The organism is Achromobacter sp. 10T422, assembly GCF_056394065.1.
This window is the reverse complement of the sequence record NZ_JBFTHD010000004.1, coordinates 1-227,097: the sequence shown is the minus strand read 5'-3', so window position 1 is coordinate 227,097 and position 227,097 is coordinate 1. Positions and strand designations below refer to the sequence as shown.

General features: G+C 64.1%; 215 protein-coding genes (1 of these 215 only partly in view). 135 read left to right on the top strand and 80 right to left on the bottom strand.

Annotated elements, in window-relative coordinates:
* Nucleotides 1-1,351 carry the 3' portion of an AdeC/AdeK/OprM family multidrug efflux complex outer membrane factor gene (adeC, locus tag AC1DB0_RS11640; RefSeq protein WP_476756912.1) on the top strand. Its footprint begins 281 nt before the window's first position, so only the last 1,351 of its 1,632 coding nucleotides appear in the window; its start codon lies off the left edge, out of view; it ends in the stop codon at nucleotides 1,349-1,351.
* An 89-nt stretch (nucleotides 1,352-1,440) separates the two neighbouring features.
* On the opposite strand, the gene AC1DB0_RS11635 is transcribed toward adeC, so the two are convergent.
* Nucleotides 1,441-1,692 carry a GlsB/YeaQ/YmgE family stress response membrane protein gene (locus AC1DB0_RS11635; RefSeq protein WP_175168402.1) on the bottom strand — a complete coding sequence of 84 codons (252 nt, stop codon included), beginning with the start codon at nucleotides 1,690-1,692 and terminating at the stop codon, nucleotides 1,441-1,443.
* 111 nt (nucleotides 1,693-1,803) lie between these two features.
* Nucleotides 1,804-2,418, bottom strand: a complete 615-nt coding sequence (locus tag AC1DB0_RS11630) for an SCO family protein (protein WP_342066599.1) — start codon at nucleotides 2,416-2,418, stop codon at nucleotides 1,804-1,806.
* A 305-nt stretch (nucleotides 2,419-2,723) separates the two neighbouring features.
* On the opposite strand from AC1DB0_RS11630, the gene AC1DB0_RS11625 reads away from it, so the two are divergent.
* Entirely contained in the window at nucleotides 2,724-3,476 is a 753-nt protein-coding gene (locus AC1DB0_RS11625; protein WP_476757087.1) for a class I SAM-dependent methyltransferase, read from the top strand.
* Between the two features lie 75 nt (nucleotides 3,477-3,551).
* On the opposite strand, the gene AC1DB0_RS11620 is transcribed toward AC1DB0_RS11625, so the two are convergent.
* The 4 genes from AC1DB0_RS11620 to AC1DB0_RS11605 form a co-directional block, all read right to left on the bottom strand.
* Nucleotides 3,552-5,618: a M3 family metallopeptidase gene (locus AC1DB0_RS11620; RefSeq protein ID WP_175168404.1), complete on the bottom strand. Its 2,067-nt coding sequence runs from the start codon at nucleotides 5,616-5,618 to the stop codon at nucleotides 3,552-3,554.
* 183 nt (nucleotides 5,619-5,801) lie between these two features.
* A complete protein-coding gene (gene folD, locus AC1DB0_RS11615; RefSeq protein ID WP_054426013.1) occupies nucleotides 5,802-6,653 on the bottom strand; it encodes a bifunctional methylenetetrahydrofolate dehydrogenase/methenyltetrahydrofolate cyclohydrolase FolD in 852 nt (283 codons plus the stop codon).
* Entirely contained in the window at nucleotides 6,650-7,276 is a 627-nt protein-coding gene (locus AC1DB0_RS11610) for a response regulator transcription factor (RefSeq protein WP_006219003.1), read from the bottom strand. The genes folD and AC1DB0_RS11610 overlap by 4 nt, the downstream gene beginning before the upstream one ends.
* Nucleotides 7,273-9,027 carry a PAS domain-containing sensor histidine kinase gene (locus AC1DB0_RS11605; RefSeq protein WP_054426011.1) on the bottom strand — a complete coding sequence of 585 codons (1,755 nt, stop codon included), beginning with the start codon at nucleotides 9,025-9,027 and terminating at the stop codon, nucleotides 7,273-7,275. Before AC1DB0_RS11605 ends, AC1DB0_RS11610 begins: the two co-directional genes overlap by 4 nt.
* Nucleotides 9,028-9,378: 351 nt before the next feature.
* On the opposite strand from AC1DB0_RS11605, the gene aceE reads away from it, so the two are divergent.
* From aceE to lpdA, 3 genes are read left to right on the top strand one after another with little or no spacing between them, the layout of a single operon-like run.
* Nucleotides 9,379-12,087 (top strand): pyruvate dehydrogenase (acetyl-transferring), homodimeric type, encoded by a 2,709-nt coding sequence (gene aceE, locus AC1DB0_RS11600; protein WP_175168406.1) that lies wholly within the window; start codon nucleotides 9,379-9,381, stop codon nucleotides 12,085-12,087.
* Between the two features lie 12 nt (nucleotides 12,088-12,099).
* Complete coding sequence (gene aceF, locus AC1DB0_RS11595; protein WP_427946430.1) at nucleotides 12,100-13,773, top strand: dihydrolipoyllysine-residue acetyltransferase; 1,674 nt, start codon at nucleotides 12,100-12,102, stop codon at nucleotides 13,771-13,773.
* Between the two features lie 12 nt (nucleotides 13,774-13,785).
* The gene (gene lpdA / locus AC1DB0_RS11590) at nucleotides 13,786-15,576 is read left to right on the top strand and encodes a dihydrolipoyl dehydrogenase (RefSeq protein ID WP_476758666.1); all 1,791 of its coding nucleotides are present in this window, start codon (nucleotides 13,786-13,788) and stop codon (nucleotides 15,574-15,576) included.
* A gap of 151 nt (nucleotides 15,577-15,727) precedes the next feature.
* Here lpdA and AC1DB0_RS11585 read toward each other — a convergent pair whose 3' ends face one another.
* Nucleotides 15,728-15,919 carry a putative motility protein gene (locus tag AC1DB0_RS11585; protein WP_054426004.1) on the bottom strand — a complete coding sequence of 64 codons (192 nt, stop codon included), beginning with the start codon at nucleotides 15,917-15,919 and terminating at the stop codon, nucleotides 15,728-15,730.
* A gap of 143 nt (nucleotides 15,920-16,062) precedes the next feature.
* Nucleotides 16,063-17,031 (bottom strand): hypothetical protein, encoded by a 969-nt coding sequence (locus AC1DB0_RS11580; protein ID WP_476758665.1) that lies wholly within the window; start codon nucleotides 17,029-17,031, stop codon nucleotides 16,063-16,065.
* 282 nt (nucleotides 17,032-17,313) lie between these two features.
* On the opposite strand from AC1DB0_RS11580, the gene AC1DB0_RS11575 reads away from it, so the two are divergent.
* Genes AC1DB0_RS11575 through AC1DB0_RS11540 form a run of 8 tightly spaced genes read left to right on the top strand, consistent with a single transcriptional unit; the run spans nucleotide 17,314 to nucleotide 27,474 of the window.
* Nucleotides 17,314-20,748 carry an O-linked N-acetylglucosamine transferase family protein gene (locus AC1DB0_RS11575; RefSeq protein WP_476756908.1) on the top strand — a complete coding sequence of 1,145 codons (3,435 nt, stop codon included), beginning with the start codon at nucleotides 17,314-17,316 and terminating at the stop codon, nucleotides 20,746-20,748.
* Nucleotides 20,745-21,515 (top strand): glucose-1-phosphate cytidylyltransferase, encoded by a 771-nt coding sequence (rfbF, locus tag AC1DB0_RS11570; protein WP_054425997.1) that lies wholly within the window; start codon nucleotides 20,745-20,747, stop codon nucleotides 21,513-21,515. Before AC1DB0_RS11575 ends, rfbF begins: the two co-directional genes overlap by 4 nt.
* The gene (gene rfbG / locus AC1DB0_RS11565) at nucleotides 21,512-22,573 is read left to right on the top strand and encodes a CDP-glucose 4,6-dehydratase (RefSeq protein ID WP_476756907.1); all 1,062 of its coding nucleotides are present in this window, start codon (nucleotides 21,512-21,514) and stop codon (nucleotides 22,571-22,573) included. Before rfbF ends, rfbG begins: the two co-directional genes overlap by 4 nt.
* Nucleotides 22,574-22,617: 44 nt before the next feature.
* The gene (gene rfbH / locus AC1DB0_RS11560; protein ID WP_054425995.1) at nucleotides 22,618-23,934 is read left to right on the top strand and encodes a lipopolysaccharide biosynthesis protein RfbH; all 1,317 of its coding nucleotides are present in this window, start codon (nucleotides 22,618-22,620) and stop codon (nucleotides 23,932-23,934) included.
* A gap of 1 nt (nucleotide 23,935) precedes the next feature.
* Nucleotides 23,936-24,505 (top strand): dTDP-4-dehydrorhamnose 3,5-epimerase family protein, encoded by a 570-nt coding sequence (locus AC1DB0_RS11555; RefSeq protein ID WP_441371249.1) that lies wholly within the window; start codon nucleotides 23,936-23,938, stop codon nucleotides 24,503-24,505.
* Nucleotides 24,502-25,410, top strand: a complete 909-nt coding sequence (locus AC1DB0_RS11550) for an NAD-dependent epimerase/dehydratase family protein (protein WP_476756905.1) — start codon at nucleotides 24,502-24,504, stop codon at nucleotides 25,408-25,410. The genes AC1DB0_RS11555 and AC1DB0_RS11550 overlap by 4 nt, the downstream gene beginning before the upstream one ends.
* Nucleotides 25,407-25,910: an acyltransferase gene (locus AC1DB0_RS11545; RefSeq protein WP_054425989.1), complete on the top strand. Its 504-nt coding sequence runs from the start codon at nucleotides 25,407-25,409 to the stop codon at nucleotides 25,908-25,910. The genes AC1DB0_RS11550 and AC1DB0_RS11545 overlap by 4 nt, the downstream gene beginning before the upstream one ends.
* Nucleotides 25,911-25,926: 16 nt before the next feature.
* Nucleotides 25,927-27,474, top strand: coding sequence for an alpha/beta fold hydrolase (locus AC1DB0_RS11540; RefSeq protein WP_476756904.1), 1,548 nt, complete (start codon nucleotides 25,927-25,929; stop codon nucleotides 27,472-27,474).
* 277 nt (nucleotides 27,475-27,751) lie between these two features.
* Here AC1DB0_RS11540 and AC1DB0_RS11535 read toward each other — a convergent pair whose 3' ends face one another.
* Both AC1DB0_RS11535 and AC1DB0_RS11530 read right to left on the bottom strand, forming a co-directional pair.
* The gene (locus AC1DB0_RS11535; protein ID WP_476756903.1) at nucleotides 27,752-28,945 is read right to left on the bottom strand and encodes a FliC/FljB family flagellin; all 1,194 of its coding nucleotides are present in this window, start codon (nucleotides 28,943-28,945) and stop codon (nucleotides 27,752-27,754) included.
* A gap of 303 nt (nucleotides 28,946-29,248) precedes the next feature.
* Nucleotides 29,249-30,004 carry an RNA polymerase sigma factor FliA gene (locus tag AC1DB0_RS11530; protein ID WP_175169441.1) on the bottom strand — a complete coding sequence of 252 codons (756 nt, stop codon included), beginning with the start codon at nucleotides 30,002-30,004 and terminating at the stop codon, nucleotides 29,249-29,251.
* Between the two features lie 427 nt (nucleotides 30,005-30,431).
* On the opposite strand from AC1DB0_RS11530, the gene flhD reads away from it, so the two are divergent.
* The 16 genes from flhD to flhF all read left to right on the top strand — a co-directional run bounded on the left by flhD (nucleotide 30,432) and on the right by flhF (nucleotide 49,477).
* Nucleotides 30,432-30,755, top strand: coding sequence for a flagellar transcriptional regulator FlhD (gene flhD / locus AC1DB0_RS11525; protein ID WP_006219025.1), 324 nt, complete (start codon nucleotides 30,432-30,434; stop codon nucleotides 30,753-30,755).
* 31 nt (nucleotides 30,756-30,786) lie between these two features.
* Entirely contained in the window at nucleotides 30,787-31,368 is a 582-nt protein-coding gene (gene flhC / locus AC1DB0_RS11520) for a flagellar transcriptional regulator FlhC (RefSeq protein WP_054425982.1), read from the top strand.
* A 118-nt stretch (nucleotides 31,369-31,486) separates the two neighbouring features.
* Nucleotides 31,487-32,356, top strand: coding sequence for a flagellar motor stator protein MotA (motA, locus tag AC1DB0_RS11515; protein WP_046806435.1), 870 nt, complete (start codon nucleotides 31,487-31,489; stop codon nucleotides 32,354-32,356).
* A gap of 11 nt (nucleotides 32,357-32,367) precedes the next feature.
* Entirely contained in the window at nucleotides 32,368-33,357 is a 990-nt protein-coding gene (motB, locus tag AC1DB0_RS11510) for a flagellar motor protein MotB (RefSeq protein ID WP_054425980.1), read from the top strand.
* A gap of 2 nt (nucleotides 33,358-33,359) precedes the next feature.
* On the top strand, nucleotides 33,360-33,740 hold the full coding sequence (locus AC1DB0_RS11505; RefSeq protein WP_054425979.1) for a response regulator: 381 nt from the start codon (nucleotides 33,360-33,362) through the stop codon (nucleotides 33,738-33,740).
* 30 nt (nucleotides 33,741-33,770) lie between these two features.
* Nucleotides 33,771-35,903, top strand: a complete 2,133-nt coding sequence (gene cheA, locus AC1DB0_RS11500; protein ID WP_476758664.1) for a chemotaxis protein CheA — start codon at nucleotides 33,771-33,773, stop codon at nucleotides 35,901-35,903.
* Nucleotides 35,904-35,920: 17 nt separating this feature from the next.
* A complete protein-coding gene (gene cheW / locus AC1DB0_RS11495) occupies nucleotides 35,921-36,421 on the top strand; it encodes a chemotaxis protein CheW (RefSeq protein WP_054425975.1) in 501 nt (166 codons plus the stop codon).
* Nucleotides 36,422-36,514: 93 nt separating this feature from the next.
* The gene (locus AC1DB0_RS11490; protein WP_054426353.1) at nucleotides 36,515-38,218 is read left to right on the top strand and encodes a methyl-accepting chemotaxis protein; all 1,704 of its coding nucleotides are present in this window, start codon (nucleotides 36,515-36,517) and stop codon (nucleotides 38,216-38,218) included.
* A gap of 8 nt (nucleotides 38,219-38,226) precedes the next feature.
* On the top strand, nucleotides 38,227-39,081 hold the full coding sequence (locus AC1DB0_RS11485; protein WP_054425973.1) for a CheR family methyltransferase: 855 nt from the start codon (nucleotides 38,227-38,229) through the stop codon (nucleotides 39,079-39,081).
* Nucleotides 39,082-39,098: 17 nt separating this feature from the next.
* Nucleotides 39,099-40,157, top strand: a complete 1,059-nt coding sequence (locus AC1DB0_RS11480) for a protein-glutamate methylesterase/protein-glutamine glutaminase (RefSeq protein WP_054425972.1) — start codon at nucleotides 39,099-39,101, stop codon at nucleotides 40,155-40,157.
* 49 nt (nucleotides 40,158-40,206) lie between these two features.
* Nucleotides 40,207-40,596, top strand: coding sequence for a chemotaxis response regulator CheY (gene cheY / locus AC1DB0_RS11475; RefSeq protein ID WP_476756902.1), 390 nt, complete (start codon nucleotides 40,207-40,209; stop codon nucleotides 40,594-40,596).
* An 8-nt stretch (nucleotides 40,597-40,604) separates the two neighbouring features.
* The gene (cheZ, locus tag AC1DB0_RS11470; protein ID WP_054425969.1) at nucleotides 40,605-41,240 is read left to right on the top strand and encodes a protein phosphatase CheZ; all 636 of its coding nucleotides are present in this window, start codon (nucleotides 40,605-40,607) and stop codon (nucleotides 41,238-41,240) included.
* 166 nt (nucleotides 41,241-41,406) lie between these two features.
* A complete protein-coding gene (locus AC1DB0_RS11465) occupies nucleotides 41,407-42,954 on the top strand; it encodes a methyl-accepting chemotaxis protein (RefSeq protein ID WP_254600382.1) in 1,548 nt (515 codons plus the stop codon).
* A gap of 209 nt (nucleotides 42,955-43,163) precedes the next feature.
* The gene (flhB, locus tag AC1DB0_RS11460) at nucleotides 43,164-44,318 is read left to right on the top strand and encodes a flagellar biosynthesis protein FlhB (protein ID WP_054425967.1); all 1,155 of its coding nucleotides are present in this window, start codon (nucleotides 43,164-43,166) and stop codon (nucleotides 44,316-44,318) included.
* A gap of 3 nt (nucleotides 44,319-44,321) precedes the next feature.
* Nucleotides 44,322-46,442, top strand: a complete 2,121-nt coding sequence (flhA, locus tag AC1DB0_RS11455) for a flagellar biosynthesis protein FlhA (protein WP_054425965.1) — start codon at nucleotides 44,322-44,324, stop codon at nucleotides 46,440-46,442.
* Nucleotides 46,439-49,477, top strand: coding sequence for a flagellar biosynthesis protein FlhF (gene flhF / locus AC1DB0_RS11450; RefSeq protein ID WP_476758663.1), 3,039 nt, complete (start codon nucleotides 46,439-46,441; stop codon nucleotides 49,475-49,477). Before flhA ends, flhF begins: the two co-directional genes overlap by 4 nt.
* A 77-nt stretch (nucleotides 49,478-49,554) precedes the next feature.
* On the opposite strand, the gene AC1DB0_RS11445 is transcribed toward flhF, so the two are convergent.
* The 3 genes from AC1DB0_RS11445 to flgA all read right to left on the bottom strand — a co-directional run bounded on the left by AC1DB0_RS11445 (nucleotide 49,555) and on the right by flgA (nucleotide 51,220).
* A complete protein-coding gene (locus AC1DB0_RS11445; RefSeq protein WP_054426349.1) occupies nucleotides 49,555-50,031 on the bottom strand; it encodes a flagella synthesis protein FlgN in 477 nt (158 codons plus the stop codon).
* A 51-nt stretch (nucleotides 50,032-50,082) separates the two neighbouring features.
* Entirely contained in the window at nucleotides 50,083-50,376 is a 294-nt protein-coding gene (gene flgM / locus AC1DB0_RS11440; RefSeq protein ID WP_054425961.1) for a flagellar biosynthesis anti-sigma factor FlgM, read from the bottom strand.
* A 127-nt stretch (nucleotides 50,377-50,503) separates the two neighbouring features.
* Nucleotides 50,504-51,220 (bottom strand): flagellar basal body P-ring formation chaperone FlgA, encoded by a 717-nt coding sequence (flgA, locus tag AC1DB0_RS11435; RefSeq protein ID WP_054425959.1) that lies wholly within the window; start codon nucleotides 51,218-51,220, stop codon nucleotides 50,504-50,506.
* Between the two features lie 177 nt (nucleotides 51,221-51,397).
* Between flgA and flgB the strand changes: the two genes are divergently transcribed.
* From flgB to AC1DB0_RS11355, 16 genes are all read left to right on the top strand, one after another.
* Entirely contained in the window at nucleotides 51,398-51,805 is a 408-nt protein-coding gene (flgB, locus tag AC1DB0_RS11430; protein ID WP_054426348.1) for a flagellar basal body rod protein FlgB, read from the top strand.
* 22 nt (nucleotides 51,806-51,827) lie between these two features.
* Nucleotides 51,828-52,247 (top strand): flagellar basal body rod protein FlgC, encoded by a 420-nt coding sequence (gene flgC, locus AC1DB0_RS11425; RefSeq protein ID WP_054425957.1) that lies wholly within the window; start codon nucleotides 51,828-51,830, stop codon nucleotides 52,245-52,247.
* Nucleotides 52,248-52,267: 20 nt separating this feature from the next.
* Nucleotides 52,268-52,966 carry a FlgD immunoglobulin-like domain containing protein gene (locus AC1DB0_RS11420; protein WP_476756900.1) on the top strand — a complete coding sequence of 233 codons (699 nt, stop codon included), beginning with the start codon at nucleotides 52,268-52,270 and terminating at the stop codon, nucleotides 52,964-52,966.
* A gap of 73 nt (nucleotides 52,967-53,039) precedes the next feature.
* On the top strand, nucleotides 53,040-54,506 hold the full coding sequence (locus AC1DB0_RS11415) for a flagellar hook-basal body complex protein (RefSeq protein WP_054425953.1): 1,467 nt from the start codon (nucleotides 53,040-53,042) through the stop codon (nucleotides 54,504-54,506).
* Between the two features lie 38 nt (nucleotides 54,507-54,544).
* The gene (locus AC1DB0_RS11410; protein ID WP_054425951.1) at nucleotides 54,545-55,306 is read left to right on the top strand and encodes a flagellar basal body rod protein FlgF; all 762 of its coding nucleotides are present in this window, start codon (nucleotides 54,545-54,547) and stop codon (nucleotides 55,304-55,306) included.
* Nucleotides 55,307-55,369: 63 nt separating this feature from the next.
* Nucleotides 55,370-56,155 (top strand): flagellar basal-body rod protein FlgG, encoded by a 786-nt coding sequence (gene flgG / locus AC1DB0_RS11405; RefSeq protein WP_054425949.1) that lies wholly within the window; start codon nucleotides 55,370-55,372, stop codon nucleotides 56,153-56,155.
* A complete protein-coding gene (locus AC1DB0_RS11400) occupies nucleotides 56,155-56,844 on the top strand; it encodes a flagellar basal body L-ring protein FlgH (RefSeq protein WP_391569035.1) in 690 nt (229 codons plus the stop codon). The genes flgG and AC1DB0_RS11400 overlap by 1 nt, the downstream gene beginning before the upstream one ends.
* Before the next feature lie 2 nt (nucleotides 56,845-56,846).
* Nucleotides 56,847-57,983: a flagellar basal body P-ring protein FlgI gene (locus AC1DB0_RS11395; RefSeq protein WP_054425945.1), complete on the top strand. Its 1,137-nt coding sequence runs from the start codon at nucleotides 56,847-56,849 to the stop codon at nucleotides 57,981-57,983.
* 5 nt (nucleotides 57,984-57,988) lie between these two features.
* Nucleotides 57,989-58,966, top strand: coding sequence for a flagellar assembly peptidoglycan hydrolase FlgJ (gene flgJ / locus AC1DB0_RS11390; protein WP_054425943.1), 978 nt, complete (start codon nucleotides 57,989-57,991; stop codon nucleotides 58,964-58,966).
* Nucleotides 58,967-59,039: 73 nt separating this feature from the next.
* Nucleotides 59,040-60,713, top strand: a complete 1,674-nt coding sequence (flgK, locus tag AC1DB0_RS11385; protein ID WP_175168427.1) for a flagellar hook-associated protein FlgK — start codon at nucleotides 59,040-59,042, stop codon at nucleotides 60,711-60,713.
* Nucleotides 60,714-60,760: 47 nt separating this feature from the next.
* Nucleotides 60,761-62,005 (top strand): flagellar hook-associated protein FlgL, encoded by a 1,245-nt coding sequence (gene flgL / locus AC1DB0_RS11380; RefSeq protein ID WP_054425939.1) that lies wholly within the window; start codon nucleotides 60,761-60,763, stop codon nucleotides 62,003-62,005.
* A gap of 132 nt (nucleotides 62,006-62,137) precedes the next feature.
* A complete protein-coding gene (locus tag AC1DB0_RS11375; RefSeq protein WP_476756899.1) occupies nucleotides 62,138-64,135 on the top strand; it encodes a methyl-accepting chemotaxis protein in 1,998 nt (665 codons plus the stop codon).
* A gap of 108 nt (nucleotides 64,136-64,243) precedes the next feature.
* Nucleotides 64,244-66,097: a methyl-accepting chemotaxis protein gene (locus AC1DB0_RS11370; protein ID WP_476756898.1), complete on the top strand. Its 1,854-nt coding sequence runs from the start codon at nucleotides 64,244-64,246 to the stop codon at nucleotides 66,095-66,097.
* A 29-nt stretch (nucleotides 66,098-66,126) separates the two neighbouring features.
* Complete coding sequence (locus AC1DB0_RS11365) at nucleotides 66,127-66,597, top strand: hypothetical protein (RefSeq protein ID WP_054425932.1); 471 nt, start codon at nucleotides 66,127-66,129, stop codon at nucleotides 66,595-66,597.
* A gap of 135 nt (nucleotides 66,598-66,732) precedes the next feature.
* Nucleotides 66,733-68,463, top strand: coding sequence for a methyl-accepting chemotaxis protein (locus AC1DB0_RS11360; RefSeq protein ID WP_054425930.1), 1,731 nt, complete (start codon nucleotides 66,733-66,735; stop codon nucleotides 68,461-68,463).
* A gap of 291 nt (nucleotides 68,464-68,754) precedes the next feature.
* Entirely contained in the window at nucleotides 68,755-70,350 is a 1,596-nt protein-coding gene (locus AC1DB0_RS11355; protein WP_447577573.1) for a methyl-accepting chemotaxis protein, read from the top strand.
* A 72-nt stretch (nucleotides 70,351-70,422) separates the two neighbouring features.
* Here the strand turns inward: AC1DB0_RS11355 and fliR are convergent, their stop codons facing one another.
* From fliR to fliF, 13 genes are all read right to left on the bottom strand, one after another.
* Entirely contained in the window at nucleotides 70,423-71,211 is a 789-nt protein-coding gene (fliR, locus tag AC1DB0_RS11350; protein WP_054425926.1) for a flagellar biosynthetic protein FliR, read from the bottom strand.
* Between the two features lie 43 nt (nucleotides 71,212-71,254).
* Nucleotides 71,255-71,524 (bottom strand): flagellar biosynthesis protein FliQ, encoded by a 270-nt coding sequence (fliQ, locus tag AC1DB0_RS11345; protein ID WP_054425924.1) that lies wholly within the window; start codon nucleotides 71,522-71,524, stop codon nucleotides 71,255-71,257.
* A 16-nt stretch (nucleotides 71,525-71,540) separates the two neighbouring features.
* The gene (gene fliP, locus AC1DB0_RS11340) at nucleotides 71,541-72,332 is read right to left on the bottom strand and encodes a flagellar type III secretion system pore protein FliP (RefSeq protein WP_476758662.1); all 792 of its coding nucleotides are present in this window, start codon (nucleotides 72,330-72,332) and stop codon (nucleotides 71,541-71,543) included.
* A 28-nt stretch (nucleotides 72,333-72,360) separates the two neighbouring features.
* On the bottom strand, nucleotides 72,361-72,684 hold the full coding sequence (fliO, locus tag AC1DB0_RS11335; protein ID WP_054426346.1) for a flagellar biosynthetic protein FliO: 324 nt from the start codon (nucleotides 72,682-72,684) through the stop codon (nucleotides 72,361-72,363).
* Between the two features lie 11 nt (nucleotides 72,685-72,695).
* Nucleotides 72,696-73,256 carry a flagellar motor switch protein FliN gene (gene fliN / locus AC1DB0_RS11330; protein WP_054425919.1) on the bottom strand — a complete coding sequence of 187 codons (561 nt, stop codon included), beginning with the start codon at nucleotides 73,254-73,256 and terminating at the stop codon, nucleotides 72,696-72,698.
* The gene (gene fliM / locus AC1DB0_RS11325) at nucleotides 73,249-74,256 is read right to left on the bottom strand and encodes a flagellar motor switch protein FliM (protein WP_054425918.1); all 1,008 of its coding nucleotides are present in this window, start codon (nucleotides 74,254-74,256) and stop codon (nucleotides 73,249-73,251) included. Before fliM ends, fliN begins: the two co-directional genes overlap by 8 nt.
* A gap of 2 nt (nucleotides 74,257-74,258) precedes the next feature.
* Nucleotides 74,259-74,885, bottom strand: coding sequence for a flagellar basal body-associated protein FliL (fliL, locus tag AC1DB0_RS11320; RefSeq protein ID WP_054425915.1), 627 nt, complete (start codon nucleotides 74,883-74,885; stop codon nucleotides 74,259-74,261).
* Between the two features lie 170 nt (nucleotides 74,886-75,055).
* Entirely contained in the window at nucleotides 75,056-76,438 is a 1,383-nt protein-coding gene (locus tag AC1DB0_RS11315) for a flagellar hook-length control protein FliK (RefSeq protein WP_476756896.1), read from the bottom strand.
* Nucleotides 76,439-76,462: 24 nt separating this feature from the next.
* Nucleotides 76,463-76,912, bottom strand: a complete 450-nt coding sequence (fliJ, locus tag AC1DB0_RS11310) for a flagellar export protein FliJ (protein WP_054425911.1) — start codon at nucleotides 76,910-76,912, stop codon at nucleotides 76,463-76,465.
* Entirely contained in the window at nucleotides 76,905-78,338 is a 1,434-nt protein-coding gene (gene fliI / locus AC1DB0_RS11305; protein WP_054426344.1) for a flagellar protein export ATPase FliI, read from the bottom strand. The genes fliJ and fliI overlap by 8 nt, the downstream gene beginning before the upstream one ends.
* Before the next feature lie 104 nt (nucleotides 78,339-78,442).
* The gene (fliH, locus tag AC1DB0_RS11300) at nucleotides 78,443-79,186 is read right to left on the bottom strand and encodes a flagellar assembly protein FliH (protein ID WP_476758661.1); all 744 of its coding nucleotides are present in this window, start codon (nucleotides 79,184-79,186) and stop codon (nucleotides 78,443-78,445) included.
* Entirely contained in the window at nucleotides 79,179-80,189 is a 1,011-nt protein-coding gene (gene fliG, locus AC1DB0_RS11295; protein ID WP_054425907.1) for a flagellar motor switch protein FliG, read from the bottom strand. Before fliG ends, fliH begins: the two co-directional genes overlap by 8 nt.
* Nucleotides 80,179-81,858: a flagellar basal-body MS-ring/collar protein FliF gene (gene fliF, locus AC1DB0_RS11290; RefSeq protein WP_054425905.1), complete on the bottom strand. Its 1,680-nt coding sequence runs from the start codon at nucleotides 81,856-81,858 to the stop codon at nucleotides 80,179-80,181. The genes fliG and fliF overlap by 11 nt, the downstream gene beginning before the upstream one ends.
* Nucleotides 81,859-82,188: 330 nt before the next feature.
* On the opposite strand from fliF, the gene fliE reads away from it, so the two are divergent.
* Nucleotides 82,189-82,521, top strand: coding sequence for a flagellar hook-basal body complex protein FliE (gene fliE / locus AC1DB0_RS11285; protein ID WP_054425903.1), 333 nt, complete (start codon nucleotides 82,189-82,191; stop codon nucleotides 82,519-82,521).
* Between the two features lie 69 nt (nucleotides 82,522-82,590).
* Here fliE and AC1DB0_RS11280 read toward each other — a convergent pair whose 3' ends face one another.
* From AC1DB0_RS11280 to AC1DB0_RS11250, 7 genes are all read right to left on the bottom strand, one after another.
* Nucleotides 82,591-83,394, bottom strand: coding sequence for a flagellar brake protein (locus AC1DB0_RS11280; RefSeq protein WP_054425901.1), 804 nt, complete (start codon nucleotides 83,392-83,394; stop codon nucleotides 82,591-82,593).
* 24 nt (nucleotides 83,395-83,418) lie between these two features.
* Entirely contained in the window at nucleotides 83,419-83,760 is a 342-nt protein-coding gene (locus tag AC1DB0_RS11275; protein ID WP_054425899.1) for an EscU/YscU/HrcU family type III secretion system export apparatus switch protein, read from the bottom strand.
* Nucleotides 83,760-85,094 (bottom strand): flagellar hook-length control protein FliK, encoded by a 1,335-nt coding sequence (gene fliK / locus AC1DB0_RS11270; protein ID WP_476756895.1) that lies wholly within the window; start codon nucleotides 85,092-85,094, stop codon nucleotides 83,760-83,762. Before fliK ends, AC1DB0_RS11275 begins: the two co-directional genes overlap by 1 nt.
* On the bottom strand, nucleotides 85,091-85,444 hold the full coding sequence (locus AC1DB0_RS11265) for a flagellar protein FliT (RefSeq protein ID WP_441371263.1): 354 nt from the start codon (nucleotides 85,442-85,444) through the stop codon (nucleotides 85,091-85,093). Before AC1DB0_RS11265 ends, fliK begins: the two co-directional genes overlap by 4 nt.
* A 49-nt stretch (nucleotides 85,445-85,493) precedes the next feature.
* Nucleotides 85,494-85,922, bottom strand: coding sequence for a flagellar export chaperone FliS (gene fliS, locus AC1DB0_RS11260; RefSeq protein ID WP_054425895.1), 429 nt, complete (start codon nucleotides 85,920-85,922; stop codon nucleotides 85,494-85,496).
* A gap of 18 nt (nucleotides 85,923-85,940) precedes the next feature.
* The gene (gene fliD / locus AC1DB0_RS11255; RefSeq protein WP_476758660.1) at nucleotides 85,941-87,323 is read right to left on the bottom strand and encodes a flagellar filament capping protein FliD; all 1,383 of its coding nucleotides are present in this window, start codon (nucleotides 87,321-87,323) and stop codon (nucleotides 85,941-85,943) included.
* A 144-nt stretch (nucleotides 87,324-87,467) separates the two neighbouring features.
* Complete coding sequence (locus AC1DB0_RS11250; RefSeq protein ID WP_342066564.1) at nucleotides 87,468-87,845, bottom strand: flagellar protein FlaG; 378 nt, start codon at nucleotides 87,843-87,845, stop codon at nucleotides 87,468-87,470.
* A 142-nt stretch (nucleotides 87,846-87,987) separates the two neighbouring features.
* Here AC1DB0_RS11250 and AC1DB0_RS11245 point away from each other — a divergent pair, with 142 nt between their 5' ends.
* The gene (locus tag AC1DB0_RS11245) at nucleotides 87,988-88,725 is read left to right on the top strand and encodes an IclR family transcriptional regulator (protein ID WP_054425889.1); all 738 of its coding nucleotides are present in this window, start codon (nucleotides 87,988-87,990) and stop codon (nucleotides 88,723-88,725) included.
* A 55-nt stretch (nucleotides 88,726-88,780) separates the two neighbouring features.
* On the opposite strand, the gene AC1DB0_RS11240 is transcribed toward AC1DB0_RS11245, so the two are convergent.
* The 4 genes from AC1DB0_RS11240 to AC1DB0_RS11225 form a co-directional block, all read right to left on the bottom strand.
* Nucleotides 88,781-89,947 (bottom strand): acyl-CoA dehydrogenase family protein, encoded by a 1,167-nt coding sequence (locus AC1DB0_RS11240; RefSeq protein WP_476756894.1) that lies wholly within the window; start codon nucleotides 89,945-89,947, stop codon nucleotides 88,781-88,783.
* On the bottom strand, nucleotides 89,947-91,194 hold the full coding sequence (locus AC1DB0_RS11235) for a CaiB/BaiF CoA transferase family protein (protein WP_054425885.1): 1,248 nt from the start codon (nucleotides 91,192-91,194) through the stop codon (nucleotides 89,947-89,949). The genes AC1DB0_RS11240 and AC1DB0_RS11235 overlap by 1 nt, the downstream gene beginning before the upstream one ends.
* Nucleotides 91,191-92,162, bottom strand: coding sequence for a Bug family tripartite tricarboxylate transporter substrate binding protein (locus AC1DB0_RS11230; protein WP_054425884.1), 972 nt, complete (start codon nucleotides 92,160-92,162; stop codon nucleotides 91,191-91,193). The genes AC1DB0_RS11235 and AC1DB0_RS11230 overlap by 4 nt, the downstream gene beginning before the upstream one ends.
* A 69-nt stretch (nucleotides 92,163-92,231) precedes the next feature.
* Nucleotides 92,232-92,648: a cupin domain-containing protein gene (locus AC1DB0_RS11225; protein WP_054426340.1), complete on the bottom strand. Its 417-nt coding sequence runs from the start codon at nucleotides 92,646-92,648 to the stop codon at nucleotides 92,232-92,234.
* Nucleotides 92,649-92,822: 174 nt separating this feature from the next.
* Here AC1DB0_RS11225 and folC point away from each other — a divergent pair, with 174 nt between their 5' ends.
* From folC to purF, 4 genes are all read left to right on the top strand, one after another.
* Nucleotides 92,823-94,133 (top strand): bifunctional tetrahydrofolate synthase/dihydrofolate synthase, encoded by a 1,311-nt coding sequence (gene folC, locus AC1DB0_RS11220; RefSeq protein WP_054425882.1) that lies wholly within the window; start codon nucleotides 92,823-92,825, stop codon nucleotides 94,131-94,133.
* 63 nt (nucleotides 94,134-94,196) lie between these two features.
* Nucleotides 94,197-95,003, top strand: coding sequence for an SPOR domain-containing protein (locus tag AC1DB0_RS11215; protein WP_175168436.1), 807 nt, complete (start codon nucleotides 94,197-94,199; stop codon nucleotides 95,001-95,003).
* Complete coding sequence (locus AC1DB0_RS11210; RefSeq protein ID WP_050446568.1) at nucleotides 95,003-95,491, top strand: CvpA family protein; 489 nt, start codon at nucleotides 95,003-95,005, stop codon at nucleotides 95,489-95,491. The genes AC1DB0_RS11215 and AC1DB0_RS11210 overlap by 1 nt, the downstream gene beginning before the upstream one ends.
* 30 nt (nucleotides 95,492-95,521) lie before the next feature.
* On the top strand, nucleotides 95,522-97,042 hold the full coding sequence (purF, locus tag AC1DB0_RS11205; RefSeq protein ID WP_054425878.1) for an amidophosphoribosyltransferase: 1,521 nt from the start codon (nucleotides 95,522-95,524) through the stop codon (nucleotides 97,040-97,042).
* A gap of 123 nt (nucleotides 97,043-97,165) precedes the next feature.
* Here the strand turns inward: purF and AC1DB0_RS11200 are convergent, their stop codons facing one another.
* The 6 genes from AC1DB0_RS11200 to AC1DB0_RS11175 all read right to left on the bottom strand — a co-directional run bounded on the left by AC1DB0_RS11200 (nucleotide 97,166) and on the right by AC1DB0_RS11175 (nucleotide 103,077).
* Nucleotides 97,166-97,687, bottom strand: a complete 522-nt coding sequence (locus AC1DB0_RS11200; protein WP_476756893.1) for a M48 metallopeptidase family protein — start codon at nucleotides 97,685-97,687, stop codon at nucleotides 97,166-97,168.
* 36 nt (nucleotides 97,688-97,723) lie between these two features.
* Complete coding sequence (locus AC1DB0_RS11195) at nucleotides 97,724-98,209, bottom strand: disulfide bond formation protein B (protein ID WP_342066560.1); 486 nt, start codon at nucleotides 98,207-98,209, stop codon at nucleotides 97,724-97,726.
* A gap of 51 nt (nucleotides 98,210-98,260) precedes the next feature.
* Nucleotides 98,261-98,974: a MarC family protein gene (locus AC1DB0_RS11190; protein WP_054425872.1), complete on the bottom strand. Its 714-nt coding sequence runs from the start codon at nucleotides 98,972-98,974 to the stop codon at nucleotides 98,261-98,263.
* 79 nt (nucleotides 98,975-99,053) lie between these two features.
* Nucleotides 99,054-101,660: a [protein-PII] uridylyltransferase gene (locus tag AC1DB0_RS11185; RefSeq protein ID WP_476756892.1), complete on the bottom strand. Its 2,607-nt coding sequence runs from the start codon at nucleotides 101,658-101,660 to the stop codon at nucleotides 99,054-99,056.
* A 20-nt stretch (nucleotides 101,661-101,680) separates the two neighbouring features.
* Nucleotides 101,681-102,502 carry a type I methionyl aminopeptidase gene (gene map / locus AC1DB0_RS11180; RefSeq protein ID WP_054425868.1) on the bottom strand — a complete coding sequence of 274 codons (822 nt, stop codon included), beginning with the start codon at nucleotides 102,500-102,502 and terminating at the stop codon, nucleotides 101,681-101,683.
* Nucleotides 102,503-102,840: 338 nt separating this feature from the next.
* A complete protein-coding gene (locus AC1DB0_RS11175) occupies nucleotides 102,841-103,077 on the bottom strand; it encodes a hypothetical protein (RefSeq protein WP_156336818.1) in 237 nt (78 codons plus the stop codon).
* A 205-nt stretch (nucleotides 103,078-103,282) separates the two neighbouring features.
* On the opposite strand from AC1DB0_RS11175, the gene rpsB reads away from it, so the two are divergent.
* The 19 genes from rpsB to AC1DB0_RS11080 all read left to right on the top strand — a co-directional run bounded on the left by rpsB (nucleotide 103,283) and on the right by AC1DB0_RS11080 (nucleotide 120,572).
* A complete protein-coding gene (rpsB, locus tag AC1DB0_RS11170; RefSeq protein WP_050446560.1) occupies nucleotides 103,283-104,032 on the top strand; it encodes a 30S ribosomal protein S2 in 750 nt (249 codons plus the stop codon).
* 180 nt (nucleotides 104,033-104,212) lie between these two features.
* Nucleotides 104,213-105,091, top strand: coding sequence for a translation elongation factor Ts (gene tsf, locus AC1DB0_RS11165; protein ID WP_054425866.1), 879 nt, complete (start codon nucleotides 104,213-104,215; stop codon nucleotides 105,089-105,091).
* Nucleotides 105,092-105,271: 180 nt separating this feature from the next.
* Nucleotides 105,272-105,988, top strand: a complete 717-nt coding sequence (pyrH, locus tag AC1DB0_RS11160; RefSeq protein ID WP_054425864.1) for a UMP kinase — start codon at nucleotides 105,272-105,274, stop codon at nucleotides 105,986-105,988.
* A 15-nt stretch (nucleotides 105,989-106,003) separates the two neighbouring features.
* Nucleotides 106,004-106,564 (top strand): ribosome recycling factor, encoded by a 561-nt coding sequence (gene frr / locus AC1DB0_RS11155; protein ID WP_054425862.1) that lies wholly within the window; start codon nucleotides 106,004-106,006, stop codon nucleotides 106,562-106,564.
* Nucleotides 106,565-106,743: 179 nt separating this feature from the next.
* Complete coding sequence (uppS, locus tag AC1DB0_RS11150) at nucleotides 106,744-107,508, top strand: polyprenyl diphosphate synthase (RefSeq protein WP_054425860.1); 765 nt, start codon at nucleotides 106,744-106,746, stop codon at nucleotides 107,506-107,508.
* 52 nt (nucleotides 107,509-107,560) lie between these two features.
* Nucleotides 107,561-108,418, top strand: coding sequence for a phosphatidate cytidylyltransferase (locus AC1DB0_RS11145; RefSeq protein ID WP_476758659.1), 858 nt, complete (start codon nucleotides 107,561-107,563; stop codon nucleotides 108,416-108,418).
* Nucleotides 108,415-109,614 (top strand): 1-deoxy-D-xylulose-5-phosphate reductoisomerase, encoded by a 1,200-nt coding sequence (locus tag AC1DB0_RS11140; protein ID WP_054425856.1) that lies wholly within the window; start codon nucleotides 108,415-108,417, stop codon nucleotides 109,612-109,614. Before AC1DB0_RS11145 ends, AC1DB0_RS11140 begins: the two co-directional genes overlap by 4 nt.
* Nucleotides 109,615-109,657: 43 nt before the next feature.
* On the top strand, nucleotides 109,658-110,989 hold the full coding sequence (gene rseP / locus AC1DB0_RS11135; RefSeq protein WP_175168440.1) for an RIP metalloprotease RseP: 1,332 nt from the start codon (nucleotides 109,658-109,660) through the stop codon (nucleotides 110,987-110,989).
* A 53-nt stretch (nucleotides 110,990-111,042) separates the two neighbouring features.
* The gene (bamA, locus tag AC1DB0_RS11130; RefSeq protein WP_054425852.1) at nucleotides 111,043-113,370 is read left to right on the top strand and encodes an outer membrane protein assembly factor BamA; all 2,328 of its coding nucleotides are present in this window, start codon (nucleotides 111,043-111,045) and stop codon (nucleotides 113,368-113,370) included.
* A 107-nt stretch (nucleotides 113,371-113,477) separates the two neighbouring features.
* Complete coding sequence (locus AC1DB0_RS11125; protein ID WP_046807180.1) at nucleotides 113,478-114,038, top strand: OmpH/Skp family outer membrane protein; 561 nt, start codon at nucleotides 113,478-113,480, stop codon at nucleotides 114,036-114,038.
* Between the two features lie 17 nt (nucleotides 114,039-114,055).
* Nucleotides 114,056-115,153, top strand: coding sequence for a UDP-3-O-(3-hydroxymyristoyl)glucosamine N-acyltransferase (gene lpxD, locus AC1DB0_RS11120; protein WP_427948089.1), 1,098 nt, complete (start codon nucleotides 114,056-114,058; stop codon nucleotides 115,151-115,153).
* A 65-nt stretch (nucleotides 115,154-115,218) separates the two neighbouring features.
* Complete coding sequence (gene fabZ / locus AC1DB0_RS11115; RefSeq protein WP_006219108.1) at nucleotides 115,219-115,674, top strand: 3-hydroxyacyl-ACP dehydratase FabZ; 456 nt, start codon at nucleotides 115,219-115,221, stop codon at nucleotides 115,672-115,674.
* Complete coding sequence (gene lpxA / locus AC1DB0_RS11110) at nucleotides 115,675-116,469, top strand: acyl-ACP--UDP-N-acetylglucosamine O-acyltransferase (RefSeq protein ID WP_476756890.1); 795 nt, start codon at nucleotides 115,675-115,677, stop codon at nucleotides 116,467-116,469.
* Nucleotides 116,466-117,662: a lipid-A-disaccharide synthase gene (lpxB, locus tag AC1DB0_RS11105; protein WP_175168442.1), complete on the top strand. Its 1,197-nt coding sequence runs from the start codon at nucleotides 116,466-116,468 to the stop codon at nucleotides 117,660-117,662. The genes lpxA and lpxB overlap by 4 nt, the downstream gene beginning before the upstream one ends.
* Nucleotides 117,649-118,257 carry a ribonuclease HII gene (gene rnhB, locus AC1DB0_RS11100; RefSeq protein WP_054425844.1) on the top strand — a complete coding sequence of 203 codons (609 nt, stop codon included), beginning with the start codon at nucleotides 117,649-117,651 and terminating at the stop codon, nucleotides 118,255-118,257. The genes lpxB and rnhB overlap by 14 nt, the downstream gene beginning before the upstream one ends.
* Complete coding sequence (locus tag AC1DB0_RS11095; protein WP_476756889.1) at nucleotides 118,254-119,042, top strand: TrmH family RNA methyltransferase; 789 nt, start codon at nucleotides 118,254-118,256, stop codon at nucleotides 119,040-119,042. Before rnhB ends, AC1DB0_RS11095 begins: the two co-directional genes overlap by 4 nt.
* Before the next feature lie 109 nt (nucleotides 119,043-119,151).
* Nucleotides 119,152-119,613: a DUF2846 domain-containing protein gene (locus AC1DB0_RS11090; RefSeq protein ID WP_454668729.1), complete on the top strand. Its 462-nt coding sequence runs from the start codon at nucleotides 119,152-119,154 to the stop codon at nucleotides 119,611-119,613.
* A 66-nt stretch (nucleotides 119,614-119,679) separates the two neighbouring features.
* Nucleotides 119,680-120,105, top strand: a complete 426-nt coding sequence (locus AC1DB0_RS11085; RefSeq protein WP_054425837.1) for a hypothetical protein — start codon at nucleotides 119,680-119,682, stop codon at nucleotides 120,103-120,105.
* Complete coding sequence (locus AC1DB0_RS11080) at nucleotides 120,102-120,572, top strand: DUF2846 domain-containing protein (protein ID WP_054425836.1); 471 nt, start codon at nucleotides 120,102-120,104, stop codon at nucleotides 120,570-120,572. Before AC1DB0_RS11085 ends, AC1DB0_RS11080 begins: the two co-directional genes overlap by 4 nt.
* A gap of 79 nt (nucleotides 120,573-120,651) precedes the next feature.
* Here the strand turns inward: AC1DB0_RS11080 and ppsR are convergent, their stop codons facing one another.
* A complete protein-coding gene (ppsR, locus tag AC1DB0_RS11075; protein WP_054425834.1) occupies nucleotides 120,652-121,479 on the bottom strand; it encodes a posphoenolpyruvate synthetase regulatory kinase/phosphorylase PpsR in 828 nt (275 codons plus the stop codon).
* Nucleotides 121,480-121,660: 181 nt separating this feature from the next.
* Between ppsR and ppsA the strand changes: the two genes are divergently transcribed.
* Nucleotides 121,661-124,024, top strand: a complete 2,364-nt coding sequence (gene ppsA / locus AC1DB0_RS11070; protein ID WP_476758658.1) for a phosphoenolpyruvate synthase — start codon at nucleotides 121,661-121,663, stop codon at nucleotides 124,022-124,024.
* 226 nt (nucleotides 124,025-124,250) lie between these two features.
* On the opposite strand, the gene AC1DB0_RS11065 is transcribed toward ppsA, so the two are convergent.
* Nucleotides 124,251-125,036 carry an AraC family transcriptional regulator gene (locus tag AC1DB0_RS11065; protein WP_447577590.1) on the bottom strand — a complete coding sequence of 262 codons (786 nt, stop codon included), beginning with the start codon at nucleotides 125,034-125,036 and terminating at the stop codon, nucleotides 124,251-124,253.
* Nucleotides 125,037-125,152: 116 nt separating this feature from the next.
* Between AC1DB0_RS11065 and AC1DB0_RS11060 the strand changes: the two genes are divergently transcribed.
* A complete protein-coding gene (locus AC1DB0_RS11060; RefSeq protein WP_476756888.1) occupies nucleotides 125,153-125,929 on the top strand; it encodes an alpha/beta fold hydrolase in 777 nt (258 codons plus the stop codon).
* 106 nt (nucleotides 125,930-126,035) lie between these two features.
* Here AC1DB0_RS11060 and AC1DB0_RS11055 read toward each other — a convergent pair whose 3' ends face one another.
* Both AC1DB0_RS11055 and AC1DB0_RS11050 read right to left on the bottom strand, forming a co-directional pair.
* Complete coding sequence (locus tag AC1DB0_RS11055) at nucleotides 126,036-126,881, bottom strand: bifunctional transcriptional activator/DNA repair enzyme AdaA (protein ID WP_054425827.1); 846 nt, start codon at nucleotides 126,879-126,881, stop codon at nucleotides 126,036-126,038.
* A 96-nt stretch (nucleotides 126,882-126,977) separates the two neighbouring features.
* Complete coding sequence (locus AC1DB0_RS11050; protein WP_054425825.1) at nucleotides 126,978-127,715, bottom strand: glutamine amidotransferase; 738 nt, start codon at nucleotides 127,713-127,715, stop codon at nucleotides 126,978-126,980.
* 169 nt (nucleotides 127,716-127,884) lie between these two features.
* On the opposite strand from AC1DB0_RS11050, the gene AC1DB0_RS11045 reads away from it, so the two are divergent.
* The 3 genes from AC1DB0_RS11045 to AC1DB0_RS11035 all read left to right on the top strand — a co-directional run bounded on the left by AC1DB0_RS11045 (nucleotide 127,885) and on the right by AC1DB0_RS11035 (nucleotide 130,601).
* Nucleotides 127,885-128,322: an NfeD family protein gene (locus tag AC1DB0_RS11045; RefSeq protein WP_054425824.1), complete on the top strand. Its 438-nt coding sequence runs from the start codon at nucleotides 127,885-127,887 to the stop codon at nucleotides 128,320-128,322.
* A gap of 133 nt (nucleotides 128,323-128,455) precedes the next feature.
* Nucleotides 128,456-129,382: an SPFH domain-containing protein gene (locus AC1DB0_RS11040; protein ID WP_156336837.1), complete on the top strand. Its 927-nt coding sequence runs from the start codon at nucleotides 128,456-128,458 to the stop codon at nucleotides 129,380-129,382.
* A gap of 25 nt (nucleotides 129,383-129,407) precedes the next feature.
* A complete protein-coding gene (locus AC1DB0_RS11035; RefSeq protein ID WP_476756887.1) occupies nucleotides 129,408-130,601 on the top strand; it encodes a GGDEF domain-containing protein in 1,194 nt (397 codons plus the stop codon).
* Nucleotide 130,602: 1 nt separating this feature from the next.
* Here the strand turns inward: AC1DB0_RS11035 and smpB are convergent, their stop codons facing one another.
* Nucleotides 130,603-131,235: an SsrA-binding protein SmpB gene (gene smpB / locus AC1DB0_RS11030; protein ID WP_276325562.1), complete on the bottom strand. Its 633-nt coding sequence runs from the start codon at nucleotides 131,233-131,235 to the stop codon at nucleotides 130,603-130,605.
* Between the two features lie 61 nt (nucleotides 131,236-131,296).
* On the opposite strand from smpB, the gene AC1DB0_RS11025 reads away from it, so the two are divergent.
* From AC1DB0_RS11025 to AC1DB0_RS10995, 7 genes are all read left to right on the top strand, one after another.
* The gene (locus AC1DB0_RS11025) at nucleotides 131,297-131,731 is read left to right on the top strand and encodes a type II toxin-antitoxin system RatA family toxin (protein WP_054425818.1); all 435 of its coding nucleotides are present in this window, start codon (nucleotides 131,297-131,299) and stop codon (nucleotides 131,729-131,731) included.
* Nucleotides 131,721-132,086: an RnfH family protein gene (locus tag AC1DB0_RS11020; protein WP_175168451.1), complete on the top strand. Its 366-nt coding sequence runs from the start codon at nucleotides 131,721-131,723 to the stop codon at nucleotides 132,084-132,086. The genes AC1DB0_RS11025 and AC1DB0_RS11020 overlap by 11 nt, the downstream gene beginning before the upstream one ends.
* Nucleotides 132,087-132,294: 208 nt before the next feature.
* Nucleotides 132,295-133,449 (top strand): acyl-CoA dehydrogenase family protein, encoded by a 1,155-nt coding sequence (locus AC1DB0_RS11015; protein WP_175168452.1) that lies wholly within the window; start codon nucleotides 132,295-132,297, stop codon nucleotides 133,447-133,449.
* Complete coding sequence (locus AC1DB0_RS11010) at nucleotides 133,446-134,621, top strand: enoyl-CoA hydratase/isomerase family protein (protein WP_054425812.1); 1,176 nt, start codon at nucleotides 133,446-133,448, stop codon at nucleotides 134,619-134,621. The genes AC1DB0_RS11015 and AC1DB0_RS11010 overlap by 4 nt, the downstream gene beginning before the upstream one ends.
* A 102-nt stretch (nucleotides 134,622-134,723) precedes the next feature.
* Complete coding sequence (mmsB, locus tag AC1DB0_RS11005) at nucleotides 134,724-135,614, top strand: 3-hydroxyisobutyrate dehydrogenase (protein WP_054425810.1); 891 nt, start codon at nucleotides 134,724-134,726, stop codon at nucleotides 135,612-135,614.
* 1 nt (nucleotide 135,615) lies between these two features.
* Complete coding sequence (locus AC1DB0_RS11000; RefSeq protein ID WP_342066552.1) at nucleotides 135,616-136,053, top strand: PaaI family thioesterase; 438 nt, start codon at nucleotides 135,616-135,618, stop codon at nucleotides 136,051-136,053.
* A 79-nt stretch (nucleotides 136,054-136,132) separates the two neighbouring features.
* Nucleotides 136,133-136,822 carry a VIT1/CCC1 transporter family protein gene (locus AC1DB0_RS10995; protein ID WP_054425805.1) on the top strand — a complete coding sequence of 230 codons (690 nt, stop codon included), beginning with the start codon at nucleotides 136,133-136,135 and terminating at the stop codon, nucleotides 136,820-136,822.
* Nucleotides 136,823-136,938: 116 nt separating this feature from the next.
* Here the strand turns inward: AC1DB0_RS10995 and ygfZ are convergent, their stop codons facing one another.
* Nucleotides 136,939-137,937 carry a CAF17-like 4Fe-4S cluster assembly/insertion protein YgfZ gene (gene ygfZ, locus AC1DB0_RS10990; RefSeq protein ID WP_342066551.1) on the bottom strand — a complete coding sequence of 333 codons (999 nt, stop codon included), beginning with the start codon at nucleotides 137,935-137,937 and terminating at the stop codon, nucleotides 136,939-136,941.
* Nucleotides 137,938-138,090: 153 nt separating this feature from the next.
* On the opposite strand from ygfZ, the gene mltG reads away from it, so the two are divergent.
* From mltG to AC1DB0_RS10925, 13 genes are all read left to right on the top strand, one after another.
* Nucleotides 138,091-139,326, top strand: coding sequence for an endolytic transglycosylase MltG (mltG, locus tag AC1DB0_RS10985; protein ID WP_476756886.1), 1,236 nt, complete (start codon nucleotides 138,091-138,093; stop codon nucleotides 139,324-139,326).
* Complete coding sequence (tmk, locus tag AC1DB0_RS10980) at nucleotides 139,323-139,946, top strand: dTMP kinase (protein WP_447577593.1); 624 nt, start codon at nucleotides 139,323-139,325, stop codon at nucleotides 139,944-139,946. Before mltG ends, tmk begins: the two co-directional genes overlap by 4 nt.
* Nucleotides 139,947-139,954: 8 nt before the next feature.
* Nucleotides 139,955-141,007 carry a DNA polymerase III subunit delta' gene (gene holB / locus AC1DB0_RS10975; RefSeq protein WP_476756885.1) on the top strand — a complete coding sequence of 351 codons (1,053 nt, stop codon included), beginning with the start codon at nucleotides 139,955-139,957 and terminating at the stop codon, nucleotides 141,005-141,007.
* A gap of 68 nt (nucleotides 141,008-141,075) precedes the next feature.
* Complete coding sequence (locus AC1DB0_RS10970) at nucleotides 141,076-141,846, top strand: TatD family hydrolase (RefSeq protein ID WP_175168455.1); 771 nt, start codon at nucleotides 141,076-141,078, stop codon at nucleotides 141,844-141,846.
* Nucleotides 141,847-141,884: 38 nt separating this feature from the next.
* Nucleotides 141,885-142,784, top strand: a complete 900-nt coding sequence (locus tag AC1DB0_RS10965; RefSeq protein WP_175168456.1) for an ankyrin repeat domain-containing protein — start codon at nucleotides 141,885-141,887, stop codon at nucleotides 142,782-142,784.
* A gap of 209 nt (nucleotides 142,785-142,993) precedes the next feature.
* Nucleotides 142,994-143,734, top strand: a complete 741-nt coding sequence (locus tag AC1DB0_RS10960; protein WP_054425794.1) for an IclR family transcriptional regulator — start codon at nucleotides 142,994-142,996, stop codon at nucleotides 143,732-143,734.
* Between the two features lie 218 nt (nucleotides 143,735-143,952).
* Nucleotides 143,953-144,696 (top strand): transporter substrate-binding domain-containing protein, encoded by a 744-nt coding sequence (locus AC1DB0_RS10955; RefSeq protein WP_054425792.1) that lies wholly within the window; start codon nucleotides 143,953-143,955, stop codon nucleotides 144,694-144,696.
* Nucleotides 144,693-145,361: an amino acid ABC transporter permease gene (locus AC1DB0_RS10950; RefSeq protein WP_054425790.1), complete on the top strand. Its 669-nt coding sequence runs from the start codon at nucleotides 144,693-144,695 to the stop codon at nucleotides 145,359-145,361. The genes AC1DB0_RS10955 and AC1DB0_RS10950 overlap by 4 nt, the downstream gene beginning before the upstream one ends.
* A complete protein-coding gene (locus AC1DB0_RS10945) occupies nucleotides 145,358-146,146 on the top strand; it encodes an amino acid ABC transporter ATP-binding protein (protein WP_054425789.1) in 789 nt (262 codons plus the stop codon). The genes AC1DB0_RS10950 and AC1DB0_RS10945 overlap by 4 nt, the downstream gene beginning before the upstream one ends.
* Entirely contained in the window at nucleotides 146,143-147,090 is a 948-nt protein-coding gene (gene hutG / locus AC1DB0_RS10940; RefSeq protein WP_476756884.1) for a formimidoylglutamase, read from the top strand. The genes AC1DB0_RS10945 and hutG overlap by 4 nt, the downstream gene beginning before the upstream one ends.
* Nucleotides 147,091-147,398: 308 nt before the next feature.
* Nucleotides 147,399-148,688, top strand: coding sequence for a Glu/Leu/Phe/Val family dehydrogenase (locus AC1DB0_RS10935; protein ID WP_054425785.1), 1,290 nt, complete (start codon nucleotides 147,399-147,401; stop codon nucleotides 148,686-148,688).
* 201 nt (nucleotides 148,689-148,889) lie between these two features.
* Entirely contained in the window at nucleotides 148,890-149,369 is a 480-nt protein-coding gene (locus tag AC1DB0_RS10930; RefSeq protein ID WP_476756883.1) for a thioesterase family protein, read from the top strand.
* 296 nt (nucleotides 149,370-149,665) lie between these two features.
* Complete coding sequence (locus AC1DB0_RS10925) at nucleotides 149,666-150,775, top strand: porin (protein ID WP_175168459.1); 1,110 nt, start codon at nucleotides 149,666-149,668, stop codon at nucleotides 150,773-150,775.
* A gap of 219 nt (nucleotides 150,776-150,994) precedes the next feature.
* Here AC1DB0_RS10925 and AC1DB0_RS10920 read toward each other — a convergent pair whose 3' ends face one another.
* From AC1DB0_RS10920 to AC1DB0_RS10885, 8 genes are all read right to left on the bottom strand, one after another.
* Nucleotides 150,995-151,966, bottom strand: coding sequence for a type II toxin-antitoxin system HipA family toxin (locus AC1DB0_RS10920; RefSeq protein WP_476756882.1), 972 nt, complete (start codon nucleotides 151,964-151,966; stop codon nucleotides 150,995-150,997).
* Between the two features lie 84 nt (nucleotides 151,967-152,050).
* Nucleotides 152,051-152,290, bottom strand: coding sequence for a helix-turn-helix domain-containing protein (locus AC1DB0_RS10915; RefSeq protein WP_391569115.1), 240 nt, complete (start codon nucleotides 152,288-152,290; stop codon nucleotides 152,051-152,053).
* Nucleotides 152,291-152,438: 148 nt separating this feature from the next.
* The gene (locus AC1DB0_RS10910) at nucleotides 152,439-153,254 is read right to left on the bottom strand and encodes an RsiV family protein (RefSeq protein WP_054425776.1); all 816 of its coding nucleotides are present in this window, start codon (nucleotides 153,252-153,254) and stop codon (nucleotides 152,439-152,441) included.
* A gap of 31 nt (nucleotides 153,255-153,285) precedes the next feature.
* Nucleotides 153,286-154,062: a lipoate--protein ligase family protein gene (locus AC1DB0_RS10905; protein ID WP_054425774.1), complete on the bottom strand. Its 777-nt coding sequence runs from the start codon at nucleotides 154,060-154,062 to the stop codon at nucleotides 153,286-153,288.
* Nucleotides 154,059-154,334 (bottom strand): lipoate protein ligase C-terminal domain-containing protein, encoded by a 276-nt coding sequence (locus AC1DB0_RS10900; protein ID WP_054425772.1) that lies wholly within the window; start codon nucleotides 154,332-154,334, stop codon nucleotides 154,059-154,061. The genes AC1DB0_RS10905 and AC1DB0_RS10900 overlap by 4 nt, the downstream gene beginning before the upstream one ends.
* A 26-nt stretch (nucleotides 154,335-154,360) precedes the next feature.
* Complete coding sequence (locus AC1DB0_RS10895) at nucleotides 154,361-154,825, bottom strand: GNAT family N-acetyltransferase (protein ID WP_054425770.1); 465 nt, start codon at nucleotides 154,823-154,825, stop codon at nucleotides 154,361-154,363.
* An 18-nt stretch (nucleotides 154,826-154,843) separates the two neighbouring features.
* Nucleotides 154,844-155,545 (bottom strand): glutathione S-transferase N-terminal domain-containing protein, encoded by a 702-nt coding sequence (locus tag AC1DB0_RS10890; protein ID WP_175168462.1) that lies wholly within the window; start codon nucleotides 155,543-155,545, stop codon nucleotides 154,844-154,846.
* A gap of 173 nt (nucleotides 155,546-155,718) precedes the next feature.
* Nucleotides 155,719-156,624: a DMT family transporter gene (locus AC1DB0_RS10885; RefSeq protein ID WP_447577598.1), complete on the bottom strand. Its 906-nt coding sequence runs from the start codon at nucleotides 156,622-156,624 to the stop codon at nucleotides 155,719-155,721.
* Between the two features lie 124 nt (nucleotides 156,625-156,748).
* Between AC1DB0_RS10885 and AC1DB0_RS10880 the strand changes: the two genes are divergently transcribed.
* A complete protein-coding gene (locus AC1DB0_RS10880; RefSeq protein WP_054425764.1) occupies nucleotides 156,749-157,216 on the top strand; it encodes an Lrp/AsnC family transcriptional regulator in 468 nt (155 codons plus the stop codon).
* A 16-nt stretch (nucleotides 157,217-157,232) separates the two neighbouring features.
* On the opposite strand, the gene AC1DB0_RS10875 is transcribed toward AC1DB0_RS10880, so the two are convergent.
* From AC1DB0_RS10875 to AC1DB0_RS10860, 4 genes are all read right to left on the bottom strand, one after another.
* A complete protein-coding gene (locus AC1DB0_RS10875) occupies nucleotides 157,233-157,724 on the bottom strand; it encodes a glutathione peroxidase (protein ID WP_476756881.1) in 492 nt (163 codons plus the stop codon).
* 90 nt (nucleotides 157,725-157,814) lie between these two features.
* Complete coding sequence (locus AC1DB0_RS10870) at nucleotides 157,815-159,014, bottom strand: DUF1501 domain-containing protein (RefSeq protein ID WP_454668736.1); 1,200 nt, start codon at nucleotides 159,012-159,014, stop codon at nucleotides 157,815-157,817.
* Between the two features lie 9 nt (nucleotides 159,015-159,023).
* Nucleotides 159,024-160,526 carry a DUF1800 domain-containing protein gene (locus tag AC1DB0_RS10865; protein ID WP_476756880.1) on the bottom strand — a complete coding sequence of 501 codons (1,503 nt, stop codon included), beginning with the start codon at nucleotides 160,524-160,526 and terminating at the stop codon, nucleotides 159,024-159,026.
* Complete coding sequence (locus AC1DB0_RS10860) at nucleotides 160,498-160,812, bottom strand: hypothetical protein (RefSeq protein WP_476756879.1); 315 nt, start codon at nucleotides 160,810-160,812, stop codon at nucleotides 160,498-160,500. The genes AC1DB0_RS10865 and AC1DB0_RS10860 overlap by 29 nt, the downstream gene beginning before the upstream one ends.
* 133 nt (nucleotides 160,813-160,945) lie before the next feature.
* Between AC1DB0_RS10860 and AC1DB0_RS10855 the strand changes: the two genes are divergently transcribed.
* Entirely contained in the window at nucleotides 160,946-161,278 is a 333-nt protein-coding gene (locus tag AC1DB0_RS10855; RefSeq protein ID WP_175168464.1) for a hypothetical protein, read from the top strand.
* On the opposite strand, the gene AC1DB0_RS10850 is transcribed toward AC1DB0_RS10855, so the two are convergent.
* Both AC1DB0_RS10850 and phrB read right to left on the bottom strand, forming a co-directional pair.
* Nucleotides 161,241-162,896 carry a methyl-accepting chemotaxis protein gene (locus tag AC1DB0_RS10850; RefSeq protein WP_476756878.1) on the bottom strand — a complete coding sequence of 552 codons (1,656 nt, stop codon included), beginning with the start codon at nucleotides 162,894-162,896 and terminating at the stop codon, nucleotides 161,241-161,243. The genes AC1DB0_RS10855 and AC1DB0_RS10850 overlap by 38 nt on opposite strands.
* Before the next feature lie 143 nt (nucleotides 162,897-163,039).
* The gene (gene phrB / locus AC1DB0_RS10845) at nucleotides 163,040-164,458 is read right to left on the bottom strand and encodes a deoxyribodipyrimidine photo-lyase (RefSeq protein WP_476756877.1); all 1,419 of its coding nucleotides are present in this window, start codon (nucleotides 164,456-164,458) and stop codon (nucleotides 163,040-163,042) included.
* A gap of 369 nt (nucleotides 164,459-164,827) precedes the next feature.
* Between phrB and AC1DB0_RS10840 the strand changes: the two genes are divergently transcribed.
* Nucleotides 164,828-166,276, top strand: coding sequence for a CoA transferase (locus tag AC1DB0_RS10840; protein ID WP_054425752.1), 1,449 nt, complete (start codon nucleotides 164,828-164,830; stop codon nucleotides 166,274-166,276).
* Between the two features lie 103 nt (nucleotides 166,277-166,379).
* Here the strand turns inward: AC1DB0_RS10840 and AC1DB0_RS10835 are convergent, their stop codons facing one another.
* From AC1DB0_RS10835 to AC1DB0_RS10805, 7 genes are all read right to left on the bottom strand, one after another.
* Entirely contained in the window at nucleotides 166,380-166,916 is a 537-nt protein-coding gene (locus AC1DB0_RS10835; protein WP_054426338.1) for a peroxiredoxin, read from the bottom strand.
* 134 nt (nucleotides 166,917-167,050) lie between these two features.
* Entirely contained in the window at nucleotides 167,051-168,589 is a 1,539-nt protein-coding gene (locus AC1DB0_RS10830; RefSeq protein WP_476758657.1) for an adenylate cyclase, read from the bottom strand.
* Between the two features lie 31 nt (nucleotides 168,590-168,620).
* Nucleotides 168,621-168,785, bottom strand: a complete 165-nt coding sequence (locus AC1DB0_RS10825) for a hypothetical protein (RefSeq protein ID WP_175168467.1) — start codon at nucleotides 168,783-168,785, stop codon at nucleotides 168,621-168,623.
* A gap of 260 nt (nucleotides 168,786-169,045) precedes the next feature.
* Nucleotides 169,046-169,453, bottom strand: coding sequence for a DoxX family protein (locus tag AC1DB0_RS10820; protein WP_054425747.1), 408 nt, complete (start codon nucleotides 169,451-169,453; stop codon nucleotides 169,046-169,048).
* A 202-nt stretch (nucleotides 169,454-169,655) separates the two neighbouring features.
* Nucleotides 169,656-171,044 (bottom strand): ATP-dependent RNA helicase DbpA, encoded by a 1,389-nt coding sequence (gene dbpA / locus AC1DB0_RS10815; RefSeq protein WP_054425744.1) that lies wholly within the window; start codon nucleotides 171,042-171,044, stop codon nucleotides 169,656-169,658.
* Between the two features lie 274 nt (nucleotides 171,045-171,318).
* Nucleotides 171,319-172,086, bottom strand: a complete 768-nt coding sequence (locus AC1DB0_RS10810) for an IclR family transcriptional regulator (protein ID WP_342067229.1) — start codon at nucleotides 172,084-172,086, stop codon at nucleotides 171,319-171,321.
* Nucleotides 172,087-172,127: 41 nt separating this feature from the next.
* Nucleotides 172,128-172,859 (bottom strand): GntR family transcriptional regulator, encoded by a 732-nt coding sequence (locus AC1DB0_RS10805; RefSeq protein ID WP_054425740.1) that lies wholly within the window; start codon nucleotides 172,857-172,859, stop codon nucleotides 172,128-172,130.
* 214 nt (nucleotides 172,860-173,073) lie between these two features.
* Here AC1DB0_RS10805 and AC1DB0_RS10800 point away from each other — a divergent pair, with 214 nt between their 5' ends.
* From AC1DB0_RS10800 to AC1DB0_RS10735, 14 genes are all read left to right on the top strand, one after another.
* On the top strand, nucleotides 173,074-173,937 hold the full coding sequence (locus tag AC1DB0_RS10800) for a fumarylacetoacetate hydrolase family protein (RefSeq protein ID WP_476756875.1): 864 nt from the start codon (nucleotides 173,074-173,076) through the stop codon (nucleotides 173,935-173,937).
* A complete protein-coding gene (locus tag AC1DB0_RS10795) occupies nucleotides 173,930-174,928 on the top strand; it encodes an ornithine cyclodeaminase family protein (RefSeq protein ID WP_476756874.1) in 999 nt (332 codons plus the stop codon). Before AC1DB0_RS10800 ends, AC1DB0_RS10795 begins: the two co-directional genes overlap by 8 nt.
* 60 nt (nucleotides 174,929-174,988) lie before the next feature.
* Nucleotides 174,989-176,089, top strand: coding sequence for a cupin domain-containing protein (locus tag AC1DB0_RS10790; protein ID WP_054425733.1), 1,101 nt, complete (start codon nucleotides 174,989-174,991; stop codon nucleotides 176,087-176,089).
* 44 nt (nucleotides 176,090-176,133) lie between these two features.
* Nucleotides 176,134-176,625: an aromatic-ring-hydroxylating dioxygenase subunit beta gene (locus AC1DB0_RS10785; RefSeq protein WP_054425731.1), complete on the top strand. Its 492-nt coding sequence runs from the start codon at nucleotides 176,134-176,136 to the stop codon at nucleotides 176,623-176,625.
* A gap of 22 nt (nucleotides 176,626-176,647) precedes the next feature.
* The gene (locus AC1DB0_RS10780) at nucleotides 176,648-177,916 is read left to right on the top strand and encodes a Rieske 2Fe-2S domain-containing protein (protein ID WP_476756873.1); all 1,269 of its coding nucleotides are present in this window, start codon (nucleotides 176,648-176,650) and stop codon (nucleotides 177,914-177,916) included.
* A 2-nt stretch (nucleotides 177,917-177,918) separates the two neighbouring features.
* Entirely contained in the window at nucleotides 177,919-178,239 is a 321-nt protein-coding gene (locus AC1DB0_RS10775) for a non-heme iron oxygenase ferredoxin subunit (protein ID WP_054425727.1), read from the top strand.
* Complete coding sequence (locus tag AC1DB0_RS10770; RefSeq protein WP_476756872.1) at nucleotides 178,236-179,555, top strand: NAD(P)/FAD-dependent oxidoreductase; 1,320 nt, start codon at nucleotides 178,236-178,238, stop codon at nucleotides 179,553-179,555. Before AC1DB0_RS10775 ends, AC1DB0_RS10770 begins: the two co-directional genes overlap by 4 nt.
* A 28-nt stretch (nucleotides 179,556-179,583) precedes the next feature.
* Entirely contained in the window at nucleotides 179,584-179,991 is a 408-nt protein-coding gene (locus tag AC1DB0_RS10765) for a nuclear transport factor 2 family protein (protein ID WP_476756871.1), read from the top strand.
* A 166-nt stretch (nucleotides 179,992-180,157) separates the two neighbouring features.
* Entirely contained in the window at nucleotides 180,158-180,958 is an 801-nt protein-coding gene (gene hpaH, locus AC1DB0_RS10760; RefSeq protein ID WP_175168474.1) for a 2-oxo-hept-4-ene-1,7-dioate hydratase, read from the top strand.
* 133 nt (nucleotides 180,959-181,091) lie between these two features.
* Nucleotides 181,092-182,075, top strand: a complete 984-nt coding sequence (locus tag AC1DB0_RS10755) for a Bug family tripartite tricarboxylate transporter substrate binding protein (protein ID WP_245636400.1) — start codon at nucleotides 181,092-181,094, stop codon at nucleotides 182,073-182,075.
* A gap of 164 nt (nucleotides 182,076-182,239) precedes the next feature.
* Nucleotides 182,240-184,051 (top strand): sulfoacetaldehyde acetyltransferase, encoded by a 1,812-nt coding sequence (gene xsc, locus AC1DB0_RS10750; protein WP_156336815.1) that lies wholly within the window; start codon nucleotides 182,240-182,242, stop codon nucleotides 184,049-184,051.
* Nucleotides 184,052-184,133: 82 nt separating this feature from the next.
* The gene (locus AC1DB0_RS10745; protein ID WP_476756870.1) at nucleotides 184,134-185,063 is read left to right on the top strand and encodes a bifunctional enoyl-CoA hydratase/phosphate acetyltransferase; all 930 of its coding nucleotides are present in this window, start codon (nucleotides 184,134-184,136) and stop codon (nucleotides 185,061-185,063) included.
* 142 nt (nucleotides 185,064-185,205) lie between these two features.
* Nucleotides 185,206-185,598 (top strand): nuclear transport factor 2 family protein, encoded by a 393-nt coding sequence (locus AC1DB0_RS10740; RefSeq protein ID WP_175168476.1) that lies wholly within the window; start codon nucleotides 185,206-185,208, stop codon nucleotides 185,596-185,598.
* A 23-nt stretch (nucleotides 185,599-185,621) separates the two neighbouring features.
* Nucleotides 185,622-187,055, top strand: coding sequence for an NAD(P)/FAD-dependent oxidoreductase (locus tag AC1DB0_RS10735; RefSeq protein ID WP_175168477.1), 1,434 nt, complete (start codon nucleotides 185,622-185,624; stop codon nucleotides 187,053-187,055).
* A gap of 51 nt (nucleotides 187,056-187,106) precedes the next feature.
* On the opposite strand, the gene pdxR is transcribed toward AC1DB0_RS10735, so the two are convergent.
* The 4 genes from pdxR to tauA form a co-directional block, all read right to left on the bottom strand.
* Nucleotides 187,107-188,639 carry a MocR-like pyridoxine biosynthesis transcription factor PdxR gene (gene pdxR / locus AC1DB0_RS10730; RefSeq protein ID WP_441371292.1) on the bottom strand — a complete coding sequence of 511 codons (1,533 nt, stop codon included), beginning with the start codon at nucleotides 188,637-188,639 and terminating at the stop codon, nucleotides 187,107-187,109.
* Between the two features lie 149 nt (nucleotides 188,640-188,788).
* Nucleotides 188,789-189,616, bottom strand: a complete 828-nt coding sequence (locus AC1DB0_RS10725; protein WP_175168479.1) for an ABC transporter permease subunit — start codon at nucleotides 189,614-189,616, stop codon at nucleotides 188,789-188,791.
* Complete coding sequence (locus tag AC1DB0_RS10720; protein ID WP_054425705.1) at nucleotides 189,609-190,439, bottom strand: taurine ABC transporter ATP-binding protein; 831 nt, start codon at nucleotides 190,437-190,439, stop codon at nucleotides 189,609-189,611. Before AC1DB0_RS10720 ends, AC1DB0_RS10725 begins: the two co-directional genes overlap by 8 nt.
* 63 nt (nucleotides 190,440-190,502) lie before the next feature.
* The gene (gene tauA, locus AC1DB0_RS10715) at nucleotides 190,503-191,531 is read right to left on the bottom strand and encodes a taurine ABC transporter substrate-binding protein (protein WP_054425703.1); all 1,029 of its coding nucleotides are present in this window, start codon (nucleotides 191,529-191,531) and stop codon (nucleotides 190,503-190,505) included.
* 376 nt (nucleotides 191,532-191,907) lie between these two features.
* Between tauA and AC1DB0_RS10710 the strand changes: the two genes are divergently transcribed.
* Nucleotides 191,908-193,599 (top strand): methyl-accepting chemotaxis protein, encoded by a 1,692-nt coding sequence (locus tag AC1DB0_RS10710; RefSeq protein WP_476756869.1) that lies wholly within the window; start codon nucleotides 191,908-191,910, stop codon nucleotides 193,597-193,599.
* 1 nt (nucleotide 193,600) lies between these two features.
* Nucleotides 193,601-194,947, top strand: a complete 1,347-nt coding sequence (locus AC1DB0_RS10705) for an amidohydrolase family protein (RefSeq protein ID WP_476756868.1) — start codon at nucleotides 193,601-193,603, stop codon at nucleotides 194,945-194,947.
* A gap of 68 nt (nucleotides 194,948-195,015) precedes the next feature.
* Here AC1DB0_RS10705 and AC1DB0_RS10700 read toward each other — a convergent pair whose 3' ends face one another.
* Complete coding sequence (locus AC1DB0_RS10700; RefSeq protein ID WP_054425699.1) at nucleotides 195,016-195,708, bottom strand: response regulator; 693 nt, start codon at nucleotides 195,706-195,708, stop codon at nucleotides 195,016-195,018.
* On the opposite strand from AC1DB0_RS10700, the gene AC1DB0_RS10695 reads away from it, so the two are divergent.
* Nucleotides 195,707-196,108, top strand: a complete 402-nt coding sequence (locus AC1DB0_RS10695; RefSeq protein ID WP_156336812.1) for a hypothetical protein — start codon at nucleotides 195,707-195,709, stop codon at nucleotides 196,106-196,108. The genes AC1DB0_RS10700 and AC1DB0_RS10695 overlap by 2 nt on opposite strands.
* A 412-nt stretch (nucleotides 196,109-196,520) precedes the next feature.
* Here AC1DB0_RS10695 and folE read toward each other — a convergent pair whose 3' ends face one another.
* The 3 genes from folE to AC1DB0_RS10680 all read right to left on the bottom strand — a co-directional run bounded on the left by folE (nucleotide 196,521) and on the right by AC1DB0_RS10680 (nucleotide 199,264).
* A complete protein-coding gene (folE, locus tag AC1DB0_RS10690; RefSeq protein WP_054425697.1) occupies nucleotides 196,521-197,066 on the bottom strand; it encodes a GTP cyclohydrolase I FolE in 546 nt (181 codons plus the stop codon).
* 123 nt (nucleotides 197,067-197,189) lie between these two features.
* Complete coding sequence (locus AC1DB0_RS10685) at nucleotides 197,190-197,846, bottom strand: response regulator transcription factor (RefSeq protein WP_342067239.1); 657 nt, start codon at nucleotides 197,844-197,846, stop codon at nucleotides 197,190-197,192.
* Entirely contained in the window at nucleotides 197,843-199,264 is a 1,422-nt protein-coding gene (locus tag AC1DB0_RS10680) for a cache domain-containing protein (protein ID WP_054425693.1), read from the bottom strand. The genes AC1DB0_RS10685 and AC1DB0_RS10680 overlap by 4 nt, the downstream gene beginning before the upstream one ends.
* A gap of 313 nt (nucleotides 199,265-199,577) precedes the next feature.
* Here AC1DB0_RS10680 and AC1DB0_RS10675 point away from each other — a divergent pair, with 313 nt between their 5' ends.
* Together AC1DB0_RS10675 and AC1DB0_RS10670 are read left to right on the top strand one after the other, a co-directional pair.
* Complete coding sequence (locus AC1DB0_RS10675) at nucleotides 199,578-201,659, top strand: carbon starvation CstA family protein (protein WP_054425691.1); 2,082 nt, start codon at nucleotides 199,578-199,580, stop codon at nucleotides 201,657-201,659.
* Between the two features lie 16 nt (nucleotides 201,660-201,675).
* Nucleotides 201,676-201,888 carry a YbdD/YjiX family protein gene (locus tag AC1DB0_RS10670; protein ID WP_156336810.1) on the top strand — a complete coding sequence of 71 codons (213 nt, stop codon included), beginning with the start codon at nucleotides 201,676-201,678 and terminating at the stop codon, nucleotides 201,886-201,888.
* 66 nt (nucleotides 201,889-201,954) lie between these two features.
* Here the strand turns inward: AC1DB0_RS10670 and AC1DB0_RS10665 are convergent, their stop codons facing one another.
* Complete coding sequence (locus AC1DB0_RS10665) at nucleotides 201,955-203,124, bottom strand: MFS transporter (RefSeq protein ID WP_476756866.1); 1,170 nt, start codon at nucleotides 203,122-203,124, stop codon at nucleotides 201,955-201,957.
* Nucleotides 203,125-203,328: 204 nt separating this feature from the next.
* Between AC1DB0_RS10665 and AC1DB0_RS10660 the strand changes: the two genes are divergently transcribed.
* From AC1DB0_RS10660 to AC1DB0_RS10605, 12 genes are all read left to right on the top strand, one after another.
* Nucleotides 203,329-204,123 carry an enoyl-CoA hydratase gene (locus tag AC1DB0_RS10660; RefSeq protein ID WP_054425687.1) on the top strand — a complete coding sequence of 265 codons (795 nt, stop codon included), beginning with the start codon at nucleotides 203,329-203,331 and terminating at the stop codon, nucleotides 204,121-204,123.
* On the top strand, nucleotides 204,123-205,259 hold the full coding sequence (locus AC1DB0_RS10655) for a CaiB/BaiF CoA transferase family protein (RefSeq protein ID WP_476756865.1): 1,137 nt from the start codon (nucleotides 204,123-204,125) through the stop codon (nucleotides 205,257-205,259). Before AC1DB0_RS10660 ends, AC1DB0_RS10655 begins: the two co-directional genes overlap by 1 nt.
* Nucleotides 205,260-205,298: 39 nt before the next feature.
* Nucleotides 205,299-206,210 (top strand): LysR family transcriptional regulator, encoded by a 912-nt coding sequence (locus AC1DB0_RS10650; RefSeq protein WP_054425683.1) that lies wholly within the window; start codon nucleotides 205,299-205,301, stop codon nucleotides 206,208-206,210.
* 115 nt (nucleotides 206,211-206,325) lie between these two features.
* Entirely contained in the window at nucleotides 206,326-207,333 is a 1,008-nt protein-coding gene (locus AC1DB0_RS10645) for a Bug family tripartite tricarboxylate transporter substrate binding protein (RefSeq protein ID WP_476756863.1), read from the top strand.
* A gap of 159 nt (nucleotides 207,334-207,492) precedes the next feature.
* Nucleotides 207,493-209,070 carry an ABC transporter substrate-binding protein gene (locus AC1DB0_RS10640; protein WP_175168491.1) on the top strand — a complete coding sequence of 526 codons (1,578 nt, stop codon included), beginning with the start codon at nucleotides 207,493-207,495 and terminating at the stop codon, nucleotides 209,068-209,070.
* A gap of 12 nt (nucleotides 209,071-209,082) precedes the next feature.
* The gene (locus AC1DB0_RS10635) at nucleotides 209,083-210,051 is read left to right on the top strand and encodes an ABC transporter permease (RefSeq protein WP_054425679.1); all 969 of its coding nucleotides are present in this window, start codon (nucleotides 209,083-209,085) and stop codon (nucleotides 210,049-210,051) included.
* Nucleotides 210,048-210,947 carry an ABC transporter permease gene (locus AC1DB0_RS10630; RefSeq protein ID WP_054425677.1) on the top strand — a complete coding sequence of 300 codons (900 nt, stop codon included), beginning with the start codon at nucleotides 210,048-210,050 and terminating at the stop codon, nucleotides 210,945-210,947. Before AC1DB0_RS10635 ends, AC1DB0_RS10630 begins: the two co-directional genes overlap by 4 nt.
* Before the next feature lie 8 nt (nucleotides 210,948-210,955).
* On the top strand, nucleotides 210,956-211,990 hold the full coding sequence (locus AC1DB0_RS10625) for an ABC transporter ATP-binding protein (protein WP_054426334.1): 1,035 nt from the start codon (nucleotides 210,956-210,958) through the stop codon (nucleotides 211,988-211,990).
* On the top strand, nucleotides 211,987-213,012 hold the full coding sequence (locus tag AC1DB0_RS10620; protein ID WP_175168492.1) for an ABC transporter ATP-binding protein: 1,026 nt from the start codon (nucleotides 211,987-211,989) through the stop codon (nucleotides 213,010-213,012). The genes AC1DB0_RS10625 and AC1DB0_RS10620 overlap by 4 nt, the downstream gene beginning before the upstream one ends.
* Before the next feature lie 25 nt (nucleotides 213,013-213,037).
* Entirely contained in the window at nucleotides 213,038-214,720 is a 1,683-nt protein-coding gene (locus tag AC1DB0_RS10615) for an amidohydrolase (protein ID WP_476756862.1), read from the top strand.
* Between the two features lies 1 nt (nucleotide 214,721).
* Nucleotides 214,722-215,780: a CobW family GTP-binding protein gene (locus AC1DB0_RS10610; RefSeq protein ID WP_476756861.1), complete on the top strand. Its 1,059-nt coding sequence runs from the start codon at nucleotides 214,722-214,724 to the stop codon at nucleotides 215,778-215,780.
* 42 nt (nucleotides 215,781-215,822) lie between these two features.
* Nucleotides 215,823-216,374, top strand: a complete 552-nt coding sequence (locus AC1DB0_RS10605; RefSeq protein ID WP_054425669.1) for a Dps family protein — start codon at nucleotides 215,823-215,825, stop codon at nucleotides 216,372-216,374.
* Between the two features lie 51 nt (nucleotides 216,375-216,425).
* Here the strand turns inward: AC1DB0_RS10605 and AC1DB0_RS10600 are convergent, their stop codons facing one another.
* Nucleotides 216,426-216,848: a hypothetical protein gene (locus tag AC1DB0_RS10600; RefSeq protein ID WP_156336804.1), complete on the bottom strand. Its 423-nt coding sequence runs from the start codon at nucleotides 216,846-216,848 to the stop codon at nucleotides 216,426-216,428.
* A gap of 149 nt (nucleotides 216,849-216,997) precedes the next feature.
* On the opposite strand from AC1DB0_RS10600, the gene AC1DB0_RS10595 reads away from it, so the two are divergent.
* The 6 genes from AC1DB0_RS10595 to AC1DB0_RS10570 all read left to right on the top strand — a co-directional run.
* Nucleotides 216,998-217,873 (top strand): leucine-rich repeat domain-containing protein, encoded by an 876-nt coding sequence (locus tag AC1DB0_RS10595; protein WP_476756860.1) that lies wholly within the window; start codon nucleotides 216,998-217,000, stop codon nucleotides 217,871-217,873.
* A 129-nt stretch (nucleotides 217,874-218,002) separates the two neighbouring features.
* Nucleotides 218,003-218,395 (top strand): hypothetical protein, encoded by a 393-nt coding sequence (locus tag AC1DB0_RS10590; RefSeq protein WP_254600386.1) that lies wholly within the window; start codon nucleotides 218,003-218,005, stop codon nucleotides 218,393-218,395.
* A 232-nt stretch (nucleotides 218,396-218,627) separates the two neighbouring features.
* On the top strand, nucleotides 218,628-219,143 hold the full coding sequence (locus tag AC1DB0_RS10585) for a hypothetical protein (RefSeq protein WP_476756859.1): 516 nt from the start codon (nucleotides 218,628-218,630) through the stop codon (nucleotides 219,141-219,143).
* Between the two features lie 304 nt (nucleotides 219,144-219,447).
* A complete protein-coding gene (locus tag AC1DB0_RS10580) occupies nucleotides 219,448-220,881 on the top strand; it encodes a TolC family outer membrane protein (RefSeq protein ID WP_425286173.1) in 1,434 nt (477 codons plus the stop codon).
* 25 nt (nucleotides 220,882-220,906) lie between these two features.
* The gene (locus AC1DB0_RS10575; RefSeq protein WP_447981522.1) at nucleotides 220,907-221,563 is read left to right on the top strand and encodes a response regulator transcription factor; all 657 of its coding nucleotides are present in this window, start codon (nucleotides 220,907-220,909) and stop codon (nucleotides 221,561-221,563) included.
* 84 nt (nucleotides 221,564-221,647) lie between these two features.
* Nucleotides 221,648-227,097 (top strand): retention module-containing protein (locus AC1DB0_RS10570; RefSeq protein WP_476758656.1); only part of this gene is annotated, 5,450 nt, incomplete at its 3' end.

Here is a 227,097-nt window from a genome sequence, read left to right as displayed (position 1 = left end):
GCGTGCGCAGTACCGCATTCAGCGCGCCGACCTGATGCCCAGCGTGGGCATCGCCGGCCAGGAATCGGCCCAGCGCACGCCGGCGGACTTGTCCGCCAGCGGCCGCGCCACGACCAGCCACAGCTACCAGGTGGGCGCCGCCATGTCGGCTTGGGAACTGGACCTGTTCGGCCGTATCCGCAGCCTGAGCGACAAGGCGCTGGAATCCTATCTGGCGCTGGACGAAACCCGCACGGCCACGCAACTGACGCTGATTGCCGAAGTGGCTAACGCTTATCTGACGTTGCGCGCCGACCAGGAACTGCTGAGCCTGACGCGCGACACGTTGAAGAGCCAGGAAGATTCCTTCCAGCTGACGAAGCAAAGCTACGACCAGGGCCTGGCCACCGCGCTGGACTTGAGCCAGGCCGAAGTGTCGCTGCGCACGGCCCAGCGCAACCTGTCGCAATACACGCGCCAGGCTGCGCAGGACCGCAATGCGTTGACGCTGCTGGTGGGCCAGCCCATGTCGCCCGAGATCACCGCCGCGCTGGATCAGGCCATGAAGCTGGACGACGGCATGCTGCCGACGACCTTGCCCGCCGGCCTGCCGTCTGACCTGCTGGCGCGCCGTCCGGACATCCGCGCGGCCGAGCATCAGTTGAAGGGCGCCAACGCCAACATCGGCGCGGCGCGCGCGGCGTTCTTCCCCACCATCAGCCTGACCGGCCAGGCGGGTACCGCCAGCGCCAGTCTGGGCGGCCTGTTCGACGGCGGTTCCGGCGCCTGGAGCTTCGTGCCCCAGATCACCGTGCCGATTTTCGCGGGCGGCTCGCTGCTGGCGGGTCTGGATTTGGCCAAGGTGCAGAAGAACATCCAGGTCGCGCAGTACGAGAAGTCCATCCAGACGGGATTCCGCGAAGTGGCGGACGCGCTGGCCGGACGCGGTACGCTGGACGACCAGATTCAGGCGCAGCGCCTGTTGGTCAACGCCAACCAACGCGCCTACGACGCGTCGGATCAGCGCTTCCGTCAGGGTATCGATGACTACCTGAGCGTGCTGGATTCCCAGCGTTCGCTGTACAGCGCGCAGCAGGCGCTGGTGGACACGCGCCTGGCCCGCTTGTCGAATCTGGTGACCTTGTACAAGGTGCTGGGCGGCGGCTGGACCGAGCGCACGGTGATGGCGCAGCAGTCAGCGGGGCAATCCGCAGCGCAACCCGGAGTTCAACCGGCAGCGCAACCCGCCGCTCAACCCGGAGTTCAACCGGCAGCTCAACCCGCCGTTCAACCCGCCGTTCAACCCGCCGTTCAACCCGGAGCGCAGCCGGCAAGCCAGACGGCGCCGGCGGTGACGGGTTCCGGGTCTTAAGCGATATCCGCCGCACCCCGCGCGCCGGAATGCAAAACGGGCCGATCGAAAGATCGGCCCGTTTTTTATTGCTTACCCGGCAGGAATCGTCAGGTGCGTTTCTTGGCGATCAGGCCCACCACGAACAGGACGATGATGGCGCCCACCACCGACGCGATCCAGCCGGCCGGTTCGCCCTGGGCGTACCAGCCCATCGACTGACCCAGAAAGCCAGCGACCACCGCGCCGACGATACCCAGAATGGTGGTCATGATGATCCCCATGTTCTGGTCTCCGGGCATGATGGCGCGGGCGATCAGGCCCACGATGAATCCGACGATGATCATGATGACAATGCTCATGCGCTTACTCCTTACCAGGGAAAAAGGGACGATGTGCAGTGATGATACTCATGCTCGGAATCGTTCGGCTGTAACAACTGGTGTGCGGGGGTTCGTTCTGAACGGCCTGGCTCAGGAGGTGATGTCGATCAACTGGCGTACGTCTTTGGTCAGCGCTTCGATGCTGTCGGTGTCGGACGCCAAGAGGCGTGCGCGGCCGTCCTTGTCGAAAATATACACACCGCGGCTGTGCGTCACTTCGTACATGTCGGCGTCGTCACCCGGGCGGGGTTTTTCAATTTGATAGGCCACGCGGTAGCGGCGCGCCAGGTCAGCAATCTGCTTTTCGTCGCCCGTTACGCCAATGGCGCTGTTGTTGAACGCATTGACGTAGGCTTGCAGGATGTCGGGCGTGTCGCGGTGCGGGTCCACGCTGACGAACAGGATGCGCACGTTCTTGGCCTTGTCGCCCAAGTTTTGCAGCACGGCCGTCAATTGCGCCATGGTAGTCGGGCAGATGTCCGGGCAGCTGGCGTAGCCGAAGAACAGCAGCACCGTCTTGCCCTTTAAGTCGTCACTGCTGACGGTCTTGCCGCCCGCGCCGGGCAGCGAGAATTTCAGGTCGGGCAGGTGGCCCTTGACGTTGTAAAGCGTCCAGTCGACGTTTCGATCGCCGCAAGCCGCAAGCAGCACGCACAAGGCCAACAGCAGGCCGCGCCAGGCGCGGCCGGTAAGAAGGTGTCGCATGAGTCCAGGAGAGGCCGAAAGAGTTGTAGGAGCGATACGTCCAGGAACAAGCCCGGTCAAACCCGATGATTCTACCTGCACGCGCCCGGCTGACTGGCGCCGGGCGGGCCCTAAGCGGTGTGGCGCGAGCCAGCTTCTTGTTCTGGCGCAAACATTCGTTGCGGGCGCACGGCCCCGGGCCATTTGTGAAGCTTTGTGGGGATAGTGTTCGAGAGGCGCGCAAAGTCATTCCATCGGCGTGGTGTGCAGTCTATATTCAGAGCCTTGTCCAGCAATACAGCTACAGGAAGGTCCTGAACGTGGATATGGCATCCGGCACGGCAATTCGTTATCCGTTGTTCCCGTATTACCCGGTAGTGGTCGATGTTCTGCGCAGCCGCAACGCCGATCGGGTGTTGGATGCGCCCTGCGGCACCGGCTGGCTGGGCGATATGTTGTCGGCCACCGGTACGCGCAAAACCGCCGTGGATGGCGTGGGCCTGTGGGAATTTCCGCCAGCATCGGCAGGCTATCAGTCGGTTACCGAACACGATCTGGACACGCCTTTGGCCGTCAGCACGGCCTATGATGCGGCCGTGTGTTGCGAGGCCATCCACCTGATGACCAACCCGGGCGTGCTGGTGCAAAGCCTGTACCGCGCGCTGCGGCCGGGCGGCACGCTGATCATCACCACACCCAATACGTGGTATCTGCGGTCACGGTTGCAGTTCCTGATGCGGGGGTTTCATTCTGGCTTTCGCCCCATGGTCGGGCGGCAGCGCGGCGAAGACTACATCACGTATTTCCCCTTCAGCTTTCCGCAACTGCACCTGCTGCTATCGCACTACGGGTTCACGGACATTACCTTGCACGAGGTCGACGAGCCCAAGCCCAAGCGGATGATCGAACGTCTGCTGGCGATTCCTTCGCGCCTGTATAACCGGCGCCGCGTCAAGCGCGCCGAGAACGAAGACGTGCGCCATTTCTGGAAGCAGGCCGGGTCTGATCAGTCAGTGCATGGACGCTGGCTGGTGGTGTCGGCGCGCCGGCCGGACGAACCGGTTTCAGCGCAGGCATGAAAAAGGCCCCCAGCAAGCTGCTGGGGGCCTTTCACGATGGGGCCACCGTGGGCCTTTTACGATAAAGCGGCGTGATCAGTTGCCGCTCATGCCGCTGTGGCGCAGCAGGGCGTCGATACGCGGTGCGCGGCCACGGAAGGCGGCGAACGAATCCGCCGCCGGGCGCGAGCCGCCCACGGCCAGCACTTCGCGGCGAAAGCGCGCGCCGGTTTCCGGATCAAGCGTGCCCAAGGGGTTGCCGGGCTGCTTGGCCGCCGCTTCCTCGAAGGCTTCGTACGCGTCAGCGGACAGCACTTCGGCCCACTTGTAGCTGTAGTAGCCCGCGCCGTAGCCGCCTGCGAACAGGTGCGAGAACGCGTGCGGCAGGCGATGCCAGGCGGGCGGGAACAGCACGGCCACTTCCTGGCGCACTTCTTGCAGCAAGGCCAGCACTTCGGTGATGGTGGCGCCCTTGGCGCGGTCATGCATCAGCATGTCGAACAAGGCGAATTCGATCTGGCGCACGGCCTGCATGCCGCTTTGGTAGTTGCGCGCGGCGACCAGGCGGTCGTAGAGCGCACGCGGCAGCGGTTCGCCGGTGTCCACATGGGCCGACAGCTTTTGCACCACCGCCCATTCCCAGCAGAAGTTCTCCATGAACTGCGAGGGCAGTTCAATGGCGTCCCATTCGACGCTGGCGAACGCGGCCGCGCCGGGCTCGTCAACTTCCGACAGCAGGGCGTGCAGCGCGTGGCCGGTTTCGTGGAACAGCGTGATGACGTCGTCGTGCGTGAGCACGGCGGCGCGGTCGCCGTTGGGGCGCGAGAAATTGCAGGTCAGGTAAACAACGGGCGTCTGCACCTGGCCGGCGATGACGCGGCGCGCGCGTTCGCTATCCACCCACGCGCCGCTTTGCTTGCCGGAGCGGGCGTACAGATCCAGGTACAGATAGCCGATCAGGCCGCCATCGGCGCGCTCCACACGCACACCGCGCGCGTCGCTATGCCAGGTAGAGACGGGCGTTTCCGTCAAGCGGACGTCGAACAGCTTTTCAATGACTTCGAACAAGCCCGCCAGCACGCGCGGCTCGGTGAAGTACTGCTTCACTTCGTCTTCGGAATAGGCGTAGCGCGATTCGCGCAGGCGTTCCGAGGCAAAGGCCACATCCCACGGCTGGAGCTCGTCCAGGCCGAGCTCGCCGGTGGCGTAGGCCTTCAGTTCCGCCAAGTCGCGCTGGGCGTAAGGCTTGGCGCGGGCAGCCAGATCACGCAGGAATACGGTGACTTCGCTGGCGTCGCGGGCCATGCGGGTTTGCAGGCGCAGCGAGGCGTAGGTGCCCAGGCCCAGCAGGCCGGATTCTTCGGCGCGCAGCGAGAGCAGTTCTTCGATCAGGGGGGAATTGTCGAACTTGGCGTCGCCTTGTTCGGACGCCACCGTGCCGTAGCCGCGGTACAGCGCTTCGCGCAGCGACCGGTCTTGCGCGTATTGCATGACGGGCAGGTAGCAGGGCATTTTCAGCGTCAGCTTCCAGCCGGGCTTGCCATCTTCTTCGGCGGCGGCGCGGGCGGCGGACAGCACATCAGCCGGGATGCCGGCCAGACGGGCGTCGTCTTCGACCAGCAGCGACCAGGCGTCAATGGCGTCCAGCACGTTTTCCGAGAACTTCTGCGAGGCCTGGGCTTCGCGGTCGGAGATGGCGGCGTAGCGTTCGCGGTCGGCGCCTTGCAGCTCAACGCCGCTCAAGCGGAAATCGCGCAGCGCCATTTCCACGATGCGGCGGCGCACGGGCGACCAGGTGGCGAAATCGGGGGCGGCAGCCAGACGCTGGTACTGCTTGTACAGCCCTTCGTGCAGGCCGACCCAGGTCGAAAATTCGGTAATCAGCGGCAGCGCGGCGTTATAGGCCTCGCGCAGTTCCGGCGTGTTGACCACCGCATTCAGGTGGCCAGCCACCGACCACGCGCGCCACAGGCGCTCAGAAGCGGTATCCAGCGGTTCCACGACCGCTTCCCAGGTGGGCGCCAGCGCAGCATCGGCGGCGTGGTCGACGGCCTTGCGGGCGATGCCCAGCAGTTCCTCGACGGCGGGCACGATGTGCCCGGGCTTGACGGCCGCATAGTCGACCAGGTCGGAGACGGGAGCGAGCAGGGGGTTCTGGGTCATGGTGTTACCGGCGTAAGACGTAGCAGGCGGCGCGCGAGACAAGCAGCCCGGCGCCGGCGAAAGACATACGAATCAGATAGGGGCGATACGCCCGAATGCAAGGGCAAGGGCAAGGGGCCTGGGGCGCCTGCAAAAGATAGGGCGATGCGCACCCGTGTGGGTGTGCGCATCGCCGTGTCACGATCAGCCTGCGGCGCGTTCCGCGGCTTCAACCGTGTTGACCAGCAGCATGGCGATGGTCATGGGGCCCACGCCGCCGGGGACGGGGGTGATGGCGCCGGCCACTTCCTTGGCGGAAGCGAAATCCACGTCGCCGCACAGCTTGCCGTCTTCGCCGCGGTTGATGCCCACGTCGATGACGACGGCGCCCGGCTTGATCATCGAGCCGTCGATCATGCCCGGCTTGCCGGTGGCAACCACCAGGACGTCAGCGCGGCGGGTCTGGGCCGCCAGATCGCGCGTCTTGGAGTTGCAGATGGTGATGGTGGCGCCGGCTTGGAGCAGCAGCATGGCCATCGGCTTGCCGACGATGTTGCTGGCGCCAACGATCACGGCTTCAGCGCCGCGCAGCGTCACGCCTTCCGATTCCAGCATCTTCATCACGCCGTAGGGCGTGCAGGGGCGGAACAGCGGCTGGCCGGTCATGAGCAGGCCGGCGTTGCTGATATGGAACCCGTCCACGTCCTTCTCGGCCGCGATGGCTTCGATGACCTTGTGGGAATCCATATGCTTGGGCAGCGGCAGCTGCACCAGGATGCCGTGAATGGTCGGGTCCTGATTCAGCACGGCGATGCGGGCCAGCAGTTCGGCCTCGGTCATCTCGGCCGGGTACTGTTCCTTGACGGAATGCAGGCCGGCCTTCTCGCAGGCGGCAACCTTGTTGCGCACGTAAACCTGGGACGCGGGGTCCGCGCCCACCAGCACCACGGCCAGGCCGGGGCGGGTGCCCTTGGCAGCCAGAGCGGCGACGCGTTGGGCGACTTCTTCGCGAATGCGCAGCGACAGTGCTGCGCCATCGATAACTCTTGCGGTCATGCGTGTGCCTCGGGTTTGGCCAAGGCCACTTTCATCAAATCAGCAACGGTAGTCACTTCCAGTTTTTCCATAATGTTGGCGCGGTGCGCCTCGACGGTCTTGATGCTGATGCCCAGGTCGTCGGCGATCTGCTTGTTCAAGCGGCCGGCGACGATGCGCTCCAGCACCTGCTGCTCGCGCGCGGTCAGGCGTGCCAGCATGGCTTCGTGGTCCTTCTGAGCCTGGTGCTTGCTGACGCGCTGCGTGGCTTGCTCGAGCATGCGCGCAACGATTTCGCGCAGGTCCGACTCGTTGAAGGGCTTTTCCAGAAAATCGACTGCGCCTTTCTTCATCGTGGACACGGCCATCGGCACGTCGCCGTGGCCGGTAATGAACACGATGGGCAGCGGCGCGTTGCGGGCGATCAGTTGTTCCTGAAGCTCCAGGCCGCTCATGCCGGGCATGCGCACGTCGGCGATCAGCACGCCGATCTGGCTGGCGTCGTAGTCTTCCAGGAAGGATTCGCCGCTGGCATAGGCGCGAACGCGGTAGCCGTTGGCTTCCAACAGCCAGCGCAGCGAATCGCGGACCGCTTCGTCGTCGTCAACAATGAATACCGTGCTCGACAGGTGGGGCGTGTTCATGCGTGCAACTCCTCGGACTGATCATTCTGGGCCTGCGTCTGGGACGCAGCGCAGGGCAGGGTAAAGCGGAAAATAGTACCGCCGGCGGGGTTCGGGTCAGCCCAAAGACGGCCGTGGTGCGATTCAATAATGGTACGGCAGATATTCAGCCCCATGCCCAGGCCCTGGGTCTTGGTGCTGAAGAAGGGTTCGAACAGGCGCTCGGGTTCAGCCAGGCCATGGCCGCGGTCAACCACGGCCACTTCGATGTGCTGCTCGTGCAGGATGACCGCCACCTTGAGCTCGTCGGACTCGCTGTTTTCCATGGCTTCCAGCCCGTTCTTCAGCAGGTTCAACAGCACCTGTTCGATCAGGATGGGGTCAGCCAGGACGTCAGGTGCGTTCGACGGCACGAAGCTGTCGATACGGATGCGGCGCTTGCGGGCGTCGATTTCGGCGAAACCGATGGCGTTGTCGACAATGCGGCCAATGGCCACGCGCTGGCGGCGCGGCTCGCTGCGCTTCACGAATTCGCGGATGCGGCTGATGATCTTGCCGGCGCGCTCGGCCTGCGCCGCGGCCTTTTCCAGCGCCGGCAACAGCATGTTGGGGCTGGTGTGGCCAGCTTTGACCAGGGCGACGGCGCCCATGCTGTAGTTGGCGATGGCGGTCAGCGGCTGGTTCAGTTCGTGCGCCAGCGACGAGGCCATTTCGCCCATCGTCGTCAGGCGGCTGGTGAGCTGGATCTTTTCCTGCTGCACGCGCGAGGCCTCTTCGTGGCCACGGCGTTCGGTGATGTCGCGCGCGACTTGCATGCGCACGCGGCGGCCGTCGGTCCAGGCCAGCATGCGGTGATGCACTTCAAACCAGCGCTGCACCGACGGCGCGAACACTTCCACCGATTCGTCGGTGAAGCGGCCGCGGCGGCCGGCCAGCAATTCGTCGTGGCCGCCCGTCTGCGCGCCGAACACGCGGCGGTAGGTGCGGTTGGCGAACAGCAATTCCAGGCCGTCGTGCGTGTCGGCCGTGACCGAGATGGCGTCGTCCAGGCCTTCCAGCACCGTCATGAAACGCTCGTGCGCGGCGGTCAGGGCCTCGCGGATGCGCTTGGGTTCGGTGATGTCGGTCATGGAGGTCATCCAGCCGATCTGGTTGCCGTTGGGGTCCAACAGCGGCGACACATACATGCGCGCCGTGAAGCGCGAGCCGTCGCGCCGCTGCGCTTCCACTTCCAGGCCGCTGCTGGGCGTCTTGCCCGACATCAGGACGTCGAGCGTGTGCTGATGCTGTTCGTGGCGGCCGGGCACCCAATAGGGGAAGGGCGGGCTGCGGCCAATGAGGTCGGCCTCGTTCCAGCCGATCATGCGGCAGAAGGCGGGGTTCACGTAGGCGATGCGGCCTTCCATATCCAGCACGCGCATGCCGGTGGACATGGAATTTTCCATGGCGCGGCGAAATCCGGTTTCAGCGATCAGCGCGGCTTCGGCGGAGGAGCGAAAGCGGGTATAGCGCCACAGCATCAGCAAGCTGATGACGATCACGCATGACAATGCCAGCACCACCCAGATCAGGCGTTGCTGACGCATTTCCTGGTCGATCGTCACAAACATGACGCTATCGTCATGAATGCGTTGCAGCCAGAAGAACACCCCCATCACACAGATGTACAGAATCAGCACCATGGCAGGCGTGACCCAGTACACGCCGCGGCGGCGGGTGCGGGCGTGATCGTGAAACGGCGTAGGAATATTGGACTTGGGCGCGCTGGACATGGAATTCGGGCCAGATAGACCGCGCATTTTAGTGCGTGTTCGGGGTGAAGTCCCGGGAAACACGCCCCGCTTTTGGCGTACCGCGTAAAAAGACCGGTAAGGAAGCATTCAGCTTGCGTTCATAATTTCACATTATGAAATGCCGTACCGCAACATGAAATTTTGCTTGCGACCGGTTATTCTTCTTTCTTAGAATGCCGGCTGATAGGGAACCGACCCAAAGCAGGTCTCTAGAAAAACACCCCGACCCATGCCTGACATGGTAGCCCGGATGATCCCGGCTACCATGCAGAGTCCGCGAGTTGAACGAAGCGGGTGTGGTCACGAACGAACCCCAACAGGAGACACACGATGTCCTCTTTCGCCCAGGCTGGCGCCCCGCAGGCTGCCAACGACGAAGACACCCTTGAAACCCAGGAGTGGCTCGAAGCCCTGGCGGCAGTCCTTGATCGCGAAGGGCCGCAGCGCGCGCACTACCTGCTGGAACGCCTGATCGACGAAGCCCGTCGTTCCGGCGCCCACATCCCGTTCTCGCCGAATACCGCTTACGTCAACACGATTCCCCCGGGCCTGGAGCCCGCGCATCCGGGCAACCTGGAACTGGAAACGCGTATCCGTTCGTACGTGCGCTGGAACGCGATGGCCATGGTCGTCAAGGCCAACAAGCACAACCCGCCGGACGGCGGCGACCTGGGCGGCCACATCGCGTCGTTCGCCTCGCTGGCCACCATGATCGGCTGCGGCCAGAACCACTTCTGGCACGCGGAAGACGAAGGCCACGGCGGCGACCTGGTCTACTTCCAAGGCCACACGTCCCCCGGCATGTACGGCCGCGCCTACCTTGAAGGCCGCCTCACCGAAGACCAGCTGAACCACTTCCGCCAGGAAGTGGACGGCAAGGGCCTGTCGTCCTACCCGCACCCGAAGCTGATGCCGGATTTCTGGCAATTCCCGACGGTGTCGATGGGCCTGGGCCCGCTGATGGCCATCTACCAGGCCCGCTTCCTGAAGTACCTGCACGCCCGCGGCATCGCCGACACCAGCAACCGCAAGGTCTGGGTGTTCTGCGGCGACGGCGAAATGGACGAACCCGAATCGCTGGGCGCCATCGCTTTGGCCGCCCGTGAAAAGCTCGACAACCTGATCTTCGTGGTGAACTGCAACCTGCAGCGCCTGGACGGTCCGGTGCGCGGCAACGGCAAGATCATCCAGGAACTGGAAGGCGACTTCCGTGGTTCGGGCTGGAACGTGATCAAGCTGATCTGGGGCGGCTACTGGGACCCGCTGCTGGCGCACGACAAGGAAGGCATCCTGCGCCAGATCATGGAAGACACCGTTGACGGCGAGTACCAGGCGTACAAGGCCAACGACGGCAAGTTCGTTCGCGAACACTTCTTTGGCAAGCACCCCAAGCTGCTGGAAGCCGTCTCGCGCATGAGCGACGAAGACATCTGGCGCCTGAACCGTGGCGGCCACGATCCCCACAAGGTGTACGCCGCGTTTGACGCCGCCACCAGCCACACCGGCCAACCCACCGTCATCCTGGCCAAGACCATCAAGGGCTACGGCATGGGCCACGTGGGCCAGGCGAAGAACCCGACCCACCAGCAAAAGAAGCTGGAACTGGAATCCATCCGCGAATTCCGCGACCGCTTCGGCATCCCGATTCCGGATGACAAGCTGGAAGACCTGCCGTACTTCAAGCCGGCCGATGATTCGCCCGAAATGAAGTACCTGCACGAGCGCCGCGCCGCGCTGGGCGGCTACCTGCCGCGCCGCCGCGCCAAGGCCGACGAGCAACTGAAGGCCCCCGCGCTGGACGCCTTCAAGGCCGTGCTGGAACCCACCGCCGAAGGCCGTGAAATCTCCACCACCCAAGCCTTTGTGCGCATCCTGAACCAGGTGCTGCGCGACAAGGAACTGGGTCCGCGCGTGGTGCCGATTCTGGCCGACGAATCGCGTACCTTCGGTATGGAAGGCCTGTTCCGCCAGATTGGTATCTATGCGCCGGAAGGCCAGAAGTACACCCCGGTCGATAAGGACCAGGTCATGTACTACAAGGAAGCGGCCGACGGCCAGCTTCTGCAGGAAGGCATCAACGAAGCGGGCGCAATGAGCTCGTGGATTGCGGCGGCCACGTCGTACTCCTCGAACAACCGCATCATGATCCCGTTCTTCATCTACTACTCGATGTTCGGGTTCCAGCGCATTGGCGATCTGGCCTGGGCGGCGGGCGACATGCAAGCGCGTGGCTTCCTGTTGGGCGGCACTGCCGGCCGCACGACGCTGAACGGCGAAGGCTTGCAGCACGAAGACGGCCACAGCCACATCCTGGCGTCCACCATTCCGAACTGCGTGTCCTACGACCCGACGTTCGGCCATGAGCTGGCCGTGATCATCCAGCATGGCTTGAAGCGCATGGTGGAAGACCAGGAAAACGTCTATTACTACCTGACGGTGATGAACGAAAACTACCCGCAGCCCGGTCTGACCCAGGGCGACGAGGAAGGCATCATCAAGGGCATGTACAAGCTGAAGTCGCACGGCAAGGGCAAGAACCGCGTGCAGCTGATGGGTTCGGGCACGATCCTGCGCGAAGTCATGGCCGCGCAAGAACTGCTGGAAGCCGACTGGGGCGTGGCGTCGGACCTCTGGAGCGTCACCAGCTTCACGGAACTGCGCCGCAACGGCCTGGACGTCGACCGCCACAACATGCTGCACCCCGACGAAAAGAAGCCGCAAGTGGCTTACGTCACGGAACAGCTGGCCAAGACGGAAGGCCCGATCATCGCATCGACCGACTACATGAAGCTCTTTGCTGACCAGATCCGTCCGTTCGTGCCCAAGGGCCGCGAATACAAGGTGCTGGGCACCGACGGTTTCGGCCGCTCGGATTTCCGCGCCAAGCTGCGTGAGCACTTTGAAGTGGATCGCCACTTTGTCGTCGTCGCCGCGCTGCGCGCATTGGCCGACGAAGGCAAGGTGCCGGTTGCCAAGGTGGCGGAAGCCATCAAGAAGTACGGCATCAATCCGAACAAAGCCAACCCGCAATACGCCTGAGGGTAAAGAGACATGAGCAACATCGTGCAAATCAAGGTTCCCGACATCGGCGACTTCAAGGAAGTGGAAGTCATTGAAGTGCTGGTCGCCGTGGGCGACACGATCAAGGCCGAACAGAGCCTGATCACGGTTGAGTCCGACAAAGCCTCGATGGAAATCCCCGCGTCGCAAGGCGGCGTGGTGAAGTCCATCACCGTGAAGGTGGGCGACAAGGTTGCGGAAGGCGCGGTCGTGCTGGAAGTGGAAGCCGAAGCCTCGGACGCCGCACCGGCCGCCAAGGAAGAAGCCCCCAAGGCCGCCGCCAAGGAAGCGCCCAAGCAAGCGGCTGCGGCGGCTCCGGCCGCCAAGGCTGAAGCGGCTGCACCTGCCGCCGCATCTGGCCCGGTCGAAATCGAAGTGCCGGACATCGGTGACTTCAAGGAAGTGGAAGTCATCGAAGTGATGGTCGCCGTGGGCGACACCATCAAGGCCGAGCAAAGCCTGATTACCGTGGAGTCCGACAAGGCCTCGATGGAGATCCCGGCCTCGCAAGGCGGTGTGGTCAAGGAAGTGAAGGTCAAGGTTGGCGACAAGGTCGCCAAGGGCTCGGTCGTCGTGGTGGTGGAGGGGGGCGCTGCCTCGGCTCCCGCTGCGAAGACGGAAGCCGCCGCCGCTCCCGCTGCAAAGGCGGAAGCCAAGACCGAAGCCAAGGCTGAAGCGCCCGCCGCTGCGCCGGCTTCGCGTCCGGCTCCGGCCGCCGCGCTGGAAGACGCCAACCTGAAGCCCGGCCAACTGCCGCACGCGTCGCCTTCGGTGCGCAAGTTCGCCCGCGAACTGGGCGTGAACCTGAGCAAGGTCAAGGGTTCGGGTCCGAAGGAACGCATCACCGCCGAGGACGTGCGCGGCTTCGTCAAGCAAGCGCTGGCCGCCGGCCCCGCAACCGCCGCTGCCGGTGGTTCGGCCGATGGCGCCGCGCTGGGCCTGCTGCCGTGGCCGAAGGTCGACTTCACCAAGTTCGGCCCCATCGAAGCCAAGCCGCTGTCGCGCATCAAGAAGATTTCCGGCGCGAACCTGCACCGCAACTGGGTCATGATCCCGCACGTCACCAACAACGACGAAGCGGACATCACCGACCTGGAAGCGCTGCGCGTCACGCTGAACAAGGAAAACGAGAAGTCGGGCGTCAAGGTCACGATGCTGGCCTTCCTGATCAAGGCCGTGGTTGCGGCCCTGAAGAAATTCCCCGAGTTCAACGCCTCGCTGGACGGCGACAACCTGGTGCTCAAGCAGTACTACCACATCGGTTTCGCCGCCGATACGCCCAACGGGCTGGTGGTGCCGGTGATTCGCGACGCCGACAAGAAGGGCATCCTGCAAATCGCGCAGGAAATGACCGACCTGTCCAAGAAGGCGCGCGACGGCAAGATCTCGCCCGCAGACATGCAGGGCGGCTGCTTCTCGATCTCGTCCTTGGGCGGCATCGGCGGCACCTCGTTCACGCCGATCATCAACGCGCCGGAAGTGGCCATCCTGGGTGTGTCGCGCTCTGCGCACAAACCCGTCTGGGACGGCAAGCAATTCGTGCCGCGCCTGATCGTGCCGCTGTCGCTGTCGTACGACCACCGCGTCATCGACGGCGCGTCCGCTGCCCGCTTCAACGCCTATCTGGGCGCGCTGCTGGCCGACTTCCGCCGCATCGCGCTGTAAACGGGGAGCCCTATGAGCAATACCGTTCAAATCAAAGTGCCGGACATCGGTGACTTCAAGGAAGTGGAAGTCATTGAAGTGCTGGTCGCCGTGGGCGACACGATCAAGGCCGAACAAAGCCTGATCACCGTTGAATCCGACAAGGCGTCGATGGAAATCCCCGCGTCGCAAGGCGGCGTGGTGAAGTCGATTGCCGTGAAGGTCGGCGACAAGGTCGCCGAAGGCGCGGTGGTGCTGGAAGTGGAAGCGGCTGGCAGCGATGCCGCCGCCGCACCGGCCGCCAAGGAAGCCCCCAAGGCTGCCGAGGCTGCGAAGCCGGCCGCTGCCGCTGCACCCGCCGCCAAGGCTGCCACGGCGGCCCCGGCCGCCTCCAGCTTCAAGGGTTCGGCCGACGGTGAATACGACATGCTGGTGCTGGGCGCGGGCCCGGGCGGCTACTCCGCCGCCTTCCGCGCCGCTGACCTGGGCCTGTCCGTGGTCCTGGTCGAGCGCTACAGCACGCTGGGCGGCGTCTGCCTGAACGTGGGCTGCATTCCGTCCAAGGCGCTACTGCACAACGCCGCCGTTATCGACGAAGCGCGCGAGCTGGCTGCCCACGGCATCAGCTTCGGCGAACCGAAGATCGACCTGGACAAGCTGCGCGGCTACAAAGACAGCGTGGTCGCCAAGCTGACCGGCGGCCTGGCTGGCATGGCAAAGGCGCGCAAGGTCACCGTGGTAACGGGCGTGGGCGAATTTGCCGACGCCAACCACCTGACCGTGACGTCCGCCGACGGCAAGAGCCAGACGCTGCGCTTCAAGCAAGCCATCATCGCCGCCGGCAGCCAGTCGGTGAAGCTGCCGTTCATGCCCAAGGACGACCGCGTCGTCGACTCCACCGGCGCATTGCTGCTGCGTGAAGTGCCGAAGAAGATGCTGATCGTGGGCGGCGGCATCATCGGCCTGGAAATGGGCACGGTGTACTCGACGCTGGGCGCACGCCTGGACGTCGTGGAAATGCTCGACGGCCTGATGCAAGGCGCTGACCGCGACCTGGTCAAGGTGTGGCAGAAGAAGAACGCCTACCGCTTCGACAACATCATGTTGAAGACCAAGACCGTGGGCGCCGAAGCCAAGAAAGACGGCATCTACGTCACGTTCGAAGGCGAGGGCGCGCCCAAGGAACCGCAGCGCTACGACCTCGTTCTGCAAGCCGTGGGCCGCAGCCCGAATGGCAAGAAGATCGGCGCCGACCGTGCTGGCATCGCCGTGACCGACCGCGGTTTCATCGAGGTCGATCGCCAGATGCGCACCAACGTGCCGCACATCTACGCCATTGGCGACATCGTCGGCCAGCCGATGCTGGCGCACAAGGCCGTGCATGAAGGCCACGTGGCGGCGGAAGCCGCGGCCGGCCAGAAGTCGTTCTTTGACGCACGCGTCATTCCGTCGGTGGCTTACACCGATCCGGAAGTGGCATGGGTGGGCCTGACCGAAGACGAAGCCAAGAAGCAAGGCATCAAGATCGAGAAGGGCGTGTTCCCGTGGGCGGCTTCCGGCCGCGCCATCGCCAATGGCCGCGACGAAGGCTTCACCAAGCTGATTTTCGACGCGGAAACGCATCGCATCCTGGGCGGCAGCATCGTGGGCACCCACGCTGGCGACCTGATCAGCGAACTGGCCCTGGCCGTGGAAATGGGCGCGGATGTCGTCGACATCGCCAAGACCATCCACCCGCACCCGACGCTGGGTGAATCGGTGGGCATGGCGGCTGAAGTGGCCGAAGGCGTCTGCACCGACTTGCCGCCGATGAAGAAGAAGTAATGGCCGATGGCCAATGACCGGTGAGGCGGTTTTCCGCCTCACCTGAGTCATGCAACGGCAAATAAAAAGCGCCGGCCCTGTTCAGGGTCCGGCGCTTTTTTATCGCTTGGCCGCACGTGAAGGCGGCCCCGCGGGATGTAATGCGTGCGCGTCAGGCCTGGGTATTGATGCGCGAACCCAGTTGGCTGTCGATCGCCATCGGGGCCACGGACTGCATCAGTGTGGCAACCGTATCGGCTTGCGCGTTCAGCGCCTTCTTCAACACGGTGGCCTGCACTTCCTGAACCACATTCGCGTCCTTCAAAGCCAGCGCGGTGTTGACGGTGTTGTTGATCGAATCCATGGTCACAGGGTCCTTAAAAGGAAGGCAGGGCGTGAGCCCGAAGTGTTCGCATTATTGCGTACATTTTCAGTTTGATGCAAAGGATTGTCGTACCGGGACATGGCGGATGTGTGACATTGCGAGCATCTATCCCAAGCACCAACCTATGGCCGCTTCGGGCATTCCTTCACAACACCCCAGCCACGGTTCGCCTCGCAATACTTATCGCGGGCCGCCCAGGCGCAATCAGGCCGGTCAAAGAATCCCAACGTGGCGCATTGCGCTAATTCGGTTTGCAGCGCCTTGAGCCACGCCATCGGGTCTTGCGCCGGAATTTCGGTAATGCGCAATGTCGATTGCGGGCCGCTTGAGGCGGGCGTCGTCGTGGCGGCGGCGTTGGTGCGCGGCTGGGGGGGGGGGGCTTCCGGAGGCATCGCGCGAGGTTCAACAGCCGAAGCGGCCGGTTCACCCGTGGCGGACGGTGCTGTCGCGGGCGCCGCTTCGGAGATTGCGGCGGGTGCTGTGCCGGGTGCAGTCCCGGGTGCGGCTTCGGTTGTTGAGCCGGGTGCTGCCTGGGATGTTGCCTCGGATGGGGTCCCGGATGGCGATTCCGGTTTCGCCGGCCCCGTCGGCACAATCGGCGCTGGCGGCGCCAACGCATCCGCCTCCCAATCGCTCGGCGGCTCCTGGACCGGCACCGCGGTCGGAGGCATCAGCGGCACGCGGACCGGRCTGGCCGCGGTGGCGCCGGTAATCCCATTGTTCGGGGCATTCCACGACACCACCAGCAGCACCAGCGCGCCGTAAATGGCCAGGGTGTAGAGCACCGTCAACGTTGCCGACCCCACGCGCCGCCCCGTGATGGGGGGCGCGTCATCCCGGCCCAGCAAGCGGCGCCAGCCGACCAGGGCCGCACCCGGCGCTGAAATCAGCCACCAACAGACACGCCGCAACCCGCCGGGTTCAGGGGCCGGCGGCGGCAAGGCGGCGTGTACCTGGGCCGCCAACAATTCGCGCAATGCGCGGTTCTCTTCGCGAAGACGCAAGGTCTGCGCATCGACCGGCGCCTGATCATCGAGATCCGTATTGCTGTCGTGCTGCGTAGCGAGTGGATCTGGGGGCGTGGCGGTCATAGTGCTGAAAGAAAATGATACAAAATCTGCGCCGTCATTATGACGTGAGTCGAGCGGGTCAAAAAAAGGAATAAGCGTGCAAAAAGCCGCCACTCCCTTTGCGGCGGAGTTTGCGCACTTTCGCCATCACGCAAGAACCGGCAAAAAAGCCCGTCATTTCGCCCATTTCCCCCTTGAAAGCCGCTGCTATGCTGCTGCGCAATTACCCTGCCCGTGGAGTACGGATTGAACGCGCCTGATCGAGTCCCCGAGGACTCATTTGCCATTGACTTGGCCCCCCCGGTGTCTGATCCGGCTATCAGCTACCTGTGTTCGCCGGGCCAGATGCGCGCGGCGGCATTCCTCTATGGCGTTGAAACGGTCCCGCTGGAGCGCGCGCGCGTGCTCGAGCTCGGGTGCGGCGCGGGCAGCAATCTATTGCCCTTCGCGGTGGCTTATCCGCAAGCGCAAGTGGTCGGGGTCGATACCGACCCCCGCCGCATTGAAGCGGGCCGCCGGGCCGCCGACGCCATCGGGCTGGGCAACCTGACCTTGCATACTTTGTCGTTTGCTGACATTGGCCAGGACTTCGGCGAATTTGACTACATCATCGCGCACGACCTTTACAGCACCGTCCCGCGCGAAAGCACCGGTGATCTGCTGCGCATCTGCCGCCTGAACCTGGCATTTGAAGGCGTTGCCTACCTCAGTTTCGATGCCTATCCGGGCGCAAAGGCGGCCGAAATCGTCCGCGAAGCCGTGCTGATGCACGCGCACGCCGCGTCCAGCCCTGACGAGCAAGTTGCCGCCGCGCGCGCTGCCCTGGGGCTGTTCACCGATGGCGTGTCGAACGCCAATCCGCTGGCGGCTTCGCTGCACGAGGCGGCAACGCGCTTCGCCCAGGCGTTAGATGAGCAGGGGGCGGCGGGTTTGAGCCTGCTGGCTCGCCAGCCGTATTACTACGCTGAATTCGCCGACATGGCCGCGCAGTTTGGCATGACGTGCGTGGGCGACGCCGAGCCCCGCCACGAGCTTGCGCCGAACTATGGCGCGAACGTGTCGCTGACCCAAAGCCTGCTGGGTTTCGGCAAGCCGCGCGCGCTCAGGCAGCAATACCTGGACTTTTCCATTGGCCGCGCCTATCGCCGCACATTGCTGACTCACCATGAGCGCGAGCAGGAAGTGCTGCCGCGTCCCGACCTGTCGCGGCTGCCCAAGCTGCGCTGGGCCGGCAGCTTCCGCCGTTTGGCGGCAGGGCTGCGCAGCATCAGTCAAACCCATTTCGTCACGCATGCCGGCCACATTCTGAGCACCGACAACCCGGTGCTGGAAGCCATTGCGGACGTGCTGGGCCACGCCTGGCCGGCGTCCGTGCCAGGAGCGGCGCTGGTCCAGTACGTGGCTGAGAAGAAGCTTGCGGCGGGTAGCACGGCGGATGAGGCGGTGGGCAAGGCGCTGCAAGCCTTGTTCGACGCCGCTATCGGACGCTACAGCGTCGACAAGACGCCGTACGATCTGGCCGGTGGGGTAAGCCTTGTTCCCGGCGTGGTGGCGGCGATAGACGGCAGGGCGCCGCTGTTCAACCTGTGGCACGAGGCGGTCAGGACATCGTTTGCCGACCACGACGTGCTGCCCTTGCGGCAATTGGAGGCCGGCGCGGCGCTGAATCGGCTGCGCGATAGCGTTCAGATCGCGGCGCCGGTATTGCAGTTCACGTCGGCGGGGGACTTTGTTGCTCCCGCGCCCGAGGCGCCAGCCGTATCAGCGTCCCAGCCCGTGGACGGGTTGCTCGACCATCTCAGGCATTACGGCCTGACGGTCGCAGGGGCTCGTGACTGGTGCGATTACATTGAGGCCGGCCTGAGCGCCAGCGATGCGCGCGGACCCTATTGGGCGTTGTACATCGACGCCATGGCGCGTTGTGGTTTCGAGCAACGCTATGGTGGCAGTATCTCGGCCCCGGCGCGCGCGCAGGGCATCACCAAGGCGGTGCTCAAAGAAGCGCAAGAACTGGCGGCCCTGGTCAACGCCAAGAGTGATGGTGACCTTGAGGGGCGTGCGCGGGCACTGACCAAGCGCGCACCGGAATACAGCACGTCCTGGGAAGTGCTGGGTACGGTGCTGCGCGACACGGGCAAGTCTGGCGAATCGCTGGCCGCCTTCCTGCGAGCCTTTCAGGTCGGTGGCGAGGATGTTGATTGCTATGTGGGTGTGGCGATGTCGCTGCGCGCCTTGCGCCGCCCCGTGGAATTGGACGCGGCTTGCCGCCGGGCGCTGGAATTGTCGCCTGGCCATCCCCAGGCGCTGAACGTGCTGGCAAATTGCTATCGCAGCGCTGCCCGGTTCCATGAAGCGGTGGCGACCTTCCGCCACATGCTCGAACTGAATCCGGCCAACGTGGAAGCGCGTGGCAACCTGGGCGTGGCCCTGGCCGACATGGGTGACTTCGCAGGCTCGGAAGCCGAGTATCTGCGCGTGCTGGAAGTCCAGCCCGATAACCCCACGGTGCAGCATTCCCGCTTCTTTGGCATGAACTACTTCCCCGACCGTACGGCGGAAGAGGTGTTCGAGGTCTATCGCGCGTTTGACGAGCGTCTGGGCGCGCCGCATCGGGCGTCTTGGAAACCGCATTCCAATACACGCGATCCGGGCCGCAAGCTGCGGATCGGGTACGTGTCTCCGGACTTCCGCACCCACCCGGTGCGTCTGTTTCTTGAGCCGTTGATGGCCCGGCACGACAAGTCGGCCTTCGAGATCTACGCCTACGCGCAGCTGGACCAGGAAGACGAAGGCACCGCCGCCTTCAAGACCTATGCGGATCACTGGGTGCGCACCAACGGCCTGTCGCACGACGCGCTGGCGCAACGCATTCGCGATGACAAGATCGATGTGCTGGTGGATCTGGCCGGCCATACCGCCCAGAACCGCCTGGCGACGTTCGTGCGCAAGCCCGCGCCGGTGCAGGTGACGTGGCTGGGATTCGGCTGCACCACCGGCTTGTCGGCCATCGATTACATCCTGATCGATGACGAGATGGCGCCGCCCGGAACCGAATCGCTGTTCGCTGAGAAGCCCTGGCGCCTGGACACGACGAACTTTGCCTACCGTCCCAAGCTGGGCATGGGCGAGGTCTCTGAATTGCCGGCGCTGCAGAACGGCCACATTCGGTTCATCACGCTCTCACGCGCTATCCGTTTCAATTACCGGGTCGTGCGCACCTGGGCCGAAATCTTGCACCGCGTGCCGGGTTCGCGCCTGGTCGTCGACAGCAACAGCTATTTCTCCGAGCGCATGCAGAAGGATCTGCATGACCTGTTTGCGCAGCATGGCATCGATGCGGGCCGGATCGAGATCGGCTTTCACAGCCCGCCCTGGAACGTCCTGCGCAGTGCCGACATCACGTTGGATTGCTTCCCGCACAACTCGGGCACGACCCTGTTCGAAAGCTTGTACATGGGCCTGCCATACGTGACCTTGGCGGGGCGAATGGGCGTGGGCCGAATCGGTGCATCCACTTTGGCTGGCCTGGGCCGCAAGGAATGGATTGCGCAGACTGAAGCCGAATACATCGACAAGGTGGTGGCCCTGGCAAGCGACATCCCCGCACTGGCGCGCACCCGCGCCGGCCTGCGCCAGGAAATGCAGGCCAGCGCCCTGATGGACGAGCCCGCCTTTGCGCGCAAAGTCGAAGCCGCCTATCGCGGCATGTTCAAAAAGTGGTGTGAAGGATCCGTATGAAAGCCGTCATTCTCGCGGGCGGGCTCGGTACCCGCATCTCTGAAGAAACCCACGTCAAGCCCAAGCCTATGGTGGAAATTGGCGGGCGCCCGATCCTGTGGCACATCATGAAGATGTACTCGGCCCACGGCGTGAATGACTTTGTCATTTGCTGCGGCTACAAGGGCTACGTCATCAAGGAGTACTTCGCCAACTACTTCCTGCACATGTCGGACGTGACATTCGACATGGCGAACAACCAGATGGAAGTGCATCAACGCCATGCCGAACCCTGGCGCGTGACCTTGGTGGATACGGGCGACGACACCATGACCGGCGGCCGTCTCAAGCGCGTGGCCAGTTACGTGAAGGACGAAGAGGCATTCTGCTTCACCTATGGCGACGGCGTGGCGGACGTGGATATCTCGGCGCTGATCGCGTTCCACCGGCAGCACGGCAAGCTGGCGACGGTGACGGCGGTGCAGCCGCCCGGGCGCTACGGTGCGCTGAAGATGGAAGACGATATGGTCGCCGGCTTCACGGAAAAGCCGCGCGGCGACGGCGGCTTGATCAATGGCGGCTTCTTCGTGCTGTCGCCCAAGGTGCTGCCGCTGATCGAAGCGGATCACATCTCTTGGGAGATGGAACCGTTGGAATCGCTGGCGCGCGGCGGCGACCTGATGGCGTTCAAGCACATGGGTTTCTGGCAGCCCATGGACACGCTGCGCGAAAAACGCATGCTGGAAGCGCTTTGGGACGCGAACAAGGCGCCCTGGAGAGTGTGGTGAACGAGGCGCCCGGCGCCTTCTGGCGCGGCAAGCGCGTGCTGCTGACGGGCCATACGGGCTTCAAGGGCGGCTGGCTGGCACTGTGGCTGCATCGCCTGGGCGCACAGGTGTGCGGGGTGGCGCTGCCGCCCGCCACGGACCGCCCCAGCCTGTTTGACGCGGCCGCTATCGCCAGCGTGACGGACAGCCATTTTTGCGACATCCGCGACGCCGGCGCGTTGGCCGCTATCGTGCGCCAGGCGCGGCCCGAGGTGGTGCTGCATCTGGCGGCGCAACCCTTGGTGCGTCTGAGCTACCGCGAGCCGTTGCAGACGTTTGACACGAATGTGATGGGCACGGCGAACCTTCTGGACGCTTTGCGGGGCTTGCCGGACGTGCGCGTGGCGCTCTGCATCACCACCGACAAGGTCTACCGCAATGAGGAATGGCCGCATCCGTATCGCGAGAGCGACGCGCTGGGCGGCCATGACCCCTACAGCGCCAGCAAGGCTGCGGCCGAACTGGTGGCGGCCTGCTATCGCGATGCCTTCCTGGCGGCGCAGGGGGTAGCGCTGGCCACGGCGCGTGCAGGCAATGTCATTGGCGGGGGCGACTGGTCGGAAGACCGGCTGCTGCCAGACGCTGTGCGCGCGTGGCAAGGCCAGATTGCATTGGATATTCGCAGCCCGAATGCGGTGCGGCCCTGGCAGCATGTGCTGGAGCCGCTTGGGGGCTATCTGCGCCTGGCCGAGATGCTGTGGACGCGTCCAGAGCTGGCTGGCCCCTACAACTTCGGGCCGCCATCGCAAGATACCGCGACGGTGCGCGACGTGGTCGAACTCGCGCGCGCGGCGTACGGCTCGGGCGAGGTGGTGTACGGGCAGTCGGCCCAGGGTCCGCACGAAGCGGGCTTGCTGGCATTGGATACGTCGCGCGCCCGGTCGGTGCTGGGTGTGGCGTCGCGCTGGAGCCTGGCGCAAGGGGTGGCCAACACCATGCAGTGGTATCGCGCTTTGCATGAAGGCGCTGACGCGCGCGCCTTGTGCGACGCGCAAATCGCGGCCTATGGTGCGGTCTGAGCCGCCTGCGGCGCCAAGAACATAACGGTTTTAGAGAACAAGCAATGAATCCTAACGAAATCCGGGCGCAGATCGCCCAGTTGGTCGATCAGTACCACGAGGCCCAGGAGCGCGAGCGTGCAGCGTTTGCGCCCGGCAAGACGGCGGTGCCGCCATCGGGCAAGCTGATCGGCGCGGCGGAACTCAAAGCCATGGTCGAGGCGTCGCTGGACGGCTGGCTCACGACGGGCCGCTTCAACGACGCCTTCGAACAACGGCTGGCGCAGTATCTGGGCGTCAAGCACCTGATCACCGTCAACTCGGGATCGTCGGCCAACCTTGTGGCGTTTTCGACGCTGACCTCGCCCAAACTGGGGGATCGCGCCATCCGCCGTGGTGACGAAGTCATTGGCGTGGCGGCGGGCTTTCCCACCACGGTGAATCCCATCCTGCAATTCGGCGCGGTGCCGGTGTTCGTGGATGTGGAACTGGGCACGTACAACGTGGACGCAAGCCGCCTGGAAGCCGCGATTACGCCGCGCACCAAGGCCATCATGCTGGCCCACACGTTGGGTAACCCCTACAACCTGGACGTGGTCACGGCGCTGTGCAAGAAATACGGCCTTTGGCTGATTGAAGACTGCTGCGACGCGCTGGGCTCGACCTACAACGGCCGCATGGTCGGCACCTTCGGCGACATCGGCACGCTCAGCTTCTACCCCGCGCATCACATCACGATGGGTGAGGGCGGGGCGGTCTTCACCAACGATCCCCACCTGAAGCTGATCGCTGAATCGTTCCGCGACTGGGGCCGCGATTGCTATTGCGCGCCGGGCAAGGACAACACCTGCGGCCGCCGCTTTTGTCAGAAGCTGGGCAGCCTGCCCGAAGGCTATGACCACAAGTACACGTACTCGCATATCGGCTACAACCTGAAAATCACCGACATGCAGGCGGCTTGTGGCCTGGCGCAGATGGATCGTGTGGAAGAATTCGTGGCGCAGCGCAAGGCGAACTTCCGCTTCTTGAAAGAACGCCTGGCGTCCTGCGAAGAGTTTTTGATCCTGCCCGAGGCCACCCCGGGTTCGGACCCGTCGTGGTTTGGCTTCCCCATCACGTTGCGTCCCGAAGCCAACGTGCGCCGGGTCGACCTGCTGACGTACCTGGACCAGGACAAGGTGGGCACGCGGCTGCTGTTTGCCGGCAACCTGACGCGCCAGCCGTCCATGGTGGGCCAGAATTATCGCGTGTCGGGCGACTTGGCCAATACCGAGATCATCATGCAGAACACGTTCTGGATCGGTGTACAGCCCGCATTGACCCCCGACATGCTGGACTACGCCGCCAGCCGCATCGAGCTGTTCTTCGGCGCGGGCTTCTGACATGCGCGCCCAGGCGTTGGCGATTCCGGGCTGCTATGTGCTGACGCTGCCGAGCTTTCCGGACGCGCGTGGCGAGTTCCGCAAACTGCTGCACGCGCCGACGCTAGCGGCGCTGGGGCTTGAGACCGGCTTCACGGAGTCCTACGTGTCGGTATCGCATCGCGGGGTATTGCGCGGCATGCATTTTCAGTTGCCGCCGTCCGATCACGCCAAGCTCGTCACCTGCCTGGTGGGACGCGCGCGCGACGGTTTGCTGGACTTGCGCCGGGGCTCGCCCACCTATGGGCAATCGGTTTCCCTGATGCTGGATGGCGCCGAGCCCCAGGCGGTGTACGTGCCGCGAGGCGTGGCGCATGGCTTTGCCTCGCATCGCGACGGCACGGCGTTGCTGTACTACACCACGTCCGTACACGACCCTGAGCGCGATGCGGGAGTGCATGCGCAGAGCACGGATATTGATTGGTGGGCAGGAGAGGCGGACATCGGCGCGCCCGTGATGTCGCCACGCGACGCCGCGCTGCCACAAGCCGCCGCCTTTGATTCGCCCTTCATTTACGCCGCGCAGCCATGATCCGACGGGTATTGGTGACCGGCGCGAACGGCTATGCGGGCGGCGCGGTCGCTGCGCGCTTGCGTGCGCAGGGTGTGCAGGTCGTGACAGCGGGCCGAGCGCCCGCCAATGATCTGCAACTGGATCTGGCCGACCCGCGCAGCGTGGCCGAACGGGTGCTGCCCGCGGGCATCGACGCCTGTGTTCATGCCGCGGCAATGCACGAGGTGGGTTGCCGCGCGGACCCGCAAGCGGCTTATGTGGTGAACGTGGCGGGTACCCGGGCGTTGCTGCAAGCCTGCGAGCGCGCCAGCATCCGGCGTCTGATGTATGTCTCTACGTTTCACGTATACGGGCGCCCCGAGGGCGTACTGGACGAGGCCGCGCCCGCCGTGCCAGGCAATGATTACGGGCTGACGCATTGGCAAGCCGAACAGTTGTTCGACTGGTCCGCCCGTGCGCTAGGCATGTCGGTCGATATCCTTCGGCCTTCGAACCTTTACGGCATGCCGGCGTCCTGGAGCGGATTTGATCGCTGGACGCTGGCGCCGTTTGATTTCTGCCGCCAGGCGGTGAATGCGAGCAAGATCGTCTTGCATGGGCAGGGCCTGGCCATGCGCAATTATCTGGACGTGGCGCACTTTGCCGACGTAGCGGCCCTGCGCCTGGTGTCCGCCGGACAGGGCTTGCTGCACGTGGCGGGCGGCGACTGGCGGATTCGCGATCTGGCCACCTTGGCGGCGTGTCAGGCCAGCGAGCTCCTTGGGCGAGAGATCCCGGTGCAGACAGGCGATGCGCAGGAAGCGGCCGCGCCGATCTACCAATTCCAGTCGCGGCAATTGCCAGCGCGTGATGGCTGCGAGCACGCCGCGATGGCTGCCTTTCTTCGTGCAACCTTGACGTACCTGATGGAGCACAAGGCATGAACCAGATTTCCACGTTGGCCAAGATTTCCCCGCTGGCCGACATCGAGCGCTCCGTGCGAGGCAACGCCGTTGTCATCGGTGACCACGTGACCATCGACAGTTTCGTGAAGATCAAGTTCGCAGGCGGCGATGGCGACGTACATATTGGCGACCAGGTCTATTTGAATTCCGGTGTTGTGATCTATTCCGGCAACGGCATTTCGATTGGCCGTGGCACCCTGATTGCCGCCAACACAACGCTTGCGCCGACCAACCACGAATACCGCAGCCGCGACAAAACGATCATCGAGCAACGCTTCATGCCCAGCAAGGGCGGCATCGTCATCGAAGACGATTGCTGGATCGGTGCAAACTGCGTGCTGCTTGACGGCTGTGTGTTACGGCGCGGCTGCGTCGTCGCGGCCGGCACGGTCTTGCGCGGCGAGTGGCCTGAATACGCAGTCATCGGCGGCAGCCCGGCGGCCGTCATGCGGTATCGCGAGAGCGCACGCAGCAACTAATTTTGGAGTGTTTGTAATGACATCGTCGACGAAGGGCGGCCAGGGGGCCGCGGGCGGACAAACGATGGGTCTGAATGAGGCCTTTGGCTTGGCGGTGCGTCACTGGCGGGAAGGCAAGCGTGCCGAAGCCGAGCACATCAGCCGGCAGATCCACGCCGCACGGCCGGCGCATCAGGGGGCGCGTCATCTGACGATGGCGCTTGAGCACGGCGTGCGCGGGCTGGTGTTCACGGCCTTGGGCTTGTCGGACCCCGAGCTCTACAGCATTGGCGACTATTCCTATGGCGTGCCGTCGGTATTCCCGCATAACCAGCCGCACGAACCCGCGCGGCTGACGATCGGCAACTTCTGCACGATCGGGCACGACGTCGAGATCATTCTGGGCGCTTACCATCGCCAGGACACCTACACGATCTACCCCTTCTCGGCGCCGCATTTCGGCACCTTGTTTTCGTCCACGCAATCCATCACGGATTACTCCAGCACAAAGGGCGGCGTCAACATTGGCCACGACGTTTGGATCGGGGCCGGCAGCAAGATCATGTCGGGCGTCACGATCGGCACCGGCGCCGTGATCGGCGCAGGATCGGTGGTGTCGCGCGATGTTGGCCCCTACGAAATCTGGGCTGGCAACCCCGCGCAGTTCCGCCGCCGCCGCTTTGACGATGTCGTGTCAGAACGTTTGCTAGCGCTGCGCTGGTGGGACTGGCCCAAAGACATCATCGAGCGCCATGCGCGCGACATCATGCGCGGCACGCCCGAGGCGTTGGCGGCGCTGGAACAAGGGCGCGAGGCCTGGCATGCGCGGCTGCGCAAAGATGTTGCCGCCCCGTTCGAGATGCTGTCAGGCCGCTCCGGCCAGCTGCGCGCACGCCGTTCGGCGAACTGGCGGGAAGGGCGTCCGACCTGGGTGGTGCTGCACGGCTCGCTGGGCAATATCGCCACCGTGCAAGGCATTGAAAAACATCTGCCAGATGCCAACTTGCTGTTCGTCGATTTGCCGGGTTGCGGCAACAGCACAGCGCCCGCGGACATGTCGGTAGCGGGTTTTGCTGACGAGCTGTTGCCTGCGCTGCTGACCGCGCTGCCGGCAGGCTTTGGCGTCATCGGCGCGTCGTTCGGCGGCAGCGTGGGGTTGGCCATTGCACGGCGCACGGCGCAATGCCAGGCGTTGGTGTTGTTGGATACGCCTTTCAGTGCGGCGAAGCTTTGGCATAACCACGCGTTCCTGCGCGGCGCCATTGCCGGCCGGCCGGACGACCGCTACTTGCGCAGCTTCGCCTTGGACATCTATGGCGTGACGCCAACGGCCGCGGTGGAGCGCGAATACTGGCATCTGCTGGAGGGCGTCACGCAGCCTGTGCTGGTCGTGACCGGCGATGTGCCGATGCAGCCGCAGCGCAAGATGCCTCCCGTGCCGTGCTGCCTGGACGAAGCCGATCTGGCGCGTCTGCGCGGTCTGGGCTGCCGGGTTGAACGCGTGAAGGGGGGGCATGACCTCATCAATGACAACCCCGTAGCGGTGGCCGCGTTGGTGCAGGCCATGGGGGCGGTGACGGCGTAAGCACCGATACTGCCGATGGCCGAAGCGGTTGCAACGAACGCGAAGCGGTCAGTTGGAAGGAAACAAAAAGGGGCGGAATTTTCCGCCCCTTTTTTTGCGCCTTGATCCCGATGCACGTGAACCGCATCGTGAATGTGAACGTGAACGTGCGAATGCGGCAGCCCCGCATCCGTCAGGCATAAAAAAACCAGCCCGAAGGCTGGTTTTTGATACTGCTTCGGCAGCGGCGGAGAAGAAACTTCCTTCTCTGCCGGAGCCGAGGAACCGTCCGCTGGAATTAACGCAGCAGCGACAGAACCGTTTGCGGCACTTGGTTGGCTTGAGCCAGAACCGAGGTACCAGCCTGTTGCAGGATCTGAGCCTTGGTCATGTTCGACACTTCCGTAGCGTAGTCGGCATCTTCGATGCGCGAACGAGCGGCGGACAGGTTGTTGATCGTGTTGTTCAGGTTGGCAACGGTCGATTCGAAGCGGTTCTGAATCGCACCCAGCGAGCTGCGCTGCGAGTCGATGTTTTGCAGAGCGGCGTCGAGCTTGGCCAGCGGGTTGGAGGTCGAACCCTTGGTCAGGCTGGTCAGGGGCAGCGAGTCGGTCTTCAGCGTGAACGCGGCGGTGCCACCGGTCGTCGTGGTGTCGGCGTCCTTCGGGTTCACGGCGATGTAGTAGGAGCCCGATGCGCCCGAAGCGACGTCGAAGCCCTTGGCCTTCAGGTTGCTGGACTCGGTAGCGTCAGCAGCCGACACGTCGACCTTGACGAACCAGTTGCCGTTTTCGTCAGCTTCAGCAGCCGAACCGACGGTGACGTTGCCGGAAGCAACACCCAGACGGCCAGCCAGATCGCCAGCGGTGCCTTCGACAACGGTGTTGGCGGTCATGGAGGTGGTCGAGCCGTAGGCGGCTTGGTACTGAGCGGTGGTAACAGCAGCTTGCGTGCCCTTCGGGCCCGACACGTTGAAGCCATCCAGACCCAGGGTCTTGGCGGTGACTTCCTTCAGGTCGATCGTGATGGTTTCGCCGTCGTTGGCGCCAACTTGGATCGTCAGCTTGTTGTCCTTAGCCAGGACGTTCACGCCGTTGAACTGGGTTTGAGCCGACACGCGGTCGATTTCGTCCAGACGCTGCTTGATTTCCGATTGGATCGAGTCCAGGTCGGTCGGCGAGTTCGTGCCGCTGGCGGCTTGAACCGACAGTTGGCGAACGCGTTGCAGGTTGTTGTTGATTTCGTTCAGCGCGCCTTCGGTCGTTTGAGCGATCGAGATGCCGTCGTTGGCGTTACGGGCGGCTTGGGTCAGGCCCTTGACGTTGGCGGTGAAGCGGTTGGCGATGGCTTGACCAGCGGCGTCGTCCTTGGCGCTGTTGATGCGCAGGCCCGACGACAGACGCTCAATGGCGCTGCCCAGCGTCGATTGCGACTTGTTCAGGTTGTTTTGAGCAACCATCGAGAGGTAGTTGGTATTGATAACGGCAGCCATGTTGGTGCTCCCAAGAGAGAAAGGCTTCTTCAAACCGGGCAGCAACGCCGCCCACTGGTGTTAACGGGAAAGTTCGTCGACTTTTTGTCTAAGAATCTCTCCGTTGCAAGGATTACGGCAGTCCCAAATCATTCTTTAGCCCTATTTCGCGAAAGTCTTATTTATTGTTGTATCCGCCGCGAGCGCCTGCTGGCGTGGGCCAGGGCCCGAAATGCGAAACGGGCGCCTGGGGCGCCCGTTGGTTTTTGCACTGTCTGCGTAACCCTATATAGAAGGGTCTATATACATGGGTAAGTGAGAGCGCTAGATGATCTGCGCGATCTGCCCCTCCAAGGGCAGCTCTTGCCAAGCCTGTTCCTTCAGCTTGGCCCTGATCCGCGCCGTCGCCTGCGACCGCAGCTGGCAAACCCGCGCCTCGGTCACATTCATGATCGCGCCAATCTCTTTCAGATTCAGGCCCTGCTCGTAACACAGCGACAGCAACAATTTTTCCCGATCGGGCAGGGAGTCAATCGCGTGCACAAGCGCCTGGCGGAAATCGCCCGCCAATAATGAATCCAGCGGATTGCCGCCTGCCGAACCATGGTTCAGTGTTGCGGCCCAATCCGACTGTCCCGATGCGGAATCCGTTTCGGTCGTGAAATCTTCGTAGTGAACGATCTGCACGCCTTGCGCGTCGTGCAGCAATGATTGGTATTCGTCGATCGGAATTTCAAGCTGCTGGGCGATTTCGGCTTCGGAGGGCGAGCGCATCAAGCGCTGCTCCAGCTGGGAAATGGCCTGCTCGATTTTGCGCGCCTTGGCGCGGACGCTGCGCGGCAGCCAGTCCTGGCTACGAAGCTCGTCCAGCATCGCGCCACGAATACGGGTCGTGGCGTAGGTCTCGAATTGGGCGTCTGCGGTTTCCTGATAGCGCCTTACGGCGTCAAGCAGGCCGATCATGCCGGCCTGTATCAGGTCGTCAAGCTCAACGCTGGCGGGTAGCCGGGCGAGCAATTGCAGGGCCAGCTTCCGCACGAGCGGGGCATATTCGACCAAGCTGTCTTCTGCGTGGGGCATTGCGGGAATGTCAGGCGGTGTCCATCGTGACGCATTGTCGGTCGTTGTCAATTTGCGACATTGTCGACAAACGCGCGGCTGCACTAAAGCTAGCAATCAGGTGATCGTCAAGGTGCCATTGTCGGCACTGCACAACATTTCATTCCCCGAAGTACGCAATGTTTTGAATGCTTATTTGCCAAATTGACGTAAATTCGTCACCGATTTCTATGTCAAGGTGTGTCTAATCTAACAAGTTGCGCAATATCAACAAAGATTTGTCATATAAGTCATAGAAAATGACATCACCTGTGGTAAATTTTACTTAAATTGCGAACAAATGATACATTTCGCATTAAAACAGGATGCAGCAGCGTCAGGTAACCGCAGGTTGCCGATGCTTTTGGATATCAAGCCCCGTGGGTGGGATAGGGATAGGGAGTAGGGCGTGCAACAAGTCGAAAATTCTTTGCTGGCAGACATTCGTGAAGTGAATCTGTCATATCTGTTACTTGCGCAACGTATGTTGCGTGATGACTATGCTGCGTCGATGTTCCGTCTGGGGTTCAGCAATGAAGTTGCTGACATCCTGATGCGTCTGTCGCCGGCACAACTGGTGAAACTGGCCAGCTCCAGTTCGCTACTGTGCCGGTTCCGTTTTGATGATTACAGCCTGCTGTCGGCGCTGACCCATGACGTACTGGGTGGTGCACTGCAACAAGCCCACGCAACGATCCTGTTGGCCAAGCAACCTGTAGAAGAACTGGCTTAACCGCCACTCGAATCCTCAAACGGAACGTGTAATGGCCTCCAAAAGCGTATCTCAGGAAGCGGACGATATCCTGCTTGCTAGCTCCATGATTACCCTAGGAGCCCGACTGCAGGTGCTCGAGGCGGAAACCGCCCTGAGCCATGACCGCCTTGCACGCTTGTACCGGGAAATTCGCGGTTGCTCGCCACCCAAGGGGATGCTGCCTTTCTCGGTTGACTGGTTCATGACCTGGTTGCCGAACATCCATTCTTCGCTGTTCTATAACGTGTATTCGTTTTTGAATGCACGCACCAGCAGCAAGGGCATCCGCGCCACCATCGACGCGTATCGCCTGTATCTGGAGAACGCCGGCCTGGACACGGCGGAAAACGCCGAACCCGTCCTGAGCTTCACCCGCGCCTGGATGCTGGTGCGCTTCTTTGACAGCGGCATGCTCCAGCTGTCCGCCTGCCGCCAATGCGGCGGTCACTTCATCGCCCACGCTCACGATCCGCAATCGGATTTTGTGTGCGCCATTTGCCGCCCGCCACCTCGCGCCGGCAAGACGCGCGCCGCGGCAAAAGCACGTGCGGGCAGCCGTCCGGCGCCTGCCGTCGACGCCGCCCGTCCTTGACCTCCCGCGTCCAAATACATCAAAAGCCCTGGAAAACTCCCCGTAACCCGCCTTTTTGGGTCGGGGGGAACAGGGGATCATTGACGCCAGTTTTAGACTTCGTTGGCAGGGGCCTGATGTGTTGATTGTTATCGGTTTTCTCGTGGTGATCGTGTCGGTCGTCGGCAGCTTCATAGCGCTGGGCGGCCACTTGGGCGCGCTTTACCAGCCCTTTGAGCTAACGCTGATCTTCGGGGCGGCGTTCGGCGCGTTCCTGGCCGGCAACAGCAAGAAGTCGCTGATGCTGGTGAAGAAGGCGTTGCCCGACGCGCTAAAGAGCTCGCGCTACAGCAAAGACGTGTACATGGAGCTGATGGCTCTGTTGTATGTGTTGCTGAACAAAGCGCGCCGTGAAGGCCTGATGGCCATCGAATCGCATATTGAAGACCCGGCCTCCAGCCCGATCTTCAGCGAATATCCCCGCATCGCCAAAGACGCGAAGCTCATGGAGTTCATTACGGACTACCTGCGCATCATGATCAGCGGCAACATGAGCTCGTTTGAAATTGAAACGCTCATGGACGAGGAAATCGAAACCTACCGCCACGAGCGCGAAGTGCCTGCGCACGCGTTGCAGCAGATGGCTGACGGCCTGCCGGCATTCGGTATCGTGGCCGCAGTGCTGGGCGTGATCAAGGCGCTGGCCGCCGTGGACCAGCCGCCCGCCATTCTGGGCGACCTGATCTCCAAGGCCATGGTCGGTACCTTCCTGGGTATTTTGCTGGCCTACGGTTTTGTGGGGCCGCTGGCCTCGCGCGTTGAGCGCCGCAATGACGAAGCCATGAAAGTGCTGGAATGCATCAAGACCACGCTCTTGGCCAGCATGAACGGCTACCCGCCGCAACTGGCGGTGGAATTTGGCCGCAAGGTGCTGTTCTCGTCTGTGCGTCCGACGTTTGGTGAGCTGGAAGAGCACGTCCGGCAAACCAAGTCGACCGGCAAGGCCTGACGGAGCGGGCCATGAGCACGGTAAACAACCACCGTGTGGTGATCCGCCGCAAGAAGGTCAAGGGCGGCGGGCACCACGGGGGCAGCTGGAAGATCGCTTACGCCGACTTCATCACGGCGATGATGGCGTTCTTTCTGGTGATGTGGCTGATCAGCATCGTGCCGCGCGAAGAACTCAAGGGCATCGCGGAATACTTCCGCATGCCGTTGCGCGTGGCCATTACGGGCGGACCCAGCAGCTCCGCCGAAACCAGCGCGGTGCCAGGCGGCGGCCGCGACCCCTTGCGCAGCGAGGGCGATGTGCGCCGTGGCCAGGGCAACCGGGTCGAGTCGCAGCCAATGGGCGACGCCGAGCGCCGCGAACAGCATCGCCTGGAAAACCTGAAAAAGCGCCTTGAAAACGTCATTGAGACCAGCCCTGTCCTGAAGAGCTTCAGGCCGCAGATGCTGATTGACCTGACGACCGAAGGCCTGCGCATTCAGATCATCGACAACCAGAACCGCCCGATGTTCGCCACCGGCCGCGCGGAAGTGCAGCCGTACATGCGCGACATCCTGCGTGAGCTGGGGCCGGTGTTGAACGAGCTGCCCAACAAGGTCAGTATCTCGGGCCACACCGACGCGTCGCAGTACGCACGCGGCGAACGCGCCTACAGCAATTGGGAGCTTTCCGCCGACCGCGCAAACGCGTCGCGCCAGGAATTGGTGGCCGGCGGCATGAGCGAAAGCAAGGTCATGCGTATCCAGGGTCTGTCTTCCAGCATGAGTCTGGTTAAAGATGATCCGTACGCAGCCGTTAATAGACGTATCAGCCTCGTGGTGCTCAATATGAACACCCAGAAGCGCATCGAAAACGAGAACGCCGCGGCAGCGGACGTCAGCGCGAAAGATGCCCGCGAGGTGGGGACGGCCGTGGAGGCGGTGCAAGCCGCCGCCCAGGCCGCGACGGCAACCAAACCAGGCGACGCGGCGACCACGCCGCAAGCTGAAGGGGTTCGATAGCAATGGCGGCAACGATTCTGGTGGCGGACGATTCGGCGACGATGCGCATGATCGTGCAGGCGACGCTGACGGGCGCGGGATGGAAAGTACTGACGGCCGGCAACGGCCAGGAAGCGCTGGATGTGGCCAAGAGCCACCCGGTAGACCTGGTTGTCAGTGACTGGAACATGCCGGTCAAGGGCGGGCTGGAGCTGATTCAGGGCTTGCGGGAAATGGACCAGTACCTGGACGTGCCGGTGCTGGTGCTGACCACCGAAGACGACGTGGACAGCAAGATGGCCGCTCGGGATCTGGGCGTTTGTGGCTGGCTGTCCAAGCCGGTCGACCCTGATGTGCTGGTGGAATTAGCGACCGAACTGCTCGATGAGCAGGCCGGCGCGTAAAGCAGGTTCATTTATGAAGGCGTACGGGTCATGAGTTCTGGTTTGGACCTCAGTCAGTTTTACGAGACCTTTTTCGACGAGGCGGATGAGCTGCTCGCGCAGATGGAGCAGTTGCTGCTTGAACTCGATGTGGGCGCGCCCGACATCGAACAGCTCAACGCCATCTTCCGCGCGGCCCACTCGATCAAGGGTGGGGCGGCGACATTCGGCTGTTTCACGCAGTTGGCGGGTACTACCCACCTGCTTGAAAACCTTCTGGACGCAATCCGTCGCGGCGAAATGGCGCTGCGCACGGACATGATTGATATTTTCTTGGAAACGAAAGACGTGCTCAAAAGCCAACTGGATGCCTACCGGGCCTCCGAAGAGCCCGATGAAGCCGTGTTTGAGCGTATCTGCGCCGTGTTGAGGCAGTTGGCGCTAGAGCATAAGGACCCCGCCGCGGCGCCTGCGGCAGCGCCCGCACCCGTGGCAGCGGCTCCGGCTCCCGCACCGGCTCCCATCGCTGCGCCCGAACCCGTGCAGCAGGCTGCGCCCGTGGCCGATGCCGCGGCCGGCAACCTGCCGCTCAAGGTCAAGATCACCAAGGTGTCGGACAAGGACGCCGCGTCCCTGCTCGAAGAAATGGGCAACCTGGGCAACGTCCGCGCCAGCGAACGCGCCGATGGCGTGCTGACCGTGTGGGTGGACAGCACCTGCACGCCGGACGACATCGAAGCGGTTTGCTGCTTCATCGTTGACGGCGACCAGCTGAGCATCACGCGTGAAGCCGCGCCGGCCAGCTCGGCCGCACCGGCCGCCGCCGAAGCCGCGCCCGCCGCGGTTGCTGCTGCTGCCCCCGTTGCCGAACCTGTCGCTGCCGCCGCCGCGCCTGCGCCGGTAGTGGCCGAGTCCGCCGCCGCCGCCGCCGAGGCCATCACCCAGGCCGCGGCCCGCGCCCGTCCCGCTGCACCCGCCCATGCCGACAAGGAATCCACGTCGATTCGTGTGGGCGTGGAAAAGGTTGACCAGGTGATCAACCTGGTGGGCGAACTGGTCATCACGCAAGCCATGCTGGCGCAAACCGCGTCCACGCTGGACCCGGTGCTGCACKACCGCCTGTTGAATGGCATGGAACAGCTGGAACGCAACGCCCGCGACCTGCAGGAAGCGGTGATGTCGATCCGCATGATGCCGATGGACTACGTGTTCAGCCGCTTCCCCCGCCTGGTGCGCGACATCGCCGGCAAGATGGGCAAGCAGATCGAACTGCAAACCTATGGCCGCGCGACCGAGCTGGACAAGAGCCTGATCGAACGCATCATCGACCCGCTGACGCACTTGGTGCGCAACAGCCTGGACCACGGCATCGAAACGCCTGAAAAGCGGATCGCGGCGGGCAAGGACCCGGTCGGCCAGCTGGTGCTGTCCGCGCAACACAATGGCGGCAACATCGTCATTGAAGTCAGCGACGACGGCGGTGGCTTGAGCCGCGAGAAGATCTTGAAGAAGGCGATGGCGCAAGGCCTGGCCGTCAACGAGAATTCGCCTGATGACGAAATCTGGCAGCTGATTTTTGCGCCGGGTTTCTCAACCGCAGAAAAGGTCACGGACATTTCCGGCCGTGGCGTCGGCATGGACGTGGTGCGCCGGAACATTCAAGACATGGGCGGCCACGTGCAGCTGTCGTGCGAGCCGGGCAATGGCACCACGACGCGTATCGTGCTGCCGCTGACGCTGGCCATTCTGGATGGCATGTCGGTGCGCGTGGGTGAAGAAACCTTCATCCTGCCGCTGAACCATGTGACGGAATCGCTCCAGCCCACCAACGATCAGATCTACTCGGTGGCCGGCAACGAACGCGTGATGCATGTGCGCGGCGAATACCTGCCGCTGGTCGAGATGCACCGCGTGTTCTCGGTGCACGAAGCGCAGACGGACCCGACGCAGGCCATCGCGGTCATCATGCAGGCCGAAGACCGCCGCTTTGCGCTATTGGTGGATCACCTGATTGGGCAGCACCAGGTGGTCGTGAAGAATCTCGAGTCGAATTACCGCAAGGTTCCCGGCATCTCGGCCGCCACCATCCTTGGCGATGGCAGCGTGGCGCTGATTGTCGACGTATTTGCGCTTGCGCGCGCCAACCGTGAACGTTGGTCGCAGCCCGAAGCCATTTTGAATTGATGGAGCATTAAAAAATCATGGCAGCCAAACCGCAAGCGCAATCCGCGCGCAACGAAGATGTCGGCAGCGAATTCCTGGTCTTCACGCTGGGCGATGAAGAGTACGGCATCGACATCCTGAAAGTGCAGGAAATCCGCGGCTACGACGCCGACACGGTGACCCGCATCGCCAATGTTCCGCCCTTTATCAAGGGCGTGACGAACCTGCGCGGCATCATCGTTCCGATCGTGGACCTGCGCATCAAGTTCAACCTGGGCCGCGTTGACTACAACGAGCAGACCGTCGTCATCATCCTCAACCTGGATCGCCGCGTCGTCGGCATCGTGGTTGACGGTGTGTCGGACGTGCTGATGTTGAACGCCGGCCAGATTCGTCCGGCGCCGGAATTCGGCGCCACCCTGTCCACCGAGTACCTGACGGGCTTGGGCACGGTGGATGAGCGCATGCTGATCCTGGTGGACATTGAAAAGATGATGACCAGCGATGAAATGGCGCTGGTGGAGAAGGTCGCTTCCTGATCGGAATCCGGCCGGATAGCGGGGTAGAGGCGCCATATTGAATCCGATGTGGCGCTTTCCTTTAACGATTGCAGTCAAGGGATGGTTCTTGTGATGCGCAAGTTTTTCGCGAACATGACGATACGCAGCAGCCTGTTGTGGGTGCTGGCGTTTTTCTCATTCATGTTGGTGATTGGGGCGGCGCTTGGCGTGTTGTCTTTGCGCATCAGCAACGGGACCCTCGCCGAAATCAAGCAATCGCAGGAACTCGACGACGCCGTCGGCCGGGTCGTGTCCAGCTACAAGGACACCATGAATGGTCTGGGCCGCGCGGCCACCGCCAACTATGCCGACATCGTCGGCAGCGTGGGCCAGGCCACCTTGCTGACTACGGGCCTGTCGGCGGAAGCCACCGGCCTGCTCGAACGCGCCAAGGCCTCGATGAACAAGGGCCAGGCGGAATACGAGTACTACAAGACGCTGCCGCAACCGGCAGAAGCCGCGGAAGCCTTGAAGGAAATTGAAGCGTCGTACGCGGCGCTGCAACAGCAAGGGCTGACGCCGTTGATCGCCGCGCTGGAAAAGGCCGACATGCCGGCCTACCAGAAGCAGGTGCAAACGGTGCAAGATGCGTTGGAAGGCCGCTTTGCCCGCGCCGTTGAAGGCTTTGACTTCTGGCGCGCCAGCAAGATGCTGGATGCGCACGAAGTGGCGCAGGTGCGTTACCAATTTGTGTTGATCGCCGTTAGCGCGGGTGGTGTGATCGCCGCGCTGCTGGTGTTCGCCACCTATGTCTTCCTGCGCCGCCGTGTGTTGCAGCCGCTGAAGGAAGCGGGCCATCATTTTGACCGCATCGCTGGCGGCGACCTGACGGCGCGTGTTGACGTGCGCAACACGAACGAGATCGGCCAGCTGTTCGCCGCGCTCAAGCGCATGCAGGAAAGCCTGACGCGCACCGTGGCAACCGTGCGCCGTGGTGTGGACGAGATCAACGTCGGTTCGCATGAAATCGCGGCTGGCAACACGGACTTGTCCAGCCGTACCGAACAGCAGGCGGCGTCGCTCGAAGAAACTGCGGCGTCGATGGAAGAACTGGCGTCCACCGTGAAGCAGAACGCCGACAACGCGCGCCAGGCCAACCAGCTGGCGGCCAGCGCGTCGGACGTGGCCGAGCGGGGCGGTTCCGCGGTGTCGGAAGTGGTCAACACCATGCACGACATTTCGGCCAGCTCGCGCAAGATTTCGGAAATCGTTTCCGTCATTGACGGTATCGCGTTCCAGACCAACATCCTGGCGCTGAACGCGGCCGTGGAAGCCGCGCGTGCCGGCGAACAGGGCAAGGGGTTTGCGGTGGTGGCGGGCGAAGTGCGCTCGCTGGCGCAACGCAGCGCGCAAGCCGCCAAGGAAATCAAGGGTTTGATCGAAGACTCCGTGACCAAGGTCGGCGCGGGTTCGCAACAGGTGGAGCGCGCGGGCGCAACGATGCAAGAGATCGTGGCGTCCGTTAAACGCGTGACCGACATCATGGGCGAAATTTCGGCGGCGTCCGAAGAGCAGTCCAGCGGTATCGATCAAGTGAACCGCGCCGTGTCGCAGATGGACGAAGTGACGCAGCAGAATGCGGCGCTGGTGGAAGAAGCGGCGGCCGCAGCGGGCTCGCTGCAAGAACAAGCCCAACGCCTGGCGGAAGCCGTGGCGGTGTTCAAGATCAATGCGGGCGAAGTCATCGAAGTGCCGGCGCATCGCCTGTCTTCGGTGCGTTCGTCCGATGAAGACTCACGTTTGCAAGCGCCTGACGCGTTTGCGCTTGGGCACTGAGGAACCGAGTGGCCACTGCAGCAACTTCGGCGCCGTCCATTTCGGTGGACCGCCAATTCGATTTTCGCGACGCGGATTTTTCCCGCGTCCGCAAGATGATTCACGTGCGCGCCGGCATTTCGCTGGGCACGCACAAGCGCGAAATGGTCTACAGCCGTCTCGCGCGGCGTCTGCGCGCACTTGGCCGGCAGGACTTCGGCAGCTATCTGGATCAGCTGGAAAACGAGCCTGACGCGCCCGAGTGGGAAGAGTTCGTCAACGCGCTCACGACCAACCTGACGGCGTTCTTCCGTGAGTCGCACCACTTCCCGATCTTGGCGGACTTCGCGAAAAAGCGCGGCGGCCCGGTGTCGGTGTGGTGCTGCGCTGCATCCACGGGTGAAGAGCCGTATTCGATTGCGATGACGCTCGTTGAAGCGCTGGGGCCGCGCGGAGCGTCGTCCACGGTGCTGGCAACCGACATCGACACCAATGTGCTGAACCGCGCGCGCGCCGCAGTGTATCCGGCCGAACGCGTGGCGAAGATGGAAGACGAGCGCCTGCGCCGCTTCTTCCTGAAAGGCCGCGGCGCGAACGCGGGGCAGGTGCGGGTGCGCCCCGAGATCGCCGACATGGTGCGGTATGAAACCTTGAACCTGTTGGCGCCTTCCTGGGCGATCAACGAAAAGTTCGACGTGATTTTCTGCCGCAACGTCATGATCTATTTCGACAAGCCGACGCAGGCGAAAATTCTTGAACGCTTCGCGCCGCTGCTCAAACCGGGCGGCCTGTTGTTTGCGGGGCACTCCGAGAACTTCACCTACATCAGCCGGGATTTTCGTCTGCGCGGGCAGACGGTCTACGAATGTGCGAGTAAGGCCTGACGGCCCAAGGCATCACCATGAAAAAAATAAGCGTTCTGTGTGTAGACGACTCCGCGCTGGTGCGCGGACTGATGACCGAAATCATCAACAGCCAGCCAGACATGGAAGTGGTGGCGACCGCGCCCGATCCCCTGGTTGCGCGCGAACTCATCAAGCGCCATAACCCCGACGTGCTGACGCTGGACGTGGAAATGCCCCGCATGGACGGGCTGGATTTCCTGGAAAAGCTGATGCGCCTGCGGCCGATGCCGGTGGTGATGGTGTCGTCGTTGACCGAACGCGGCGGTGAAATCACGCTGCGCGCGCTGGAATTGGGCGCGATCGACTTCGTGACCAAGCCCAAGCTAGGCATCCGCGACGGCCTGCTGGAATACACCGAACTCATCGCCGACAAGATTCGCGCCGCCTCACGCGCCAAGCTGCGCGCGCCCACGCCGCACGCGGCGCAGGCCGCGCCCGCGCCGATGCTGCGCCGGCCGCTGGCCAGCTCGGAAAAACTGGTGATCGTGGGCGCCTCCACGGGCGGCACCGAAGCCATCCGTGAAGTGTTGCAGCCGTTGCCGCCGGATAGCCCGGCCATTCTGATTACGCAGCACATGCCTGCCGGCTTCACGCGTTCGTTCGCGCAGCGCCTGGATGCACTGTGCGCCGTGACGGTGCGCGAAGCCGTCCACGGCGACCGCGTGCTGCCGGGCCACGTGTATCTGGCGCCGGGCGGTGATACGCACATGCGCCTGGGCCGCAGCGGCGCCAACTACGTGATCGAGCTTGAAGCCAGCGAACCCGTCAACCGCCACCGCCCGTCGGTGGACGTGTTGTTCAATTCCGCCGCCGTGGCCGCGGGCAAGAACGCCATCGGCGTCATCTTGACCGGCATGGGCAAGGACGGCGCCGCCGGCATGCTGGCCATGCACCGTGCGGGCGCGCACACCATTGCGCAGGACGAAGCCAGCTGCGTGGTATTCGGCATGCCCCGGGAGGCCATCGCCATTGGCGCCGCGGATGAAGTGGTGACGCTGTCGGCAATTAGCGAACGCATTCTGACTCGCCTGGGCGACCGTGGACACCGCGTTTGACGCGGACGCTTCACGATCGTTCTCAAGCAAATTTTTTCTGGAGTGAAAGATGGTAGACAAGGGCATAAAGATTCTGGTGGTGGATGACTTCCCCACCATGCGACGAATCATCCGCAACCTGCTCAAAGAGCTGGGTTTCGAGAACGTGGATGAGGCCGAAGACGGCGCGATCGGGCTGGAGAAGCTGCGCAACGGCGGCTTCCAGTTCGTCGTGTCCGACTGGAACATGCCCAACCTGGATGGCCTGGAAATGCTCAAGCAGATCCGTGCCGACGCGGCGTTGGCATCCTTGCCCGTGCTGATGGTGACGGCCGAAGCCAAGAAAGAGAACATCGTTGCGGCGGCTCAGGCCGGCGCCAACGGTTATGTGGTCAAGCCTTTCACCGCGGCGACGCTGGAAGAAAAGCTCACCAAGATCTTCGAGAAAATTGCCAGCTGAGGTGTGCAATGAGCACAACGGAACACGTTGAACCCGCAGCGGAAAACCCTGACCTGATCCACCGCATTGCATCGCTGACGCGCATGTTGCGCGACAGCATGCGCGAGCTGGGTCTGGATCAGGCCATCAAGGATGCGGCGAACGCCATCCCGGATGCCCGCGACCGCCTGCGCTATGTCGCCCAGATGACCGAACAGGCCGCCAACCGCGTGCTGAACGCGACCGAGCAGGCTGGCCCGATCCAGGACGGCATGTCGCGCTCGGCGCAGGCGCTGGATACGCGCTGGCAGCAATGGTATGACCAGCCGCTGGAATTGCCCGAAGCCCGCGAACTGGTCAAGGACACGCGCGCCTTCCTGGCGGATGTGCCCAAGCAGACGCAGCAGACGCAGTCCAAGCTGATGGAAATCATCATGGCGCAGGATTTCCAGGACCTGACGGGCCAGGTCATCATGCGCATGATGGATGTGGTGGGCGCGATTGAACGCGAACTGCTGCAAGTGCTGCTGGACAACGTGCCGCAAGAGCGCCGCGATGAAGCCAACAGCCTGCTCAACGGACCGCAGATCAGTCCGCAGGGCAAGACGGATGTGGTGACGAGCCAGGACCAGGTTGACGATTTGTTGGCCAGCCTGGGCTTCTAAGGCTGTGGTGGTACCCGTGTGAGGCAAGACCGCGCCGCCAGGCATGTCCTCTGGCGGCGCGCTTATAAGAATAAAAAGGGGCAACGCAGGAGACACGGCGCGCGCAATGCGCGCCAGGCCACGGGCGCCCAACGCAGGCGAACCGGGCCGCAAAAGGAGGTCTACCATGGCCAGATCCGTATTCCGCCTGGGCGGTATGTGGGGCTTGTTGCGCCGTTTGAACCGGGGCGACGCCATGCTCTCGGAACGCACGTTGTCCGTCAGCCCCGCGGTATTTCCATTGCATCGGTTTCTGGCGCAGATCCGCCGGCGCATCATGACCGTGCGCGGCTCCAGTATCGAAATCGCGCTGAATGCGGCGCGCACGCAGTTTCAGGCGGGGCGCTGTTCGCAGTTGGCGCAGGAGCAGGCGCGTGCGGCGGGCGCCTTGGCCGATAGCGGTGCGCAGATCGCCACCTTGTCCGCGTCCACCTCGACGCACGCGCGCGAGATCTCGGCCATGTCGGGCCAGAACCTGCAAGCCGCCGAGCAAGCGCTGGCCGAGCTGTCTGACGTGAAGATGCGCGTGGACCGCATGACGCGCGAGATGGCCGCCTTCACCGAGGTGGTGGGCAAGCTGACCGTCGGCGCGCGTTCGGTGGCCGATATCAGCAAGCTGATCAAGGACATTGCGTTACAGACGCAGCTGCTGGCGCTGAACGCGGGCGTGGAAGCTGCCCGCGCCGGCGATGCAGGGCGGGGCTTTGCGGTGGTGGCCAGTGAAGTGGGCCGGCTGGCCGAACGCGTCAACGCCGCCACGACTGACATCGGCCGCCATACGTCCGACATGCTTGAACTCGTGGAAATCACGCAGCGCCAGACCGGCACGCTGCGCAGCGACGTGGATGCGTCGGGCGAAGTGCTGGACCGCACCTGCTCGGATTTCGAGCGCTTTGTGCGCGATTTCGACAGCATGAACCGGCAGGTGGGCGACGTGGTGCAGGCGATAGGCGAGGTCGACGCCACCAACCACGGCATGAGCCAGGAAGTCGGGCGCATCGCAGCGCTGAGCGCCGATGTGTTGGAGCGCGTGGGGCATATGTCGGGCGAGATCGACCGCATTCGCCGGCAGACGGAAAGCGTGCAAGAAGTGCTTGCCGACATGCGCACGGGCGACACGGCATTTGATCAGCTGTCGGACTTGCTGGTCGACTTTCGCGACACTGCCGGCAGGTTGCTGCAAGATGCGCGCAAAAGAGGGGTGGATGTGTTTGACCGCCACTACCAGCGCATTCCGGGCAGCGAGCCGCCGCGTTTTCATACCTGCTATGACCGGGTCATCGATGGCGCGCTGACCCAGTTGCTGGACAGCGTGCTGGCCGCCGTGCCGGGCGGAAGTTACACCTTGCTGGTCGACAGCCGCGGCTACGCGCCCGCGCACAACAGCCAGTATTCCCATCCGCCCACGGGCGACCCGAAGCAGGACATCGCCCGGTCGCGCCACAAGCGGATGTTCAATGACCCGGTGGGCGCGCGGCTGGCGGCCAACACGGGCGCGATGCTGTTCCAGACCTATTCGCGGGACACCGGCGAGATCATCAACGATATTTCCGTGCCCTTGTATGTGGGCGCGGAGCATTGGGGCGCGGTTCGTATCGGCCTGGATTACGTGCGGTTCCAGGCGGCGCTGGACGGCGCTGAACCCCATCGCCAGGCCGCCGTCGCGGCAGGCTGAGCAGCCGGCGGCCCAGTCGCGGGCGGGCAGGGTGCCTGGAGCGCCGAACCGCCGGTCTGCCGGACGGCCCGGGTGCCGCCGCTGCGCATCCGGGAATAGCACCGCTTTCCCCCCTTTTCTTGGCTTATCGCCAAACGCCCAGGCCTCCTAGAATCTCGGCGGGTGGTTCGTGATCCCAAAATCCGCGAACCGCAATTACACCGCAGAGCATGGCCGAAGAAAGCGACCTCGAAAAATCCGAAGCCGCCTCTCCCAGGCGCCTGGAAAAGGCGCGCGAGGAGGGGCAGATTGCACGTTCCCGGGAATTGGGAACGTTCATGATGCTGGCCGCCGGTGTCGGCGTGATCTGGATGGGCGGCGGCTCGCTCTACCAGGGCTTGAGCGGCGTGTTGCGCAACGGCCTGGCGTTCGACCAGCGCATCGTGACGGACCCGGGCGTGATGGTGGAGCTGGCGGTTGATGGCTTCGGCCACGCCTTGCTGGCGACGATGCCCGTGTTCGGCGTGCTGGTCGTGATCGCCATTCTGTCCAGCGTGCTGCTGGGCGGCATCGTGATTTCGGGCAAGCCGCTACAGGCCAATTTTTCCAAGCTCAGCTTGTTCGCCGGCCTGAAGCGGATGTTCTCGTCGCAAACGGTGGTTGAGCTGATCAAGGCGCTGGCCAAGGCCTTGCTGGTGGGCGGCGTGGCCGTCTGGGTGATCTGGCGTTACCACGACGACATGCTGGGCCTGATGCACGTGGCCCCGTCGGCCGCGCTGATCAAGGCGCTGTCGCTGGTGGCGATGTGTTGCGCGTTCATCGTCGCGTCGCTGCTGGTCATTGTGATGCTGGATGTGCCATGGCAGATCTGGAGCCACCTGAAAAAGCTGCGCATGTCCAAAGAAGATGTGCGCCAGGAACACAAGGAAAGCGAAGGCGACCCGCACGTGAAGGCCCGCATCCGCCAGCAGCAGCGCCAGGCGGCGCGCCGCCGGATGATGTCCGAAGTGCCCAAGGCCGACGTGGTGGTGACCAACCCCACGCACTATGCCGTGGCGCTGAAGTATGACGAAGACAAGAACGGCGCCCCGCGCGTCATCGCCAAGGGCACCGGCCTGATCGCAGCGAAGATCCGCGAGCTGGCCGCTGAAAACCGTATTCCCACATTGGAAGCGCCGCCGTTGGCGCGCGCATTGCATCAACACGTCGAGCTGGGGCAAGAAATCCCGGCCGAGCTATATACCGCGGTGGCGGAAGTGCTGGCGTGGGTTTTCCAGCTGCGTTCGTGGCGCTCGGGATGGGGGGTTGAACCGACGGCCCCGACCAAACTGGCCGTGCCCGCCGCACTGGACCCGCAGGCAACAACCGCAGCACAAGGAGTCTAAGGAATGAGCGCTTTGCTCACCATGTTGAAGAGTAGCGGGGCCGGCCACGCGCGGCTCCTGGCGGGTCCGATCCTGATCGTGATGGTGCTGGGCATGATGGTGCTGCCCCTGCCCACGTTCCTGCTGGACTTGCTGTTCACCTTCAACATTGCGTTGTCTGTGATGATCCTGCTGGTGGCCATGTTCACGCGCAAGCCGCTGGACTTTGCCGCGTTCCCGGCCGTGCTGCTGTTTGCAACCTTGCTGCGCCTGTCGCTGAACGTGGCGTCTACCCGTGTCGTGCTGCTCAACGGCCACACGGGTCCGGATGCGGCCGGTAAGGTGATTGAGGCTTTCGGGCACTTCCTGGTGGGCGGCAACTTCGCCGTCGGGATCATCGTGTTCGTGATCCTGACCATCATCAACTTCATCGTCATCACCAAGGGTGCGGGCCGTATCGCCGAAGTGGGCGCGCGGTTCACGCTCGACGCCATGCCCGGCAAGCAGATGGCCATTGACGCTGACTTGAACGCCGGCCTGATCGGCGAAGACGAAGCACGCCGCCGCCGCGCGGAAGTCTCGCAGGAATCGGACTTCTTCGGCTCGATGGACGGCGCCAGCAAGTTCGTGCGCGGCGACGCCATCGCCGGCCTGTTGATCATGGCGATCAACATCATCGGCGGCCTGATCGTCGGCGTGGCGCAGCACGATATGTCGATGGGCGATTCGGCCCGCGTGTACACGCTGCTGACCATCGGTGACGGCCTGGTCGCCCAGATCCCGGCGCTGGTGATCTCCACCGCCGCGGGTGTGGTGGTGTCGCGCGTGTCGACCGACCAGGACATCGGCCAGCAGATCATCAGCCAGCTGTTCTCGAACCCGGCCGTGCTGTTCCTGACGGCTGGCATCATCGGCATCATGGGCCTGATTCCCAACATGCCGCACATTGCCTTCCTGACCTTGGCCGGTGCGCTGGGCTGGGGCGGATGGATGTTGACCAAGAAGCGCCAGAAGGCGGCGCAAGCGGCCGAAGAGGTGCCGCCGCAGGCGATCACCCAAGCGCAGGCCGCTGCGGCCGAAGCCAGCTGGGATGACGTGTCCATGGTGGATCAGCTGGGCCTGGAAGTGGGCTACCGGCTGATTCCGCTGGTAGACCACGCGCAGAACGGCGAACTGCTGCATCGCATTCGCAGCCTGCGCAAGAAGTTCGCGCAGGACGTCGGCTTTCTGCCGCCGGTGGTGCACATTCGCGACAACCTGGAGCTCAAGCCCAACGACTACCGCATCCTGCTGTCGGGCGTGGAAGTGGGCCATGGCGTGGCGATGCCGGGCCAGTGGCTGGCCATCGACCCGGGCGGCGTCACGATGCAGATTAAGGGTACGCCCACCACCGACCCGGCGTTCGGCCTGCCGGCGTTGTGGATCGACGGGGGCTTGCGCGATCAGGCGCAAGTGGCTGGTTATACCGTGGTGGATGCTGGCACCGTTGTCGCCACCCACCTGAACCATCTGATGCACCGCCACGGCTCGAACTTGCTGGGCCGCCAGGAAGTGCAGCAACTGCTGGACCGTATCGGCCGCGATGCGCCCAAGCTGGTCGAGGACCTGGTGCCCAAGACGCTGTCTCTGACCGCGCTGCAAAAGGTGCTGCAAGGCTTGCTGTCGGAAGAAGTGCCGATCCGCGACATGCGCACCATCATCGATACCCTGTCCGAACACGGTCCGCGCCTGGCGGCGCAGGCGGCTGGCTCCGGCGGCCAGCCCGATATCAACGAGCTGATCATGCTGGTCCGCCGTTCGCTGGGCCGCGCGATCACGCAGCAATGGTTCCCGGGCGAAGGCGAGCTGCGGGTCATCGGGCTGGATGTGAAGCTGGAGCGTGTGCTGTCGCAAGCCATGACGACCAGCGGCGGTTTGGAGCCGGGCCTGGCCGATACGCTGCTGCGCGAAACGCAAGCGGCGGTCGAGCGCCAGGAATCGCAGGGCAACGCGCCGGTGCTGCTGGTGTCGCCGGTCTTGCGCGCGCCGCTGTCGCGCTTCTTGCGCCACCACTTGCCGCAGTTGGGTGTGTTGTCGAATACGGAAATTCCCGATGAGCGCATGGTCCGCGTGACCGCGCTGATTGGCGGGAGCAATGGGCAATGAAGATAAGCCGCTTTTTTGGCGTCAACAGCCGTGAAGTGATGCGCCAGGTGCGCCAGGTGCTGGGGCCGGACGCGCTGATCGTGTCGAACCGCAGTGTGGATGGCGGCGTGGAAGTGCTGGCGACGGTTGAAGGTGCGTTCGACGACGCAGCGTCGGAAACGCCGCAACGCGAGGCCGCGCCGGCTTCGGGTCATGCGATGACGCCCGCTGCGGCGCCGGCCGGGGTGCCCTTGACTGTGCCCTTGACTGTGCCCTTGTCTGTGCCCTTGGCTGTGCCAGTGACTGCGCCTGCGCCCGCAACGGCGGCGCCGGCTCCGTCCTACGCGGCCCCGGCCCCGGCCGCAACGGAGCGCGCTTATGCGGCGCCCGCCGCGATGCCGCAGACCAGCTATTCGACGCCGTCCAGGTCGATCGCTGCCTACCAATCCGCCTACGCCTCGTCGGCGTCGCCGGAAGAGGAGGGGGCCGACGAGCAGGACATCGTGCCGCATGCCGCCCCGCCTTCCACCCGATATCCCGCGCCGCTCCAGCCCGCTACGCCGCCCGTGTCGTTGCAGCCCGCTGCCCCGTCGGCCGCTGCCGCGCAGCCCGCTGCCCCGTCGCCCGCTGCCTTTCAAACCGCTGCACCCGCCGCACTTTCTCCGCTTGCCGCTGCGGCAACCCGGGTTGAACTGCCGGCCTTGCCCCCCGCACGGCCATCCGTAAGCGCGCCGCCGCCCGCGGCTATGCCCGCGCCGGGCCGGGTTGCGCCCGCCGCGCCTGCTGCCTATGCCGCTCCGGCAGCACCGGCACCGTCCGCTGCGTCGGCGGCACCGGCAGCCCCTGCCGCCTATGCCGCGCCCGCGCCTTCCATGGCCCGCACACCGGACGCGCCGTTGCGCCATGCGCCGCCTGCGCCGTCCGCCGCGCTGCCGACCGATACCGCCGCAGGCTTGCAAGACGCCATCAGCGCCTTGCGCGGCGCGCTGGAAACTCGCATGGACGGCCTGCTCTGGGGTGGCCGTCAAGGCACGGCCCGCGAACCTGCCGCCGCCGCATTGTTCCGCAGCTTGTTGGACGCGGGCTTCAGCACGAAGCTCGTGCGCGCGCTGGTGGACCGACTGCCGCAGGGTATGTCCGCCGACGCCGCGCAAGCCTGGGCGCGCAACGAGCTCGTCACGCACCTGCCCGTCGTCGCGTCCGAAGACGAATTCCTGGCCGGCGGCGTGTATGCGCTGGTTGGCCCCACGGGCGTAGGCAAGACCACCACGCTGGCCAAGCTGGCCGCACGCTGCGTGGCCCGCGAAGGCCGTGATCAGGTTGCGATGCTGACGACCGACCTGTTCCGGATCGGTGCGTTGGAACAGTTGCAGATCTATGGCCGCTTGATGGGCGTGCCGGCGCATTCGGTGCGCGATGCCGGCGAGCTGCGCCGCATTCTGACTGAACTGGGCAACCGCAAGATTGTGCTGATCGACACCACCGGCATCAGCCAGCGCGACCGCCTGGTGGCCGAGCAAGCCGCGATGCTGTGTAACGCCGGCAAGCCCGTGCGCCGCCTGCTGGTGCTGAACGCCGCCAGTCAGGGCGACACGCTGGACGAAGTGGCGCACGCCTACCGCAACGGCGTGGGCGAGGACGTAGCCGGTTGCATCATCACCAAGCTGGACGAAGCGACCCGGCTGGGCGCGGCGCTGGACACGGCGATCCGCCACCGGCTGCCCATCCACTACATGTCGGTCGGGCAGAAGGTGCCTGAGCACATGGAGCTGGCGCGCGCGGACGTGCTGATCGACCGCGCTTTCAGCATGGTGGAACGCGCTCGCGCGCTGTACACGCCGAGCGAGGCCGATCTGGCGTCGCTGATGCCGTCGGCCCGTGATGCCGACGCCGTCGATCCGGCGCGCCGCCGCCAGCTGCTGGCCTCGGCGATTCTGCGTCCGCAAGGCGGCTCGGCCTCGATTACCGCCGCGCAGAATCTGGATCACACGATCGCCATGCTGGATAGCGACCCGGCTTGCGTGCAGGCCCGCGCGTCCTGGCGCGAGTATGTCGGCGACGGCGCGGGCGCAAGCCTGGCCTCGCTGGGCGATGAGCCGCTAGCTATGGTGCGCCGCGAATTTTCGGCCCAAAGCAACCGTCATCTGCTGGTGATGCACGGCAAGACCAGCATGAAGGGCGATGGCCTGCCGGGCGGTTCGCTGATGGGCTCGCTGCTGATGAGCGATCGCGGCGTGGCTCTCGCGGCGCCGGCGCAGCAGCTGGCGCTGGCCCACGGCATGTTGACGTCCTTCGCACCCGCCGCGCCCGGTTTGCCGGATGCCGGCCCGGCGTTGGAGGCGCGCGTGCGCTGGCTGGGCGAGCAGTTGCCGCGCCTGCCGCTGGTGCACATGCTGGAGGCGGGCACATCCGCTTTGTGGCAATCGCTAAGCGGGCAGGGCGTGTCATGGGTGGCGCGCAGCCCCGGCGGCATGCGCGTGATTCAAGATGAATGTCCGACGAATTTGAATGCGGTCGGCAAGAGCGTCGGCTATCTGCCGGTTGGCCAGCCGGGCGACATGCCTGGCCTGATCAGCGAGACGGCGGGCAAGCGCGTGGCGCTGGCGCTTTGGGCCTCAGGCACGGAAATCACCTTGCCGGGGCGCGGCGAGAGCGCAACGATGCGTCTGGTTTGCGCGCGCCTGATCGATACGGCCAGCGGCGAGATCGCCGGCCAACTGTTCGGCCTGACCAATCTGCCGGCCTCCCAGGCGGATGCCGCGACGGTGGCGCGCTGGCTCGTGCTGCAAGACGAGGCCAAGGCAAGCTTCCGGTATCTGGCCAGCGCCTGGCAGGCGTTGCCCGCGGTGGATGGCGCACACACCTTGGCGCGCCAGTCGCTCATGGCCGGCCAGTTGGCCGCGGCCTGCTGGCAGATGGCCCATTCGCCTTCGGCCGACGTAGTGCGCGGCCCCTTGTCGGGCATCATGGGTTCCGAGCGCAAGCTATCGGGCCGCCTGCTGCCCGTTGCCATTCTGAAAATGTTTGCGATGCTGGAAATGACGGGCAGCGTTTGATGGGCTGCGCATAACGAAAAGGCGACGCATGGCGTCGCCTTTTTTATGCCCGGGAAAGGGCAAATGCGCCCGCGGAATCAGCCCGCCACGATCGGCTTGCGTCCCGGTGCGCCGCGCGCGCCACGGCCACTGGCGTCATAGGTGGCGTTCACGCCCACGCCGCCGATGTTGCGCAGCGCGTCCAGCGATTGCTGGGTATAGCGCAGATGCACATCAATCAGCGCGCCGTTGCGCATATTGATTTCGTTTGCCGAGGCCGACTTGGTCAGCAGCGCATGCCAGGTGTCCGACAGCTGCGGGTGCAGCACAGCCGCTTGTTCCGTGCCGGCGTGCCCGATGGGCAGGCCGATTTCGGACAGCAGGCCGTCGCGCGTGTCGCTCAAGTCCACCAATTGCTGGGCGACACGGCCCTTGCGTTCGGTGATGGCCTGCAACGCGCCGACATTGCCCGGGCCGACCAAGACTTCGGTCTCTTCTTCCAAGATGGCCGAAAACTCGGTGATCAGGGCATCTTCCTGCCGCATGCAGGCCTGGAGGGAGTCGACGGGATTCATGGTCATGCTTCGAAGGCGGTAGGGCGGTGAACGGGATGGGCTGCGCGGGATTTACTTCAGCAGATCGCGCGCACTGGCGATCAGGCTGTCAGCAATTTTGCCGGTGTCGATCTTCAGCTGGCCGGAGGCGATCGCGGCACGAATGGCGGCCACACGCTCGACGTTGATGTCGTTCGAACCGTCTTGCAGGGCCAGCATCTTGCGCGACGCCGAGCTCAGCGCGACTTGCGAGCTGCTGGAGCCCGTCCCGTTGCTGGCGCCATACGCCTGTGCAACGGCGGATTCCGGGCGTTGGCCAACGGCGTCGGCCGAGAGGGGCCGGTTGGAGGTCGAATTGATTTTCAAGGTTTTCTCCGCAGGGCGTCCTGGGTCGGTTTGCGACGGATACGCCTACTTATGTCTCTGTAACGTCAGGTCTGGCCGGAACTTTAGGGCAGTCCGTCCGTTGGTGCTGCGCGATTTGTAACACTACCTACAGTTGTATTTCAACCAGACCGGCGTTGCGGACCACGCCGCTGACGACCTGGCCGTTGGCCGTCCGCACCTGCACCATCGCGCCCGGCGCGCCATTGTCCATCGCCTGGCCTTCGCTGCTGACCACGAAACCGTTGCCGCGCGCATTGATCCGCACGTTCGACCCGCGCACCACCGATTGCGCGTTGCGCAACGACGAACCCCGCACCGGTTGCCCGGCGTTGATGCGGTAAGCGGCCGTCATGCCCACCACGGTTTGCGGGTCGGTGATGGCGCCGGGCGGCAGCGACACCAGATCGCCATCCCGGGGGGAGAGGTCATCCGGCGTCAGCGCCTGGCCCGCCGAAATCATCCGCGAGGCGACGTAATAGTAGCCGGGCACGCTGACGGTGGCCTGGACGTACGTGGTCCAGGGCTTGGGCGCGTTGCAGCGCACGCCGACCGTCATCCGCGACCGCAGCTTCATGCCCGACGGCATAAATGGGGACATCGCATCGCACGGCGCCAGCCGCTCGGTGCGCGGCGGGTCGATCGCCACCGATGGCTGGCCGGGCAGGCCGGACAGCTGATCCATCAGATAGCCCTGCGCCGCGATGACGATCGCTTCGGGCGGCTGGCTGGCGGCGTCCTGCGCCAGCGCGGCGCCGGAGAAGGCCAGTAGCGCCAGGGCGGTGAGGCTTGCGCGCGCGCGGAGGAGTCGTGCGGAGATTTTCATGATGACTGAATTGTAGAAGTCCGCCGCACTTGGCAATACGTGAATTGGATGAGAAATGGCGGGTTATTTGGCTGATTGTGTTTCACCGCCGGCCCCTATGATTCGGTCATCCAATGGGATAACGGTGTGTCCGGAATCCCTTGCTCGATCCGAATTGCAACGCAAGAAGGCGCCACGATGCTAGACAGGCTTAACGAAGATTTCCGGTTCTACCAGCAGGCGCTCGCGCTGCGCGCGCAGCGCCAGGAAGTGCTGTCGTCGAACATCGCGAACGCCGACACGCCGAACTACAAGGCCCGCGATTTTGATTTCAAGACCGCGATGGAAAACGCCATGGAAGGCTCAAAGCGCCTGTCCGACACCTCGCTCACCTTGACTTCCGCGCGCCATATTCCCGCCAAGGCCGTGTCGCAAGGCCCGACCGACCTGCTGTACCGCCTGCCGTACCAGCCCAGCATGGACGGCAACACGGTGGACATGGATATCGAGCGCGTGCAGTTCGCCGACAACACGCTGCATTACCAAAGCACCATGCAGCTCGTCTCCGGGCGCATCCGGACGATGATGTCCGCCATTCAAGAATGATCCATAACGGGAGCGACAGGCAATGTCCTTGTTGAGCATTTTCGATATCGCCGGCTCGGCGCTCAGCGCGCAGTCGCAACGCATGAACGTGTCGGCCAGCAATATGGCCAACGCCGACAGCGTCATCGGCCCGGACGGCCAGCCCTATCGCGCCCGTCAGGTCGTGTTCCAGGTCAACCCGGCCCCCGGCCAGGCGATGGGCCAGGAAATCGGCGGCGTGCGCGTGGCTGGGGTCATTCAAGACCCGTCGCCGCTCAAGCAGGTCTACGACCCGAAGAATCCCCTGGCCGATGCCCAGGGCTATATCAGTATGCCCAACGTCGATCCGGTGGCCGAGACGGTCAACATGATTGCGGCGTCGCGCTCCTATCAGGCCAACGTCGAGGTGTTGAACACCGCGAAGTCCCTGATGCAGAAAACGCTGACCATTGGTCAATCCTAATTTCTTGACTGAGTGAATTCATGACCACCGTCGATCAAAACACCAGCACGACCGGCCTGGGCCTGGCGCAAGCGGGCTCTGGCAGCTCCATCACGGCGCAGGGCTTGCAAGACCAATTCTTGAAGCTGCTCGTGACGCAGTTGCAGAATCAGGACCCGCTTAACCCGATGCAGAACGCCGAGCTCACCTCGCAGATGGCGCAGATCGCGACGGTGGAAGGCGTGAACAACCTGAAGAACACGATGCTGGCCATCAGTGGCCAGATCGACGTGTCGCAGTCGATGAACGCCGTGTCGATGATCGGCAAGGGCGTGCTCATCCCAGGCTCCAAAATCAAGGTTGGCGTCGACGGCGACAACGCCGCCGAACGTGTGGTCACGCCGTACGGCCTGGATCTGCAAGCCGATGCGCAGAAGGTGCAGGTTCGCATTTCGGATGCGAACGGCGCGGTGGTGCGCACGATCGAAATGGGTGAACAGAAAGCCGGCGTGTACACGCTGGATTGGGATGGCAAGAACGACAACGGCGCGGCGATGGAGCCGGGCGCGTACACCGTGTCCGTGTTGGCGACGGATGGCGACAGCAAGAAGGTTAATGCCGAAGTGCTGAGCTACGGCATGGTCAAGAGCGTGGCGTATTCCACCAACGGCCTGCGTCTGGATCTTGGCCTGGACGGCCAGACCAGCATGCTGGACGTGCGCAAGGTGATCGGCGCCTGATCGGGGCGCACATGAATCGGTGCCGGCGCATGGGCGGCGGCTTCACTACCTAAAGAAATTAGCGAGAGAAAACATGGGCTTCGGACAAGGATTGAGCGGCTTGAACGCCGCTGCGCAGAACCTGGACGTCATCGGCAACAACATCGCCAACTCCGGCACGGTCGGCTTCAAGTCGGCGACGGCGTCGTTCGCCGACGTGTACGCCAGCTCCCGCGTGGGCCTGGGCGTCAAAGTGGCTGCCATCAACCAGCGCTTCACGGTCGGTACCGTGCAAGGCGGCGGCGGTGAATACGACATCGCGATTGACGGCGCCAAGGGCATGTTCCGCGTGACCGATCAAAGCGGCGCGGTGATGTATTCGCGTAACGGCGAATTCCTGGTCGACAAGAACAACTTCATCGTCAACGCCCAAGGCTACCGCCTGACGGGTTACCCCCCCGGCGCCATTGGCGCGAACCCGGTGGAACTGCAATTGCCGACCGCCAACGTGGCGCCGCTGGCAACCAGCACCGGCACGACGGTGGCCAACCTGGATGCCAACGCCAAGGTGGTGTACCTGACGGACACGGTCACGTCGCCGGCCGTCAACGGTTCGGTCTCGCTGGGCGGCACACCCTATGAATTCACGCGCGACGCCACGGGCAACCTGGTGTGGGCGGCGGGCGCACCCCCGGCCGGCACGTACGGCACTGCCCCGAACACCGTCGTTATCGACGGCGCGGGCGCCATCACGGGCGACATCACCCAGATCCCGGGCTACGTCAACTACACCGCCGCTGTCACCGAAATCGGCCGTCCGTTTGACCCGACCGTCTCCAACAGCTACACGAACGCGTCGCCCATGACCGTGTTCGACTCCCTGGGCAACTCGCACCAGGTGATGCAGTACTTCGTCAAGCGTCCGGCGGACGCCGCCGGCAACAGCGTCTATGACGTGTACTACACGATGGACGGCCAGGCCATGGCGCCCACGACGCAGGCCGCTGGCGTTTGGGGCACCCCCCAGCAGTTCACGTTCAACAAGGCCGGCGCCATGACCAGCGCCCCGGTTGTGACGCTGAGCTTTGCAGCGCCGGGCGGCACCACGACGCCCGCCGACCCGATCAGCATCGCCATGAACTACACGGGCACCACGCAGTACGGCAGCGACTACAAACTGGTCGCCAAGCCCAACGGCTACACGTCCGGCGAATTCAGCGGCATCAACATCGGCGGCGACGGCAGCCTGGTGGCCAGCTACACCAACGGCCAGACGCAAGTGGTCGGCAACATCGTGCTGGCTGACTTCTCGAACCTGCAAGGCCTGCAGCCGGTGGGCAACAACGCCTGGACCGAAACGGCTGCTTCCGGCCAGCCGATCCTGGGCCAGCCCGGCACCAACGGCATGTCCAAGGTGGTGGGCCAGGCCACGGAAGCGTCCAACGTGGACATGAGCAAGGAGCTGGTCAACATGATCATCGCCCAGCGCACCTACCAGGCCAACTCGCAAACCATCAAGACCCAGGACGAAATCATGCAAGTCCTGATGAACCTGAAGTAAAGCCTGACAGGCCAGCGACGACACCGACGGAATAGGCAATGGACAGAATCATCTACACCGCCATGAATGGCGCAGCGCGTATCACTGAGCATCAGGCCGCGCTCTCCAACAACATGGCCAACGTGAACACGACGGGCTTTCGCGAGCAGATCGCGCTGTACCGCTCGGTTCCGGTGACGGACGGGGTGAGTCTGCCGACGCGGGTTTCGACGGTGGCGTCCACGCCTGGCAACAGCTTTGAAATGGGCAATATGCAAACGACGGGCCGCGACCTGGACGTGGCGTTGTCCAGCGAAAACGGCTGGATCGCCGTGCAGACCCCGCAAGGCGAGGCCTACACGCGCGGCGGCAGCCTGCAAGTGGGCATCAACGGCCTGCTGCAAACGTCGCTGGGCCAGCCCGTGCTGTCAGACCAGGGCGGCCCGATCGACGTGCCTGACCAGGCCGCGCTGACGATTACGTCGGACGGCACGATCACCGCCATCGGCGCCGGCGACGGCCCGAACAATATTCTGAACCTGGGCCGCATCAAGCTGGCCAACCCGAACAACGCGCAGCTGGTGCATGGCGACGACGGCGTGTTCCGCCTGGCGCCCGTGAACGGCCAGCCCGCGCCGCCCGCGCCTGCTGACCCGAGCCTGCGCGTCTTGTCCGGCGTGCTGGAAGGCAGCAACACCAACCCGATGAAGGCGATGGTGGGCATGATCGAAAACGCTCGCCGTTTCGAGCAGCAGATGCAGGTGATCCAGCAGTCGGACCGCAACGCCGAACGCGCCAACGGGCTGTTGTCCGTTAGCTGATTCAGCCGCTGATTCAAACATTTTTCGCGCGCGGCCCAGCCGCGGCACCAGGAGTTTTTCATCATGATGCGTTCGTTGTGGATTGCCAAAACCGGCCTGGAAGGTCAACAGACCTCCATGGACGTGATCTCCAATAACTTGGCCAACGTCTCCACCAACGGGTTCAAGCGCGGCCGCGCCGTGTTTCAGGACCTGATGTACCAGACGCTGCGCCAGCCCGGCGCCCAAGTCGGCGATGCGACGCAACTGCCGTCCGGCCTGCAATTGGGTACGGGCGCGCGCGTGGCCGCCACCGAGCGCATCCACACCGCGGGCAACCTGAACAACACCGGTGGCGAAATGGATATCGCCATCAACGGACGCGGCTTCCTGCAGGTCGAGCTGCCCGATGGCACCCAGGGCTACACCCGTGACGGCGCGCTGCAACGCGACCAGAACGGCCAGCTGACCACCGTCAGCGGCTACGTGATCCAGCCGCCGATGAACGTGCCGGACAACGCCTTGTCGATCTCGATCGGCAAGGACGGCATCGTGTCGGTGACGCAACCTGGCGCCGCGGGCGTGAACGTGCAGATCGGCCAATTGCAGATCGCCACCTTCATCAACCCGACCGGCCTGCAAAGCATCGGCGAAAACCTGTATCTGGAAACCGACGCGTCGGGTCCGGCCAACCTGCTGCAACCGGGCGTGGACGGTGCGGGTTCGATCATGCAGAACTACGTGGAAACCTCGAACGTGAACGTGGCTGAAGAACTGGTCAACATGATCACGACCCAGCGCGCTTATGAAATGAACAGCAAGGCCGTCAAGACGTCCGACGAGATGCTGGCCCGCCTGTCCCAACTGTGATGCCCATGTCTGTCCTGCGTCTGGTTTTGTCTGCGGCGCTGGCTTTGCTGGCGGCCGGTTGCGCCATGATCCCGCCCGAGCCCATCGTGACCGGGCCGACGACGGCCGCACCGCCGCCGCCGCCGATGCCCATGGCGCAGCCCACGGGTTCGATTTATCAGCCCACGACTTACGGCAACTATCCGTTGTTCGAAGACCGCCGGCCGCGCAATGTGGGCGACATCGTCACCATCGTGCTGAACGAGCGCACCAACGCGTCCAAGAACGTCGCCACGAATACGAACCGCACGGGTTCGGCGTCCTTGGGCATTGCTGCCGCGCCGTCGTTCATGAGCAGCTGGGCGAATGCGAATCTGGATACCGACGCCAAGGGCGGCAACGTCTCGCAGGGCAAGGGCGACAGCACCGCCAACAACGCCTTCACCGGCACCATCACCACCACGGTGGTCGGCGTGATGTCCAACGGCAACCTGCAAGTGGCCGGCGAAAAGCAGATCGCCATCAACCGCGGCAGTGAGTACGTTCGCTTTGCCGGGGTGGTTGATCCGCGCTCCATTACTGGCACGAATACCGTGTCGTCCACGCAAGTGGCCGACGCCCGCATCGAATACCGCAGCAAGGGCGTCATGGACGAAGTCCAGACCATGGGCTGGCTGCAACGCTTCTTCCTGATCGCATCGCCGTTCTGACCATGACACAACCGACTCCGATATCCGCCTTGCTGTCCTTGTTCGCCCGTGTCTGCGTGGCGGTCGGGCTGGTGGCCGGCGCCGGCGCTGCACAGGCCGAGCGGCTCAAGGACCTGGCCACGATCCAGGGCGTGCGGGGCAACCAGCTGATCGGCTACGGTCTGGTCGTGGGGCTGGATGGCAGCGGCGACCAGGTTCGCCAGACGCCGTTCACGCAGCAAAGCCTGACCAACATGCTGTCGCAGCTGGGCATTACGGTGCCTGCCGGCAGCAACATGCAGTTGAAGAACGTGGCGGCCGTCATGGTTACCACTACCTTGCCGGCGTTTGCCCGGCCCGGCCAGACGCTGGACGTGGTGGTGTCGTCGATGGGTAACGCCAAGAGCCTGCGCGGCGGCACCTTGCTGATGACGCCGCTCAAGGGCGCCGACAGCCAGGTCTACGCCATCGCCCAGGGCAACATCCTGGTGGGCGGCGCAGGCGCATCCGCCGGCGGCTCCAGCGTGCAGATCAACCAATTGAACGGCGGCCGCATCAGCGCGGGCGCCATCGTCGAGCGCGGCGTGCCCACCACGTTCTCGCGCGACGGCTACATTCATGTCGAGCTGAACAACACCGACTTTGGCACGGCGCAGAACGTGGCGTCGGCGCTGAACAAGAAGTTCGGCCAAGGCACGGCCACGGCGCTGGACGGCCGCGTCGTGCAAGTGCGCACGCCGATGGAACAGGCGTCGCAGGCGCGCTTTTTGTCGCAGGTGGAAGACATGCAGGTGGCGCGCGCGCCCACGGTCGCGAAGGTCATCATCAATGCGCGTACCGGCTCGGTCGTCATGAACCGCAACGTCATGATCGAAGAAGCGGCCGTGGCGCACGGCAACCTGTCGGTCATCATCAACCGCCAGAACCAGGTGTCGCAACCGGACACGCCGTTCACGGAAGGCCAGACGGTGGTGGTGCCCAATACCCAGATCGAAGTGCGCCAGGACAACGGATCGCTGCAACGCGTGAGCACCAGCGCCAACCTGGCTGACGTGGTCAAGGGCCTGAACGCCTTGGGCGCTACGCCGCAAGACCTGCTGGCTATCTTGCAGGCCATGAAAACCGCCGGCGCCTTGCGCGCCGAACTGGAAATCATCTGACGGCCATGGCAATTACTCAAGATGCGGCCCGGGGCGCAGCCCGCCAGGATTCGGTGTTTGACATGGGCCGCTTGTCGGACCTGAAGCGCGACGTCAAGAAAGACCCGGAAGGCACCGACCAGCAAAAGCAGGTGGCCAAGCAGTTCGAAGCCCTGTTCCTGCAAATGATGGTCAAGCGCATGCGCGAGGCGACGCCCAAGGAAGGGCTGTTCGACTCGCAGCAGACGCAGATGCTGCAATCCATGGCGGATGAGCAGCTGGCGCTGCACCTGGCCACGCCGGGGATCGGGCTGTCGCAGTCCATCCTGGCGCAGATGCAGCAAGGCAAGCCCGCCGATGTGTCGGACGATGCGGTGAAGGCAATCGGGCAGGGCGCCGATCTGGATTTCCGCACCGGCGGCTCCCGCGAAGTGTCGGCGCTGCTGAACGTGATGCGCAACAACCGCGCCAGCGACCGCGCCTTGGCCGCGGCCGAAGGCGCGCCTGAACACGTGGTGGATTTCGTGTCGAAGATGTCGCGCGCGGCCAATCTGGCGTCGCAGCAAAGCGGCGTGCCGGCGCGTCTGATCATGGGTCAGGCGGCGCTCGAATCCGGCTGGGGCCAGCGCGAAATCAAGCATTCCGACGGCAGCACCAGCTACAACCTGTTCGGTATCAAGGCGGGCGGCAGCTGGAAGGGCAAGGTCGTCAACGTGATGACCACCGAATACGAAGACGGTGTGGCGAAAAAGGTGACGCAACCTTTCCGCGCTTACGCCTCTTATGAGGAATCGTTTGCGGACTACGCCCGTTTGATCGGCAACAGCCCGCGCTACGAAGCTGTGACGCAGGCCCGCAACGAAATCGATGCGGCACGAAAGATCCAGGACGCGGGCTACGCGACCGACCCCCGCTATGCGCAAAAACTGATCGGCATCATGGGCCAGTTGCGCGGGGCGGCGACCAGCGTAGAAAAATCTCGCCAGATCTTGGAAGGACTCTAAATTTCGAGGATCTCCTGCCGTAAACGGAGTATCCAGGAATAACAGCTGTGGCTACATACAGGGCAATGTCAGCATGAATTTGTATAAAACGGCGCTAGGTGGGTTGAATGCTGCCCAGGCAGGCTTGGCAACGACCAGCCACAACATCAACAATGCCACCACGGTCGGCTATAACCGCCAACGCGTGATGACGTCCACCGCGGGCGCCCAGGCAACCAGCAACGGCTACATCGGCCGCGGCGTTCAGGTTGACACGGTCACGCGCAGCTACGACAGCTTCTTGTACAAGCAGCTGGTCGGCGCGCAGGGCAGCGGTGCTCAGCTTCAAGCCCAGTTTGACCAGGTCTCGCAGGTGAACAACCTGTTTGCAGACCGCACAGTTGGCATTGCCCCGGGGCTGACGAATTTCTTCTCGAGCATGAACGCGGTGGCAAGCGCGCCGGCAGATCCGGCCGCTCGCCAGGATTTGCTGGGCAAAGCGAACAGCCTGGCCACCCAGATCCGTTCGACCTATGCCGAAATGCAAAAGCAGCGTGAAGGGCTGAACACCCAGATCACGACGACGGTGGAGCAGGTCAACAGCTACCTGACCCGCATCGACGATCTGAACACGCAGATCTCGCTCGCCTCCGGCAAGGCCGGCGGCAGCCCCCCGAACGACTTGCTCGACCAGCGCGATCAAGCCGTCATGGAACTGAACCAGCTCGTGGGCATCACGACCTACGAGCAAGGTGACAAGATCAATATTTCGCTGGCCAAGGGCGGCCAGTCGCTGTTGTCGGGCAACACGATCTATCCGCTGCAAGCCGTGCCGTCGTCCTCGGACGCGAGCCGTACCGTGCTGGCCTACACCTTGCCTGCCGGTTCGGGCAAGACCGTCGCCGTGGAGCTGAACGACACGGAAGTCACTGGCGGCAAGCTAGGCGGCCTGCTGCAATTCCGCGCGGAATCGCTGGACGTCATGCAGAGCCAGCTGGGCCAGATGGCCGTTGGCTTGGCGATGTCTTTCAACGAGCAGCACAAGCAGGGTCTGGACCAGAACGGCAATCCGGGCACCGATTTCTTCGGTATTTCTTCTCCCGAAGCCGTGCCGAACACGCAGAACAAGAGCAACGCGCAGATTACTGGCGAATTCACGAACCTGGCCAACATCAACGCCAAGGAATACGAGATTTCGTTCGACGGCACGAATTATCAGGTCGTGCGCATGCCGGGCGGTACGCAGGTCTACAACGGCCCCGCCACGGGCACGCCGCCGAACGCCACCCTGAACATGGAAAGCGAGATGGGCGTGACGTTGACGATCAACGCCCCGCCCCAGGCAGGCGACAAGTGGGCGCTGGCGCCCACGCGCAACGCGGCACGTGACATTGAAGTGCTGATCACCGATCCCGAAAAGATCGCCGCCGCCGACGCCGCAGGCGGTGACGCCAACGGCAAGAACGCCCTGAAGCTCGCGCAACTGCAAACTGCCAAGGTCCTGGGCCACGGCACGATGAGCACCACCGACATGTTCGCGCAGGTCGTGAACACGGTAGGCGTTCAGACGGCGCAGGCCAAATCGGCTGCTACCGCACAGGCCAACCTGATCAAGCAGACCACGTCCGCGCAACAGTCCGTGTCGGGCGTCAACCTGAACGAAGAGTACGTGAGCCTGTCGCTGTACCAAGAGCAGTATCAGGCCAGCGCCCGCATTATCGATGTGGCCAGCACGATTTTCGACACGCTGTTGGGTCTGCGTAGCTGATTTGAGCGTTGAACTGTGATTACTAAAAAGAATTTCGGAGTTGCACCATGCGCCTGAGCACCACGATGATGTACACGAACGGCCTGAGCGGCGTTCTCGCTCAGGAATCCGACATGAACCGCCTGGTAGAACAGATCGGCAGCGGCCGTAAGTTCTTGACGCCGGCGGATGATCCCTTGTCGGCGGCCTTATCCATTGGCGTGGCCCAGACGCAAAGCATCAATTCGACGTACGCCTCGAACCGTGCGACCGCCAATACGAATCTTGGCCAGGAAAGCAATACGCTGGACGCGGTCAAGAATGTGCTGCAGGACGCGCGTACCCGGGTGGTGCAGGCGGGCGGCGTGCTCTCCGATAGCGATCGCCAAAGCTTGTCCACCGCGCTGAAAAGCACGCGTGAAGCGTTGCTGGGTTTGGCCAATACGACTGATGGCAGCGGTCAGTACCTGTTTTCGGGTAACGACGGCAGCGTGGCGCCTTACTCCAAGGACGCCAGCGGCAATATTCAATACAGCGGTTCGGTCGGCGAGCGCACCATTCAAGTGGATCAGAGCCGTCAATTGTCCACCAGCGATCTGGGTGTCGACGTCTTCGGCCGCGCCAATCCGGGCTCGCAAGCCTATGTGGCATCCACGCCCGCCACCAACACCGGCACCGCGCAGTTCGGCTCCGTGTCTGTGACGCCGGGCGCTGCCAATCAGGGCAAGAATTTCAGCGTGACGTTCGAGGCCGACGCCTCCGGCGCCATGGGTTTTCGCGTGACCACGACTGACGCCAATGGCGGCAACCCCGTGACCGTGCCCGACCCGTCCCAGCCCGCGACGCCTTACGCCGATGGCACCGCCATCGACTTTGGCGGCGTTTCGGTGGTGATCACCGGTGCGCCCAAAGCCAATGACACGATCAACGTCGAGAGCGTGCAGTCCGCAGATATGGACGTGTTCTCCACGCTGGACGACCTCATCTCTGCCTTGGACGCTCCCAGCAATGGGGACCCTGTCGCAACGGCCCGCGTGACCAACGCCCTGGCGACCGCGAACAAGAAGTTGTCGAACAGCTATGACAACGTCCTGACCGTGAACGCATCGGTTGGCGCCCGGATGAATGAGCTGGAAGCGCTGGACGCGACCGGCACGAAAAAGGGCCTGACGTACGCCAAGTCGCTGTCCGATCTGGAAGACCTGGATTACTACTCGGGCGCCAGCCAGCTCGCCTTGCGCCAAGTGGCGCTGGCTGCGGCATCGTCGGCTTTCATGACCATTCAGGGATCAAGTTTGTTCAGCCGCAAATAATGCGGCAGTAGCCCTGTAGGCGCCCTTGGGGCGTGGCGATTTGCGGACGCTGCTGGCCTTGGGCCGGGGCGTCCGTGGTTGCGTGCAGGGTAGGAAATAGTCGTTTCTCGTGGCCTAACGCTCGGATATTTCATGCTTGTCAATTTGAAAGTTCGCACCTGTATCGTGCTGGTGCTGTTGCTCTTCACGAGCGCCATGTTCATTTCGAACGGCGTGGCGTGGATGGGGTTGAATTCCAGCAATGAAAAGCTGGAACGGGTCAACGACGCCTACTCGAACCAAGGCACCCAGCTGAACCGCGCGTATGCCGCGTTTCTGCGCGGCCGGCTGTTGCTGGCGACGTCGTTGATGGATATGCAGCAGGGCAAGACCGAGCAGGCGAACGCCCAGGCCAAGCGCGCTGAGACGCTGATGCAAGAAGGCAGGCAGTCGCTGGACGCCTTCCGCAAAGCGCCACGCATGGCGGGTTCCGAAGCCGCCGTGGCCAAGCTGGAAGCGGGCTACAAAGAGTTCGACGACGTGTACAAGCGCCAGGCCGCCGCGTTGTCCAGCATGGCGATCCAGGAATACCTGGATCTGAACGATTCCGGCAGCAAGGCCAATACCGAGTTCCGCGAAGGCGTCAACGGCGTACTGCAATTCCTGGACACGCGCACGGACGAACTGGTCGTGCAAGCCGAAACGGATCACCGTATCTCGCGCACGGTCACCCTTGCCATGCTGGCGATTGCGCTGGTGCTGGCGCTGGGTTGCTGGTTGTTCATCAACCGCACCGTGCTGCGTCCGCTGCATCAGGCGGGCGATCACTTCGACAAGATTTCGGGCGGTGACTTTACCGGCCGCATCGAGGTGCGCAGCACCAACGAAATCGGTCAGCTGTTTGGCGCGATCAAGCGCATGCAGGAAAGCCTGACGCGTACCGTGGCAACGGTGCGCCGGGGTGTGGACGAAATCAATGTAGGTGCGCGCGAAATCTCCGCGGGCAACACCGACCTGTCCAGCCGTACTGAACAGCAAGCGGCGTCCCTTGAGGAAACCGCAGCGTCGATGGAGCAACTGGCGTCCACCGTGAAGCAGAATGCCGACAATGCACGCCAGGCCAATCAGTTGGCAGCGAGTGCGTCGGATGTAGCCGAGCGCGGCGGTTCGGCGGTGTCGGAAGTGGTCAGCACGATGCAGGGCATTTCGGCCAGCTCGCGCAAGATTTCCGAAATCGTTTCCGTCATTGACGGCATCGCTTTCCAGACGAACATCCTGGCGCTGAACGCCGCCGTGGAAGCGGCGCGTGCCGGTGAGCAGGGCAAGGGCTTTGCGGTGGTGGCGGGCGAAGTGCGTTCGCTGGCACAACGCAGCGCGCAAGCCGCCAAGGAAATCAAGGGTTTGATCGAAGACTCGGTGACCAAGGTCGGTGCCGGTTCGCAGCAAGTGGAACGCGCGGGCGCGACGATGCAAGAGATCGTTGCGTCGGTCAAGCGCGTCACCGACATCATGGGCGAAATCTCGGCCGCGTCCGAAGAGCAGTCCAGCGGTATCGATCAAGTGAACCGCGCCGTGTCGCAGATGGACGAAGTGACGCAGCAGAACGCGGCGCTGGTGGAAGAAGCGGCCGCCGCGGCCGGCTCGTTGCAAGAGCAGGCGCAACGTCTGGCCGAAGCCGTGTCCGTGTTCAAAATCAACGCCGGCGAAGTGATTGAAGTGCCCGCCCACCAGTTGGCGCAGCAACGCAGTGCACCGCGCGTGCAGGCAGCGCAGGCCGCCGCCCCGAGAGCGCAGGCCGCCGCCCCGAGAGCACCGGTGGCGCAGCTGAGCAAGCCTGGCCACCGATCGGCGAATGCCGCCGCGCATGCCCCCGTGAACAAACCCGAGGCGCCCGCACAAGAATCGCAGCTGGAGCAGGAATCGCAGTCGGCTCCTGATGCGGGCGACGCGCCTGCGGCGCCGAAGCCGGCGCCCGCCGCCGCGCCGCGCAAGACGCAGGTGGCGCGTCCCAAACCCGCAGCAACGGCGGCTACCGTGGTGCGACCGTTGCGCCGTCCCGCGACCCGGGCGGATGCCGCGGGTGCGCCGCCGGCACCTTCCGCCTCCAGCCGCCGTGCGCCGCCAGCGGACGACGATTGGGAGTCTTTCTGACGCGATTCCCCCGTCAGTGCATTGAATAGGCAGTAGCTCACAGATAGACCCCCTTTTACGGACCAGCGGCGACAGCGCCGCCGGGACGACTACCGGAACAATCGGAACATGTTCAGCAATCTGAAGGTGCGCACGGGCTTGATGCTCGCTCAGTTGGCCGTTGCCCTTGCCGCACTGGTTGCCATTGGTTTGGGCTGGAACAGCATGCGTTCCAGCGCCGACACCATCAACGCCCTGGATTCCCTGAGCGTCCAACAGAGCAATCTGATCAAGGACGCTTATACGCAGATGCTGCGCGCGACGATTCGCGCCGACATCGCGGCCGCGCAGCGCGCGGCCGGTGATACGAACGGCGCGGCCGACAACTCGCGCACCGTTCAGCAGCTGATCGCAGACGCGAACAAGAAGATGGAAGCCTTCAAGGCCGTGCCGAAAGTGACGGCGCTGGGCAAGGCGGCTGAGGGCGAGCTGCTGTCCTCGTTCAACGGCTTCTCGGGTGCGCTGCAGGCCATGATGGCCGCGCTCGACAAGGGCGACGCCGCCACCTACCTGACCTTGAAAAACACCCAGGCTGGCGCCGCTAGCGCCGCGTTCTTCAAGCAATTGAGTGCATTCGCCAGCAACATCAACACGTTCAGCGAAGAGCGGGTGCAGGCGTCCCGTACGCAGGCGTCCACGATGACGTTTGTGTACCTGGCCCTGGCCGCGCTGATCCTGGCGGTGTCGCTGGGCGCGTTCCTGTTCATGAACCGCGTCGTTCTCCGCCCCTTGCGCTCGGTGAGCGACAGTTTCGACAAGATTGCAGGCGGCGACCTGACGGTGCGTGTGGAGGCAACGTCCTCCAACGAAATCGGCCAATTGATGGCGGCCGTGAAGCGCATGCAGGAAAGCCTGACGCGCACCGTGGCCGCCGTGCGCCGGGGTGTGGACGAAATCAATGTGGGCGCGCGCGAAATCTCCGCGGGCAACACCGACCTGTCCAGCCGTACCGAACAGCAAGCGGCGTCCCTTGAGGAAACCGCGGCGTCGATGGAGCAACTGGCGTCCACCGTGAAGCAGAACGCCGACAACGCACGCCAGGCCAATCAGTTGGCAGCGAGTGCGTCGGACGTAGCCGAGCGCGGCGGTTCGGCGGTGTCGGAAGTGGTCAGCACGATGCAGGGCATTTCGGCCAGCTCGCGCAAGATTTCCGAAATCGTTTCCGTCATCGACGGTATCGCTTTCCAGACCAACATCCTGGCGCTGAACGCCGCCGTGGAAGCGGCGCGTGCCGGCGAGCAAGGCAAGGGCTTTGCGGTGGTGGCGGGCGAAGTGCGTTCGCTGGCGCAACGCAGCGCGCAAGCCGCCAAGGAAATCAAGGGTTTGATCGAAGACTCGGTGACCAAGGTGGGCGCCGGTTCGCAGCAAGTGGAACGTGCGGGCGCGACGATGCAAGAGATCGTGGCCTCGGTGAAACGTGTGACGGACATCATGGGCGAGATTTCGGCGGCGTCCGAAGAGCAGTCCGGCGGTATCGATCAAGTGAACCGCGCCGTGTCGCAGATGGACGAAGTGACGCAGCAGAACGCGGCGCTGGTGGAAGAAGCGGCTGCTGCTGCGGGCTCCTTGCAGGAACAGGCAGAGCGCCTGGTCCAGGCCGTAGCCGTGTTCAAGATCAATGCAGGTGAAGTGATTGAAGTGCCGGCTCGCCAGTTGGCGCAGCAGCCGCAACGCCGCGCGCCGCGCGTCGCTGCCCCGGCCGCTGAAGCCCCCGCCGCGCAAGCCGCGCCATCCAAGCCGGCAGTGCGTCTGACGCACACGGCGCGCGCCAAGCCGGCCGCTGCTGCAGAAGGCGCCACGGCGGCGCGTCCGCTGCGCCGCCCCGCGCCGCGCGCGGCAGCCGCTGCGGCTGACACCAAGCCAGCAGCTCCGGCCGCAAGCCGTCGTCAGGCGCCGTCGGACGACGATTGGGAATCTTTTTGATGCCGGCCATGCCGGCGAATAGGTAGGGTATGCGAGGCTATATACATCTTCTGGCGGCTGCCGCCATCGCGTTGTTGCTTGGCGGCTGCGCGGCAACGGGTCACAACTTCGACCCGGGCAAGTTGTCGACCCTGACGCCGGGGCAGACGACGCTGGAAGAGGCCTCGCGCGCGCTGACCGCGCCGCCCACCAAGCTTTACAGACAGACCGACGGGACGCTCCTCGCCCTGTGGGACTTCAAGATCACGTTTGTCGCCGACGGCCTGTACAGCCGTAAGGAAGCGCTGCTGCAATTCGGCCCGGATGGCCGTCTGATGCGGCTCGTCGACAGCACCAATATTCTGCTGGAACCTTGGGAACGCCAAAAACTGCTGGGGCCTGCGCCCGCGCCTGATTTGAATCAGGCCTGGACGCCGATGCCGTCGGCGGAACCCGAGGTGCAAACGATCTACATTCCTGGCCCGGGTGAACCGGCCGGGTTGGCGCCTGTGGGCAAATAGTCGTGTAAGTCCGGCAGAGCATTGCGGCGCAAGCCGCAATGAACGTCGCCCTCAATGTACACCCCATGTAACAGGGCGTGTCCACAGGGTGGTTTTTCATTTGGTCAGAGCTGTTCCTGAGGGATGGGGAAAAATATGGAAGCAAGTCTCGAATCCGGCGCAAAGGCCGGCAAAGGCGGGAAGAAGAAGGCCGCGCGAGCGCCCAAGGTGAAACGCAAACTGCGCTTGCGCGACGCCCGCGTCGGCACGATGCTGCTGTGGGTCATGGCGTTCTTCGCGATCTTGATCGCGGCCGTCGGTGGCCTGGCGTCATTTTTCTTGCAACACAATTACGAGTCCATCCGCGAAGTCAACGCGCTGACCGAGCGCGCCAAGCAAGTCGAGATGATCAACAGCGACATGCTGCGCGCCCGCGTGAGCCTGATGGTGGCCGCACGCCACCTGCAGGAATCCGGCTGGGGCAGCGGCGAGAATTCGGCTCGCGACGCGGCTGCCGCGTTGAAGGGCGCGACGGATCTGCTGACCGGCGTGCGCAGCCGTTTTGCTGACTTCCAAAAGAACATGCTGCAAGACGACACCGGCCGTCAGCTGTCCATGAACCTGGTGCGCCGCTATCGCTCGTATATCGACGATGGCGTGGACACCATGGTGGAAGCCCTGCGCAGCGAAGACTATTCGACGTTCTACATGGTGAACAACGAATACGGCACCCCGCGTAGCGCCGCCTTCATCGAGGCGATCAGCGATTTCAGCAAGTACATCGGTGACCAGCAGCAAGCGACGATCGATCAGGCCGAAGCCAACTTCAACCGCGCCATGGTGGCGGTGGGCGTGGCCGTGGGCCTGGCGCTGTTGCTGATGGTGTTCTGCCGCATCCTGTTCGGCCGCCTGGTGGTGCGTCCGTTGGTGGAAGCGGGCCAGCACTTCGACAAGATCGCCGCAGGCGACCTGACGAGCCGCGTGGAAGTGAAGTCGCACAACGAAGTCGGCCAATTGATGGCGGCCGTGAAGCGCATGCAGGAAAGCCTGACGCGCACCGTTGCAACGGTGCGCCGTGGCGTGGACGAGATCACCGTGGGTTCGCGTGAAATCGCGGCCGGCAACACGGACCTGTCCAGCCGCACGGAAGAGCAAGCCGCTTCCTTGGAAGAAACCGCGGCGTCGATGGAAGAGCTGGCGTCCACCGTGAAGCAGAACGCCGACAACGCACGCCAGGCCAATCAGTTGGCGGCCAGCGCGTCGGACGTGGCCGAGCGCGGCGGTTCGGCCGTGTCGGAAGTGGTCAGCACGATGCAGGGCATTTCGGCCAGCTCGCGCAAGATCTCGGAAATCGTTTCCGTCATTGACGGTATCGCTTTCCAGACCAATATCCTGGCGTTGAACGCCGCCGTGGAAGCCGCGCGTGCCGGTGAGCAGGGCAAGGGCTTTGCGGTGGTGGCGGGCGAAGTGCGCTCGCTGGCGCAACGCAGCGCGCAAGCTGCCAAGGAAATCAAGGGTTTGATCGAAGACTCGGTGACCAAGGTCGGCGCAGGTTCGCAGCAGGTGGAACGCGCGGGCGCAACGATGCAAGAGATCGTGGCCTCGGTGAAGCGTGTGACGGACATCATGGGCGAAATCTCGGCGGCGTCCGAAGAGCAGTCCAGCGGTATTGATCAAGTGAACCGTGCCGTGTCGCAGATGGACGAAGTGACGCAGCAGAACGCGGCGCTGGTGGAAGAAGCGGCGGCTGCCGCCGGTTCCTTGCAGGATCAGGCGCACCGTCTGGCCGAAGCCGTGGCGGTGTTCAAGATCAATGCAGGCGAAGTGATCGAAGTGCCGGCGCATCAACTGAGCGGCTACGCCGCGCCGACGTTGACGCAGGGCTAAGTCGCCTTCGCGCGGTTTGGCAGGACGATCGCGGCCGCGCTGATAGCGCGGCCGTGTTCCTTATATCTGACGGTCATAAGAACGCTTGCGCTTTTACTACGCACGTTAAGTTCTTGCGAATAAGACCGTTAATAACAATAACGCCTGTAAAGGGCGGTGAACAGTGTTTGAAATTCGGCGCAGCCGCGTCGACATGACAAACCAGGCGGGAACAGGTCGATGCGGGGCGTCTAGTCCGGTTTGCTCGCTGCTATTCATTCGCTGCTCTATTGATGTCACTGGAGACTAGCTGTGCGCGTGAACCTACCCGTCAATGACGTGGAAACCAAGCTGCGTGAAGATCAATACCTGATCTCGCGTACCGATACCAAGGGCCGCATCGTCTACGCGAACCCGGCGTTCGTCGAAGTCAGCGGATTCACCCGCGAAGAACTGATCGGCAAGCCGCACAACATCGTGCGCCATCCCGACATGCCGCCCGAAGCCTACGAAGATCTGTGGGAAACGCTGCAAGCCGGAGAGTCGTGGCTGGGGCTGGTCAAGAACCGCCGCAAGGACGGCGGCTACTACTGGGTGCTGGCCAACGCCACGCCTATCGTCGAAAACGGCGAAGTGGTGGCTTATTCGTCTGTGCGCGTGCGTCCGTCGGATGAGCAGGTCGAGATGGCCGAGGAGCTCTACGCGCGCATTCGCGAGGGCTCGGCGCGCGGCGTGCGTATCTTGCGCGGGCGGCCGGTGCGCGCCGGCTGGCGTCGCAGCCTGGATGTGCTGGCGTTTCCCTTCAGGAACAGCGTGCGCAGCCGCATGTTCCGCCATTCGTTTTTGTCCTCCGCCATCATGGCGGCCGCGGGCGCCTATGGGCTGCACGCCAATTGGGACAGCTTGAGCACGATGACGGCAAGCCTGGGCTGCGGCGCGATTGCGCTGGCAGCCATCACCATTTTTGGCATGGGCTGGAGCCTGTCGCGCTCGTTGCTGGACCCGATGGTGGACGCGGCCAACATGGCGCGCCAAGTCGCCGCCGGTAACCTCACCACGCAGATCATCGCGGATTCCGATGACGAGATCGGCAGCCTGAAGTTTTCGCTGGAAGTGATGCGCAAAAGCCTGATCGGCATTGCGCAGGACGTCTATCGCGGCATCGAAGGCACGACGCACGCCGCCGTGCACATTGCGCGCGGCAACCAGGAACTGGCCGGCCGTACCGAAGGCCAGGCGGCATCGCTGCAACAGACGGCCGCCAGCATGGAGCAACTGACGTCCACGGTGCGCCAGAACGCCGACAACGCGCGGCAGGCCAACCAACTGGCCGCCAGCAGCATGGACGTGGCCCGCCGCGGCGGCGTGGCGGTGGGGCAGGTGGTGAACACCATGCACGGCATCTCCAGCAGCTCGCGCAAGATTGCCGACATCGTCAGCATCATTGAAGGCATTGCATTCCAGACCAACATCCTGGCCTTGAACGCGGCGGTGGAAGCGGCGCGCGCCGGCGAATCCGGCAAGGGCTTCGCCGTGGTGGCGGGCGAAGTGCGCAGCCTTGCGCAGAAGAGCGCGCAAGCAGCCAAGGAGATCAAGGGGCTGATCGAGGATTCCGTCGACCGCGTGACGGAAGGCTCGGCGCAGGCCGAACAGGCCGGCGCCACAATGGAAGAAATCGTGGCCGCCGTGCATCGCGTCACCGACATCATCGGCGAGATCTCACAGGCGTCCCAGGAACAGTCCAGCGGTATCGAGCAAGTGGATACGGCCGTGTCGCAAATGGATGTGATGACGGTGCAGAACACGGCGCTGGTGCAGGAATTGGGTGGCGCGGTGATGCAGCTGGGCACCCAATCTGGCGCGCTGCGCGAGACGATCCGCGTGTTCCGCTTGACGGGGCAGCCGTAACCTTCCGGGTGTGACAGGCAAAACAAAACGGCCGCTGAAAAGCGGCCGTTTTTTTATGGGCGGGATGCAGCGCTATCGCCCCGCCAACGCATCCACCACGCGGCTCATCGCGCCCAGCCCGGACTCAAACAACGTCTCCAGAAAGGGCCCCGCGTGTGGCAACACAACGGTCAGTACCGTCACGCCAACAATGAGCGTCACCGGAAAACCTACCGAGAACACGGACAGTTGCTGCGCCGCGCGGTTCAGGATGCCCATGGCCAGGTTGATGGTGAGCAGCGCGCAGATCAGCGGCAGGGCCAGCAGCAGGCCCGACACGAACACCGTCTTGCCCCATTCCACCACCACGCCCCAGCCGTTCTGATGCAGCTGGATCATGGCGACGGGCAGGGTGTCGAACGAGCGCACCAGCGCGGCCAGCACCAGCAAGTGGCCGTCCAGCGCCAGGAAGGTCAGCATCGCGATCATGTTGAACAAGCGCGATAGCACGGCGGTGTTGGCGCCGGAGCTGGGGTCGAAGAATGACGCGAACGACAAGCCCATTTGCAGGCCGACGAATTCGCCCGCGGTCTGCACGGCGGCGAACACGATGCGCATCGTGAAACCCATGGCGATGCCGATCAGCACCTGCTGCATGACCATCCACAAGCCTGCGAACGAGCCCGGCGAGATGGGCGGCATGGGGTCCAGTGCGGGGCTGATGGCAACCGCCAGCACGAAGGACAGGCCTACTTTGACCTTGATCGGAATGATGGATTCAGAGAACAGCGGCGCGGTGCCGACCAACGCAAGAATACGCACGAACGGCCAGAGAAACTGGCCGATCCAGCCGTTGAGCTGTTCGAGCGTGAAGGCGATCATGGCGGCGGGGACCGGGCGGCGGGCAGGCGGAAAACCCGGCCGCTCAGGACACCAGCATCGGGATCTGGCCGATCAGTAGCCGGATGTAGTCGACCATGACGCCGATCAGCCAAGGGCCCAGCAGCACCAGCACGCCGCACATGGCCAGCAGCTTCGGAATGAACGACAGCGTCATTTCGTTGATCTGCGTGGCGGCCTGGAAGATGCTGATGATCAAGCCCACCACCAGCACCACCAGCAGCAACGGACCCGCCATCGCCAGGACGATCTTCATCGCCTGGTAGGCCATGGTCATGACGGTTTCGGCGGTCATGGCGTGTCTCCGGGCGTTATTGGTAGAAGCTCTGGGCAAGCGAGCCCATCAGCAGGTTCCAGCCGTCGGCCAGCACGAACAGCATCAGTTTGAACGGCAGCGCCACGGTCACGGGCGGCACCATCATCATGCCCAGCGCCATCAGCACGCTGGCCACAACCAGGTCGATGATCAGGAAGGGGATGAAGATGGTGAAGCCGATCTGGAACGCCGTCTTCAGTTCGCTGGTGATGAACGCCGGCACCAGAATGCGCAGCGGCACTTGCGACGGATCTTCCAGCGCGGGCAGCTTGGCCAGGTTGGCAAACAACGACAGATCGTTCTCGCGCGTCTGGTGCAGCATGAAGGTGCGCAAGGGGCCGGCCGCGCGTTCAACGGCCGTCTCGAATTGGATGGAGCCTTCGGACAGCGGCTTGTAGGCGTCGGCGTAGATCTTGTCGAACACCGGTGACATCGTATAGAAGGTCAGGAACAGCGCCAGCCCGATCAGCACGTGGTTGGGCGGCGACATCGCCGTGCCCATCGCGCTGCGCAGCAGGCCCAGCACGATGATGATGCGCGTGAAGCCCGTCATCATCAGCAGGGCGGCGGGCAGAAACGACAGCGACGTCATCAGCAGCAGCGTCTGCATGCTGAGCGAGTACGTTTCGGAGCCGTTTGCGCCCGGCGTGGTGGTCAGCGCGGGCAGGGTGGCCTGGGCGACGACACCGGCCGGAAAGAAGGCCAGGCCCAGCACGGCGGCGGCGGCCAGCATGGGCAGCGCGCGCGAGCGGAGAGAGGGGGATGTCGTGCTGTTGAGCAAACTCATGGGTATCGCTTGGATCGCGCGGATGGCGCTAGCGGCGCTTGAGCGCCTGGCCCAGCTTGGCCGCGAACGCTGCGGCGGGCAAGGGCGAACCCTCCGGCAATTGACCGGCGGGCAGGGTATGCAGGGTGTTGAGCTGGTTCGGGCCAACGCCCACCACCAGCCAGGTGTTTTCAATTTCGACGACAACGATGCTCTGACGCGGGCCGACCGGCATGCTGGCGACCTGCTTCAACACGTTGCCGCCGCCACGCTGAGTCAGGCCGGCGCGCCGCGCCAGCCAGGCCGAAACCAGGATGGCGGCCACCACCAGCACCAGGCCGATGATGACGCGCAGCAGGGCGGACTCAGTCATGGCGCCAGACGTCAACGACGGTTGTTCAAGCGGTTGATCCGCTCGGACGGGGTGATGATGTCGGTCAGGCGGATGCCGTACTTGTCTTCAACGACGACGACTTCGCCTTGGGCGATCAGGTAGCCGTTGACGAAGATGTCCATCGGCTCGCCGGCCAGGCCGTCCAGTTCCACCACCGAGCCCTGGCCCAGCTGGAGCAGGTTCTTGATGGTGAGGCGGGTGCGGCCCAATTCAACCGTCAGCTGGACGGGCACGTCCATGATCAGGTCGATGTCGGTGCCGGCGCCTGCGGTGGTGCCAGCCAGCGGCTTGAACACCGATTGCGACGCCGATTGCGCGGCGGGCTTGGCGGGTGCGGGCGCAGCCGGAGCGGCCGGCGCGGCGGCTGCCGGGGCGGGCGTTTCAGCGGGCGGCGTGGAGGCGGTCTGTTCAGCCATCGCGGCTGCCCAGTCGTCCTGCGGCTTCAGGCCATCGGCCTGGGTGGGCGGATTGGCGCGGGATTGTTCGGCGAGCGCGTCGGCCCAGTCGTCGGCCGGGGACGAGCCGGTGCCAGGCTCGTTCTTGTCAGTCATGGTCGGGGGCCTCGTGTGAATCGGTATCGTAGGTAAACATGTTCTGCACGCGCAGGGCGTACTGGCCGTTGAAGACGCCGTAACCGCATTCCATCAGCGGTACGCCATCCACGTTGGCAATGATTGTGTCGGGGACGTCCACGGGAAGGACGTCGCCCACCTTCAGGCTCATGAGCTCGCGGATCGACGACGGGATGCGCGCAAATTCCGCGACCACGTCGATATCGGCGCTGCGCACCTGGCGCGACAGCTGCTGCGACCAGCGCTGGTCCACTTCTTCCATCGTGGTTTCTTGCAACGGCCGCGTCAGCAGATCGCGCACCGGCTCGATCATGGAGTAGGGCAGGCAGATGTTCAGGTCGCCGCCGGTCGCGCCGAATTCGATGTGGAACGAGGTGACGACCACCACTTCATTGTTGCCGGTGATGCTGGCGAACTTGGTGTGCATCTCCGAGCGCACATACTCGAATTCGATCGGATAGACGGGGTCCCAGGACTTGCCGTAGCTTTCCAGAGTCAGGTTGAGCAGGCGCCGGATGATGCGCTGTTCGGTCGTGGTGAAGTCCCGGCCTTCGACGCGCGTGTGGTAGCGGCCATCGCCGCCGAACAGGCTGTCGATGACCAGGAACACCAGGTTCGGGTCATACGTGAAGAGCGCCGTGCCGCGCAGGGGCTTCATCTGAATCATGTTCAGATTGCTCGGCACCGGCAGGTTGCGTTCGAAGTCCGCGTACTTCTGGATCTTGATCGAGCCGACCGTGATGTCTGCGCTACGGCGCATGAAGTTCAACAGCACGTTGCGCATGTGGCGCGCAAAACGCTCGTTGATCAGTTCCAGCGTCTGCATGCGGCGGCGCACGACGCGCTCGGGCGAGCTCAGGTCATAGGCGCGCGCGCCATCCGTGGAGCTTGCCGCTTCTGACTTGCTATCGCTCTCGCCGGTGACGCCAGCCAGCAGCGCATCGACTTCGTCCTGCGAAAGAAATGCCTCGTAGGCCATCTTTATTGCACCACGAACGCCGTGAACAGTACGTCGGTGACATACTGGCCGTCCGGCAGGGGCGAGAACGGGCGGTTGACTGCCTGCTTGATCGCGTTGGCCATGTCGGTCTTGCCTTGCTGGGTCTGCACGCCGGTGGGCGATTGCGACGACAGCACCATCAGGATGCGGCTGCGCACTTCAGGCATGTACTTTTCCAGACGCGTGCGCGTTTGCTCATCGCTGACGCGCAGCGTCAGGCCGACGTGCATGATGCGTTCGGTGTCAGCGTTTTGCAGCGTGACGGTGAAGGCTTCGATCGGCACGAAAATCGGTGCGGGCACGGCGATAGGGCCGGCAGGCGGGGCGACGAAGGTCGTCGGCGTGGCTTGCGGACCTGCGCCGGCCTGGCCGGCTTGACCTGCTTGGCCGGGCTGGCCAGGCTGGCCGCCAGGAACCTGGCCCACGCCCAATTGCACTGCGGCGCCGGCGGGCGGCTGCTGCATGCGCTGGGTGATGAACCACGTGCCGCCCGCGCTAGCGGCGGCGACGATGAGCAGGACCAGAAGGGCCAGCAGCATGCGAACAATGCCGATGCCACCGGATTTCTTAGCGCCTGTCGGCGCGGTTATGGTTTTGGAAGTCGCCATCTCGGTTTCGATGCGTATTGGGCCGCTGGTGAAAACGGATTCTTAGTGGATGAAAGCATTCTGCCCGAAAAGACGCCTCGGCTTGGAGGCGAAAAACAGGGCGAAAGCCGCGTATCTCAAGCTATTGCTGCACCGCCCGCGTCCATTGCTGGGCACGGGCCGCTCGTTTATTACGCGAAGGTGTCTACCAGGGCGTTGGCATTGCGCGACGCGGTCACGACAGGCGCTGCGTTGTCGGCTGCGCCATCGGCAACCACCGATGCGCCGCCGGACTGGCGCTGCGAGCCGCCGTTGCCGTTCTGTTGTGCAAATTCCTGCTGCGCGGTTTGTTCACCGACGCTGGTCTGACCCAACGAGATGCCGGCTTGCGCCAACGCCTGTTGCAACTGCGGAATTGCGGTTTCAATGGCCTGACGCACCGACGCGTGCGCCGACACGAACGAGGCGCTGGCCACGCCGTCGGTCAGGTTCAGGCTGACGCGCAGCGGACCCAGATCCGGCGGGTCAAGGCGCAGCTCGGCGGTCTGCATGCCTTGGCGTGCGTTGGTGCTCATCATCACCACTTGCTGGCCAAGTTCCGTGCCCCAATGCGTACCGCCAACCGGGGTGGCGATCTGCATCACGACGGGCACCGCAGGCGCGGCGATGGCGGCCTGGTTCGCAACCGGGGCGGCCTGACGCTGGGTGGCGGCAGCAAGCGCTTGCGCCAATTGGTCTTGCGCGGATGCGCCATGCTGCGGGGCCTGGAATTGCTGGGCCGTGCTGTTCAGCGCGGCGGTCAGTTCTTCTTCGGTATGCGCGGGCAGGGTGGTGGTGTGCTTGGCGTCGGCATCGGCCGTGGTTGCGCGCGGGACTCGCGGCAGTGCGATCTCGGGCGCGAGGCGCGGCGTGTCGGCCTTGGCGGCCGGCTTGGCGGCGGCAGGCGCGACCTCGGCGACGGCAGTAGCGGCCACGGCGGCCACGGCGCTGCCCGGCTTGACGGCTTCGGTCAGCACGGGCTGAGCGGCTTGCGCGTTACGCGCGGCAATCGCGGCGGCGGCTTCGGCCTGCAAGGCCGTCGCGGCGACCGGGGTCTGTGCGGTGGCGGGGCTATCGGCAGCCGTGAGCGCTGCGGTCAGCACGGCGGCGCCGCTGCTCATGGCGGTGGCGGCAGCCTGCGCGTTGCCACGGGCAAGCTGCACCTGTTCGGCGGCTTGCGCGGCGATGTCCAGCGCTTGTTGCGGCAGCACGGGCGCAGCCGGTTGTTGCGCGGCAACGGCCAGCGCGCCGGCTTCGGCAGCGGTCGCCGTCGTGACAGCGTCGTTGATTGCACCGGCGGCAGCGCCTTCAGCCTTGCTGGCGGCGTCGCTGGCGGTGTTCGTGTTTTTGCCGGGCGTCTTGGCGCCATTGTTCGCCGGGCGCGAATCGGCCGACGGCTTCGGACGCTGCTGAGCCAGCACGTCGGAGAAGCTGGGGCCTTTCTTGTTCGCGGGCGTCTTGTTGGCGCCCAACGCATCAGCGATGGACGTCGGCGCGACCGGAGCGATCGTCGGCAAGGGCAGGGGAGCGGTCATCTTGGGCTTCCTGTTAGGTATTGCTTAATGCATGCCGGCTTGGCGCTGGACCAGGCGGGCGGAGTATTCGTCGTTGGCGCGTTGTTCGCGGCGGGATTCCACCACGGCTTGGGCGCGCATTTCGCGCTGCGCCAAGGCGTCGTAGGAACTGAGCTTGCGCTTTTCCTGCTGCCAGTATTGGCGGCCCTTGGCCAGGTTTTCATCCGCCTGGCGCAGCACGCCTTGCTGTTGGCCGATGGCGTCGTCCAGGGTGCCAATGAAGCGCTGATAGTTATGGCAGTCGCTGGCCGACATTCCCGTCGTCATCGCCTGCTGCAAGCGCTCCAGATAGTCCTGGCGGTAATCATTCAGCATGCCGAGCTGACGTTCGGCATTGGTGCGTTCGGCGCTGAGCCGGCCCAAGAGACGCGCGGCTTCATCCGTGCTCTCCTTGGCCAGGTTGATCAACATGTCCAAGGGCAATTGGCTAGGCATAGGTGTCCCTTAACTCAAAACTGGCGCGCAACTGGTTGACGGCGTCTTCATAGCCGATGTTCTCGCCAACGTCTTGCTGCAAGAAGGCTTCAAGACGGGGATAACGGGCAATGGCTTCGTCCAGCTGTGGATCGTTGCCGGCGGCGTAGGCGCCCACGGCAATCAAGTCGCGGTTGCGCTGGTAGCGCGACAGGTTTTGTTTGAAGCGGCGCACGATGGCGAATTGCTGCGTCGTGATCAGCGAGGTCATGGCGCGTGAGATCGACGCTTCGATATCGATGGCGGGGTAGTGACCGGCTTCGGCCAGATGGCGCGACAGCACCACGTGGCCGTCCAGAATCGCGCGCGCCGAATCGGCGATCGGATCTTGCTGGTCATCGCCTTCGGCCAGCACGGTATAGAACGCGGTAATGGAACCGGCCTTGCCCGAAGGGCCAGGCGCGCCCATCCCGGCGCGTTCAACCAGCATCGGCAGCTTGGCGAACACCGACGGCGGATAGCCTTTGGTGGCCGGCGGCTCGCCGATGGCCAGCGCGATTTCCCGTTGCGCCATGGCGTAGCGGGTCAGCGAATCCATGATCAGCAACACGTCCAGACCCTGGTCGCGGAAGTGCTCGGCCAGGCGTGTGGCGTAGGCCGCGCCTTGCAGGCGCAACAGCGCCGACACGTCGGCAGGTGCGGCCACCACAACCGAGCGCGCCAGGCCTTCGGGGCCCAGGTTGTGCTCGATGAATTCTTTCACTTCGCGGCCGCGTTCGCCGATCAGGCCTACGACGATCACGTCGGCCTTGGTGTAGCGGGCCATCATGCCCAGCAGCACGGATTTACCCACGCCGGAGCCGGCAAATAGACCCATACGCTGGCCGCGGCCAACGGTCAGCAAGCCGTTGATGGCGCGCACGCCCGTGTCCAGCACGGTGTCAATCGGGGCGCGCGACAAGGGGTTGATCGGCTGGGCGGACAGCGGCGCCAGTTCGGCGCCGGTCAGCGGGCCCAAGCCGTCCAGCGGGCGGCCAGCGCCATCCAGCACGCGGCCCAACAGCGCATTGCCGACGGGCAAGTGGCGGCCCAGCTGCGGTTTGGCGTTGCCGTTCAATTCGGCCTTGCGCGGCAGCGGAATCGCGCGTTGCACGGGCGGTTCGCCAGGCACGACGCGCGCGCCGGGCGGCAGGCCGGAAATATCGGCCTGCGGCATCAAATACAGGGTGTGGCCGTCAAAGCCCACGACTTCGGCGTCGGCCCAGTGGTCATGGCCGCGCGCGATTTCGATGCGGGCGGCGGCGCCCACGGGCAGGCGCAGGCCGGTGGCGTGCAGCACCAGGCCGGTGGCGCGCGTGATCTTGCCGCTGACGAGCCACGGGTCGGTGGAGGCGGCGCGGATCGAGCCGATCTCCAGCTGGGTTTTCCAGCGATCCAGCACGGGCACGGTGGTGGCGGCCGGTGCAAGGGCGGCGGGCGCCGGCGCGGATGCCGGTGCGGACGCCGCGGGCACGGCCGTCTGGCCGGGCTGAGCCGGAGCCGGATTGCCGTTCACGCCGGGTCCTCCCACGACACGTTGCGGCCCAAGGACGCCGCGACGCGGCGCCACCGGGTTTGCAGCGTGGCGTCGATATCGCCGAACGGCGTCTCGGCGCGGCAACCGCCGCGTGCAATGGACTCATCGGCCAGCACGCGCCAATGGCCTTCTTTCAATTCGTCGGCCAGGTGCAGGCGGATCAGCTCGATGTCTTCGGGGTTGGCCCACAAGCGCATCTGGCCGCCCGCGGACGGGTTGATGTGCAACACGTCGCRCACGGCGGCGGCCACCGTCTCGGGTTGTTCCGACAGAGTGGTGCGCACGACCTGCTGCGCAATGTCCAGCGCCAGCGTCAGCAGGCTTTGGCCCATCTTTTCTTCCAGCGAGCCCAGCGATGTGGCGCAGGCTTGAACCAGCGCATGCAACCGCTGCGCTTCTGCCGCGCCTTGTTCGCGCGCCTGGGCCAGGCCCTCGGCGTAACCGGCTTCGCGGCCCGCGGCAAAACCCGCTTCGTGGCCGGTCTGCTGCCCGGCTTCGGCGCCGGCCGCATGGCCTTGCGCGTAGCCTTCCTCGCGCCCTTCGGCCATGGCCTGGGCGCGCAGTTGCGCCATCACCACAGCCGGGTCCGGACCCGGATCGGGTTCCGGTTCGGGCTCGACTTCGACGGTCGCCGGCTCGTCGAACGACAGCATCTGCCAGCGCCGCCAGGCGGCGCTGCGCGAGATGAGCGTCGTCGCGCCGTTGTCCGCTTCAGACATACGCGTCGTCTCCGGAGTTGCCCAGCACGATCTGGCCGCTTTCGGCCAGGCGGCGGGCGATCTGCAGAATCTTCTTCTGTTCGGCTTCGACCTTCGACATGCGGATCGGGCCTTGCGCTTCCAGGTCCTCGCGCAGCATTTCGGCGGCGCGGCTGGACATGTTGCGCAGGAACTTCGCACGCAGCTCTTCCTGGGCGCCCTTGAGCGCAACCATGAGCGTGTCGTTGTCGATTTCCTTGAGGATGAGCTGGATGGCGCGGTCTTCGACGTCGAGCAGGTTGTCGAACACGAACATCTCGTCGATGATCTTCTGCGCCAGGTCGTTGTCGCGTTCGCGCAGGCTGGCCACAACGGTTTCCTCGTCCGAGGAATTCATCATGTTCAGGATCTCGGCCGCGGTACGCACGCCGCCCATCTTGCTGCGCTTGGCGCCCTGGCCAGCCAGCACGGAATTCAACACTTCGGTCAGTTCGGACAAGGCTGCCGGCTGCACGCCGCCGAAGGTGGCGATACGCAGCATGACGTCGTTGCGCAGGCGGTCGGTCAGCAGCGCCAGCACGCCGGCCGCGCGGTCGCGCTCCAGGTGCACCAGGATCGTTGCGATGATCTGCGGGTGTTCGTCGCCGATGAGCTCGGCCACGGTGTTGGGGTCCAGCCAGTTCAGCGCATCGATGCCGCTGCCGCTGTCGCCGGCTTCCAGAATGTCTTCGATCAGGCCGGCGGCGCGGTCGCTGCCCAGCGCCTTGGTCAGCACGCTGCGGATGTAGTCGTCCGAACCCAGCGTGACGGCCATGAACTGGTCGGCTTCCTGGCGGAATTCTTCCAGCACCACGGCCACGTCGTTGCGGGTGACCTGCTTCAAGCTGGCCATGGCCCCGCCGACCTGCTGCACTTCACGGGCGCTGAGGTATTTGAAGACCTCGGCCGCGGCGTCTTCGCCCAGCGACATCATCAGGACGGCGCTGCGCGTCATGCCGTCCATCGGAGTGGAATCATTTGTCATCTTTGCTCATCCAGGTGCGCAGAACCATCGCGACGGCGCGCGGATCTTTATTAGCCATCGTGCGGGCACGTTCCAGGTTGTCTTCGTAGCGGTTCGTTTCCTTGGCGCGGGCGGCGTCTTGTGCTTCACGGGCAGCTTCAACGCGCTCGGCTTCAGCCACTTCCGGATCAACCACCGGGTACAGGTATTCGGTGACCGAACGGCGGACCTTGCGGTACAGCCACAGCGCAATCACCAGACCCACCAGCCAAGCCAGAATCGTCTTGAACAGGGCGATCATTTCCGGATCACGCCACATCGGCACCGGCGGCGGACCATCGTTGAACTGGCTGTTGACCAGGTTCAGCGAGTCGCCACGCGTTTCCGAATAGCCCATGGCTTCGCGCACCAGATTGGTCAGCTTGCTCAGTTCTTCGGGCGGCAGGGCTTGCGGCTCGCCGTCCTTGTCGCGGATGTAATTCACCACCACGGCCACCGACAGGCGCTTCAGGTTGCCCACCGGCTGCTTGATGTGGCTGATCGTGCGGTCCACTTCGTAGTTCGTCGTGGCGTCGCGGCGTTCGTTCAGGCTGCCACCGGCGTTTTGGGTGCCGGTCTGCTGCTGTTGTTGCTGTTGCTGCTGGGCATTGGCCGGCTGCTGCGGCTGGCCCGGGCGGGGCGGCTGCTGCGCGGGCGGGTTGGCCAGCGGCGCTTGCGCATTCGGAGGCGCCTGGTTCGACAGCGCGCCCGGCACGCCTTGAGCGGGGTTGATGCCGCGCTGGGTGGAGTCGCTGGTTTGCTGGCTGCGCACCGCGGACTGGCCAGGTTCCTGGTTCGGACGATAGACCTCGGACGTTTCTTCGCGGCGGGCGAAGTCCATGTCGGCGCTGGCTTGGGCGTGGACGTTGCCCGGGCCAACCAGCGGATTCAAGATCGTCAAGATGCGTTCAACGGTGCGCTGTTCCATCTCGCGCACGTAGCGCATCTGGTCAGCATCCATGCCGCGGCCTTCGCCAGCCGGCGCCGACAGCAGGCGGCCGTTCTGGTCAACGATCGACACGCTTTCGGCGGTCAGTTCGGGCACGCTGGAGGCCACCAGCCAGGAAATCGCAGACACCTGGGAGTCGCTCAGGCTGCGGCCGGGGTACACGTTCAGCAGCACCGACGCGGTAGGCGCCTGGCGTTCACGCACGAACAGCGACTGGCGCGGCATGGCCAAGTGGACGCGGGCGTGTTGCACCGTGTGCATGGCTTCGATCGAACGCGCCAGCTCGCCTTCCAGGCCGCGCTGATAGTTGATCTGTTCCGCGAACTGGCTGGCGCCGAAGCGGGCGTTGTCCATCAGCTCGAAGCCGACCGAACCGCCGCGCGGCAACCCTTGCGAAGCCAGTTGCAGCCGGGCGTCGTAGACGCGGTCGGCCGGAACGAGCAGCGCGGTGCCGGTTTCGTTGTAGCGGTAGGGGACGTTCATTGTGCCCAGGGCCGTCACGATGGCGCCGCCATCGCGGTCGTCCAGGTTCGAGAACAGCACCTTGTACTTGGGTTCGCTGCTCCACATTACCGCCGCGGCGATCAGCGCAACGATGGCAGCGGCCGCGCCCAGCAAAATGGGCTTGGGCAGTGCGCGAACCTTTTCCAGCACGGGGAACTTCGCGAGCAGCGACGAGCTCAGAGTGGCTTGCTGATTCATCGACGGCTCCCGCTGGCTACGCGGAGCAGGGAAAATGACTTCATGTTTTGGTGGGGCAGATTACACATGCAACGTGCTTCTGGTCTGGGGAGAGCCTGGATTATTGCCGTTGGTACGACAATCCCAATCGATGAAAACAGCGGGTTTTTGGCGTTACTTATCTTCTATGTCGACACCAAAGCGGGCTTGGCCGCCATGCTGTTCTGCAGGGGCGGCGGCATTCGTGGAAATGTCGGGGTTTTTGGCGGTTTTTATCGGCTATGGACTTGCGCGAACGGCGTTACGCTTTGCGCAACATTGGCGTCATGCCCCACCAGCAAGGAATCAGTAATGGCTGTATCAGGCTTGTCCGGCATCGAAAGCATGCTCCAGCAGATGCGCACCGTCGTGAGCAAGGCGGAAACCGGCAATCTCGCCGCAGGGGAAATGGTCGGCCAGCCCGACGGTTTCGCCGCCGAGTTGCAGCGCTCGATCCGCCGCGTGACGTCGGCACAGAACGCGTCGTCGGCGCAGGCTCGCGCCTTTGAAATGGGCGCTCCCGACATTTCGTTGAACGATGTCATCATCGACATGCAGAAAGCCAGCCTTGGCTTTCAGACGGCGGTGCAGGTGCGCAACAAGCTGGTTGCGGCCTACAAGGAAATCTCGTCGATGGCCGTTTAAGGCATCGATCCTGGTCCGCTACGCGGGCCATTGAAAAAGGGCCTTTCCAGTGGAAAGGCCCTTTGCACATCAATCGCGCTGCGCGCCTTTTTCCAGGCGCCACACCACTTTCTGCAGCCAGTTTTCCTGGCGCGCATCCAGATTCAGAAACACGGCGCCCATGTGGCTCATCGGCGGTTCGCCGGTCAGCGATACGTGCTTGGGCGCCGGTTCGTCCGGGCTGTCAGGCTGGATCATCGGCTGGCCTGAAATCGGATAGACATTGCGCACTTCAAGGTTGGCGTTGAATTTGCCCAGGTCGCCGAAATCCAGCTGCACGTCTTCCATCACCGTGCCGCGTTCCGGCAGGGTGGGCACCGCAAGTTCCACGCGCAGGCCCACACCGTCGACAGAGATGTCGCGCACGGTGAAGCGGTAGGGCTTTTGCTTGGGGTCCGGTTGCCAGGATGCCTGGCACAGGCCGCCGCCGGTCGCCAGCGAGGCGCGGAACATCTTGCGGCGCTGGATGCGGGCCAGGCGGTCAGGGAAGGGCGACATGAGCGCCGCGCTGCCGTCATCGAAATGAATGACTTCCGGGCGCTGCACGCGAAAGCGGATCTGCACGCCGCCGTAGGCGGTGGCATGGAAGTGGAACGTGGTGCCGCTTAGCAACCCCATGTTGTCCGACTGTTCGAAGTCGGCGCCGGCATAGTCGCGCGGGCGCCAGAAGAATTGGCGGGTCTGCTTGTCCGCACCCAGCACCAGCACGGCCATTTCGCGGTCGGCGGCGTCGCGTACGAGGATGTGACTGTCGGGGTGCGTCAGTTCAAACAGGGCTGAGCGCATGTCTTCCGGCCGGGTCAGCAGGAATTCCGGGTCGCTGGCATCCAACACGATGGTGGTCCTTAGAGAGTGAGATCAGGCAGGTGGCGGCGCGTCGGGAAGCTCGCGCGATTCCAGGCGATACAGCCAGGCCAGCAATTCTGCCACTGCTACGTATAGTTGGGGGGGAATATGTGCATCCAGGTCGACTTGCATGAGCAAGCCCACCAATTCGCGGGATTCGTGCACATAAAGGCCATTTTCTTCGGCGGCGCGGACGATGGTGTCCGCCAGCTGGCCGTAACCCTTGGCGACCACGCGCGGCGCGCCGTCCTTGTCGTCATAGGAAATGGCGACCGCGGCGTTGCGGTTGGCGTTGGGATTCGCGTTGGGGTTCACGTCCAGGCCGTCGTCCGGGGAGGGGCTGCGGGTGCTCATCAGAAATCGGCCGGGATGACGGGGCGCGGGTCGGTCACGCTGACCGCCAGATTGCTCAGGGTCAGGCCGGCCGCCAAGAGGCGCGAGCGCAACTGATCTGACGCATCATTGATTTCACCGGCGGCAAGCGGCGCGACCAATTGCAGCACGATCTGATCGCCCGCCAGGTTCAGCCGGGCGTCGACCAGACCCAGGCGGGGCAGGTCCAGCTTCAGGCGCGTGGCCCAGGTGGGCGTGGCGGAATCAGGGTCGCCGCCATAAGGGTCGCGTTCCACTTCCCATTCCATCGGCGTGCCGGGCCAGGCTTCGCCTTGCCAGGTCAGGGACTGGTTGGCCAGGACGTCGAGTTGCTGTCGCACCAGAACGGTCAAGTCCTGGTGAATGCCGGCAACCGGGCCGCCTGGAGCCGACGTGGCAGAGGAACCCGTGCCGGACGGCGCATCGGCGCCGCCACCCGCGCGCCCGGCGGTAGCGGAATCCGCCCGGCCACGCGGCGCTGCCGTATTTTGGGCTGCGGCATCCTTGGTCAGCTTGGCTTGCGGCTCGTTCTGCAGCGACGACGGGTTGGTTCGGCCAAACACCATGTCTGTCAGATGCGATTCATAAAACAGACCGCTCGTTTGCAGGGCTTGGCGTAGCGCCTGGCCCAGCAGCCGGGCGGACGGTCCGCTGGCTGCCAGCGAGGCATGCGTCGTGGCATCGGCGCCGCGCGCAGCGTCGGTGGGAGCGCCGGGTTGGCCAGCCTTGGCCGTCGCCACTGCAGTCGTGGTTGCTGCAGCCGTCGCTGCGGCAGCAGCAGCTGTGGTGGCCGCGCCCGTCATCGGCGCGGCGGCCTGCGCTGCCGTCGTGTTCGCGGGCGGCTGGCCGGCGGTAGTGGCTTGGCCAGGCTGGCCTGGCTGTTCCGCCGTCTGGCCCGGCGCGCCATTGGCGTTCCAAAGCGGTGCGCGCCCCTGGACTGCAGGCGCAGCTTCCGGGTACTGGGCTAGCAGCGCGAGAATCGTGCGGGCGGTTGTGCCGAGCGTTGTCGGGGCAGAGGCCGTAGTGTCGCTGCTGGTGACGAGGCCACGCGCCGCGAGCGCCAGCGCGGCAGCGGTCTTCGCGTCGACAACAGTATTCTGGCGGTCGCCTCGGGCGCCGCCAGTTTGAATGCCTTGCCTAGGGTCGCGGGCGGAGCCGTCCGCGGAACCCGGCTTTTCAAGGTTGCCGGGCTGGCTGACGGCGTCTGGCCGTGCCCCTGAGACCTGGTTGGCGTTGGCGGCGGACATCGTCGTGCCAAGCACGGCGTCCAACCGCTGCACCAGGACGTTACCGAGTGCGGCGGGACCTACGCTCATTCTTCAGGCGCTCGGTTGCCGTAGGCGGACAGCAGGGTCTGCTGGCGCTTCATGCGGCCCAGCAGTTCGCCAAGCCGAGCCAATTGGGGCAGAGCCAGGTCCCGTGTCAACGCATCGTTTTCGAGAATGCGGACGAGCAGGTCGTACTTCATGGCGCGCGCGGCGTCATCCAGGGGATGGGTGCGTTCGGTGACGCGAAGGCGCTCGACCTGTTCGCAGTATTGTTGCCCGTGGACCATCGCGGCATCCCAGTCGCCCGCCTGGGCGGCCGCGAGCATGTCGCTCGTGATGAGAGCAATCTCCTGATAGCGTTCCAGGATGGGGGTGGTGGGCTGGGTAAGGGACGTCATGGAAATCTCGGGCGTTTGCTGGCGGGCTGGGATGGTTTGCGCCGTGCCATCAAGGCTGCATACCGCCGGCAGGGCGGTCAATGGATGTCTGCCAAGCGTCGGCCAAGTCCGCCAACAGGCGATCGGCAATTTCAAGCTGCTCGGCGTCCGCCTTAAGATTTGCCATCAAAAGCGTACGGACAATGTAGTCGTAGAGGCGAGCAAGGTTTGCGGCAATTTCCCCGCCCGCCTCCATGTTCAGTCCGGTCTTCAGGCCTTCGTCGACGATCTTGATCGCCTTCGAGATGGCCGCGCCGCGCTCTGTGATCCGCTCTTCCTGCAAATGGATACGTGCCTGTCCGATGGCCGCGCGGGCACCGAGATACAACAGAGAGATCAGCCGTTCCGGGCTGGCGCCCAGGATCTGCGTTTCCAGGCCGATATCGGCGTAGGACCGGACAGAATGCGAGCCAGTGGGGCGGCGGGCGGCGTAAGTCATTAATGCATCTTCTAAAAATTACGTTGATTTGGCCAGGGCCGCGAATTGCTGGGTGAGGTAGTTGGCCGTCACCGTTTGTTGTGCCACGAACTTGTCCAGCGCAACAAACTGCGCGCGCATGATGTCCATTTTGGCGGTGCTGGAGCTGGTCGCGCGGGCCAGCTGTTCCTTCACATCTTCGATCGACTTGGCCAGGCCGTCTTTGCTGGCCTTGATCGAGCCGTTGTCGCCAAGCACGTTGCCGGTGGCGACGGCGAACTTCGAGGCAAGGCCATCCGTCGAGGTCAGCAGACGCTTGACGTCGGMGGGGTTGCCGGTCAGCGCCTTGTCCAGCTTGGTTTGGTCCAGCTTCAGCAGGCCCGTCTTAGGGTCCGTCGAAATGCCCAGGTCGGCGATGGAGCGAACGGTATCGCCGCCCGTGAACACCTGCAATGCATTCGACATCGACGACTGGATGCCGCGCGTGGTGTTGTCGCCGGTCAAGGCCTGGTTGGTCTCGGCGGTGATGTCGAAAGCGGTCAGCTTCGTGATCGTGCTTTGCAGTGCGTTGTAGGCCGTGACGAAGTCCTGCACGGCCTTGCTGGCCACCGCGGTATCGCTGGTCAGCTTCAACGTCACGGATTTGCCAATTTCAGTCTTGGCCGTGAGGTTCAGGGTGATGCCGTCAATTGCGGTCGAAATGTTGTTGCTGCCGCTCTTGACCGTGATGCCGTTGATCTCGATTTCGGCATCGGCCGCCGCCGTTTGCTGCGTGAGCTTGGCGCTGGTGTCGGCCGGATCGGTGTTGTAGTTCAGGATGTCCTTGAGCTCGGGCGTACCCGTCACCGTGATGGACTTCACCGCGGCTTGTTCGCCCGTGTTTCTGGCGCTCAGCATCAGGTAGCTTGCACCGTTACCGTCGGTGATGATGGTGGCGCGCACGCCAGCTTCGTCATCCGCGTTGATGGCTTTTGCAATGCCATTGAGCGACGTGTCATCCAGCGTGATCGTGCGCTTGTCGCCGTTGGCCAGCTCGATTTCAAACGAGCCGGAGGCGCCGTGGGAGGTCTTGCGGTCGGCGACCACACCCGATTGCAGCGTCTGGGCGGCAGCCAGGTTTTTCACATTGATGCTGTACTCGCCCACGGTCGCACCATCGGTACCCACGGTGGCGCTCAGGCCGTCGCCCACTACGCTCGCCTTCACGGCATCAAGCGTGGTCGTCTTGCCCAGCGTCTCGGCAGCCTTTTGCAGCGCTTCGACGGCGCTTTGCACTTGGCCGAATGCGCTGACGCGGGCCTCGTAGCTAGCCTGGCGGGTGGAGTAAATGCTCAGCCGTTTATCCTCAGCTGCCTGCAGCTTCGTGAGGATCTCTTCCAGGGGCAAACCGGAGGTCGAACCGAGGTTAGTGATGGTGGCCATGTGAAATTCCTTCCTAGCGATGCGATTCTGTCAAAAATACGGTGCCGGCGATTGGCCGGGTAAGGGCATAAGGCGGGCCTAATTCGGCGCTTCCCTCACGGATTGGCGCCAAAACAGGCGATAAACGCCGTTTTAAGGGTCGTATCAGGCTGTTGTTTTGATGCCGTTGCCTTGCATGTTTACGATCATTTTGGCGATTTTCAGCACCGTTTCGCTGGGGATGGTGCGAATAACGTCACCTGATTCAGCGTCCACGACCGAAACCACGACTTGGTGCACGTTGGGGTCAATCTCGAACTGAAGTTGCGTGGACCAGGCTTTCATCTGGTCGTTGATTTCATCCAGCGCCTTGTCCAAAGGCAGCTTCTGCGAGTCTGATTGTTCCGACGTGGCGCTGTCGGAGGCGCCGCTATTGGTCGCAGCGACGGTCGGCGTCACGCTCACGGCCGGATCGGCCACGACAGACGCCGGCGTGATCGCGGGGGGTGCGAACGTAGCGGGGGCTAAGGGGGTTACGGCCATGATCACTCCAGCGGCGATGTGGGCGTCTCGGAGGAACGCGCTGTTTTCAGGGAATTCTCAGCTACCATAACGGCATATCCGCAGGGAACTTTAGCCCCCGGCGAGCCAGATGTTTCACGTGCTAAATAGTTCGGATCGGGCAATGAGTGTCAAGACGGCGCTGCGAGTCATCGAAATTATCGAAACCTTTGCCCGCGAAAAACGCGCGCTGCCCTTGTCGGAATTGGCCCGTCTTCTGGATGTCCCCGTCTCCAGCTGCCTGGCCCTGATCCGCACCCTGACCAGCCTGGGCTATCTGTATGAAACCGGCCGGCGCCAGGGCTACTACCCCACGGGCCGCCTCTTGGCCATGGCCCAGCGCATTGCTCGCTCAGATCCCGTTCTGGATCGCGTTTATCCCAGCCTGCTTGAATTAAGGGACGCTACTCGCGAAACGATTGTTTTCGCCAAGCTGACCCAGGACGGCCGCGTGGTCTATCTGGATGTGCTGGATTCACCTCATACCATCCGATACGCGCCCGTTGCCGGCGAGTTCAAAGACGTACACGCCAATTCGCTGGGCAAGGCGCTGATGTCGCTGATGGACGACGCCGCCCGCGGCGCGATGATGGCTGGCATGACGATGACCCGCTACAACGAGCGCACGCTTGTCACGCCGCAGGCGTTGCAGGACGATCTTCTGCGGTCACGCCAACGGGGCTGGTTCATGAATAGCGGGGAATCCATCGCCGATGTGGGCGCCATCGCCTGGCCCGTCACCTTGTCGGGCGAACACTATGCGATTTCCGTGGGCGGCCCGATCTACCGGATCGAGCCGCAGCAGGAAGCCTATGCGCGCATCCTGCGGGCGGCGTGCACCGCCCTGGAACAGCAGGCCTGAACGGCTGCCGGTCTTTCGGGTGGGTTGGGCGCGAGCCTGGGCCGCGACCTGCGCCTTAGTACGACTTCGGCAGCCCCAGCACTTTTTCTGCGATGAAGCACATGATCAGCTGCGGGCTGACCGGGGCGATGCGGGGGATGAAGCTCTCGCGCAGCAGCCGTTCCACGTGGTATTCCTTGGCGTAGCCCATGCCGCCCAGCGTCATCACCGCCGTCTGGCAGGCGTTGTAGCCGGCTTCGGCCGCCAGGTACTTGGCCGTGTTGGCGTAGGGGCCGCAGGGCTGGCCGGCGTCATACATGCTGGCCGCCTTGAACACCATCAGATCCGCCGCTTCCAGCTGCATCCAGGCCTGCGCCAGCGGGTGCTGGATGCCCTGGTTCTGGCCGATGGGGCGGCCGAACACGGTGCGTTCGCCGGCGTACTTTACCGCCCGGTCCAGCGCGGCGCGGCCGATGCCCACAGCTTCCGCCGCGATCAGGATGCGTTCGGGGTTCAGGCCATGCAGGATGTATTCAAAACCGCGGCCTTCTTCGCCGATGCGATCGGCCACCGGAATGCGTAGCCCATCGATGAACAGCATGTTCGAGTCCACGGCTTTGCGGCCCATTTTCTCGATCTCCCGTACTTCGATCTTCTCGCGGTCCAGGTCTGTATAGAACAGCGACAGGCCTTGCGTGGGTTTGTCCACTTCGGACAGCGGGGTGGTGCGCGCCAGCAGCAGCATCTTGTTGGCGACTTGCGCCGTCGAGATCCAGATTTTGCGGCCATGCACCACGTACTCATCGCCCTGGCGCACCGCGCGCGTTGACAGCTTGGTGGTGTCCAGGCCGGCATCGGGTTCGGTGACGGCGAAGCAGGCCTTTTCGCGGCCGGCGATCAGCGGTTCAAGCCAGCGCGCGCGCTGCTCATCGCTGCCGAACACCACGACGGGGTTCAGCCCGAAGATGTTCATGTGTACGGCGGATGCGCCGGTAAAGCCCGCGCCGGACGCCGCGATGGTCTGCATCATCAGCGCCGCTTCGGTCATGCCCAGCCCGGCGCCGCCGTATTCCTGCGGCATGGCGATGCCCAGCCAGCCGTCGCGCGCCAGATCAGCGTGCATCGGTTCGGGGAAGCCGCCTTCGCGGTCGCGTTCCAGCCAGTATTCGTCGGGGTAGCGGTCACAGATGCGCGAAACGGCGTCGCGCAGCGCCAATTGGTCAGGGGTAAAGGCGAAGTCCATCAGTCGTTTCCATCTTGGGTAATGCCACGGGCGAACAGGGTGTCGATCCGGGCGTCGTCGTAACCGGCTTGGGCCAATATTTCGCGGCTGTGCTGGCCCAGCGTCGGGGCGGGCCGGCGTATCGATGTCGGCGTGCCTTGGAACTGGCCCAGCGGCGCGGTCGTGCGTATCCGGCCTTCGGTGGGGTGATCCATTTCTCGGATGAAGCCGGTGGCGGTCAGGTGCTCGTCTTCCAGCAGGTCGTCCACCGTGTAGAGCTGCGAGGCGGGGATGTCGGCTTGCGTCAGCGCGTCCAGCCATTCCTGGCTGGGGCGCGTGCGGATCACGTCCGCCACAAACGCATAGACCTCGCTGATATGCACCGCGCGGGCGCCGTGCGTGCAAAAGCGCGGGTCCTGCGCCAGTTCGGGCTGGCCGATCAGGTTGAAGAAGTTTCGCCAGTGCTTGTCGTTGTAAATCAGCAGACAGATATAACCGTCGGCGGTGGCATACGGGCGGCGGTGCGGGGCCAGCAGGCGCGCGTAACCCGTCGGCCCCATCGGCGGGTCGAACGTGGCCCCGCCCAGGTGGTCGCCCAGCACCAGATGGGCCATGCCTTCGAACATGGGAATTTCCACCTGTTGTCCGTGGCCCGTGGTCTTGGCGTGCAGCACCGCCGACACCAGCGCGATGCCCACGTGCAGGCCCACGGCGCGGTCCGCCAACGTCAGGGGCGCGTAGCGCGGCACATCGCCGCTTTGCTGGGCAGACAGCGCGGCGATGCCGGTCTGGCCCTGGATCAGGTCATCGTAGGCGGGCCGCCCGGCGTAGGGGCCGGCCTCGCCAAAACCATAGGCGCCTAGATAGACGATGCGCGGATTGCGCGCGGCCACTGCTTCGTACGACAGCCCCAGCCGGGCCATCGCTTGCGGCCGGATGTTGTAGAGCAGGGCGTCGCAGCTTTCGGCCAGTTGCAGGCAGGCTTCGCGGCCTTCAGGCGTTTTCAGGTCCAGCACAATCGACCGCTTGTTGCGGTTCAAGTGCAGATACAAGTGGCCCATGCCCGGATTGCGCATGGGGCCCACGGCACGCATGTTGTCGCCCGCGGGCGACTCGACCTTGATCACGTCGGCCCCCAGGTCCGCCAGGATCTGCGTGGCGTACGGCCCCATCACCACCGAACTCAGGTCCAGGATGCGCACGCCCGACAACGGGCCGGCGGCAGGGGGCGTGTTGTGGCGGGCCTGGTCAGGCGTGGCTGCTGTCATTGCTGTTCGATTCCTGCATCTTTGATCAACTTGCCCCACAGGTCGCGCTGTTCGCTGACGAACTGCGCAAAGGCCTCGGGCGTGCTGGAAAAGGCGTCGAAGCCCAGGCCGGCCAGGCGCTTCTTCACCTCGGGTTTGGCCACCACCTGATTGATGGCGGCATTCAATTTGGCCACCACTTCCGGCGGCAGCCCGGCCGGGCCGAAGTACCCATTCCAGGAGTTCAGGTCAAAGTCCTTTACGCCCGCTTCGGCCATGGAGGGCAGGTCGGGCACGATGGCGCTGCGTTCGGCGGTGGATACGGCCAGGGCGCGCAACTGGCCCGATTGCACGAAGGGCAGCCCCGAGGCCAGGTCCGTGAACATGAAGTCGACTTGTCCGCCGACCACATCCGTCAGGCCTTGCGGGGTGCCCTTGTAAGGCACGTGCAGGATGTCGATCTTGGCGCGGTCGGCCAGCGTGGCGCCCGCAACGATACCGGTGCTGTTGCCGCTGGCGTAGGTGATGCGGCCGGGGTTCTTCTTCGCGTCGGCCACCAGCTCGCCCACGTTCTTCCATGGGCGCTTCGGATTCACAACCAGGATGAAGGGCAGGTTGCCGCCCCGGGCGATCGGGGTGAAGTCCTTGACCGGGTCATAAGGCACGTTCTTCATCAGCCAGGGCGCGGCCGAGTGCGAGGTGTTGGTGGTGACGAACAAGGTGTAGCCGTCGGGCTTGGCGCGGGCGACGTAGGCGGCGGCGATGGTGGCGTTGGCGCCGGGCTTGTTCTCGACGACGATTGTTTGACCCAGGATGGCCGACAGTTCCTGTCCAAAGATTCGGCCAACGGCATCGGTGCCGGAGCCGGCCGGGAAGGGCACGACCAGCGTGATCGGTTTGTTGGGATAGTCGGCGGCGTGGGCGGCGGGGGCGGCCATCAAGGCCGCGCCGCTGACGAGCGCGGCGGCGAGCAGGCGATACGTGTGCATGGGGTTGTCTCCAGGTTTTTATAAGGGGTCAGGCGCGGCTCTGCGGCCGCTGCCTATTGCTGCGCCGAGTCAGGCGGCAGCGGGTGGCGCCGGAAAGTCCCGGATCACGCGGTCGGGGGATTCTTCATACGGGGGGGTATAGATCACCAGCAGGCGCGCGGGCTCGTCGCTGGTCACGGTGAACACGTGGGGGATGTCGGGCGGGAAGTAGCAGCAATCGCCTGGGCCCATGTCGGCCCATTCGTCCTGCACTTGCGCGCGGGCAGTGCCCGACAACAGATAACAGACCTGTTCGATGCCGGGGTGAGCATGGGGCAGCGCGCCTTTGCCCTTGTCGATCACGCCCAGCAGCACCTCCACGCCGCGCGACCCGACGGTGTCAGGGCCGATCAGCCGGCGGTTCAACGTGCCGGTGTGGTTGGCGGGGTGGTAGCCCGGAACGTCGGCCTCGCGGACCAGCCAGCTGGGGGTTTTTTGCTGCGTCATGTTCATCCGTTTAAATTTTCATACGTAAATTTATTTTCACGTATGAGAAAAACATCGGCAAGCGCTTTTTCGGTGCAGATACTGTGTCGCGCCCTAGGGGATTAGGGAAAACACCGGGCGCAGACTGCTAAAATCCAGGGCTGATTCAACACGACCCCCATCTCCACCCCCGCCATGTCCCCTGTTTCCCAGCCTGACGCATCCGCCACCCTGTCTGATTGGCTCCAGTATCTGGAATCCATCCACGCCACCGCGATCGACATGGGCCTGGATCGCGTGCGCGAGGTGGCCACGCGCATGGGGCTTGAGCTGTCCGGCGTGAAGTTCGTTGTCGGCGGCACCAACGGCAAAGGGTCCACCTGTGCCATGCTGGAAGCCATTCTGCTGGCGGCGGGCTACAAGGTGGGGCTGTACACCTCCCCGCACCTGATCGACTTCAACGAACGCGCCCGCGTCAACGGGCAGATCGCCTCCGATGATGCGCTGATCGCCCAGTTCCAGGCGGTGGAAGCGGCGCGCGGTGAGGTCTCGCTGACGTACTTCGAATTCACCACGCTGGCCATCCTGCGCCTGTTCTCGCAATCGCGCCTGGACGCGGTGGTGCTGGAAGTGGGTCTGGGCGGCCGGCTGGACGCCGTCAACATCGTTGACGCCGACTGCTCAATCGTCACCAGCGTCGACCTTGACCACACCGACTGGCTGGGCGACACCCGCGAAAAAATCGGTTTCGAAAAAGCGCACATCTACCGCGCCGGCCGCCCCGCTATTTGCAGCGACCCGGTGCCGCCGCAATCGCTGCTGGATTACGTCGAAAAGATCGGCGCCGACCTCTGGTTGTTTGGGCGCGACTTCAACTATTCCGGCGACCGCCAGCAATGGGCGTTCGGAGGCCGCGAACAACGCCGCAGCGCGCTGGCCTATCCGGCCCTGCGCGGCGCCAATCAATTGCTGAACGCATCGGCCGCGCTGGCCGCGCTGGAGTCCGTGCGCGATCGCCTGCCGGTGCCGGCGCAGGCCGTGCGCCTGGGGCTGCTGCAGGCATCGCTGCCGGGCCGCTTCCAGATCCTGCCGGGCCAGCCGTCCGTGATTCTGGACGTGGCGCACAACCCGCACGCCGCCGCCGTGCTGGCGCAGAATCTGGACAACATGGGCTTTCATCCCTATACCCACGCGGTATTCGGCATGTTGAACGACAAGGACCTGGCTGGCGTCGTCGCCAAAATGGGCACGCGCATTGATCACTGGTACTGCGCAGGCCTGCCGGGCCCGCGCGGAACGTCCGGGCAGGCGCTGGCGGATCAGGTTGCCGCCGCCTTGCCGCCGTCGCCCGCGGGGGCGGAAAGCCCCAGCATCGCCGCCTTCGAAGATCCCGCCGAGGCCTACGCCGCAGCGCGCGAACGGGCGGTCGAGAATGATAGAATCGTCGTGTTTGGGTCGTTTCTCACCGTGGCCTCGGTTTTGCAGGCTCTGGGTCGCAAGGCATAGGCAAATCGGCTCGTGGCGGCCCACCGCCATATTGCCGAAAGGCGCCGCAAGGAATTCTCTTCCATGGGTTTTTTCAAACGCAAAGATCCTGCCGACCAGGCGCAGTCCTCTAAACGGGCGGCAGTGCCTAGCGAGGTTCAGGCTGCGGAGCTGCGCGGGCGCGCGCGGCGCAGGCTGGCAGGCGCCGTCGCGCTGGTGCTGGCGGCTGTCATCATTCTTCCCATGGTGCTTGATTCGCAGCCCGTACCGGTTGCCGACAACATTCCCATCCGGGTGCCGGATCGCAACACGCCGTTCCAGCCGCAGGTAGGCGAGCCGCAAGCGGCTGCCCCCACCACGCCGGATGCTGCGCCCACGGAAGGTTCCGCCGTTCCCACGCCGCCGCCGGTCACGTCCGTGCCGCCCGTGGCAACGGCCCCGACGCCGCAGACGACCGTGCAAGTCACGCCGCCGCTTGTGCCGCCCAAGCCGGAAACCAAGCCCAAGCCCGAACCCAAGCCGGAATCCAAGCCCGAGCCCAAACCGACGCCCAAGCCCGAGACGCGTTCCGACGACGGCGCCCGCGCGCTGGCCTTGCTGGAAGGGCGTTCGGCGCCGGCCGCCACCGCGCCGGCCCCCAAGCCCGCCGCCGCCAAGGGTAATTTCGTGCTGCAGATTGCGGCTTACACGACGTCGGAAGACGCCCAATCGCGCCGCGCCAAGCTGCATCAGGCCGGCGTCACCAATGCATTTGTGGAACAAGCCTCCATTGGAGGCAAACAGCAGTACCGTCTGCGCGTGGGGCCGTTCCCTTCGCGTGAGGCGGCACAGGCGGCCCAGGCGCGTTTGCGCACCTTGGGCTATGACAATGGTTTCATTGCTGCCCAATAGTGACCGGTTTCGACTTCGTCGTACTGGCCATCCTGGTGGTCTCGGGTGTGCTGGGCCTGGTGCGCGGCCTGCTCAAAGAGGTGCTGTCGCTGGTCGCCTATCTGCTGGCCTTTGTGGCCGCGATATGGTGGGGCCCCACGGTATATACGTGGCTGGAGCCCTATATTGAAACGACGCTGCTGCGCATGGGAGTCTCATACGCCGTGGTGTTCATCCTAGTGCTGCTCGGTGTGGGTTTGGTCAACATGACGCTAGCCGCCTTGATCCGCAGTACCGGACTCAGCCCCGCCGATCACGGCCTGGGCGGAATGTTCGGGCTGGCCCGTGGTCTGGTGATCGTGCTGGCGTTGGTGGCCGCTGCAGGCTACACGCCGCTACCCCAAGAGCCGTGGTGGAAGGACGCCATGTTTTCGCATTCGGCCATCGAGGCCATCAAACATATCAAAACGTGGCTGCCGCCGTCTTTGGCGACTTGGCTGCCGTATTGATTAGCTTCAAATCAACCAGGAAATCTCACCATGTGTGGAATCGTAGGGGTCATCGGGCGCGGGCCGGTCAACCAGCTGCTCTATGACAGCTTGCTGCTGTTGCAGCATCGCGGGCAGGACGCCGCGGGCATCGCGACGTCGCAAGGCAACCAATTCAATATGTACAAGGCCCACGGCCTGGTGCGCGACGTTTTCCGTACGCGCAACATGCGTTCGTTGCCGGGTACGTCTGGCGTCGGCCAGGTCCGCTATCCCACCGCGGGCTCCAGCGCCAGCGAGGAAGAGGCCCAGCCGTTCTACGTCAACGCCCCGTTCGGCATCATGTTCGCCCACAACGGCAACCTGACGAACTGGCGTGAACTGCGCGAATCGCTCTACCGGGTCGATCGCCGCCACATCAACACGAACTCTGATTCCGAAGTGCTGCTGAACGTGCTCGCGCACGAACTGCAATCGTCGGCGAACGGCGTGTCGCTGGATGATGACGCGATCTTCCGCGCGGTGTCCGCCGTGCACAAGCGCGTGCGCGGCGCCTACGCCGTCGTGGCGCAGATTTCCGGCTACGGCCTGCTCGCTTTCCGTGACCCCAACGGCATCCGCCCGTTGTGTATCGGCCGCATGGAAACCGATGAAGGCGTGGAATGGATGGTGGCCTCGGAATCGGTGGCGCTGGAAGGCAGCGGTTTTGTCTTCGTGCGCGACGTCGAGCCGGGCGAAGCCGTGTTTGTCGACCTGGACGGCCGCTTCGTCAGCCGCCAGTGCGCCGACAATCCGCAGTTGGTGCCGTGCATTTTCGAATACGTGTACTTCGCGCGTCCGGACTCGCTGATCGACGGCGTGTCGGTCTACGACGCCCGTCTGCGCATGGGTGAATACCTGGCCGACAAGGTCGCGCGCAACATGCGTCTGGGCGACATCGACGTCGTCATGCCGATTCCGGATTCCTCGCGTCCGGCCGCCATGCAGCTGGCCGCCCGCCTGAACCTGGACTACCGCGAAGGGCTCATCAAGAACCGTTACGTCGGCCGCACCTTCATCATGCCGGGTCAAGCGGTGCGCCGTAAGTCCGTGCGCCAGAAGCTCAATGCCATCGGCATGGAGTTCAAGGGCAAGAACGTGCTGCTGGTTGATGACTCCATCGTGCGTGGCACCACCAGCCGTGAAATCGTCGACATGGCGCGCGCTGCTGGCGCCAACAAGGTGTACTTCGCGTCCGCCGCGCCTCCGGTTCGCTTCCCGAACGTGTACGGCATCGACATGCCCACGCAATCGGAACTGATCGCCACCGGCCGCAGCGACGAAGAAATCGCCCGCGCCATCGGCGCTGACTCGTTGATCTACCAGGATCTGGCCGACATGCAGCAATCGGTGCGTGACCTGAACCCCAAGATGTCGCGCTTCGAGGCTTCGTGCTTCGACGGCGAGTACGTCACGGGCGACATCACCGCCGAATACCTGGCCCGCCTGGGTCAGTCGCGCGCGGAGCCGGGGCAGGACGAGGGCGCAAGCGGCCTGCAATTCAACATGGGCTACGCCGCCAACGACGCCTGATCCGTCGCGCAAGCTCGCTCAATAAAAATGCCGTCCCTAGGGACGGCATTTTTTTCGTCGCGCCTTTTCGTGGCGCTTTCTATGTAGCGCTTTTTTTGGCGGCGCCAGCCAATGCGGCGCCCGTCAGCCCTTGGCATCCCACAGCGTTTCGCGCGTCGCTTCCAGATGCGTCAGGTACAGCCGCAAGTCGAACTCGTACTGGTGATAGTGCGGCTCCATGCGCAGGCACAGGTTGTAGAAGGCCTTGTTGTGATCCTTCTCTTTCAGGTGCGCCAGCTCATGCACGGTGATCATCTTCAAAAACTCGGCCGGCACCGTCTTGAACAGCGTCGCCACGCGGATCTCGTGCTTGGCGCGCAGCTTGCCGCCTTGCACGCGCGAGATGTAGGTGTGCTGCCCCAGCGCATGCTGAATGACGTGGATCTTGCTGTCATAGGCCACCTTGTTGATCAGGTCGCCATTGCGCATATAGGTGTTCTTCAAGTCCGTCACGTACTCGTACAGCGCACGGTCGGTGCGCACATCGTGCGGGCCGTCGGGGTAGCGGGACTTGAGCGCCGGGCCCAGCTTGCCTTGGTCAAGCAGCGTCTGGGCCTGGAGCAGCAGATTTTCGGGATAGCCGGTCAGGTACTTCAAAGCGGTCACAGCGGGTGAGTCACAGCAAGAGACAAAAGCTCGGTATTACTGGGGGCGGCCGCGGCCGAACACCACCGGCAGCGCCATGAAGAACATGACCACAAACAGCGCCAGGCTCCACAACGCATACTCGATGCCCAGCAGCGGCACCTTGGCGTCCATGCAGGTGGCGAAGATGCCGAACACCCAGGGCACGTTGCCTTCCAGGCCGATGCCGGTCATGAAGCGGTCGGCGAAGGTCTGGTCGCAAGACAGCATGTTGGCGGCAACCGTGTACTGATACCAGGCGGCGACCACGCCAGACAGCGACAGCAGGGCGGCTAAGGCACCCGCGATACGGGTCAGCGCGCGTCCGCCGCCAAAGCCGCCGATCAGGGCCACCACGCCAATCACCAGATAAATCAGGCGTTGCAGCACGCACCAGGCGCAGGGCGGCATATCGAAAACGTGTTGGGAAATCAGGGCCACACCCACAGCGCCAAAACAGAATAGGGCGATCAGGCGAAGCAGGCGTTCAGAGCGGGTAGTCATTGTTGTTCTACGTCAGGAATGAGTCGGAGCGGGCAGGGCGCCCGGCTAGGCTTAGGCCTTGGGAATTGGAATTGGTTGCATCACTTGCGTCAGCAGGCCCAACATCAGGTCGCGCGCGCCTTCCCAGAAGATCTGCACCCCCAGGCACAGCATGATGAACGCCGACAGCCGCATGAATACCGCGGTGCCGTTGTCACCCAGCCGGTGCAGCATTTGGGCGGCGAAGCGCAGGCAGATATACAGCGTCAACGACACAACGATGATGCCGGGAATGGAGCCGCCCAGCCGCACCAGGCTCAGCACGTGGTTCTGGTCGCGCAGAGACACGCCCACGGTGATGGCGGCGGCGATGGAGCCCGGGCCACAGCTGATCGGGAACGTCAGCGGGTAGAACGCGCGGGCTTTCGCCATTTCGGGGGTGAAGGATTCCGCCATGCGCGCCACGCGTTCCGTGTCGGCATCCGGCGAATTCACCAGCCGCCACGCGCTGGCAATCACCAGCATGCCGCCGCCCACTCGCACGATCGACAGCGAAATGCCGAAGAAGCTGAGCAGCACGTTGCCGGCGACCATGGCCACGATCAGCATCAGGCAGACGTTGATGGCGACGCGCTTGGCCAGCACCATCCGGGTGGAAGACGATGCGCCTTCGGTCAGCGACAGGAAAATCGGCGCGATGGCGGGCGGGTTAAGGAAGGGCAGGAGCGTGGCCAGCGCGAAGAAAAAGCTGCCACCAAAAAAGCGCAAATAGTCGTTGAGCTGCATGGAGCGGACATCGCCTGGCCGAAAACCCGGATTGTATGCGTTCCGGGCACTGTCTGGCGATGTCCGTCTCGGGGGCGGATCAAGCCACCCGCTGTTGCGCCTCTTCGCCCGCCAGGGCGTCCAGCACGTCGCGTTCGAACTGCATCTGGCTGCGCGGGCGGGCCAGGGCCGAACCGTCAACGATGAACACGTCTTCCACGCGGTCGCCCAGCGTCATGATCTTGGCCATCAGCAGGTTGACATCATGTTGCGCGAACACGCGGGCCAGCGCGTGCAGCAGGCCGGGGCGGTCGGTAGCGGTCACCGACAGGCGCCACGACGTGCTGCGCTCATCCGGCTGCAATTCGGCTTGCGGCATCACCGGGAACACGCGCGACACCCGCGATTGCCGTCCACGGCCGTAGTAGCCGCCGCGGCTGGGCTGCGCTTGCGCTGCGGCGTGCGGGTCTTTCAGGCGTTCGGCAAGTTCGTGTTCGACAAGCGTGGCCTGCGCGCGCAGGTCGCTGGTGCCTTCGGGCAGCAGCACGATGAAGCTGTCCAGCGCCCAGCCGTGGCGCGTTGTGTGGATGCGGGCGTCTTGAATCGACAGGCACTTGGCGTCGAAGTAGCCGCAGATCGCCACGAACAGGTCCGGCGCGTCACGCGTGTAGACCATGATTTGCAGGCCTTCGCCCTGCTCGGTGGGCCGCGCCCTGACGACAGCCTGAGCGGGCGCCACCTGGTGATACAGATGGCGCGTGTGCCAGGCGATGTCGGACGCATCGTGGCGCAGGAAGTAGGCCACGTCGAGCTGGTTCCAGAAGGCTTCGCGAGCGTCGTCGCGCAGGCCGGCCAGCCGCGTCAGGCGGGCGGCTTCTTCCTTGCGTTCGGTCAGCACGGTGTGCGCGTCGGCGTGCGCGCCGCCCAATGCCGCCAGCGTCAGCTTGTATAAGTCTTCCAGCAGCTTGCCCTTCCAGGCGTTCCAGACCTTGGGGCTGGTGCCGCGGATATCGGCCACGGTCAGCAGGTAGAGCGCGGTCAGATGGCGCTCGTCCTTCACGGTGGCGGCGAATTCCTGCACGACGGCCGGGTCGGAGAGATCGCGTTTTTGCGCCACGGCCGACATCAGCAAGTGCTGGCGCACCAGGAACTCGACGAGTTTCGTGTCCTCGGGCTCCATGCCGTGGTCTTGCGCGAACTTGCGCACTTCGCGCGCGCCCAGTTCGGAGTGGTCGCCGCCACGTCCCTTGGCGATGTCATGGAACAGCGCGGCCACATACAGCAGCCAGTGCCGGTCCAGCCCGGCGATCAGCTGGCTGGCCAGCGGATATTCTTGCGCGTGTTCCGGCATGGTGAAGCGGCGCAGGTTGCGCACCACCGCCAGCGTGTGCTGGTCCACCGTGTAGGCATGGAAAAGGTCGTGCTGCATCTGGCCCACGATGCGGCGGAACACCGGCAGGTAGCGCGGCAGAATGTTCAGCATCGTCATGCGGCGCAATTCATGCACGATGCCGCGCGGCTGTTGCAGGATCTGCAGGAACAGCTTGCGGTTGACCGGGTTGCGGCGGAACTGCGCGTCGATGCGGTGGCGGGAATGCCAGATGGCGCGCAGCGTGCGGGCCGACATGCCGGTGAGTTCGGGGTGTTGCTGCATCACCAGGAAGGCGCGCAGCAGCAGGGTGGGGTTGCGTTCGAAGCCGTCGTCGCGAATGATGTCGAGGCGGTCGCGCAGGTTGCGGAAATCGTCGTCGATGTCGCGCGCATCGCTGTCAGGGCGCGGAAACAGGCGCTCTTCGATGTTCTGCACCAAGATGCCATTCAACTGCGTGACCAGCCGCGCCGCCCAGTAGTAGCGTTGCATCAGCAGTTCGCTGCTGCGCCGCGTGGCGGTCGCGTGAATGCGATAGACCTCGGCCAGCGCCGGTTGCAGGTCAAACAGCACGCGGTCTTCGCGGCGGTTCGACAGCAGGTGCAGTTCGATGCGCAGGCGCTTGAAGGCTTGTTCCGCCTTGCGCAGGTCGCGCGCTTCCGATGACGTCAACAGGCCCGCTTGCGCGACCGAACGCCAGCTATTGCCAAAGCCCGCAGCGCGCGCCATCCACAAGATGACTTGCAGATCGCGCAAACCGCCGGGCGACTCTTTGCAGTTCGGCTCCAGCGCGTAGGGCGTGTCGTGATAGCGCGCGTGGCGCTGCTGCATTTCAACGCGCTTGGCGCGGAAAAAGGCGCGCGGGTCCAGGCGCGACTTGGTCGCCGCGTCGAACTTTCTCATCAGTACGCGGCTGCCCGCCAGCCAGCGCGATTCCAGCAGCGCGGTTTCGACGGTGATGTCCGCGTCGGCCTCGCGTTCGCAGTCTTCTATGGTGCGCACGCTGTGGCCGGGCTCAAGCCCCAGGTCCCACAGTGCCGCCACCAATTGTTCAATGGCCGATTCGTCTTCGCGCGTGGGCACGTGCGGCAACAGAATCAGCAGGTCGACGTCGGAATGGGGATAGAGCTCGCCGCGGCCATAGCCGCCCACGGCCGCCAGCGTGGCGCCGATCGGCAGCGGGTAGTGCTTGACCAGGTCGCGCAGGGCGGCGTCAACGATGCGGCGCAGCTCGGACAGCAACGTGTCCGGGCGTTCGTGCTCGCGGAACTGGGCCACCGCGGCCCGCCGGGATTGCTGGATGCGTTCACGCAGGGAGCTAAGAAATTCGGCGGTCATGGTGGCGGACGGCTAGGGCCTCAGACGGCGGGGATGGCGATGGGCTCGGTGATGAAGGCGGGCGGCTGCGGCATGCCGGGGGACAAGGTCAGCACTTCATAGCCCGTATCGGTAACACATACAGCATGCTCCCACTGGGCAGACAGGCTGTGATCGCGGGTAACAACCGTCCAACCATCGGACAATTGGCGGATCTCGCGGCGGCCGGCGTTGATCATGGGCTCGATCGTGAAGAGCATACCCGTCACCAATTTCACGCCCGAGCCAGGCTTGCCGTAGTGCAACACTTGCGGGTCTTCGTGAAAGCGCTGGCCGATGCCATGGCCGCAGAATTCGCGCACGACGGAAAAGCCGTTGGATTCCGCGTGCTTCTGGATGGCGTTGCCGATGTCGCCCAGGGTGGCGCCGTTCTTGACCTGCTGGATTCCCTTCCACATGCACTCGAAGGTGATCTCGGTCAGGCGGCGCGACAGAATGGATTGCTCGCCCACGGCGTACATGCGGCTGGTGTCGCCAAACCAGCCGTCTTTGATGATGGTGACGTCAATGTTCAGCGAATCGCCGTTTTTCAGCACCTTGTCGCCCGGAATGCCGTGGCAGACCTGGTGATTCACCGACGTACAGATGGCGCCAGGAAAGGGCGGGTAGCCGGGCGGGGCGTAGCCCACGGTGGCAGACTTAACCTTGAGTTCGTCAGTCAGGTATTCCAGGCAGAGGCGGTCCAGCTCTCCGGTTGTTACACCCGGCTTCACATAGGGGGTGATGAAATCGAGGACTTTGGCGGCGTCCTGGCAGGCGGCGCGCATCTTGGCCAGGTCGGCCGGATTGGTAATTGTGCCCATGGAGTAACTTGACGATCTCTCGCTTGAATGTCTGCTTGAAAGAATAGTAGAATTATAGGCTTCCCTAAAATTTTGGGGAGCAATCGGGTTACGGCAAGAGCCGATCCTGGCGAAAGTGGGCGTCTAAAACGCCTGCACTTGAGGCTAAAAGCTATTTCAACCGATCCGCTTCATGAGATCGGCAGCAAGCCCTGAAGTTTCACCGCAAGCGAAGGTTGTGGAGCGAAATCGGGCAGGTTGTCAGGTTCTGAAGTGGGCCGCGCGGGGTAGCCTCAGTCAAGAGTCGCAGGCGTTTTTGAGTCTGGCGGAGCCGGGGCGCGGCGTGCTTGTAAGCCCGGTCATGTTTTTGAGCGGCGATGCAGGTTCGGTATGGGCGCCAGATTAAGTTCTTGAAAACCTTCGGGTTTTTTGAAGAAATGCCCTGGTGGCCTGATGCGCGGGATGGCGTCAAGCCTGAGCGCGAAGAGCTGGATTTCGCTGCCAACAAAACAAGTCCGGGTGCGCTGAATCCCCGGAAACTTCCAGGAATCTCCTGGAGTGTCTGGCTCAGCGCCATATCTGTCCAGTACAGGCATGTTCAAGTGTGCAGTGCAAGGCTCTCGTCGTGGCGGCCGTCTGGGTTTATCGCGGAAGCAGTATTTTTATTGCGACAGTGATCGGTCGGCCCGGTTAAAATTTTGTCCATCCCGCATGTTGCGGGAAATCGCGCGCAACACCACCCAGGGTGTCAGCAGAAGCTGATGCAGGTGCGGCGCAAGAAATCAACCCTTGGAGAATTACATGTCTTTGATGCGCGAAATGCTGGAAGCGGGTGTCCACTTCGGTCACCAAACCCGTTACTGGAACCCCAAGATGGCTCCGTACATCTTCGGTCACCGCAACAAGATTCACATCATCAACCTGGAAAAGACGGTTGATAAGTACCAGGAAGCCACCAAGTTCGTGAAGCAGATCGCTGCTCGCGGCGGCAACATCCTGTTCGTTGGCACCAAGCGCGCTGCGCGTGAACTGGTCGCCTCCGAAGCCGCTCGTTGCGGCATGCCCTTCGTCGACGCCCGCTGGCTCGGCGGCATGCTGACCAACTTCAAGACGGTCAAGACCTCGGTCAAGCGCCTGAAGGACATGGAAGTCGTCGTCGCCGAAGGCGGCGCCGAGCGCATGATCAAGAAGGAAGGCCTGCTGTTCCAACGCGAACTGGACAAGCTGAACAAGTCGATCGGCGGCATCAAGGACATGAACGGTCTGCCTGACGCCATGTTCGTCATCGACGTCGGCTACCACAAGATCGCCATCGCCGAAGCCAAGACGCTGGGTATCCCGGTCGTCGCCGTGGTTGACACCAACCACTCGCCCGACGGTATCGACTACGTCATCCCGGGTAACGATGACTCGGCCAAGGCCATCGCGCTGTACGCCAAGGGCATCGCCGACGCCGTGCTGGAAGGCCGCGAACAGAACATGAACGGTCTGGTCGAAGAGCTGGGTGAAGGTCAGGAAGAGTTCGTCGAAGTGCAGGACAACCAGGCCTAAGCCTATTGTCATGTCCGGCGGTTAGCGTTCGGGAGCGGTTTTTGCAAAAGATCCGCTCCCGCCTCGCCGGCACTGCGAAGGTGGGCTCCCATCTTCCGAACCCGCGACTTGCGGGCGTCCCATCGAATCAAATCACTGCCCCGGCGAGCCGGGGCGTGTCTTAGCAAAATTGGAGCAAACATGGCTGAAATTACCGCTGCCCTGGTCAAGGAACTGCGCGAGAAGACCGACGCGCCCATGATGGAGTGCAAGAAGGCCCTGACGGAAGCCGAAGGCGACCTGGTTCGCGCCGAGGAAATCCTGCGCGTCAAGCTGGGCAACAAGGCCAGCAAGGCTGCTGCCCGCGTCACCGCCGAAGGCCTGATCGGTCTGTTCATCTCCGCCGACGCCAAGCAAGGCGCCGTGATCGAAATCAACTGCGAAACCGACTTCGTCGCCAAGAACGACGACTTCGTGGGCTTCGTGAACAAGCTGGCCGAACTGGTCGCCACGCAGAACCCGGCCGACGTGGCCGCTCTGTCGGCGCTGTCGTTCGGTGAAGGCACCGTTGAAACGACCCGCACCACCCTGATCGGCAAGATCGGCGAAAACATCTCGATCCGCCGCTTCGAGCGCATCGAGACCCCGAACGCGCTGGCCAGCTACGTGCACGGCGGCAAGATCGGCGTGCTGGTGGAATACTCGGGCGCCGAGGAAGTGGGCAAGGACTTGGCGATGCACATCGCCGCCACCAAGCCCAAGGCCCTGAACGCCGACGGCGTGAACCCGGCTGACATCGCCGCCGAGCGCTCGGTTGCCGAGCAGAAGGCTGCTGAATCGGGCAAGCCGGCTGACATCGTCGCCAAGATGGTTGAAGGTTCGGTCGCCAAGTACTTGAAGGAAGTGACCCTGTTGTCGCAGCCGTTCGTCAAGAACGACAAGCACACGGTGGAACAACACCTGAAGGCAAACGGCGCTTCGATCAGCAAGTTCGTGCTGTTCGTTGTCGGCGAAGGTATCGAGAAGAAGACCAGCGACTTCGCCGCTGAGGTTGCAGCAGCCGCCGCCGGCGCCGCCTGACCTCACGGTAGTGCTTAAAGGCCGGCGCTAGATTAAATTCTAGTCCGGCCTTTTTCGCCGCAGGGCGCTGCAAGTTGAAATGCTTGGGAAGCCTGTGTACCCGCGTGGCGGGTGCGGCGTTGGGGGCTTACCCCATTCTTGTCTTACACTTTCGTCGGATTGTTCTTCGGGATATCACCTATGAGCAGCAGAGCATACAAACGGGTTCTTCTCAAACTTTCCGGCGAGGCGCTGATGGGCGACGATGCATTTGGCATCAATCGTTCCACCATCGTCCGCATGACCGATGAGATCGCTGAAGTCGCCGCCACCGGCGTCGAACTGGCCATCGTCATCGGCGGAGGTAATATTTTCCGTGGCGTCGCCCCGGGTGCGCAGGGCATGGACCGCGCCACCGCCGACTACATGGGCATGATGGCCACCATCATGAACGCGCTTGCCCTGCAAGACGCGCTCAAACACAAGGGCATCGACACCCGCGTACAATCCGCCCTGAACATCGATCAGGTCGTCGAACCCTACATCCGCCCGAAAGCCTTGCGTTACCTCGAAGAGGGCAAGGTCGTTATTTTCGCCGCGGGCACCGGCAACCCCTTCTTCACCACCGACACCGCCGCTGCCTTGCGTGGCGCCGAAATCGGAGCGGAGATTGTGTTGAAGGCCACCAAAGTGGACGGCATCTACAGTGCGGACCCCAACAAGGACCCCACTGCGACGCGTTATGCGCGCATCAGCTTCGATGAAGCGATTGTCCGCCGTCTGGAAGTCATGGACGCCACCGCGTTCGCGCTGTGCCGTGACCAGAAACTGCCGATCAAAGTGTTTTCGATCAATAAGTCCGGCGCGCTCAAGCGAGTCGTCAGCGGCGAAGACGAAGGCACCTTGGTACACGTTTAAAAAAAAGGAAATTCCATGAGCGCAGCAGAAATCCGCAAATCCGCCGAAGCCAGGATGGCCAAGTCGCTTGATACGCTCAAGATCAACCTGGGCAAGATCCGCACGGGCCGTGCCCACACCGGCATCCTGGACCACGTGCAGGTCGATTACTACGGCTCGCCCGTTCCGGTCGGCCAGGTCGCCAACGTGAACCTCGTGGACGCTCGCACCATCAGCGTGCAGCCCTACGAAAAGCACATGGCCGGCCCGATCGAAAAGGCCATCCGTGAATCGGACCTGGGTCTGAACCCCATCTCGATGGGCGACACCATCCGCGTGCCGATGCCCGCCCTGACCGAAGAGCGCCGCCGCGATCTGACCAAGGTCGTGCGCAGCGAAGGTGAAGACGCCAAGATCGCCGTGCGCAACCTGCGCCGTGAAGCGAACGAAGCGCTGAAGAAGCTGGTCAAGGACAAGGAAATCTCCGAAGACGACGAGCGTCGTTCGCAGGATGACGTCCAAAAGCTGACCGATCGCGCCGTGACCGACATCGACAAGATGGTCGTCCAGAAAGAAGCGGAAATCATGACCGTATAATCCTTGATTGCTTCGGGGCGGGGCGGCGTTGCCGTTTCGCTCCGGCGTCAGGATTTTCTTGCCTATGCGCCGTCCTTACCATTGCCTTGCAAGTCCCTGTTGCAGCGATGGAATGACGGCGCAGGTTTTTCTCCCGTACTACTGATTTTCGCCGGCCCTCCGCGCGCAGCCCCAGACCCATGGCAACCAGTTCGACCCAGGCGGTTCCCGACACTCGCGACATCCCCGAGCACGTCGCCATCATCATGGATGGCAATGGCCGGTGGGCGACGCGACGGCTGCTGCCTCGCACGGCCGGACACGCCAAGGGCGTGCAAGCGGTGCGCCGTGTGGTGGAAGCGTGCGGCCGCGCAGGCGTGCGCTATCTGACCCTGTTCGCGTTCAGTTCCGAGAACTGGCGCCGGCCCGCCGAAGAAGTGTCGTTGCTGATGCGCCTGTTTGTGCAGGCGCTGGAACGCGAAATCGGCAAGCTGGACGAGCAGGGCGTGCGCTTGCACGTCATCGGCGACTTGAGCGCGTTCGAACCCCGTCTGCAAGAGCTGATATTCGCCGCCCAAGAGCGCACCGCCCACAACGACCGTCTGCACCTGACGGTCGCCGCCAACTACGGCGGACGCTGGGACATTCTTCAAGCCACCCGCGCCATGCTGGCCGCCGAGCCCGCGCTTGCCGCCAAGCCCGAGCTGGTGGACGAAGCGCGCCTGGCTCGTCATCTCTCGATGTCGTGGGCGCCCGAGCCCGACCTGTTCATCCGCACCGGCGGCGAGCAGCGCATTTCCAATTTCCTGATCTGGCAGATGGCCTACGCGGAGTTCTACTTCACGGATCGCTTCTGGCCGGATTTCGGCGCCGCCGAGCTGCAAGCGGCTTTTGACTGGTACCGCACCCGCGAGCGACGCTTCGGCCGCACCAGCGCGCAAGTCAGCGAAAGCGGCGCGCAGTAAACAGACGGCGACAAGCGCGTCTTTCCAAAGCAGCACACGAGGAGACCGTCATATGTTGGGCCAGCGTATCGTTACCGCCGTCATTCTGTTGGCCATTCTGGCCGCCGCAATGATCAGCGCGAACCCCTGGTGGTTTGTTGCCTTGCTAGCCCTGGCCGCCGCGTGCGCCAACTGGGAATGGCTGCGCCTGACGCTGCCGCAACCTCCGTCCCCCCTGATTTCCATTGGTGTCGCCGTGCTGCTGTTTGCCGGCATGCTGGCGCTGGCGTCCGCCTGGCTGGCTGGCGACCGCACGGGCTGGAGCGATCCCGCCTGGGTGGTGCGTTACGTGGTGCCGGCGGTGTCGGCCGTGTGGTTGTTTGGCGGTCTGACGGCGGTGGTGCGTGGCCGCTCCGACGCGCCGCCCGCCAGCCTGGGCTGGTCTGTGTTTTCCGTGCCCGCTGCGTTTGCCGCCTGGGTCGTGCTGGCGCAGATGTTCGTCGCGCGCGGGGCAGGGTTCGTCGTGTCGTTGCTGGCGCTGGTCTGGGTGGCCGACATTGCGGCGTATTTTGCCGGCCGCGCGTTCGGCAAGCGTAAACTGGCCCCGCGAGTCAGTCCGGGCAAGACCATCGAAGGCGCCATTGCCGGTGTGCTGGGCGCAGTGGTCTGGATTGGCCTGTCGAGCTTGTGGGCGGGATCTTTCGGCCACGCTTTGGTCGAACGCTGGAGCTTCTGGTTGGCGCTGCCGATCGCCGCGTTGCTGGGTGTTGTGTCTATTGTGGGTGACCTGTTCGAATCGCTGCTCAAGCGACGCGCGGGCCGCAAAGACTCCAGCACGCTGCTGCCGGGCCATGGCGGGGTCTATGACCGCATCGACGCGATTCTTCCGGTTGCGCCGTTCGCGCTACTTTTGTMTGGAGTGTTGTTTTGAGGGCTTTTCAACGCGTCGTCGTGCTGGGATCGACGGGGTCGATCGGTGAAAGCACGCTGGATGTGATTGCCCGCCACCCTGATCGGCTGGCGGTTTATGCGCTGTCCGCTTACAGCCGAATGGAGCGTTTGGCCGAGCAGGCGCAGGCCTGCCGAGCTGCTGTGGTGGTGGTCCCCGATGAGGCCGCCCGCAAAAAATTTACCGCCGCGTGGGCAGGCGGGCAGCCCATGCCCGAAATCCGCGTGGGCGCGCAGGCCTTGGCCGACACGGCCGCCGATCCGCACTGTGATTCCGTGATGGCGGCGATTGTTGGCGCAGCCGGGCTGCCCGCCGCGCTGGCGGCCGCACGCAGCGGCAAGCGCGTGCTGCTGGCCAATAAAGAAGCGCTGGTCGCGGCGGGCTCGCTGTTCATGCAGGCCATCCGCGACAACGGCGCCGAACTATTGCCGATCGACAGCGAGCACAACGCCATTTTTCAGTGCCTGCCCCATGGCGGGCGGGCGCAGGCGCCCGACGCGCCCGCGCCAGGTGTGCGCCGGCTGTTGCTGACGGCCTCTGGCGGCCCGTTCCGCGGACGCGACCTGGAAGACCTGCACGACGTAACGCCAGCCCAAGCTTGCGCCCATCCCAACTGGAGCATGGGCCGCAAGATTTCGGTGGACTCGGCGACCATGCTTAACAAGGGCCTGGAAGTGATCGAGGCGCACTGGCTGTTCGCCATGCCTGCCGACCGCATCGAGGTCGTGGTGCACCCGCAAAGCGTGGTGCATTCCATGGTCGAATACGACGACGGCTCGGTCCTGGCGCAGCTGGGCCAGCCGGATATGCGGACCCCCATTGCTTACGGGCTGGGGTTCCCTGAGCGCCTGGAAAGCGGGGTCGGACCGCTGGATCTGACGCGCCTGGGCCGCCTGGACTTCGAAAAGCCGGATCTCGCCCGGTTTCCCTGCCTGGCGCTGTCGTTCGCGGCCTTGCGGGCGGGGCAGAGCGCTTGCGTGGCGCTCAACGCCGCCAACGAGATCGCCGTCGACGCGTTTTTGGGCGGCCGGCTGGCCTATACCTGGATTCCGCGCGTGATCGAGGCCTCTCTTGAGTGGCAGGCGCGGCAAGCATCTGTTACGCTCAGCAGTCTTGACGATGTGCTCGCGCTGGATGCAGAGGCGCGCATCTTCGCAGGTAACCTGGGGCTGGCCTGATGGCTGGCCGCGCTTGCTTCTGATTCCCTAGATTCCGATCCCGATGCTTTTCACCCTGTTGGCCTTTGCCGTTGCGCTTGGCTCCCTGATCATTTTTCATGAGCTCGGACATTACTGGGTGGCGCGCCTGTGCGGCGTGAAGGTGCTGCGGTTCTCTGTGGGCTTTGGCAAGGTCATCCTGCGCCGCACCGACCGCCACGGCACGGAATGGGCCGTGTCCGCGTTGCCGCTGGGCGGCTACGTCAAGATGCAGGACGAAGCGCCTGCGGGCGCCAGCCCGTCCGAGGCGGCCGGCGCCTTCAACAACAAATCCGTCGGCAAGCGCATCGCGATCGTCGCTGCCGGCCCCATCTTCAATCTGATCCTTGCTGTCTTCCTGTATGCGGGCCTGAACATGGCCGGCACCGAAGAGCCGCAAGCGATCGTCGCGCAGCCCGCGGCCGAAACCCCGGCGGCGCACGCCGGTCTGCTGCTGGGTGATCGCATCCTGGCCATCGACGGCCAGGAAGTCGGGTCGTGGTCCGACGCCCGCTGGCGCCTGATGGACGTCATGGCCACCGGTGGCCGCGCGCTGATTGAAGTCAGCACGCCTTCCGGCGCTGTCCAGCAGCGTGAACTGAACTTGCCCGCGAACGCCATGGACCCGTCCACGGGCGACCCGCTTGCCGCAGCCGGCATCCGCCTGGCTCAACCCAAGCCTGCCGTGCGCGCCGTCATTGATGGTGGGGAAGGGCAGGCCGCCGGGTTGCGCACGGGCGACCTGATCGTCTCGGTGGATGGCAAGCCCACGCCGGACACAGGCGGTCTCGTCAAACAAATTCAGGAAAGCGCAGGCAAGACGCTGGCGCTGACCCTGGTGCGCGACGGCGCCCAAATCTCGCTGAATGTCACGCCCCGCGCAGAGACGGTCAACGGCCAGGAAGTGGGCCGGCTTGGCGTCCAGCTGGGTGGCGACATCCCCATGGTCACGGTGCGCTACGGCTTGTTCGAAAGCGTCTGGCGCGGCGCAGTCCGCACCTGGGACACGGCCTGGTTCTCGCTGCGCATGATGGGCCGCATGGTCACGGGCGATGTTTCCTGGCGCAACGTCAGTGGGCCCGTCACCATCGCCGACTACGCCGGACAGACCGCCCGAATCGGGATTGTTGCGTACATCGCCTATATCGCGTTGATCAGTATCAGCCTGGGCGTACTAAATTTGCTTCCCATACCTATGCTGGATGGCGGCCATCTGCTGTACTATCTCGTCGAAATTGTGCGGGGCAGCCCGCCGCCAGCCAAGTGGATCGACATCGGACAGCGCGCTGGCATTGGTTTATTAGCCGGCCTGATGGGCCTTGCGCTGTTTAACGATTTCACGCGCTTATTCACTTAAGCGCGATTTAGCATAAAATCCCCCGCCATTTGCACGACCGAGGATACTCAAGGATGTCTTTTCGCCGGATGTTTCATCACAAAAAGGGTGTACTGCCGGGTCTCATCGCCGCCTTATTGCTGCCGGCCATGGCCCAAGCCTTCGACCCTTTTGTCGTGCGGGATATCCGCGTAGAGGGTATTCAACGGACTGACGCCGGCACGGTGTTTGGTTATCTCCCCGTCAAGGTGGGCGAGAAATTCACCGAAGAAGAAGCCACCGAAGCAATTCGCCGCCTGTACGGCACGGGCTTTTTCACCGACGTGCAGATCCAGACGGACAACAACGTCGTGGTCGTCGTGGTGCAAGAACGCCCGACGATCGCCTCCGTCAACTTCAACGGCATGCGCGAGTTCGACTCCAAGGCCATCACCACCTCGCTGGGCCAGGTGGGGTTTGCCGAGGGCCGCATCTTCGACCGTTCCATGCTTGAACGCGCGGAATACGAACTGAAGCAGCAGTACCTGTCCAAGGGCAAGTACGGCGTCGAAGTGACCTCCACCGTGACCCCGCTGCCGCGTAACCGCGTGGGCGTGAGCTTCGACGTGTTCGAAGGCTCGGTGGCGCGCATTCAGCAAATTCGCTTCGTGGGCAACAAGGCCTTCTCGGAAAGCGATCTGCTGGACGAGTTCAAGCTGACCACGCCGGGTTGGCTGACCTGGTACACCGATACCGACAAGTACTCGCGCGAAAAGCTCGAGGGCGATCTGGAACGCCTGCGCTCGTTCTATCTGGACAAGGGCTACCTGGAATTCACGGTTGAGCCGCCGCAAGTCACGATCTCGCCTGACCGCAAAGACATCAACATCACGATCACCGTTCACGAAGGCGAACCGTACAAGGTCCGCAGCGTGAAGCTGGCCGGCAACCTGCTGGGTCTGGACAAGGAGATCAACGCGCTGGTGCAGGTCAAGCCGGACGAAACGTTCTCGGCCGCCAAGGCGAACGATTCGGCCAAGGCCATCACCGACTACCTGGGTGAACTGGGCTACGCGTTTGCCAACGTGAACCCGAACCCGCAGCTGGACCGCGCCAAGCACGAAGCCGACCTGACGTTCTACGTCGACCCGAGCCGCCGTGTGTACGTGCGCCGCATTCAGATTGGCGGCAACACCCGCACGCGCGACGAAGTCGTGCGCCGCGAAATGCGCCAGCAGGAAGCCGCCTGGTACGACGCCAAAGACATCAAGACCTCGCGCGACCGCGTGGATCGCCTGGGCTACTTCAGCGACGTCAACGTCAAGACCGATCCGGTTCCGGGCTCGCCCGACCAGGTCGACGTGAACGTCGACGTGAAAGAAAAGCCCACCGGCATGATCAACCTGGGTGTGGGTTACGGCTCGTCTGAAAAGGCGATTCTGTCGGCCGGTATCAGCGAAGACAACGTCTTCGGCAGCGGCACGAACCTGACGCTGCAATTGAACACCAGCAAGACGAACCGCGCGGTTGTGCTGTCGCACACCGATCCGTACTGGACCAAGGACGGCATCAGCCGCACGACGTCTGCGTACTACCGCGTGACCGAACCCTGGAACAACAACGACGGTGATTACCGCGTCAAGGCAATCGGCCTGGGCATGAACTTCGGCATTCCGATTTCGGAATACGACCGGATCTTCATGGGCGCGAACCTCGAACACAACCAGATCGATCTGTTCGACAACTCGCCCGCCGCCTACGACAAGTTCGTGAAGGACTACGGCGATTCGACCAATTCGCTGATCTTCAACACCGGCTGGTCCAACGACACCCGTGACAGCGCACTGGCGCCGACGAAGGGTTCGTACACCCGCCTGAAGGCCGACGTGTCCACGGTCGACCTGAAGTACACGCTGCTCACCGCGCAGCAACAGTATTTTGTGCCGCTCGGCGGCTCCTACACGCTGGCCCTGAACGGCATGGCGGATTGGGGCAAGAGCTACGGTGGCAAGGACTACCCGGTCATCAAGAACGTGTATGCCGGCGGTATCGGCACCGTCCGCGGTTACGAAGGTTCGTCGCTGGGTCCGCGTGATACCAAGACGGGCGACTACCTGGGCGGCACGCGCCGTATCATCGCCAACGCGCAGTTGTATCTGCCGTTCCCGGGCGCGTCGAAAGACCGCACGCTGCGCTGGTTCATCTTCAGCGACGCGGGCCAGGTTTCGTCGGATCTGGGTTGCTCGGCCGGCAAGGCGGGCAGCGAAGTGGAAGATCCTTGCGGCTGGCGTTTCTCGGCCGGTATCGGCCTGTCGTGGCAGTCGCCGATGGGTCCGTTGCAGTTGTCGTATGCTCGTCCGCTTAATTCCAAGGCTGGCGACGACAAGCAAAGCTTCCAGTTCCAGATCGGGACCGGTTTCTAAGCACCGTTACGCTTGAAAACAAGGGAGGGGCCCCCTGGCCCGGCTCCCTTGCTATTTAGTGGCACAATACACACTTTGGCTTTGCCTTACTGGAAGGTGAGATTTTCATGATGTCTGATTTCGCACTTAAATCATCGAATACGCCGCGCGCCAAGCGCCGTGGCAAGCTGGGCGGCTCCATTGCCCTGGTGGGTGCGCTCATTCTCGGTTCGGCTGCTGCGATTCCCGCGCAGGCTCAAAACACCAAGATCGGCTTCGTCAATACCGAGCGGATTCTGCGTGAATCCGGTCCGGCGAAGACGGCGCAAAGCAAGATCGAAGCCGAATTCAAGAAGCGCGACGATGAACTTCAACGCCTGAATAACAGCCTGCGTTCGCAAGCCGAAAAATTCGACAAGGACGCACCCGTTCTGTCGGAATCGGATCGCGTGAAGCGCCAGCGCGAGTTGTCCAATCTGGATACCGACCTGCAACGCAAGCGTCGTGAATTCCAGGAAGACTTCAACCGCCGCCGCAACGAAGAGTTCTCGGGCATCGTCACGAAGGCTAACGAAGCCATCAAGCGCATCGCCGAGCAAGAAAGCTACGACCTGATCATTCAGGACGCCGTGACGGTCAATCCGCGCATCGACATCACCGACAAGGTGATTCAGAGCCTGGGCAAGTAAGCAGTACCCGCGACGTTATGCCGGTTTTACTGGATCTTGCCCGCGCGCCCACACTCGAAGCACTGTTGAGCGCCGCCAACACCCAGGGTATGGACTGGCGTATCAGCGCGGCGCCCGCGTCGGAGCCCTTCAAGGTCTGCGGCGTCGGGACGCTGTCTTCGGCGGGGCCTCAGGAAATCACTTTCCTGGCCAACCCCCGCTACCAGAGCCAACTCGGCGCGACGCAGGCAGGGGCGGTCATCGTCTCGGCCGACGTGGCCGAGGCCCTGGAAGCGCCCGGGGCCACCCGGCCGCCGTTCGCGCTGGTCGTCTGCAAACATCCCTATCTGCTTTACGCCCGTGTGGCGCAATGGTTCGACGCTGCGCGCCGGCCCGTGCTGCCTGGGTCCACGCATCCTTCCGCCGTGATTGCGCCGGACGCCACCCTCGAAGAGGGCGTGCGTATTGGCCCCAATTGCGTGGTGGAAGCGGGTGCACGCATCGGCCGGGATACCGTCCTGGGGCCGGGTTGCGTCGTTGGCGTGGGCTCGTCCATCGGGCCGGGCAGCCGTTTGCACGCACACGTCACGCTTTATGAAGGCGTGAAAGTGGGCGCGCGAGCCATCATCCACAGTGGCGCCGTGCTGGGTGCTGACGGTTTTGGCTTTGCGCCGGACCCGACGCTGGGCAAGGGCGCCTGGGGCAAGATTCCCCAGCTGGGCGGTGTGACGGTGGGCGATGACGTCGAAATCGGCGCCAACACAACCATCGACCGAGGCGCGCTGGATGACACCGTGGTGTCTGACGGCGTGAAGCTCGACAACCAGATCATGGTGGCGCACAACGTGCGCATCGGCGCGCATACCGCAGTAGCGGCATGTGTCGGCATCGCGGGTTCGACGAGCATCGGCGAACGCTGCACCATTGGTGGCGCCGCGATGCTGTCAGGCCATTTGACCCTGGGCGACGACGTGCATATTTCGGGCGGCACTGCGGTGACGTCCAGCATTTCGAAACCTGGCCGCTATACCGGGGTGTTCCCGTATGCGGAGCATGGCGAATGGCAGCGCAACGCCGCCGTGATACAACAGTTGGCGCAACTGCGCCGCCGCGTGCGCACGCTGGAAAAAGACTAAGGCGCGTTTGCCGCCGTGGCGTGCACGCGCCAAAATTATTTCATTTCGCAGGAAAGCATAGAAAAATGGAACTCGACATCAAGGGGATCATGGAGAGGCTGCCGCATCGTTACCCGATGCTGCTGATTGATCGCGTCGTTGAAATGGTGCCCGGTAAATCCATCGTGGCCATCAAGAACGTCTCGATCAACGAACCGTTTTTCAACGGTCACTTTCCTCACCATCCGGTGATGCCGGGCGTGCTCATCGTGGAAGCCATGGCCCAGGCCTCGGCGCTGTTCTCGTTCACGGACGAAAACGGYGGCCTGAAGTGCGATAGCTCCAAGACCGCGTACTACCTGGTCGGTGTCGATGGCGCGCGTTTCCGCCGCCCCGTCGTGCCGGGTGACCAGTTGCGCATTGAAGTTGAAGCCGAACGCTTGAGCCGCAGCATCTGTAAATACGCCGCGCGCGCAACCGTCGACGGACAAGAAGTGGCGTCCGCCAAACTGATGTGCGCGATTCGCAGCCTGGAAGAGTAAATGGCAGGAAACATCCATCCCACCGCTGTCGTTGATCCGACGGCAAATATTGACCCGAGTGCCGTGATCGGACCCTTCGCGGTGGTTGGGCCGGACGTGACCATCGGCGCGGGCACCGAAATCGGCCCGTACTGCATGGTGGACGGCGTCACGACCATCGGTCGCAATAACCGCTTCTACCGCTATTGCTCGATCGGCGGCATGCCGCAAGACAAGAAGTACGCCGGCGAGAAGACGCGTCTGACGATCGGCGACGGCAACACGGTGCGTGAGTTTGTCACGCTGAATACCGGCACGGTGCAGGATGGTGGCGAGACGACGATAGGCAATGACAACTGGATCATGGCCTATGTACACGTCGCGCATGACTGCCATATCGGCAGCCACACGATCCTGGCCAATTCGGTGCAATTGGGCGGCCACGTTCACGTGGGCGACTGGGCCATCATCGGTGGCCTGACCGGCGTGCATCAGTTTTCGCGCGTGGGCGCGCACTCCATGACGGGCGGCAACAGCTCGCTCATGCAAGATTCGCCGCCGTTCGTGCTGGCGGCCGGCAACCCGTGCCGCCCGGTGGGCGTCAACGTCGAAGGCCTGAAGCGCCGTGGCTTTACCCCGGTGATGATCTCGGCGCTGCGAGAAGCCTACAAAATCATCTTCCGCCGTGGCTTGCCGCTGGATGCGGCGCGCGCTGAATTGCGCAAGCGCCAGCAAGAAATCCCCGAGGCCGCCGAGCATCTGCAAACGCTGCTCGATTTCCTCGACGTCGCGTCGCGCGGCATCATTCGTCCATGAACACGCGGATCGGCATGGTGGCCGGCGAGCCTTCGGGCGACTTGCTGGCCGGTCGCATCATTGCCGGTTTGCAAGCGCGCGACGCCGGTGTGCGCTGTGAAGGTATCGGCGGCCCCCAGATGCAGGCACGCGAGTTCGACACCTGGCATCCCATGCATGCGCTGACGGTGTTCGGCTATGTCGATGCCTTGAAGCGCCTGCCCAGCCTGCTGAGCACGTATCGCGACGTCAAGCGCCGCTGGCTGGCCGAGCCGCCAGCCGTCTTCGTCGGCATCGATGCGCCCGACTTCAATCTGCGCTTGGAACATCAACTGCGCCTGGCGGGTACGCCGACGGTGCATTTCGTCGGCCCCTCCATCTGGGCCTGGCGTTACGAACGCATTCATAAGATCCGCGAATCGGTGTCGCACATGCTTGTGCTGTTTCCGTTCGAGGAAGAGATCTACCGCAAGGAAGGCATCCCGGTCACGTATGTGGGTCATCCGCTGGCGGGCGCCATTCCCATGGAGCCCGATCGCGCGGCGGCGCGCGAGCGGCTGGGCATCGACCAGAATGCGCGCGTGCTGGCGATTCTGCCGGGCAGCCGTTCGTCCGAGATCCGGCTGTTGGCGCCGCGCTTCCTGCAAGCGGCGCAATTGCTGCTGAAGAAAGATCCGGCGCTGCAATGCGTGGTGCCGATGGTCAATGACCAGCGGCGTGCGGAATTTCAGGCCCTCCTGGCGCAGTATCCCGTGCCGGGTCTGCGCTGCATCACCGCAGAAGATCTGCATGGTGCGGGCGGTGACCGCAAGGCGCCCGTCGCCTGGTCCGTCATGGAAGCGGCCAACGCGGTACTGGTGGCCAGCGGCACGGCCACGCTCGAGACCGCGCTGTACAAGCGCCCCATGGTGATCTCGTACGTGTTGTCGCCGTGGATGCGCCGCATCATGACCTGGAAGTCCGGACAGCAGCGGCCGTATCTGCCTTGGGTGGGTCTGCCCAACGTGCTGTTGCGCGATTTCGCGGTGCCTGAATTGCTGCAAGACGACGCAACCCCCGAAAAGCTTGCCGAAGCCACGTGGGCGTCGTTGACCGATGATGCGCTGATCGCGCGCGTCGAGGCGCGCTTTACCGCCATGCACCAGGAGCTGTTGCGCGATACGCCGGCGCTGGCTGCCCAGGCGATTCTGGAGGTGGCAGGTGGAGCAGCCTGATCTGTTCGCGGCCCCGATTCAGCCCGCCTTGATCACGGCGGGTGTCGACGAGGCGGGCAGGGGGCCGTTGGCGGGCGCGGTTTATGCGGCGGCCGTCATCCTGCACCCTGATCGCCCCATCGACGGCCTGGCCGATTCGAAAGTGCTGAAGGCCGCCACGCGCGAAGCGTTGGCGGTGCAGATCAAGGAACACGCGTTGGCCTGGTGTATTGCCAGCGCCAGCGTGGATGAAATCGACACGCTGAACATCCTGCGCGCCACCATGCTGGCGATGCAGCGGGCCGTGCAAGGCCTGTCCACGCCCGCGCAGTTGGCGCTGGTGGACGGCAATCAGGCGCCCAAACTTACATGCACCGTGCAGACGGTCATCAAGGGCGACGCGCTCGTGCCGGCGATTTCCGCCGCTTCAATTCTGGCCAAGACGGCGCGCGACGCCGATCTGGTGCGCCTGCACGCCCTGTATCCTCAGTACGCGTTCGATCAGCACAAGGGCTACGGCACGGCGCTGCATCTGCAACTGCTGCGCGAACACGGCCCCTGCGCGGAACATCGGCGCAGCTTTGCGCCCATCAAGGCGTTCGGCCTGACCCCATGAAGCACATCAGTTCCCGCGACAATCCCGCGGTCAAGGCGCTGGCTAAGCTGGCCGGCACGGCGGGCAAGCGCGGTGCGCCCGTGCTGCTGGACGGGGTGCACTTGTGCCAGGCCTGGTTGCAACACCATGGCGCGCCGGATCAGGCCGTCTTTGATATTGATCGCCTGTCTCAACCCGATATCGCGGCGCTTGCTGCCGCAGTGCCGGACGCGCGCTGCCTGGCGCTGGACGCGCGGCTGATGCAATCACTGGCCAGCGTGGAAAGCGGGCAGGGCGTGGCGTTTTTGGTCACGCCTCCTGCGATGGAATTGCCCGCAGAGGTCGACGAGAATTGCGTGTTGTTCGACCGCATTCAAGACCCGGGCAACGTCGGCACCTTGCTGCGCACCTGCGCGGCGGCTGGCGTTAAACGCGTGTTCCTGGCTACCGGCACCGCCGCCGCCTGGTCTCCCAAAGTGTTGCGCAGCGGGCAGGGCGCGCACTTTGCGCTGGCCATCCACGAGCACGTCGACCTTCAAGCGCTGTTGCCAAGCCTGCGCGTGCCGCTGGTCGCCACCGCGCTGGAGGGCGCGCAAGACTTGTACCAAGGCCGCTTGCCGCCGAGTTGCGCCTGGGTCTTCGGGCACGAAGGTCAGGGCGTGGACCCGGCCTTGCTGGCCGCCGCGCGTCTGAAGGTGTGCATCCCGCACGACATGGCTGCCGTCGAATCGCTGAACGTGGGCGCGGCCGCCGCGATCTGCCTGTTCGAACAACGCCGCCAGGCCCTGTCTTGCGCGGCGCGCTGATCTGTTCATTTCCTTACATTCCCCAATTTCTTGACTGACCCCGTTTATACTCGCGCGTTGCGCGGGCATGACATCGGTTCACCCATGCCGCGAATCCCAGGGGATATCAATGAAAACAATGTTCAGGTTGGCGCTTGCCATGGCAGGTGCGGTGTTGCTGTTGGCCGGATGCGCGGGGCCGCGTTATGCGGACGTGTCATCGCAGATTCCCGACATTGAGCCGGGGTTGGGCCGCATCTATGTCTATCAGCTCGCCAACGCCAAGGATGTCGCGCAGCCAGCCATTATGGTCAATGGCCGCAAAGTCGGTCGCTCCAAGGCCGGCCGGTTTTTCTTCGTGGACCGGCCAGCTGGCATGACCACCCTGACCTTGGCGCCGGATCGCAAGGACCCGGATGCGGGGATTAAATTGGATCTGCCTGCTGGCCAGACGAGGTATGTGCGCGTCGACATCGAGGGCGGCAAGCAGGTGTTGCGCCCGGAAGCGTCGGCCGACGTGGCTACGCAATCATTGGCGGATTTGAAGTACTGGGGTGCGGGGCATCGCGACCGGGAAAAGCTGCGCTATTGATGTTGCACGTTTTGTAAAATTCGGTCGCACTCATATACTTCACGCTTTGAAATTCCCGAGGTGGCTATGGCGTCATCGCCGTTTCACAAATTCCAGGGTTGGACGCGTGCGGGCCGGGCGCTGCTGTTGACGTCGAGCATGCTGGCGTTGAGCGCATGCATGTCGGTCAGCACGCAAAAAGTCGGCATGGTTCCCGTGGCCGCCGCAGACCCGGTCTACAGCATTCAATTGTCCCGAGTCGTCATCGCGGCATTGCCGAATGACAGCAGCGTGACGCTGCCGTCGGGGTCGCAATGGCGCCGTGTCGGCGCGTTGCCGCAAGGCGATGTCTACCGCTCGATGAATGGCTTGTTCACCATTCAAACCCGCCGCCAGGGCGAAGCGTATCTGGTCGCGTCGTCCGGCAAGCTGCTGGGCTTTTATCTGCCAGGCGAAAGCGCATTCATGCCGCTTTCCCGCCCCGTTACGCTGCCCGTGGAGATGCGTCAATGAAATCGTGGTTGAAAGGGGTGGCAGCGGCCGCCATTGCAGTGGTATTGGCAGGGTGCGCTGGTCCGAAGTACGACGCGCTGCATGGCCAGCTTCCGCCGATTGCCGAGGGCAAGGGCCGGATCTATTTCTATCAGCCCCAGCCGACCAATCTGGCGGCCGCACAGCAAAAACTGCGCGTCAACAATGTCGTCGTTGGCCGCAATAAGCCGGGCAGCTTTTTCTTTGTGGATCGGCCTGCAGGCAGCTACGTGGTCACCAACCTGTACTGGACGGGCGACGGCGTGAGCTTCATGCTCGACCCCGGCCAAACGCGTTACGTGCGGGTGATGGCCGAAGTGTATGGCGCCACGGGCGCAGTCGGAAAATTGTCGATGCAACTGGTCGACCCGGCGGAAGTGGCCGAAAACGAAATGCGCGGGCTGCGCTATTGGGGTGCAGCAAGCCCCGAGCGCGCGCCGGGCCTGTAATTCGGCCGCGTTTCCTTCACCCGAAAACAGCCAGGGCGCATCCATGATGCGCCCTGGCTTTTATGCGCCCTGGTTTTTTTTAGCCCCGATCCAGGCCCACTTCCTGCAGCACCGTCGTCGCGATTTCTTCGATGGACTTCGTGGTGCTGGACAGCCAGGAAATGCCTTCGCGGCGCATCATGCGTTCGGCTTCGGCCACTTCATAGCGGCACTGTTCCAGTTGCGAGTAGCGGCTGTTGGGGCGGCGTTCGTTGCGCACTTCAGCCAGGCGCTCGGGTTGGATGGACAGGCCAAACAGCTTGGCCCGATGCGGGGCGATGGTCGAGGGCAGGGTGCCGCGCTCGAAATCGTCAGGCGTCAGCGGGAAGTTGGCCGCCTTGATGGCGTACTGCATGGCCAGGTATAGGCTGGTTGGCGTCTTGCCGCAGCGGGACACGCCCACCAGGATGACGTCGGCCTGGTCCAGCTGGTTCACGAACTGCCCGTCATCGTGCGCCAGGCTGAAGTTGATGGCGTCGATACGATTGCGGTACTTTTCTGAATTGGCCTGCATGTGCGAGCGGCCAATGGAGTGGCTGGACTTCAAGCCCAGCGCCTGTTCGATATGGCTGACGAAGGTGCCAAACAGGTCCATGAAAATGCCGTTCGCCTGGCGAACGCGGGCCAGGATTTCGGGGTTGACCAGGGTGCTGAACACAATGGGCGGCACGCCGGCTTCCAGGGCGCTGCGGTCGATGCGCATGGCGACTTCGGCGGCTTTTTCGAGCGTGTCGACAAAAGGCAGGCGGATCGGCTTGAAATCGACCTCTTCGAACTGGGAAAGCACCGACTGGCTGAACGTTTCAGCGGTGATGCCGGTACTGTCGGAAACGATGTATACCGTGCGTACGATCGGGGTAGATGTCATGTGTAAAAAATTCCAACCAGTCAGATAGCCGAGGGTACTCCACCGAGTACAATCAGGCCCCTATAAGTCACCCCAAGGGCGGTCCAAGGCCAGTTTGGTCAGCGTCTGAAAAAGCAGTGTTTTGTGCTTGATTCATGCTTTGACCTAACTCGCTTTCATTCCATTGTAAAAGGTGACTTCAATGTCGTATGTTGTTTTGTTCGAGCAGCTCCGCATGACGGACGTGGACTCGGTAGGAGGCAAGAACGCATCACTAGGCGAAATGATCAGCCAGCTGTCTGGCGCGGGTGTCCGCGTTCCGGGCGGCTTTGCCACGACCGCCGACGCTTTCCGTGATTTCCTGAAAGCCTCGGGCCTGGACCAGCGCATTGCTGAACGCCTGACCACGTTGAACCCCGAAGACGTGCGCGAGCTGGCCAACGCCGGCGCGCAGATCCGCCAATGGATCGTCGAAGCGCCGTTCTCGGCTGAATTCGAAGCACAAATCCGCGAAGCCTTTGCCAAGCTCGACGCTGATGGCAAGGGCTCGTTTGCCGTGCGCTCCTCCGCCACCGCAGAAGACCTGCCCGACGCCTCGTTCGCCGGCCAGCAGGAAACCTTCCTGAACGTCGTTGGCATCGATGACGTGCTGGACAAGATCCGCCACGTGTTCGCGTCGCTGTACAACGACCGCGCCATTTCCTATCGCGTGCACAAGGGCTACGCCCACGCCGATGTCGCCCTGTCGGCCGGCATTCAGCGCATGGTGCGTTCCGACAAGGGCAGCGCCGGCGTCATGTTCACCATCGACACCGAATCGGGTTTTGAAGACGTCGTGTTCATCACGTCGTCCTACGGCCTGGGCGAAACCGTTGTGCAAGGCGCCGTCAACCCCGACGAGTTCTACGTCTTCAAGCCCACGCTGGCTCAAGGCAAGTTCCCGATCGTTGGCCGCCGCATTGGCTCCAAGCTGATCAAGATGGAATTCGACCCGGAGCGTCCGGAAGGCCGCGCCGTGCGTACCGTTGACGTGCCCGTGTCCGAGMGCAACCGCTACTCGCTGACCGACGACGAGGTCAATGAACTGGCCCGCTACGCCGTCATCATCGAAAAGCACTACAAGCGCCCGATGGACATCGAGTGGGGCCGCGACGGCGTCGACGGCAAGATCTACATCCTGCAAGCGCGTCCGGAAACGGTGAAGTCGCAGCAGGGCGTGAACGACGTGCAGCAGCGCTACCGCCTGAAGGCCACCGGCCAGGTCCTGATTACGGGCCGCGCAATCGGCCAGAAGATCGGCGCCGGCCCCGTCCGCGTCGTGGGCGACATCTCCGACATGGACAAGGTCCAGCCGGGCGACGTGCTGGTCACCGACATGACGGACCCCAACTGGGAACCCGTGATGAAGCGTGCCGCGGCCATCGTGACGAACCGTGGCGGCCGTACGTGCCACGCCGCGATCATCGCGCGCGAACTGGGCATTCCGGCTGTGGTGGGTTGCGGTAACGCGACGGACCTGCTGAAGGAAGGCCAGGCTGTGACCGTGTCTTGCGCGGAAGGCGACGAAGGCCGCATCTATGACGGCCTGATCGAAACCGAAGTGGAAGAAGTGCGCCGCGGCGAAATGCCCGCCATCGATCTGAAGATCATGATGAACGTGGGCAACCCCCAACTGGCGTTCGACTTCGCGCAGATCCCCAACAGCGGCGTGGGCCTGGCGCGTCTGGAATTCATCATCAACAACAACATCGGCATCCACCCGAAGGCAGTCCTGGACTACCCGAACGTGGACGGCGAGCTGAAGAAGGCCGTGGAATCGGCCGCTCGCGGGCACGCCAGCCCGCGCGCATTCTTCGTCGAGAAGATGGCGGAAGGCGTGGCGACGATTGCCGCCGCGTTCTACCCGAAGCCGGTCATCGTGCGCATGTCGGACTTCAAGTCCAACGAGTACCGCAAGCTGGTGGGCGGTTCGCGCTACGAGCCCGAGGAAGAGAACCCCATGCTGGGCTTCCGCGGCGCGTCGCGCTACATCGCTGAAGACTTCGCCGAGTGCTTCCGCATGGAATGCGAAGCGCTGAAGAAGGTCCGCGACGACATGGGCCTGACCAACGTTGAAATCATGGTGCCGTTCGTGCGTACGGTGGGTCAGGCCGAAAAGGTTGTGAACCTGCTGGCCAAGCACGGTCTGGCGCGTGGCGAAAACGGCCTGAAGCTGATCATGATGTGCGAAGTGCCGTCCAACGCCATCCTGGCCGACGAATTCCTGCAATTCTTCGACGGCTTCTCGATCGGTTCGAACGACATGACCCAGCTCACGCTGGGCCTGGACCGCGACTCGGGCATGGAGCTCTTGGCTGCCGACTTCGACGAACGCGACGAAGCCGTGAAGTTCATGCTGCGCCGCGCGATCAAGGCTTGCCTGGCCGCTAACAAGTACGTGGGTATCTGCGGCCAAGGCCCCAGCGATCACCCGGACTTCGCGCAATGGCTGAAGGACGAGGGCATCCTGTCGATGTCGCTCAACCCGGATACCGTTGTCGAAACGTGGCAGCGTCTGGCCAAGTAAGCGGCTGACTCGCTAGTAAAAAGCCCCGCATCTGAAAGGATGCGGGGCTTTTTTTCTATGCGGATGCTAGGGGGTGAGAGCAAGGGGATGAGTGCGCAAGGGCGCAAGGGCGCAAGGGCACAAGGGCACAAGGGCGCAAGGGCGCAAGGGTGCAATGGTGCAAGGGTGCAATGGTGCAAGGGTGCAAGGGCGCAAGGGTGCAAGGGCGCGGGGGCAGGGGGCGATGTCACGCCGCCCGGCGCGCTTCCAGGTAACGAGTCGGCGTTTGCCCAAGCGCCCGGCGGAACGCAGACGCGAACGCGCTCGGGCTGGCGTAACCCAGATCCAGTGCAACGCGGGTGACGGGCTGCCCTTGGCTTAAACGTTCGATGGCGGCAAGCAGGCAGACTTGCTGGCGCCAATCGGCAAAACTCGCGCCGGTTTGTGCGCGGAACAAGCGGGTAAAGGTGCGACGGCTCATGCCCGCCTGCCTGGCCATGACGTCGAGTCCGACCGAAATCGAGGGCGTATCGAACACTTGCTGGCATGCGCGCACCAGCCGCGGGTCTTGCGGCAGAGGGGCATGCAGCGACAGGCGGGGCATGAACGCGATTTCCGCCACCAGCATCGCCATCAGCTTGCCCGCGCGGCCTTGGGTGTCGTACAGCGCAGGCAGGTCGACTGCGTCCTGCAATAGCTGCTTGAGCAAGGCCGATACGCCGTAGACGCAGCAATGGTCCGGCATCCGGGCGGCGTCGGCTTCGCGTTGCGATACGAAGGCGTTAAGCATGGTGACCTGGCCCGACATGGTCATTTCGTGCGTGACGCCGGCAGGCACCCAGCACGCCCGTTGCGGGGGCACGAGCCACCGGCCCGCTGGCGTGGCGACGCTGATGGTGCCGCGCGAGGCAAACGCGAACTGGCCCCGCCGGTGCGCGTGCACGGGAAACGTCGACCCGGCCGCATAGTCGTTCGCGGTTACGACCACCGCGCGCGGAATGTCTTCAAACGGATCGACCAGGGTATTTCGCATGGCCCGAATTCTACAGAGAATGACCCGATAACGAAGGCGGGCCATGTAGGGCCGGCATACGATTCCTGCCTCGTGTCGCCGGATGCCGGCGACGTTTCATCCGCATCGGAGGCAGGATGCCCGGCACTTTTCATTCCGTGGGTAATGGCCCCCACGCTGTTCTTGTTCTGCATGGCTGGTTTGGCGACGCGCATGCGTTCGAGCTGATCGAACCGTGGCTGTCCCGCGACGCCTATCGCTACGTGTTCATGAACTACCGCGGTTATGGCGGCAGGCGCGACGAATCGGGGGCGTACACCATCGACGAAATCGCTGCCGATGCGCTGGCGCTTGCAGACAAACTCGGATTCGAGACCTTCAGCCTGATTGGGCATTCCATGGGCGGCATGGCAATCGAGCGTATCGCTACCTTGGCGCCCGAGCGGGTACGCGCACTGGTGGCGATTGCGCCCGTGCCTTGCGGGGGTATCCGGTACGACCCGGAGACGCGCCAGATGCTGGAGGCGGCCGCAACGCGCGCCGAGCTTCGCCAGACCATCATTGATCGCAGCACCGGTGGCCGTTTGCCCGCGCAGTGGGTCGAATGGAAGGCGGCGTATTCAGTGGCGTGCTCAATCCCCGACGCCTTCGCTGCTTACCTGCACGCGTGGGCCGATACGGATTTCACTGAGGCTATCGACGGACGCCATCCCGTGAAAGTCCTGGTGGGCAAGCACGACCCAACCTTCAATGCGGCGTTGATGGCGCAAACCTATCTGCGCCGCTATCGCCGGGCCAGTGTTGAGGTGCTGGATAACGCCGGCCACTATCCCATGAACGAAACGCCGCTCGCGCTTGCGGCCGCGATCGAGGCGTTTCTGGGGGAGGTGGCAAGGGAGATCGCCACGGCATGATCGAGTCGGACGGCGGCAAGGAGTATCGCCACGGCATGGCGGAGGCGGACGGCGGCAAGGAGTATCGCCACGGCCTGACCGAGACGGACGGCGCGCGGCGCAAGGATCAGGCCGCCTGCGCCTCGCGCGCGATCAGTTCGCGCTTGCGGTCGATGCCCCAGCGGTAGCCGGCCATGGAGCCATCGGTGCGCACCACGCGGTGGCAGGGGATGGCAAGCGCGATGTTGTTGGTGGCGCAAGCGCGGGCCACGGCGCGCACGGCACGCGGGTGTCCGATGCGTTCGGCCACTTGCGTATACGTGGCGGTAGCGCCGACGGGAATCTCGCGCAGCGCTTCCCAGACGCGGCGCTGGAAAGCGGTGCCGCGCACATCCAGGGGCAGGTCCAAGCCCCGCGATGGGTCTTCCACAAAGCCCACCACGGCGGCGACCCAGGTTTCAAATTCCGCATCCGCGCCGATCAGGCGGGCGGCCTTGAAGCGGTCTTGCAAGTTGCGAACCAAGGTTTCGGGATCGGCATCCAGGGCGATTTCGCAGATGCCGGTGTCGCTGGCCGCCACCAGCAGCGCGCCCAATGAACATTGCGCCACGGCGAAACGGATGTCGACGCCTTCGCCGTTCTTGCGAAAGGCGGTGGGCGTCATGCCCAGGATGGCGGGCGCGGCTTCATAGAAGCGGCCGCTGGAATTGAAGCCGGCGTCATACATGGCGTCGGTGACGCTGGCGCTGGCTTTCAGGTGTTGGCGCGCGCGCCCGGCGCGCAGGGCGCTGGCGTAGGCCTTGGGCGTGATGCCCGTGACGGCCTTGAAGATGCGGTGGAAATGGTAGCGGCTCATGCCGGCCTGCTCGGCCAGCGTGGACAGATCGGGCGGCTGCTCGGCCTCGAGTGCACGGCAGGCGCGTTCGACGGCGGCGGCGTGCTGTTTGCTCAAGGGGGCGACGGCGGGGCTCATAAGGGACTCCTGACATGCGCGTGGAGAAATACGCTATGACTCATGGTCTCAAGCCCCGCCGCGCGCTGCACTCCGGATGTTGCGCGCGCCGTGCGTTCAGGCGGGCGCGTACGCGTCCAGGAAGCGGCGCAGCAGTTCGCCCGCCACCGGGGTCGCGCGCACGTTCGCCGTCAGGTCGGGCATATCCAGGTTTTCGGCAGCGTAACGGCGGCCGTACCGCTCCAGGTGGGCGCGGACAAAGTCGGGACCGAATTCCGGGTGGAACTGGGTCGAAAACACGTTTCTGCCGATACGGATCATCTGGTGCTCGTCCAGATCCGAACGCGCCAGCACGGCGGCGCCCGGCGGCGGTTGCAGCACGGTTTGCGCATGCAGCATCTGCGCGGGGAAAGTCGGCGGCAGGCCGGCCAGCAGCTTGTCGCCCGTGGCCTGCGGCAGCAGTTCCACCGTTTGCGTGCCCACTTCGCGGCCAGACGGGTTGTAGCCGACCTTGCCGCCCAAGGCATGCGCCAGCAATTGGTGGCCGTAGCACACGCCGAACATCGGCAAGCCTGCGGCGGCGGCGTCGCGCAGCCACGCGGCGGTGTCTTCGCTCCAGGGTTCCTTATCCGTCACCATGGCGGGCGAGCCCGTGATCAGCGCGGCGCGGTATTGCGCGGGCAACTGGGGGCGCTGGCCTTCATGCACGGCCACGATCTCGATGTCGTCCGTGGCCAAGCCGGCCGCCTTCGACAGTTGTTCGGCATAGCCGCCGAACTGGCTTTTAAGCGTGTCGTCCGGGTCCCCGGTGTGCAGGATCAGAACGGGTAGGGCAGTGGAAGTTGCAGCGGTCATGGATGCTTGATCGAAGAAAAGGCAGACGCGGAAAATCCGGGTGGGACCGCCGCGTCAGGGCACATCATAATCCAGTGCAATTGTTCATGACCGCCGCCAGCGTACCCGTTGCGTCCCGGAAATACGTACAATCCGCTCACGACTCATCCTTTCAGGCGACTTAAACACCATGTGGATTTGGTTGGGATTGGCCGCGCTGGCCCTCATCGGGGAACTGGCGACGGGTACTTTCTATTTGCTGCTGGTGGCCCTGGGGCTGGCGGCCGGCGGCGTTGCCGCGTGGTTGAACATTGGCCAGGAATGGCAGCTGGTGGCCTGCGGCGTCGTGTTACTGCTGGGCCTGCTGGTCCTGCGCAAGACGCGTGTCCTGAAAAAGCGTGAAGTCAATTCGGCCCGCAATGTCGATGTGAATCTGGATATCGGCCAGACGGTTACCGTCGAGGCCTGGTCAGAACACCGCACCGCGCGCGTCTGGTATCGCGGCGCGCACTGGCAAGCGGAATTGGCCCCAGGCAAAACGCCGCATGCGGGCGAACACACCATCACCGAATTGCGCGGCTCGACGCTGGTGCTGACCCCAAGGGGCAAGCCGGATTCGGCGCAATAATCTCGGCGTAAAAAATGCCGGCGTAGAAATGCCGGCGCAGTAACACCGGGCCACGCTTCGCGCAGCCCGAGGCGGGCGCCCTTGCCGGCAAGCAAGGCCGCCTCCGCACTCACTCCAGGAGAAGTTCCAAATGATCATCGATACTTCCACTATCGTCCTGCTCGTTGTCGTCGCACTGGCGATTCTTATCGTCATCAAAGCGATCGCCATCGTGCCCCAGCAGCACGCCTGGGTGGTCGAACGCCTGGGCAAATTCGACCGCGTTCTGTCACCGGGCGCGGGCTTTGTCATTCCGTTTATCGAGCGCGTGTCCTACAAGCATTCGCTGAAGGAAATTCCGCTGGACGTGCCCAGCCAGGTTTGCATCACGCGTGACAACACGCAGCTGCAAGTCGACGGCGTGCTGTACTTCCAGGTGACCGATCCGATGCGTGCATCGTATGGCTCGTCGAACTACATCTCGGCCATCACGCAGCTGGCGCAGACGACCTTGCGTTCGGTCATCGGCAAGATGGAGCTGGACCGCACGTTCGAAGAGCGTGATTCCATCAACAGCAATATCGTCGCGTCGTTGGACGAGGCCGCGCTGAACTGGGGCGTGAAGGTGTTGCGCTACGAGATCAAGGATTTGACGCCGCCCAACGAGATCTTGCGTTCGATGCAGGCGCAGATCACCGCCGAGCGTGAAAAGCGTGCGCTGATCGCCGCTTCCGAAGGCCGCCGCCAGGAACAGATCAACATCGCCACCGGTGAACGCGAAGCCGCCATCGCCCGCTCGGAAGGTGAAAAGCAGGCGCAGATCAACCAGGCGCAAGGTGAAGCTGCCGCAGTGCTGGCCATTGCCGAAGCCACCGCCAAGGCCATCACGCAAGTGGCCGACGCCGTGCGTCAGCCGGGCGGCATGGAAGCCGTCAACCTGAAGGTCGCAGAACGCTATGTCGAAGCGTTCGCCAATGTGGCCAAGGAAGGCAACACGCTGATCCTGCCGGCCAACATGTCCGACGTTGGCGGCATGATCGCCTCGGCCATGACCATCGTGAAGTCCACGCGCAACACCTGACCTCGCGCCTTACCGCGCGCCGCCCATGATCGCTCCCGTTAATTTGCTTCTGATAGCAGCACTGGCGGGAGTCCTTTCTCTTTGCGTGCTGGGGTCACTGGCTCGCAGCGGCATGGCGGGCATCCGCGAAACCATACGCGCCAACTTGCTCACGCTGTTGGCGTTTTTTACGTTCGGGCTACAGAACACGGCGGCGCCGCTGTGGTTGTCGGTGCTGGTACCCAACGTGGCCGTCGCGCTGGCGCTGTGCTCGTATTACACGGGCGTCAGGCGGCTGCTGGGCTTAAGCGTGCCGCGGCATCTGATGATGCTGGGCTGCCTGCTGGCCCTGCCGGTGGTGCTGGTCTGCACCTATTTGGACTGGCAGATCGGGCCGCGGATCGTGGCGATGTCGTTCTTGCAGATGGGCTTCATGCTGGCCGTGGCGCACACCCTCCAGCGCAACATGCCCGCCCACCGCTCGCGCTATAGCTATCGCTTCCTGTGGGTTGCCGCGCTGATTTCGGCCCTGGTCTGCGCGCTGCGGGCGGCGGTCTACCTGTTCGACCTGGCCATTCCCCAGACCTTGCTGGAACCCACGGTCTGGAACATCACGTTCCTGACCTTGGGTGTGCTGACCATGCCGTGCCTGACGCTGGGCACGATCATGATCATTCACGATCGCATGCTGGCGGATCGCGAGCACGAACTGAATACCGACTTCCTGACCGGGTTGATGTCGCGCAAGGCGTGGTGGATGCAGGCCGAGCGCTACTGCGCGCAGGCGCTGCGCACGCGGCGGCCGCTGACCTTACTGCTATTGGATGTGGACCACTTCAAGCGCATCAACGACATGCATGGGCACGCGGCGGGCGACGCGGTGCTGCGCCATTTTGGCCTGCTGGCCACGGTCACGCTGCGTACGGGAGATCATGTGGGCCGCGTGGGCGGCGAGGAATTCGGCGTGCTGTTTCCCGACCTGCGCAGCGACGCGGTGATGGAGGTGGCGGCCAGATTGCTGGACTCCACCCGGCGCACGCCTTGTGCGCACGGCGGCAGCACGATCTCGTACACGTTCAGCGCGGGCGTTGCCGATTGGGTGCCGGGCGAGAACTTCGAGGCCTTTTTTGAACGGGCGGATCGCAAGCTCTACGCCGCCAAGGCGGCGGGGCGCAACCGCATCGTCGGGCCGGGTGAGCCGGCCGAGGCGCTGGCGCCGCCCGTCCCGGCTGCTGCGTGAATCAATCGTCTTTGTCTTTGCGCGGCGCGCGCGTGTCGTGCTTCATGATGCGTTCTTTCTCGCGCTGCCAGTCTTTCTCGCGCGCGGTGTCGCGCTTGTCGAACAGCTTCTTGCCGCGGCCCAACGCGAAATCCAGCTTGATGCGGCCGTTCTTATAGTGCAGGTTCAGCGGCACCAAGGTGTAGCCGCGCTGCTCGACCTTGCCGATGAGCTTGCTGATTTCTTCGGCCTTGAGCAGCAGCTTGCGCGTGCGCATGGCGTCGGGGTGGATATGGGTGGACGCCGTGGGCAGCGGGCTGACGTGCATGCCCAGCAGGTACAGTTCGCCATCGCGTACGATGACGTAGCTTTCCTTGAGCTGCACGCGGCCATCGCGAATCGCTTTGACTTCCCAGCCTTGCAGGACAAGGCCGGCTTCGTAGCGGTCTTCGATGAAATAGTCGTGCGTGGCTTTGCGATTGTCGATAATGCTCATAACGCCTTTTTGCTCATATTGCTTTTTTGCCCCTCGTGTCTTTTGCCCGGGGCTTGTTTTTTGCCTGAGGTTTCGCCTGGGGGGTTTGCCTGAGGGGTTTTGCCTGAGGGGTTTGCCTGAGGGGTTTGCCTGAGGTTTGATGGCCCTGTGGATACCCACATTAGGCTTAGGTCGTGCAGTGCCGGTAAAATCTTGCCATTCTAGCCATTTGCGATAGTCGATGCACAAAGTACAACGATCCGTCCTGGTGCCTTACAGCGCCGCCCAGATGTTTGATCTGGTTGCCGACGTGGAAAAGTACCCCGAGTTCATGCCGTGGTGTGGCGGCGCCGAGGTGCAAACCCGCGACGAGCACGGCATGCAGGCCTCTATCCTGATCAGCTTCGCGGGGATGAAGCAGCGCTTCACCACGCGCAACACCCACGTCTATCCCGACCGGATCGACCTTGAACTGGTGGACGGGCCGTTCTCCAGCCTGGTCGGCCATTGGGAATTTCAGCCCCTGGCCGAAGACGCGTGCAAGGTGTTGTTCACCATGGAGTACGCGTTTTCGAACCGCGCACTGGAAATGGTGGTGGGCCCGGTGTTCAACCGCATCGCCACCAGCTTCATTGATTCCTTCACCAAGCGGGCGCAGTCCAAGTATGGCGAATGAGCCGACTGCCGCGCCGCAGGTCGACGCCAGCGCTAACGTCAGCGTCAGCGTCTGCTACGCCTTGCCGGGCCACGTGTGGTTGCGCGAACTGAGCCTGCCGGCGGGGGCGACGGTGGCTGACGCCTTGGCGGCCAGCGGCTTCGCGCAGGCGTTCCCTGTGGTGCAGCCCTGGGAGCGCGGCGTGGGTATCTTTGGCCGCGCCACGGAACCCCAGGCGCGGCTGGCCGATGGCGACCGCGTTGAAATCTATCGGGGCTTGAGCTTCGACCCCAAGGAATCGCGCCGCCGCCGCGCTGAGCACCGCCGCGCCAAAACCGCCAGAAACGGCAGGGTCCGGCCGGCCGGTCTGTTGTAGGCGTGGGGGCGGGCCAGCCGCCTGTCGGACCCGGATAACCGGGTACACATTGTCATCATCGCGACAAGTGGCGCCGGGCCTTCCGGCGTAACATAGGCACCGTTTCGTACTTACGTTTACGTTAACGTCATGTCAAAATCGACGGGCTGGCGTTCACGAGACGGCAGCAACGCCAGCAGACAATACTGATGACAACAGGAGACAGGCTGTGGACTTGGAACTGACTGACGAGCAGCGCGCCTTTGCGCAAGCCGCCCGCGACTACGCCGAGGGCGAGCTCGCGCCCCATGCGGCGCGCTGGGACGCCGAAGGTATCTTCCCCCGCGAGGCCTTCGCCCGCGCTGGCGAAATGGGCTTTTGCGCCATCTATGCCAGTGAAGACATCGGCGGCCTGGGGCTGCCGCGCCTGGACGCCACGCTGGTGTTCGAGGAAATGGCGGCGGTGGACCCGTCGACCACAGCCTTCCTGACGATCCACAACATGGCCACCTGGATGGTCGGAAAATGGGGTCAGCCTGCCTTGCGCGAACACTGGGGCCCCTTGCTGGCCAGCGGCCAGAAGCTGGCGTCCTACTGCCTGACCGAGCCTGGCGCCGGTTCCGACGCGGCGTCCCTGTCCACGCGGGCGCAGCGCCAAGGCGACGACTATGTGCTCAACGGCGCCAAGGCCTTCATTTCGGGCGGCGGCGACACCGATCTGCTGGTGGTCATGGCGCGCACGGGCGGTGAGGGCGCCAGCGGCATCAGCGCCTTCGCGGTGCCGGCCGATAGCGCGGGCATCAGCTACGGGCGCAAGGAAGAAAAGATGGGCTGGAACAGCCAGTCCACGCGTCCCATCACCTTTGAGAACGTGCGCGTGCCGGCCGCCAATATGCTCGGGCAAGAGGGCGAAGGCTTCAAGATCGCCATGAAAGGCCTGGACGGCGGACGCATCAACATCGGCACCTGCTCGGTTGGCGCGGCGCAGGGCGCGCTGGACGCCGCCCGCCGCTACATGGACGAACGCCGGCAATTCAACCGCCGGTTGGCCGAATTCCAGGCGTTGCAATTCAAACTGGCGGATATGGCCACGCATTTGGTCGCAGCGCGCCAGATGGTGCGCCTGGCCGCGTGCAAGCTGGATGCCGGGTCGCCGGACGCAGCCACCTACTGCGCGATGGCCAAGCGCTTCGCCACCGATATGGGTTTTCAGATTTGTCTGGATGCGCAACAGATTCATGGCGGCTATGGATACTTGCGGGACTATCCCTTGGAGCGTCTGGTGCGCGATACTCGCGTTCATCAGATTCTGGAGGGCACCAACGAGATCATGCGAGTGATCATTGCCCGCCAATTGTTGGAAAAAGGAGCCGACATAAGATGAATGCACCGGTGTTGTTCGAAGAAAGAAGCGCGGCGAACGGCATGCGGTTCGGGATTGCGACGCTGAACGCGCCGCAGACCCTGAACGGCCTGTCGCTGGAAATGGTGGACTTGCTGGCGGCGCGGCTGGACGAGTGGGCGCGCGACCCGGGGGTTGCGCTGGTCGTGCTGCAAGGCGCGGGCGAAAAGGCGTTTTGCGCAGGCGGCGACCTGCACGGCCTGTATCGCAGCATGAGCGAGAACCAGGGCAAGAACGGTTGGAGCAATGCCTATGCGCGCCGCTTCTTCGAGCACGAGTATCGGCTGGACTACCGCATCCACACCTATCCGAAGCCCGTCCTGTGTTGGGGCCATGGCATCGTCATGGGCGGCGGTATTGGCCTGATGATGGGCGCGAGCCACCGTGTGGTCAGCGAATCGTCCCGGTTGGCCATGCCCGAAGTATCGATCGGCCTGTTTCCTGATGTGGGCGGCAGCTGGCTGCTGAACCGCATGCCGGGCCGCATCGGTTTGTTCCTGGCGCTGACCGGCGCGCAGATGAATACGGCTGACGCATTTTTTGCGGGTCTGGCGGACTTCCGGCTGAACCACGCTGATTGGCCGAAGCTGCTGGCGTCGCTGGAAGAGCAGCCCTGGGCCGGGCAGGCCGGTGGCGCGTCCGAGGAAGCGATTGCACCGCGTTCGCTCAACGATGGCTTGCTGCGCCGCGCGCTGACAGCGCTGGAGCCGCAGGCTCCGCTTGAACCTGGTCACCTGCGCCAGCATTCTTTCCTGATCAACAACCTGTGCAACGGCAACCGCCTGGATGAGATCTACGAAGAACTCGCCTTGCTGAAGGACCACGCCGACCCCTGGCTGGCGCGCGCCGCCAAGACCATGCTGGCGGGCTCGCCGGGTTCGGTGCGCCTGGCCTTCGCCTTGCAGCAGCGCACGCGCCTGCGTTCGCTGGATGACGTATTCCGCGCCGAGTACATCGCCGCGCTGGCGTGCACCGCGCATGGTGATTTCGCCGAAGGCATCCGCGCCTTGCTGGTCGACAAGGACAAGAACCCGCGCTGGAATCCCGCCGTCATCGATATGGCGACGGACGCCTGGGTGCAGAAATTCTTTGAAGAGCCGTGGCCCGAAGGCGAGCCGCATCCGCTGGCCGACCTGGGTCAGGAAGGGCGCTAGCGCGCCGGCCGGTTCGGTAGAGGCGGACCGGCCACCCCGTCATGCAGATCACGATGGTTCCATACCTACAGCAATAGCAATAGCAACAGGAGACAAGACATCATGAGCAGTATTGCGTTTATCGGTTTGGGCAACATGGGCGCGCCCATGGCATTGAATCTGGTCAAGGCCGGACACAGCTTGACGGTGTTCGATCTGGTGCCAGCGGCCGTCAAGCTGTTGACCGATGCGGGGGCGCGCGCGGCGGCCTCGGCATCCGAAGCCGTCAAGGGCGCCGACGTCGTGATTTCGATGTTGCCGGCCAGCAAGCACGTCGAAGGGCTGTATCTGGGCGAAGACTTGCTGGGCAAGATTCCATCCAGCGCGCTGGTCATCGAATGCAGCACCATCGCGCCGGACTCCGCGCGCAAGGTGGCGCAGGCGGCCGACGTGCGCGGCATCGCCATGATTGACGCCCCGGTATCGGGCGGCACGGGCGGGGCGGCGGCAGGCACGCTGACGTTCATCGTGGGCGGTCAGTCCGCCGCGCTGGAACGCGCGCGTCCCGTGCTGGAAAAGATGGGCAAGAACATCTTCCACGCCGGGCCGGCGGGTGCGGGCCAGGTCGCCAAGATCTGCAACAACATGCTGTTGGGCATCTTGATGGCGGGCACGTCCGAAGCGCTGGCGCTGGGCGTGGCCAATGGGCTGGACCCGAAGGTGCTGTCCGACATCATCGCCAAGAGCTCGGGCCGCAATTGGGCCACCGAACTCTACAACCCGTGGCCGGGCGTCATGGAGCATGCGCCGGCGTCCAAGGGGTACGCAGGTGGTTTCGGCGTGGACCTGATGCTGAAGGACTTGGGGCTGGCGGCCGAAGCGGCGCTGTCGGCACGAGCGTCCATTCCGTTGGGTGAGCTGGCGCGCAATCTGTATTCGCTGCACAGCTCGGGCGGCTCGGGCAAGCTGGATTTCTCCAGCATCGTCAATTTGGTCAAGCGCGAGCAAGACTGACATGAGCGAGCATGTGTCGTCGCCTGACCCGGCCGCGCGGGTCAAGGCAAGTTTCGACCAGCAAAGCGTGATGCGCCTGCTGGGCGCAGGGCTGGATGTGGTGGAGCGGGGCAGGGTGGATATCGTGCTGCCTTACCGGGCTGACCTCTGCCAGCAGAACGGCTTCTTGCACGCGGGCATTTCCACCACCATTGCCGACAGTGCGGGCGGTTATGCCGCCTTCACGCTGTTCAACGCGGGCGAAGATGTGCTGACGTCCGAGTTCAAGATGAACTTCCTGGCGCCGGCCAAGGGCGACCGCTTCGTGGCCAGCGGCCGCGTGGTCAAACCGGGCAAGCGCTTGTCGATCTGCCAGGTGGAAGTTCACGCCTACGAAGGCGAACAGGCCACGCTTTGCGTGATAGGCTTGCTCACCGCGGTACGCGTGACGCCGCGATGAATCCGGCGCGCGGCGCGTCCTGCCCTTGAGGGGGCGGGGCGCGCCGCGCGCTTGTCGCGTGTCGCTTGGGTATCGGGCAATGCCAGCAAAAGAACACCATCGAATTTTTCGCAGCAACTGGCTGCGTGCGGCCGTTTTGGGCGCCAATGACGGCATTGTGTCCACGGCCAGCCTGATCACCGGCGTGGCGGCGGCGCAGGCCACGCATGGCGCCATCCTGACATCGGGTCTGGCCGGGCTGGTTGCCGGGGCCTTGTCGATGGCGGCGGGCGAATACGTATCCGTGCGGTCGCAGGCGGATACCGAAGCGGCGGACTTGCGGATGGAGCAGCGGTCGCTGAAGGGCAACTCCGAGGAAGAACTGGCCGAGCTGATCGATATTTATGTCGAGCGCGGGCTGACGCGCGAACTGGCGGCGCAGGTGGCGCGCCAGCTCACCCAACATGATGCGCTGGACGCCCATGCGCGCGACGAACTGGGCATATCCATCCATAACCGGGCCCGTCCTGTGCAGGCGGCGGTGGCGTCCGCCGCATCGTTTGCGGGCGGCGCGGCCTTGCCGCTGGTGGTGGCCCTGATGGCGCCCGGGCCGCAATTGATTGGGTGGGTGATTGGGGCGTCGGTGCTGTGTCTGGCCGGACTCGGGGCGTTGGCCGCGGGGGCGGGCGGCGCGCCCAAAGGGCCTGCCGCGCTGCGCGTCACGATACTGGGCGCGCTGGCGATGGCGGTGACTGCCGGCGTCGGGGCGCTGTTCGGCGTCGCGGCGTAACGCTTCGGCTTGGGTGCGTAACGCTTCTTTGTGGGGGGCTACGCGTCGTTGTCGCAGCGTAACGCTTCGTGGTGGCCACCGTCGAGCCGGTGGCCACGCACCGCGCCAACTACGGCTTACGGGGTGATGGAGTAGGGCAGCGCTGCGGTCGCGATGCGCGGGCCGTCTACGGCACCCAGCCGCAGATCGCCTTCGGGCAAGGCGGCAAGCGTCGTTTCGAACAAGACGGATGCGACCCCGCCCAGGCTTGCCGCATCCACCACGCGGCCAATCGGCTCGCCCGGCTGGGTGGCGTCGAAAACATCCACGCCCGCCAGCGTCGCGCCTTGCTCGCCGGCGTCGGCAACGGTGCCATACGCCATGCGGCGCTTGACGGTGCCACGGTAGTGGCTACGCGCCACGACTTCCTGGCCGGGGTAGCAGCCTTTGGTGAAGCTCACGCCTTGCACCAGTTCCAGATTGACCGTTTGCGGGATGAAAACGTCCTGGGTAGCCGTGGCGATCCAGGGGATGCCGGCCGCCAGATCGGCCACTTGCCATTGCGCGGCGGGGGCCAGGCCCAGCACGCCGGACAACGCGGCCGACTGTTCCAGCTGTTCGTCGGACGCTATCCACCACCAGCGCAGGCGCGCATCGGGCGTGGGCGCGGCGATCCAGGTGCCGGACGGCAGGTCCACGCGCTGCCAGGCGGCGCGCGGCAAGGGGCCGGTTACGGCTTCCAGTGCAGCGGCATCTTCCTCCGTCACCTGCACCCCGGCTACATTCAGCAAGGTGGCGGCAAGCTTGACCTTGGCGCGCAGCACAAACATGGACAAGCGCTTGAGCAGCGCTTGCGACAAGTCTTTGCGGATCAGGCCGTAGAGCTGCGGAGCGTCATCGCCAGCGGCGGCGCCGCGCCACATGACCAGCGTGGCCAGCAGGCGGCCCTTGGCGGTGCAGTAGCCGGCCAGGCGGGCGGCGTCGGCAGGCAGGCCGGTGACGTCTTGCGTCAGTTGGCCGTGCAGAAAGGTCAGGGCGTCTGCGCCGGATGCGCTGAAGACTTGAAAATCTTCCAGCGGCGCGCATTGCGCGCAACCTTCGGCGCGGACAGGAATCGAAGAGTAGAAAGCGTGCATGTCGGCGGAGTTATCGCGTCATCAAAGTGCAGATGATAGCCGCCTTCCTGCGGGCAATGGGCCATCCCCTCGCCGGGAAAAGGGCCGCCCCGTGCACTCTGACCCCTCTTTTGCCGCGACAGGTCCGCCTGATCCATTAAACTTCCGGGACTTATGAAGAAGCGACTCCGTTTTTACGTCTTGTGGTCTTTCCTGCTCATCGTGATTGCCGCCGCGGCAGCCGTGGGCGCCGCCTGGAGCTGGATGCACCGGCCCATGCATTTACCGGCCGACAGGATCGATTTTGTAGTGGACCCGGGCAGCAGCCCGCGTACGGTCGCGCGCGCGCTGAATGCCGTGGGCGTGCCGATGTGGGAACCCGGCTTTGTCTGGATGGCCCGCCTGACCGAGCAAGACAAGCTGATGAAGGCTGGTGGCTATCAAGCCATTAACGGCGACACGCCGTGGCTGCTGCTGGAACGGCTGGCTCGGGGTGACATGACCCAGCGCCAGATCACGTTCCTGGAAGGCTGGACGTTCCGCCAGATTCGCCAGGCGCTGCGCGAGAACCCGGACGTCAAACAAACCTTGGGCGACACCAGCGATGAAGCGCTGATGGAGCGGCTGGGTTCCGACATCAAGCACCCGGAAGGCCTGTTCTTCCCGGACACCTATATCTTCACCCCCGGCAGCACCGACTTCGATCTGCTGCGCCGCTCTTACCAGGAAGGCCAGCGCATCTTGCAGGACACCTGGGCCAAGCGCCAATCGGACCTGCCCGTCGCCACGCCCTATGAAGCCTTGGTGCTGGCGTCCATCATCGAAAAGGAAACCGGCCATGGGCCGGATCGCCGCCGCGTGTCGGGCGTGTTCACCAACCGGCTGAAGATCGGCATGCTGCTGCAAACCGATCCCACCGTGATCTACGGCATGGGCGAGGCCTATCAAGGCCGCATTCGCAAGCGCGATCTGCAAACGGATACGCCATGGAATACCTATACGCGCCCGGGTTTGCCGCCCACGCCCATCGCAGCGGCGGGCCGCGCGGCGCTGCTGGCTGCGGTGCAGCCCGAGCAACACAAGTACCTGTTTTTCGTGTCGCGGGGCAATGGCACGAGCGAGTTCGCCGAGAACCTGTCCGGGCATAACCGCAATGTGTCCCGCTACATCCTGGGCCAGGGCGCGCGTCCGAACGCGACGCCGGCTCCGGCCGGGGCCCCGGCGGCCGCGCCGGCCGCTTCCACGAACGCCGCGCCTTCCTCTGACGCCAGCGCGGGCCGCGGCACGGGCACTGGCACTGGCACTGGCACGGGCACTGGCACTGGCACGGGTACTGGCACTGGCACGGGTACTGGCGCCAGCGCCGACTCCGATTCCGATTCCGACTCAGCACAAGGACAAGATCAATGACCTCACGCGGACGCTTCATTACGCTGGAGGGCGTGGACGGCGCGGGCAAGAGCACGCACACCGACTGGATCGCGGACTTCTTGCGAGCGCAGGGCATTGAGGTCGTCTCGACCCGCGAACCCGGCGGCACGCCGCTGGGTGAAAAACTGCGCGCCCTGGTGTTGACCGACACCATGGGCCTGGACACTGAAACACTGCTGATGTTCGCGGCGCGCTGCGAACACGCGCGCCAGGTGATTGAGCCGGCCTTGGCGCGTGGCGCCTGGGTGGTGTGCGACCGCTACACCGACGCAACCTACGCCTATCAGGGCGGCGGGCGCGGCTTGGGCGCCGAGCGCGTGGCCGTGCTTGAGCAATGGATGCAGGCCGGCCAGCCCGACCGCACCTGGCTCTTCGATGTGCCGCTGGACGTGGCCCGTGCGCGCCTGGCCAATGCGCGCGAACCCGACCGCTTCGAACGCGAAGGCGCAGCCTTCTTCGAGCGCACCCGCAACGCGTATCACGAACGCGTAAAGGCTGATCCCGACCGTATTCACGTCATCGATTCCACCCAGTCGATTGCGCAGATCCGCACCGAGCTTGAAGCCGGGCTGCGGGCGCTGCTGGCCGTGAAGGCGTGAGCGCGGGCATGAGCGCACCTCAATTCCTGCCCTGGCAGATGGAGACGGCGCGGGCCTGGCTGGGCAACCGCGACCGCTTCGCCCACGCGTGGCTGGTGCATGGCCTGGCCGGCATCGGCAAGCTGGATTTCGCGATCGCCGCCGCCGCCAGCCTGCTCTGTGAAACGCCCGATAACGGCTTGGCCTGCGGCCATTGCGCCGCCTGTGCCTGGTTCGCCAGCGGCAATCACCCCGACTTGCGCCGCATCCGGCCCGAGGCGGTGGCCGTGGAAGAGGGGGCGGATGCCGCCGCCGATGCCGCGGAAGACGCTGAACCCGCCACGGGCGCGGCCAAGCGGGCGCCGTCCAAGGAAATCCGCATCGATCAGATTCGGTCGCTGGAGTCCTGGTTCAACACGGCGACTCACCGGGGCGGATGGCGCGTGGCGCTGCTGTATCCGGCGCATGCGCTGAATGTGGTGTCGTCCAACGCCTTGCTCAAGGTGCTGGAAGAACCGCCGCCACACACTGTTTTCCTGCTGGTGGCCGACGCGCCAGACCGCTTGCTGCCGACGTTGGTGTCGCGCTGCCGGCGTTTGCCGCTGCCTGCGCCCGACCCTGACACCGCGTTGCAATGGTTGCGTGCCCAGAATGTTGAACCTGCCCGCGAATGGCTGGCGGCTGCGGGCGGCGCGCCTTTGGCTGCGCTGCGCTTGGCGCAAGCGGGTGACACGCCTTGCCCACCGTGGTTGCAGCAACTGATCGGCCCCTTGGCCCAAGGCCAGACGCCAGACGTCGGCACGCTGGCCGAGTCGCTGGAAAAAGTGCCCGCCACCGAATGGATCGACGCGTTGCAACGGCTGTACACCGACCTGATGCTGGCCAGCGCGGGCGCGCCCGTGCGTTACTTCCCGGTGTTGGCGGCGGGCGTGGCCCAGGTCGCCACGCGCATGAATACCGCGCGCGTGGCGGAAGCCGCACGCTGGCTGACGCGGCAACGGGCGCTGGCCACCCATCCGCTGAACGCCAAGCTTTTTGCGCACGCCACCCTGCAACGCGTGGTGCTATCCTGCCAGGCGTAAGTCTCTGATCCAGCGGCGTTTTGCCCGAAAACGGGCAGGGCGCCGCGGTCTCTTTATGTAGTCAAAACATGTACGTCGATTCCCACTGTCATTTGAATTTTCCCGAGCTGGCGGCCGATTTGCCGGGCATTCTTGATCGAATGGCCGCCAACCAGGTCACCCACGCGCTGGTCGTCAGCGTGAACATGCCGGAATGGCCTGGCCTGATGTCGCTGGTCGAGCCGCAGCCCAATCTGTGGGCCTCGGTGGGGGTGCACCCCGACTACGAAGACACGCCCGACCCTGAACCCGAAGAGCTCGTCCGCCTGTCGGCCCACCCCAAGGTGGTGGCCATTGGTGAAACCGGGCTGGACTATTACCGCTTGTCCGAACCGCTGGATTGGCAGCGCGAACGCTTTCGCCGCCACATCCGTGCCGCGCGCGAGACGGGCTTGCCGCTGATCGTGCACACACGCGCCTCGGCCGAAGACACGGTGCGCATGCTGAAGGAAGAGCAGGCGGCCGAAGTGGGCGGCGTGATGCACTGTTTCACCGAGAACTGGGAAGTCGCGCAAGCGGCGTTGGACCAGAATTTCTATATCTCGCTGTCGGGCATCGTCACGTTCAAGAATGCGCAAGTGGTGCATGAAGTGGCGTCCAAGGTGCCGCTGGACCGCTTGCTGATCGAGACGGACTCGCCGTATCTGGCGCCGGTGCCGTATCGCGGCAAACTGAATGATCCGTCCAAGGTGATCCACGTGGCCGAGAAGATTGCCGATCTGCGAGGCATCACGGTGGCCGAGGTGGCGCGCGCATCAACTGATAATTTCTTCCGTCTTTTCAATAAGATAAAGAAATAAGTTCATCTAATTTATTTAAAGTCACTTCTAGGATAGCCATGACCGCCTACGCTCCGACCGCCCGTCACGTCTTGTTGTCGCGTTGCCGCGGCGCGCTGCTGGCGCTGGCCATCGGGCTGGCGGCGCCGATGGCGCACGCCGCCAATCCTGGCGATTGGTGGGTCTATGTGGCCAACGACTATCCCGACGACATCAAAGACCTGCTGGCTCACGGGTCCGATCCCAACGTGCGCTACAAGAACGGCCAGCCGGCCCTGATGCGTGCGGTGGTCGATGGCGCCTGGAAGGTGTTTGACGTGATTGCCGCCGACAAGCGCACCGACGTCAACGCCGAGAACCCGGCGGGTGAAACTCCGCTGATGTACCTGGCGATTGCCGGCCAGACCGAGCGGGCCAAGAAGCTGATTGCGCGCGGTGCGCAGGTGAATCGCCTGGGCTGGACGCCGTTGCACTATGCGGCGTCCAAGGGGCAGATGGAAATGGCGCGCATGCTGCTTTCCAAGAAAGCCATGGTCAATGCGCCGGCGCCTGGCGGTGAGACGCCCTTGATGATGGCGGCGCTGGGTGGCAATAAAGACATGGTCGATCTTCTGGTGAAGGCGGGCGCCGATGTGACGACCCGCGATCTGAAAGACCAAAGCGCGGCCGACTGGGCGCGCAACGGCAAGTCGGCCGCGTTGGCCACCGAACTGACGGCCATGGTCGCGCGCGCCGACGACGCCAAGCGCGCGCGCCGCGCCACGAATCCTGTACCGGCGGAAGCCGAGCCGGTGCCGGTGCCGGACACCGCCGCGCTGCCGCCCGCGGTGGCGCCGTCGGCGGATGCGCCGGGCGCTCCGGCGCCGGCCGCGTCAGCTCCCGCCCCAGCCACCCCCAACGTGGGCGGCGTGTCGGGCGTGCGCCTGAACAACTACGACGACAAGCCCGCCGCGCCTTAAGTCAGACGCCACGGCAGCGGCCCGAGTCCAGGCTCGGCGCCGCCCCGCTTGAAATGCCCGAAAGGGACAGATCCAAAGACCGCTATGCGGTCTTTTTTTCGTACTCTTCCTGGGGTTTTCCCTGTTTATTCTCAACTGTCGGGAATAAAAGAAAGGATAACCACCACAAATTGATAATCTCAGCGCCTTATTGCTAGGAGTTGAGTGTGATGTCGGATTCCTCGGTGGGGGCGGGCGCAGATCGCGTTCTCTACGTGTTGGCCACGCTGGCCCGGCACGATGGCCCCCTGACGATCGCCGCGCTGGCCGAGAAAACGGGTCTGGCTCAAAGCACCCTGTATCGCCAGGTGGCGCTGCTCAAGCGCTGGGGTTTCGTGGCTGAACACGAAGGGGAATACGGACCTGGGCCGTTGTGCGTGCAACTGGCCTGGGGCTTTGATCAGTCGTCGTTTCTGATCCACGAAGCGCAGCCTGACATGGCGTCGCTGGCGGCGGCCTCGGGTGAAACCATCGGCTTGCTCGTGGCGGTGAAAGACCAGGCCGTTTGCCTGGACATGGTCGAAAGCCAGCATCCGCTGCGTTGCTCGTTCACCAAAGGCCGTGGCCTGCCGCTGGCGCGCGGCGCCTCGGCCAAATCCCTGCTGGCCTTCATGCCCTTGGCCCGTTTGCAGGCCGCGCTGGCCTATCTGGCCGACGAAGCCGGCGTAGACGCGGCACGCCTGGCCGATGAACTCGAAGCCATCCGCGAGCAAGGCTACGCCGTGACCGATAGCGAAGTCGATGCGGGCGTGTGGGGTGTCAGCGTGCCGATTTTTCAGCGGCCCAACCAGGCCGTCGCATCCATCACGTTGATGGCGCCGTCGACCCGCGCCGCCCAGCGTCCCGACGCCTTGATCGCCATGACGGTTGCCGCCGCCCGCCGTATTTCCGAACGATTGAAGGTGCATTGACGCGCCAAAAACGGAATCTGCACCGCCGCCACATTTCCTTGAATTCCACGCTGTAGCGTTTTTTCACTCCCCGTTTTTCGCCGCACCGTATTCGCCACACCGTATTCGCCGCACCGCATTCACCACGCCGCATTTACCACGCCATTTCTGCCGCCTCACTTTTCGCTATTCCTCTTCCGCCGTACTCATCGCCGTACCTCTTTCCCATAGGACTGACCATGACCACTCGCCGCACACTGCTGACTGCCGCCCTGACGCTGGGCCTGGCCTGGAGCGCTGGCTCCGTGCACGCCCAGGAAACCATCCGCGCCGTCACCGACGCCACCTTCCCGCCGATGGAGTTTGTCAAAGACGGCAAGCGCACGGGTTTCGACATCGAACTGGTTGAGGCGCTGGCCGGCGCCATGGGCAAGAAAGTCGAATGGATCGACATCGACTTCAAAGGCCTGATCCCCGCGCTGCAAGCCGGCCGCGCCGACATCGCCGTGTCCGCCATTTACATCACGCCCGAGCGCAGCAAGGTCGTTGACTTCACCGACCCCTACTACGCAGGCGGACTCGTGGTGCTGACCAAGACGGACAGCCCCATCAAGACGCTGAAGGATCTGGATGGCCGCAAGGTGTCGGTGCAGGTGGGCACCAAGTCGGTCAACTATCTGAAAGAACATTTCCCGGCCGTGCAGCGCGTGGAAGTCGAGAAGAACCAGGAAATGTTCAACCTGGTGCAGATCGGCCGCGCGGAGGCCGCCGTGACCGGCAAGCCCGCCGCCAAGCTGTTCGCGCAAAGCACGACGGGGCTGACCGTGTTGAACGATCAGATCACGACCGAGGACTACGGCATTGCCGTGCCCAAGAGCAAGCCCGAGCTGACGCGCGACCTGAACGCCGCGCTGCAAAAGCTGAAGGCCGACGGCAGCTATCAGGCCATCGTGAACAAGTGGTTTGAGGCTCCCGCGAAATGAACCTGGAATTCGCTCCCGTCTTCGCCGACTTCGACAGCCTGATGCGGGGCGCGGTGGTTACCGTTGAGGTAACCGCTGGCGCCTTGTTGCTGGGGTGTGTCATGGGCCTGCTGGTCGGCGTCGGCCGCCTCAACCCCAAGCGCTACATCATCTATAACCTGTGCAGCACGTACCTGCTGTTCTTTCGCGGCACCCCTTTGCTGGTGCAACTGTTCATCTGGTTCTTCGGCCTGCCGCAGTTCGGGGTGACACTGCCGGCGTTCGCGTGCGGCGTGCTGGGCCTGGGCATGTATTCCGGCGCGTACGTGTCGGAAATTGTGCGCGGCGCAATTCAGTCGGTTGACCGCGGCCAGACGGAAGCGGCGCGCTCGCTGGGCATGTCGTCGGGCCAGGCGATGCGCATCATCATCCTGCCGCAGGCAGTGGTGCGCATGATTCCGCCGCTGGGCAATGAGTTCATTGCGCTGATCAAGAACTCGGCGCTGGTGTCGCTCCTGACCATTCACGATCTGATGCACGAAGGGCAGAAGATCATCAGTGTGTCGTATCGCTCGCTGGAAACGTATCTGGTGGTCGCTTTGATTTATCTGGTCCTGACCACGGCCGCGATGGTGATTTTGCGCAAGGTGGAACAACACCTGCGCGCCGGGGGGATGGTGCAATGAACCAATTTGGCGCTCCGCAGGAAATGATCCGCATCCGCGGCCTGCACAAGTCTTATGGCGAACATGCCGTGCTGAAGGGCATCGATTTCGACGTGCTGCCTTCGCAGGTGGTGGTCGTGATCGGGCCCAGCGGTTCCGGCAAGAGCACCTTGCTGCGCTGCTGCAATGGTTTGGAAGTGGCGCAGGCCGGCACCGTGGACATCTGCGGTCAGACCTTGCTGGACGATGGCGAACTGCTGCCCGAGGCGGCGCTGAACCAGCTGCGCATGCAGGTGGGCATGGTGTTCCAGGGCTTTAACTTGTTTCCGCACTTGTCGGTGCTGGATAACGTGACGGTGGGCCCGCGCAAGCTGCGCGGCATGGGCCGCGACGAGGCCAATGCGCTGGCCGAAGACCTGCTGAAGAAGGTGGGTCTGTCGCAAAAGACCGCCGCCATGCCCGCCAGCCTGTCTGGCGGACAGAAGCAACGCGTGGCGATTGCCCGCGCGTTGGCCATGCAGCCCAAAGTCATGTTGTTTGATGAGCCGACCTCGGCGCTGGACCCGGAGCTGGTGGGCGAAGTGCTGCAGGTGATGAAGCTGCTGGCGCGCGAAGGCATGACGATGATGGTGGTGACGCACGAAATGGGCTTTGCCCGTGACGTGGCCGATGTGGTCGCCGTGATGGATGGCGGGGTGATCCTGGAATCCGGCACGCCGGAAGTKATCTTCAGCCAGCCGCGCGAACCGCGCACTCGTGAATTCCTGCAAGCCGTGCTGAATGCGGGGCAGGGGGCGGCGGCATGAGCGCGGTGCAGTTGGACAAAACCCTGTGGAAGGCGCGCGACGACAGCGCCGAACAAGGCGACACGCGCCGTCTGGCGCACATTGTCGAAGCGGCCGCGGGCCAGGTGGAAAAGGGCGAGCCGGTGTTGCTGGGCTTTGCCTGCGACGCGGGCGTCGCCCGTAACCAAGGGCGTATCGGCGCGGCGGAAGGCCCGGCTGGCATCCGCAAGTTCATGGCGGGCTTGCCGGCGCATGGCTTGACCCGCTTGCTGGATGCGGGCGATGTCACCTGCGAAGGCGACCAGTTGGAGGCGGCGCAGGAGCAACTGGGCCTGCGCGTGGCCGATCTGCTGGCGCAGGGCGCCCGCCCGGTGGTGTTGGGCGGCGGGCACGAAATCGCCTGGGGCAGCTTCCAGGGCCTGGCCCGCTGGCTGGAATCCCGAGGCGACAACGAGCCCGTGCTGGTGCTGAACCTGGATGCGCATTTCGACCTGCGCACCGGACGCCCGGGCAGCTCGGGCACACCGTTCGACCAGATCGCCCACTACTGCGAGGAACGCGGACGGCCCTTGCAATACGCCTGCCTGGGCGTGTCGCGGCTGGCCAATACGCCGGCGTTGTACGCGCGCGCCGCCGAAGTGGGCGCCGTGTGGGTCGAAGACCGTGACATGCAGGAACGCCACCTTGAAGCCCGCCTGGCCAACGTCGACGCCTTGCTGGCGCGGGCGCGCCACGTGTACCTGACGATCGACCTGGACGTGCTGCCGGCCGGCGTCATGCCCGGCGTTTCGGCGCCTGCGCCTTACGGGGTGCCGATGGCCGTGGTTGAGGAAATCGTGCTGCGCGTGAAGGCCAGCGGCAAGTTGCGGCTGGCCGATATGGCGGAATACAGCCCGCGTCTCGACATCGACGGGCATGGCGCGCGCGCGGCCGCCCGGCTGGCCTGGCAGTTGATGTCGGCTTGATGGCGATGCGGAATTCGCATCGCTTTTTGTAGCGACGCAGGCGCTGCAAGCAAAAGGGGCGGCTTCTAGGGAGGCTGCCCCTTTTTTCATCGATGCCCGCAAAGCCAATACTTGCGCGACTTGCGGCTGGCCGAGGGTGGACGCGTCCGGATTGCCGGCTTAGGATAGGGGTAGCTTTAAGACCGGGCTTGTGACCCGTACGGTATCCGCAACATTAATACGTCCCCATTTAATATATTTTATATTTAAATGGGGACGCTATTACTTTCGTGGATAAAATGGCGCAACTTTGTCAGGAGATCATGCTCATGTCTCACACACCCACCCATGCCTTGCCGTCTTATCTGAATGCCGATGACCTCGGCCCCTGGGGTAATTACCTGCAACAAGTCGACCGGGTCACCCCGTACCTCGGCTCTCTGGGACGGTGGGTTGAGACCCTGAAGCGCCCGAAGCGCTCGCTGATCGTCGACGTGCCGATCGAACTGGACAACGGCACCATCGCCCACTTCGAGGGCTATCGCGTGCAGCACAACGTGTCGCGCGGCCCGGGCAAGGGCGGCGTGCGTTTCCACCAAGACGTGACCCTGTCTGAAGTGATGGCGCTGGCCGCGTGGATGTCGGTCAAGAACGCCGCAGTCAACCTGCCGTACGGCGGCGCCAAGGGCGGCATCCGTGTCGATCCGCGCAAGCTGTCGCAATCCGAACTCGAGCGCATGACGCGCCGCTACACGACCGAAATCGGCGTGATCATCGGGCCGTCGAAAGACATTCCCGCCCCTGACGTGAACACCAACGCCCAGACCATGGCCTGGATGATGGACACGTACTCCATGAACGAAGGCGCCACCGCCACCGGCGTGGTCACCGGCAAGCCGATCGCGCTGGGCGGCAGCCTGGGCCGTGTCGAAGCCACCGGCCGCGGCGTGTTCGTCGTGGCGTGCGAAGCCGCACGCGACCTGAACATCGACGTCTCGAAGGCCCGCGTGGTCGTGCAGGGCTTCGGTAACGTGGGCGGCACCGCTGCCCGCCTGTTCCATGAAGCCGGCGCAAAGGTCATTGCCGCGCAAGACCACACCGGCACCGTGCACAACGCCGAAGGTCTGGACGTGCACAAGCTGCTGTCGCACGTGTCGCAACACGGCGGCGTGGGCGGCTTCTCGGGCGGCCAGGCCATGGACAAGAACGAGTTCTGGACGCTGGAAACCGAATTCCTGATCCCGGCAGCCCTGGAAAGCCAGATCACCGTCGACAACGCCGCCAAGGTGCGCGCGAAGATCGTGGTCGAAGGCGCCAACGGCCCGACCACCCCGGAAGCGGACGACATCCTGGCCGAACACGGCGTGTATGTCGTGCCGGATGTGCTGGCCAACGCTGGCGGCGTGACGGTGTCGTACTTTGAATGGGTGCAGGACTTCTCCAGCTTCTTCTGGAGCGAAGAAGAGATCAACCAGCGCCTGGAACGCATCATGCGCGAAGCCTACGCGGCCGTGTCGCAAGTGGCCAAGGAACACAAGGTCACGCTGCGCACCGCTGCGTTCATCGTGGCTTGCACCCGGATTCTGCAAGCGCGCCAAGTGCGCGGCCTGTATCCGTGATGTCTGAATCGGCGGTGCGTTCCTGAACGCGCCGCTGAGGAGGCAGAGGAAGACAAAAACAGAAATCGCCCCGAAAGGGGCGATTTCTATTGCGCGGCCGGAATCCTTCAACTGGGGAAAATGGGGGCGGCACGGATGCCGGAACCTGCATAGAATGTGCCGTTGCCCGCCTTGGGCCCGGCCCCTTTGTCTGGAGTACCCATGACGCATGCCTTGCCGTCCACGACCCTTGCCGTGGACCCCGCCTGGATCGACGCCTACGGCCATCTGAACGCCGCCCACTACGTGGGTATCTTCGACCGCGTCGGTTTTGAACTCTTGGGTCAGATTGGCGTGGGGCTGGACTACACCGAGGCCACGCGTTGCGGTATCTACACGATGAACATCTACGTGGCCTACCTGCGCGAAGTGTTGGAGGGCGACCCCCTCATGCTGCGCATCCGTCTGTTGGAAGCCGACAACAAACGGCTGATGTGCATGATGGAGCTGATCCAGACGCGCGACGGCTACCTGGCCGCCACCATGGAGCAGCTCTCCTTGCACGTGAACCTGGATACCCGGCGCGCCACCCCGTTCCCCGAAGCGCTTGCCCAGCGGCTGGCGCGCACCGTGGAAGAACATGCTGCACATCCGCTGCCGAAGGAGTATCGTCGGCTTCTGCCATTGAAGGGCGCGCGCTGACACGCTACCTTCCTGGCGTCGGTCTTTCCCCCGTTTCCTTTTCAGCAGTTGCTGTTCTGGCAGTTGCCTTCCTAGCACGATGAAATGACGCCTTTGCGAACCCGTTGGGGGGCGCAAAGGGTGTGTAGTTAAGGCCACAACGAGGCACTTTTTTTCGAGATCTGGGACGAGTAGCCCTTGCGTCTGGAAAACTGACACATTGCGTCCCTAGAATTTGTTCCTGCCATGTGCCGCACGCCGCTTGCCATGCAAGCCAAGCCACCTGCGCATGTATGTTCAATCAAAGGGAATATGTAATGAAAAAGACTCTGCTCGTCACCGCGCTGTTCGCCGCCTTGTCCGGCGTGGCTCAAGCCGAAACGTCGGTGACGCTGTACGGCCTGATCGACACTGGTATCGGCTACCAGCGCATCAAGGGCGATGGCTACCACGAATCGAAAGTCGGCATGGTCAACGGCGTGTCGAGCGGCTCGCGTTGGGGCCTGCGTGGCGCCGAAGATCTGGGCGATGGCCTGAGCGCCGTGTTCACCCTGGAAAGCGGCTTCAACTCCGGTAACGGCCAGTCGGGCCAAAGCGGCCGCCTGTTCGGCCGCCAAGCCACCGTCGGCCTGAAGGCTGATTCGTGGGGCCTGCTGGAATTCGGCCGTCAGACCAACATTGCGTCGAAGTACCTGGCAGCGATCGACCCGTTCGCCGGCAGCTACGGCCAGGCTAACGTTGGCGTGGCCTTCAGCGCCGCCAACACGGTCCGCTACGACAACATGGTGCAGTACTCGACCCCGTCGTTCAGCGGCTTCCAGTTTGGCGTTGGCTACTCGTTCAACGCAGCTGACACCACCGCCGCCCAAACCGGCTTCAAGACCGCCGACAACACCCGCGCCATCACGACCGGCCTGCGTTACGTCAACGGCCCGCTGAACGTGGCTGCCACGTACGACCAGCTGAACCCCGCCAGCCAGCTGAACAACGACGCGACGCCCAAGTCGTGGTCTATCGCCGCCGCCTACGACTTCGAAGTGGTCAAGCTGGCGCTGGGCTTCGGCCAGACGCGTGACGGCTGGTTCACCGGCCAAAGCATCAACTCGTTCGGCAGCGGCAGCCCCACGGCCAGCAGCTTCGGCACGAACGTCGCCGTCTCTGGCTTCAAGGCCAATTCGTACCTGGTCGGCCTGACCGTGCCGCTGGGCGCCAGCAGCATCCTGGCGTCGTGGCAGCGTGCTGACCCCAACGGCAACCCGCTGACCGCCGGCAACGACTCGACGATGAACGTCTACAGCATCGGCTACACGTACAACCTGTCCAAGCGCACCAACCTGTACGCGCTGGGTTCGTACGCCACCGACTTCGCGTTTGTTGACGGCGTCAAGAGCTCGGTCGGCATCGTGGGTGTCCGCCACCGCTTCTAAGCGCCTGACGTGAGCGGGCGGCGCGCCATCGGTGCGCGCCGCCCACTCCTTCATGCCGCGGTTGTATTGAGCGGACTGGGCGTCTTACCCGGCCACAGACGCGAAAAAAGCGGCCACCTCCCTAGCTCCACCCCCAGTCCGCTCACCCGAACCCCGGCCTCGAAGAGGCCTTGCCGTTTCCCCCACGCGAGCGCAATCCGATTTTCGCGGTGTTGCCGCTCAGTGGGGCCGCGCGTGCCGCTCAAAAGCGGGCGCAAGCCGCTGAATCTGTGCGGCCCCGACGCCAGCGTCGGCCAATGCGCCGCGCCATCCCTCATGCGTGATTTGCCACACTTCGGTGATGATTTCCCAAGCCTGGGATTCCGTCAGGGAAAACTGCGGGGCGCTGGAAACGGCGTTACGAAAGGTCGACAGGGCGCCTTCATCGCCCACCAGCATCCCCTGATAGATGCGCTGGTTGGCCAACACGGATGGGACAAGGTCAAACGCGGGCGCAAGCTGTAGCGTGTCGATGCTCAAGACGTCGTCGCCGTCAAAGAAGCCGTGGTTGAGTTCGTGATCGTCCGTATTGGTCGTGGCGATATTGAATGCCAGCCGCCTGAACCATTGCCGCCGGTCGCGGGCAGGTTCTTCACACCATTTCGGCATTTGACGCGCAACACCGGGATAGCTGCCATGCGCCGCAGGAGGTAAGTCGGGCACTTCCAGCGCGGAGCGCGCGGAAGCGTAGCGCAGGCGGCCAAACCCGCCTTCCGGAAGCACGGTCACGTCAAAACGCCGGCTCAGGAAAACCGCGCCTTGCGCCGTTTCGATCAATTGGCATTCCGGCACATCGATGCCTGCCTTGCGCGCAAGCGCATACATCGCGTATTCCTGGCGGGCATTGTCGGGCAGGTCGGGGGAGTCGCTGACCGAAGGAAATTTGGCGATCCAAATGTGGCCCGCCTCAAGCACGGAACATTTGGGGCGCGCGCCGCCCAGGCTACGCCCCGGACGCAATAGTTGTTCGGCTTCCACGGGCAAGGGTTGGCCCCGTTCGATAGCGGCGGCGGCATGCTGAATCGCGCTTAATTCAGAGACCGACGCCAGCCAGGTGGTGTCGTCGACCTCGGACGCCGAGTCGCTGAAAAGGAGCGCGCCCCGACCCATAGACGAAATAGCCCACGCCTGCGTGGGATGTGATCTCTTCATGACGGAACAGCCCGGCAACGACGGGCGTTGCTTGACCGGGCAGGTAGATCCAGACATAGAGCGTGCGCGCCATGGTGATGGCCGTCAAAAATTGTTGTCCAAGACCGGCTCGGCCAGGGACGTGGGGCGCTGAAGGCTGGCAAGCCCGTCGATGCTGCTATCCAGATCCAGCGCCCAGAGCACGGCCAGGTAATTGCCGATGGCGGTGGCCGCTTCGCCTTTTTCTATCGCCCGGACAGTGGAGAGCCCGATGCTGGCTGCTCGGGCGAGCCGCTCCTGGGTCCATCCGCGCTGTTTGCGCGCCGTGCGCAGGCGTGCGGCCAAAAGTTGTAGGCGATGTTGGCTGCTAGGAGGAAGGGATGCCGCTAGATTCATTGCCATAAGAACGAAAAAAAACCGGATTCGTTGTTATACAAACGATTCCGGTCTTTGGCAATCGCCGTGGCTGAGCCGCGGGCTAGCCGCCATTACGCTACGACTTCGGCAACAGCTCCGGCTTCAGGATGCCGCGCAGGTCCGCGTACGGAATGCTGAGTTCCGGCTCGCCGTGCGAGTAGGGCGCAATGGAATAGGCGTCGTACTTCACCACGATGCCGTCGCGGGTCAAGGCGTAGTTGTCGCTTTCCTGGAAGGGCCACATCTTGTTGTAGCTGGCCGGGTCGCGTTTGGCGTCGGGGTTGCTGGTGAGCCATTTTGCGTGCGCGCGCTGCAAGGCGGCGACGTACTCTGCGCGGCGGCCCGGAATCAGGGCTTCGTCCAGGCTCATGACGCGGCCCCGCGAACGTTCCCAATTCAAATATTGCGTCGCCGGGATGCCGTGCGCGGCGCCGGTCAGGAACTGTTCGGTGTGCAGTTCAATCGACACGATGTCGCCCACGGTGTCTTTCACGCTGGCCTTGAAGTAGGTGGCGTCGCGCGGTCGCGCCGTGGACCAGAAGTACTGCGTGTATTCCGACAGCGTGTCGTAGGCGCCGCGCCGGTTGGCGTCGGTGCCGGTCATGTAGGCCAGCACGTGGTCAACCAGCGCCGTCAACTTGGGGTTGCCGGGAAAGGCGACGCTGTCGATTTCAATGTGGGGGCAGTCGCCCTCGCAGCCGGGTTTGTTCGATGCCCACTTGATGCGTTCGGTGGACAGGTCGCCCACCTTTTCGGCCGTGGTGCTGCTGGTGGTGGGCGTGGCGAGCGTGATGTTCGCCGGGGGCGCACTGCTGCAGCCGGCAAGCGCCAGCAGAGCCGCGCCCAGAATCAAACCGCTTATCGCGCCTTGCGGCGTGAACGTGCGACGCATTGAACTACCTCCACAAATTCATCAACTGCCGTCAGGGCACGACGCCGGTCCATTCGGCTGAAGAGAATTTCTCGTCAGCCTGTTGCTGCGCTTTGGCCAGCGTATCGCTGCCAATCTGCCCGGGGGTCAGACGATGCAGGCTGGCAAAAGTTTCCAGCATGCGGTCAATGATGACCTCGCGCGCCAGGCCCGTCTGCGTGCGCAGCGGGTCCACGCGTTTCTTCGCGCTGGTGGTGCCTTTGTCAGACAGCTTCTCGCGGCCGATACGCAAGACTTCGACCATTTTATCGGCGTCGATGTCATAGGACATGGTCACGTGGTGCAGCACCGCGCCCGCGCGCCGGGCTTGGGCGGCGCCGCCGATCTTGCCAATGTCGGAGGCGATGTCGTTTAGCGGCTGATACCAGGCCTTGATGCCCAGGCCTTGCAGCGCGGTCAGCACCCAGGCGTCCAGGAAGGCATAGGATTCCTGGAAGCTCATGCCGTGAACCAGGGCTTGCGGGGCGCTGAGCGAATAGGTGATGGAGTTGCCGGGTTCGATGAACATCGCGCCGCCACCGCTCACGCGGCGCACGACTTCGATGCCGTGGCGTTTGGCGCCTTCCGGGTCGACTTCATTTTTCAGGGATTGGAAACGGCCGATCACGACGGCGGGGGCGGCCCATTCCCAGATGCGCAAGGTCGGCGGGCGTTGGCCTGCGCCGACCTCATCGGTGATGACGGCGTCCAGCGCCATGTGCAGCGCGGGCGCCTGGGGGGCTTCATGAATCAGTTGCCAGTCGTAGTCGTTCCAGTCAGTGCGCGTCATGCAAGCGCCCTCCGCAACACTACAGCCACGGCTTCGGCGGAAAAGCCGAACATCTCGGCGTCGGCAGGCAGGGCGGATTGCACGGCAACGGCCAGTTCCAATTCGCCGGCATCGGCCGGCATGCCGTTCAAGCCGGCATTGATGGCTTCAAGCGCTTCGGGCGGCTCAAGAAAGAAGTCGCCGCTGATGCGCACATTGGCCAGGCGGCCGTCGCGCACTTCGAGATCCGCAACGACCAGTTTGCCGCCGGGGACTTTGTATTCGCCATGCATGGGCTTTCCTTGAATCAGTACAAACACTACAGGCTGAGTTTCATGCCGTCATGGGTGGCCACGAAACCCAGGCTTTCATAAAACCGGCGCGCATCCGGGCGGGCGCGGTCGGTGGTCAGTTGAACGATGCCACAGCCTTGCAGGCGGCATTGCTCGATTGCCCACTCGAACATGGCGCGTCCCAGGCCCTGGCCGCGTGACGACGACGCGATGCGGACGCTTTCGATTTGCCCGCGCCATTGTCCCAGCCGCGACAAGCCGGGTATGAACGATAACTGCAAACAGCCGACCAGGTGTGAATCCTGCTCAACCACGGCCAGGAACTGATTGGAATCCTGCGCAATGGCCGCGAACGCCGCGGTGTAGCGCGGGTTCAGCGGAACCGAGGCGTCCTCGCGCGTGGCGCCCAATTCGTCGTCGGCCAGCATGGCGACGATCTGCGGCAGATCTTCCTGGCGTGCGCGGCGAAAAACCCGTTGCGGATGAGACATGGCGCGTGCTCCAGAGCGTTAGCGGGGCAGGTTCTGCGAGGTCTGGCCGAACAGGATGCGGCGCGATTCTTCATCACTGATGGACGGCGCGGTATTGATGGTGTCGGCCAGCGCATAGGCGCGTTGGGTGGCCGGGCGCGCGGCGATGGTATTGAACCAGCGTTGCAGGTGCGGGAAGTCGTTCAGGTCTTGGCCCTGTTTGGCGTGCGGCACGATCCAGGGGTAGGCCGCCATGTCGGCAATGGAGTAGTCACCGGCGACGAATTCGCGGTCGGCCAGGCGCTTGTTCAAGACGCCGTACAGGCGGTTGGTTTCCTTGACGTAGCGGTCGATGGCGTAGGTGATGCGTTCTTGCGCGTAGCCGGAAAAGTGGTGGTTCTGGCCGGCCATGGGGCCCAGGCCGCCCATCTGCCAGAACAGCCATTGCGAGACTTCGGCGCGGCCGCGCACGTCGGCGGGCAGGAACTTGCCGGTCTTCTCCGCCAGGTATTGCAGGATGGCGCCCGACTCGAACAGGGAGATCGGCGCGCCGCCATCGGCCGGGTCTTGGTCAACGATGGCGGGGATGCGGTTGTTCGGCGCGATGGCCAGGAATTCGGGTTTGAACTGATCACCGCGGCTGATGTTGACCGGGTGAATTTGATAGGGCAGGCCGGTTTCTTCAAGGAACAGCGTGATCTTGTGGCCGTTGGGGGTGGTCCAGTAGTAGAGATCGATCATAGGGTGTGTCCGCAGAGTCATGGCGCCGCCGGCGGGGCCGGCGGATGGAAAGGCCATGATAGCGGGGCCGTAGGCGCAGCCCCCCGAATAACCGGGGCCGGGGGCGGGTTTCTACGTGTGCGCGGCGGGGGGCTTCAGACCGCTATTTCCAACCGCAGCTCCAGACCGCCGCCTCAGACCGCACCCGGCCGCGCCCGGCCCGGCAGCCGCCACGTCCAGTTCAAGCTGACGCCGGCCGCGGCCACGAAGATCAGCGCCACCCCGATCACCTGCGTGGCGTCCATGCGGTGACCGTAGACCGCGAAGTCCAGCATGATCGCCACAGCCGGGTAGATGAAGCTCAGCGCGGCGGTCGACGTCGTCGGCAGCTTCTGGATGGCCGAGTACATCAGGATGTACATCAGGCAGGTATGGATCACGCCCAGCGCCACCAGATACCCCCATTGCAAGGGTGCTGCGGGCAGGGCATTGAAATCCGCCATCGGCAGCAGCATGATGGCCCCAAGCGTGACCTGCACCAGCGCCAGCACCTGAGGCGGAATACCCCTCAGCCGTTTGACGATGATGGCGGTGACGCCATACAGCGCGGCGGCCCCCAGGCCCAGCATCAGGCCCGACAGATAGGCCGCGCCGCCCGCGCCCGCGGTGTCCGTCAGACGCAGCACCAGCAGCAGGCCGGCAAACGCCACGACGGACCAGGCCAGCTTGCCGCGCGTCGGGCGTTCGCCCAGGAACAGCACGCCCAGGCCGATCAGGAAAAAGGGTTGCACGTTATAGACGGCGGTGGCCAGCGAGATCGACGCCAGCCGGTAGGCGGAAAACAGCAGCACCCAGTTCAAGACCAGTGCGGCGCCGGCCACCAGCGCCAGGGCCAGCGTTTTGGCGGTGAACAAGCCGGGCTTGAGCAGGCCCCGCGCCCAGCAATACAGGAACAGTGACAGGGCGCCGAAGACGCAGCGGAAGAAGACGACGTTCCAGGCGCTTTGCCCGGACTCCAGGACGAAGACGCCCAGCGTGCCCGATAAGGTCATGGCGGCGGCCATTTGCGCCAGGCCTAGGCGTTCTGATGCGGGGTTCATGAGGGTTCTCCGGCGGGCCAGTCGGCCACAAGGTGCGATGGAGAAATTATCCCAGGCGGATTAACGCGGTTATATGATGTTCGCGTGGTGCTTTTGACGTCAAACCTTGTTTTAGGTGGAATTTATGCAAAACGACCTAAAAAACGAAAACCCAGTCTTGGACGGTATTGACCGCCGTCTGGTGGAGACCCTGTCGGCCAATGCGCGCACCACCACGGCCGATCTGGCCCGGCAGGTGGGCATGTCGGCGCCCAGCGTGGCCGACCGCCTGCGCAGGCTGGAAGAATCGGGTGTGATCCGCGCCTACACCCTGGACGTGGACCCCGTGGCGCTGGGGTACACGCTGGAAGCCATCGTGCGCATCCGGCCGCTGCCCGGGCAATTGCGCCACGTCGAAGGGCTGATCCAAGAGATTCCGGAATTCGTCGAATGCGACAAGGTGACGGGCGATGACTGCTTCATCGCCCGCGTGGTGTTGCGGTCTATCTCGCACCTGGATGGCATTCTTGAACGCGTGACCGAGTTCGCCGAAACCAACACCGCCATCGTCAAGGCGCATACCGTGCGCCGCCGGTTGCCGCCATTACGCTAAGACGGCGGGCGCCGTGTCAGACGGGCGCGGACAGCGCCCGCTCGATATCGTCCTTCAAGCCGGCGGGCGTATCGGTGGGCGCATAGCGCTTGATGACCTGTCCGTCGCGGCCCACCAGGAACTTGGTGAAGTTCCACTTGATGCCTTCGGTGCCGAAGACGCCGCGCTTTTCGCCTTTGAGCCAGCGGTACAACGGGTGCGCGTCGGCGCCGTTGACGTTGATCTTGGCGTACATCGGGAAGCTGATGTCGTACTGCGTTGCGCAGAAATTGCGGATCTCGGATTCGTCGCCGGGCTCTTGATGGCCGAACTGGTCGCAGGGGAATCCCAGCACCGTCAGGCCGTCATCGCGCAGCGAGCGGTAGAGTTCTTCCAGGCCTGCATATTGCGGCGTGAATCCGCACTTGGACGCCACGTTCACCACCAGCAGCACGCGGCCCCGGTAGGTGCTCAGGGACTGTTCGGCCCCGTTGATGTCGCGGGCGGAGAAATCGAAGATCGTGCTCATGCGGGCTCCTGTTTCAGGCGCGGGAAGCGATTGCGTCAATGCGCCGGATTGCTCGCCGAGTGTAGCCCCTGCGCCTTGATGACGGGGCGCTCAGACCAGCTTCAAGTCCACGGGCGCCACGCCCGGAAACACTTGCGCCAGACGCGCCTTGTCCAGCCCGTACAAGCGCGCGAACAGGCCCGCAAAGACGGCGCGGTACTCGTTCAAGACCGGGTAGTCGCGGTCCTGGAACAGGGTTTCGTGTTTGACGGCGACTTGCCGCCCCGCGATGCGTCCGCCCTGGACATTGCCGCCCATCACCCAATACACCGTGCCGTGGCCGTGGTCCGTGCCTTTGTTGCCGTTTTCGCGAAACGTCCGGCCGAATTCGCTGATGACAACGACGGTGGTTTGCCGCCACGCCGGCCCCATCGCGTCCGCATACGCCGCCAGCGCGCGGCCCAACTGCCCAAGGCGGCCCGCCAACGCACCCTTGGCCGCGCCCTGGCCCACGTGCGTGTCCCAGCCGCCGACGTCGACAAAGCCCAGGTTGTAGCGGTCGGTCATGAAGCGGGCGATGCGGCGCACTTCTTTTTCCAGCTTGTCTGTTGACACGGCATTGCCATTGGCCGCCTGCATTTCGGCGTCCAGGTCTTGCCGAGTGGCGCCCATGATGCGCTGCCCTTCGGCCACCGAGGCGTCCAGTTCCGTGTGGCGGTACATCGATGCGATGGCGCGGTTGTCGGCCTCGCTCAGGCGCGATTTGCGGTTGGCGCCGCCCAGGTCAATGTTGGGAACACGCGCGTCGCCCCGCAGAATCTGCGGCACTTCGGACGTGAAGGCGGCAGGCTGCGCTGCCGACCCGTTCAGCGTGGCGGTCAGCCGGTTAAGAAAGCCTGAACGGTAATTGCCGCCGCCTTTTTCGCCGCCTCGTCCCAGCTCGATGCTGTTCTGGGTTTCGAAATGGCTGCGGCTCAAGTCGTCCGTGCCTGCAAACGGCACGAAGGCCAGTTGCTTCTTCTGATAGAAGGGCATCAGGCTGTCGGCCAATGCGGGATGCAGGCCCCAGCCGTCTGCCAGAGGCAAGGCCGAATCCGCGCCGCTGCCGGGCCGGCCAATGGCGATGCTGGGCCGTGATTCGTAATAGAAGTCGCTGGTGGTGGGCACCAGCAGGCTGGCGGCGTCGTAGGCGCCGCGCATGAAGACGACCAGCAGGCGGTTGCCCGACGCGGCGGGCGCGGCGTACAGGCGGCTGCCGCCCAGTAGCAGCGGGGCGGCGGCCATCATCTGAAGCAAGCGGCGGCGGTCCATGGGGTTCTCCTAGCGGCGCATGAATTCTGGCGAGGCCAGCAGGTAAGTATTGGCTTCTGCGGGCGTTTTCGCTTGCGCGATGGCGTCACGCGTGGCGGGTGACAGCGTGGTGAACAGGCCCTGTTCAGACGCCGACGTCAGCAGGGTCGGTAGGCGGGGCAGCACCAGCGGCTGCGTATCGTCGGGAAGACGGTAAAACACTTGCGGGGCGGCGGCGATGGTGCGTGCAATTTCAAAACGCTGCGTCATCTGGCCAGAACCCGACCAGTCAGACATGGCCAGCGGATAGCCATCGGGTGTGGGCCGCTGGTAAAGCCCTTGGCCCATTTGGCGCAGGATGGCCATGGCCGCTTTGGGGTTACGCACAGGCGGCAAGTCGGCATACGTTAGACGCAACGACGACAACACATAGTGCACCGGGTCCTTGAACACGCCCGTCTTCAGCGATGCCGTGAATTCAGCCGAGGTAAATAGCGTTTGCAGCGTGGCGGCAATATCGCCGTCTTGCGCCAGAAACGTCTTGGCCATCCGGTCGACCAGCGCAGGCGAGGGCGCATCGCCCACGAAGTACGCCGCCAGTTTGCCGCTGATGAAATGCGCCGTGGCGGGCTGGCGCGCCAGCAGGTCGAGAGCGTGGTCCACTTCGTCCAGGCCGCCGCCGCGAATCTTCTGGCCCAGAAACACCTTGTCGCCCGTGTCGTGGCGCCCGGGGTGGAACAGGAACAAGCCGTCTTGCACCAGTTGGCCACGCAGCTCAGGCTTTACCTTGGGCGGCTTGTCGTTGTTGTGCACGCCCAGCCCGGTCAGGATGCGGGCCAGTTCCTGCACGTCGGTCTGCGTGTAGCCGCCCTTGACGCCCAGCGTATGCAGCTCCATCAGTTCACGCGCGTAGTTCTCGTTGATATGGCCAACGGTATTGCGCGTGTTGTCCAGGTAAACCAGCATGGCGGGCGACCGGGTGGTGGCCCGCAGCATGTCGCGAAATTTCCCCAGCGCATGCGGGTGGATGGCGCGCGCTTCGTACTGGGGCAGATAAGTGCCGACGTCATTCTTGCCCGCAAAGACATTGAAGTGGTTCATCCAGAACCACGTCATCTGTTCCTGCAACTGATTCGGCGAATACAGCGCGCGCCATATCGTGCGGTAAGCGGTCTCGTCGGCGCGAACCCGCGAAATTGTCCGCGCTTCGCGCTGCGCTTTTTGCTTGGCGTCGGCATCCAGGTCGCGCGCGTCTTGGCGGATCTTGCGCTGCCGGGCCTGCGCGTCCTGATCAGACTCGTGGTTGATCGACAAGTCGTTGATGCGTTGTTGCACATCAATGGGCAAGGCCGCGTGGGCGTCGGGATGCAGCTGGCGTTGTAGATAACGGTCGGCGCCCAGCTCGTGGATGCGCGCAAGCTCCGACGGGGTCGCGCCCCAGGTGATGCGGTTGACCAGCGCCGCGTCATGCGCGCGGGTGTCAGCGGGCTGGGGCGTGTTCACCTTAGTTGCGTTCACATCGGATGCGTTCACATCGGGCGGCTGCGCCCGCGCGCGGGAGGCGGGCGGCAACCAGAGCAGCAGCGGCAACAACGACGAGCGCAGCAGAGACCGGCGAAGTGAGTTGGGGCGCAAAAGCATCATCGAACCAGTACCTTTCATGCGACGACAACCAGGGGCGATAAACACGGGTGACAACGCCGTGGCGACAACCCATGGCGATAACGAGTGTGACCGCATCATCGCGCAAGCGTTGCTTGCCGAGCGCGTATTGAAACGCAAGGAAACCGTTGCTTGCCGAGCGCGTATTGAAACGCAAGGAAACCGTTCCTTCAAACCGCCATCCCCAAGTGGCGCGTCATATCCCGGCACGCGCCGGGGCCATTGCCGCTGCGACGGCAGCGCCGTCCTATCATGGCGTTCAATATTTGCAGACTACCGGGAGCCCACGCATGGAAGGAATGATTGATCGTCTGGAAGGGATGCTTGCCAAGGGCACCGACAACCTGCTGTTGCGGTTTTCCCTGGGCAAGGCCTACGCCGAGCAGGATTGCTTTCGCGAAGCTGAAACGCATCTGCGCGCGGCGCTGGCGTTTGACCCCACGTATTCAGTCGCGTGGAAATGGCTGGGCAAGGCCTGCCTGGGCTTGGGTGACAAAGCGGGCGCACGCGCCGCGTGGGATAGCGGGCTGAAGGCGGCAGAGGCGCGCGGAGACAAGCAGGTCGAAAAAGAACTGCAAGTCTTCATCAAGCGGCTGGATAGGGAAGCTGCCGCGCAAGGCTGAGGGGGCGGGCCGGTTGCGCGGGGGCGCTGCCGCCCACCCGGAACACCTCAATCGCGTGACGCAACTGTGCGCCGCGCGTGCGCAAGTTGTCTACCGCCAGCGCGGCTTGTTCCACACGCGCGGCATTGCGTTGCGCCGCATTGTCCGTTTCCGAAATGGTGCGGCTGACGTTGTCGATGCCCGTGTGCTGCTCGGTGGATGTGGCCGCAATCTCGTTCATGATCTGCGTCACCTGCTGCACCGACGCCACAATATCCAACATGGCTTCGCCCGCGCGTTCCACATGCCGCACGCCGTCGTTGACGCGTTCATTGGACGCTTCGATCAGCGCCTTGATTTCGCGAGCGGCCGTGGCGCTTTTCTGCGCCAGGCTGCGCACTTCGGTCGCCACCACGGCAAAGCCCTTGCCGGCTTCGCCTGCCCGCGCGGCTTCCACAGCGGCGTTCAGCGCCAGGATGTTGGTTTGGAAGGCGATGCCGTCAATGATGCCCACCACTTCCGCAATGCGTGACGAGCTTTCCACGATGCCGTGCATGGCGGCCGTGGCATCGTGCACGACCTGTCCGCCGCGTTTGGCCACATCCGACGCCTGGCTGGCCATCTGATCCGCGCCCAGCGCATTCGACGCATTCAGCTTCACCGTGGCGGCCAATTGCTCCATGCTGGCCGCCGCCTCTTCCAGCGACGCGGCCTGGTGTTGCGTGTGGGCGGATAAATCTTCGTTGCCGTCGGCAATTTCCGAGGCGGAATGCAAGGCGCTTTCGATGCCGTTGTGCACGTCGCGCGTTATGCTGACGAGGCTTTTGCGCATGACTTCCAACGAGAATTTCAGGGCGCCGATCTCATCGCGCAAGCCGGCGGGCGGCATGGCCGTGCTGAGATTGCCGGCGGCGATCTGCCGCGTGAAGTCGGTAGCCGTCACCAACAAACCTGTGATGGACCGCGCAAAGCCCCAGCCCGACGCGAATATCAGCACGACGCCCGCGGCCAGCGCGCCCGCCGCCATGGCGAGTTCTTCGGGCGGCAGGCGGTCAATCATCGCGTACAGCGCGACGCCGCCCGCGCCCAGGAAGAGGGTGGACGCCAGCATCGCCCAGGCCAGCATGCGTGAACGCACGCCGGTCAGGCGCCAGAATTTCAGCCGCGCCAGCACCCCCATCAGCCCGGTGGGCCGCGCTTGGCCGCGATGCAGGCGCACGCCACGCGCGGTGCCGTTGCGCAGCCGCACATACAGCGCATCGGCCGCGTCAATTTGTTCTTGAGTGGGTTTGACGCGCACCGACGCATAACAGACCGTGACGCCGCGTTCGATGATGGGTGTGACGTTGGCCAGCACCCAGTAATAGCCGCCGTCTTTGCGGCGGTTCTTGACGACGCCGGTCCAGGATTCCCCGCGCTGGATGGTGCGCCATAGGTCGGCAAAGGCGTCTTCGGGCATGTCGGGGTGGCGCACGATGTTGTGCGCGGCGCCCACCAGTTCTTCGCGTGTGAACCCACTGACTTCCACGAACGCGGGGTTGGCGTAGATGATGCGGCCACGGGCGTCGGTGCGGGAGATCAGGTACTGCTCGTCGTGCAGCGTGTATTCCTTGTCGTAAACCGGCTGATTGTTGCGCATGCGTCTGTCGTCCTGTGATGGGCGGGGGGCGTGGTGCAGCCGGGCATCATCGGGGAGGGGGGCGTGCGCTGGGTTGATCTACATCAAAATATTGGGATGTTATGCAAAACGTAAGTCGGTGGCCGACGGTGGCTGCCGCGGCGTCACACGGCAGGCAAATTGCCAAAGGCCTCCAGCGCGCGCAGCCGGCTTTGCGCCAGATCAACGATAGCGGTGGGGTAGCCCGCCGCCGCGCGTTCCATCGGGCTGGGGTCATGAATGGCCTGGTCGTCCAGGTGCGCCAGCTCGGGCAGCCACTCGCGCAGGAACACCCCCCGCGGATCGAAACGGCGGGACTGCGATAGCGGATTGAAGACGCGGAAGTAAGGCACGGCATCGGCTCCCGTGGACGCGCTCCACTGCCAGCCGCCGTTGTTTGCCGCCAGGTCGCCGTCCACCAGGTGTTGCATGAACCAGGCTTCGCCCAGCCGCCAATCGATCAACAGGTTTTTCGACAGGAACATGGCCGTCACCATGCGCAGGCGGTTATGCATCCAACCTAGCGCCAGCAACTGCCGCATGGCGGCGTCGACGATGGGGATGCCGGTTTGCCCCTGTTGCCACGCCTGCAAGTCGGTGGGCGCATCGCGCCATGGCACGGCGGCGGTTTCCGGTTTCATGGGCAGGTGCATCGACAACGACGGGTAGGCGGCTAGCAGATGCTGATAGAACTCGCGCCACAGCAGTTCGTTGATCCAGGTAGCGGCGCCCGCCTTGCCGCTATCCAGCTCGCCATGGTTGGCGGCCAGCGCCGCGCGCAGCGCCTGGCCGGGCGACAGCACGCCCGCTGCCAGATACGGCGACAGGCAACTGGTGCCGGGCAAGGACGGAAAATCGCGTTCGTCTTTATAGGCGTCGATGACGCCATCGGCAAAGGCTTCCAGCCGGTCGCTGGCGGCGGCTTCGCCCGCCGGCCATAGCGCGCGGATGGCCTCGGTGGCAGGCGCAAAGCCGTCGAACGCATCCGGCAGCGGGTCGGCCTTCCAGGCGGGCGGGGTCTGCGCCTTGGGCGGGGGCAGGGCGCGCAACGGGGCGGTGCGCAAACGCTCGCGGCAGGTGCGCGCATAGGGCGTGTAGACGCGGTAGCACTCACCTTTGCCCGTCAGCACCGTGCCCGGGCGCAGCAGCGACGCGCCATGGTGCAAGGTCCAGTCCACGCCGATCTCGGCCAGCGCAATGCCCACGGCCGCATCGCGGCGGCGTTCATTGATGGCCCATTCCGTGTTGGCATGAACCTGGGCAATGTCGTGCTGCTTGCAGAACGCAGCAATGGCGTCGGGCGCGTGGCGCCAGTCGTCAACGGTCAGCAGCTTCAGGGGGATGCCGACGCCGCCCAGATCACGCTGCAACTCGTGCAGGTTACGCAGCCAGAAGTCCACCTTGGCGGGCGCGTCATCATGCTGGCGCCATTGCCCGGGCGACGCGATGAACAGCGCCGTTACCGTGCCGTTCGCGGCGGCGGCGGCAAGCGCCGGATTGTCGTGCATGCGCAGGTCGGTGCGGAGCCAGAGCAGCGTATTCATGAAGGGCGATCCAGAGCGTCAGAAAGGGGCGGGCGGCAGCGTTATCGATGCGCTGTCCAGGCGTTTTTCACTGAGGCTGGCATTCTATCTTGGCGCCGCGCCTGGAAGACGATGTAAAAACTACGAGTAGATGTGACGGCCGCGTGCGCGTATTTCGCGCGTCACACCGCGCCAAGCATGCACATTCCGGGTGGAGAAACCCGCCCGCTCCCCGGGGCGCGGGCCGCTGCCCCACCTTCCATGCATAGCGCGTCTGGCGCGGGGCGCAGGGCGGTCAAACCGTGAAACACGCTGAGCTCATATACGTATTGACGCGATATGTGCCCCCGCCATGTAATTCATCCAACGACTAGAGCCGAGTTGAACGCTATGGGAAATCTGATGGATTTACGCCCGTCCTTTCTACGGGGACGCACACCCGCCAGCAAGACGTCGCGCGACGTACTGCAGAAACTATGGCGTTCATTCGATTTGCCGGACGAATCGCTTGAGCATGTGCTGTTGACCGGCGCCAACCCCGTGCTGCCGTCTTCATTCGCGGTGGGTGCTGCGGCGCAGGTCAGCATGGCGGCCGCCGCCATGGCCGCCGCCGAGCTCTGGCACCTGCGCGGCGGCGCGCGTCAGCAGGTCAGTGTCGACATGCTGCACGCCGCCCAGGAATGCCGCAGCCACTTCACCATCAACGGCGTGACGCCCAACCCCTGGGACCCGATCAGCGGCTTGTATCGCTGCGGCGATGGCGGCTGGGTTCGCATCCACGCCAACTTCGCGCATCACCGGGATGGGGCGCTGGCCTTGCTGGGATGCCCAATTGGCGAAGACACCACGCGCGAAACGGTGGAACTTGCGTTGTCACGCTGGAAGGCCACTGACTTCGAACAGGTGGCCGCAGACGCCGGGATGGTGGTGGCCGCCATGCGCAGCTTTGACGACTGGGACCGCCACGGCCAAGGCCAGGCTATTGCTGCGCAACCCTTGATGACGATCGAACGCATCGGTGAGGCCGACCCCCGGCCCTTGCCGAAGTACGGGCACGACGCTCGGCCGCTGAAGGACATTCGCGTACTGGACCTGACGCGCATCATCGCCGGCCCCGTGTGCGGCCGTGCGCTGGCAGCCTATGGCGCCGACGTGATGCTGGTGAATTCACCGCACCTGCCCAACATCGACAACATCATCGACACGAGCCGCGGCAAGCTGTCCGTGCTGGCGGATCTGGACACGGCGGATGGCCGCATTGCGCTGGGCAACTTGCTGCGCAGTGCGCATGTGTTCGTGCAGGGCTATCGGCCGGGCGGACTGGCGGCATTGGGCTTTGGCCCGGAGGACGCCGCAAGAATTCGTCCGGGCATCGTCTATGTGTCGTTGACCGCGTACGGCAATGCGGGTCCGTGGGCCAACCGCCGGGGCTTCGATTCCCTGGTGCAAACGGCCACGGGCTTCAACCATGCGGAAGCGCAAGCCGCGGGGCAGGAAGCGCCCAAGCCCTTGCCAATGCAGATTCTGGATCATGCGTCGGGGTATCTGATGGCGTTTGGCGCGCAAGTGGCGCTGGCGCGGCAGGCCACCGAAGGCGGCAGCTGGCATGTGCGCGTGTCGCTGGCGCAGACTGCGCATTGGCTGCGCAGCCTGGGCCGGGTGGATGGGGGGCTGGCCTGTAAGATGCCCGGCTTTGACGGCTTGCTGGAAACCGAACACTCGGGCTTTGGCGAGCTTGTAGCCGTGCGCCATGCCGCCAATTTTTCAGAAACGCCCGCGCGGTGGACGCGTCCGTCCAGCCCGCCCGGATCGCATCCGACCGTCTGGCCGTTCAACTAAGCAACTCAGTCACTAAGTTACGACCAGGCGGTTAGCCTCTGTGGCCTATCGCTTGGCCTTATTGCTGGGGGCCTTACTGCTGGGGGCCTTATTGCTGAGGGCCTTACTGCTTGGCCTTCCAGTCGCGCAGCGCGCGCATCGTGTTGGACACGTGCGACTCGGGGTTCATGTCCGTGAATTCATACAAGATCTTGCCTTGCGGCGAGATCACATACGACACGCGCTGCGCGTAATCCGGGCGCTTGTCGTGCACGGCGTCATAGGCCTTCATGATCTTGCCGTCGCCATCGGCGGCCACCGCGAACTTGCTGCGGCACTCGCTAACCGAAAATTTGTTCAGCGTGTCGATGTTGTCGGTCGAAACCCCGATGACGGTCGCGCCTAGCGACTTGTATTCGTCGGTGGCTTCGGCGAAGTTGTGCGCTTCAATCGTGCAGCCTTGCGTAAAGGCGGCGGGGAAGAAATACAGCACGACCGGGCCTTGCTTGAGCGCCTCGTTCAGCTTGAAGGTGAAGACGTTGCCGCCCAGCGACGCCTGGGTGCTGAAGTCGGGCGCGGGGGCGCCGACATTCAGGGCGGCTTGGGCGGAAGTGGCGGCCAGCAGGCCGCAGAATATCAAGCAGGGGGCGAGGCGCTTCATGCGGTTCATGGGTGTCTCCGATATTCAATCAATCTTTTGCGGCGGGCCGCGGCGAGACGCCTACTGTAGTCCTGCCGCGATGACGGGTCCAGTGCAGCGGGACCCGCGCACGGGGTTCAGTTCCGGGATTCAACTCAGTCGCGATTCGGTCCGCCCCGTCCATCGTTGCCACGCGGCTGATCCCGGCCGCGCCCGTCGTCGCCGCCTTGTTGCCGCTTCTGCGGCTGCTCGCGGGCCTGTTGTTGACGGGCTTGTTGTTGCTGCTGTTGGTGCTGCTGTTGCTGCTGTTCGCGAGCCTGTTGCTGGCGCTGCTGCTGTTGCTGGTCTCGGGCCTGTTGTTGGCGAGCTTGCTGCTGTTGCTGTTGCTGTTCACGCGCCTGCTGTTGGCGCTGCTGTTGTTGCTGGTCTCGGGCCTGCTGTTGACGGGCTTGCTGCTGCTGCTGCTGCTGCTGCTGCTGCTGTTCACGAGACTGCTGTTCGCGCGCTTGCTGCTGGCGGGCTTGATCCTGCTGCTGCCTTTGCTGGTCGCGAGCCTGCTGCTGCCGCGCTTGCTGCTGTTGCTGGTCGCGGTCCTGCTGTTGACGCGTTTGTTGATCCCGAGCCTGCTGATCCCGTGCCTGCTGCTGACGGGCTTGTTGTTGCGCCTGCTGATCCCGCTGCGCCTGCTGCCCATCGCGCGAGGGCTGCTGCTGCGCTTGCGCTTGCGGCGGCCGTCCCGGTTGCGTCTGGATGACGTTCTGCCCTCGGGGCTGATCACCGCGATTGGGATTGCCGCGATTCGAGTCACCACGATTCTGGTCACCCCGGTTCGGGTCACCCCGGTTCGGATCGCCCCGGTTCACATCATTGCGGTCACCGCGATTCCCGTCGCCGCCGGGCCGTTGCCCTTCAGGCGGGCGTCCATTGCCGGGATGGTCCACAAACGCTTGCGGCGGGCGGCCCTTGTTGTGGTCATAGAACTGGGCGCGGTTGTTCCCGGCGTCGCGCACGAATCCACGCTGCATGTCGGTGGGTGGCGCGTGCCGGTCGTTGCGGGCCGCCACTTCGCGCGGGTCGGCCGCGCGCCGGATGCCGTCAGGGCCGCCGTGATAGCTGACCCGCCGGTTGTCGACGTTGTTGATGACCACATTGTGGTTGTAGACGTTGGTGACGCGCGTCACGTTCACATTCGTGACGGAGCGGTTGTAGTAGAAGCGGTCGCGCTTCCAATAGCCGCCCACATAGCCCAAACCGACGTAGCMGAAGCCGTAATTGATGCCGCCGTAGAACCCCACATGAGGGCCCCAGTAACCGGCGTTCCACACATATAGCCCGTTGACGAAGCCCCAGTAGCCAGGCGTCCAGAGCGCGCCGGTATAGGGCGCCAGCACCCAGGCGCCAGGCACCCAGAAAAAGCCGTAGCGGTTGCGGCTCCAATAGCCTGGCACCCACATATAGCCATCGGCTGGCGCGGGCGGCTGCACGTAGACGGGCAGCGGCGGCGGCGGTTCGGGGCTGCGGTCCACCAGCGCCAGGTTGGCGTTGGCGGGGTCGCCATTGTCATAGACGGGGGCAGCGGGCGCCGGGGGCGGCGGGGGCGGTGCATACGTTTGCGCCGCCGCGCTCGCGCAAACGGCCAGCAGCGCCGTGAAGGCCAAGGGTTGCAAACGGGAAATCCGGGCTAAGGATGTCATGGCAGTTCCTCATCGCATCCGATGCGAGGGCTCAATATCCGCGGTAGTAATAATGCGGCGCGGGATACGCGGGGTAGTAGTAGTGCGGCGTGTAGTAAACCGGCGCGGGGCGATAGTACGCCGGGCGGGCCGGCACCACCACACAACCGGTCAACGAACTGGCCATCACCAGCATCAGCAGCAGACTCTTCTTCATTTCGGTAACTCCCTACCTTGCGCCAGGCGTGGCTCACGCCCTTGGTGCGCTGGTAAGGATTAGGCCATACCAGCAGGCCAGGAGTTCTTCGTTGTAATCGTTCCGAAACAGCTTTCGCGTGACCGATGTTTGCGCCGGCGTGACGGCCCATGTCGTTGGTATCAATCTTTGCTGCAAAAGCAACGGGGCCGCCTGAGCGACCCCGTTGTCTGGTATCACTTGGCGTCGTGTTGTGTCACGCCGCCAAGGTCAGCCAAGCGTTAGTTCCAGCGGCCGCCATTGCCAGCCAGGCTGAAACGGCCGGCGCCCATGAAGGCGATGGCCAGTGCGGTAAAGAAGAACATGCCTTGCAGCTCCAGCGCCCAGCCACCCGTGTTGGTGATGGTGCCAAGCTGGCCGGTGTGCGCGAGCAACACCGCCACGATCATGTTGATGGCGATGATCAGGCCGCCCAGGCGGGTGTAGACGCCGATGATAAGCAGCACGGGGGCAATGATTTCGCCCACATACACGCCATAAGCCAGAAAGCCGGGCAGGCCATGCGAAGACAGCATGCCGCTGATGCCGGTCACGCCGCCGCCCATGAGTTTGGACAGGCCGTGAAGCAAAATCAGAATGCCGAGGGTCAGGCGCAGGATCAGCTTGCCGGTATCGTCGGACTTGATCATGGTGAGTTTCTCTTGTGATGGTTAAGGGGACAGCGGCTCGTTGGAGCACGCCGTTAACCTTTGGTTCCGCGTCCTGGCTCCCGTGATTTATACGGCAGCCAAGTCAGCCGGGGCCATTATGGCAAAGCCCATGCAAAATCATCAAGCTATCGCCAGCGAATGGCGAAGGGCGGGCAGGAATGGATTCCTGCCCAAGCAGCAATCAAAACTCTTCCAGGAACCGCATGCGGAAGCGGCGGCCCTTGATGTTGCTGTTGGACACCCGCGAAAACACCTGCTTGGCGATCTGGCGGTCCAGCGCCACATAGGAATTGAATTCCGTGATGTTGATCTTGCCGACTTGTTCGAACGTCAGGCCGCCATCACCCGTCAGCGCGCCCAGCAGGTCGCCCGGACGCAGCTTGTCTTTCTTGCCGCCCTGAATGCACAGCGTCACCATCGGCGCGCGCAACGGGCGGTCGGCCTTGGGCTTGAGCGACTTGATGTCGCCCCACTTCAAGGGCGAGCCCTGGTATTGCTCAACCAGGTTGGCCCAACGCATTTCATCGGGCGAGCACAGGCTTAGCGCCAGGCCCTTTTGATCACCGCGGCCGCTGCGGCCGATGCGGTGCACGTGGACTTCGGTGTCTTTCGTGACGTCCACGTTGATGACCGCGCCCAGGTTCTGGATGTCCAGGCCACGCGCCGCCACGTCGGTGGCGACCAGCACGGCGCAGCTTTGGTTGGCGAACTGGATCAGGATTTCATCGCGTTCGCGTTGCTCAAGATCGCCGTTCAGTGCTTGCGCGCTGATGCCGTCGGCTTGCAGGCGTTCAACCAAGTCGTGGCTGCGGATCTTGGTATTGCAGAACGCCAGCGTGGACACGGGGCGGAAATGCGCCAGCAGACGGGCTACCGAGTCCAGACGGTCTTTGCCGTCGATCTCGTAGAAAATCTGTTCGATGCGGCTGGCGTCGTGCTGCGCTTCTACCTTGACTTCGGCGGGGTTGCGCAAAAAGCGCGCGCTGAGCTTGCGGATGTTGTCGGGGTAGGTGGCCGAGAACAGCAGCGTCTGGCGCTTGGTGGGGCAGTGCGAAGCAATGGCCACGATGTCATCGTAGAAACCCATGTCGACCATGCGGTCGGCTTCGTCCAGCACCAGCGTCGTCAGGCCAGCCAGGTCCAGGCTGCCGCGTTCCAGGTGGTCTTGGATGCGGCCGGGCGTACCCACAACCAGATGCGCACCGCGCGCTAGCGATTCCGCTTGCGGGCGGGCGGCTGCGCCGCCGCACAAGGTCAGGATCTTGACGTTCGGAATCAGGCGCGCCAGACGGCGCAGTTCTTGCGCCACCTGGTCAGCCAGTTCGCGCGTGGGGCACACCAGCAGCGCCTGCGGGGTCAGTTGGGTGGTGTCCAGCTTTTGCAGCACGCCCAGGCCGAACGCCGCGGTCTTGCCGCTGCCGGTCTTGGCTTGCGCAATGATGTCGCGGCCTTCCAGGATAAGCGGCAGGCTTTGCGCCTGGATGGGCGTCATTTGCTCGAACCCCAGGCTTTGCAGGTTGTCGAGCAGGGCGGGCAAGAGGGGCAGGGTGGAGAAGGGCGTGTTGGTCACAATAGGGCGGATCGCAAAAACCGCGAAAAACTGAATCGACCGACAGTGTAATCCCTGAGTTGCTTTCGCCGTCGCACGTGGGCGCATCGGCCTGCAATACCCGCGTATGTGGAAAATAATCAGGGACGCAATAGGGGGGCGTCAATAGGGGGCGTAATAAGGGGGGCGTCAATAGGGGGGGCGTCAATAAGGACGTCTTCCATAGTAAGGACGTCTTCCATAAGTACGCCTTCAGCAGGGCGCCCTCAGCCAGCGCGGCGCCATTCCGGCTGCGTCAGTCCGTATCCGCTTGCGGCTCGTACGTGCCGGCCAGCGCTTGGGCAGCCTCTTGCATGCGCGGCAACCAGGCCCGCGCGCCATCAATTGACAAGCGTGCAACCGGCGCATGCAAGGCTACGGCAGCGATCACGCGTGTGCCGTGCAGAATCGGCACCGCCATGCACACGATGCCCAGCAGAAATTCTTCGCGGTCAAAGCTCGCGCCTTCTTTCTTGATCGTGCGCAGTTCCTGTTCCAGCGACGCCACGTCGCACAAGGTGTTGGGCGTATAGCGGGGCAAGGGGGCGGCCGCCAGCAGACGGGCGCGCGCTTCGCGCCGCATGTGCGCCAGAAACAGCTTGCCGCTGGCCGAGCAATGCAGCGGCACGCGTGACCCGGTCTGTAGATTCACGCGCAGCGGCCACGCGGTTTCCACACGATCCAGATAGATGACCTCGTCGCCATCCAGCATGGTGCAGTTGCAGGTTTCGCCGATCTCATCGACCAGACTGTCCAGAATGCGATGGCGTTCACCGCGCAGCGGGGAATTCAGCAGCGTCTCGCGCGCCAATGCGCTGAGCCGCGGGCCGCTGACGTAGCTTTTGCCGGCAGGCTCGCGCAGCAGCATGCCGGCGTCGACCAGACGCGTCAGGATGCGCAGCACCGACGGTTTGGGCAAGCCGGTGGCGTCGGTCAAGGCGGCCAACGACACGGGGCTTTCAGATCGGGCGACCTGTTCCAGCAAGGTCAACGCCCGCAAGGCGGCAGAGGATTCGTCTTTCATCTTTCAGGGTTTGAAAGTGATCGGATGGGGGAGCAGACAACTCACGCGCCATCATCGCCCAGCAACGGCCGCGCGCATAGTGCGCCACGCAAAGACTCCAGCAGCACCCGCTTGTTTTCCCGGCTGCGATACGCGTGTTCGCGCATCAGGTTTTCGGCGCGCACGGCTTCGCGCCGGGTGATGGCGCGCAGCAGGTCTTCATGATCGGCTTGCGCGCGCAGCACAAACGGCGTTTCCAGCAGCGACGGGGTAGACGGCAGCGTCAGCGCGGCGGGGCCGGCAAGCGGGGTCTTGTTGTTGTGCTCCAGTGCGGACAGCAGGGCGCGATTGCCGGCGGCTTCGCACAGAATCTCGTGGAACCGGCGGTTGATCTGGCCCCAGGCGCGCGCGTCCACCGTGGTGTTGGGGTCGCGGCGGGCGGGCGCCAGCAAGGCGCGTCCTTCCTCTACCGCTTCCGACAGCGCGTCCAGCACGTCTTGGGGTGCGCCGCGTTCCGCTAGCAGGCGGGCGGCCATGCCTTCGAGCACGCCGCGCACATCCACGGCGTCGCCAATCTCTTCCACCGTGAAGGCGCGAACCCGGAACCCCCGTGAGGGCAGGCGTTCAAGCAGGCCTTCCTTTTCCAGCTCGGTCAGCGCAATGCGCAGCGGCGTGCGTGACACGCCCAGGCGCGCGGAAAACTGCAATTCCACGACGCGTTCCCCGGGCTGCAACGCACCGGAAAGCACCATGTCCCGAAGTTCGGAAATAACTTTGTCGATCTGAGCGGCCATAGCGTGGCGTGGGCTGAAGATTGTCTGAAAGGGCTCCCAGTGTACCTAGAAAATTGCATGCAATAAGCCAAAAAATAGATCTTCCTGTCTTGCGATTTATCAAAATTGCATGCAATAATTCGGAAAAACAGCGGTACTAGGCGTTTTAAGCCTGGTAATGCATGCAAAGACGTAAGCCATTGCATGCCATTGAGCCGAAAGCACAGGAGACAACATGAAGCTCATCAGCTTCGTAGAGGCAGGCCGCCCCGGTTGGGGCGTGGTGCGTGATACCGACGTCGTGGTGCTGACCCAGGTCTGGCCCGACGTGATGACGGCATTGACCGCGGGCGTGGACCAGATTGCGCAAGCGGCCAACGCGCCGGGCCTGCCCTGTACACCCTTGGCCGGCCTGCAATGGCTGCCGCCCGTTCCCGCGCCGCGCAAGATTCTTTGCGTGGGCCTGAATTACGGACGGCATGTGGCCGAAGCAGGACGTGAACTGCCGGCGCACCCGTCTTTGTTCGCCCGCTTTGTTGACAGCCTGGTCGGGCACCGCGAACCCGTCTGGAAGCCGCGCGCCTCCGACCGGTTTGATTACGAAGGCGAACTGGCCGTCGTCATCGGCCGGGGCGGACGCCACATTCCGGCAAGGGATGCGCTGTCGCACGTGGCTGGCTACACCTGTATGGCCGAAAACTCGGTGCGTGACTTTCAAAAGCACAACGCGCAGGTCACGCCGGGCAAGAACTTCGAGCGCAGTGGCGCGATTGGCCCTTGGCTGGTCACGGCGGACGACATTGGCGACCCCGCGCGGCTACGCGTCATCAGCCGCTTGAACGGCGAAGTGATGCAAGACGGCGACGTGTCCGACCTGATCTTCCCCATCCCTGAACTGATTGCCTACATCAGCACGTTCACGCCGCTGCTTCCGGGCGATGTCATCGCAACCGGCACGCCGGAAGGCGTGGGCTCCAGCCGCAAGCCGCCGCGCTTCATGGCTGCCGGCGACACGTTGGAAGTCGAGATTCCCGGCATCGGAACGCTGATCAACACGGTGGCGGACGAACCCGCCCAACAAGGAGCTGCGCATGGCTGACTCGCTGCGGTATCTGACGGAACGGGACGTGGTCTCGGTGCTGAACATCCATCGCGCCATTGATGCGCTGCAAGACATGCTGGTGGCGCAAGCCCGCGACCAGGCGCGCAACCTGCCCAAGACGCTGGCCACATGGGGCGACGGCAGCTCGATGCATGCATTGGGTTCCGTGCAGACGGGCGAGGGCGGGTACGCCGGGTTCAAAACCTGGGTGCACACGAAGGCGGGCGGCGGCTCGTTGTTCAGTTTGTTCGATGCGGCCACGGGCGCCTTGCGCGCCATTATCGAAGCGCGTGCGCTGGGCATGTTGCGCACGGCGGCCATCAGCGGCGTCGCCACGCGAGCGCTGGCTCCGCAAGACGCAACGCGCGCTGCGCTGGTCGGCACCGGCCCGCAAGCGGTCACGCAATTGGCGGCCTTGGCCGCGGTGCGTGATTTGCGTCAGGTGCGGGTGTACAGCCCCACGCCGGAAAAGCGCCGCGCGTTCGTGGCGAGCGTGGCGGGCAAATATGCATTCGACGTCCAGGAGTCCCCCAGCCTGGAACACGCGTTGGCGGGCGCCGAGATCGTCACGCTGATCACACGCGCGGTTGATCCTTTCGTGGATGCGGCCCTGTTGGCGGGCTGCCGGCACCTGAACGCCGTGGGTGCGATCTTGCCGTCCAAGGCCGAGTTTGCGCAAGACGTGTTCACGCTGGCCGACCGCGTGGTGGTGGACGACCTGGAGAACGCGCGTAAAGGGTCGCGGGAACTGCGCGAACGCTATGGCGCCGACGGCGCGCCGTGGCCCGATGTTGCCGTGCTCGGCCAACTGCTGGCGCAAGGTGACGCGCGACCCCCTCAGGCGCGGCTGACGATCTTCAAGGGCATGGGCATGGGCTTGTCGGATCTGGCGATGGCGCGCGTGGTGTTTGAACACGCACGCGAGCATGGCTTGGGTATCGAACTTCCCCCCCAAACCCGCGAAAACCTGCTGCTGGCGCAGCCCTGAACCGCATTCAATCAACAAGACACCGCCGGCCGGCAGCGCTGGCGGCAAGAGGAGACAAGCATGTTTGTGGATATCAGCGGGGCCGCGCCTCGCGAACAAAACAAGTGGCCGTCGATCGTGATCCCGAAAGAGGATATTGATCTGGAAATCGCGCGGCTGATCGACGCGCCCCGGCCGGACAACGGCCGCCGCGCGTCGCTGATTACCCACCCCGAGGCGACCGCGCCGGGCTTGGGTCTGGCGCCCGGCACGGACGTCACCATCAATGTGGTGAACCCGGGCGAGCGCACCTACAACCTGCGCAAGAACTCCAACATGCTGGAAATCTGTATCAGCGGGGAAGGGGTGGCTACGGTGGCGGGCCGCGATATCCGGGTGGGGCATTGGGACGTCTGGAACACGCCCGCGATGCAGGTGCATTCGTACCGCAATGACGGCAAGACGCCGTGGGTGCGTTTGTCGTACTCGAACGCGCCGCTGCTGGAAAAGCTGGAGATCCATTACGTTGAAGAGTTCGACGGCGCCGTGCCCCCGGCGGACGCGAACACCCAGCCCGTGCCGGCCCGCGCACCGGACGCCGCCCGTTCGCGCGACCTGGCCCTGCGCGAACAGATCACGCCCGAGGGCGCCTGGCTGATGGGCTACGAGTGGCTGATTGATATCGACGTGCTGGAATCGAAAGCGCTGCATTGGCCTTGGGAGGCCGTGTCGCGCTATTTGCCCACCGTGGAAGACATGGCGCGCGGCTACAACGGCCGCCGTCTATTCGTGCTGTACAACCCGGCGACCGAACGCCGCATCGGCACCACGCACAGCTTCTTCGCCACGATTTCGTCGTCGCCGCCTGACAACCACCACGTGCCGCACCGCCATAGTTCGTCGGCCATCAATTACTACCTGCGCGGCAACGGTTACAGCAAGGTCAACGGCACCCGGCTGGACTGGAAGGCGGGCGACTTGATTTTGTCTGCGCCCGGCTGGGCCATGCACTCGCATCACTCTGGCACGGAAACCACGTCTGCGCTGACGGTGCAAGACCACCCGCTGCAAATCGCCATGGAATCGCTGATCTGGCAGGAGCGCATGCAGGAACCCATTTTGGCGCTGGGCAGCCAGAGCGGCTTTGAAAGCAACCGCGCGCAGTTGGCCGCGGCGTCCTGAGCGCCTTCCGGCCCCGTTCACACGCATTGATATCTGGATTCCCCATGACCTTGATTGAACTGTCCGACGCCCCGGCATTGCGCGCGCAACTGCGGGATTTCTACGACGACTACGCCTACTGCCTGGACGAAGGCCGGCTGGAGGAGTGGCCCGATTTCTTCACCGAAGACTGTCACTACCGCGTGCTCTCGCGCGAAAACCACGACGCCGGCCTGCCGCTGGGCCTGATCTATTGCATGAACAAGAACATGGTGCGCGACCGCGTCACGGCGCTGCGCGAGACCACGATGTTCGAGCCGCGTTCGCTGCGCCACTTCATCAGCGGCGTGCGCGTCATGGAATTGCAGGGCGACCACATCGTGTCGCAGGCCAACTTCGCCGTGATGGAGTCGCTGTCTGACCGCGAGCCCACCTTGAATATGGTGGGCCGCTATCTGGATGTGCTGCGCGTGACGCCCGACGGCCTGTTGCTGAGCCGCCGCGACTGCGTCTACGACAACTACCGCGTGCGCACCTCGCTGATCGTTCCCATCTGAATCCGCTGCAAGGAAACCCGTCATGACCTGTTCCGATTCCGCCGTGCTGGACACGCCTGCCGCGGCCCCCATTCATCTTGAACGCCGCTGGCCCAAAGAGGGCTACACGCGCATCCCCAACTGGGTCTACACGGACCCGGTCATCTTCCAAAAGGAAATGGATGTGTTCTTTGCCGGCCAGACCTGGAACTACGTGGGCCTGGAATGCGAAGTGCCCGAGACCGGTTGCTACAAGCGCAACTGGATCGGCAACCGCCCGGTGGTGATGGTGCGCACCGAAACCGGCGAGGTCAATGTGCTGGAGAACCGCTGCGCGCATCGCGGCGCGCAGATCTGCTGGCAAAACACCGGGCGCGTGACGGACTTCACCTGCCCGTATCACCAATGGAATTACGACCTGCACGGCAACCTGCAAGGCGTGCCGTTCCGTCGCGGCGCGATGGGCAAAGGCGGCATGCCGAAGGACTTCGACTCCAAGCAGAACGGCATTCGCAAGCTGCGCAGCGTGAACCGGGGCGGCTCGATCTGGGCCACGTTCTCGGAAGAGGCGCCCAGCTTCGAAGACTATTGCGGCGCGGAAGTGCTGGCCGAGATTGATCACATGTTGCCGGGCAAGCCGCTCAAGCTGCTGGGCTATAGCCGCCAGCTGATTCCCAGCAACTGGAAGATGTACCTGGAGAATCTGAAGGACCCGTACCACGCCACCTTGCTGCACACGTTCTACATCACCTTCGGGTTGTGGCGCGCGGATTCGAAGTCGGAATGCATTCCCACTGGCGGCGGCGCGCATAGCGTCATGGTGTCGCACAACGAAGGCAAGAAGAAGACCGAAGCCACCACGGAAATGAGCCGCTTTCGCGACGACCTGGAACTGCTGGACCTGGAAACCGTGACGCCGCGCGCCGAGTTCAACCGGGGCCGCGTGGGGGGCGCGTGGGTGTTTCCCGCCGCCCAATTCGGCATCCAGGCCAATTCGCTGAAGACCCGCCACGTCATCCCGCGCAGCCCCACCGAGCACGAACTGGTGTTCACCTATTACGGCTACGAGGACGACGACGAGGAAATGACCCGCCTGCGGCTCAAGCACGCCAACCTGTTGGGGCCGGCCGGCTTTGTGTCGATGGACGACAGCGAAATGCTGAACCAGGTGCAGATCGGCGTGACGGGTTACCCCGAGGCGCGCGGCATCGTCGAGATGGGCGGCCGCGACACGGAACCTGCCGACTACATGGTGACCGAAGTGCTGATCCGGTCGTTCTACGACTACTACCGCAAGGCGATGGGGCTCTGATCATGGACATCTGGAAACCCGTTGCCTTGGTGACGGACATCTCGCCGGATACCGGCACGCTGCGAGTCGTGCATGAAGGTGAAGGCGTCTGCCTGTACGACTTGCAGGGCGAAATCTGCGCCACCCAAGACCGCTGCCCCCACGGCAACGCCAGCCTTGCCGACGGCTATCTGGAAGACGGCACCATCGAATGCCCGTTGCACCAGGGCGTCTTCGACATTCGTACCGGCAAGCCGCAATGCCCGCCGGTCACAACCGACCTGCGCCGCTACGAGGTCCGGGTCGAAGCCGACACGGTGTATCTGAAGGCGGAGGCCGCGTGAGCGCGCGCGCGATCGTCATCGTGGGCGCAGGGCAGGCGGGCGGCTGGGCCGCCACCACCTTGCGCAGCCGCGGCTACGACGGCCGCGTGCTGCTGCTGGGCGAAGAACCCCATGCGCCCTATGAGCGGCCGCCGTTGAGCAAAGCCGTGCTAAGCGGGCAGGCTGCGGCTGATAGCACCGAACTGTTTTCCGCGGCGCGGCTGGCGGACTTGGATATCGAGTTCCGGCCGGGCATCGCCGCCACGCGCTTGCGGGTGGACGACAAGCAGGTGGAGTTGTCGGACGGCGCATCGGCGGGCTACGACAAGCTGATTCTCTGTACCGGCGGGCGGCCCGTTGTTCCGGCGTTGCCCGGCGTATCCAGCGCCGCCGTGCATGTGCTGCGCACGCGCGATGATGCGATGCGCCTGCGCGCGCAACTGGGTCCGGGCAAGCATGTCGTCATTGTGGGCGGAGGATGGATCGGCCTGGAAGTGGCCGCCACGGCGCGCCAGTCGGGCAGCCGCGTCACGGTGCTGGAACAGGCGGGGCGCTTGTGTGCGCGCAGCGTGCAGCCGGGCGTGTCCGCGCACCTGGCCGCGCTGCATGCCGCGCATGGTGTCGAGGTTCGGCTAGGCGCCAGCCTGTGTGCGGTGCATCCGCAGCCGGACGGGCGCGCAGTGGCCGAGCTGGCCGACGGGTCCGCTATCGCGGCGGATGCCGTGGTGCTGGGCGTGGGCCTGCAAGCCAATGACGCGTTGGCGCGCGCAGCAGGCATTGAATGTGAACGCGGCGTGCTGGTCGATGCGTACTGCCGGACGTCTGCCGTGGACGTGTATGCCGCGGGCGATGTGGCGGTGTCGGTATATGGCGGGGCGGTCCATACCGGGGCGGTCCATACCGGGGCGGCCCTTGCCGGGGCGGCCCATGCCGGGGCGGCCCATGCCGGGGCGGTCCATCCCGGCGCGGTCGGCCGGGTGCGGCTCGAATCCTGGCAGAACGCGCAGGACCAAGGCACCGCTGCCGCGCTGTCGGCGCTGGGCGAGTCTGTGCCGTATACGCCCAGCGGCGCGGTCTGGTCCGAGCAGTACGACGCCATGGTGCAGATCGTGGGCTTTCCCGCGCTGGCGGCAAGCGAAGTGCTGCGCCCGCAGGCGGAGAGCCGCGCCTTGCTGTCGATGGCACTGGATGCCGGGAGCCGCATCGTGGCGGCCGTCGCGGTTGACGCACCCCGGGAGTTGCGCCAGTTGCGTAAATGGATCGCGCAAGGCGCGGTCCTGGACCCGGCGTTGTTGCAGCGGCCTGACGTGCCGCTGGCCAACGCGCAAATCGGATAACGGAGCACAAACCCGCATGGACCATGCAATGCAATCCCTACACATCAAGGCCGCTTGCGAAGCGGTGGTGCTGACGTTCTTTCATGCGCTGGACACGCGCCAGCATGACGTGGCCGCCGCCTTGATGGCGGACGACGGCGTCTGGATGCGGCAAGGCCGGCGCTTGTCAGGCCCGCACGACGTGCTGGCGGCGCTGAACGCCCGTGCCGCCGAGCGCAGCACCTGTCACGTGATCACCAATTTACGGCTCGTCGATGGGGACGATACGCGCGCGAATGTCGGCTACTTCCTGACCGCCTATGACAGCGTGCCGCAAGAGCAGGGCGGCGCGCCCCGGCTGGTATCCATCCGCGAATGCCAGGACGTGCTGGTGAAGACAGCGGGCGGATGGCGTTTGGCCGACAAGCGCAGCCGGCGCCATCTGCCGCCGGAATAAGCCTCGGCATCACCCGCTGCAATAACACCCCAATAGCACACCCCACTAACACCCCACTAACACCCCAATAACACCCCAATAACACCCCAATAACACCCCAATAACACCCCAATAACACCCCAACAACACCCCAATACCACCCACACCAAGCCCCCAAGGAGACCCCATGGATGCCACAACTATAAAAACACTGGCGCTGCGTCTGGACGAGGCCGAGCAGCGGCGCAGCCAGGTGCGTCAGCTGTCGCTGGACCACCCGGACATCACCATCGCCGACGCCTATGCCATCCAGCGCGAATGGGTCGCGCACAAGATCGCATCGGGCCGGCGGCTGGTGGGCCACAAGATCGGCCTGACCTCGCGCGCGATGCAGTTGTCGTCGCAGATTGACGAGCCGGATTACGGCGCGTTGCTGGACGACATGCTGTTTGCCGATGGCGCCGAGATTCCGCGCGACCGCTTCATCGTGCCGCGCCTGGAAGTAGAGCTGGCGTTCATTCTGGACCGCCCGTTGCAGGGCCCGGGCGTTACCTTGTTCGATGTGCTGGACGCGGTGCGCTATGTGATCCCGGCACTCGAGATCATCGACGCACGCTCGCATCAGATCGACCCGGATTCCAAACGGCCGCGCAAGGTGTTCGACACCATCGCCGACAACGCCGCCAACGCGGGCGTGGTGATGGGCGGGCGGCCCGTGCGCGTGGGGGAGGTGGACCTGCGCTGGGTAGGCGCCTTGCTGTCGCGCAATGCGGTGATCGAGGAAACCGGCCTGGCGGCGGGTGTGCTGAACCATCCGGCCAACGGCGTCGTGTGGCTGGCCAACAAGCTGGGCGAACACGGCGTGGGGCTGGAGGCGGGGCAGATCATTCTTAGCGGCTCGTTCACCCGGCCGGTATTCGCGCAGGCAGGCGACACGTTCCATGTGGACTACGGTTCGCTGGGCGCGGTGAGCTGCCGCTTCGTTTAATGCAACTTTTCATCCGGCATTCAACGCGATTTTCAGGAGCGACCCCCGACCCCGCTTTCCCATTTGAATAAGCGCGCCGCATACACCTAAAACAGCGCGGGCGCGTGGCAGGCATCCCCTCAGGAGACAACAAGTGAAACCCCTCAAGACCTTGATTTGCATGGCGGCCGCCGCCTGCGCAGCCTTACCTTCCGCCGCCGCTCTGGCCCAACAGGCCAACTGGCCCACCCACGCCATCACGCTGGTCGTGCCGTTTGCGGCGGGCGGTGGCGGCGATACGCTGGCGCGCCTGGTAGCCGAGCCGCTGTCGCGGGAACTCGGCCAGTCGATCATCGTGGAAAACCGCCCGGGTGCGGGTGGCAACATCGGCACATCAATTGCCGCGCGCGCCAACCCGGACGGCTACACGCTGTCTTATGGCACCAACGGCACGCAGGCCACCAACCACTGGCTGTACAAATCACCGGGCTACGCACCGGCCGACTTCGAACCGATATCGCGCTTTACCGTCATCGCGGCCGCCCTGGTTGTGAATGGCACCGACGACCGTTTCAAATCGCTGGCGCAGTTGCTGGACTACGCCAAGTCACACCCGGGTGAGCTGACCTGTGGCTCGGCCGGCAACGGCACATCGTCCCATCTGGCCTGTGAACTGCTGAACCAGATGGCGGGCATCAAGGTCATGCATATTCCGTACAAGGGCGGCGGTGCGGCCATGACGGATTTGCTGGGCGGGCGGATCTCGTTCCTGATCGACGTCATGCCCAACGTGTCGGGCCAGATCGCGGCGGGCAAGTTGCGGGCGTTGGCGGTGACGACGCCTGAGCGCGTGGCGTCCAACCCCGACATTCCCACCATGAACGAGGCGGGCGTGAAGGGCTACGAGTTCTTCGCCTGGGATGGCTTGTATGCGCCCAAGGGCACGCCGGTTGCCGTGCTGGACAAGCTGAACGCCGCGGTCAACCAGGCGCTGCAACGGCCGGACGTGAAGAAGGCGCTGGAATCGCGCGGGGCCATTCCGTCCCCCACCACGCGTCAGGTGCTGGGTGAATTTGGCGCCGAGGAATACACGCGGCTGGGCAAGGTCGTGAAGACCGCGGGCGCGGCGATCGACTAAGCACTTCCAATATCTGCAATTTCCGCGGCGGCCTCCGGGCCGCCGTGCGGATTTTGCAGAAAATGGAACGCGGTGGGCTGTGACCMGCCGCCTTTCTCCGGCAGTATCGGATCACACCGGCCACGATGCACGCACGCAAGCGCCGGCCTGCCAGGAGAGAGACCATGAGCAGCAAGCAACACATGACCCCCAGTGAAGCGTTCGTTGAAACGCTGGTGGCGCAAGGCGTCAAAGACGTATTCGGCATCGTTGGTTCGGCCTTCATGGATGCGCTGGACTTGTTTCCCGCTGCGGGAATTCGCTTCGTGCCCACGGTGCACGAGCAGGGCGCGGCCCACATGGCCGACGGCTACTCCCGCGTCACGGGCCGCCACGGCGTCTGCATTGCGCAGAACGGGCCGGGCATCACCAACTTCGTCACGGGGGTCGCCGCCGCCTATTGGGCGCACAGCCCGGTAGTGGCGATTACGCCCGAAACCGGCACGGCCGGCATGGGGCTGGGCGGTTTCCAAGAGACCGAACAGCTGCCGATTTTTTCCCGCATCACCAAGTACCAGGCGCACGTGAACCGGCCAGACCGCATGGCGGAATTCACGGCCAAGGCGTTTGATAACGCGCTGGCCGAACGCGGCCCCACACAGCTGAACATTCCGCGCGACTACTTCTACGGCGAGATCGACGTGGCCATACCCGAGCCGCGCCGCGTGCGTCGCGGGCCGGGCTCGGAAGAAGACCTGGAAGCGGCGGCGCGAATGCTGGCCGAGGCAAAGTTCCCCGTCATCGTGGCGGGCGGCGGCGTGCTGTTCTCAGAGGGTCAGGCGGAATGCGTGGCGCTGGCTGAATTGCTGGGCGCGCCGGTCGTCACCAGCTATCTGCACAATGACGCGTTCCCCGCCAGCCATCCGCTGTGGTGCGGCCCGCTGGGTTATCAGGGCGCGAAAGCCGGCATGAAGCTGTTGTCGCAGGCCGATGTGGTGCTGGCGTTAGGCACGCGGCTGGGGCCATTCGGCACCTTGCCGCAGCACGGGCTGGACTACTGGCCGCAAGGCGCGCGCATCATCCAGGTGGATGCCGACCACCGCATGCTGGGCTTGGTGCGTCCGGTATCGGTGGGCATCTGCGGCGACGCCAAGCCCGCCGCCGCCGCTCTGACCGAAAAGCTGAAAGGCCGTGACGTCGCCTGCGTGCGCACCAAGTCAGCGCGCGGTGACGCGATTGCCTCGCAGAAAGCGGAATGGGAAAACGAACTGGACAGCTGGTCGCACGAGCGCGACGACTGGAGCCTGGACATCATCGAGCAGGGCGGCGGGCGCATGCATCCGCGGCGCATGCTGCGCGAGCTGGAACGCGCGATGCCCAAGCATGTGATGGTGTCGACAGACATCGGCAACATCTGCTCGGTGTCCAACAGCTACCTGCGCTTTGATGAGCCGAACTCGATGTTGGCCGCCATGAGCTTCGGCAACTGCGGCTATGCGCTGCCCGCGCTCATCGGCGCCAAGCTCGGGCGGCCCGACCGGCCCGCCGTGGCCTATGTGGGCGACGGCGCGTGGTGCATGAGCTTCCAGGAATTGCTGACCTGCGTGCGCGAAAAGATTCCGGTCACGGCCGTGGTCTTTCACAACGGCCAATGGGGCGCTGAAAAGAAAAACCAGGTCGACTTCTATGGCCGCCGCTTCGTGGGCAGCAACCTGCTGAACCCGAACTTTTCCGAGCTGGCGCGGGCCATGGGCGCAGAGGGCATTCGGGTGGAGCACGCGGACCAGGTGGGTGCGGCGTTGCAGGCGGCGTGCAAGGCGCAGTCCGAAGGCAAGACCACCGTGCTGGAAATGATGGTCAGCCAGGAACTGGGCGACCCCTTCCGGCGCGATGCCTTGAAGCAGCCGGTGCGCTTCCTGGACAAGTACAAGTCGTACGTGAACCAGCCGTTCCATGCGGGCGAGGTGCCGCTGTCGATCGAGCCCGTCAAGCGCTGATCGGCGCGCGAGCGGCACGGCAAACGCCGCGCCGCTCGCGTCACACTTTGCCCCCAACATTCGCGGCAGGAGGCACGACCCCATGGCAATCGACCGATTGTTCGCACCGCTGCGCGAGGCCGCGCTATCGGGCGGGCGCCTGCGCACCGCGGTGGCGTATCCCTTGTGCCCGGCGAGCCTGGGCGCGGCGGTCCAGGCGCGCGAGGCCGGTTATATCGAACCCGTGCTGGTCGGCCCGGCGCGCCGGATTCAGGCCCTGCTGGCGGAAATGGGCGTGCGCGCGGGCGGTTTGGAAATCGTGGACTCGCCAGACGATGAGAAGCTTGCCGCGCGCACCGCCGCCGCCCTGGCGCGCGACGGCGCGGCCAGCATGTTGATGAAAGGCAGTTTGCACACCGACCATTTCATGTCGGCCGTGGTGGCGCGCGAATCGGGCTTGCGCACAGAGCGTCGGATCAGCCATGTGTTCGTCATGGCGGTAGCGGCGTACCCCAAGCTATTCATCCTGACGGATGCCGCCGTCAACATCGCGCCGACCTTGCAAGAGAAGGCCGACATCGCTCAGAACGCCATCGACCTTGCGCGCGCGCTGGGCGTGGCGCGCCCGAAGCTGGCGGTGTTGTGCGCGACAGAATCCGTCAACCCGTCGATGCCCGCCACGCTGGATGCCGCCGCGCTATCCAAAATGGCCGACCGCCAGCAAATCCGGGGCGGTGACATCGATGGCCCCTTGGCGTTCGACAACGCGATATCCCGTGAAGCGGCCGATCAGAAGGGCATCGTGTCGCACGTGGCGGGCGATGCCGACATTCTGCTGGTGCCCGATATCGAAGCCGGCAACATGCTCTACAAAGAGCTGACCTGGCTGGCGGGCGCAGGCGCTGCGGGCCTGGTGCTGGGCACGCGTGTGCCCGTGTTGTTGACCAGCCGTTCCGATTCGATGGAGGCGCGCGTCAACAGCTGCGCCATCGCCGTGCTGCACGCACGCGCCTTGGCGGCTGCCGTCCGCTAAAGCGGCTGCCGGAATGGGGAGCAAGCAATTCTGGTGCAAGCGATTCCCCGCGTCTGGTTCTAGACCCTGCCAGGTGGCCCACGTACCTTGAGTCCAGACGCCCGCGCGCGCTTTGCGCCGGACTTTGAGAAAGGGGTACGCAATGCACAAGACCGTCACCGTGGACATGCTGGCCGACTTTGCCGCCGCCTGGAACCGCCACGATATCGATGCCCTGATGCGCTTCATGAGCGAAGACTGCGTGTTCGAAACCGTGGGCGGGCCGGACGCTTGCGGCAGCCGCCACAGCGGAACGGAAGCGGTGCGCGCCGCCTTTGCGGCGGCCTGGAAGAACTTTCCTGATGCGCAATGGAACAACGGCCGGCATTGGGTGGCGGGCGACCGTGGCGTGTCGGAATGCACGTTCACCGGCACCGCCGCCGATGGCTCGCGGGTAGAGGCCGATATGGTCGATATCTTCACGTTCCAGGACGGCAAGATCCGCGTAAAGAACGCGTTCCGCAAGCAGCGCCCGGCCTTGCCGGCCCGTGCCTGAGCGTTGCCCCACGGAATCGAAGCATGGATACGCAAATGCCCTTCGACACGTCCCTTCCACCCGGTGCGCACGCAGCGTCCGCAGCGCCCACCGCGCCTGTGGCTGCCTACAACCCAACTTACGACCCGCTCGTGTCGCCGCCCGGCCAAGGCCAGGACTATGCGCCCACGTACTGGGTGGCAACCGCCGGCGAACCGCCCGAAGACGACGGCCCCATCCGGGGCGACATTGATGTCGACGTCGCCATCGTGGGCTCGGGCTTTACCGGCTTATCGGCGGCGCTGACGCTGGCGCGCGACTTCGGCGTGCGGGCGGTGGTGCTGGAGGCGAACCGCGCCGTGTGGGGCTGCACCAGCCGCAATGGCGGCCAGGGGCAGAACGCGTCGGGCCGCTTGTACCGGTCGCAATGGATCAGCCGTTGGGGCCTGGATACCGCCAAGCGCCTGGATGCCGAGATCCGCGAAGGGTTTGAATACTGGAAGAGCCTGGTCGCGCAGGTGGATTGCGATGCACAGCCCGGCGGCCACTTGTACACCGCGCATCGCCAGAAGAAGATCGCGTTCCTGGCGAACGAGGCCCGCGTGATGCGCGAGGTGTTCGGCTACGACGCAAAGATGCTCAGCCAGGCCGAGCTGCGCGAACGCTATGTGCACGACCACGAGGCCGTTGGCGCCATGCACGAACCCGATGGCGTGGGCGTGCATCCGCTGAAGCTGGCCTACGGCTATCTGCGTCAGGCGCGCGCGTTGGGCGTGCGCGTGCATCCGTCCAGCCCGGTGCTGCGATGGCGCAAGGAGCAAGGCGCCATCCTGCTGGAAACGCCGGGCGGGGTGGTGCGGGCGCGGCGCGTGGCGTTCGCCACGGGCGGCTATACGGCGCAAGGCGTGAACCCGCTGCTGGATAACCGCATCATGCCGGTGCTGTCGAATTCGCTGGTGACGCGGGTGTTGACCCCGGCTGAGCGCGAGGCCGCTGGCTTGAAGAGCACGGTATTCATCACCGATACCCGCACCCTGCGGTTCTATTACCGCCTGCTGCCCGACGGCCGCATGCAGATTGGCAGCCGCAGCGCCTTGCATGGCGCTGATGCGCAGCACCCCCGGCATCTGGCGTTGCTGCGCGAAGGGCTGGCCCGCAAGTTTCCGTCATTGCGCAACGTGGACGTGGCGTATTCGTGGTGGGGCTGGGTCGATGTCAGCCACGACATGATGCCGCGCGTGACGCAGCCCGATCCCGCCCAGCCGGTGTATTACGCCTTTGGCTATGGCGGTAACGGCGTCGCGTTTTCGGCGCAAGCGGGTAAGCGGTTGGCCGAGAGAATGATGGGCAAGGACGGCATTCCGTGGAACCTGCCCATCTACGATTCGCCGCTGCCAGGGCATCCGTTCGCGCCATTCCGGCGCATCGGGCAGGCGTTGTTGTACCGCTGGTATCACCTGCGCGACGAACATCTGTAGCGCCCGGCGATGCGCCGCTGCCTGCAAGCGGTAGCGCCTTGCGATGCGCCGCTACGCCGCTGCCTGCAAGCGGTAGCGGCGCACCACCTGCGCCAGCCTTTCGATGCCCGGTCCGATAAGTTCCGGCCGGATCGACGTGAACCCCACGCGCAGGAAATTGCGGGGCGCATCGGCCCCGTTCATGAAGAAGACGTCGCCCGGTTCCACCACCACGCCTTCGGCCAAGGCGGCCTCGGACAGGTCGGCGGCGTTCAGCCACGGCGGGCCTTCCAGCCAGCACGACGACGACCCGGTAATGGGCGTGGGTTTGAAATCCGGCAAATAGCGGGCCAGCGCCTGCGTCAGTTCCGCACCGCGCCGCTGGTAAGCCTGCGACTGCTTGCGCAGCAAGGAATGGTGATGGCCCAGTGAGATGAACAGCGAGAACGCCCGCTGGATGTAGGCGGAAGGATGGCGCAGCATCAGCCGGCGCAGCGCGCGCAATTCGCGCGTCAGCTCACGCGGCGCGACGATGTAGCCAATGCGCAGGCCCGGCGCGAACGACTTCGCCAGGCTGCCCACGTAGATGACACGGCCATCGCGGTCCTGGCTCTTTAACGCGGGGATCGCCCCTTCACCCCAACGGCTTTCGCTTTCGAAATCGTCTTCGATGATCATGCTGTCGGCCTGGCGCGCCAGCGCCAGCAGGCTTTCGCGGCGCTCCATCGACAGCGTCACGGTGGTGGGGCATTGATGGCCGGGGGTGACGAACAGATAGTCGCAGCCCAGCAAATGCGTGCCGGTGCACAGGCCGCGTTCGTCAACGGGCATGGGCAGCAGGTTGCGGGTATGGCTGGCGAAGATGTTGCGGGCGTCGGGGTAGCCGGGGTCTTCCATGCCGACGACGGTGTCTTCATTGACCAGCAGGTCGGCCAGCAGGTACAGCGCATGCTGCGCGCCGACGGTTATGACGATCTCTTCGGCGTCGGCCCACACGCCCCGGCGCGGCAGCACCTGCGTGCGGATCTGTTCGATCAGCGCGGGGTCGTCATGGGTGATCAGGTCAGGCGCCCAGCTGCGGATGTCCAGCACCGATAACGCCTTGATGCAGCATTCGCGCCATTCGGCGGTGGGGAACAGGTCAGGGTCGAACTGGCCGTACACAAAGGGGTAGGGCTGCTTCTGCCAGTCTTGGGGTTTGGTGATATTGCGTTGCCGCGACGGGCGAAAGCGCAAGCGTTCTTCCCAGCGCACGCGTTGCGGGGTGTCGGCATCGGGCAGCGCGGCGGCGGCTTCGGGCGCGGGTCCCGAATGCCCCTGCATGACGGAGTCGCACACGAAATGGCCGCTTCGCTCGCGTGACACCAGATACCCTTCGCTGACCAGCTGCTGGTAGGCGAACACGACGGTGTTGCGCGCAATGCGCAGCTGGTCGGCCAATTGCCGGCTGGACGGCACCGGCGTGCCGGGCGGCAAGTGGCCGCTAAGAATGGCCGACACCAGCATCTGGCGCACGCGGCCTTGCAGGCTGAGATTGGGCGCGCTTTCCCGTTCAAACAGGCGTTCCCACAACACAGGCTTGAGCATCGAGGCCTGGCTGGACATGACGGCTCCTTGAGTAGACGACGCAACGCCCGGCGCGCATGAGGCAAGCGCGGCCGGGGTCGGGGTGTGAGTCTGGGTCGGAGACTCAGGATAGAGGAGCGGTCTGGGTGGCGAAATGGGGGATTGCCCTTTACCTTTAGCGTTGCGCGTCAGATGCGTCCCTTCCACGGGATGGCGAATTTTTCCACGTAGCGCACCAGCAGATCGAACGCGAAGGCAAACACGCCGATCACGATGATGCCCATGATGACGATGTCGCTGGCCAGAAATTGCGCGGCGTTCAGCACCATGAAGCCCAGCCCCCGGTCAGCGGCCACCATTTCGGCCGCCACCAGCGTGGTCCATCCCACGCCGATACCGATACGCAAGCCCGTGAAGATTTCCGGCATGGCGGCTTTCAGGATGACGTGCCAGACGATCTGCATGGGTGTGCCACCCATGGCGTAGGCCGCATGGATCTGTTCGATGGATACCGACCGCACGCCCGCGCGCGCCGCAATTGCCATTGGCGCAAAGATGGCCAGGTAGATCAGCAGAATCTTCGGAAATTCGCCAATGCCGAACCAGATGATGATGAGCGGCAGGTAAGCCAGCGGCGGCAGCGGGCGGTAGAACTCGATCGGCGGGTCGAAGATGCCGCGCGCATAGCGGTTCACGCCCATCAGAATACCTACCGGCACCGCCGTGACGCAGGCCAGCAGAAACGCCGAGAACACCCGCGTCAGGCTGGCCATGGCGTGTTCGGCCAGCGTGGAATTGGCCACGCCGTCGGTCATGGCGGACACGAACTTGTCGTACACCGCAAAGGGCGAGGGCAGGAACAGCGGTTTGACCCAGCCGGCGCTGGTCACCAGAAACCACAGCGCGATCAGCGCAATGGTGGTGATCAGGCTGATGTGGCCGCTGTAGCCCGCGCCCGGGGCGCCATAGACCTTGCCGGGCGCTGCGGGCTTGTGCCCGCCGCGCGGCCTAGGCATGTGCGGGCTCTTGGACGGCAAGCTCGTCGCCGTAGATGATGCCAAGGACTTGCTCGCGCATGGCGATGAAGTCGGGGCTGGATTTGATACGGCGGCCATCGCGGGTCTCCAGGTAGCGCCGGTTGAAGTCCGGCGTGAAGGTGTGCGTGATGCGCCCTGGGCGCGGCGACATKACGATCAGCCGCGACCCCAGGAACAGCGCCTCTTCCACGCTATGGGTAATGAAGAAGAACATCTTGTTGGTCTGGCGCCAGATGTCCAGCAGCAGCTCCTGGATGGTCTCGCGAGTCAACGCGTCCAGCGCCGCCATCGGCTCGTCCATCAACAGCATGGCGGGGTCGCAGGTCAGGGCGCGGGCAATGCCCACGCGCTGCTGCATGCCGCCGGACAACTGGTAGATCATGTGCCGATGAAAATCCTGCAAGCCGACCAGCTCCAGGTTGCGCCGGGCGCGGGCGCGCCGCGTTTCCTTGTCGACCCCTTGCAGCTTCAGGCCGAACTCGGTGTTCTCCAGCACGTTCAGCCAGGGCAGCAGCGCGTGCTTTTGAAACACCACGCCGCGTTCGGCGCCCGGGCCGGTAATGGGCCGCCCGCCCAGCGTGATCTCGCCGTCGGTGGGCGACAGAAAGCCGGCCAACAGGCTCAGCAAGGTCGTCTTGCCGCAGCCTGATGCGCCCAGCGCCACGACGAACTCGCCGGGTTCGATCGTCAGGTTGACGTCTTGCAGCGCAACCACCGGGCCGCTGTCGTGCAGGCCGGGATACGTGACGCTGACGTGATCCGCACGCAGGGCCTGCGCGGCGGACATGGGTGGGTGAGTCATGCGGTTTCCCCTTATGACAGGACGCCCGCGGCCAGGCGGGCGCCCTGCGCCAAGACGGCGCGCTTACTTGGCCGCAGCCTTCGCGTACTGGTCGGTCACGTGCGGGCTGTAGTCGCCCAGCGCCCGGTCGATCTGCTTCTGGTCTTTCAGGAACTTGGCGCTGGCGTCCAGCGCGCGCACCGCGCCCGACTCTTTGCCGCCGCCCAGCCAGGTGTTGGACGCCTGTTCCTGCGCGGTCGGGAACACCAGCAGCTTGAGCGCGCTGACGATGTCCTCGGGCTTGCCGCCAATGAGCCGGACGATGCCCTTGACCTGGGGCGAGTCGGCCGTCCACTTGGCGCCGTTGGCGTGATAGTCGGCATACGACTTGGCCAGCACGCCTGTGAAGGCGGCCATGAACTTCGGGTTTTTCGCGGCCCAGGCGCGGTCAACGACGATGCCGTCAAAGGTGGGCACGCTGGCGCGGCCAATGGCTTCGGAGTCGGCAATGATCTTGCCGGTCTTTTCAATTTCGGTGAGCGCGGGCGGCCACACGTAGGCGGCGTCGATATCGCCGCGCTGCCAGGCGGCCACGATCTGCGGGGGCTGCATGTTCAGAATGCGCACGTCGCGCGGATTGATCTTCCAGACCTGGTCCATGCCGACCAGCAGGTGAAAGTGCGAGGTCGACACGAACGGCGTGGCCACGCGCTTGCCCTTCAAGTCGGCTGTGCTGTTGATGCCTGAGCCGTTGCGCGCCACCAGCGCTTCGGACTTGCCGATGTTGTCCAGAATCCAGAACAGCTGCAAGTCGACCCCGCGCGTGGCGGCCGACGTCATGCCCGTGGAGCCCAGCACGCCGACCGGCACATTGCCGGAGGCCAGCGCGGTTGAGATATCGCCGCCTGATGTGAACTGGCGCCAGTCCACCTGGTAGCCAGCCTCTTTCAAGGCGGCGTCGAAACTGCCATCGGCGATGGAAGACAGGAAGGGGCCAACGATGAGCTGGTAGCCGACGACCAGTTTGGTCTGGGCGTAGGCGGGCGCGGCAAGCAGCGCGGCGGTCAGGCCGGCCAGGGTGCAGCGGCGGATGAGGCGGTAAATCGCGTTCATGGTGATCTCCGAAAGAGAGTGGGCCGCGCCCCGACGCGACCGGCTTTGTGCCGGTGCGGCCTGGTGCCAGTTTGCCCGGATAGGGGCAGAACGCTAGGTCCAGATGGGCGGATCAGTAGGAGCCACACGCTGGCGCCGCCGCCTTGCCCTCATGGTTAATCCCGGAGATGCGGGCGAGGTATCGGCCAAATGCCCGAGGGCTATGTCGGTGGCCTTGACTTAGCACTACTGCGCATGTCGGCCGGTGACGGAAATGTCATTCATTTGTTAACGATTTGTTAGCGGCGCCGGCATACATTCTTTTTGTCCGGCCTGCGCCTACCGCCGCCGCGCCATCTGGGCGGCCGGATTTCGCCGCAAAAAACGCAGAGGTCGTATGTTCACCAATCTAAAAGTCCGCACCTGTCTTGGCATCTTGCTGGCGCTGTTCTTTACCGGCATGCTGGCCGCCAACGGCGCCGCCTGGATGGACACGCGCTCCAGCAACGCGAATCTGGGCCAGGTCAATGACGCGTACTCCAGCCAGGTGGTGCCTGCGTACGAGGCCTACACCTTGATGTTGCGGGCGCGGCTGGCGATGGACGCGGCCATGATCAACCGCCAAGTTGGCCGCACGCGCGAAAGCGCTGCGGACGCCGAGCGCGCGGAAGAGTTGTGGCGCCGCTCGCGCAGCCGGTTCGAGGCCTTTTCCAGCGAAGTTCGAACCCCCGAGCGCGAAGCCCGCGCGGCGCCCGTGCTGACGGCGTTCAAACATTACGACGCGTTGGCCGCCGAACAATTCGAATCCATGCGCGGCCAGGACGCCCGCGCGTTCGCCTTGCAGATGGATGCCGTCCAGAGCGCGCATCTGGCCTTTGACGCGCAGGTGGCCGCTTACCTGGACCTTGTCGACCTCCGGACAGACGCGCTCGTGGCCGCCGCCGCCACCCGGCACCTGCGCGCCAATCTGGTGATTGTGGGGTTGCTGGCGGCCGCCGTGCTGCTCAGCATCGGCGCGGCGCTCTTTGTCAGCCGGTCGGTGCTGCGCCCCTTGTTGCGCGCGGGCACCCATTTCCAAAGCATTGCCGACGGCAACCTGACCAATCACATCCAGATCAAATCCCACAACGAGATCGGCCAGCTCTTTCTGGGGCTGCAACGCATGCAGGCCAGTCTGGCCAAGACGGTGGCCGCCGTCCGCCAGAGCGTGCAGCAGATTGGCGTGGGCACGCGCGAGATCGCGGACGGCAATGTCGTGTTGTCCTCGCGTACCGAGCAGCAAGCCGCCACGCTGGAAGAGACGGCGCTGTCGATGGGCCGGCTGGCCGTCACCGTAAAAGAAAACGCCGACAACGCGCAGCGCGCCAACGAACTGGCTGAAGGCGCCTCGCAAGTGGCCGGGCGCGGCGCGGCCGTGGTGGCTGACGTGGTTGGCACGATGCAGGACATCAGCGCCAGCTCGGCCAAGATCACGCACATTGTGTCGGTGATTGACGCCATCGCGTTTCAGACCAACATCCTGGCGCTGAACGCCGCCGTAGAGGCCGCGCGCGCCGGCGACCAGGGCAAGGGCTTTGCGGTGGTGGCGGGTGAAGTGCGGGCGCTGGCTCAGCGTAGCGCAACGGCCGCCCGCGAGATCAAGCAGCTGATCGCCGATTCCGCAGGCCGGGTGCAGGCGGGCGCACAGCAAGTCGAGCTGGCGGGCGCGACCATGCGCGAAATCGAAACTGCGGTGCATCGCGTGACCGACATCATGGGTGAAATCGCGGCGGCCTCCAGCGAACAGGCGCAGGGCATCGACCAGGTCAATCTGGCGGTGTCGAGCATGGACGAGGCCACGCAGCAAAACGCCGCGCTGGTCGAGCAGGCGGCGGCTTCCGCGCGCGCCTTGCACGATCAGGCGGAAAAGCTGGCGCAGACCGTGGCTGTCTTTACCGTGGCGCCCCGCGTCATTATTGATATGGCGGTGCCGCGCGAGCCCGACCCGGTCATGCCCGTGCCGGCTGCGCGTGGCGGCCGCTCCGCGCTGCCGCGCGCCCGGGCGGCCAGCACCGGTCCTGATTTGACCAACGATTGGCAGGTGTTCTGATATGAGCGACTTCGACTTGGTGATACGCGGCTCGCTGGTGGGAGCCGACAGCATTCTTGAAGACGGCTGGTTGGGCGTCGTGGACGGCAAGATCGCGGCGATGGGCAGCCACAGCCCGCCTGCGGCGCGAGACTATGTCGATGCGCGCGGGCTTTGGGTGCTGCCGGGCGCGATCGACAGCCGAACTTACATTGGCGGCTGGGGCGACGGCGAAGGCATCGGCCGTGCGTCCCGCGAGGCCGCCGCGGGCGGGGTGACCACGTTGGTGGACATGCCCTATGAGCATGCCGAAGTCGTTGCCAGCCGTTCGCAACTGGATGCGATGGTGTCGCGCATCGAGCAGGGCGCGCAGGTGGACGTGGCCGTGGCCGGCACCCTCAACGCCGAGCATGGCCTGCGGGCCACCAAAGCACTGGCGGACGGTGGCATTTGCGCGTTCTCGATTCCCACGTTCGAGGTTGAACGGTCTCGCTTTGCGCACCATGAAAGCGATCTGATCCAGGCGTTTCAGGCCATCGCGCGCTTCGGGCTCGCGTGCAGCATGCACAACCACGCACGCCTGACCGCGGGCCGCAACGCCCGCCAACTGCTGGACGCAGGAAAGCCCGGCAAAGAGGTGCTGGCCCGGGCGAATCTTGCGCTGATCGAAGGCTTGACGACGCGTTTGCTGTGCCGGGTTGGCGCCGCGGCGGGCGTACGGATGCAAGCGGCCGATGTCTGGTCCGAGCAAGGCCATGCGCTCTGCGCGCATACCCGCAAGGCCGGCCATTGGGTCATGATCGAAACCTGCTTGCGCAGCCTGATGCTGTGCACTGAAGATGCCGTGGCCTTGCTGGGCGGATCGGCGCAGGACTATCCCTTGCTTCGATCGCGCCAAGAGGTTGAAGCGCTTTGGCGGCGCCTGGCGAATGACGCCTGCACGTTCGTGTCGACCGGTTATCACGCGCGCGTGGACGACACGCTGCAAGGGCCGGGACGCACGCCCGACTACGGGCCCAAGCTGCTGCTGCCCACACTGTGGACCGGCTGCGAAGCCCGAGGCCTGTCGCCCACGCTTGTCGTGCGCCTGCTTTGCCTGAATCCGGCGGTGCATTTCCTGCTGGATGACCGCAAAGGGTCTTTCGATATCGGAAAGGACGCCGACTTCGTTGTGCTGGCGCCGGGGCCGTCGCCGGTACAGCCGCTGGCCAGCATCGGGCGGCCGCATTCCGTGCATGTGTACGGCACATGGCGGCGCGGCGAGCTGGTGTATGACGGTAGGCGCGTACAGGCCGCGCCCGGCACGGGCCGCTTTCTGCGCGCCCGCACGCCGGTGGCCCATGAGGAGCGCAGCGCCAAGGCAGCCTAGCAGCCAATAGAGAAAGGGGCTTATTCAGCCCCTTTCTTTTTGGTCCTCTTCTTTTCAGCCTTTTATCTTTATTGGGGCGGGTCCCGCTGCTCCATGATGTAGCCCAACCCCCAAACGGTATGCAGCAGGCGCGTTTCGAAGGGGTCGTCCATCTTCATGCGCAAGCGGCGCACCGCGACGTCAATGGCGTTGGTGCCGCGGTCGAAGTTGATACCCCACACGTGCGCCGCCAGATTCATCCGGGATTGCACTTCGCCATGCTTGCGCATCAGCCGTTCAAGCAGTGCGAACTCAATCGAAGTGAGCCGGATGCGCTGGCCTTCGCGCAAAGCCTTGCGGCTGAGCAGCTGGAGTTCAAGGTCGCCTACGCGCAAGACGTGCTGCGACGAATGCTCGTCCGGCGGAACGGCTCGCCGGTTGATGGCTTTCATGCGCGCGACGAGTTCGCACGTGGCGTAGGGCTTGGTGACGTAGTCGTCCGCGCCTTCGCTCAGGCCTTGCACGCGGGCCTGGAGTTCGTCGCGAGAGGACACGATCACCACCGGCACATTGCTTTCTTTGCGTAGTTCACGCAAGACGGTGAAGCCATCCATGACGGGAAGTTGGACTTCCAGCAGGATCAGATCATAGGGAAAGGTTCTTGCGATGCGCAGTCCTGTAGCGCCATCGACGGCAATGTGGACGACCTGGCCGTGTTCGGCAAGGGTGTTGCGCAGTGCCTGCGCCGAGGAATTGTCATTGTCGATTACGAGAACTTTCATGGGAGACAGCATCGAATGGACACCGTTGATTTGCCTTGTGGGCAAAGGCGCGACCAGCAGCCTGACGGCATTCTGCAAACGAACTGGCGCGACGAAAAACAGCGGTCAAAACGGGCGAGCCAGGCGACCCGTCATGCTGACTGCTAATAACGCTTTTGTGAATGAGACGACTATTAAAAATACCCCGGCCAGCCGGCAGACCGGCCGGGGAAAGCTGCTGCTGACGGTGCGCCAGATCGGGGGGAAGGCGGGCGTCACCGTTCGTGCTGCGACAACTGCAACTGCAAACAACAACCAGACATCACGACGTTTGCTTTCGGAGGCTGTGGCGGAATCCGATCGCTTGGCCGCGGTTCGCAGCGTAATGATTGTGAGGGGGCTGCGAACAACTTCAATGTAAAGCGCCTGTGCACGCGCTGTTCGGACGAGAACAGCCGCTTGCCACCGGGATTTGCGGCGTTTCAATTGAGGGTGATCTGCACCGTTTTTTCGTGATGCGGTGGCATTGCGCCACCTTGTTTTTCAAGCGCTGCGGCTTAGCGGGCAGTAAACGAAAGAGCAGGGGGCAGAGCAGGGCGCATCTCTGTGAATTGAATTGAAGGTGATACGCCGCTCAATGCAAATCTAAGACCAAAGGAAAAACTGAGGCCAAGGGGAAATCTAAAACCAAGTGGAAATCTGAGGCCAAGTGGAACACTAAGACAAGGTGGAAAACTAAGACCAAAGGAAGGCCAAATGAAGCCTAAACAACACGGGCGGCAAGACCTTTTTGGTCTTGCCGCCCGTGTTGGCGTCTTGCAGTGATCAGCAGATCAACGGATCAAGCTCAAGAATTCGGCGCGCGTGGAAGGATTTTCGTGGAATTCACCCAGCATCACCGACGTGACCATCGACGAATTCTGTTTTTCCACCCCGCGCATCATCATGCACATGTGCTGCGCTTCGATAACGACGGCCACGCCTGCGGCGCCGGTCACCGTCTGCACGGCTTCGGCGACCTGGCGGCTCAGGTTTTCCTGGATTTGCAGACGGCGCGCGTACATCTCGACGATGCGGGCAACCTTAGACAAACCCAGCACCTTGCCCGCGGGCAGGTAAGCCACGTGCGCCTTGCCGATGAACGGCAGCATATGGTGTTCGCACAGCGAGTAGAGCTCGATGTTCTTGACCAGCACGATTTCGCGCGTGTCGGACGTAAACAGCGCGCCGTTGACGATTTCATCCAGGTTCTGCGCGTAGCCGCGGCACAGGTGGCGCATGGCCTTGGCCGCACGGGCGGGCGTGTCGGCCAGCCCTTCGCGAGACGGGTCTTCCCCCAGCGCTTTGAGAATTTCGGTGTAGTTCTTTTCCAATGACATGGGGGACTCCTGGGCAGCGCGCTTATCGGGGCGTGTTGTTGTGTCGTGTCGCGTCCGGGACGCGGGAATGGAGGCAAGTCTACCGCAGGGCGGGCGACGGGGCAGGCAGCGGGCGGTCTGGGACTACACCCCCCGGTTCTCCACGGCGTACTTGATCAGCTCGGCCTGGCCGTCGATGCCCAGTTTGCGTTTGATATTCAGGCGATGGGTTTCAACCGTGCGCACCGACAAGCCCAGCGTGTGGGCGATCTGCTTGTTGGCCTGGCCGCTGGCGATGTGGCGCAGCACATCGCGTTCTCGCTGGGTCAGCAAGGTGGCCGGCGCGCTTGCCGACGACAGCCGCACCGCCGCCGCCGCGCTGAAATAACTGCGCCCCTCCATCACCGCGCTGATCGCGGTAATGATCTCTTCGGCCGGTTCGTCCTTCAACAGATAACCCCGGGCGCCGGCCTTCACGGCTTGCACCATGTATTCCGGGTTGTCGTGCATGGACAGCACTAGTACGGCAATTTGCGGATAGCGTTCATGCAGTTGCGCCGTCAGCTCCAGCCCGCCCACGCCGGGCATGTTCAAGTCCATCAGCACCAGATGGGGCAGGGTGTCGCCCTGCGGGTCTTCGGCGTGGCAGTTGGCCAGGAAGGCGAGCGCGGCGGCGGCGTTGCCCGCTTCGCCCACGACCCGCAGGCGCGGCACGGTTTCCAGGCGCAGGCGCAGGCCGTCACGCACCAGGGGGTGATCGTCGATCAGCAGAAGTCGGATGGCGTCGGGGGTGTCGTTCATGCTTGGGTCGTCGCGGTAGGGGCGGCTGCGCCGGGCAGGGGCAGCCAGGCTTGCAAGGTGGTGCCTTGGGCGCTGGAATGAAAACTCAGGTTGCCCGATAGGGCGTTCATGCGTTCGCGCATATTGCGCAGGCCGATGCCGCGCCGGGGGTCCTGCTGGACCTCGGCGTAGTCAAAGCCACGGCCGTCGTCCGAAATGGTCAGGCGCAGGTCTTGCGCGCTGTAGGCCAGCGTCATCTCGGCGCGCGAGGCGCCCGCGTGGCGCATCACGTTGGTCAACGCTTCCTGGGTGACGCGGAACAGCGCCGTGGCGTAGGCGTCGGGCAGCTTGACCGGCTGGCCGGTGGTGTGCAGCCGCACGGCCAGGGGCGGCGCGCCATCGGGGCTGGGGATGGCGAACTCGCGGCCCAGGTGTTCCAGGGCAGCGGGCAGGCCCAGATCATCAAGCAGCGTCGGGCGCAGGTTGTGCGAGATGCGCCGCACTTCGCCCACGGCGGTATTCAAGCGGTCCAGCGCGCCACCCAGCGGCTTATCAATATGGGCGAGCGTCTGCGGATCGCCAGGCAATGCCTGCCGCACCCGTTCGCGTGCCGCCTCCAGCGACAGCTTGATCGACACCAGCACCTGGCTGATGCCGTCGTGCAATTCACGCGACAGCCGTGCGCGCTCCTCTTCCTGCGAGCGCACCAGCTGCTGGGCCATCAGCCGCAGCTTGGCGTCGGACTGGCGGTGGTCGCTGATGTTCAGCGCCAGGCCGCAGGCGGCCACGCCCAGGATGGACACGGCGGCAATGCCCGCCACCCAGGCGAACATGCTGCGAATGTTGGCCTGCGCGGCGGCGTCGATGCGCACCAGCGCCTGCTCCACGTCGTCCAGATAGATGCCGGTGCCCAGCATCCAGCCCCAACGGTCCAGCACCACCACGTAGCCGAGCTTTTCTACGGTCTGATGGGTAGAGGGCTTTTCCCACAGGTAATGCACCACTTCGCCTTGCTGGCCGCCGCGCCGGGCCGCCGTCAACAGGTTCTGGATGACGGCCTGGCCGCGTGTGTCGCGCAAGTCCCAGAGGTCTTGCCCGACCAGTTCGGGCTGGCGCGGGTGCATCAGGTTCTTGCCGTGCAGGTCGTAGACGAAAAAGTAGCCGTCGTGGCCGAACTCCATTTGCGCCAACAGATCCAGCGCCCGTTGCCGGGTGGCCTCGTCGTCGCCCGCCGCCTGCAAGGGGGCCACCGCGCTGTAGGCCAGGCTGACGTAGTGGCGCAGCTCGCTTTCCTTGCTGGCCAGCCAGGCGCTTTCGACAACCTGCTTTTCGCGCTGGGCCAGTTGCAGGCCCTGCACGTAGACGGCCACCGTGATGGCGGCCACGGCCACCAGCAAAGGCACCGCGGCAAGCAGCAGGATTTTCAGGCGGAGCTTCATGGCGTGGGATTCAGCCCGGATGGAGATTGGTGCGATGCACCAAGCCGCGTCCCCCAGGGGGAAACGGGATTCATGACGACGATTTTACGATTCCCACAGGAATATGCTGCGGCGCATTGCGTAGTAACACGTACGCAGTTTGCGTAGTTCCGCGCTTGTTGCCCCCGGAGCAAAACGAAATACTAACGCCCGCGTCCATTGGACGCAGCGCGGACGCTTGCGCGCCCGCCACCCCACAACAATGAGTCTGCCTTCCGCGAGACGAAAAAAGCGTTTCACGCCACAAGCATGGCGGGAGGCAAGAGGAGCACTTATGCAAACCAGCAGTAAGGGACTGGGTCAGCACCTGGTCTGGCTGGCGGTTGCGGTACTGGGCGCGTTTGCGCTGGGCACCGTGGCGCTGGCCAGAGGGGAGACCATCAACGCGCTATGGGTGGTGATTGCCGCCGTGTGCGTCTATTTGATCGCATACCGCTATTACAGCCGCTTCATCGCAAAGAACGTTTTCCAGCTGGATGCCTCGCGCATGACGCCGGCCTGGAAGCACAACGATGGTCTGGACTATGTGCCGACCAACAAGCACGTGCTGTTCGGTCACCACTTTGCCGCCATCGCCGGTGCCGGCCCGCTGGTTGGCCCGGTGCTTGCCGCGCAGATGGGTTATCTGCCGGGCATGCTGTGGATTCTGGCGGGCGTGGTGTTCGCCGGCGCCGTGCAGGACTTCACGATTCTCTTCATCTCGACCCGCCGCGACGGCCGTTCGCTGGGCGATCTGGTCAAGTCCGAGTTGGGCAAGATCCCGGGTGTGATCGCGCTGTTTGGCGCCTTCATGATCATGGTGATCATTCTGGCCGTGCTGGCGCTGATCGTGGTGAAGGCGCTGACGCATTCGCCGTGGGGCACCTTCACCGTGGCCGCCACCATTCCCATCGCGCTGTTCATGGGCGTGTACCTGCGCTACATCCGTCCGGGCAAGATCGGTGAAGTGTCCATCATCGGTTTCGTGGGCCTGATGGCCGCCATCACGTTCGGCCAGGACGTGGCCGCGCACCCGGTGCTGGGCCCGATGTTCGACTTCGACGGCAAGGGCCTGACCTGGATTCTGATCGTCTACGGTTTCATCGCCGCCGTGCTGCCCGTGTGGCTGCTGCTGGCTCCGCGCGACTACCTGTCGACCTTCCTGAAGATCGGCACGATCCTGGGTCTGGCGATCGGTATCGTGGTTGTGGCGCCTGAACTGAAGATGCCCGCGCTGACGCAGTTCGTGGACGGCACCGGCCCGGTGTGGTCGGGCAACCTGTTCCCGTTCCTGTTCATCACCATTGCCTGCGGTGCGGTGTCGGGCTTCCATGCGCTGATCTCCTCGGGCACCACGCCCAAGCTCATCGAAAACGAAACCCAGGCCCGCTATATCGGTTACGGCGGCATGCTGATGGAATCGTTTGTGGCCATCATGGCGCTGGTGGCGGCTTGCGTGATCGAGCCGGGCATCTACTACGCCATGAACAGCCCGGCCGCCGTCATTGGCACCACGCCGGACCAGGTGGCGCAAGTCGTGTCCAGCTGGGGTTTTGTGGTCACGCCGCAAGACCTGATCCAGACGGCCAAGGACGTGGGCGAAAGCACCATCATTTCGCGTGCGGGCGGCGCGCCGACGCTGGCCGTCGGCATGGCGCACATCTTGCATCAGGCCATTGGCGGCCCGGGCATGATGGCGTTCTGGTACCACTTCGCCATTCTGTTCGAAGCGCTCTTCATCCTGACCGCCGTGGACGCGGGCACGCGGGCCGGCCGCTTCATGCTGCAAGACCTGCTGGGCACCTTCGCCCCGTCGCTCAAGCGCACCGATTCGCTGCCCGCCAACCTGATCGCCACCGCCTTGTGCGTGGCGGCCTGGGGCTACTTCCTGTACCAAGGCGTGGTCGACCCGCTGGGCGGCATCAACACCTTGTGGCCGCTGTTCGGTATCGCCAACCAGATGCTCGCCGCGATTGCGCTGACGCTGGGTACGGTCGTGCTGTTCAAGATGAAGCGCGACCGCTACGCCTGGGTCACGATCCTGCCGACGCTGTGGCTGCTGGCATGCACGTTGACCGCTGGCTGGCAAAAGCTGTTTGACGCCGACCCGCGCGTGAGCTTCCTGGCCCACGCCAACAAGTACAACGCGGCCATTGACCAAGGCCAGGTGCTGGCGCCAGCCAAGTCGCTGACCGAGATGGGCCGCGTCGTGATGAACGACTACATCAATGCAGGCCTGTGCGCGATCTTCATGTTCGTCGTGGTCAGCATCGTGGTGTTCGGCGTGAAATCGGTGCGGCGCGCCCGCGCCGAGAACAAGCCGACCTCGCGCGAGACGCCGTACGAGCCCCTGCCCATGCCGGCAGGCGCGGACTGACCCCGGGAGGCGCCGCATGCTGTTTACCAACATGAGTTCGGCAGCCGGCGCCGCCGGCCGTTACCTGGGGCAGACGCTCCGGCTGATGGTCGGCGTGCCGGATTACGAAACGTATGTCGAGCATATGCGGCGTACCCATCCCGATCAGGAGCCGATGACTTACGAGGCTTTCTTCCGCGAGCGCCAGGACGCGCGCTACGGCGGAAAGAAACGGATCGGCTGCTGCTGATGACCATGAAAAAGCCACCGGGAACGGTGGCTTTTTTTGTGGGAATTTTTTGTCACCCCCGCTGCATCACCCCCGCCGCACTCTCTCCGCAAACAGCACCAGCGGAACTGCGCACACCGCACACACCGCCATCACCATGAAGCCGCCCGGCGCGTAGCTGCGATACAGCGCGCCGCCCAGCTGAATGCTGGCGAACATGAACACGCCGCCGGACAGCAGCGCATACAGCGCGATGGCCGACGTCTTGCACGCGGCCGGCACGTGGCGCGTGATGTACCACATGATGGCGGCGTTGTTGCCCGCCAGCGTGAAGCATTGCAGCAGTTGCAGCGCGGCGATCCAGGCCGGGTCCGTGGTGGCCGACAGGCCCGCCCAGCGGATGGCCGTCATCACCGCCGACGCCAAGATCAACCACTGCGCGCCCGTGCGAGCCAGGATCTTCGGCGCCAAGAAAAAGAACAGCACTTCGCTGCTGACGCCCACCACCCACAGCAGGGAAATCAGCGCGGTGGACAGGCCGCTGGCCGTCCAGTAAAGCGTGGAATACGAATACAGAAAGCCGTTGCTGGCCTGCACCAGCGAAGCCGCCGCAATGCACAGCAGCAGCGGGCGGTCGCGCAGCACTTCCCGCATGGGCAGGCGCACGCGTTCTACCGGCGCGTCGTCCGCGGCAGGGCGCGCGGCCTGCGGCAGCAGCCGCACGCAGGCCAGGCAGGCGATGATCAGCAGGATCGACAGCCACATGACCCAGTTGGTGTCGAAGGTCTTGATCAGATAGCCGCCCGCAACGGTGACCACCGCAAAGCCCAGCGACCCGCACGCCCGCATGATGGTGTAGGAATTGCCCTGCGTACGGCCGCTGGCGATCGCCATGCGGTCCATCAGCGGCAACACGGCGGGAAACACGGCGTTCAACAGCAGGGTGATCGCCAGCAGCCACGCCGGCGTCAGCGTGAACGGGTAGCAGACAAACAGCACCAGCGACGCCGCCAGCGCCGAAGCAATCAGCGCATGGGCACGGCCCGTCTGGTCGGCCACATGCGCCACGACGGGCGTCGACAAAATTTTAGGCAGGAACGAGGTGGCGACGATCAGCCCGATGGTGGCGGGGTCCAGCCCACGGCTGGCGAACCAAAGGGGTAGAAAGGGAATGCTGACACCCTGCAAGCCGTAATACAGGAAGTAGAACCCGTGCAACGCAATGGCGCCTTGTCTGGCGTCGGGATTGCCGCGCATAGCGATGAGTGAATCTGGCTGAGACGAAGCGCCGTAGGATACTCCTTTGCGGGGGGCGTCTCGGATGCCTGGATGAGCGCGCAGGGCGCCCCAGCTCAAAGCCCCCATTTATTCCATTCCAGACTTATTCCATGAAAATTACTTGTTTGTTGTGATCAAACCTCGCCATTAGCATCGGTAGTCACACCTCAAGCTGGAGCTTCCATGACTGCGCCCATTCCTTCTTTTTCTCACGCTCGCGTCACGCGCGATGAGCGTGGCGTCTATACCTTGCAGATTCACGACGCCAAGAGCCTGAACATTCTGGCGTCGGCGGTCACACTCAGTTTGATCGACGCGGCGCGCTGGATCGCAGCGCAAGAGGACGCCCGCGCCGTGGTCATCCGGGGTTCGGGCGACAGGGCTTTTGTGGGCGGCGCCAATATCTATGAGATGGCCGAGCTTGATCCCCAGGGCGCGCGCGCCTTCATCACGCGGTTGCGCGATCTTTGCGAGGCCGTGGCCGCCATTCCGGTTCCCACCATTGCGCGTCTGCCGGGCTTTTGTCTGGGCGCGGGCATGGAGCTAGCGGCGGCTTGCGACATCCGGCTGGCGTCGGCGGACGCCGTGTTTGGCATGCCGGAAGTGCGCGTCGGCATTCCGTCGGTGATTCACGCCGTGCTGTTGCCGGCGCTGATCGGACCTGGCCCGACCAATTGGCTGCTGCTCACCGGCGAGACGGTGGATGCGGCCCAGGCAAAGCAATGGGGCTTCCTGGAATTCGTTTGCGAGACGGGCGAACTGGATGCGCTAGTGGAACGCACGGTGGCGCCGATTGCGGCCAGCGGGCCGCGCGCGGTGCGTTCGCAAAAGGCGCTGCTGCGCTACTGGAGCGAATCAACCATCGAAGCCGGGCTGGACCGCAGCGTGGACGCCTTCGGCGACGCCTTCACCACCGACGAGCCGCGCCGCTACATGGAGCCTTTCCTGACGCGCAAGCAGCACGGGGAGCCCAAGTAATGGCAGGTCCGCTCCAGGGCGTGCGCATCATCGACATGACCTCTGTGGCGATGGGGCCGTACGCCACGCAGATTTTGGCCGACATGGGGGCCGAGGTCATCAAGGTCGAGGCGCCCGAGGGCGACGTGTTTCGCACGTCGGCCCCGGCCGCGCATGCCGGGATGGGGCCCGCCTATCTCAACCTGAATCGCAACAAATACAGCGTGACGCTGGACGCCAAGACGCCGGCCGATCGCGAAACGCTGCTGCGCCTGATCGATGACGCCGATGTCTTTGTATCGAACGTGCGTCCGGCAGCGCTGGCGCGGTTGGGGCTGGACGCGGACTCGCTGTGCGCACGCAACGCCCGTCTGATCCATTGTTCAGCGGTAGGGTTTGGCCAGAACGGGCCATACGCCGCGCGCCCCGCGTTCGACGACATCATCCAGGCCATGAGCGGGCTGGCGGATCTGCAAGGCCGCAACAGCGGCGCGCCCGCGTATGTGAACACCATTCTTGCCGACAAGGTGGCGGGGCTGACGCTGGCTTACGCCATCCCGATGGCGTTGTACGAGCGAGAGCGTTCGGGGCAGGGGCAGGCCATCGAGGTCCCCATGTTTGAAACGCTGGTGTCGTTCACGCTGGTCGAGCACCTGAGCGGCCACAGCTTTGTTCCGCCGCTTGGCCCCATGGGCTACAGCCGCGTGCTGTCGCCACAGCGCCGGCCCTACCGCACGCAGGATGGCTACCTGGCGCTGCTGCCGTATACCGACGCCCAATGGCGGCGTTTCTTCGCGCTGGCCCAGCGCCCCGATCTGGCGGCGGATGCGCGCTATGCCGACGCCGCGTCGCGCGCGCGCCATTTCGACGCGCTCTATCAGGATTTGGCTGACATCGTTGCGTTGCAAAGTACCGGCCAGTGGCTGGCGCTGCTGGCGGATGCCGATATTCCGCATTCGCGCGTCAATACGCCCGAAGCCCTGTTTGACGACCCGCACTTGCAGGCGACCGGATTTTTCCAGCGCGTGGACCATCCCAGCGAAGGGCCGTTGATGGCTTGCGGTATCCCCGTGCGCTTCTCGCGTACGCCAGGTGAAATCAGCCGGCAAGCCCCGCGCCAGGACGCCGATCGCGATATGCTCGTGCCTGCGCGCTAAGGCCGGCATGGCCGGCGGCGCCCCGCGGCGACTTCGACCATGAACATCACTCTTAAGCAATTGCGCGTCTTCTGCGCGCTGTACGAACTGCGCAGCTTCACGGCGGCCGCGCGGGCGGCCTTCGTGACGCAGTCGGCGGTCAGCAAACTGTGCGCCGAACTGGAAGCCGAAGTTGGCCAGCCGTTGTTCGAGCGTTCGACACGCAGCGTCACGCCGTGCGACGGCGCGGCAGATTTCTATGCCTATGCGCAAGAGATTCTGGGCACCGTGCGCGCCGCCGAGCGCAGCATGGCGGGCCTGCGCACGCTGGAACGCGGCACCGTGGGCGTGGCCACGTCCCCGCTCATGATGGCCGGCCTGCTGGGTGAGGTGGTGGCGGACTACCACCGCGCTCATCCCAGCGTGAAGCTGGACCTCTTTGAGCTCTCTACCGACGACACCATCGAACACGTGCGCAACGGGCGTGCAGACTTTGGCATCGTGTCGCTGGAGACGCCTTCGGAAGAGCTGACCACTCGGGTGATCTATCGCGACACCATGTACGCCGTGTGCGCGCCACGCCACGCGCTGACCCGCAAGCGTGCGGTGACGTGGGCGGATGTGGCCGCGCACGACCACATCATGCTGCGCAACGTCTACAGTGTGCGGCGCAGCCTGGACCGGGTGGCGGCTGACCTGAACCTGGAATTCCGGTATCGCATCGAGGCCGGCATGCTGATCTCGGTGCTGAAGCTGGTGGGTGCGGGGCTGGGCATCACAGTGGTGCCGGGCTATGCGTGCGACCTGGCGCGGCAGCTGGGTTTGCGCATTCTGGCCATTGATGGCGCTCGCAAGCATGGGCATGAACTTTGGCTTATCCAGCGCCGCAACGCGCGTTTGTCGTTGGCCGCGTCGGCCTTTCTAGCGCGCACGGAAGACTATCTGCGCCAACGGCAGAGCGCCGAGCATTAATCCTTGATTGGAATAAGTCTATGAAAATTAGTCCCTTGTTGGGATAAGCGCAGCGCGAGCATCATACGGGCATGCATTCAAGAGGGCCGACCCGCGGCCCCAACAGGAGACAAGCATGACTCGACCGTTCGGTGCACCGCGCCGCCGCCTGCTGGCAGCCAGCACCTTCACTGTTCTTGGCGCGTTGGGTGCACTGGGCGGCGTGCTGCCCTGGGCCGCCGCGCAAGCGCAATCGTCGTATCCCGACAAGCCCATCACCATCGTCGTGCCGTTCTCGCCGGGCAGCGCCACTGACACCAGCGCGCGCATCATTGCGGAAAAGCTGGGCCCGCGCATGAACGTGCCGGTGGTGATCGAGAACAAGCCGGGCGCCTCCGGCACGATCGGCTCGTCGTTCACCGCACGGGCGCAGCCCGACGGCTACACGCTGATTCTTACCAGCAGCTCGACGCACTCGGCCACGCCCGCCTTGTTTCGCAAGCTGCCGTTCGACCCTACGGGCGACTTCATCCATATCGTGCGCATCGCCACCATTCCGATGATGCTGGTGGTGCGCGATGATGCGCCCTACAAGACGCTGCCGGAACTGGTCAAGGCCACGCAGGCCAAGCCCTTGAACTACGCCTACGGCTCGCCCACCAGCCAGATTGCCGGCGCCACGTTCAACACGGTTGCCGGCGCCGCCGCCAACGGCGTGCCCTACAAGAGCCAGCCGCCGGCCGTGACGGATCTGCTGGGCGGCCACGTCGATTATCTTTTCGCCGACCTGTCTGTGGTGACCTCGTTCATGCAAAGCGGCAAGTTGCGCGGGCTGGCGTACACCGGTCATGAGCGCGCCAAGGCATTCCCAAGCGTGCCGACCCTTGCCGAGCTGGGCTACAAGAATTTTGACCTGGTGGTGTGGGTGGGCGTTGCCGCGCCGGCCAAGACGCCGGACGCCATCGTGCAGAAGCTCAACACGGAAGTTGCGGCGATTCTGCGCGAACCTGACGTGTTGCAGCGCTTCGAATCGCTGGGCATGCAGGTGTCGCCCAACACGGTGGCCGAACATCAGTCGTTCGCCCAGGCGCAGCGCCAGATCTGGACGCAGCGTGCCGTCGACGCAAAGATTGAACCGCAGTAAGCGCCGCGTTTCTTGTTGCGCTGCGCAGTGAAGCAATGATGAGCAGCCTGGTACCAGTGATTCCGGTGGTCTGGTACTAAGGCTTGCTTCATCGGGTCGCTACCCTTCGACCTAAGCCATCCAATGAATGGCTGATCGCAACACATCAAGGGGCAAATCATGCGCAGCGCTCGACAAGGCTTGGCCACGATTCTGATGGTGTTGGCGACGGCGGCAGGCGCCGCCGCTGCGCAAACACCCAAACCCGGCGGCACATTGGTGGTGGGGTCGACACAAGTGCCCCGGCACCTGAACGGCGCGGTGCAGTCGGGCACCGCCACCGCGTTGCCCAGCGCGCAATTGTTCGCCAGCCCCTTGCGCTACGACGCGGACTGGAAGCCGCAACCCTATCTGGCGGAATCGTGGGAGTTGGCGCCCGACGGCAAATCCCTGACGCTGCACCTGCGCAAAGACGCCGTATTTCACGACGGCAAACCCGTGACGTCCGCCGACGTGGCGTTCTCGGTGATGGCGGTAAAGAAGAACCACCCGTTTCAGACCATGCTTGCGCCGGTGCAAGCGGTAGATACGCCTGACGCCTACACCGCCGTGCTGCGCATGAGCCAGCCGCACCCGGCGATTCTGCTGGCTTTGTCGCCCGCATTGATGCCGGTGCTGCCCAAACACATCTACGACGATGGGCAGGACTTGAAGACGCATCCTCGAAACTCGGCGGATGTGGTGGGCTCAGGCCCGTTCAAGTTCAAGGAATTCAAGCCCGGCCAGGAGATCGTGCTGGAGCGCTTTGATAAATTCTTCTTGCCCGGAAAGCCCTACCTGGACCGGGTTGTCGTGAAGATCAATCCTGATGCAACAAACCTGCTGATCGGGTTGGAACGCGGTGACATTGCGGCCTTGCCGTTCATGACCGAACCCACCATTTTGCGGCGCGCAAAAGACAACCCCGCCATCGTCATGACCAGCCGTGGCTACGAAGGAATTGGTGCGCTGAGCTGGCTGGCCTTCAATACGGCGCGCAAACCCCTGAACGATGTGCGCGTGCGGCAGGCCATTGCGCATGCCACCGACAAGGGCTTCATCACCAAGGCGCTTAACGCGGGCTTTGCCAAGCCCGCCGACGGCCCGATTGTTGGCACCAGCCCCTTCGCCACGCCCGACGTCACGCGTTATCCGCTGGATTTGAAGAAATCCGAACAACTGCTGGAAGAGGCCGGCTTCAAAAAGGACGCCAAGGGCGAGCGCCTGACGCTGACGGTGGACTACATGCCGGGTTCTGACGTGCAGGGCAAGAACGTGGCGGAATACTTGCGCAGCCAGTTAAAGAAGGTGGGCATCGCGGTGCAGGTTCGCGCCTCGCCCGACTTTCCCACCTGGGCCAAGCGCATCGCCAGCCACGATTTCGACATGACGACGGACATTGTTTTCAACTGGGGCGACCCCGTCATTGGCGTGCACCGCACGTACTTGTCGAGCAACATCCGCGACATCATCTGGACCAACACCCAGTCCTACGCCAACCCGAAAGTCGACGCGCTGCTGGAGCAGGCGGGCACGGAGACCGATGTGGAAAAGCGCCGCGCGCTGTACGCGGAGTTCCAGCGCCTGGTAACGGAAGACGTGCCGATCGATTTTCTGACGGTCATTCCGTATCACACGCTGATGTCGAAGAAGGTGCACGGCATGCCCGAGGGGATCTGGGGCATGTTGTCGCCCCTGGACGACGTCTACCTTCAGTAGGACGGGGCCGCCATGTTGCGATTTATTTTTCGCCGGTTTGCCTATGCGGCCATCTTGCTGCTGGCCGTGGTGACGCTGAATTTTCTGCTGATCCATATTTCACCGGGCGATCCTGTTGAGACCATTGCAGGTTCGATGGGCGGCATCAGCGAAGACCTGCGCGCGCAGCTGCGCACGCAGTACGGGCTGGACAAGCCGTTTCTGGTGCAGTTGGGCCTGTATCTGTCGCAGGTGTTGCGCGGCGATCTGGGCTATTCGTACTTCTTCAACGTGCCGGTTGCGCAGCTGATCTGGGAACGCGTGCCGGCCACGCTGCTATTGGTCGTGACCTCTGTGCTCAGCGCATTCATCGTCGGCACGTTGCTGGGCACGCTGGCCGCCAGGAAGCCGAACGGGCCGCTGTCGCAAGGCATCACGCTGCTGTCGGTGGTGGGCTATTCCGCGCCGGTGTTCTGGACGGGCATCATCCTGATCATCCTGTTTGCGTCCGTGCTGCCGGTCTTTCCGGTGTCCGACATGCGGTCGGCCGGCGGGCCGCAAGACGGATGGGCGGGCGTGGTGGACGTGTTGCACCATCTGGCGCTGCCGGCGTTCACGCTGGCGTTTGTGTACCTGGCGCAATACAGCCGGCTGGCGCGCGCCAGCGTCATGGAAGCCCTGTCCGCTGACTACATCCGCACGGCCCGCGCCAAGGGGCTGCCCGAGCGCATCGTGCTGTACAAGCACGCCTTGCGCAACGGGGTGTTGCCGGTCGTGACGATGCTAGGCCTGCAATTTGGCAACGTGCTGGCTGGCGCGATCCTGGTGGAGACGGTTTTCAACTGGCCGGGGTTGGGCCGGCTGGCGTTTGATTCCGTGCTCAGGCGCGACTACCCGACGTTGCTGGGCATCCTGCTGTTCGCCTCGCTGCTGGTCGTGGTGATGAATCAGCTAACGGATCTGGCCTACCGGCTGATCGACCCGAGGATCAAGACATCATGAGCCAAGCGCCTTCCGCGATTCCCCTTGCTGTTGCCCCCGCGCCATCCCGCGCGCCGGCCCGGCAGTCCTATGAGGCCCTGCGCGTGTTTGCGCGCAATCCGTCGGCGATCATTGGCGTGCTGCTGCTGACGGTCATTCTGGCGGTGACGATCTTTGGCCCGATGCTGATGCAGGCAGACCCGTTTGAAATCGCCAGCGCACCGATGGAGCCGCCCGGTGGTGAAATGCTGCTAGGCACCGACTACCTGGGCCGCGATGTGTTGACCGGCATGGTCTACGGCGGCCGCGCAACGTTGCTGGTGGGCGTGGTGGCCGCGGTGCTGTCGATGGCCATTGGCCTGACGGTGGGTGCGTTGGCCGGCTACTACGGCGGCTGGGTGGACGAGACCCTGATGCGCATCACCGAGTTCTTTCAGGTCCTGCCCACCTTGCTCTTCGCGATGGTCTTGGTCACGCTGTTCTCGCCGTCGCTGGCGACCATTGCGGTGGCGATTGGCGTGGTCAGTTGGACGGGCACCGCGCGGCTGGCGCGCGGAGAATTTCTGCGCTTGAAGCGCCGCGAATACGTTCTGGCCGAACGCGTCATTGGGGCGGGCGATGCGCGCATCATCTGGCGCGTGATTTTGCCCAATGCGCTGGCGCCGCTGATCGTCTCGGCCACGCTCGCCATCGGCACCGCCATCCTCTTCGAAGCGGGCTTGTCGTTTTTGGGGCTGGGCGACCCGAACATCATGAGCTGGGGGCTGATGATTGGCAGCAACCGCCCGTACATCCTGACGGCGTGGTGGGCGGTGACATTGCCCGGCGCGGCCATCTTTCTGACGGTGCTGGCCGTGAGCCTGATTGGCGATGGCTTGAATGACGCATTGAATCCCAAGTCGCGAGGCCGGTCATGAACGCGCGCATGGAGGCAATACCGGAAGCGGACAGGGGGGAGCAAAGGGGCGTGCACAAGGGCGGCCCCGTGCTGGAGGTGGAGTCGCTAAGCCTGGAGTTCCGTTCGCGTGGACGCGTGGCAGAGGTCTTGAGCCAGGTCAGCTTCGAATTGCGCGCCGGCGAAACCCTGTGCCTGGTAGGCGAGTCTGGCTGCGGAAAAAGCATGACCGCCTTGGCCATCATGCGCTTGATCCCGGAGCTGGGCCGCATCGGCGCCGGCCGCGTGCGCTTATCGGGTGCGGATCTGGCCTTGCACGATGACGAAGCCATGCGGCGGGTGCGGGGCAACAAGATCTCGATGATTTTCCAGGAACCCATGACCGCGCTGAACCCGGTCTATACGGTGGGCGACCAGATTGCCGAGCCGCTGCGGCTGCATCAGGGGCTGAGCAAGGCCGAGGCCCGCACACGCGCTATTGGCATGCTGAAGTCGGTGGGCATTCCCGTGCCGGAGCGGCGGGTGGATGACTACCCGCATCAGATGTCTGGCGGCATGCGGCAGCGGGTAATGATCGCCATCGCGCTGGCCTGCGACCCCGACGTGCTGATTGCCGATGAACCGACCACCGCGCTGGATGTCACCGTGCAGGCGCAGATTTTCGATCTGCTTCGCGACCAGCAGGCGCGGCGTGGCACCGCCATGCTGTTGATCACTCACGATATGGGCGCGGTGTCGGAAATGGCCGACCGTGTTGTCGTGATGTACGGCGGGCGCGTGGTGGAGCAGGGCGGTGTGCGGCAGATTCTGACGCAACCCAGCCACCCGTATACGCAAGGCTTGATCGCCTGTCTGCCCGAGCTGGACCGCGAACCCGACGACGTGCGCCCGGACTTGCCCGAGATTCCCGGCGTGGTGCCATCCGTGTGGGATCGCGGCGTGGGTTGCCCTTTTCTGGATCGTTGCGGGCAGTCGCTTGCACGCTGCCGCAGCGAGTTTCCGCCCTTGACGTCTGTGGCGCAAGGCCAAGACGTGGCCTGTTGGCTTTACCAGGAGGCTTCATGATGGCGCAGCCGAATGTTCCCGCATTACTGTCCGTGCGCAACCTGGCCGTGCATTTTCCAGTAGGCGGCCGGGGCCGCGACGGCAAGCCCGTTGTGGTCAAGGCGGTTGATGGCGTGTCGTTCGATCTGGCCCGCGGACGCACGCTGGCCATCGTGGGCGAGTCCGGCTCCGGCAAGACCACCACGGCGCTGTCCGTGCTGCGCCTGGCAGACCCCACATCAGGCTCCATCCATTTCGACGGCACCGACTTGACCGCGTTGGGCGCATCGTCGATGCGGCAGATGCGCCGCCGTTTGCAATTGGTGTTCCAGGACCCGTATTCGTCGTTGAACCCGCGCCAGCGTGCCGAGGATATCGTGCGGGCGCCACTGGACCTGATGCATATCGACCCGCCTGGCGGACGCGCAGCGCGCGTGGCCAGCTTGTTTGAATTGGTGGGCTTGCGGCCCGAACAGCGCCAGTTGTTTCCGCATCAGTTTTCTGGCGGCCAGCGGCAGCGGCTGAACGTGGCGCGGGCGCTTGCCAGTGCGCCCGACCTGATCGTGTGCGACGAACCCGTGTCCGCACTCGACATCGCCATTCGCGCGCAGATCCTGAACCTGCTGCGCCGTATCCAGCGTGAGCAGAACCAGTCATTCCTGTTCATTTCGCACGACATGGCGGTGGTGGAACACATCTGCGACGACATCGCCGTGATGTACCTGGGCAAGATCATCGAGCAAGCCTCGCGCCAGGCCTTCTTCACGCGCCCGCTGCATCCCTACAGCGTGGCGCTGATGTCAGCGGTGCCCACCGTCAAGGGCGGGCGCGAATCGGCCGCCCGCCGCGTGCGGCTGATGGGCGATCCCCCCAGCCCGGTCAACCCGCCGCCCGGTTGCCGCTTTGCCGGACGATGCCCCGCCGCGCAAGCCGTCTGTTCCACGCACGAACCGGCATTGCGCGAAGTCGTATCGGGCCACCGTGTGGCCTGCCATTTTGTCGAAGTCCGCGACGGCGCCCTGGTGGCGCCGCTTGCCGGCTGAATCCAACCGTCAGAAGGAAGCATCGATGACCCGGCACGAAGGCATGAACGTAGGCCATCCCAGCAATGCCAAGGTGACGATCTACGCCGCCCGCAGCATCCTGACCATGAACCCGGCGCAGCCGCGCGCAACGCATGTGGCGGTGAAAGACGGCCGCATCCTGGGCGTGGGCAGTAAAGAAGACTTAGCCGGATGGGGGCCGTCGGAGGTTGACGACCGGTACGCGGACAAGGTTCTGATGCCCGGCCTGGTCGAAGGGCATTGCCACCTGCCGGAAGGCGGGATGTGGAAGTTCGTCTACGTGGGCTTCTACGACCGCCGTGGGCCCGATGGCCGGTTATGGAGTGGCCTGAAAAGCTTTGACGCGGTAGCGGGCCGCTTGCGCGAAGCCGAACGCAATCTGCCTGCGGGCGAAACGTTGATCGGCTGGGGTTTTGACCCCATCTTCTTCGATGGCCAGCGCATGCGCGTCCAGGACTTGGATGCGGTATCGAACACGCGGCCGATTGTCGTCATGCATGCCAGCATGCATTTGATGAACGTGAATTCGCCGATGTTGGCCCGCGCGGGTATCGACCGCGACACTGACATCGAAGGCGTGACCCGCATGGAAGATGGCCGCCCCAGTGGCGAGCTCTGTGAATTTGCGGCCATGTTCCCGGTGATGCGGCTGATCGGCAGCCCGTTCCGTACCGTAGGGCTGTCGGAAGACGGGCTGCGCATGTTCGGCAAGGTGGCGCAGTGGGCGGGCGTGACCACCGCGACGGATCTGCTCAATGAGCTGGGCGATGACGGTCTGGCGACGCTGGCGCGCATCACTGCCGAGGCCGACTATCCGGTGCGCATCGTGCCCGCCGCGTCGGCGTTGACGTATGCCGGCGACCCCGCGAAGTGCCTGGAAAAGCTGTCGGCCGCCAAGCGCTTGAACCACGACAAGCTGCACCTGGGCATGGTCAAACTGGTGGTGGATGGGTCCATCCAGGGGTTCACCGCGCGGGTGCGTTGGCCCGGTTACTACAACGGCGCGCCCAATGGCATCTGGGTGATTGCGCCCGCCGAGCTGGATGCCACCGTGCAGGCCTATCACGATGCAGGCGTGCAATTGCACATCCACACCAACGGCGACGAAGCCACGCAGCGCGCCATCGAAGCGGTAGACCTGGCCCTGCGCCGCACCCCGCGCCGTGACCACCGCCACACCTTGCAGCATTGCCAGATGGCCGACGCCGCCCAGTTCCGGCGCATGGCCAGCTTGGGTATGTGCGCCAATTTGTTCGCCAACCATCTGTACTACTGGGGCGATGCGCACTATGCGCTGACGATGGGGCCTGACCGCGCAAACCGCATGGACGCGTGTGCGTCGGCGGCGCGGGCCGGCGTGCCGTTTTCCATCCATTCAGACGCGCCGATCACGCCGCTTGGGCCCTTGTTCACCGCGTGGTGCGCCGTCAATCGTCAAACTGCCTCGGGCCGAATTCTTGGCGAGTCTGAGCGCATCAGCGTGGATGCGGCGCTGCACGCCGTCACCTTGGGCGCGGCCTACACCTTGCATATGGACCATCTGGTCGGTTCCATTGAAGTGGGCAAGTATGCGGATTTCTGCGTGTTGGGAGACGACCCCGCCACGGTGCCTGCCGAACGCCTGAAAGACGTCGCCGTGCTGGGCACGGTGGTGGGCGGCCGCCCGCTGTCGTTGGAAGGAGCCTGACATGGCGGCTTCCCATGCAGCGCGCATTCCGCTGACGGTGGTGGGCGGCTTTCTGGGGGCGGGCAAGACGACGTTGCTGAATCACGTCCTGCGTAATAGCCGCCGCCGTGCCGCGGTGTTGGTCAACGACTTCGGCCCTATCGACATCGACGCCGGGCTGCTTGCCGGGCGCGCGGATGAAGTGATCCGGCTGGCCAACGGCTGCGTCTGCTGCTCGATGGCGGGCGGTCTGGACGACGCCCTGGCGCGCGTGCTGGCGCTGGACCCCTTGCCAGAATGGATCGTGATCGAGGCTAGCGGCGTGTCGGACCCGTCCCGCATCGCGCAGGTCGGCATGTGCGACCCGCTGCTGCAACTGGAAGGCGTGGTGGTGCTGGTGGATGCGGCGAACGTGCGCGCATTGGCTTCTGACCCCTTGCTAAGCGACACCGTCGCGCGGCAGTTGCAGGCGGCGGATCTGCTGGTGCTGAACAAGACTGATCTGGTGACGCCCGACGCGCTGGGGCAGGTGAGGCAGTGGCTGAAAGACGAAACGCGTGGCGCGGCCATGGTCGAAACGCGGGAAGGGCGCGTGGACTTGCGGGGCTTGTCGGGTGAGGCAATACCCGCAGGGCATGCGTCCCATGATTGTGCGAAGGCGAACTGCGGCCACGGCGGGGGGCATTGTGGGGGGCATGGCGCAGGTCACGACGCAGGCTATGGCGGGGTCCATGGCGACCTCCATCAGGCCGCGCCCGACCATCCCTTCCAAAGCTGGTTCTGGGAGGCCCCGGCGGTGCTGAATGCCGATCAACTGGCGGGCCGGCTACGGGCCATGCCCAGGCAGTTGTTGCGGGCAAAGGGCTGGGTCAGGACGGATCGCCACGGGTGGGTGCTGGTGCAATGGGCGGGCCGCCGCGTGCGCTTCGACACGCAATCGACGCCGCCCGATGACCTTCCATCGCCGGGCATCGTGTTTATCGGCCTGCGTGATGGACCACAGGCGCACCCGGCATGGGCGTCACTTTGGCAAAGTTCGCTTTCAAATCAAGCGTCTAGTACCACTCATGGCGGCCGGTAGTTTGCAGTAGCATCAGATTTCCTGGAACTCATCTGGACTGCCATGGCCAAGAAACTGAATGAGAAAACCACCAAGACGCTGAAAGAGCGGCGCAAGCTGCCGCTGGCGACGCCCACCGATCTGGCGGCGGCCGCCACCCGCGATATCTCAGCCGCGCTGAACCAACTGTTGGCAGACGTGTTCGCGCTGTATCTGAAAACCAAGAACTTCCATTGGCACGTCAGCGGGCCGCATTTCCGTGACTACCACTTGCTGCTGGATGAGCAAGGCGACCAGCTGTTCGCCATGACCGATCCCCTTGCCGAACGCATCCGCAAGATTGGTGGCACCACGCTACGGTCGATCGGGCATATCTCGCGCATGCAGCGGGTGTCTGACAATGACGCCGATTACGTCCAGCCGCTGGATATGCTGGCCGAGCTGCGCGAAGACAACAAAATGCTGGCGGCCGCGCTACGCGAGGCCCACAACATTACCGACGAGCACCGCGACATCGCCAGTTCCAGCCTGATCGAAAACTGGATCGACGAAACCGAACGGCGCACGTGGTTCCTGTTTGAAGCCAGCCGTCAGGGCGATTCAACGGGTCATTGATACCGGGCTAGGCTATTGACGGGGCCACGTGGTGGCCCCGCTTCATGCTGATTACCGCGCCTTGTCCTGCGATTGGCCGGTCATCATGTAGTACTTGGCGCGCGCCACACCTTCATCGGCATGCGGCTTGCATTGCCAATCCTTCAAACCGCACCAGGCTTGGGTCGAGATGCGATACCGGCCATTGCCCATCGGCTCGCGGGTGATGCGATACGCCAGCCCGTAATACCCTTTGTCCGGATACTCGGTCTCGATCAGGTTCGAGGTTTCGGCCATGACGCGCCACCGGGAATTATTCGCCACGTAGTAAATGCCGCGTTCCCAAACCAGTTTGCACTCGGATGCCTCGTTGCAATACAGAGGCGTATCCAACGCTTTTTGCAGTTCCGGGGAAAGTGTGGCGGGACGAGGGCCGGCCACGCAACCCGACAGCAGGGCGGCGGCAGCAAGTATTGCAAGACGGGGATGTGTCATGAAGATCTCCTGGTGGCGGCACCGGCAGCATTCTATAGAAAGTCGGTTAAATGGGGGACCGCTCGGTAACTAAATGACATACATCGGGCGCCTAAGAATGTGTCGAACATGAACGTAAACTGGTGCTCCAACATTCACCGGAAAGCCGCATGTCATTCGTCCCGTTTTCGACGCCGCAGCCCGGCCGCGATCAAACCTGGGGGTTGATGCATAGCCGTCAGGGTGCGCAATTGCAGGTGCCGAACAAACCCGTGGTGTTTTACGACGCGCCGCCGGATGCGGCCACGCTGGCTCAGATTGAATCCGTGCATGTCTGGGCGCCGCACGGCGATCCGTTGACCGAAATGCCCGCACTCATCGCGCGGCTGCCATCCTTGGTGGATTTATCCATGGGGCCGGGCGCCATCGACCCCAGTGTCATGACGGGCTTGCGCGCGGACATGTTTCCCGACAGCCTGCGCCACCTTTCCCTGCATCCCAGTCAAAACACTTACACGTGGAAGGGCGGCGCGATGCCCAGGCTGGAGTCCCTGACCGTGGGGGCGGCGTTGCGATTTGAACCGGAAGATTTTCCGGCATTGATGTCGCTAACGGCGGTTCCGGATCGGCGCGGCGTCATGTTGGATCGGGCATTGCAACTGCCGCTTAAGGAACTGAACCTGTGGAACGTGCCGGTCGATGCGTCAGTGTTCGATCGTCTTGCGCGATTGCAGCTGGTGGCGCTTGGCTTGGTTAACGGCCGTACCTTGGACACCCTGGCAGGTATAGAACAGCTTGGCGGATTGCGGTCGCTGCAGGTGAAGAACCAAGGAATATTGCACACGATTCGTCCCATTGCCGCGCTATCGAATTTGGAGAAGCTGAACATTCAGTACTGCAAGCGAATTGCCGACATTGACGTGTTGGGGGATCTGTCTCAACTACAAGAGCTCACGCTGGTGGGTTGCGGCGATGTCGGTCTAGGTAAGTTGGAAGAGACGTTGCGTGGGCGCTTGCGGCGCTCGAATATTGCGGCAACGACGTGATCGCGGTGGGTGATACACACTGTTGCATCGGCTCATAAACCCATTACACGGCTTAAGGCATATTGCTCCCGCTTTGATCGTCACATGCCGTGGCGCAAACCCCATCCCCTTTTTGTGTTGGAGCTTAAATTGCAAATTCTCAAGCAAGCTTGCGCCATTGTTTTGCATCGCCGTCAGGCCGTTCTGCTTGCGGCCGCGCTGACCTTGAGTGGCGGCGCTGCCGTGGCCCAGCAGGCGACGCCGGGTCAGATGCCGGGTCAAATGCCGAACATGGCGGCGCTAAGCGGCCAGATGCACGCCGCCGCCGAGTACTGCAACGCTTATACGGCCGCGCAGCTTGAGCAGATGAAGCAGCAGCAGAGGGCAGCGACAAGCGCTCAAGGCATGGCCGCCGCCGATTTCGATTCCACTTTCTCGCAGTCCTACACCGCGGCCAAGGGTCAACTGGCTTCGCTCAGTGCCGCCGATAAGGAAAAGACCTGCGCGCAATTGAAGGCCATGTCGGCGGCGCGCCCGCAATAAGCGCGGCGCGAGCGCCCATCCAGCCCACTACGTCAATCGGAGAGTTATGGATTGCATTAATGGCGCGACGTTCGAGATGGCGTTCGACAAAGGCAGATCCCATTTTCACGATCTGAATTTGCATGACTGCACGTTCGACAATTGTGGATTGTCGATGGTGAAGATTCCCGAAAATATGTCGCGCGTGCAGGGCGTGCGGATCTCGAAATGCCGTGCTGTTAATTCGGAGATCATGCCGTGCATCTTCGAGGATGTGGTGGTGGAAGAACTATCCACCAACCCTATCCTGCTGGTGTGGGCCGGGTTCTTTCGCCGCGTCAAACTCGTCGGCAAAATCGGCAAGCTCAATCTGAATCTGGCGCCCACTGCGTTCTGCAAGGACGTGGGCCTGCTTGAACGTTTCGAGACGGCGCGCGCGGCGTTTTACGCGCAGACGGATTGGGCGCTGGATATCAGCGAAGCCAAGCTGCTTGGGCTGCGCTGCGAAGGCGTGCCATTGCATTTGATCAAGCGCGACCCGCAGACGCAGGTGATCGTTGATAAGGGGGGGCGCTACGCGGGTCATCACGCGCTGGAACCTGGCTTTGCGCAAGCTTTTCCCCTGGCTCACAGCGTCTTGCAGAGCTTCGATGCGTCCAGCGATTCCACGCGGTTGCTGACCGTGTCGCTGGCGGCGCCCAAAGCCCGGCGCGAAGAAGAGCGCGGCGCCATCGCCGAGTTGCGTACGTTGGGGTTTCTAGAAGACTGATATTAAAGCGAAGAATAGATAATCAATTAATAATATTCGCAAGCATGTTCGGCAATAATGGGAAATAAAACGAATTATTAGTATTAGCAATTAATGCCACGTACAATCCCGTCCTGATCAGCGATGTTAAGCATTATTGCGCGACAAAGTCAGCGTTCTGAAGGCGGGTAGGGCCGGGCATTTTTGGGTTCTGTTTGCATGGGCTGGGTGCGCGTAATTTCCACCATTTCATTTGGTTTACTTGCGCATACTTAATATGAATTCGCCTTTGCTCAGACGTTCGGTTTCGGTGTTTGCCTTGGTCATGGCTCCCACCGCATTTGCACAAGCCCCTGTGCCCCCTGCGGCGCCCGGCGCCCAGCCGGCGATCACCCTGAACCAGATCGTTGAGCAGACGCTGCTTAGCAATCCCGAAATCCAAGCCAAGTACCACGACTTTCAAGCGTCGCTGGAAGGGCAGGCCGTGGCGCGCGCCGCCTTCTTTCCGCAGATCAATGCCCAGGGTTACGTCGGCCGCGAATACCGCAGCAACGTGCCGGGTGTGGGCTCGCAGAACTGGAGCCGCCCGGGCTACAACGTCGAACTGCGCCAGCTGATTTTTGACGGCTTCCGCACCAATAACGACGTCAAGCAAGCCGGTTTCGACAAGCTTGCGCGTTTCTATGACGTGCTGGCCACCAGCGACAGCACCGCGTTTGCCGCTGTGCAGGCCTATATCGACCTGCAACGCTATCGCGACATGGAACTGCTGGCCCGCCAGAACTATTCCCTGCACGAAGAAACGCTCAAGCAGATTGGCGAGCGCACCGAATCGGGCGTTGGCCGCCGGGTTGATCTGGAACAGGCGGGCGGCCGTTTGTCGCTGGCGCAGACCAACCTGATGACGGAAACCGCCAACCTGCTGGACGTGCAGCAGCGCTTTCAGCGCGTCACCGGCGCCTTCCCGCCAGACGCCATGCAGCCGCCGCCCGACGTCGGCGACAAGCTTCCGGTTAAACCGGGCAGCTTCAACGAATCGCTGCGCCGCAACCCCAGCTTCCTGTCCAAGCAAGCGGGCCTGCAAGCGGCCGAAGCAGGCGTGGCGTCGTCCAAGGGCGCGTACTCGCCGAAGTTTGAATTCGTGGCTTCTACTGGCCGCGATCAGAACGACCCCACGCCGCAAAACCGCGACATCCAGAGCACCAGCGTGCAGGTGGTGGCGAACTACAACCTGTACCGCGGGGGCGCCGATGCCGCGCGCATTCGTCAAACGACCGCGCAGTCTTACGCCGCGCGCGACATTCGCGACTACACCTGCCGCAACGTGCAGCAAGACCTGGCCGTGGCCTGGAACAACATCCAGAGCCTGAGCCAGAAGCTGCCGTTCCTGCGTGACCACGAACTGGCCACCACCAAAGTGCGCGACGCCTATCGCCAGCAATTCCAGATCGGCCAGCGTTCGCTGCTGGACTTGCTGGACACCGAAAACGAATTGTTCGAATCGCGCCGCGCGCTGACCAATGGGCTGTACGACCTGAAGCTTGCGCAGTACCGCTGGCTGGCGCTGTCGCATGCGCTGTTGCCCGCGTTGTCGCTGCAACCGGCGCGCAATGAAATGCCTGAAGAAAACGGCCAAATGGTGGTGGCTGACGAAGTGATCAAGCAGTGCAACTCGACGGTGCCCGACGAGGCGCGTCTGGCTCCGGTGCGTATGCAAACCAGCGAAGCCTCGCCGGCCGCGTTGTCGCGTGCCCGATGAACACGCAACCGAGCAGGACGCACTGATGAAGCCCACTCCCGTCTTGTTGATCACGCATGACGATCTGCTCTGGCGCCACTGGAGCGCGCTTGACGCTGCGCGCTGGCTGCCGGTGCGCGGGGCTGCGCTGTCGGATTTGCAAGGCTGGCGCGAACAGGGCCGCTCACTTGTCGTGTTGGACACGGGTGTGCCTGGCCTCCCGCCCTGGAACGCGCCCGCGTGGAGCGCCACGATGACGGGGCTGCGGCTGGTGGTCGCCAGCCCGCATCCCAGCGATGAAGAGGGCACACGCGTGTTGGCGGCCGGGGCGCATGGCTACCGGCACAGCCATGCGCCGGTGACGTCTCTGGCGCAAACGCTTGAGGTGGTGGCGTCCGACGGCATCTGGATGGGCCGCTCGTTAGTGACCCGTCTGCTCAAGATGGTGTCCGAGCATGGCGAAGAGTCCGAAGCGTGGGACGGCGGCCTCTTGACCGACCGCGAAGTCACCGTTGCTGAATGCGCCGCGAGCGGGCAAGCGAACGCGCAAATCGCCGATCAACTCGGCATCACCGAGCGCACGGTGAAGGCGCATCTTTCGTCGGCCTTCGACAAGCTCAAGGTCTCGGACCGCTTGCAGCTTGCGCTGTTGGTGCATGGAATTTCTGCACGTCCGACGCCCCGCGCAAGGGCAATCAGCTGACATTGTCCTTACGGACAATATCGCATTCCTGCGAGCCTAGGTAGTATCCGGTCATCTTCGATAACCTCCTGAAATGGAATCGTTATGGCCAATACTTCTCCCGCTGTCGTCAACGAAATCACCGGTCGTGCCTGGATTCGCAATAGCGATGGCTCTCTGACTGAACTTCACCAAGGCAGCAAGGTTCCGGCCGGCAGCGACGTCGTCACGGCGTCGGGCGCAACGGTTTCGCTTCAAGTTGAAAACGGCATGCCGATCGTGATCGGCGAAGGCCGTGAAGTCGCTATCAGCCCCGACATGGGCGGCCCGCTTGCCGACCCGTCCGAAGCCGCCGTGACACCGCCTTCGGGCACGGATTCGGATCGCCTGCTGGCCGCGCTGCAAGCTGGCCGCGACCCGTTCGATGACCTGGACCCCACCGCTGCCATCGTGGCGGGCGGCGGCGATGCCGGCGGCAGCAGCTTCGTGCGCCTGGCCCGCATCCTGGAAACCACCACGCCGCTGGATCTGGCGTATCCCAACCCGGCGCGCGGCGACGATACGCTGAATCGCGTGTCGGGCGCAGGCGCGACCGGCGACGGCGACGCCGCCGCGACGCCGACGCTGAACAATGCGCCGGTTGCGTTGGACGACGCGGGCCGCGGTGAGCAAAGCGCCGAAGTGCGCGGCAATTTGCTGTCCAACGACACGGACCCCGATGGCGACCCGCTGGCGATCGTGTCGGTCAGCGGCCGCGCGATGACGCCGGCCGGTGTCACCGTGACTGGCTCCAACGGCGGCACGTTCACCGTGCTGCCCGACGGCAGCTATGTGTTCACGCCGGGCAACCAGTACGTGTCGCTTGCCGCCGGTGAAACCGCCACCAGCACGATCTCCTACACGATCACCGACCCCAGCGGCGCGACGTCCACGGCCACGCTGGTCGTGACGATTACCGGCACCAACGATGGTCCGGTTTCTACCGCCATCTCCGACGTGTCGGGCGTGGACGCGCAGACGGGCATCAGCGTTGATGTGTCGAGCAACTTCTCTGACATCGACACCAGCGACAAGCTGACCTATTCCGCCACCGGCCTGCCGCCGGGCCTGAGCATCGATCCCAACACCGGCATCATCACCGGCACGATCGACCATTCTGCATCGCAAGGCGGCGCCAACGGCGTCTACACGGTCACCGTCACCGCCACGGACCCCGCTGGCGCAAGCACCTCGCAGGCGTTCGAGTGGGACGTGACCAACCCCGCACCCACGGCCGTGAATGACACGGGCAGCACGGACGAAGACGTCACGCTGAACGTCAATGCACAAAATGGCGTGCTGGCCAACGACACGGACCCGGACGGCGACACGCTGACGGTCTCGCAAGTGAACGGCAACGCCGCCAACGTCGGCACGGCGGTGGCCGGTTCCGGCGGCGGCACCTTCACGCTGAACGCCGATGGTTCGTACACCTTCAACCCGGGCTCGGCCTTCAATTCGCTCGCAGCTGGCCAAAGCGCGACCTCGTCGCTGACCTACACCGTTTCGGACGGTGAGGGCGGCACGTCGACCGCCACGCTGACGGTCACGATCACCGGCACCAACGACGCGCCGACGCTGATTCCCGACGTCATCCTTGCCAACCAGAACAGCAACGACGGCCAGGCGATTACCCCGGTCGACATCTCCGGCCAGTTCACCGACGTGGACAATGGCGACGTGCTGACGTATTCGGCCTCGGGCCTGCCGCCCGGGCTGACCATTGATCCGGCCACCGGCATCATCACCGGCACGCTGGACCGCTCGGCGTCGCAAGGCGGTACGGATGGCTTGTACATCGTGACCATCACCGCCACCGACAAGAGCGGCGCCTCGGTCACGCAAGACTTCGCGTGGGACGTCAATAACCCGGCGCCGACCGCCGTCAACGACGAAGGCGGCACCGACCAAGGCGTCACGCTGACGGTTGATGCGGCGAATGGCGTGCTGACGAACGACACCGACCCCGACGGCGACACCCTGACGGTGTCGCAAGTGAACGGCAACGCCGCCAATGTCGGCGCCGCCATCGCCGGCTCCAACGGTGGCACGTTCACGCTGAACGCCGACGGTTCCTACACCTTCAATCCGGGTTCCGCGTTCAACTCGCTGGCCGCCGGCCAAACGACCACGTCCTCGATCACGTACACGGTCTCGGACGGCGAGGGCGGCTTCAGCTCGGCAACGCTGACGGTTGAAATCACCGGCACCAACGACGCGCCCACGGCCATCGCGCTGGACAACCGCGACAACATGGACGGCGACACCGTGACGGTCAGCGTCGCGGGCGCATTCAGCGATATCGACACGGGCGACGTCCTGACGTATTCGGTCGACCACATCCCCGGCGGCCTGACGTTCGACACGGCAACCGGCACGTTTACCGGCACGTTCGCGAACTGGGCGTCGGACCACACCAACACCGGCGTGAAGGGCGAGTACCTGATCACCGTCACCGCCACCGACAAGTCGGGCGCATCGGTGACGCAGACCTTCCTGTGGAAGGTGGGCAACCCCGAGCCGATCGCCACCGATGACAACGGCGCCACGTCGCAAGACAACGTGCTGGTTGTCGACCACCGCACCGAAGGCGTGCTGGGCAATGACGTTGACCCCGACGGCGACGCGCTGAGCGTGTCGCACGTCAACGGCAACGCGGCGGGCGTAGGCGCGGCCGTGGCAGGTTCCAACGGCGGCACCTTCACGCTGAATGCGGACGGAACGTACACCTTCAATCCGGGCGGTGCATTCAATTCGCTGGGCGTCGGCCAGACGACCACCACGTCGATCACCTACACGGTGTCCGACGCGCAAGGCGCGACGGACACGGCGACGCTGACGATCACCATCACTGGTACGAACGACACGCCGACGTTGACGCCGGGTGTCACGCTCGACGATCAAAACAGCGACGACGGCCAGGCGATTGCGCCGGTTGATATCTCTGGCCAATTCACGGATGTGGATTCTGGGGACGTGCTGACGTACTCGGCAACGGGCCTGCCGCCTGGACTGAGCATCGATCCCGCCACCGGCATCATCACCGGCACGCTGGACCGCTCGGCTTCGCAAGGTGGTACGGATGGCGTGTATAGCGTCACCATCACCGCCACCGACAAGGCTGGCGCATCCGTCACGCAAGACTTCTCGTGGGACGTCAAGAACCCGGCTCCGACCGCCGTCAACGACGAAGGCGATACCGACCAAGGTGCATCGCTGAACGTTGACGCCGCAAACGGCGTACTGACCAACGACACCGATCCGGACGGCGACACGCTGACGGTCTCGCAAGTCAACGGCAACGCCGCGAATGTCGGCACGGCCATCACCGGTTCCAACGGCGGCACGTTCACGCTGAACGCCGACGGCTCCTACACGTTCAACCCGGGTTCCGCGTTCAATTCCCTGGGCGTTGATCAAACCGCAACGTCTTCGATTACCTACACCGTTTCCGACGGTGAAGGCGGCACCTCGACGGCGACGCTGACCGTCACGATCACCGGCACGAACGACACCCCCACGCTGACCCCGGGCGTCACGCTCGACGACCAGAACAGCAACGACGGCCAAGCGATTACGCCGGTCGATATCTCCGGCCAGTTCACCGACGTGGACACCGGCGACGTGCTGACGTACTCCGCCACGGGCCTGCCGCCCGGCCTGACCATCGACCCTGCCACCGGCATCATCACCGGCACGCTGGACCGCTCGGCCTCGCAAGGTGGCACCGACGGCGTGTACACCGTCACCATCACCGCCACTGACAAGGCTGGCGCTTCGGTTACGCAAGATTTCTCGTGGGACGTCAAGAACCCGGCTCCGACCGCCGTCAACGACGAAGGCGATACGAACCAAGGTGCATCGCTGAACGTCGACGCCGCCAACGGCGTACTGACCAACGATACCGATCCGGATGGCGATACCCTGACCGTCTCGCAAGTCAACGGCAACGTCGCCAACGTCGGCACCGCCATCACCGGTTCCAACGGCGGCACGTTCACGCTGAACGCCGACGGCTCCTACACGTTCAACCCGGGTTCCGCGTTCAACTCGCTGGGCGTTGATCAAACTGCAACGTCGTCGATCACCTACACCGTCTCTGACGGCGAAGGCGGCACGTCGACGGCGACCCTGACCATCACGATCACCGGCACGAACGACACGCCGACGCTGACCCCGGGCGTCACCCTTGACGATCAAAACAGCAACGACGGCCAAGCCATTACCCCGGTCGATATCTCCGGCCAGTTCACCGACGTGGATACCGGCGATGTGCTGACGTACTCCGCTACCGGCCTGCCGCCTGGACTGACGATTGATCCTGCCACCGGCATCATCACCGGCACGCTGGACCGCTCGGCGTCGCAAGGCGGTACGGATGGTGTCTACTCCGTCACGATTACGGCTACCGACAAGAGCGGTGCTTCGGTCACGCAAGACTTCTCGTGGGACGTCAAGAACCCGGCTCCGACCGCCGTCAACGACGAAGGCGATACGGAGCAGGGTGCATCGCTGAACGTTGACGCCGCTAATGGCGTATTGACCAACGACACCGATCCGGACGGCGACACGCTGACCGTCTCGCAAGTGAACGGCAACGCCGCCAACGTCGGCACCGCCATCACCGGTTCTAACGGCGGCACGTTCACGCTGAACGCCGACGGCTCCTACACGTTCAACCCGGGTTCCGCGTTCAATTCCCTGGGCGTTGATCAAACCGCGACGTCGTCGATCACCTACACCGTCTCCGACGGCGAAGGCGGCACGTCGACCGCGACCTTGACGGTCACGATCACCGGTACGAACGACACGCCGACGCTGACCCCGGGCGTCACCCTCGACGATCAAAACAGCAACGACGGCCAAGCCATCACCCCGGTCGATATCTCCGGCCAGTTCACCGACGTGGACTCGGGCGATGTGCTGACGTACTCCGCTACCGGCCTGCCGCCTGGACTGACGATTGATCCTGCCACCGGCATCATCACCGGCACGCTGGATCGCTCGGCCTCGCAAGGTGGTACGGATGGTGTCTACTCCGTCACGATTACGGCTACCGACAAGAGCGGTGCTTCGGTCACGCAAGATTTCTCGTGGGACGTCAAGAACCCGGCACCGACCGCGGTCAACGACGAAGGCGATACGGAGCAGGGCGCATCGTTGTCTGTCGACGCCGCCAACGGCGTACTGACCAACGATACCGATCCGGATGGCGATACCCTGACCGTCTCGCAAGTCAACGGCAACGCCGCCAACGTCGGCACCGCCATCACCGGTTCCAACGGCGGCACGTTCACGCTGAACGCCGACGGCTCCTACACGTTCAACCCGGGTTCCGCGTTCAATTCCCTGGGCGTTGATCAAACCGCGACGTCGTCGATCACCTACACCGTTTCCGACGGTGAAGGCGGCACGTCGACCGCGACCCTGACGGTCACGATCACCGGCACGAACGACACCCCGACGCTGACCCCGGGCGTGACGCTCGACGTGACGCTCGACGATCAAAACAGCAA

Bases quoted from the DNA above. Each gene is read 5' to 3' on its own strand.
- AC1DB0_RS11635 (WP_175168402.1), bottom strand. From the start codon at position 1,692: ATGAGCATTGTCATCATGATCATCGTCGGATTCATCGTGGGCCTGATC.
- AC1DB0_RS11630 (WP_342066599.1), bottom strand. From the start codon at position 2,418: ATGCGACACCTTCTTACCGGCCGCGCCTGGCGCGGCCTGCTGTTGGCC.
- AC1DB0_RS11625 (WP_476757087.1), top strand. From the start codon at position 2,724: ATGGCATCCGGCACGGCAATTCGTTATCCGTTGTTCCCGTATTACCCG.
- AC1DB0_RS11620 (WP_175168404.1), bottom strand. From the start codon at position 5,618: ATGACCCAGAACCCCCTGCTCGCTCCCGTCTCCGACCTGGTCGACTAT.
- folD (WP_054426013.1), bottom strand. From the start codon at position 6,653: ATGACCGCAAGAGTTATCGATGGCGCAGCACTGTCGCTGCGCATTCGC.
- AC1DB0_RS11610 (WP_006219003.1), bottom strand. From the start codon at position 7,276: ATGAACACGCCCCACCTGTCGAGCACGGTATTCATTGTTGACGACGAC.
- AC1DB0_RS11605 (WP_054426011.1), bottom strand. From the start codon at position 9,027: ATGTCCAGCGCGCCCAAGTCCAATATTCCTACGCCGTTTCACGATCAC.
- aceE (WP_175168406.1), top strand. From the start codon at position 9,379: ATGTCCTCTTTCGCCCAGGCTGGCGCCCCGCAGGCTGCCAACGACGAA.
- aceF (WP_427946430.1), top strand. From the start codon at position 12,100: ATGAGCAACATCGTGCAAATCAAGGTTCCCGACATCGGCGACTTCAAG.
- lpdA (WP_476758666.1), top strand. From the start codon at position 13,786: ATGAGCAATACCGTTCAAATCAAAGTGCCGGACATCGGTGACTTCAAG.
- AC1DB0_RS11585 (WP_054426004.1), bottom strand. From the start codon at position 15,919: ATGGATTCGATCAACAACACCGTCAACACCGCGCTGGCTTTGAAGGAC.
- rfbF (WP_054425997.1), top strand. From the start codon at position 20,745: ATGAAAGCCGTCATTCTCGCGGGCGGGCTCGGTACCCGCATCTCTGAA.
- rfbH (WP_054425995.1), top strand. From the start codon at position 22,618: ATGAATCCTAACGAAATCCGGGCGCAGATCGCCCAGTTGGTCGATCAG.
- AC1DB0_RS11555 (WP_441371249.1), top strand. From the start codon at position 23,936: ATGCGCGCCCAGGCGTTGGCGATTCCGGGCTGCTATGTGCTGACGCTG.
- AC1DB0_RS11550 (WP_476756905.1), top strand. From the start codon at position 24,502: ATGATCCGACGGGTATTGGTGACCGGCGCGAACGGCTATGCGGGCGGC.
- AC1DB0_RS11545 (WP_054425989.1), top strand. From the start codon at position 25,407: ATGAACCAGATTTCCACGTTGGCCAAGATTTCCCCGCTGGCCGACATC.
- AC1DB0_RS11540 (WP_476756904.1), top strand. From the start codon at position 25,927: ATGACATCGTCGACGAAGGGCGGCCAGGGGGCCGCGGGCGGACAAACG.
- AC1DB0_RS11535 (WP_476756903.1), bottom strand. From the start codon at position 28,945: ATGGCTGCCGTTATCAATACCAACTACCTCTCGATGGTTGCTCAAAAC.
- AC1DB0_RS11530 (WP_175169441.1), bottom strand. From the start codon at position 30,004: ATGCCCCACGCAGAAGACAGCTTGGTCGAATATGCCCCGCTCGTGCGG.
- flhC (WP_054425982.1), top strand. From the start codon at position 30,787: ATGGCCTCCAAAAGCGTATCTCAGGAAGCGGACGATATCCTGCTTGCT.
- motB (WP_054425980.1), top strand. From the start codon at position 32,368: ATGAGCACGGTAAACAACCACCGTGTGGTGATCCGCCGCAAGAAGGTC.
- AC1DB0_RS11505 (WP_054425979.1), top strand. From the start codon at position 33,360: ATGGCGGCAACGATTCTGGTGGCGGACGATTCGGCGACGATGCGCATG.
- cheW (WP_054425975.1), top strand. From the start codon at position 35,921: ATGGCAGCCAAACCGCAAGCGCAATCCGCGCGCAACGAAGATGTCGGC.
- AC1DB0_RS11490 (WP_054426353.1), top strand. From the start codon at position 36,515: ATGCGCAAGTTTTTCGCGAACATGACGATACGCAGCAGCCTGTTGTGG.
- AC1DB0_RS11480 (WP_054425972.1), top strand. From the start codon at position 39,099: ATGAAAAAAATAAGCGTTCTGTGTGTAGACGACTCCGCGCTGGTGCGC.
- cheY (WP_476756902.1), top strand. From the start codon at position 40,207: ATGGTAGACAAGGGCATAAAGATTCTGGTGGTGGATGACTTCCCCACC.
- cheZ (WP_054425969.1), top strand. From the start codon at position 40,605: ATGAGCACAACGGAACACGTTGAACCCGCAGCGGAAAACCCTGACCTG.
- AC1DB0_RS11465 (WP_254600382.1), top strand. From the start codon at position 41,407: ATGGCCAGATCCGTATTCCGCCTGGGCGGTATGTGGGGCTTGTTGCGC.
- flhB (WP_054425967.1), top strand. From the start codon at position 43,164: ATGGCCGAAGAAAGCGACCTCGAAAAATCCGAAGCCGCCTCTCCCAGG.
- flhA (WP_054425965.1), top strand. From the start codon at position 44,322: ATGAGCGCTTTGCTCACCATGTTGAAGAGTAGCGGGGCCGGCCACGCG.
- flhF (WP_476758663.1), top strand. From the start codon at position 46,439: ATGAAGATAAGCCGCTTTTTTGGCGTCAACAGCCGTGAAGTGATGCGC.
- AC1DB0_RS11445 (WP_054426349.1), bottom strand. From the start codon at position 50,031: ATGAATCCCGTCGACTCCCTCCAGGCCTGCATGCGGCAGGAAGATGCC.
- flgA (WP_054425959.1), bottom strand. From the start codon at position 51,220: ATGAAAATCTCCGCACGACTCCTCCGCGCGCGCGCAAGCCTCACCGCC.
- flgB (WP_054426348.1), top strand. From the start codon at position 51,398: ATGCTAGACAGGCTTAACGAAGATTTCCGGTTCTACCAGCAGGCGCTC.
- flgC (WP_054425957.1), top strand. From the start codon at position 51,828: ATGTCCTTGTTGAGCATTTTCGATATCGCCGGCTCGGCGCTCAGCGCG.
- AC1DB0_RS11420 (WP_476756900.1), top strand. From the start codon at position 52,268: ATGACCACCGTCGATCAAAACACCAGCACGACCGGCCTGGGCCTGGCG.
- AC1DB0_RS11415 (WP_054425953.1), top strand. From the start codon at position 53,040: ATGGGCTTCGGACAAGGATTGAGCGGCTTGAACGCCGCTGCGCAGAAC.
- AC1DB0_RS11410 (WP_054425951.1), top strand. From the start codon at position 54,545: ATGGACAGAATCATCTACACCGCCATGAATGGCGCAGCGCGTATCACT.
- flgG (WP_054425949.1), top strand. From the start codon at position 55,370: ATGATGCGTTCGTTGTGGATTGCCAAAACCGGCCTGGAAGGTCAACAG.
- AC1DB0_RS11400 (WP_391569035.1), top strand. From the start codon at position 56,155: ATGCCCATGTCTGTCCTGCGTCTGGTTTTGTCTGCGGCGCTGGCTTTG.
- AC1DB0_RS11395 (WP_054425945.1), top strand. From the start codon at position 56,847: ATGACACAACCGACTCCGATATCCGCCTTGCTGTCCTTGTTCGCCCGT.
- flgJ (WP_054425943.1), top strand. From the start codon at position 57,989: ATGGCAATTACTCAAGATGCGGCCCGGGGCGCAGCCCGCCAGGATTCG.
- flgK (WP_175168427.1), top strand. From the start codon at position 59,040: ATGAATTTGTATAAAACGGCGCTAGGTGGGTTGAATGCTGCCCAGGCA.
- flgL (WP_054425939.1), top strand. From the start codon at position 60,761: ATGCGCCTGAGCACCACGATGATGTACACGAACGGCCTGAGCGGCGTT.
- AC1DB0_RS11375 (WP_476756899.1), top strand. From the start codon at position 62,138: ATGCTTGTCAATTTGAAAGTTCGCACCTGTATCGTGCTGGTGCTGTTG.
- AC1DB0_RS11370 (WP_476756898.1), top strand. From the start codon at position 64,244: ATGTTCAGCAATCTGAAGGTGCGCACGGGCTTGATGCTCGCTCAGTTG.
- AC1DB0_RS11365 (WP_054425932.1), top strand. From the start codon at position 66,127: ATGCGAGGCTATATACATCTTCTGGCGGCTGCCGCCATCGCGTTGTTG.
- AC1DB0_RS11360 (WP_054425930.1), top strand. From the start codon at position 66,733: ATGGAAGCAAGTCTCGAATCCGGCGCAAAGGCCGGCAAAGGCGGGAAG.
- fliR (WP_054425926.1), bottom strand. From the start codon at position 71,211: ATGATCGCCTTCACGCTCGAACAGCTCAACGGCTGGATCGGCCAGTTT.
- fliQ (WP_054425924.1), bottom strand. From the start codon at position 71,524: ATGACCGCCGAAACCGTCATGACCATGGCCTACCAGGCGATGAAGATC.
- fliP (WP_476758662.1), bottom strand. From the start codon at position 72,332: ATGAGTTTGCTCAACAGCACGACATCCCCCTCTCTCCGCTCGCGCGCG.
- fliO (WP_054426346.1), bottom strand. From the start codon at position 72,684: ATGACTGAGTCCGCCCTGCTGCGCGTCATCATCGGCCTGGTGCTGGTG.
- fliN (WP_054425919.1), bottom strand. From the start codon at position 73,256: ATGACTGACAAGAACGAGCCTGGCACCGGCTCGTCCCCGGCCGACGAC.
- fliM (WP_054425918.1), bottom strand. From the start codon at position 74,256: ATGGCCTACGAGGCATTTCTTTCGCAGGACGAAGTCGATGCGCTGCTG.
- fliL (WP_054425915.1), bottom strand. From the start codon at position 74,885: ATGGCGACTTCCAAAACCATAACCGCGCCGACAGGCGCTAAGAAATCC.
- AC1DB0_RS11315 (WP_476756896.1), bottom strand. From the start codon at position 76,438: ATGACCGCTCCCCTGCCCTTGCCGACGATCGCTCCGGTCGCGCCGACG.
- fliJ (WP_054425911.1), bottom strand. From the start codon at position 76,912: ATGCCTAGCCAATTGCCCTTGGACATGTTGATCAACCTGGCCAAGGAG.
- fliG (WP_054425907.1), bottom strand. From the start codon at position 80,189: ATGACAAATGATTCCACTCCGATGGACGGCATGACGCGCAGCGCCGTC.
- fliF (WP_054425905.1), bottom strand. From the start codon at position 81,858: ATGAATCAGCAAGCCACTCTGAGCTCGTCGCTGCTCGCGAAGTTCCCC.
- fliE (WP_054425903.1), top strand. From the start codon at position 82,189: ATGGCTGTATCAGGCTTGTCCGGCATCGAAAGCATGCTCCAGCAGATG.
- AC1DB0_RS11275 (WP_054425899.1), bottom strand. From the start codon at position 83,760: ATGAGCACCCGCAGCCCCTCCCCGGACGACGGCCTGGACGTGAACCCC.
- fliK (WP_476756895.1), bottom strand. From the start codon at position 85,094: ATGAGCGTAGGTCCCGCCGCACTCGGTAACGTCCTGGTGCAGCGGTTG.
- AC1DB0_RS11265 (WP_441371263.1), bottom strand. From the start codon at position 85,444: ATGACGTCCCTTACCCAGCCCACCACCCCCATCCTGGAACGCTATCAG.
- fliS (WP_054425895.1), bottom strand. From the start codon at position 85,922: ATGACTTACGCCGCCCGCCGCCCCACTGGCTCGCATTCTGTCCGGTCC.
- AC1DB0_RS11250 (WP_342066564.1), bottom strand. From the start codon at position 87,845: ATGGCCGTAACCCCCTTAGCCCCCGCTACGTTCGCACCCCCCGCGATC.
- AC1DB0_RS11245 (WP_054425889.1), top strand. From the start codon at position 87,988: ATGAGTGTCAAGACGGCGCTGCGAGTCATCGAAATTATCGAAACCTTT.
- AC1DB0_RS11240 (WP_476756894.1), bottom strand. From the start codon at position 89,947: ATGGACTTCGCCTTTACCCCTGACCAATTGGCGCTGCGCGACGCCGTT.
- AC1DB0_RS11235 (WP_054425885.1), bottom strand. From the start codon at position 91,194: ATGACAGCAGCCACGCCTGACCAGGCCCGCCACAACACGCCCCCTGCC.
- AC1DB0_RS11230 (WP_054425884.1), bottom strand. From the start codon at position 92,162: ATGCACACGTATCGCCTGCTCGCCGCCGCGCTCGTCAGCGGCGCGGCC.
- AC1DB0_RS11225 (WP_054426340.1), bottom strand. From the start codon at position 92,648: ATGACGCAGCAAAAAACCCCCAGCTGGCTGGTCCGCGAGGCCGACGTT.
- folC (WP_054425882.1), top strand. From the start codon at position 92,823: ATGTCCCCTGTTTCCCAGCCTGACGCATCCGCCACCCTGTCTGATTGG.
- AC1DB0_RS11215 (WP_175168436.1), top strand. From the start codon at position 94,197: ATGGGTTTTTTCAAACGCAAAGATCCTGCCGACCAGGCGCAGTCCTCT.
- purF (WP_054425878.1), top strand. From the start codon at position 95,522: ATGTGTGGAATCGTAGGGGTCATCGGGCGCGGGCCGGTCAACCAGCTG.
- AC1DB0_RS11195 (WP_342066560.1), bottom strand. From the start codon at position 98,209: ATGACTACCCGCTCTGAACGCCTGCTTCGCCTGATCGCCCTATTCTGT.
- AC1DB0_RS11190 (WP_054425872.1), bottom strand. From the start codon at position 98,974: ATGCAGCTCAACGACTATTTGCGCTTTTTTGGTGGCAGCTTTTTCTTC.
- AC1DB0_RS11185 (WP_476756892.1), bottom strand. From the start codon at position 101,660: ATGACCGCCGAATTTCTTAGCTCCCTGCGTGAACGCATCCAGCAATCC.
- map (WP_054425868.1), bottom strand. From the start codon at position 102,502: ATGGGCACAATTACCAATCCGGCCGACCTGGCCAAGATGCGCGCCGCC.
- AC1DB0_RS11175 (WP_156336818.1), bottom strand. From the start codon at position 103,077: ATGCCTGTACTGGACAGATATGGCGCTGAGCCAGACACTCCAGGAGAT.
- rpsB (WP_050446560.1), top strand. From the start codon at position 103,283: ATGTCTTTGATGCGCGAAATGCTGGAAGCGGGTGTCCACTTCGGTCAC.
- tsf (WP_054425866.1), top strand. From the start codon at position 104,213: ATGGCTGAAATTACCGCTGCCCTGGTCAAGGAACTGCGCGAGAAGACC.
- pyrH (WP_054425864.1), top strand. From the start codon at position 105,272: ATGAGCAGCAGAGCATACAAACGGGTTCTTCTCAAACTTTCCGGCGAG.
- frr (WP_054425862.1), top strand. From the start codon at position 106,004: ATGAGCGCAGCAGAAATCCGCAAATCCGCCGAAGCCAGGATGGCCAAG.
- uppS (WP_054425860.1), top strand. From the start codon at position 106,744: ATGGCAACCAGTTCGACCCAGGCGGTTCCCGACACTCGCGACATCCCC.
- rseP (WP_175168440.1), top strand. From the start codon at position 109,658: ATGCTTTTCACCCTGTTGGCCTTTGCCGTTGCGCTTGGCTCCCTGATC.
- bamA (WP_054425852.1), top strand. From the start codon at position 111,043: ATGTCTTTTCGCCGGATGTTTCATCACAAAAAGGGTGTACTGCCGGGT.
- AC1DB0_RS11125 (WP_046807180.1), top strand. From the start codon at position 113,478: ATGATGTCTGATTTCGCACTTAAATCATCGAATACGCCGCGCGCCAAG.
- lpxD (WP_427948089.1), top strand. From the start codon at position 114,056: ATGCCGGTTTTACTGGATCTTGCCCGCGCGCCCACACTCGAAGCACTG.
- lpxA (WP_476756890.1), top strand. From the start codon at position 115,675: ATGGCAGGAAACATCCATCCCACCGCTGTCGTTGATCCGACGGCAAAT.
- lpxB (WP_175168442.1), top strand. From the start codon at position 116,466: ATGAACACGCGGATCGGCATGGTGGCCGGCGAGCCTTCGGGCGACTTG.
- AC1DB0_RS11095 (WP_476756889.1), top strand. From the start codon at position 118,254: ATGAAGCACATCAGTTCCCGCGACAATCCCGCGGTCAAGGCGCTGGCT.
- AC1DB0_RS11090 (WP_454668729.1), top strand. From the start codon at position 119,152: ATGAAAACAATGTTCAGGTTGGCGCTTGCCATGGCAGGTGCGGTGTTG.
- AC1DB0_RS11085 (WP_054425837.1), top strand. From the start codon at position 119,680: ATGGCGTCATCGCCGTTTCACAAATTCCAGGGTTGGACGCGTGCGGGC.
- AC1DB0_RS11080 (WP_054425836.1), top strand. From the start codon at position 120,102: ATGAAATCGTGGTTGAAAGGGGTGGCAGCGGCCGCCATTGCAGTGGTA.
- ppsR (WP_054425834.1), bottom strand. From the start codon at position 121,479: ATGACATCTACCCCGATCGTACGCACGGTATACATCGTTTCCGACAGT.
- AC1DB0_RS11065 (WP_447577590.1), bottom strand. From the start codon at position 125,036: ATGCGAAATACCCTGGTCGATCCGTTTGAAGACATTCCGCGCGCGGTG.
- AC1DB0_RS11060 (WP_476756888.1), top strand. From the start codon at position 125,153: ATGCCCGGCACTTTTCATTCCGTGGGTAATGGCCCCCACGCTGTTCTT.
- AC1DB0_RS11055 (WP_054425827.1), bottom strand. From the start codon at position 126,881: ATGAGCCCCGCCGTCGCCCCCTTGAGCAAACAGCACGCCGCCGCCGTC.
- AC1DB0_RS11050 (WP_054425825.1), bottom strand. From the start codon at position 127,715: ATGACCGCTGCAACTTCCACTGCCCTACCCGTTCTGATCCTGCACACC.
- AC1DB0_RS11045 (WP_054425824.1), top strand. From the start codon at position 127,885: ATGTGGATTTGGTTGGGATTGGCCGCGCTGGCCCTCATCGGGGAACTG.
- AC1DB0_RS11035 (WP_476756887.1), top strand. From the start codon at position 129,408: ATGATCGCTCCCGTTAATTTGCTTCTGATAGCAGCACTGGCGGGAGTC.
- AC1DB0_RS11025 (WP_054425818.1), top strand. From the start codon at position 131,297: ATGCACAAAGTACAACGATCCGTCCTGGTGCCTTACAGCGCCGCCCAG.
- AC1DB0_RS11020 (WP_175168451.1), top strand. From the start codon at position 131,721: ATGGCGAATGAGCCGACTGCCGCGCCGCAGGTCGACGCCAGCGCTAAC.
- AC1DB0_RS11010 (WP_054425812.1), top strand. From the start codon at position 133,446: ATGAATGCACCGGTGTTGTTCGAAGAAAGAAGCGCGGCGAACGGCATG.
- mmsB (WP_054425810.1), top strand. From the start codon at position 134,724: ATGAGCAGTATTGCGTTTATCGGTTTGGGCAACATGGGCGCGCCCATG.
- AC1DB0_RS11000 (WP_342066552.1), top strand. From the start codon at position 135,616: ATGAGCGAGCATGTGTCGTCGCCTGACCCGGCCGCGCGGGTCAAGGCA.
- AC1DB0_RS10995 (WP_054425805.1), top strand. From the start codon at position 136,133: ATGCCAGCAAAAGAACACCATCGAATTTTTCGCAGCAACTGGCTGCGT.
- ygfZ (WP_342066551.1), bottom strand. From the start codon at position 137,937: ATGCACGCTTTCTACTCTTCGATTCCTGTCCGCGCCGAAGGTTGCGCG.
- mltG (WP_476756886.1), top strand. From the start codon at position 138,091: ATGAAGAAGCGACTCCGTTTTTACGTCTTGTGGTCTTTCCTGCTCATC.
- tmk (WP_447577593.1), top strand. From the start codon at position 139,323: ATGACCTCACGCGGACGCTTCATTACGCTGGAGGGCGTGGACGGCGCG.
- holB (WP_476756885.1), top strand. From the start codon at position 139,955: ATGAGCGCACCTCAATTCCTGCCCTGGCAGATGGAGACGGCGCGGGCC.
- AC1DB0_RS10970 (WP_175168455.1), top strand. From the start codon at position 141,076: ATGTACGTCGATTCCCACTGTCATTTGAATTTTCCCGAGCTGGCGGCC.
- AC1DB0_RS10965 (WP_175168456.1), top strand. From the start codon at position 141,885: ATGACCGCCTACGCTCCGACCGCCCGTCACGTCTTGTTGTCGCGTTGC.
- AC1DB0_RS10960 (WP_054425794.1), top strand. From the start codon at position 142,994: ATGTCGGATTCCTCGGTGGGGGCGGGCGCAGATCGCGTTCTCTACGTG.
- AC1DB0_RS10955 (WP_054425792.1), top strand. From the start codon at position 143,953: ATGACCACTCGCCGCACACTGCTGACTGCCGCCCTGACGCTGGGCCTG.
- AC1DB0_RS10950 (WP_054425790.1), top strand. From the start codon at position 144,693: ATGAACCTGGAATTCGCTCCCGTCTTCGCCGACTTCGACAGCCTGATG.
- hutG (WP_476756884.1), top strand. From the start codon at position 146,143: ATGAGCGCGGTGCAGTTGGACAAAACCCTGTGGAAGGCGCGCGACGAC.
- AC1DB0_RS10935 (WP_054425785.1), top strand. From the start codon at position 147,399: ATGTCTCACACACCCACCCATGCCTTGCCGTCTTATCTGAATGCCGAT.
- AC1DB0_RS10930 (WP_476756883.1), top strand. From the start codon at position 148,890: ATGACGCATGCCTTGCCGTCCACGACCCTTGCCGTGGACCCCGCCTGG.
- AC1DB0_RS10925 (WP_175168459.1), top strand. From the start codon at position 149,666: ATGAAAAAGACTCTGCTCGTCACCGCGCTGTTCGCCGCCTTGTCCGGC.
- AC1DB0_RS10920 (WP_476756882.1), bottom strand. From the start codon at position 151,966: ATGAAGAGATCACATCCCACGCAGGCGTGGGCTATTTCGTCTATGGGT.
- AC1DB0_RS10910 (WP_054425776.1), bottom strand. From the start codon at position 153,254: ATGCGTCGCACGTTCACGCCGCAAGGCGCGATAAGCGGTTTGATTCTG.
- AC1DB0_RS10905 (WP_054425774.1), bottom strand. From the start codon at position 154,062: ATGACGCGCACTGACTGGAACGACTACGACTGGCAACTGATTCATGAA.
- AC1DB0_RS10900 (WP_054425772.1), bottom strand. From the start codon at position 154,334: ATGCATGGCGAATACAAAGTCCCCGGCGGCAAACTGGTCGTTGCGGAT.
- AC1DB0_RS10895 (WP_054425770.1), bottom strand. From the start codon at position 154,825: ATGTCTCATCCGCAACGGGTTTTTCGCCGCGCACGCCAGGAAGATCTG.
- AC1DB0_RS10890 (WP_175168462.1), bottom strand. From the start codon at position 155,545: ATGATCGATCTCTACTACTGGACCACCCCCAACGGCCACAAGATCACG.
- AC1DB0_RS10885 (WP_447577598.1), bottom strand. From the start codon at position 156,624: ATGAACCCCGCATCAGAACGCCTAGGCCTGGCGCAAATGGCCGCCGCC.
- AC1DB0_RS10880 (WP_054425764.1), top strand. From the start codon at position 156,749: ATGCAAAACGACCTAAAAAACGAAAACCCAGTCTTGGACGGTATTGAC.
- AC1DB0_RS10875 (WP_476756881.1), bottom strand. From the start codon at position 157,724: ATGAGCACGATCTTCGATTTCTCCGCCCGCGACATCAACGGGGCCGAA.
- AC1DB0_RS10870 (WP_454668736.1), bottom strand. From the start codon at position 159,014: ATGGACCGCCGCCGCTTGCTTCAGATGATGGCCGCCGCCCCGCTGCTA.
- AC1DB0_RS10855 (WP_175168464.1), top strand. From the start codon at position 160,946: ATGGAAGGAATGATTGATCGTCTGGAAGGGATGCTTGCCAAGGGCACC.
- AC1DB0_RS10850 (WP_476756878.1), bottom strand. From the start codon at position 162,896: ATGCGCAACAATCAGCCGGTTTACGACAAGGAATACACGCTGCACGAC.
- phrB (WP_476756877.1), bottom strand. From the start codon at position 164,458: ATGAATACGCTGCTCTGGCTCCGCACCGACCTGCGCATGCACGACAAT.
- AC1DB0_RS10840 (WP_054425752.1), top strand. From the start codon at position 164,828: ATGGGAAATCTGATGGATTTACGCCCGTCCTTTCTACGGGGACGCACA.
- AC1DB0_RS10835 (WP_054426338.1), bottom strand. From the start codon at position 166,916: ATGAAGCGCCTCGCCCCCTGCTTGATATTCTGCGGCCTGCTGGCCGCC.
- AC1DB0_RS10825 (WP_175168467.1), bottom strand. From the start codon at position 168,785: ATGAAGAAGAGTCTGCTGCTGATGCTGGTGATGGCCAGTTCGTTGACC.
- AC1DB0_RS10820 (WP_054425747.1), bottom strand. From the start codon at position 169,453: ATGATCAAGTCCGACGATACCGGCAAGCTGATCCTGCGCCTGACCCTC.
- AC1DB0_RS10810 (WP_342067229.1), bottom strand. From the start codon at position 172,086: ATGAAAGACGAATCCTCTGCCGCCTTGCGGGCGTTGACCTTGCTGGAA.
- AC1DB0_RS10805 (WP_054425740.1), bottom strand. From the start codon at position 172,859: ATGGCCGCTCAGATCGACAAAGTTATTTCCGAACTTCGGGACATGGTG.
- AC1DB0_RS10800 (WP_476756875.1), top strand. From the start codon at position 173,074: ATGAAGCTCATCAGCTTCGTAGAGGCAGGCCGCCCCGGTTGGGGCGTG.
- AC1DB0_RS10795 (WP_476756874.1), top strand. From the start codon at position 173,930: ATGGCTGACTCGCTGCGGTATCTGACGGAACGGGACGTGGTCTCGGTG.
- AC1DB0_RS10790 (WP_054425733.1), top strand. From the start codon at position 174,989: ATGTTTGTGGATATCAGCGGGGCCGCGCCTCGCGAACAAAACAAGTGG.
- AC1DB0_RS10785 (WP_054425731.1), top strand. From the start codon at position 176,134: ATGACCTTGATTGAACTGTCCGACGCCCCGGCATTGCGCGCGCAACTG.
- AC1DB0_RS10780 (WP_476756873.1), top strand. From the start codon at position 176,648: ATGACCTGTTCCGATTCCGCCGTGCTGGACACGCCTGCCGCGGCCCCC.
- AC1DB0_RS10775 (WP_054425727.1), top strand. From the start codon at position 177,919: ATGGACATCTGGAAACCCGTTGCCTTGGTGACGGACATCTCGCCGGAT.
- AC1DB0_RS10765 (WP_476756871.1), top strand. From the start codon at position 179,584: ATGCAATCCCTACACATCAAGGCCGCTTGCGAAGCGGTGGTGCTGACG.
- hpaH (WP_175168474.1), top strand. From the start codon at position 180,158: ATGGATGCCACAACTATAAAAACACTGGCGCTGCGTCTGGACGAGGCC.
- xsc (WP_156336815.1), top strand. From the start codon at position 182,240: ATGAGCAGCAAGCAACACATGACCCCCAGTGAAGCGTTCGTTGAAACG.
- AC1DB0_RS10745 (WP_476756870.1), top strand. From the start codon at position 184,134: ATGGCAATCGACCGATTGTTCGCACCGCTGCGCGAGGCCGCGCTATCG.
- AC1DB0_RS10740 (WP_175168476.1), top strand. From the start codon at position 185,206: ATGCACAAGACCGTCACCGTGGACATGCTGGCCGACTTTGCCGCCGCC.
- AC1DB0_RS10735 (WP_175168477.1), top strand. From the start codon at position 185,622: ATGGATACGCAAATGCCCTTCGACACGTCCCTTCCACCCGGTGCGCAC.
- pdxR (WP_441371292.1), bottom strand. From the start codon at position 188,639: ATGTCCAGCCAGGCCTCGATGCTCAAGCCTGTGTTGTGGGAACGCCTG.
- AC1DB0_RS10725 (WP_175168479.1), bottom strand. From the start codon at position 189,616: ATGCCTAGGCCGCGCGGCGGGCACAAGCCCGCAGCGCCCGGCAAGGTC.
- tauA (WP_054425703.1), bottom strand. From the start codon at position 191,531: ATGAACGCGATTTACCGCCTCATCCGCCGCTGCACCCTGGCCGGCCTG.
- AC1DB0_RS10710 (WP_476756869.1), top strand. From the start codon at position 191,908: ATGTTCACCAATCTAAAAGTCCGCACCTGTCTTGGCATCTTGCTGGCG.
- AC1DB0_RS10705 (WP_476756868.1), top strand. From the start codon at position 193,601: ATGAGCGACTTCGACTTGGTGATACGCGGCTCGCTGGTGGGAGCCGAC.
- AC1DB0_RS10695 (WP_156336812.1), top strand. From the start codon at position 195,707: ATGGGAGACAGCATCGAATGGACACCGTTGATTTGCCTTGTGGGCAAA.
- AC1DB0_RS10700 (WP_054425699.1), bottom strand. From the start codon at position 195,708: ATGAAAGTTCTCGTAATCGACAATGACAATTCCTCGGCGCAGGCACTG.
- folE (WP_054425697.1), bottom strand. From the start codon at position 197,066: ATGTCATTGGAAAAGAACTACACCGAAATTCTCAAAGCGCTGGGGGAA.
- AC1DB0_RS10685 (WP_342067239.1), bottom strand. From the start codon at position 197,846: ATGAACGACACCCCCGACGCCATCCGACTTCTGCTGATCGACGATCAC.
- AC1DB0_RS10680 (WP_054425693.1), bottom strand. From the start codon at position 199,264: ATGAAGCTCCGCCTGAAAATCCTGCTGCTTGCCGCGGTGCCTTTGCTG.
- AC1DB0_RS10675 (WP_054425691.1), top strand. From the start codon at position 199,578: ATGCAAACCAGCAGTAAGGGACTGGGTCAGCACCTGGTCTGGCTGGCG.
- AC1DB0_RS10670 (WP_156336810.1), top strand. From the start codon at position 201,676: ATGCTGTTTACCAACATGAGTTCGGCAGCCGGCGCCGCCGGCCGTTAC.
- AC1DB0_RS10665 (WP_476756866.1), bottom strand. From the start codon at position 203,124: ATGCGCGGCAATCCCGACGCCAGACAAGGCGCCATTGCGTTGCACGGG.
- AC1DB0_RS10660 (WP_054425687.1), top strand. From the start codon at position 203,329: ATGACTGCGCCCATTCCTTCTTTTTCTCACGCTCGCGTCACGCGCGAT.
- AC1DB0_RS10655 (WP_476756865.1), top strand. From the start codon at position 204,123: ATGGCAGGTCCGCTCCAGGGCGTGCGCATCATCGACATGACCTCTGTG.
- AC1DB0_RS10650 (WP_054425683.1), top strand. From the start codon at position 205,299: ATGAACATCACTCTTAAGCAATTGCGCGTCTTCTGCGCGCTGTACGAA.
- AC1DB0_RS10645 (WP_476756863.1), top strand. From the start codon at position 206,326: ATGACTCGACCGTTCGGTGCACCGCGCCGCCGCCTGCTGGCAGCCAGC.
- AC1DB0_RS10640 (WP_175168491.1), top strand. From the start codon at position 207,493: ATGCGCAGCGCTCGACAAGGCTTGGCCACGATTCTGATGGTGTTGGCG.
- AC1DB0_RS10635 (WP_054425679.1), top strand. From the start codon at position 209,083: ATGTTGCGATTTATTTTTCGCCGGTTTGCCTATGCGGCCATCTTGCTG.
- AC1DB0_RS10630 (WP_054425677.1), top strand. From the start codon at position 210,048: ATGAGCCAAGCGCCTTCCGCGATTCCCCTTGCTGTTGCCCCCGCGCCA.
- AC1DB0_RS10625 (WP_054426334.1), top strand. From the start codon at position 210,956: ATGGAGGCAATACCGGAAGCGGACAGGGGGGAGCAAAGGGGCGTGCAC.
- AC1DB0_RS10620 (WP_175168492.1), top strand. From the start codon at position 211,987: ATGATGGCGCAGCCGAATGTTCCCGCATTACTGTCCGTGCGCAACCTG.
- AC1DB0_RS10615 (WP_476756862.1), top strand. From the start codon at position 213,038: ATGACCCGGCACGAAGGCATGAACGTAGGCCATCCCAGCAATGCCAAG.
- AC1DB0_RS10610 (WP_476756861.1), top strand. From the start codon at position 214,722: ATGGCGGCTTCCCATGCAGCGCGCATTCCGCTGACGGTGGTGGGCGGC.
- AC1DB0_RS10605 (WP_054425669.1), top strand. From the start codon at position 215,823: ATGGCCAAGAAACTGAATGAGAAAACCACCAAGACGCTGAAAGAGCGG.
- AC1DB0_RS10600 (WP_156336804.1), bottom strand. From the start codon at position 216,848: ATGACACATCCCCGTCTTGCAATACTTGCTGCCGCCGCCCTGCTGTCG.
- AC1DB0_RS10595 (WP_476756860.1), top strand. From the start codon at position 216,998: ATGTCATTCGTCCCGTTTTCGACGCCGCAGCCCGGCCGCGATCAAACC.
- AC1DB0_RS10585 (WP_476756859.1), top strand. From the start codon at position 218,628: ATGCCGTGCATCTTCGAGGATGTGGTGGTGGAAGAACTATCCACCAAC.
- AC1DB0_RS10580 (WP_425286173.1), top strand. From the start codon at position 219,448: ATGGCTCCCACCGCATTTGCACAAGCCCCTGTGCCCCCTGCGGCGCCC.
- AC1DB0_RS10575 (WP_447981522.1), top strand. From the start codon at position 220,907: ATGAAGCCCACTCCCGTCTTGTTGATCACGCATGACGATCTGCTCTGG.